Annotated in this window: 135 protein-coding genes, 3 tRNA genes and 2 pseudogenes (1 of these 140 running past the window's edge); 83 read left to right on the plus strand and 57 right to left on the minus strand. The window is 42.7% G+C overall.

Going from position 1 to position 163,603, the window contains the following annotated elements; translation table 11 throughout:
• Together actP and ACNQO6_RS12800 are read left to right on the plus strand one after the other, a co-directional pair.
• Positions 1–70 carry the final stretch of a cation/acetate symporter ActP gene (actP, locus tag ACNQO6_RS12795; RefSeq protein ID WP_440209213.1) on the plus strand. It extends 1,565 nt beyond the left edge of the window, so only the last 70 of its 1,635 coding nucleotides appear in the window; its start codon lies off the left edge, out of view; the stop codon is at positions 68–70.
• Positions 71–412: 342 nt separating this feature from the next.
• Positions 413–940 (plus strand): annotated as a pseudogene (locus tag ACNQO6_RS12800) (MFS transporter); the annotation flags it as partial.
• A gap of 72 nt (positions 941–1,012) precedes the next feature.
• Here the strand turns inward: ACNQO6_RS12800 and ACNQO6_RS12805 are convergent.
• From ACNQO6_RS12805 to ACNQO6_RS12820, 4 genes are all read right to left on the minus strand, one after another.
• The gene (locus ACNQO6_RS12805) at positions 1,013–3,088 is read right to left on the minus strand and encodes a UvrD-helicase domain-containing protein (RefSeq protein WP_440209214.1); all 2,076 of its coding nucleotides are present in this window, start codon (positions 3,086–3,088) and stop codon (positions 1,013–1,015) included.
• Complete coding sequence (locus tag ACNQO6_RS12810; RefSeq protein WP_440209215.1) at positions 3,072–4,892, minus strand: ATP-dependent nuclease; 1,821 nt, start codon at positions 4,890–4,892, stop codon at positions 3,072–3,074. Before ACNQO6_RS12810 ends, ACNQO6_RS12805 begins: the two co-directional genes overlap by 17 nt.
• A gap of 266 nt (positions 4,893–5,158) precedes the next feature.
• Positions 5,159–6,427, minus strand: a complete 1,269-nt coding sequence (locus tag ACNQO6_RS12815; RefSeq protein WP_440209216.1) for a tyrosine-type recombinase/integrase — start codon at positions 6,425–6,427, stop codon at positions 5,159–5,161.
• Between the two features lie 215 nt (positions 6,428–6,642).
• Entirely contained in the window at positions 6,643–7,239 is a 597-nt protein-coding gene (locus ACNQO6_RS12820) for a LysE/ArgO family amino acid transporter (RefSeq protein ID WP_343581796.1), read from the minus strand.
• A gap of 396 nt (positions 7,240–7,635) precedes the next feature.
• Between ACNQO6_RS12820 and ACNQO6_RS12825 the strand changes: the two genes are divergently transcribed.
• The gene (locus tag ACNQO6_RS12825; protein WP_440209217.1) at positions 7,636–8,799 is read left to right on the plus strand and encodes an MFS transporter; all 1,164 of its coding nucleotides are present in this window, start codon (positions 7,636–7,638) and stop codon (positions 8,797–8,799) included.
• A 242-nt stretch (positions 8,800–9,041) separates the two neighbouring features.
• Positions 9,042–9,929 carry an ArgP/LysG family DNA-binding transcriptional regulator gene (locus tag ACNQO6_RS12830; RefSeq protein WP_440209218.1) on the plus strand — a complete coding sequence of 296 codons (888 nt, stop codon included), beginning with the start codon at positions 9,042–9,044 and terminating at the stop codon, positions 9,927–9,929.
• Between the two features lie 204 nt (positions 9,930–10,133).
• Here the strand turns inward: ACNQO6_RS12830 and ACNQO6_RS12835 are convergent, their stop codons facing one another.
• Positions 10,134–10,469, minus strand: coding sequence for a hypothetical protein (locus ACNQO6_RS12835; protein WP_343581622.1), 336 nt, complete (start codon positions 10,467–10,469; stop codon positions 10,134–10,136).
• 319 nt (positions 10,470–10,788) lie between these two features.
• Between ACNQO6_RS12835 and ACNQO6_RS12840 the strand changes: the two genes are divergently transcribed.
• The 3 genes from ACNQO6_RS12840 (at position 10,789) to ACNQO6_RS12850 (ending at position 12,621) form a co-directional block, all read left to right on the plus strand.
• Positions 10,789–11,205, plus strand: a complete 417-nt coding sequence (locus ACNQO6_RS12840; protein ID WP_343581621.1) for a J517_1871 family lipoprotein — start codon at positions 10,789–10,791, stop codon at positions 11,203–11,205.
• A gap of 62 nt (positions 11,206–11,267) precedes the next feature.
• Entirely contained in the window at positions 11,268–11,891 is a 624-nt protein-coding gene (locus ACNQO6_RS12845; RefSeq protein WP_343581620.1) for a MarC family protein, read from the plus strand.
• A gap of 214 nt (positions 11,892–12,105) precedes the next feature.
• A complete protein-coding gene (locus ACNQO6_RS12850) occupies positions 12,106–12,621 on the plus strand; it encodes an acyl-CoA thioesterase (protein ID WP_199949870.1) in 516 nt (171 codons plus the stop codon).
• 144 nt (positions 12,622–12,765) lie between these two features.
• Here the strand turns inward: ACNQO6_RS12850 and ACNQO6_RS12855 are convergent, their stop codons facing one another.
• On the minus strand, positions 12,766–12,957 hold the full coding sequence (locus ACNQO6_RS12855; RefSeq protein WP_009511294.1) for a hypothetical protein: 192 nt from the start codon (positions 12,955–12,957) through the stop codon (positions 12,766–12,768).
• Positions 12,958–13,435: 478 nt separating this feature from the next.
• Here ACNQO6_RS12855 and ACNQO6_RS12860 point away from each other — a divergent pair, with 478 nt between their 5' ends.
• The 7 genes from ACNQO6_RS12860 to pgaD all read left to right on the plus strand — a co-directional run bounded on the left by ACNQO6_RS12860 (position 13,436) and on the right by pgaD (position 20,170).
• The gene (locus ACNQO6_RS12860) at positions 13,436–14,449 is read left to right on the plus strand and encodes a CobW family GTP-binding protein (protein WP_440209219.1); all 1,014 of its coding nucleotides are present in this window, start codon (positions 13,436–13,438) and stop codon (positions 14,447–14,449) included.
• 81 nt (positions 14,450–14,530) lie between these two features.
• Positions 14,531–15,061 (plus strand): YaeQ family protein, encoded by a 531-nt coding sequence (locus ACNQO6_RS12865; protein ID WP_440209220.1) that lies wholly within the window; start codon positions 14,531–14,533, stop codon positions 15,059–15,061.
• Between the two features lie 30 nt (positions 15,062–15,091).
• Positions 15,092–15,433 (plus strand): FKBP-type peptidyl-prolyl cis-trans isomerase, encoded by a 342-nt coding sequence (locus ACNQO6_RS12870; protein WP_440209221.1) that lies wholly within the window; start codon positions 15,092–15,094, stop codon positions 15,431–15,433.
• 363 nt (positions 15,434–15,796) lie between these two features.
• Positions 15,797–16,198: a hypothetical protein gene (locus ACNQO6_RS12875; protein WP_440209222.1), complete on the plus strand. Its 402-nt coding sequence runs from the start codon at positions 15,797–15,799 to the stop codon at positions 16,196–16,198.
• A 254-nt stretch (positions 16,199–16,452) separates the two neighbouring features.
• On the plus strand, positions 16,453–18,450 hold the full coding sequence (pgaB, locus tag ACNQO6_RS12880; protein ID WP_005288343.1) for a poly-beta-1,6-N-acetyl-D-glucosamine N-deacetylase PgaB: 1,998 nt from the start codon (positions 16,453–16,455) through the stop codon (positions 18,448–18,450).
• A gap of 13 nt (positions 18,451–18,463) precedes the next feature.
• Positions 18,464–19,720, plus strand: a complete 1,257-nt coding sequence (gene pgaC, locus ACNQO6_RS12885) for a poly-beta-1,6-N-acetyl-D-glucosamine synthase (protein WP_440209223.1) — start codon at positions 18,464–18,466, stop codon at positions 19,718–19,720.
• 33 nt (positions 19,721–19,753) lie between these two features.
• Positions 19,754–20,170 (plus strand): poly-beta-1,6-N-acetyl-D-glucosamine biosynthesis protein PgaD, encoded by a 417-nt coding sequence (pgaD, locus tag ACNQO6_RS12890; protein WP_440209224.1) that lies wholly within the window; start codon positions 19,754–19,756, stop codon positions 20,168–20,170.
• Between the two features lie 130 nt (positions 20,171–20,300).
• Here pgaD and ACNQO6_RS12895 read toward each other — a convergent pair.
• A tRNA-Leu gene (locus ACNQO6_RS12895) sits at positions 20,301–20,386 on the minus strand.
• Positions 20,387–20,599: 213 nt separating this feature from the next.
• Between ACNQO6_RS12895 and ACNQO6_RS12900 the strand changes: the two genes are divergently transcribed.
• On the plus strand, positions 20,600–22,378 hold the full coding sequence (locus tag ACNQO6_RS12900; protein WP_440209225.1) for an alkaline phosphatase D family protein: 1,779 nt from the start codon (positions 20,600–20,602) through the stop codon (positions 22,376–22,378).
• Between the two features lie 124 nt (positions 22,379–22,502).
• On the opposite strand, the gene ACNQO6_RS12905 is transcribed toward ACNQO6_RS12900, so the two are convergent.
• Both ACNQO6_RS12905 and ACNQO6_RS12910 read right to left on the minus strand, forming a co-directional pair.
• A tRNA-Leu gene (locus ACNQO6_RS12905) sits at positions 22,503–22,588 on the minus strand.
• Between the two features lie 8 nt (positions 22,589–22,596).
• A tRNA-Cys gene (locus ACNQO6_RS12910) sits at positions 22,597–22,670 on the minus strand.
• Between the two features lie 152 nt (positions 22,671–22,822).
• Between ACNQO6_RS12910 and folD the strand changes: the two genes are divergently transcribed.
• From folD to ACNQO6_RS12925, 3 genes are all read left to right on the plus strand, one after another.
• Entirely contained in the window at positions 22,823–23,671 is an 849-nt protein-coding gene (gene folD / locus ACNQO6_RS12915; protein WP_032874545.1) for a bifunctional methylenetetrahydrofolate dehydrogenase/methenyltetrahydrofolate cyclohydrolase FolD, read from the plus strand.
• 48 nt (positions 23,672–23,719) lie between these two features.
• On the plus strand, positions 23,720–24,388 hold the full coding sequence (locus tag ACNQO6_RS12920) for a class I SAM-dependent methyltransferase (RefSeq protein ID WP_005288333.1): 669 nt from the start codon (positions 23,720–23,722) through the stop codon (positions 24,386–24,388).
• 144 nt (positions 24,389–24,532) lie between these two features.
• Positions 24,533–24,814 carry a GNAT family N-acetyltransferase gene (locus ACNQO6_RS12925; protein ID WP_440209226.1) on the plus strand — a complete coding sequence of 94 codons (282 nt, stop codon included), beginning with the start codon at positions 24,533–24,535 and terminating at the stop codon, positions 24,812–24,814.
• Positions 24,815–24,869: 55 nt separating this feature from the next.
• Here ACNQO6_RS12925 and ACNQO6_RS12930 read toward each other — a convergent pair whose 3' ends face one another.
• Positions 24,870–25,292, minus strand: a complete 423-nt coding sequence (locus ACNQO6_RS12930) for a hypothetical protein (protein ID WP_440209227.1) — start codon at positions 25,290–25,292, stop codon at positions 24,870–24,872.
• A 260-nt stretch (positions 25,293–25,552) separates the two neighbouring features.
• On the opposite strand from ACNQO6_RS12930, the gene glpK reads away from it, so the two are divergent.
• From glpK to glpD, 3 genes are all read left to right on the plus strand, one after another.
• A complete protein-coding gene (gene glpK, locus ACNQO6_RS12935) occupies positions 25,553–27,067 on the plus strand; it encodes a glycerol kinase GlpK (RefSeq protein ID WP_005231833.1) in 1,515 nt (504 codons plus the stop codon).
• Positions 27,068–27,118: 51 nt separating this feature from the next.
• Positions 27,119–27,877: a DeoR family transcriptional regulator gene (locus ACNQO6_RS12940; RefSeq protein WP_005231831.1), complete on the plus strand. Its 759-nt coding sequence runs from the start codon at positions 27,119–27,121 to the stop codon at positions 27,875–27,877.
• Positions 27,878–28,137: 260 nt separating this feature from the next.
• Positions 28,138–29,658: a glycerol-3-phosphate dehydrogenase gene (glpD, locus tag ACNQO6_RS12945; RefSeq protein ID WP_440209228.1), complete on the plus strand. Its 1,521-nt coding sequence runs from the start codon at positions 28,138–28,140 to the stop codon at positions 29,656–29,658.
• 44 nt (positions 29,659–29,702) lie between these two features.
• Here the strand turns inward: glpD and ACNQO6_RS12950 are convergent, their stop codons facing one another.
• Positions 29,703–31,895, minus strand: a complete 2,193-nt coding sequence (locus tag ACNQO6_RS12950; RefSeq protein ID WP_440209229.1) for a TonB-dependent siderophore receptor — start codon at positions 31,893–31,895, stop codon at positions 29,703–29,705.
• Positions 31,896–32,093: 198 nt separating this feature from the next.
• Complete coding sequence (locus ACNQO6_RS12955; RefSeq protein ID WP_005231827.1) at positions 32,094–33,923, minus strand: phosphoenolpyruvate carboxykinase (GTP); 1,830 nt, start codon at positions 33,921–33,923, stop codon at positions 32,094–32,096.
• A 398-nt stretch (positions 33,924–34,321) separates the two neighbouring features.
• Between ACNQO6_RS12955 and ACNQO6_RS12960 the strand changes: the two genes are divergently transcribed.
• From ACNQO6_RS12960 to ACNQO6_RS12980, 5 genes are all read left to right on the plus strand, one after another.
• Positions 34,322–35,260, plus strand: coding sequence for a diacylglycerol/lipid kinase family protein (locus ACNQO6_RS12960; protein WP_440209230.1), 939 nt, complete (start codon positions 34,322–34,324; stop codon positions 35,258–35,260).
• Positions 35,241–36,008, plus strand: coding sequence for a metallophosphoesterase family protein (locus ACNQO6_RS12965; protein ID WP_440209231.1), 768 nt, complete (start codon positions 35,241–35,243; stop codon positions 36,006–36,008). The genes ACNQO6_RS12960 and ACNQO6_RS12965 overlap by 20 nt, the downstream gene beginning before the upstream one ends.
• A gap of 177 nt (positions 36,009–36,185) precedes the next feature.
• Complete coding sequence (locus tag ACNQO6_RS12970; protein ID WP_004652030.1) at positions 36,186–36,476, plus strand: co-chaperone GroES; 291 nt, start codon at positions 36,186–36,188, stop codon at positions 36,474–36,476.
• A 59-nt stretch (positions 36,477–36,535) separates the two neighbouring features.
• Positions 36,536–38,170 carry a chaperonin GroEL gene (gene groL, locus ACNQO6_RS12975; RefSeq protein WP_004878354.1) on the plus strand — a complete coding sequence of 545 codons (1,635 nt, stop codon included), beginning with the start codon at positions 36,536–36,538 and terminating at the stop codon, positions 38,168–38,170.
• 155 nt (positions 38,171–38,325) lie between these two features.
• Positions 38,326–39,063 (plus strand): hypothetical protein, encoded by a 738-nt coding sequence (locus ACNQO6_RS12980; protein ID WP_440209232.1) that lies wholly within the window; start codon positions 38,326–38,328, stop codon positions 39,061–39,063.
• A 57-nt stretch (positions 39,064–39,120) separates the two neighbouring features.
• On the opposite strand, the gene ACNQO6_RS12985 is transcribed toward ACNQO6_RS12980, so the two are convergent.
• Positions 39,121–39,495, minus strand: a complete 375-nt coding sequence (locus ACNQO6_RS12985) for a diacylglycerol kinase (protein WP_343578990.1) — start codon at positions 39,493–39,495, stop codon at positions 39,121–39,123.
• Between the two features lie 192 nt (positions 39,496–39,687).
• On the opposite strand from ACNQO6_RS12985, the gene ACNQO6_RS12990 reads away from it, so the two are divergent.
• Together ACNQO6_RS12990 and epmA are read left to right on the plus strand one after the other, a co-directional pair.
• Positions 39,688–40,752, plus strand: a complete 1,065-nt coding sequence (locus ACNQO6_RS12990) for a 4-phosphoerythronate dehydrogenase (protein ID WP_440209233.1) — start codon at positions 39,688–39,690, stop codon at positions 40,750–40,752.
• The gene (gene epmA, locus ACNQO6_RS12995; protein ID WP_440209234.1) at positions 40,749–41,732 is read left to right on the plus strand and encodes an EF-P lysine aminoacylase EpmA; all 984 of its coding nucleotides are present in this window, start codon (positions 40,749–40,751) and stop codon (positions 41,730–41,732) included. Before ACNQO6_RS12990 ends, epmA begins: the two co-directional genes overlap by 4 nt.
• An 18-nt stretch (positions 41,733–41,750) precedes the next feature.
• Here epmA and ACNQO6_RS13000 read toward each other — a convergent pair whose 3' ends face one another.
• From ACNQO6_RS13000 to ACNQO6_RS13020, 5 genes and pseudogenes are all read right to left on the minus strand, one after another.
• Positions 41,751–42,878 carry a helix-turn-helix transcriptional regulator gene (locus ACNQO6_RS13000; RefSeq protein ID WP_440209235.1) on the minus strand — a complete coding sequence of 376 codons (1,128 nt, stop codon included), beginning with the start codon at positions 42,876–42,878 and terminating at the stop codon, positions 41,751–41,753.
• Between the two features lie 181 nt (positions 42,879–43,059).
• A pseudogene (locus tag ACNQO6_RS13005) lies at positions 43,060–43,212 on the minus strand (hypothetical protein).
• 105 nt (positions 43,213–43,317) lie between these two features.
• On the minus strand, positions 43,318–44,316 hold the full coding sequence (locus ACNQO6_RS13010) for an SUMF1/EgtB/PvdO family nonheme iron enzyme (protein ID WP_440209236.1): 999 nt from the start codon (positions 44,314–44,316) through the stop codon (positions 43,318–43,320).
• A complete protein-coding gene (locus ACNQO6_RS13015) occupies positions 44,313–45,995 on the minus strand; it encodes an arylsulfatase (protein ID WP_440209237.1) in 1,683 nt (560 codons plus the stop codon). The genes ACNQO6_RS13010 and ACNQO6_RS13015 overlap by 4 nt, the downstream gene beginning before the upstream one ends.
• 133 nt (positions 45,996–46,128) lie before the next feature.
• On the minus strand, positions 46,129–46,746 hold the full coding sequence (locus tag ACNQO6_RS13020; protein WP_005231817.1) for a rhomboid family intramembrane serine protease: 618 nt from the start codon (positions 46,744–46,746) through the stop codon (positions 46,129–46,131).
• 153 nt (positions 46,747–46,899) lie between these two features.
• On the opposite strand from ACNQO6_RS13020, the gene nfuA reads away from it, so the two are divergent.
• The 10 genes from nfuA (at position 46,900) to ACNQO6_RS13070 (ending at position 62,379) form a co-directional block, all read left to right on the plus strand.
• A complete protein-coding gene (gene nfuA, locus ACNQO6_RS13025) occupies positions 46,900–47,538 on the plus strand; it encodes a Fe-S biogenesis protein NfuA (RefSeq protein ID WP_009511435.1) in 639 nt (212 codons plus the stop codon).
• Between the two features lie 307 nt (positions 47,539–47,845).
• The gene (locus ACNQO6_RS13030; protein WP_440209238.1) at positions 47,846–49,567 is read left to right on the plus strand and encodes an amidohydrolase; all 1,722 of its coding nucleotides are present in this window, start codon (positions 47,846–47,848) and stop codon (positions 49,565–49,567) included.
• Positions 49,568–49,726: 159 nt separating this feature from the next.
• Positions 49,727–51,430, plus strand: a complete 1,704-nt coding sequence (locus ACNQO6_RS13035) for an amidohydrolase (RefSeq protein ID WP_440209239.1) — start codon at positions 49,727–49,729, stop codon at positions 51,428–51,430.
• A 393-nt stretch (positions 51,431–51,823) separates the two neighbouring features.
• Positions 51,824–52,585 (plus strand): TorF family putative porin, encoded by a 762-nt coding sequence (locus tag ACNQO6_RS13040; protein ID WP_440209240.1) that lies wholly within the window; start codon positions 51,824–51,826, stop codon positions 52,583–52,585.
• A gap of 370 nt (positions 52,586–52,955) precedes the next feature.
• Positions 52,956–54,218 (plus strand): Zn-dependent hydrolase, encoded by a 1,263-nt coding sequence (locus tag ACNQO6_RS13045; RefSeq protein WP_440209241.1) that lies wholly within the window; start codon positions 52,956–52,958, stop codon positions 54,216–54,218.
• A 74-nt stretch (positions 54,219–54,292) separates the two neighbouring features.
• Entirely contained in the window at positions 54,293–55,693 is a 1,401-nt protein-coding gene (locus ACNQO6_RS13050; protein ID WP_440209242.1) for an aminotransferase, read from the plus strand.
• Positions 55,694–55,896: 203 nt separating this feature from the next.
• A complete protein-coding gene (locus ACNQO6_RS13055) occupies positions 55,897–57,312 on the plus strand; it encodes an aldehyde dehydrogenase family protein (RefSeq protein ID WP_440209243.1) in 1,416 nt (471 codons plus the stop codon).
• A gap of 113 nt (positions 57,313–57,425) precedes the next feature.
• Complete coding sequence (locus tag ACNQO6_RS13060) at positions 57,426–58,754, plus strand: APC family permease (protein ID WP_440209244.1); 1,329 nt, start codon at positions 57,426–57,428, stop codon at positions 58,752–58,754.
• A gap of 72 nt (positions 58,755–58,826) precedes the next feature.
• A complete protein-coding gene (aguA, locus tag ACNQO6_RS13065) occupies positions 58,827–59,912 on the plus strand; it encodes an agmatine deiminase (protein WP_440209245.1) in 1,086 nt (361 codons plus the stop codon).
• A 457-nt stretch (positions 59,913–60,369) separates the two neighbouring features.
• Positions 60,370–62,379 carry a ligand-gated channel protein gene (locus tag ACNQO6_RS13070; RefSeq protein WP_440209246.1) on the plus strand — a complete coding sequence of 670 codons (2,010 nt, stop codon included), beginning with the start codon at positions 60,370–60,372 and terminating at the stop codon, positions 62,377–62,379.
• 32 nt (positions 62,380–62,411) lie between these two features.
• Here the strand turns inward: ACNQO6_RS13070 and ACNQO6_RS13075 are convergent, their stop codons facing one another.
• Together ACNQO6_RS13075 and ACNQO6_RS13080 are read right to left on the minus strand one after the other, a co-directional pair.
• A complete protein-coding gene (locus ACNQO6_RS13075) occupies positions 62,412–63,419 on the minus strand; it encodes a hypothetical protein (RefSeq protein ID WP_440209247.1) in 1,008 nt (335 codons plus the stop codon).
• A gap of 25 nt (positions 63,420–63,444) precedes the next feature.
• Positions 63,445–64,455, minus strand: a complete 1,011-nt coding sequence (locus tag ACNQO6_RS13080; RefSeq protein WP_440209248.1) for an alpha/beta fold hydrolase — start codon at positions 64,453–64,455, stop codon at positions 63,445–63,447.
• A gap of 236 nt (positions 64,456–64,691) precedes the next feature.
• Between ACNQO6_RS13080 and ACNQO6_RS13085 the strand changes: the two genes are divergently transcribed.
• The gene (locus ACNQO6_RS13085) at positions 64,692–65,306 is read left to right on the plus strand and encodes a carbonic anhydrase (protein WP_009511404.1); all 615 of its coding nucleotides are present in this window, start codon (positions 64,692–64,694) and stop codon (positions 65,304–65,306) included.
• Between the two features lie 102 nt (positions 65,307–65,408).
• Positions 65,409–65,849, plus strand: a complete 441-nt coding sequence (gene aac(6')-I, locus ACNQO6_RS13090) for an AAC(6')-Ighjkrstuvwx family aminoglycoside N-acetyltransferase (RefSeq protein ID WP_440209249.1) — start codon at positions 65,409–65,411, stop codon at positions 65,847–65,849.
• Positions 65,850–65,876: 27 nt separating this feature from the next.
• Here the strand turns inward: aac(6')-I and ACNQO6_RS13095 are convergent, their stop codons facing one another.
• Complete coding sequence (locus ACNQO6_RS13095) at positions 65,877–66,500, minus strand: arylesterase (RefSeq protein WP_171070975.1); 624 nt, start codon at positions 66,498–66,500, stop codon at positions 65,877–65,879.
• A gap of 42 nt (positions 66,501–66,542) precedes the next feature.
• On the opposite strand from ACNQO6_RS13095, the gene ACNQO6_RS13100 reads away from it, so the two are divergent.
• Both ACNQO6_RS13100 and ACNQO6_RS13105 read left to right on the plus strand, forming a co-directional pair.
• Complete coding sequence (locus ACNQO6_RS13100) at positions 66,543–67,247, plus strand: ABC transporter ATP-binding protein (RefSeq protein ID WP_440209250.1); 705 nt, start codon at positions 66,543–66,545, stop codon at positions 67,245–67,247.
• Positions 67,244–69,730, plus strand: a complete 2,487-nt coding sequence (locus ACNQO6_RS13105; protein WP_440209251.1) for an ABC transporter permease — start codon at positions 67,244–67,246, stop codon at positions 69,728–69,730. The genes ACNQO6_RS13100 and ACNQO6_RS13105 overlap by 4 nt, the downstream gene beginning before the upstream one ends.
• Here ACNQO6_RS13105 and ACNQO6_RS13110 read toward each other — a convergent pair.
• The gene (locus ACNQO6_RS13110; RefSeq protein WP_440209252.1) at positions 69,727–70,533 is read right to left on the minus strand and encodes a rhomboid family intramembrane serine protease; all 807 of its coding nucleotides are present in this window, start codon (positions 70,531–70,533) and stop codon (positions 69,727–69,729) included. The two genes, ACNQO6_RS13105 and ACNQO6_RS13110, sit on opposite strands and share 4 nt — an antisense overlap.
• A gap of 72 nt (positions 70,534–70,605) precedes the next feature.
• Here ACNQO6_RS13110 and mtgA point away from each other — a divergent pair, with 72 nt between their 5' ends.
• Together mtgA and ppk1 are read left to right on the plus strand one after the other, a co-directional pair.
• A complete protein-coding gene (gene mtgA, locus ACNQO6_RS13115) occupies positions 70,606–71,280 on the plus strand; it encodes a monofunctional biosynthetic peptidoglycan transglycosylase (RefSeq protein ID WP_343579570.1) in 675 nt (224 codons plus the stop codon).
• A gap of 113 nt (positions 71,281–71,393) precedes the next feature.
• A complete protein-coding gene (gene ppk1 / locus ACNQO6_RS13120; protein ID WP_440209253.1) occupies positions 71,394–73,472 on the plus strand; it encodes a polyphosphate kinase 1 in 2,079 nt (692 codons plus the stop codon).
• A 53-nt stretch (positions 73,473–73,525) separates the two neighbouring features.
• Here the strand turns inward: ppk1 and ACNQO6_RS13125 are convergent, their stop codons facing one another.
• Complete coding sequence (locus tag ACNQO6_RS13125) at positions 73,526–74,569, minus strand: NAD(P)H-dependent flavin oxidoreductase (RefSeq protein WP_440209254.1); 1,044 nt, start codon at positions 74,567–74,569, stop codon at positions 73,526–73,528.
• Positions 74,570–74,687: 118 nt separating this feature from the next.
• Entirely contained in the window at positions 74,688–75,389 is a 702-nt protein-coding gene (locus ACNQO6_RS13130; protein WP_440209255.1) for a VIT1/CCC1 transporter family protein, read from the minus strand.
• Positions 75,390–75,620: 231 nt separating this feature from the next.
• Here ACNQO6_RS13130 and ACNQO6_RS13135 point away from each other — a divergent pair, with 231 nt between their 5' ends.
• A complete protein-coding gene (locus ACNQO6_RS13135; RefSeq protein WP_440209256.1) occupies positions 75,621–76,835 on the plus strand; it encodes a tetratricopeptide repeat protein in 1,215 nt (404 codons plus the stop codon).
• Between the two features lie 24 nt (positions 76,836–76,859).
• Here ACNQO6_RS13135 and ACNQO6_RS13140 read toward each other — a convergent pair whose 3' ends face one another.
• The 9 genes from ACNQO6_RS13140 to ACNQO6_RS13180 form a co-directional block, all read right to left on the minus strand.
• Positions 76,860–77,747, minus strand: a complete 888-nt coding sequence (locus ACNQO6_RS13140; protein ID WP_440209257.1) for a hypothetical protein — start codon at positions 77,745–77,747, stop codon at positions 76,860–76,862.
• A complete protein-coding gene (locus ACNQO6_RS13145) occupies positions 77,725–79,572 on the minus strand; it encodes a hypothetical protein (RefSeq protein ID WP_440209258.1) in 1,848 nt (615 codons plus the stop codon). The genes ACNQO6_RS13140 and ACNQO6_RS13145 overlap by 23 nt, the downstream gene beginning before the upstream one ends.
• Entirely contained in the window at positions 79,573–80,823 is a 1,251-nt protein-coding gene (locus tag ACNQO6_RS13150) for a glycosyltransferase family 2 protein (RefSeq protein ID WP_440209259.1), read from the minus strand. It lies immediately after the preceding gene.
• Positions 80,810–81,715, minus strand: coding sequence for a hypothetical protein (locus ACNQO6_RS13155; RefSeq protein ID WP_440209260.1), 906 nt, complete (start codon positions 81,713–81,715; stop codon positions 80,810–80,812). The genes ACNQO6_RS13150 and ACNQO6_RS13155 overlap by 14 nt, the downstream gene beginning before the upstream one ends.
• Complete coding sequence (locus ACNQO6_RS13160; protein WP_440209261.1) at positions 81,715–82,464, minus strand: hypothetical protein; 750 nt, start codon at positions 82,462–82,464, stop codon at positions 81,715–81,717. The genes ACNQO6_RS13155 and ACNQO6_RS13160 overlap by 1 nt, the downstream gene beginning before the upstream one ends.
• A gap of 179 nt (positions 82,465–82,643) precedes the next feature.
• Complete coding sequence (locus ACNQO6_RS13165) at positions 82,644–84,086, minus strand: cryptochrome/photolyase family protein (protein WP_440209262.1); 1,443 nt, start codon at positions 84,084–84,086, stop codon at positions 82,644–82,646.
• A 120-nt stretch (positions 84,087–84,206) separates the two neighbouring features.
• Complete coding sequence (locus ACNQO6_RS13170; protein WP_343579558.1) at positions 84,207–84,689, minus strand: FKBP-type peptidyl-prolyl cis-trans isomerase; 483 nt, start codon at positions 84,687–84,689, stop codon at positions 84,207–84,209.
• Between the two features lie 125 nt (positions 84,690–84,814).
• The gene (locus ACNQO6_RS13175; protein WP_009511282.1) at positions 84,815–86,101 is read right to left on the minus strand and encodes an NAD(P)/FAD-dependent oxidoreductase; all 1,287 of its coding nucleotides are present in this window, start codon (positions 86,099–86,101) and stop codon (positions 84,815–84,817) included.
• Between the two features lie 93 nt (positions 86,102–86,194).
• Positions 86,195–87,514, minus strand: a complete 1,320-nt coding sequence (locus tag ACNQO6_RS13180) for a D-alanyl-D-alanine carboxypeptidase PBP6B (RefSeq protein WP_440209263.1) — start codon at positions 87,512–87,514, stop codon at positions 86,195–86,197.
• A 438-nt stretch (positions 87,515–87,952) separates the two neighbouring features.
• On the opposite strand from ACNQO6_RS13180, the gene ACNQO6_RS13185 reads away from it, so the two are divergent.
• Positions 87,953–89,656, plus strand: coding sequence for a M61 family metallopeptidase (locus ACNQO6_RS13185; RefSeq protein WP_343579556.1), 1,704 nt, complete (start codon positions 87,953–87,955; stop codon positions 89,654–89,656).
• Between the two features lie 36 nt (positions 89,657–89,692).
• Here ACNQO6_RS13185 and uraH read toward each other — a convergent pair whose 3' ends face one another.
• Together uraH and ACNQO6_RS13195 are read right to left on the minus strand one after the other, a co-directional pair.
• Positions 89,693–90,094, minus strand: coding sequence for a hydroxyisourate hydrolase (uraH, locus tag ACNQO6_RS13190; protein ID WP_440209264.1), 402 nt, complete (start codon positions 90,092–90,094; stop codon positions 89,693–89,695).
• 115 nt (positions 90,095–90,209) lie between these two features.
• Positions 90,210–90,902, minus strand: a complete 693-nt coding sequence (locus ACNQO6_RS13195; RefSeq protein ID WP_440209265.1) for an outer membrane protein — start codon at positions 90,900–90,902, stop codon at positions 90,210–90,212.
• A 150-nt stretch (positions 90,903–91,052) separates the two neighbouring features.
• Between ACNQO6_RS13195 and ACNQO6_RS13200 the strand changes: the two genes are divergently transcribed.
• From ACNQO6_RS13200 to ACNQO6_RS13210, 3 genes are all read left to right on the plus strand, one after another.
• Positions 91,053–91,739 carry a heavy metal response regulator transcription factor gene (locus ACNQO6_RS13200; RefSeq protein ID WP_005288198.1) on the plus strand — a complete coding sequence of 229 codons (687 nt, stop codon included), beginning with the start codon at positions 91,053–91,055 and terminating at the stop codon, positions 91,737–91,739.
• The gene (locus tag ACNQO6_RS13205) at positions 91,732–93,099 is read left to right on the plus strand and encodes a heavy metal sensor histidine kinase (RefSeq protein ID WP_440209266.1); all 1,368 of its coding nucleotides are present in this window, start codon (positions 91,732–91,734) and stop codon (positions 93,097–93,099) included. Before ACNQO6_RS13200 ends, ACNQO6_RS13205 begins: the two co-directional genes overlap by 8 nt.
• 327 nt (positions 93,100–93,426) lie before the next feature.
• Positions 93,427–95,658, plus strand: coding sequence for an NADP-dependent isocitrate dehydrogenase (locus ACNQO6_RS13210; protein ID WP_005288190.1), 2,232 nt, complete (start codon positions 93,427–93,429; stop codon positions 95,656–95,658).
• A gap of 134 nt (positions 95,659–95,792) precedes the next feature.
• Here ACNQO6_RS13210 and ACNQO6_RS13215 read toward each other — a convergent pair whose 3' ends face one another.
• A complete protein-coding gene (locus ACNQO6_RS13215; protein WP_440209267.1) occupies positions 95,793–96,596 on the minus strand; it encodes an rRNA large subunit pseudouridine synthase E in 804 nt (267 codons plus the stop codon).
• A 193-nt stretch (positions 96,597–96,789) separates the two neighbouring features.
• Here ACNQO6_RS13215 and icd point away from each other — a divergent pair, with 193 nt between their 5' ends.
• Positions 96,790–98,046, plus strand: a complete 1,257-nt coding sequence (gene icd / locus ACNQO6_RS13220) for an NADP-dependent isocitrate dehydrogenase (RefSeq protein ID WP_032870426.1) — start codon at positions 96,790–96,792, stop codon at positions 98,044–98,046.
• 138 nt (positions 98,047–98,184) lie between these two features.
• Complete coding sequence (locus ACNQO6_RS13225; protein ID WP_343581388.1) at positions 98,185–98,805, plus strand: pentapeptide repeat-containing protein; 621 nt, start codon at positions 98,185–98,187, stop codon at positions 98,803–98,805.
• Between the two features lie 181 nt (positions 98,806–98,986).
• Here ACNQO6_RS13225 and ACNQO6_RS13230 read toward each other — a convergent pair whose 3' ends face one another.
• Positions 98,987–99,598: a DJ-1/PfpI family protein gene (locus ACNQO6_RS13230; protein ID WP_440209268.1), complete on the minus strand. Its 612-nt coding sequence runs from the start codon at positions 99,596–99,598 to the stop codon at positions 98,987–98,989.
• Between the two features lie 273 nt (positions 99,599–99,871).
• Between ACNQO6_RS13230 and ACNQO6_RS13235 the strand changes: the two genes are divergently transcribed.
• Positions 99,872–100,690: a PhzF family phenazine biosynthesis protein gene (locus ACNQO6_RS13235; protein WP_440209269.1), complete on the plus strand. Its 819-nt coding sequence runs from the start codon at positions 99,872–99,874 to the stop codon at positions 100,688–100,690.
• A gap of 144 nt (positions 100,691–100,834) precedes the next feature.
• Positions 100,835–103,603 (plus strand): M16 family metallopeptidase, encoded by a 2,769-nt coding sequence (locus ACNQO6_RS13240; RefSeq protein WP_343581385.1) that lies wholly within the window; start codon positions 100,835–100,837, stop codon positions 103,601–103,603.
• Positions 103,604–103,655: 52 nt separating this feature from the next.
• Here ACNQO6_RS13240 and ACNQO6_RS13245 read toward each other — a convergent pair whose 3' ends face one another.
• Entirely contained in the window at positions 103,656–104,039 is a 384-nt protein-coding gene (locus tag ACNQO6_RS13245; protein WP_004770279.1) for a DUF3144 domain-containing protein, read from the minus strand.
• A 106-nt stretch (positions 104,040–104,145) separates the two neighbouring features.
• On the opposite strand from ACNQO6_RS13245, the gene ACNQO6_RS13250 reads away from it, so the two are divergent.
• Positions 104,146–104,778 carry a hypothetical protein gene (locus tag ACNQO6_RS13250; RefSeq protein WP_202740812.1) on the plus strand — a complete coding sequence of 211 codons (633 nt, stop codon included), beginning with the start codon at positions 104,146–104,148 and terminating at the stop codon, positions 104,776–104,778.
• Positions 104,779–105,163: 385 nt separating this feature from the next.
• On the opposite strand, the gene ACNQO6_RS13255 is transcribed toward ACNQO6_RS13250, so the two are convergent.
• A complete protein-coding gene (locus ACNQO6_RS13255) occupies positions 105,164–106,621 on the minus strand; it encodes a CYTH and CHAD domain-containing protein (RefSeq protein ID WP_440209270.1) in 1,458 nt (485 codons plus the stop codon).
• A gap of 177 nt (positions 106,622–106,798) precedes the next feature.
• Here ACNQO6_RS13255 and ACNQO6_RS13260 point away from each other — a divergent pair, with 177 nt between their 5' ends.
• The 7 genes from ACNQO6_RS13260 (at position 106,799) to rapA (ending at position 114,636) form a co-directional block, all read left to right on the plus strand.
• Positions 106,799–107,170, plus strand: coding sequence for a DUF962 domain-containing protein (locus ACNQO6_RS13260; RefSeq protein WP_343581382.1), 372 nt, complete (start codon positions 106,799–106,801; stop codon positions 107,168–107,170).
• A gap of 167 nt (positions 107,171–107,337) precedes the next feature.
• Entirely contained in the window at positions 107,338–107,778 is a 441-nt protein-coding gene (locus ACNQO6_RS13265) for an Sbal_3080 family lipoprotein (RefSeq protein WP_343581381.1), read from the plus strand.
• Between the two features lie 332 nt (positions 107,779–108,110).
• Positions 108,111–108,722, plus strand: coding sequence for a thiamine phosphate synthase (gene thiE / locus ACNQO6_RS13270; RefSeq protein WP_343581390.1), 612 nt, complete (start codon positions 108,111–108,113; stop codon positions 108,720–108,722).
• Between the two features lie 82 nt (positions 108,723–108,804).
• Positions 108,805–110,103: a glutamate-1-semialdehyde 2,1-aminomutase gene (gene hemL, locus ACNQO6_RS13275; RefSeq protein WP_440209271.1), complete on the plus strand. Its 1,299-nt coding sequence runs from the start codon at positions 108,805–108,807 to the stop codon at positions 110,101–110,103.
• A 347-nt stretch (positions 110,104–110,450) separates the two neighbouring features.
• Positions 110,451–110,867 carry a GlcG/HbpS family heme-binding protein gene (locus ACNQO6_RS13280; protein ID WP_202740749.1) on the plus strand — a complete coding sequence of 139 codons (417 nt, stop codon included), beginning with the start codon at positions 110,451–110,453 and terminating at the stop codon, positions 110,865–110,867.
• A gap of 142 nt (positions 110,868–111,009) precedes the next feature.
• Positions 111,010–111,654 (plus strand): RluA family pseudouridine synthase, encoded by a 645-nt coding sequence (locus ACNQO6_RS13285; RefSeq protein WP_009511412.1) that lies wholly within the window; start codon positions 111,010–111,012, stop codon positions 111,652–111,654.
• Positions 111,655–111,798: 144 nt separating this feature from the next.
• A complete protein-coding gene (gene rapA, locus ACNQO6_RS13290) occupies positions 111,799–114,636 on the plus strand; it encodes an RNA polymerase-associated protein RapA (RefSeq protein WP_440209272.1) in 2,838 nt (945 codons plus the stop codon).
• Between the two features lie 59 nt (positions 114,637–114,695).
• On the opposite strand, the gene dps is transcribed toward rapA, so the two are convergent.
• The 3 genes from dps to fabR all read right to left on the minus strand — a co-directional run bounded on the left by dps (position 114,696) and on the right by fabR (position 117,205).
• Positions 114,696–115,193, minus strand: coding sequence for a DNA starvation/stationary phase protection protein Dps (dps, locus tag ACNQO6_RS13295; protein ID WP_005258969.1), 498 nt, complete (start codon positions 115,191–115,193; stop codon positions 114,696–114,698).
• A gap of 217 nt (positions 115,194–115,410) precedes the next feature.
• Entirely contained in the window at positions 115,411–116,427 is a 1,017-nt protein-coding gene (locus tag ACNQO6_RS13300; protein WP_440209273.1) for an AI-2E family transporter, read from the minus strand.
• Positions 116,428–116,509: 82 nt separating this feature from the next.
• Positions 116,510–117,205 (minus strand): HTH-type transcriptional repressor FabR, encoded by a 696-nt coding sequence (fabR, locus tag ACNQO6_RS13305; protein ID WP_440209274.1) that lies wholly within the window; start codon positions 117,203–117,205, stop codon positions 116,510–116,512.
• A 140-nt stretch (positions 117,206–117,345) separates the two neighbouring features.
• On the opposite strand from fabR, the gene ACNQO6_RS13310 reads away from it, so the two are divergent.
• The 3 genes from ACNQO6_RS13310 (at position 117,346) to ACNQO6_RS13320 (ending at position 120,258) form a co-directional block, all read left to right on the plus strand.
• Complete coding sequence (locus ACNQO6_RS13310) at positions 117,346–118,413, plus strand: ferredoxin reductase (RefSeq protein ID WP_440209275.1); 1,068 nt, start codon at positions 117,346–117,348, stop codon at positions 118,411–118,413.
• 14 nt (positions 118,414–118,427) lie between these two features.
• Positions 118,428–119,522, plus strand: coding sequence for a fatty acid desaturase family protein (locus ACNQO6_RS13315; protein WP_440209276.1), 1,095 nt, complete (start codon positions 118,428–118,430; stop codon positions 119,520–119,522).
• 274 nt (positions 119,523–119,796) lie between these two features.
• Entirely contained in the window at positions 119,797–120,258 is a 462-nt protein-coding gene (locus ACNQO6_RS13320; protein WP_440209277.1) for a GFA family protein, read from the plus strand.
• Positions 120,259–120,335: 77 nt separating this feature from the next.
• On the opposite strand, the gene ACNQO6_RS13325 is transcribed toward ACNQO6_RS13320, so the two are convergent.
• Positions 120,336–122,546 carry a TonB-dependent receptor family protein gene (locus tag ACNQO6_RS13325; protein ID WP_440209278.1) on the minus strand — a complete coding sequence of 737 codons (2,211 nt, stop codon included), beginning with the start codon at positions 122,544–122,546 and terminating at the stop codon, positions 120,336–120,338.
• Positions 122,547–122,729: 183 nt separating this feature from the next.
• A complete protein-coding gene (locus ACNQO6_RS13330) occupies positions 122,730–123,434 on the minus strand; it encodes an SIMPL domain-containing protein (protein WP_440209279.1) in 705 nt (234 codons plus the stop codon).
• Between the two features lie 466 nt (positions 123,435–123,900).
• Here ACNQO6_RS13330 and ACNQO6_RS13335 point away from each other — a divergent pair, with 466 nt between their 5' ends.
• The 3 genes from ACNQO6_RS13335 (at position 123,901) to ACNQO6_RS13345 (ending at position 128,530) form a co-directional block, all read left to right on the plus strand.
• Positions 123,901–125,271, plus strand: coding sequence for a diaminobutyrate--2-oxoglutarate transaminase (locus ACNQO6_RS13335; RefSeq protein WP_440209280.1), 1,371 nt, complete (start codon positions 123,901–123,903; stop codon positions 125,269–125,271).
• 3 nt (positions 125,272–125,274) lie between these two features.
• Complete coding sequence (locus tag ACNQO6_RS13340; protein WP_343580802.1) at positions 125,275–126,807, plus strand: pyridoxal phosphate-dependent decarboxylase family protein; 1,533 nt, start codon at positions 125,275–125,277, stop codon at positions 126,805–126,807.
• Between the two features lie 292 nt (positions 126,808–127,099).
• Positions 127,100–128,530: an aldehyde dehydrogenase family protein gene (locus ACNQO6_RS13345; RefSeq protein ID WP_440209281.1), complete on the plus strand. Its 1,431-nt coding sequence runs from the start codon at positions 127,100–127,102 to the stop codon at positions 128,528–128,530.
• Positions 128,531–128,592: 62 nt separating this feature from the next.
• Here the strand turns inward: ACNQO6_RS13345 and ACNQO6_RS13350 are convergent, their stop codons facing one another.
• Positions 128,593–129,078: an Lrp/AsnC family transcriptional regulator gene (locus ACNQO6_RS13350; RefSeq protein WP_009511442.1), complete on the minus strand. Its 486-nt coding sequence runs from the start codon at positions 129,076–129,078 to the stop codon at positions 128,593–128,595.
• A gap of 135 nt (positions 129,079–129,213) precedes the next feature.
• Here ACNQO6_RS13350 and ACNQO6_RS13355 point away from each other — a divergent pair, with 135 nt between their 5' ends.
• On the plus strand, positions 129,214–130,935 hold the full coding sequence (locus ACNQO6_RS13355) for an alpha-keto acid decarboxylase family protein (RefSeq protein ID WP_440209282.1): 1,722 nt from the start codon (positions 129,214–129,216) through the stop codon (positions 130,933–130,935).
• 138 nt (positions 130,936–131,073) lie between these two features.
• A complete protein-coding gene (locus ACNQO6_RS13360) occupies positions 131,074–132,456 on the plus strand; it encodes an amino acid permease (RefSeq protein WP_343580798.1) in 1,383 nt (460 codons plus the stop codon).
• A gap of 286 nt (positions 132,457–132,742) precedes the next feature.
• Here ACNQO6_RS13360 and ACNQO6_RS13365 read toward each other — a convergent pair whose 3' ends face one another.
• The gene (locus ACNQO6_RS13365) at positions 132,743–133,192 is read right to left on the minus strand and encodes an SRPBCC family protein (RefSeq protein WP_440209283.1); all 450 of its coding nucleotides are present in this window, start codon (positions 133,190–133,192) and stop codon (positions 132,743–132,745) included.
• Between the two features lie 343 nt (positions 133,193–133,535).
• On the opposite strand from ACNQO6_RS13365, the gene ACNQO6_RS13370 reads away from it, so the two are divergent.
• The 6 genes from ACNQO6_RS13370 to blp2 all read left to right on the plus strand — a co-directional run bounded on the left by ACNQO6_RS13370 (position 133,536) and on the right by blp2 (position 141,888).
• On the plus strand, positions 133,536–134,567 hold the full coding sequence (locus ACNQO6_RS13370; protein WP_343580796.1) for a substrate-binding domain-containing protein: 1,032 nt from the start codon (positions 133,536–133,538) through the stop codon (positions 134,565–134,567).
• Between the two features lie 99 nt (positions 134,568–134,666).
• A complete protein-coding gene (gene pstC, locus ACNQO6_RS13375) occupies positions 134,667–136,046 on the plus strand; it encodes a phosphate ABC transporter permease subunit PstC (RefSeq protein ID WP_032882923.1) in 1,380 nt (459 codons plus the stop codon).
• Complete coding sequence (gene pstA, locus ACNQO6_RS13380) at positions 136,043–137,440, plus strand: phosphate ABC transporter permease PstA (protein WP_440209284.1); 1,398 nt, start codon at positions 136,043–136,045, stop codon at positions 137,438–137,440. The genes pstC and pstA overlap by 4 nt, the downstream gene beginning before the upstream one ends.
• A gap of 14 nt (positions 137,441–137,454) precedes the next feature.
• Positions 137,455–138,369, plus strand: a complete 915-nt coding sequence (pstB, locus tag ACNQO6_RS13385; protein ID WP_312056639.1) for a phosphate ABC transporter ATP-binding protein PstB — start codon at positions 137,455–137,457, stop codon at positions 138,367–138,369.
• 146 nt (positions 138,370–138,515) lie between these two features.
• A complete protein-coding gene (gene sohB / locus ACNQO6_RS13390; RefSeq protein ID WP_343580791.1) occupies positions 138,516–139,478 on the plus strand; it encodes a protease SohB in 963 nt (320 codons plus the stop codon).
• A 238-nt stretch (positions 139,479–139,716) separates the two neighbouring features.
• On the plus strand, positions 139,717–141,888 hold the full coding sequence (gene blp2, locus ACNQO6_RS13395) for an Ig-like repeat protein Blp2 (protein ID WP_440209285.1): 2,172 nt from the start codon (positions 139,717–139,719) through the stop codon (positions 141,886–141,888).
• A 25-nt stretch (positions 141,889–141,913) separates the two neighbouring features.
• Here the strand turns inward: blp2 and ACNQO6_RS13400 are convergent, their stop codons facing one another.
• Both ACNQO6_RS13400 and ACNQO6_RS13405 read right to left on the minus strand, forming a co-directional pair.
• Positions 141,914–142,552 carry a DUF2238 domain-containing protein gene (locus ACNQO6_RS13400; protein WP_440209286.1) on the minus strand — a complete coding sequence of 213 codons (639 nt, stop codon included), beginning with the start codon at positions 142,550–142,552 and terminating at the stop codon, positions 141,914–141,916.
• A 38-nt stretch (positions 142,553–142,590) separates the two neighbouring features.
• Positions 142,591–142,941 carry a hypothetical protein gene (locus tag ACNQO6_RS13405; RefSeq protein ID WP_262754921.1) on the minus strand — a complete coding sequence of 117 codons (351 nt, stop codon included), beginning with the start codon at positions 142,939–142,941 and terminating at the stop codon, positions 142,591–142,593.
• Between the two features lie 280 nt (positions 142,942–143,221).
• On the opposite strand from ACNQO6_RS13405, the gene ACNQO6_RS13410 reads away from it, so the two are divergent.
• The gene (locus ACNQO6_RS13410) at positions 143,222–143,626 is read left to right on the plus strand and encodes a hypothetical protein (RefSeq protein ID WP_440209294.1); all 405 of its coding nucleotides are present in this window, start codon (positions 143,222–143,224) and stop codon (positions 143,624–143,626) included.
• Here ACNQO6_RS13410 and rsmD read toward each other — a convergent pair.
• Positions 143,623–144,171: a 16S rRNA (guanine(966)-N(2))-methyltransferase RsmD gene (gene rsmD / locus ACNQO6_RS13415; protein WP_343580786.1), complete on the minus strand. Its 549-nt coding sequence runs from the start codon at positions 144,169–144,171 to the stop codon at positions 143,623–143,625. The two genes, ACNQO6_RS13410 and rsmD, sit on opposite strands and share 4 nt — an antisense overlap.
• Complete coding sequence (gene mrdA / locus ACNQO6_RS13420) at positions 144,171–146,192, minus strand: penicillin-binding protein 2 (protein ID WP_440209287.1); 2,022 nt, start codon at positions 146,190–146,192, stop codon at positions 144,171–144,173. The genes rsmD and mrdA overlap by 1 nt, the downstream gene beginning before the upstream one ends.
• A gap of 239 nt (positions 146,193–146,431) precedes the next feature.
• Here mrdA and ACNQO6_RS13425 point away from each other — a divergent pair, with 239 nt between their 5' ends.
• The 4 genes from ACNQO6_RS13425 to ACNQO6_RS13440 all read left to right on the plus strand — a co-directional run bounded on the left by ACNQO6_RS13425 (position 146,432) and on the right by ACNQO6_RS13440 (position 149,311).
• Positions 146,432–146,950: a hypothetical protein gene (locus tag ACNQO6_RS13425; protein WP_005231723.1), complete on the plus strand. Its 519-nt coding sequence runs from the start codon at positions 146,432–146,434 to the stop codon at positions 146,948–146,950.
• 62 nt (positions 146,951–147,012) lie between these two features.
• On the plus strand, positions 147,013–148,326 hold the full coding sequence (locus ACNQO6_RS13430; protein WP_262754918.1) for a hypothetical protein: 1,314 nt from the start codon (positions 147,013–147,015) through the stop codon (positions 148,324–148,326).
• Between the two features lie 83 nt (positions 148,327–148,409).
• The gene (adk, locus tag ACNQO6_RS13435) at positions 148,410–149,063 is read left to right on the plus strand and encodes an adenylate kinase (RefSeq protein WP_047426901.1); all 654 of its coding nucleotides are present in this window, start codon (positions 148,410–148,412) and stop codon (positions 149,061–149,063) included.
• A gap of 62 nt (positions 149,064–149,125) precedes the next feature.
• On the plus strand, positions 149,126–149,311 hold the full coding sequence (locus ACNQO6_RS13440; RefSeq protein ID WP_343580862.1) for a hypothetical protein: 186 nt from the start codon (positions 149,126–149,128) through the stop codon (positions 149,309–149,311).
• On the opposite strand, the gene nth is transcribed toward ACNQO6_RS13440, so the two are convergent.
• Complete coding sequence (nth, locus tag ACNQO6_RS13445; protein ID WP_009510799.1) at positions 149,308–149,994, minus strand: endonuclease III; 687 nt, start codon at positions 149,992–149,994, stop codon at positions 149,308–149,310. The two genes, ACNQO6_RS13440 and nth, sit on opposite strands and share 4 nt — an antisense overlap.
• Complete coding sequence (locus ACNQO6_RS13450; protein ID WP_440209295.1) at positions 149,995–150,828, minus strand: RnfABCDGE type electron transport complex subunit B; 834 nt, start codon at positions 150,826–150,828, stop codon at positions 149,995–149,997. It abuts the gene before it with no gap.
• Between the two features lie 350 nt (positions 150,829–151,178).
• Between ACNQO6_RS13450 and gdhA the strand changes: the two genes are divergently transcribed.
• Positions 151,179–152,525: an NADP-specific glutamate dehydrogenase gene (gene gdhA / locus ACNQO6_RS13455; RefSeq protein WP_262754915.1), complete on the plus strand. Its 1,347-nt coding sequence runs from the start codon at positions 151,179–151,181 to the stop codon at positions 152,523–152,525.
• 80 nt (positions 152,526–152,605) lie between these two features.
• On the opposite strand, the gene ACNQO6_RS13460 is transcribed toward gdhA, so the two are convergent.
• Complete coding sequence (locus ACNQO6_RS13460) at positions 152,606–153,712, minus strand: META and DUF4377 domain-containing protein (RefSeq protein ID WP_262766206.1); 1,107 nt, start codon at positions 153,710–153,712, stop codon at positions 152,606–152,608.
• A gap of 91 nt (positions 153,713–153,803) precedes the next feature.
• On the opposite strand from ACNQO6_RS13460, the gene ACNQO6_RS13465 reads away from it, so the two are divergent.
• Positions 153,804–153,905, plus strand: a complete 102-nt coding sequence (locus tag ACNQO6_RS13465; RefSeq protein ID WP_440209288.1) for a DUF3953 domain-containing protein — start codon at positions 153,804–153,806, stop codon at positions 153,903–153,905.
• Here ACNQO6_RS13465 and ACNQO6_RS13470 read toward each other — a convergent pair.
• The 4 genes from ACNQO6_RS13470 to ACNQO6_RS13485 all read right to left on the minus strand — a co-directional run bounded on the left by ACNQO6_RS13470 (position 153,902) and on the right by ACNQO6_RS13485 (position 158,739).
• Complete coding sequence (locus tag ACNQO6_RS13470; protein ID WP_440209289.1) at positions 153,902–154,675, minus strand: DODA-type extradiol aromatic ring-opening family dioxygenase; 774 nt, start codon at positions 154,673–154,675, stop codon at positions 153,902–153,904. The genes ACNQO6_RS13465 and ACNQO6_RS13470 overlap by 4 nt on opposite strands.
• A gap of 102 nt (positions 154,676–154,777) precedes the next feature.
• Positions 154,778–155,257, minus strand: a complete 480-nt coding sequence (gene rlmH, locus ACNQO6_RS13475) for a 23S rRNA (pseudouridine(1915)-N(3))-methyltransferase RlmH (protein ID WP_343580872.1) — start codon at positions 155,255–155,257, stop codon at positions 154,778–154,780.
• A 320-nt stretch (positions 155,258–155,577) separates the two neighbouring features.
• Positions 155,578–158,007 carry an endopeptidase La gene (gene lon, locus ACNQO6_RS13480; protein ID WP_440209290.1) on the minus strand — a complete coding sequence of 810 codons (2,430 nt, stop codon included), beginning with the start codon at positions 158,005–158,007 and terminating at the stop codon, positions 155,578–155,580.
• 144 nt (positions 158,008–158,151) lie between these two features.
• Positions 158,152–158,739 (minus strand): 5-formyltetrahydrofolate cyclo-ligase, encoded by a 588-nt coding sequence (locus ACNQO6_RS13485; protein WP_343580876.1) that lies wholly within the window; start codon positions 158,737–158,739, stop codon positions 158,152–158,154.
• A 480-nt stretch (positions 158,740–159,219) separates the two neighbouring features.
• Here ACNQO6_RS13485 and ACNQO6_RS13490 point away from each other — a divergent pair.
• Positions 159,220–163,603 (plus strand): ESPR-type extended signal peptide-containing protein (locus ACNQO6_RS13490; protein ID WP_440209291.1); only part of this gene is annotated, 4,384 nt, incomplete at its 3' end.

Genomic DNA, 163,603 nt, shown 5'->3' on the forward strand with positions numbered 1-163,603 from the left:
AATTGATCGGGCGGGTTTTGAAATACAGGTTGTTCGATCTGAATTGGGAGATAGAAATCTCAGCATCTAACAAATGGCAGTCTAGATTATGATTATGGTATTCGTAATCTAGACATCCTTCATGAAGATTTAACTTAGTTTTAAATTTCTAAAAAAGTATTTTTTGATATATTAGGTTTCCTTGTACTTAAAATACTTGATAATAAATAGTATTTAAAAAAATATGATTGGATAAATCAAAGTTTTAATTATATTTCTGAATAAAAAATATGTAGCACACAATTAGCACTACAAAGGAAAAGCATACAAAGAATGATCTTAAAACGGTATTTAAGATCAGTCGAATTTGATTAAGGAACCAAATGTTTTTAAAAAATTAAATATCAATTTATCTTGTAGAGGGAATGAGTAAATGAAAACACCTAGTCTCAATGTGAATACAGTTATTGACCAAGCAAAATTTACCTCTTTTCATTGGAGTGTACTGCTATGGTGCTTATTAATAGTAATGTTTGACGGTTATGTTATGACCTCGTCATTCATGGGGTCGCTTTGCCAATATTAATGGAAGAATGGTCTCTCACGGTTGTACCGGCTGGCATACTTGCTAGGACTGCCTTATTTGGAATGATGTTTGGTGTCATATTTCTTGGTGCTTTAGCTGATAAAATTGGTCGTAAAAACTCAAATTTAATTTGTATAATTTTTTTAGTGACTTTACGTTTTGGGGTGGATTTGTAACTAACCCACTTGAGTTCGGCATTCTACGTTTTCTAGCAGGACTTGGTATTGGCGGAGTGATGCCGAATTTAGTGGCTCTAACTTCAGAATATGCACCTAAGAGGATAGTACTTTGGTCGGGAGTATGTTTAGTGGTTATGCTATTGGTGGAATTATTTCAGCATTACTTGGCAGTTATCTAGTTGAAAGTAAGGGTTGGCTATTCATAGTGAATAGCCAACAAAATTCTTGGTATTCATAAGGCTCGATAAAATTATAACAATCAATTCTTTTAACCAGATATATCTTTAATCTCCCATATACCTCGATCTATTGTGTTTAGGTATTGGTCAAATCTATCTTTGTGTATTGCTATACAAAGTAGTTGAGTTGCTCTTGAAAATCCTACATACGCCATTTTTGTTGATTGGATAATTTTGTCATGGCTAGTTTTCTGTGTTCCAAGAGTTTGAGGAATTGTTTGTATACCTAAAAACTGATTTCTAAGACGTTCTGACTCATAGTTTCCATACCCTTGATTAAAAAATGATTCTAAATATAGTGTGGCATCATGCGTTTGACCTTTTACCGAATGGACACTAGTTATTTCTATTTTGAGATTATTTTCTTCAATCATATTTGAAACAGAGGAATGATTTTGACTAGATTGGTCAAGACCAGTTTTATCATTATTGATAAAATCACTACACTGTGGAGAAAGCCTATGATTTTCTTTAAAATAAGAAATGAATACAGGGATATAAGTTTGCAAGTCAGACAAAGCCTGATTCTTTTCATTTCTAATTATTTTTAAACAACATTGATATACTTTTAATTTTAAATTCGCATAATTTAGCTCTGAGTTTATCTTTAAGTGATTAATCAAATTTGAAATGGTATAAAGATGATTTTCATTTGTCGTAATATTTTCAATTCTTAAAATCTTAAGTAGAGCATGAAAAATATTTTTCCTAATAATAGAGAGATTAGTATGTTTTTTATCATAAAAATAAATATAGCTTTTTAAGCATTTATAGTCCTCTTTAGGTTTTTGCTCATTTTTTTTAAAAGCTTGGTGATAATCTTCTAATCTGAGCTTAGTGGTGTTAGAGCGACTAGCTTCATCATCTTTCCAATCGGTATTCCAACTTATGACTTTTATTTCTAGAGGTTTGTCTTGGCGAAGGTTTAGTTCACCAGAAGCTTTATATTGTTGCACAAGTTGAGAAAAATGTGGGATAACGTTCTTAATAGATGAATCTGAAAATAATAAGATATGTGGTTTAAGCTGGCATTCACTCATGCCTTGAATAGCTGTACAATGTTCAGGATACAGAGCAAAATTTTTAACAATATTTGCGATTGGTCTACTTAAACGTTGGCTATTTGAAAGGTGTAGAACATTGTCTCTATCTTGCCAGATTGATTCAGCTTTTTCTGAATTATAAATAGATTGGTTTTTGTCTCCGACTCTTTGAAGAATTGATTGGTTGTTTCCATTATCATAGAATATTTTTTCGATTAATTCATATTGATGAATATCCATGTCTTGCATTTCATCAATAAATGTATAAAAAAATCTCTTTTGTATAATTTTTATTAAAGTAGGCCTTTGGGATAGTGATAGGTTGGATAAAAAATAAGCATCATCGTGGCATAAATAGCCATCTTTAAGAGCTTTCTTTTTAAGAGAAAAAAACCAATCATAAAGGCTATTTTTTTCTTCAGCACTGAAATCTTTGTAATTTTCTTTTTTTGTTCGGCCTCTAGGCTTTATTATTTCGAGGACATCTGAATTTAGTTCCTTCGTTAAAATAATTTTATCTTTATATTCAATTCTAAAATCATAGAAAAGTTGTATTTTATTATATTGAAGTTGAATAATTTTTTTGAATAAATTATCATCAAGATTAAACTTATAAGTCCAAATATTATCTAAACAGCTATTAATATATTCATTATAAATATCATTGTCGATTCTTATATGTGACCTTTTATAAAGTTCATTGTAATATGGCTTTGCTAAAAATGTATTAACAAAACTTTGTATTGTTCCAATAAAATTAGGATAGCTAAAAAGTTTTGGGCAGTGTTGATGAATTCTTTCTTTAATTTCATCCACTGCTGCATTGGTATGCGACAGGACTAAAATTCCAGAGCCGCCATGCAAAGGAAGCTTAGTTTCTAAAATTAATAGTTTTGCCAAAAGAGCAGTTGTTTTTCCACTGCCTGGCACAGCTTGTAAATCTATCGTAGATAAATTACGGATAAAGTTACGTCGTTCATCATCAAAGGTATTACCTTGAGGTAATAAAATATTTTCAGCGTATTGTATATCTTCATTTGTTATTTCAATTGCTTGTGACATATCGAATCGCCTCAATTAAATAATAAATGCTGTCTGTTGAATCTGTTTCATGAAGATTCAATGATTGATGAGAGAGATCTTTAGCGATTTCATCTAGATCATGCGAAATTTTGTAGGCAATTTCTGTCTTTTTAAGCCCTTGATTAAAAAGTTGTTTTGCTAGTTCTAATTCGAAATCATTATCGTCAGAAAAAATTAGAGGATGCGTAGACTTTGCATTTGATTGAAAAATTTCAGTTAATTTAGGTGATTTAAATAAACAATATTCAAGTGTCCACTGAGGTGCAGGAAAATATTTTAGATTACTAGATGATTTAGCTTTAATTTCAGCTATTTTTTCTGAGGTTTCTTGAGAATTGTCTTTTTTTACGTACCTTATAACGTCTTTTTGTTCAATTTTTTCAATGACTTTTTCATAGGTACGAATATCTGTATCTGTAATAACTACAACAGGGATCGTCATATATGGTGGTTTATGTCTAAGGAAAATATTTGCAAAATGTTGAAAACCAACCCCACCAATATTAACTACTGAAACTCCTTTTGCTGTTAAATCGATTCCAAAAGCTTTAGCAAAGCTTGGAATCAATATTTCTTCAGCCCATCCTTCAACAAGAATTACTCCCTTAGCGAAGAAAAGGTTTGCTTTTGTTGTATCAAGAAATTTTTCAAGATATATATAATTTTTTTCATCTAATTTTGTATAAGATTTTCCTAAAGGAAAAGCATTACCTTTATTGCAAAGAATTAAATTTTCCAGTTTGACTTTTGACGCTAAATTGGGGCTATGTGTTGAAAGAATTAATTGAATATTTGTTTGTCTTTGTAAAGCTTCAATGACTTGCATTTGAGCTTGAGGATGTAGGTGTGCTTCTAGTTCTTCAATCAATCCTAAGCGTAAACCATGCCAATCTTCTTTATTTAGATGAAGTAACTCCGCTGCCATAAAAAGTCGGTTTAAAGTGCCTAAACCTACATTCCTTTGTGATTCTAAAAAAAGAGAAAATTTTTCTAAAATACTTTTTAGTTCTGTTGTGGAAACATTAAATTCAGTAAAAACACCTTCGTTATAGAAACCTTTAATGTAGCCATCAATTTTATCTTTAATTGCTTTCCCGTCTATATAAGTTTCTGTTGTGGTATTCCCATCTTTATCGATAAAACTTATCTCTTCACCTTTAAAATATTTTTTTAAATTTACATTTAGGCCTTCAAACATATGAACAAGTTCATGATTTTGCTCTTTGTTTTTAAACGTAGGATCGCCCAATAAAATTTGGGAAAGCCGAGAGTTTCGTTTGGAGACTAACTCATTTTCGGCATCTCTTAAAGGTCTTAAATATGTTGTTTTAATATATTCTTTAGCTTCGGCTGTTAGTAAATACCCCTCTGAATCTGCACCTGCCTTTACATCTGATGGATTAATTTTGTTTTTATTACGCGTAACATCATAATTTAACTTCAAAAATGTTTGAGTATCAGCTCCAGTACCTTTCCATCCTAACCATTCTGTAAAATTTTTAGCTTCATCATCAGTTAAGCCACAAAATTCAAGCTCAATTCTAAATCGTGTAGAGCCATCAAAAAAATCTTTATCTTCTACCTTGATGTAATCGTAGCTATGAGTTTTTAAAACCAATTTAATGGCATCTATGATTGCTGTTTTTCCCGAATCATTTTCACCAATTAGCACATTAAGACCTTTTGTAAAGTTAAGGTCTAAATTAGGTTTAGTTAGTTCAAAAGTACTTCTGACTTCACCATATTTTCTAAAATTCCAAAGTTTTATGTTTGATAAGTACATAAGTTATGCTATTTGAAGTAAGTAAATTTTTATAAACTATTTATATCATAAGTTTATGATATAAATAATCAATCCATTATAAACTTTAGTCCCGTTAGACTTATTTTTTACTCTATTAGTATTGACGTGTCCTGAATTAGCAGGATACTTCCACTTCGGGGATTTTAGAGTTTGTAAATTATTTTGTGTATTTTTTTTATTAAAAAAATAAACCTATTAGTGTTTCTGCCTTTTAAAGGAGGACGCATTAACTTTATCAAGCATTTTCAATCTTCACAAAATTTAGCCCAATCAGCCATTAAACCTTTACGTTTTTCAAGATAAGCCCCACGTAAATAAGCGGCTTCAACCTCATCTGGTAGCTTATGAGCAAGTACATGTTCACACACTTCACGAGAGTAATCAGTTTTATCAGCTGACCAGTCACGGAATGTAGAGCGAAAACCATGTGTTGTAATCACGCGATTCTGTTTAGGGTCAATATAGCCTAAGTCATTTTCTTTTAGCTTCTGCTCATGCATACGTTTGATTAATGTGGTTAATGACATATCCGATAGCATCTCACCAGTACGTGGGGCAGGAAATATGAAATCTTGTAGCTGGGTATGTTCTTGAATAGATTCAAGTAAACTAATCGCTTGTTGAGATAGTGGAACACGATGTTCCTTTTCCGCTTTCATTCGTTCTTTAGGAATAATCCAAACCTTACTCTTAAAATCAATTTCCTGCCATTTGGCTCCAAAAACCTCGCCAGAACGACATGCGGTTAAAATTGTAAACTCTAGAGCTTTAGGTGAAATTCCTTTTTTCTGTCTTAAGTGTTGTATAAATTCAGCAACCTGCTCATACGGTAAAGAAGGATGGGGACGTGATTCCTGTTTTAAGTTACCTAATATGGGTTCAAGATTACCTTTCCAGGCAGCAGGGTTGTCACCCTCAAAATATCCCATAGCCTTAGCATAATCAAAAATGGTTTCTATACGACCACGAATTCGTTTGGCTGTTTCATTTTTTTCAATCCAGATAGGCTTAAGAACTTCAGCAATATCGACTTTGGTAATCGTGCTAATGCTAATATCACCTAACGTTGGATAGATATAAGTTTCTAGTGTTGATGACCATTGTCCAATATGCTTTTGATTTTTGAGTTCACGAGTTTTATTGGCAATAACGATTTTTGCACACTCTATAAATGTTTTGTTCCGTAGTCGTTGGATATGTAGCTTTTCAAGTTGTTCCTGTTTCTGAGCAATTGGATCAATGCCACTCCGTATTTGAAGTCTTAACTCAGTGGCCTTAGCACGAGCTTCAGCTAATGAAACTTCAGGGTAGGGACCTATACCAATATCACGGCGATGAGGTTTTAACTTGCCATCTTTATCTAGGCGTTTACCTACTACAGCACGCAAAATCCAGACACGGGAATTGCCTTCGATATTTAAGCAAAGCCCATCAACCCCCCCTACAGAATGTCGCCCAGGCTCTTTAATTTTTGCTACACTGAGAGCAGATAGCTCTTTAGCTTTTTTTGGCATGATCTTTGATTTACCCCACAACCTACCCCTCTTAAAATACTAGAAATGGTTGGATTAGACAAGACGAGGTTAGACTGATAATATTTTAAATTTTTGAAAAATATATTTTTATAATATTTTTCTGGACGGTATGAGACACTAGTTATACGGACACCGCTTCCGCCAAATACGAAAAAGCCCTTGTGAACACAAGGGCTTTTTTATTGCCTGATGATTTAGATCAATAACTTGGTGGCAATTGCCCACATCATGAGGCCGACCAGAACATCTAATACTCTCCATGAGCTGGCCTTTTTAAATAAAGGTAATAACGCTCTTGCTCCATAGCCCAGCGCAAAGAAGAAGATCCATGATGCCAGAATGGTGCCTGCCGCAAAGAGATAGATCTGATTTGCAAATTGTACAGAAATAGAACCGACTAGAATTACGGTATCCAGATAAACATGCGGATTGAGCCAGGTAAAGGCCAGACACATGCCGATAATTTTAAGCAGTGAATCCTTTTCAATTTCACTTGGATTCAGCCCACTATTATTCTGGATAGCGGAATAAAAATTTCGCAGGCCATACAGAAACAGAAAAGCTGCGCCAAAGTATTTCGCAAGCGTGACAATCAGGGGAAAATCGACCACAATTTTCGAGAAACCGGTCACCCCCAGATAGATCAGAATAGAGTCGGAAAGAGCGCAGATTAAACAGACCCAAAAGACATGCTGCTGTTTTAAGCCTTGTTTCAATACAAAGGCATTTTGTGCGCCAATGGCTAAAATGAGAGAAAAGCCGATACCAAGCCCATAGAAAAATGCGGTCATAGATTGAGCTCCTCAAGAATTAGGGTGGAATGGGGGTGTTCTTTGCTGATCTGGGCTTTTGATGCTGATTTAAGATCAGACATCGCAATGACTTAGACGCTGAAAGAAGGGAGATGTTCCACAATGAAAATTTATGTTTGCTATTATCTTTTTTAAATTTTAAAAGTCAGTAAAATTAAGATTGTTTTGGTTTACCTAAATTTTTTTTAGTTTTTAAGATGGGCCTATCTAATTCCGTTATGTTGAGATATCGGTGTCCGAATTTCCCCCCTTTATTTATAATTAATACCCTTATTTTGAGCGTAGTTTTAAATAAAAATTAAAAACAGTCGACACAGGACGTGTTCGATTAAATCTCTAAATAAATATTTTAAAAAATAAGTCAGTGAGTCAGGCATGGATCTCAATCTTCCTATCCAAAGTGTAAACGATGGAATTTCCAGTAAAACACGGAAAGTAATTGCGCTTGGTTTTGCGACACAAGGTCTTGGCTACGCGACCGTAATGACCGCACTTCCCAGCATAAAAGGCCGCTTCAGGCTGTCTGATGATCAGTTATCTTTGATTATTCTAGGGGTATGCATAGCAGCGGCGCTCGGTTCGGTTCTTGCTGACCGTACCGCAGTCAAGTTCGGATCGCGGCTTGCTGTGGTGGCGGGTTTTGTGCTTGAAGCTGTTGGAATCGCAATTGCTGCATTTAGTCCAGATGTGATGCTGATGATTGCCAGCTTTTTGCTTTATGGGCTTGGACTAGGCTGTTTAGATGCGGCACTGAATATGCAGGCTGTAATCATGGAACAGCGGCTTGGTAAAAGTGTATTTGGTGGTTTTTTTGCTTGTTACACAGCGGCGGCATTTTTGGGTGCATTAATGATGTCAGCCACTGTTTCAACTTCACTTGGCGCAACGACTGCATTATATATCGCCGCATTGATTGCATTGATCATCTCGCAACTCTCGAGACATTGGTTATTTCAGCAGAAACAATCTTCAGAATTACCTTCACCACAGAAAGCAGTGATTCCATATCAACAACTTCTCATTTTTGGGATGATTATTCTGATTGTATTTACGGTCGATTCTGCCATCAGTACATGGAGTTCAATTTATCTCAAAGATGTTTTAGCCAGCTCGGCAACTGTGGCTCCTTTAGGTTATGCCGCTTATCAGATTGGCATTTTACTCACCCGTTTAGGTCTGGATTATTTGCTGCAATTTAAAACAGCGTCATGGGTTGCTTTGGTCACGCTTCTGATTGGGGCATTCGGCTGTGTGTTATCCGGGGTAAGCCATTCACTCGTTACCGTTATTTTAGGTTTCGCACTGGCTGGTGTAGCGGTGGGTGCCTTAGTTCCACTTACATATTCTGCTGTAGGCCGTTTGGATGAAACCCGAAGAGATGAAATTATTGCTCGCGTGAATATTTTTAATTATGGGGGCGCAGTCGCAGGTTCAGTGATGGTTGGATTGTTAGCAACTCCTTTGGGTTATGCGCCGTCTTTTATCGGCTTGGCATTTGCGTTACTCAGTATTGTTTATTTAAGAAAAAGACTGCTTTGATCTGCATCAATTAAGACAAAGTACTGGGTGACGGTCAATATCAGGAAATCCACAAGCACTTGGAGGAAAACCAGCGATGGCAAGCTAAATTAGAAGGATATCTAAAACTACCGAGATCCATTGCTTCAAAGCATGGGAAAATTTTCAGATTGAACGTTTATATTTACCCTTACTTTTTTAAATGTAAAAAATCAGTAAAATTAAGATTGTTTTAGATTATCTAAATTTTTTTAAGGTTTGCGATGCTAGACAATAAACAATGTGAAGCCTTCTTTGCTGTTGCAGAAGACGGAAGCTTTGAACAGGCTGGGGCAAAGCTTTGTATTACTTCTTCAGCGGTAACGCTGAGGGTACAGGCGCTGGAAAAAGAGCTGGGCAAATTGTTATTGATTCGCGGTCGTCCTTGTGTATTGACTCAGGCCGGCCAGCAGTTGTTCGAGTATTTGCAACACATAAAACGGCTGGAACAAAACCTGCTGCATGGTTTGACGGGAGGAGGAGATGCCAACTTTTTCAAGACGGTGATCGGTTCTAATGAAGATTCTTTGGCAACCTGGCTCCTGCCAGCGTTGCAAGAGCTATTGCTCAAACAAAAAATCGTGATTGAGCTAAGAACAGATGATCAGTCACATACCTATTCTTTACTGGAAAAGGGGACTGTCAGTGCCTGTATTTCAATTGAAGAAAAGCCAATGCGTGGCTGTCATGCAGAATACTTGGGTGTGATGCGTTACCGAATGGTAGCCACTACGTCATTCAGAAAAAAGTGGTTTGCTCATGGTATCGACCGGGAAAATCTGCGTCATACGCCTGCGATTATTTTTAATCATAAGGACCGGCTACATTTCGATATACTTGAAAAGCATTTTGGCTTGATGAAAGGCAGCTATCCCTGTCATTTAATTCCGTCTTCCGAATCTTTTGTCACCGCCATCAAGCTAGGACTGGGTTATGGCATGGTGCCGGAGTTGCAGTTGGTGACTGAGAAGAATGAGGATGCTTTGGTTGAGCTATTGCCTGAAGCAAAAATGGAAGTACCCTTGTACTGGCATCACTGGAATCAGCAATCCAAGCCCTTACAGCTTTTAACTGAGCATATTGTGAGTCATGCGAAAGCAATTCTAATCTAGAGTATATAATGGTTTCTCTTTAAAATATATGATATGTTTTGATGCGCGGCATATTATATGAGAAGTATTTAAAAAATCTCATATTGTATTTATATCAAGTCACTTCTAAATTAAAGTCTCAGTATAAAATATAATAAGTCGTTATTTAGAAGCGACGCTGAAAAATAGATAAACCTTGTCTGTTATTTCCTTAGCGTTAACGCACTAGAAAATTCTAGAGCTATCTATATATTGTTTGGATACATGATTTAAGGCTGTCAGGATAGATGCTGCATCTTTAGTGGCCAAAGCATTACTGATTTCTTGCATATAATGCGTGAGTTGGGCTTTGACCTTATTAGAAAATTCAGGGGTGACCGGTTGATCTTCATAGAGCAGAACGTAGTTTTTGGTAAAACCATAAACCAGCAATAAAGCGCAATGCTCGAGAGGGTTTTCAGCATTGATTATTGCCTGTTCGCATTGATTTTTAATTTGTTTGTAGGCATCCGTTCCATTAGGAAGTGTTTGAAAGGTTTCAAAGATCGTTTGGAATGTCATTTGAATTACTCGCTCAAAAAGAAAATCTACAGATGAATGCAAAAGAAATCAAGTTAAAATTTTAGATTTAAAATAATGATTACAAAGCGCTCGTATTTAAAGAGAGGGATATTGGTTTATTAAGCTCATAATCAAAATCTTTATAATTACATCCTTATTTATTGTTTTCAGGTCTGTATTGAAAAAATAGTCGGGTAAGGCTGGATCTATCTAAATTTCTTAACATTTCCGATACTAGCTATATACATGCGGTACAAATTAAAAAAAGCTTAAATGTGGGAAAATGATAGGAATTCTTTTGTTTTTATTACTTTAGGTGATGGTTGTGAAGAACATTTTATTACCCGGGATTTTTGCTTTTGCTTTGGTGGGCTGTACTTCGATAACAACCATGACACCATCCCAATTCAATCAGCTAACTGCTACCCAGATTCCATTTTCAGGGAGTTGGTCGGGTGAAGCCGGCTCGTCGATGGCGGTTTTAAATCTGAATCGTCAGGGGAGCGGTGTCTTGTGTCTGGATGATCGTAAGGAAGCCATGTCTTATAAGGTGAAGCTGGTCGACAATGTGCTGTACAGCGATCAAGGCGTAAAATTTAATGTGAAAGCATTAAATAATAGCAATGCAAAAATACATATGAGCCTGTTAGGTCTCGGGGTGACATTGGATCTGAATAAAGATGATCAATACAAGTATGTGACACCGCGTTGCAAGTCACGGGTCACAGCTTCATAAACTCAATATCTGATTTTTTATCCTGATCATTGTTAATATTTTCCGCAGATCACGAGAGTACTATGTTTTCTCCTTATATTCATGCATTTGCATTGTTTTTCTCACTCTTAAATCCCTTCCTGATGAGTGTCTATATGGTGGGGATGATCCGTAATACGGATGCCAAGATATTTAGCAAGGCGTTGATTCAAGGGAGTTTGATTGCTTTTGGGGTGTTTATCCTGTTTGCATGGGGGGGCGAGAATATTTTTAGTCGCTATCTGAATGTTCGCTTTGAATCATTCCAGATTTTTGGCGGTTTAATCTTTCTGGTCATTGGCTATCGTTATGTGTTTCAGGGAGCGGAAACCATCGGTGAGATGCGTGGTGCACCTGAACATCTGGCGGGTACAATTGCAATGCCTTTTATGATCGGTCCGGGTACGATTAGTGCGGCGGTTGTAACCGGGGTGAGTGTGCCTTTTACCGGTGCAATGGCGGTTATTGCACTTACCTTGATTTTGACCTGTAGTATTCTTATCCTGATGAAATTTGGTCACGATCATCTTCGTTATAAACATGCCAAATATATTGACCGGTATTTTGATATTGTTGGGCGTTTATCTGCCTTGCTGATAGGAACGATTGCGATTGATATGATTGTCAATGGTGTAGTCGGTCTGATTCGCTCAGCCAATTTAGGCTAAGGCGATTTAATCGCTGCATTGCGGAAATTGAGGCTGTTTCTAGGGGCGATCTGGTCTCATTCTCCCCCTGTAGAAACAGCTTTAATGTCACTATTTTAAATGAATAAATAGACAGATCATAAAAATAACTGATGATGTTTTAGCATTTTGCGCATATTTTTATGGGCATGAATCAACGATAATAATCAGGTAGCATTCTTTATGAGCTGTTCTCATGTATCAATTAGATCAAGCGAACCAGGCACCTGACGACCAGTCAGAGTTGACCATGACCGTTTTGATGACCCCAGACATGGCAAATTTTTCAGGCAATGTCCATGGTGGCACCATTCTCAAGTTGCTCGATCAGGTTGCATATGCTTGTGCAAGTCGATACTCAGGAAGTTATGTGGTGACTTTATCGGTTGACCGCGTGAATTTTAAAGAACCGATTTATGTCGGGGAACTGGTCACATTTCTGGCCAGTGTCAATCATGTTGGGCGCACTTCCATGGAAATCGGTATTCGTGTTGAAGCACAACATATCCAGAATAGAACCATACGTCATACCAATACCTGTTATTTCACCATGGTTGCAGTGGATGAGCAGCGCAAGCCAAAACAAGTTCCCCCATTAAATCTGGATACGGAATGGAAACGTTGCCGTTTTGAGGCAGCAGAGCAACGCAAAGCAACACGTTTGCAAGAAGTGCACCAGCCCTCATGCAGCATGTTTAAAAAGACGACTTAATGTTCATGATTTAAGTTTTTAGCTTGTTCACAAATAAAAATCGGACCGCAGCATGGTCCGATCTTTTTTGACATTGGTAATGAAATAAGCGTTAGATCATTACCGATGTTGGTCTAAAGGTTTGGAGGCAACCTTTAGATCTGCTTAGTTAGTTGGTGCTGGTGTAGATGCAGGTGCTTCAGCAGTTGCGTCAGTCGCAGCTTGGGTACCAGGTTGCTCTTGAGTAGAGACAACAACTCTGTCCTGAGTTTGAGCTTGTTCTTCAGCTGTTGCTGCAAAAGAAGAAGCTGCTGCAAGAGTAAGAGTTGTTGCAAGAAGAGTTTTGATAAGTTTCATGTTTGGCATCCTTATTTCATTTTAAAATAACAGCCATCAATGGAGGATTCAGGCAATCCAAATCTCTCATTTCGGCATGAGGTCCATGCTATGGGCCAAACGTTTTTGCAGCAACATCCTTAACAATCTATTACGTCCTTCTTAACAATATGAAATATTGCGTCGCTTTATGTAGTTGCTCTGTAAAATAGCATGGAGAAATTAAGGATGAAAATGTATGGAAATATGTTTTTGTGGTCAAAAAACAATCGGATTTTTTACGTATTTTAAACATTGATTTAAGTTTAACGAATATTGATTAATTGAATAAACCATTTGTTTTTTTAGATTAAATAATATTTTTAGATGTTGAGTGTGATATGTTTGGCTTTATTGTGGATTGGTGTGATAAGAACCATACTCTATCAATCGATATTCTTTAATTTATTTAATCAATTTTTCTCTTTAGAATGAAATAAATTTTTAATGCGAGTGCCTAGTGAAATTTCTTGCGCCCAAAATGGTCCCCACCCATATTATTTCCGGTTTTCTAGGAGCAGGTAAGACCACGTTATTACAGCACTTATTGACGCAAAAACCTGAGAATGAGACTTGGGCAATCTTGATGAACGAGTTTGGCCAAATTGGTGTCGATCAACAATTGATTAGCCAGCAACAAGGTTATGCAGTCAAAGAGCTATTGGGCGGCTGCCTATGTTGTAGTAGTCAATTGCCGATGCAAATTGCGCTTGCACGACTATTAACTGAAAGTAAACCTGACCGTTTATTTATCGAGCCGACCGGTTTAGGTCATCCTGCGCAACTTCTGGAACAACTGACTGAGCCACACTGGCAAAGCAGTTTGGCGATGCGGGCTTTAGTGATCGTGGTGGATGGTAGCCGTTTACATGATGAGCAGTGGGTCAAGCAAAACCTATATACAGATCAACTCAAAGCGGCACAAATTGTGGTGCTATCCCATATTGACTGTATGACTGAAGAGGACCGTCAGGCTTATACTGCATTAAAACAAGACTATGAAACCTATGTTCAATATTGGATAGAAGCTGAAAATGGGCAAGTGGATATTCAACAATTGGATATTCAGCAGCAAGCAATGCAACGTAAAATCCAGCCTTTATTAAAGCTACAACATACACAACCGACGCCTGCACCAGTTGCTGAAATTAAACAGCTGCCTTATCACTATATTGAGACGGCTCAGGGGTATACGGTTGCAGGCTGGAAACTTCCCAAACGTTGGCAGTTCAATTTTTATGAGCTGCTGGATCTGTTGTGTACACAGCAAGACTGGGTACGGATCAAGGGAATTTTTCATACCGATCAGGGCTGGAAAAGTTTTAATTTCAATCCACAGCAATTTAACTATAAATCTGCCGAAGAAGGGATTGATAACCGGATTGAGGTGATTACGCAGTCTGAGCAGGATTGGCTGGCATTTGAGACCCAGTTACTGGCTTGTCGCAATCCTGAAGATTCATCGATCACCTGAATAATTCAGCGTATTCTTGCCAGCAAAATAGAGTATGCTTAGCGCCAAATTTGAGTGTACCGTATTTTAAGAGTATCGTTTATGGCGTTAAAAGCAACAATATATAAGGCAGACCTGAATATTGCGAATATGGATGAGCATATCTATGCAGATTATCAACTGACACTGGCATTGCATCCATCCGAAACGATCGAGCGTTTAATGGTTCGTATCCTTGCTTATGCGCGTTTTGCCGATGAGCGTCTGGAATTTACCAAAGACCTGTTTGAAACAGATGAGCCTGCTTTATGGCAAAAAGACCTTACAGGGTTGTTAGAAAAGTGGATTGAAGTGGGTTGCCCATCGGAAGATAAAGTCAAAAAGGCCAGTGCCCGTTGTAAGCAGGTGGCTGTCGTGACGTACGGCTCGCAAGCAGATGACTGGTGGCAGAAGAACAGCAAGATTAAAACCTTAAACAATGTACAAGTGTGGCAATTGGCCCCTCAAACCACACAAGCACTTGAAGACTTATGCGAACGTACCATGCAATTACAGCTGAATATCATGGATGGCGAATGGTCCTTGCTCAGCGACAAAGGCCAGGTCGACATTCAATGGCAACAATTGCAATAATCTTGGTTTGAGTAATTTGGAGAGATAGAAATGAGCGCAGAATTAGAAATTATTGATTTAAAAGTCGGCGAAGGCAAAGAGGCAGTGCGTGGTGCTTTAATCACGACTCACTATACCGGATGGCTGGAAGATGGCACAAAGTTTGATTCTTCACTGGATCGTGGCAACTATTTTGAAACCGTGATTGGGACAGGCCGTGTGATCAAGGGTTGGGATCAGGGCATTATGGGCATGCGCGTGGGTGGAAAGCGTAAACTGATTGTGCCAGCACACTTGGCTTATGGAGCGCGTAAGATTGGAAAAATTATTCCGGCCAATGCCAATCTGACCTTTGAGATCGAACTTTTTGATGTAAAAACCCGCGACGAATAACATTTTTGTAGCGTAGCAATGAAGGTGATTTAGTCTGGTTTTTAGCTAAATCACTTTAAAATCAAGTACATATTATTATAAATATAATCTTTAAATAACTTTATGATTTTTAAATAAATTTCTTTTATCTGAATTATAGAACAACCCAAGAGAAAAATATTGATTCTATATACGCTCCTGTATATGTTTGAATGAAAAGCGCAATTTTTGATGATACTGTTGCAAAACTCCATTATTCACTACAGGTCATGATCATTTGTGCTTTGGGTGATTACGGGTGGCGGGGGCAAGACCACTTGTAGTTGAGCCATGATAAAAAAATAGCATAAGCAACGATAAGAATTTGAGTGAGTAGAGGTGGGTATGAATGATTATTTGGATATCACTGCATCAGAGTTGTTAAGGGAGCTGGATCATTTTTTTCTGATTGATACCCATGATGGTGCGGAAACCGGTTTCTGGGTCAATGAAAAAGCCCTGATCGATAAACATTACTGGCTGGATGGTGAGTATAAAGTCGAAATTTTAAGATCATTGCAGCCATCGCATCCATATGCGCCGCATGATTATAAATTGACCCGTTTAGCCACAGGCGAAGATGACAGTAATGTGGTATTACTGGAATATGATGGTGTGCATAAAAAAATATTGACCTTCCGCCGTGGAGAATGGGTGAACCGTTTAAATAAATATTTTTATCAAAAAGAACGGCACTATTTACAGCAGCTCGCAGACGATCCGAATTTTCAGTCCATCCAGTATTAAAGCCAATCACGACTCGAAAACTCCTAATGTTGCGTGTCATCTTAGGAGTTTTTAGATTTTTGTTAATAAAACTCCAGTTATCCTGTGATTTATTTCATAAAAAATACTTTTAAGTTTATTTTCAGTTTTTAAAATTATAAATACAATCCATATTCCCAGCTGATCATTTAAATTCTCTGATGTTTCAATAAAGTGTAAGAGGCTTCAGGCATGCTTTGCGATCAGCACATTTCTAATCTTGAGACGATATCTCTATGACCACACGTTTCGTGTCTCCGACCTTAAATACAGTTTTAGGTCTTGTGTTTGGCGTGGTTGCTAGCACCACTACGTTTGCTGCAAAACCAAAAATCGATGCAACCACCTTAACCGTCATTGGCTATCATGAAATCACAGACAGGAAAGATGCGCTGATTCCTAGCTATTCGGTGACGGCACAACAGTTCAGTGAACATATCGACTGGCTCAAGAAGAATGGCTATCACTTTATCAATGTTGATCAGTTGATCAAGGCACATCAGGGCAAGTATCGACTGCCGGCAAAACCGGTGTTGTTGACGGTGGATGATGGTTATCAATCTTTTTACCAAAATGCCTATCCGATTATTCGTGCCAAAAAAATTCCGGTGGTGCTGGCAGTGGTAGGGTCATGGTTAGAACCTAAGGCGGGCCAGAAGGTTGACTTTGGCGGTGAGGAAATTGCACGCAATAAAATCTTGAGCTGGGAAGAGTTGAAAGACATGCAAAATAGTGGTCTGGTGGAAATTGCCAGCCATAGTTACCATTTGCATCAAGGCATTAATGCCAATCCTCAAGGCAATCTGGAGCCTGCCGCGATTGCGCGCATTTATGACCCAAAAAGCAAAAGCTATGAAAGTGATGCAACTTATCAGGCACGTGTCTTTGGTGACCTGAAAAAGAATAATGAGCTATTAAAAGCACATGGTCTCCGTTCACCGCGTGTCATGGTCTGGCCGTATGGGCGCTATAACATGCAACTGGTACAAGCCGCGAAGCAGCTCGGTATGCCGATTACTATCACGCTGGACGATGGGGCAGATCATGCCAAGCAATCCTTACAGAATATGAGTCGTATCCTGATTCAGGGCAGTATGTCGACCAGTGCACTGGCGCAGGAAATTAAAAACCGTGAACTGAACCTGAACGACAATAATCGTCCGCAAAAAATCATGCATGTGGATCTGGACTATATTTATGATCCGGATGAGAAGCAGCAAGAACGTAATCTCGATCATTTGATTGACCGTATTAATGGCATGGGCGTCAATACCGTCTATTTACAAGCCTTCTCTGACCCGGACGCCAACGGCTCAGCGGATATGGTGTATTTCCCGAATCGTCATATTCCAATGCGTGCAGACTTGTTTAACCGTGTGGCTTGGCAAATCCAGACCCGTACCCCTGTACAGCGTCTCTATGCATGGATGCCATTATTGGCTTGGGAACTGCCTAAAACCGATCCGGTATCCAAAGATCTGGTGGAAACGCAGCAGGCAAAAGAAGGTGACCATTTAAATATGGGCTATATCCGTCTCAGCCCATTCTCGCCAGAAGCGCGTCAAACCATTAAAGAAATTTATCAGGATCTGGCAAAATCGACGCCATTTGATGGCCTGTTGTTCCATGATGATGTGACCTTGTCTGACTACGAAGATGCGAGCCCAGAAGCTTTGGCTGCTTATGCTAAGCAAGGTCTGCCGACTGACTTGGCAAAGATTCGTGATAATGACGCTGATTTGCAAAAATGGACGGCGTATAAGACACGCTATTTAGATGATTTCGCAATGGAACTGGCAGGAGAAGTCCGTCAATATCAACCTTTCCTGGTGACTGCGCGTAATTTATATGCGCAGGTGGCGTTAAATCCTTATGCGGAAAACTGGTATGCCCAGTCGTTGGAGCAATCACTGAATCGTTATGACTTTACCGCGATTATGGCCATGCCTTATATGGAGCAATCTGAGAATCCGGAAAAATTCTATAGCGATATTTTAAATCGTGTGAAGAAGTATCCAAATGGTGTGAAAAAGACCGTAATGGAGCTACAGGCCATTAACTGGCGCAATAATGAAAAAGTGCCTTCCGAGGAAATGTCAGCGACCATTAAGTCTTTATATGAACAGGGGGCGATGCATATTGCCTATTATCCTGACGATCCGATCAAAGGCCACCCAGATGTAGAAACAATGCATAAGGCTTTTAGTCTAAAATCATCTCAATTAGTACCATAGTCGAGTAATGTAGATGAGTTGGCTTGCTTTATTGTGGTCATATGCCATTAAGTTTGTTTTTTACTATCCCTTGTTCATGTCGTATTTGTGGATGGTCGGGGCAATTATTTTCTACTGGAAAGAGCGTCAGGATCCGCCTTATCTGCAACCTGCTGCTTTACCTGAGTATCCAAAAGTTGCGGTTTTGGTTCCCTGTTTTAATGAAGGGGACAATGCTGAAGAAACCATTAGCCATGCACTGAAACTGGATTATCCAAACTTTGAAGTGATCGCCATTAATGATGGTAGTTCTGACAATACTGGTGAAGTACTGGATCGCTTGGCGACCCAGTACGACAAATTGCGCGTGGTCCATTTAGCGCAAAATCAGGGTAAGGCCATGGGGCTGCAAGCAGGCAGTCTGATGACCGATGCAGAATTCCTGATCGGAATTGATGGCGATGCATTGCTGGATCCGCATGCCGCTACATGGATGATGCGACATTTTCTGGAAGACCCAACGGTTGCAGCGGTAACAGGCAATCCACGAATCCGTACCCGTTCAACATTGCTTGGGCGGATTCAGGTGGGAGAGTTTTCTTCAATTGTCGGTATGATCAAGCGTGCCCAGCGTACTTTTGGCCGTTTATTTACCGTATCCGGGGTGATTACCGCTTTTCGTAAAAGTGCTGTCCATCAGGTGGACTATTGGTCACCGAACATGCTGACCGAAGATATTGATATTACCTGGAAATTGCAACGTGCCGGTTGGGATGTGCGTTTTGAGCCGAATGCGCTGGTGTGGATTTTAATGCCTGAAACTTTCAATGGATTGTGGAAGCAGCGCTTGCGTTGGGCGATGGGTGGGGCACAGGTGCTGGTCAAGAATATTGATGTCTTCCTGAAACCAAAATTAAATTTTTTATGGCCTTTGATGTTTGAACTGTGTTTGACACTCGTTTGGTCATATTTGATGCTTATTATGGCGGTGATCTGGTTATTGCATTTCGTGCTTGCGATACCGGCACTGGCGGTGGTCAGTTCACCATTTTTACCCTACGGTAGTGGAATTTTATTGGGGACAACCTGTCTAATTCAGTTTGCTTTAAGCAAATGGATGGATAGTCGTTATGAGCCAAACTTAGGGAAAAATTATTATTGGATGATTTGGTACCCGTTTGTGTTTTGGTTAATCACGATTACTGCTACAATCGTCGCCTTTCCAAAGGTCCTGTTGCGTAATGATGAAAAGCGTGCCCGTTGGATTAGCCCAGATCGTGGAATTCGTTGAATCGCAAAGATTCATTTTGCTGAGTAACAAGCAATGAAAGCAGACAGTTTGATTATTGATGTACGTCGCCAGCTCCCATGGCATAAACGTTATTTTTCGACCACAACCACCGCAATGATGTGGGCGGCGTGGTTATTATTATGGCGCCCATTTATCTTGGTCTGGGTCTTGGTTGAATTACAAAAGACTCATATTGCCCAGCGTTTGATGTCGGCATTTAGTGATGGCATTGAGCATGGTGTAACAGCCCTGTTCATGTGTGCAGTTGCCTTATTGCTTTGGGGGCTGTTACCGGCCAAACGTGTACATCAAAAACATGTAGTGGAAAAAACACTTCCTGATTATGCACGTTATTTTGAACTACCTGAGCAAGAAATTCAGGCAGGGCGTCAGCAGAAGGTCAGTATCGTACATCATGATGAGAATGGTAAAATTATTCGGGTGGAATAATCTTTGCTGTTTTAGAGTGAATGCCTGAGTTTTTTCTCGGGCATTTTTATTTTATCTTTCTAAATTTCAGGCATAAAAAAACCAGCTTACGCTGGATCTTTATTTGCACCATCTTCCATTAGCTGAAAAATGGTGCCCGAGGCCAGACTCGAACTGGCACGCTTTGTGGGCGGGGGATTTTAAATCCCCTGTGTCTACCGATTTCACCACTCGGGCATGTGCGCAATAATAGAGGACACTTTAAAACTTGGCAAGAGTAAAACTCACTATTTGCTTTCTTTTCAAGCGATTCAGATGTTTGTCTGATGAAAATTAAGCATTGTCATATAACTTTCATGATTCTTTCATCAAACTGAGATTAAAGCTTCATGTTGGCGAATTAACTTTACTCATTTATTTAAACCAATAAAAGTAAAGGTAGCTATCCAAATGACAGCAAAAATTTCACGGCGGGAACTCATTCAAAAAAGTCTATTCGGTTTCGGGGCGTTGTCTTTAACTGCGGGGGTGACGGGCTGTAACGACAGCTCAGATCGAGAGACAGCAACATTGCAAGTGAATTTTGAACATGGAGTTGCCAGTGGTGATCCATTGCAGGATCGCGTGATCTTGTGGACACGCTTGACGCCAAGCGAGAGTAGTGCGCGTCTGCAAGTGACCTGGGAAATCGCTTTAGATCAGCAATTCAAGCAAATCATTAAAACCGATAAAGTCATGACAACGGCAGCCTATGATTTTACCGTGAAGGTCGATGCCACAGGTTTAAAAGCAGATCAAAGCTATTTCTACCGTTTTATCTTTGGAGATAAGGTTTCACCTATCGGTCAAACCAAGACTTTGCCAAGTAGTGCGACAAAAGTCAGTTTTGCGGTATGTTCATGCTCGAATTATCCAGCAGGCTATTTCTATGTGTATCGTGAAATGGCCAAGCAAAATGTCGATGTGGTCATTCATCTGGGCGATTATATTTATGAATATGGTGCCAATGGCTATGCGACAGAAGAAGCGAAGGAGCTAGGACGGACATTGCCTGCAGATAATGATAAGGAAATTATCAAGCTGGATGATTATCGCAAGCGTTATGCACTGTATCGTAAAGATAAAGACTTGCAGGCATTGCATCAACGTCATCCGTTTATTGTGATTTGGGATGACCATGAGTTAGCCAATGATGCATGGCGGGAAGGGGCGGAAAATCATACTGAAGAAACTCCACAAGCAAAGAATGAAGGTAAGTTTTTAGAAAGAAAGTTGGCGGCTTTACAGGCTTATTTTGAATGGATGCCGATTCGTCCAGTGGATGAGCAACATACCAAGATTTATCGCCAGTTTGACTTTGGTGGGCTGGTGAATTTGATGATGCTGGATACCCGTATTATTGCGCGTGATCAACAACTGGATTATGCCGAGTATATGACAGCAAATGGTTTGGATATTGCCAGATTCCAGGCGGATTTAACTAATCCAGCACGTACTCTAATGGGCTATACCCAACGTGACTGGCTAATTGGAAAACTGCAACAGTCGACAGCAAACTGGAATGTACTTGGTCAGCAAATTCTAATGACCAAGATGCTGGTGCCTGCTGAGTTATTATTTGCATTGGCAGAAATTACTTCAGGAAAGCCAAGTACGGGCACCTTAGAAAAGATGAATGCGCAGATTGCCGAGCTGATGACCCTGAAAATCCGTTTACAGAAAGGTGATCCGACGTTAACGGCACAAGAAAAAGCACGTGTATTAACTGTTGCACCTTATAACTTAGATGCATGGGATGGTTATTTTGCTGAGCGTGAGATTGTGTACGCTGCTTTGGCACAACTCAAGAAAAAAGTCGTGGTGCTGGCAGGGGATACTCATAATGCATGGTCATCGAACTTATATAGTAAAGATGGTGTCTTTGTTGGGGTGGAGTTGGCGACCAGTTCGGTATCTTCACCTGGTTTGGAAAAATATTTAGATATTCCATTGGCGCAGCTACAACAATTTGAATTTGCCTTTACCACCTTGATTGATGAGTTGAATTACTGCAACTTAAATCAAAGAGGTTATTTAATGGTTCAATTTGATACAGCGCAGGTTCAATCACAATGGATTTATCTGGATTCGATCAAAAAGTCTGACTATGCTGTTGATCAGAGCCGTGGCTATCATTTAACGCTGGATAAAAACTTAGTCGCAGTCAAAACAGGGCAGCAAGTGGCTTAAGTTTCAAGCGTGGTAGGGAGCCAAGTCAATTTACTTGGCTTTTTTATGATGTTCCAAATTTCAAACATAAAAAAACCAGCTTACGCTGGATTTTTATCTGCACCATGCTTCATTAGCTGAAAGATGGTGCCCGAGGCCAGACTCGAACTGGCACGCTTTGTGGGCGGGGGATTTTAAATCCCCTGTGTCTACCGATTTCACCACTCGGGCTTTACCAATGGAGGCGGAGGTCGGAATCGAACCGGCGTACACGGAGTTGCAGTCCGCTGCATGACCACTCTGCCACCCCGCCATCTCTTGGTGATGCACATATTAGCAATCTTTAAAAAAAAAACAATAGTGTTTATCGCGAATATGCACATAAAAACAACATCTAAAAGAATATTGCTCAAATTATCATGTATTATTTACCCAATTCATTCATACCCACTTTGGAGATGTGCTGTGGCATTGGTTTTAGACGGTCGTGCATTAGCAAAACAAATTGAAACGGATTTGTTGGTACGTGTAGAAGCATTAAAAGCAAAATCGGGACGTACCCCAATCTTGGCCACCATTCTGGTTGGCGATGATGGTGCATCTGCAACTTATGTGCGTATGAAGGGTAATGCCTGCCGCCGTGTCGGGATGGATTCGCTTAAGGTTGAGCTTCCAAAAGAAACCACAACTGAACAGCTTTTGGCTGAAATTGAAAAATTAAATGCCAATCCTGATGTTCACGGGATCCTGTTGCAACATCCGGTGCCTGAACAAATTGATGAAAGAGCATGTTTTGATGCGATTTCATTGGCAAAAGATGTAGATGGGGTGACTTGTTTAGGTTTTGGTCGTATGGCGATGGGCGAAACCGCTTATGGTTCAGCGACTCCGGCGGGTATCATGACCATTTTGCAAGAAAACAAGATTGAAATTGCGGGTAAGCATGCAGTTGTTGTGGGCCGTTCTGCTATTTTGGGTAAACCGATGGCGATGATGCTATTACAAGCCAATGCGACTGTGACCATTTGCCATTCTCGTACTCAAAACTTAGCGGAACTGGTGAAACAGGCCGATATTATTGTGGGTGCAGTGGGTAAAGCTGAACTGATCCAAAAAGACTGGATCAAGCAAGGCGCAGTTGTGGTGGATGCCGGTTTCCATCCACGTGATGGTGGCGGTGTAGGTGATATCCAGTTGGTGGGTATTGAAGAGATTGCTTCAGCTTATACCCCAGTGCCGGGTGGCGTGGGTCCGATGACAATTACCACCTTGATTCGTCAAACTGTAGAAGCTGCTGAAAAAGCATTAGGATAAGCATTGATAACCCCTCGCCAAGAGGGGTTTTTTTAGAACTAAATCTATATGAGTTGTACATTTCAATTTGCCAAGGCACCTGAGCAATTGCTGAAAGCATTGCATGAGGTCATTCCAAACACCGATTTGCTGGCACAACAGCTACCTGAAACGCCGATTTCACTGTGGTTGATTCCTCCGGTATTTCCAACAGACCGTTTAGATGATGAGGTGATTCGACGTATCTGGAATGAAACACCGTACTGGATTTTTTGCTGGGCGTCCGGTTTGGCCATGGCGCAATGGTTATTGGCAGAGCCGCATCATGTCAAAGATAAAGTGGTGCTGGACTTTGGTGCTGGGTCGGGTGTAGTTGCCATTGCCGCAAAAATGGCGGGTGCGAAGCGGGTGATTTGCTGTGATATTGATCCGGTCAGTCTGGCATCATGTCGTGAAAATGCATTATTGAATGATGTGGAGCTGGAGTATCTGGATGATTTGTATCAGTCCGGGCAAGTCGACGTATTGTTAGCTGCAGATGTGCTCTACGATCAATGTAATCGTTTCTTTCTGGATGAATTCCTGAAGTTTGCACCTGAGGTCTGGGTGGCAGATAGTCGGGTCAAGAACTTTAGTCATCCGCAATATCTAAAAATTGACGAGCGCAGTGCCACTACCTGGCCAGATCTGGATGAATCAAAAGAGTTCCGTAATGTGAGCTTTTATCGAACCAAATAACATCAGGCAGGTTCAGGATGAGCTTATCGTCAGATGGTTAAATATAAAATCTTAACACAGCACGGCCCAAGCCCATGTTAAAACATAGAAGATCGGTAATGACGTTGTAAGATGGCATTAAATAGAACATAAATGGAGCATCCTATGGGAATTGAACACGTTGACGATGGCAAACACGGCGCTTTTAAGTTGTTTGAAGGTGAGCTGCTGGCAGGTGAAATGGCATATACCTGGGCGGGAGACAGTATGCTCATTATTGACCATACAGATGTCGATGATCAATTTCGTGGGCAAGGTGTAGGGCATACGCTGTTAAAGGAGTTGATTGCCTTTGTGCGTGAACGTCAGGTGAAAGTCATTCCTTTATGTCCGTTTGCAAAATCGGTGTTTGATAAAGATCTCTCGATTCATGACGTTTTAAAATAATAAAAAAGGATATCTCCAGGGCCGGAGATATCCTTTGTTTAAACAATCGTTCTGATTAAGAACAGCTGTAACGTACCACTTTTAAGGTTGCAGGACGAGCTTCAAGTGCCTGACGAGTCGCATAACCTTCGCTATTATTGAAATCTGGCGAGTTTGATAGGCCAAAAGTTGCGCGACTGTTACCAAGCTTGACGCCATATTGTTCTTGTTGGGTCGGATTCATAATTTCATTGACGCTAAGCACTGAAATTTTGTAGTTTTTTTCTGTACCTAAGACCTGTTTGCAGGCATGTTGTAACTTTTTCTCATCAATATCACGATTGCTATGTGCCGCCAGTGTGTAGGCAATCGTTGCCGAAGTCGTTGTTTTATTTTCAATTTGGTAGCCAGTCACACCATTATATTGATGTGGACTGCTTTGACAGGCTGCAATAAGAAGAGTACCGCTTACAAGAAAGAATAAATTCGTTTTTTTCATATCAATGGTCCTGTTATTTCTGCTTTTAGTATCGCATAAAAACAGTTTTTTATTGTGAGTTATCTTTAAAACACGGGCTATTCATCGTTTTTATGTTCAAAGTTAAAGAAAGAATTTTCGTTTTCGAACAATTTTGCATATAATCTGCCAAGTTTTTTATTTAATACAGAAGTCATTGCTTTTTTGCAGTATTGGAGCCCGTTTTTTAACGGGCATTTAATTTATTGCACTATACACAAGCAAGTCTGGATAGGTATGTCATGATCTCTACAGATAGTCAAAAAAAATACGTGGTTGCATTTGACCAAGGTACAACGAGTTCCCGTGCAATCGTATTGGATCACGATGCGAATGTCATCAGTATTGCTCAGCGTGAATTTACGCAAATTTACCCACAACCAGGTTGGGTTGAGCATGATCCTATGGAAATCTGGGCGACGCAAAGCGCAGTATGGGTTGAAGCTTTAGCGCAGGCGAGTATCTCAAGTGATCAGATTGCAGCGATCGGGATTACCAACCAACGTGAAACGACGGTAATCTGGGATAAGCAGACTGGTAAACCTATCTACAATGCAATTGTATGGCAAAGTCGTCAAAGCAATGAGATTTGTAACCAGCTTCGTCAGGATGGCTGGCAAGACTACGTGCGTAAAGTGACGGGGCTGGTGATTGACCCTTATTTCTCGGCAACAAAAATCAAGTGGATTCTTGACCGTGTGGAAGGCAGCCGTGAACGCGCAAAGCGTGGTGAATTGCTGTTTGGTACGATTGATACCTGGTTGTTGTGGAAACTGACCAATGGTCAGGCTCATGTCACTGACTATACCAATGCATCACGCACCATGTTATTCAATATTGAAACACTGGAATGGGATGACAAACTGCTTGAAGCTTTGGATATTCCAAAAGCGATGTTGCCAGAAGTGCGCAGTTCTTCAGAAGTTTATGGTTATACCCACACCATTAGCGGTCAGGAAATTGGAATTCCAATTGCCGGGATTGCAGGTGATCAACAGGCAGCCTTGTTTGGTCAAATGTGTGTAGAAGTCGGGCAGGCAAAAAATACCTACGGCACCGGCTGTTTCTTGCTGATGAATACGGGTAAACGTATGGTTCAGTCAGATCATGGTCTGCTAACGACGATTGCGTGTGGTCCGCGTGGAGAAGTGAACTATGCACTGGAAGGTGCAGTGTTTAATGGTGGTTCATGTGTACAGTGGTTACGTGACGAACTGAAAGCCATTAATGACTCACATGATTCTGAATACTATGCCACCAAAGTCAAAGACAGCAATGGCGTCTACGTGGTGCCTGCATTCACTGGCTTGGGTGCACCGTATTGGGATCCGACTGCCCGTGGTGCAATTATGGGCATTACCCGTGGTGTCAGCATTGAACATATTATCCGTGCCACACTCGAGTCGATTGCTTATCAAACCCGTGATGTACTGGATGCCATGCAACAGGACTCAGGCGAAAAGTTACGGACCTTACGTGTGGATGGTGGTGTTACTGCCAATAACTTCCTGATGCAGTTCCAGGCCGACATCATGGGGACTTCGGTAGAACGTCCAGCCATGAAAGAAACCACGGGGATGGGTGCTGCATTCTTGGCTGGTTTGGCGGTCGGTTTCTGGTCTGACCTGAACGAATTAAAGAGTAGAATGACCATTGAAAATACCTTTACCCCGGAGTGCGGTCAGGAAGTAACTGAAAAACTGTACAAAGGTTGGTTAAAAGCGGTCGGACGTACTCGTGATTGGGCGGAAGATTAAGTTAAAATAACCCGATTGAGTAACACCTAAAACAATACAGGATGGATGAGCATGAGCTTGATATTGCGCCAACAGAAAACCCTCGAATTAGTGAGAGAACGTGGCTATATCAGTATTGAAGAGCTTGCTCAGCATTTTGATGTGACGCCACAAACCATCCGTCGTGATATCAATCAATTGGCGGATGAGGGATTGTTGCGTCGTTACCATGGTGGTGCAGCGCATGATTCAAGTGTGGAAAACACCGAATATACCATGCGTGTCGGGCATATGCTGGAAGAAAAAAGAACGATTGCAGCGGCTGTCGCTGCAGCCGTTCCAGATCATGCTTCATTATTCATTAATATCGGGACCACAACCGAAGCAATTGCGCACGCATTGTTGAACCATACCGGTTTGCGGATTATTACCAACAACCTTAATGTTGCGAAAATTCTTAGTACCAAAGAAGACTTTGAAGTTCTGATTGCCAGTGGTCGTGTGCGTCCGGATGGTGGGGTGATTGGTCAGGCGACTGCGGACTTTTTTAAACAGTTTAAAGCGGATTATGCACTGGTCGGGATTAGTGGCATTGAAGAAGATGGGACTTTGCTGGATTTCGATTTTCAGGAAGTTTGCGTTTCTCAAGAAATCGTTTCCAGCGCACGTCAGGTTTTTCTTGCGGCCGATAGTAGTAAATTTGGCCGTAATGCCATGATTCGTCTGGGGTCACTTAAGCAGGTAGATTGTATTTTTACCGATCAGCAACCGAATGAGGCTTTTATGAAAACTATTCAGGAACTGGATGTCGGTTTGATTATTGCTAAATAAATCTTCATTTTCGAAAAATTGTTACTTTTCTTGAGCCAAAGGCTTTTGGCTCGAAATCACTTTATTAAAATAATCCTGATTCTCTTGTAAACAATAGCTTTCCGTAATTTTCATCTTTGCATTGTCTTACTTTTCATTTTTGACCATTTATCTAAAAATGTCTATAAATTGGCATTTTTTAGGCTAATCTTTATTGTTTATTTTCATTTAACATGTTTAAATGTTCGTAATTGAACAATAATGAACATTTGCGGTGATTTATGCAAACTTCTCCTCAGTCAAATGACAAAATTTATGATCTTGCCGTGATTGGTGGTGGTATCAATGGTGTTGGTATCGCAGCTGATGCATCAGGTCGTGGTTTGTCGGTGTTCTTGTGCGAAAAAGATGATTTAGCCAGCCATACATCTTCTGCAAGTAGTAAGCTCATTCATGGTGGTCTGCGCTACCTTGAGCATAAAGAGTTTCGCTTGGTGCGTGAAGCATTGGCTGAACGTGAGGTATTGTTAGCCAAAGCGCCGCATATTATCCGTCCAATGCGTTTTATCATGCCGCATCGTCCGCATTTGCGTCCGGCCTGGTTAATTCGTACCGGTTTGTTCTTTTATGACCATCTGGGCAAGCGCGAAAAATTATTAGGTTCAAATAATGTCTACTTTAAGGAAGACAGTCCGCTAAATGCTGCGATTACCCGTGGTTTTGAGTATTCGGATTGTGCAGTCGATGACGCTCGCCTGGTGGTGTTGAATGCCATGCATGCACGTGAAAAGGGTGCTGATATTGTGACCCGTACCCGTTGTTTATCTGCACAACGTGAAGGTCAGTACTGGGTGGTTGATCTGGAAAATGACCAAGGTCAATTCCAGATCAAAGCCAAGGCTTTGGTGAATGCTGCTGGCCCTTGGGTTGCACAATTCATTAAGCAGGATTTACAGCTTAAATCACCATACGGTATTCGTTTGATTCAGGGTAGCCATATCATCGTGCCGAAGCTGTATGAAGGCGACAAAGCATTTATTATGCAAAATGATGACCGTCGTATCGTGTTTGCAATTCCGTATCTGGACCAATACACCATGATTGGAACCACAGACCGTGAGTACCAAGGTGATCCTGCGCAAGTGAAAATTACCCAGGAAGAAACAGATTATCTAATTAAAGTGAGCAATGCACACTTTAAAAATCAGTTAACGCAAGCCGATATCGTGTCAACTTTTGCAGGTGTGCGTCCATTATGTGATGATGAATCGGATAATCCATCTGCCATTACCCGTGACTATACCTTATCACTGTCTAAAGAGTCGGCTGAGCAGGCGCCGTTACTTTCAGTGTTTGGCGGTAAATTAACCACTTACCGTAAGTTGGCAGAGTCTGCCATGCAACAGTTAAAACCATTCTTCCCGGACATGAAGGGGAGCTGGACGGCAACTGAAGCCTTACCGGGCGGTGAAAATATGGAGTCGGCTGAACAGTTGGCAAAAGAAATTCGTGCACAAATGACAGATGCTTCTGAAGCTTTAGCAAAACGTTGGGCATCTGCATATGGTTCGCGCATCTGGAATATTGTGGGTGAAGCTACTTCAATCGAACAGCTTGGACAGCATTTTGGTCAAGGCCTATATGCACAAGAAGTTGACTACTTATGTGCTGTTGAATGGGCGAGCAATAGTCAGGATGTGTTATGGAGACGTTCTAAATTGGGTCTAAACTTTGCGCAAAGCGAAATTGAAAGTTTAGATGCCTATCTGGCAAATAAACCACATACAACTGTTGCCGCTTAAGTCTTTTCATAAAAAAAGCCCTCTGATTTAGAGGGCTTTTTTTATTAGTATTTAAATTTAAGCGCGACAGTATAGTTCGCTGGCTCGCCGTAGAATGCCTGACCATCAGTGAAGCTGTTCAGGTACTTTTTATCGGTAACATTGTCAGCATTGGCCTGAATGCTAAAGTTAGGGCTGACTTCATAACTTGCCATCAAATTGAGCAAGGCATAATCCCCCTGTTTCAAGTAGGTCGAATACGTCGGGTCAAAGCGGCTAATCTTGCTTTGCCATTTTAAGCCTGCGCCCACTTTCAGTTTTGGTAACTGGGTAGGTGAATAAGTGGTTAACAGGTTGAAGCTTTGGGTTGGATTATAGGTTCGTGCTGCACCCCCATTTTTCATATCTTGCAGACTGAATTGGGTATAGCCCAAAGAGACATTGACCTGATCGGTGAGTTGACCTGCCAAGCCGACTTCTACACCTTGTGAGCGTAAGTCGCTAATTGCTGAGGTACGATTGAGCGGATGACTATCGGCCGGTCGAAGTGGATAATTATTTTCCTCGGTTCTAAATACGGCTAATGTGCCGGTTAGTTTGTTGTCTAACCATGCACTTTTTACCCCGATTTCATAGCTTTTACCTTCGATTGGATCGGCGACTTTTCCTGTTGTTTCATCCACTGACGTTTGTGGGCGAAAAATCGAGGTATAGCTCATATAACCTGTATATTCAGGAGTAAAGTTATAGGTGATGCCGGCATAGGGGGAGACTTTACTTTCATCATAATTCATCGGCGAGCTATAACTTGCGCCTTTACTTTTGGCTTGAACATAGTTCGCACCTAAGGTTAATTTCAGGTCTTCGTTTAAATGCAGGCGGGTTGCTGCGTAAACGGACTGATTCCGTTGAGTGTAATCCGCAGCATCCGTTAAGGCACTCCAGGTGACATTGTTTGGTGTCCAGCTTGCCCAGTCCGTTGTACATGGAGCTTTGTATTGATTAGCACCTGTACCACGGGTACATGACCCGATATTGTTATCGAGGATCGTTCCGGATTTCTGCTTATCTTTTTGTTCGCTTTGAGAATAGGTGTAGCCCACAATGGCTTCATGTTCGCGACCTAAAAGGTCAAATTTACCTTGCAGGTTAAAATCGGCAGTTTGTAGTTTATTATGTTCTGTTCCACCCCAAGCGGTTAGGTCGACGTTTGAACCATCGGCCTTTGGATAACCATAATAATAAAGTAACTGGCTACTACGCTCTTTTTCATTGTAGTTATAGCTCAGGTTAGCAAACCATGTCTCAGAGAGCTTTTGTTTTAGTTCAAGGAATGCGTTACGTGAGGTGTTGTCCCAATAGGTCCAGTCCGGATTAGGATTGTAAGAACGATCATAACTGAGTTGCTTGCCTGTGGAATCCATCAGCGGTAACGCACCCCAGTTGTTGGCATTCGGTTTGTTCTTTTCTTGGCTGGCACCGACTGTAATGAGGGTGTTATCCGTAAGATCTGCCTCTAAAACCCCTGCAATCCCATTCTTTTCGGAGGTGTAGCGATCTAAGTGGGAGTCACCGCTCTGCTCAAAACCGGCAAGGCGACCACGAATATTACCACTTGGTGTCAGGCTACCAGAAGCATCTGCTTCATAGCGTTGCGTATCCCATGAACCATAGCTCAACCCGGCATTGGCCTGAAATTCTTTGGTCGGACGTTTGCGAATATAGTTGATGGTTGCGCTCGGGTCGCCAAAGGCATTGGTGAGCGCATCTGCACCTTTAATCACTTCAATGCGATCATAAAAAAAGCTATCGGGATTGGTATCGTTATAGTTCCATGCGCTTGCAGGGAAGCCGACACCATCGACCAGAATATTGGAAATCTCAAAACCACGTGCCATATACACAGAGCGTTCAGTTTCAGATGAGTTGACGATCACCCCGGGGGTATTATTTAAAATGTCGCGGGAACTGGTGAGGCCAAAATCATCAATCTGCTGGCGTGTCACCACATTAATGGTTTGCGGGATTTCTTTAGCTTCAATATTGAGCTTGGTGGCGCTTGAACTGTGCTTGATCGTGTAGGCTTTGCTTTGTTCGCTAGGGCCATCATCCTGAGTGGCTTGTACCTTAATCGTCGGGAGTTGTTGCGATGCCTCATCAACTGCATGACTATATGAGCTGATACTGACGAGTGTAGAAATTGCTAAAAACAGTGGAGTGCGTTTAAACAGTGGGGAAGAGCTCATGCTTACAACCATGTAAATGAGAAATATTATTATTATAATTATTGTTAATATTCGTTAATTTTGCAATTTGTTTTGTCTTAAGCTTAATGGGAATAGTTAGGGCTAAGCAGGGGATTGATAGAAAATTTCGACAAGCCATAAAAAAAGGCCACCGAAGTGACCTTTTTATTCTCTTTGAACCCGCTTTATGAAAGAGGGAAGTTAAGAGACTTAAGCAGATTTAACCGCTGCCAGTAATTCATTTTGACGATCTTTAAGTGCTTGAGGTAAGCGGTCACCAAGTTTGGTAAATAACTCAGTGTGGCTTTCAAGTTCTTTGATCCACTGGTCTTTATCTTGTGCTGTAACTGTTTCGAATTGCTCTTTAGAGAACTCGATACCTGTCCAGTTCAATTGTTCGTAAGTTGGAACATAACCGATAGGTGTTTCAGTCGCTTCAGCGCGGCCTTCACAACGATCGATGATCCACTCAAGAACACGCATGTTTTGACCGAAACCAGGCCATACGAAGTTGCCTTCAGCATCACGACGGAACCAGTTTACGTTGAAGATTTTTGGTAATTTGTTACCAGCAGCTTCAGCTTTCGCACCGACTTTTTTGCCCATGTCTAACCAGTGACCGAAGTAATCAGCCATGTTGTAACCGGCAAATGGAAGCATTGCGAAAGGATCGCGACGAACGATACCTTGTTGACCAACAGCGGCAGCAGTCGTTTCAGAACCCATGGTTGCTGCTTTATAAACGCCATCAACCCAGTCAAATGCTTCAGATACTAAAGGCACGGTGTCTGCACGACGACCACCGAAGATGAATGCAGAGATTGGTACGCCTGCTGGATTTTCCCAGTCAGCATCAATCGAAGGGCATTGACCCGCAGAAACGGTAAAGCGTGAGTTTGGATGCGCAGCTTTTTCGCCTTCAACGTATGGCTGGCCTTTCCAGGTGATAAGATCAGCTGGAACTTCTTTAGTCAAACCTTCCCACCATACTTCACCGTCTTTGGTCACTGCAACGTTGGTATAGATAACATCTTTATGCATCGTTGCGATACAGTTCGGGTTAGTCTTGGTATTGGTACCTGGTGCAACACCGAAGAAACCAGCTTCAGGGTTGATTGCGTATAAGCGACCATCTTCACCTGGTTTGATCCAGGCAATATCGTCACCTACAGTCTCAATCTTCCAGCCTTCGTAGCCAGCTGGTGGAATCAACATGGCAAAGTTGGTTTTACCACAAGCAGAAGGGAATGCAGCTGCGATGTAGTGTTTTTCACCTTGCGGATTGGTCACGCCTAAAATAAGCATGTGTTCAGCTAACCAGCCTTGTTCGCGGCCCATTGCAGAAGCAATACGTAATGCAAGGCACTTTTTACCAAGCAAGGCATTACCGCCGTAACCAGAACCATAAGACCAGATTTCACGTGTTTCTGGATAGTGAACGATATATTTTTCATTGTTACATGGCCAAGCAACATCTTTTTGACCATCTTTAAGCGGTGCAGCAACGGTGTGTACACATGGGATGAATTCGCCATCTGTGCCTAACACGTCATAAACTGCTTTGCCCATACGTGCCATTTTTGTCATGCTGACAGCAACGTAAGGAGAATCTGTTAATTCGATACCAATGTGTGCAATGTGGCTTCCTAAAGGACCCATCGAGAAGGGAACCACATACATGGTACGGCCTTCCATTGCACCGTCAAATAATCCATTTAATTTTGCGCGCATTTCCGCAGGAGCAACCCAGTTATTCGTTGCGCCAGCATCTTCTTGGTTTTGAGAGCAGATATAAGTGCGGTCTTCAACACGAGCAACGTCAGAAGGATCAGAATTTGCAAGATAAGAACCAGGATGTTTTTCTTGGTTAAGTTTCTGCATGGTGCCGTTAGCGATCATCAAGTCCATAAGACGTTGATATTCTTCTTCGCTGCCGTCACACCATTCGATTTTTGCTGGTTTGGTTAATTTTGCAATTTCTTCCACCCATGCAATTAGCTTAGGGTGACGAACGAATTCTGGTGCGTTCACTTGGGTCATGGTGATGCCTTTTTAAAGTGTGTACAACGTACAAGTTCTATCTACTGGATGGCAGTAAGACAGATGAAGTAAAAAAAGTGGCTGTATTAAAGCATAAAATCATAAAAAATATAAGACTAAAGAATAGGGTGGGTTCTAAAGCTGGGATTGATGACATGTTTATAAGTTGTTGCTTTTAAAATAATTTATCATTTTATATTTTGCTATTTTGTTTATTTATATATGTTATTTTTGTTATAAATTTTTATTAAAAACAATGGTTTAATTATTTTTTTATTTTCTTGAGAATTGTTATTGATTATATGAATGAAGCTCATTCAAAATTTACATAAACAAGCTATTATTTGTTGATTTTGTAAACAAAAATAGCCCTGTAATCTTCCTTAAGGTTGAAAATTATGTCCCCAAATGTCCAGCCTCTGTCCATTATTTATAATCAAAAATCGGGTTTTCATGCGGCACAGCAAGATGAAGAATATGAGCGTTTGATGACCTTCTGGACGCAATATGGATTCGAAATTCAGGTGTTTGAGCTGAGCTCACAAACTGATTTTGATGCCATGATGAGAACGGTACTGGCCCGACATCAACAGACTGAATCACGCGGCGTTGTGGTGGCAGCGGGAGGGGATGGCACACTCAATGCGGTCGCGAAAAAACTGATGCATACCGATATTCCGATGGGCATTATTCCCTTGGGGACTTTTAATTATGTGGCACGGGTCTTGAATATTCCTCTGGATGTGTTTCAGGCTGCAGAGGTGATAGCTTCGGGCGCGATTCAGAAAGTCCATATTGCCACCATCAACGATCAGATTTACTTAAATAATGCCAGTCTCGGGCTGTATCCTTTGTTTATTAAAAAACGTGAGCGCTTTAACCAGCATTTAGGGCGACTCCCTTTAAACGCTTATACCTCTGCGCTGGATGTTTTATTGCGTGAGCATAAATCCCTAAAACTGTCAGTCTGTGTAGATGGAGAAAAATATCCTGTCTCCACTCCATTGATTTTCTTTGGTAATAATCAGCTACAACTCAGCGACATGAAATTAAGAATTGCGGAGTGTGCTGCCAACGGTAAACTGGCTGGGGTGGTGGTGGCTAAAAGTGACCGCTTCAGTTTGTTAAAATTGTTATGGAAACTGATTCAAGGGAAAATTGATCAGGCTTCTGGTGTCTATTCATTTTGTGCCGAACATATTCAGGTCGATTGTAAAAAACCACAATTAACCGTTGCCTTGGATGGAGAATTGAGAGAAATGCAAACTCCATTAAAATTTGCTGTTGAAAAGTCTGCCTTAAAAGTGATGGTTCCGAATGATACTGCATCTGTCTGACCTGCATTTTGGAACGGAGCGTGAAGCGTGTATTCACGCAATCAAGGAGTTTTGCCTGCAACATCGTCCCGAAGCGGTGGTGGTGAGTGGCGATCTGACCCAACGTGCGCGATTAAAGCAGTTTTATGCCTGCCGTCAATTTCTGGATGCACTGGAAATTCCTTATCTGGTGGTGCCTGGTAATCATGACATTCCGCTTTATCATGTCTGGAACCGTTTTTTCTCTCCTTTTATGCGTTATCAGGCCTTCTTTGGTCGCATGGAAACTACCTTGGAGACTGAACATTTCTATTTGGTTGGCGTAAACAGTATTCGGCGGCGCTACCATACCCGGGGACATGTTTCTCTGGAGCAAATTCATGAAACTTATCAGCGTTTGAACAATGCGCCCGCGCATAAAATCAAAATGGTGGTGTTTCATCAACCTTTTTATACCTTTCCCAATGAACATGGCGATAAAGACTGTCCAGTGCTGGGGAAAATTGCTTTGGAGCAGTGGGGTAAAACCGGCTTGTTCGGTTTATTACATGGGCATTTACATAAAGTAGCGGTACACGATCTCAATCAGATTTTTCATTTGGGATTTGATCATCCGATTCTGGATATTCATGCTGGAACAGCCACATCCAAGCGTTTACGCTTCGGATTATCCAACAGTTTTAATGTGATTTCGGATCTGGGGCGGATCGAGCATTACTGGTTCGATGAATCGCTGCAAACATTTGTGAAATCACAAAATGTTGTTTAATTCGACATAACCTTATTCTTGTGCTCAAAAAAACATCTATAAGTAGAATTTTTTTTCATTTTCCCCTTGAAGCCATTTTTTTCATCCCCAAAAAAGTGGCATACCAAAATTTTATATGTGTTGCCACGAACTGGTGACACACATTAATCAATAAGACTAAGTCTGATGGAGTTAACTATGAGCAACATTCGTCCATTACATGATCGTGTTGTGATTCGTCGCGTAGAAGAAGAAACCAAAACGGCTGGTGGTATTTTACTGCCAGGTTCTGCTGCTGAAAAACCATCTCAAGGTGAAGTAATTGCAGTCGGTAATGGTCAGATCACTGACAACGGCGTTCGTGCTTTAGACGTTAAAGTTGGCGACAAAGTATTGTTCGGTACTTATGCGGGTACAACAGTAAAAGTAAGTGGTGAAGAACTCTTGATTATGAAAGAGTCGGATATCTTAGCTGTGCTTGAAGGCTAATCGACACATAACTCAAATTTATTATCAGATTCAGTAATTAAAAAGATTCGGAGTTTAACATGTCAGCTAAAGACGTAAAATTTGGTGATTCAGCTCGCTCAAAAATGATTGCAGGCGTTAACGTACTTGCAGATGCAGTAAAAGTAACTTTAGGCCCTAAAGGCCGTAACGTCGTTATCGACCGTTCTTTCGGTGCGCCACACATCACTAAAGACGGTGTGACTGTTGCGAAAGAAATTTCTTTAAAAGACAAGTTTGAAAACATGGGTGCTCAACTTGTTCGTGAAGTTTCTTCTAAAACCAATGACATCGCGGGTGACGGTACAACAACTGCAACTGTACTTGCTCAAGCAATTTTAAATGAAGGGATCAAATCAGTAACTGCTGGTATGAACCCAATGGATTTAAAACGTGGTATCGATATCGCAGTAAAAACTGTGGTTGAAAATATCCGTACCAACGCAAAACCTGCTGATGATTTCAAAGCAATTGAACAAGTAGGTTCAATCTCTGCGAACTCTGATACCACTGTAGGTAAACTGATCGCTCAAGCGATGGAAAAAGTGGGTAAAGAAGGTGTCATCACTGTAGAAGAAGGTTCTGGCTTCGAAGACGCTTTAGACGTTGTAGAAGGTATGCAGTTTGACCGTGGTTATATCTCTCCATACTTCGCGAACAAGCAAGATACCTTAACTGCTGAACTTGAAAATCCGTTCATCCTGCTTGTTGACAAGAAAATCAGCAACATCCGTGAATTGATTACGGTATTGGAAGCTGTTGCTAAAACAGGTAAACCACTACTTATCATCGCTGAAGATGTTGAAGGCGAAGCGCTTGCGACTCTTGTTGTGAACAACATGCGCGGTATTATCAAAGTATGTGCGGTGAAAGCACCTGGTTTTGGTGACCGTCGTAAAGCAATGCTTCAAGACATCGCGATCTTGACTGGCGCGACTGTTATTTCTGAAGAAGTGGGTATGTCTTTAGAGCAAGCTTCTCTTCAGGATTTAGGTACTGCGCACAAAATCACAGTATCTAAAGAGAACACTGTGATCGTTGATGGTGCAGGTAATGCTGAGCAAATCGCTGAACGTGTTCAACAGATCCGTGCGCAAATCGAAGAATCTACTTCTGAATATGACAAAGAAAAACTTCAAGAACGCGTTGCTAAATTAGCAGGCGGTGTTGCAGTCATCAAAATTGGTGCGGCAACTGAAGTTGAAATGAAAGAGAAGAAAGACCGTGTAGACGATGCGCTTCACGCAACTCGTGCAGCAGTTGAAGAAGGTGTTGTTGCGGGTGGTGGTGTTGCATTAGTACGCGCAGTAAATGTGTTAGATGGCTTAAAAGGTGCTAACGAAGACCAAACTGCGGGTATCAACATTTTACGTCGTGCGATTGAAGCGCCACTTCGTCAAATCGTTTCAAATGCAGGTGATGAGCCTTCAGTTGTGATCAATGCAGTTAAAGCGGGCGAAGGTAACTTCGGTTATAACGCTGCAACTGGCGAATATGGCGATATGCTAGAAATGGGTATCCTTGACCCTGCTAAAGTAACGCGTTCTGCACTTGAACACGCAGCTTCTGTTGCCGGTTTAATGTTGACGACTGAATGCATGATTACGGACATTCCAGAAGACAAACCAGCTGCTCCAGATATGGGCGGTATGGGTGGTATGGGCGGAATGATGTAATTGCGCATCGACGTCTAGATCAAAAAATCCCTGCCTATGCAGGGATTTTTTACGTTTTTAGAATAGTAAAATCCAAGATAAAGCATTATTAATACGCTCATTCATATTTATAACATTAAAAATTTAATAGAACATAAATCCATGGGAGCTTGTATATGTATAAATCTTGCTGTTTTATCTTGGGCTTTTTCCTGTCGAGTGTACACACATATGCCGAGAGCATTCAATCGTCTTTTGCGGGGGAGAGCAAAATCTTTTTGAATATCTATGGATTTGCAGCGGATATTGACGGTGGAATTGGTTATCACGGTTTGAATTATCAACTTGATCAACCATTTAAAGATACACTTGATGCACTTGATCAAGCGCTGATGGGGCATTTAGAACTAAATAAAGGCAAATGGGGAATTTTCTCTGATATTCAATATGTGAAAACTGAAGAGAAAAAACAAGTATATTCATTTCCTGTGGTTTTATCGACTAAAGTTAATCTCAGTAATTTCGGGGTTTATTATCGAGCATATGAACAATTTCCCAATGGTCAGGGTTTTGTCATTGAACCGACTTTAGGCATGAATTACACCGACTTAAAAGGCGTATTGGGGGCATTGGGTCGGCAGGTTTCTGTTGAAGAAGATTGGTATGAATATTTTGGAGGAGTAAGGTTACGCTATAATGATGATTCACCTTGGAACATTGCTGCTCAGTATACTTATGGTACGGAACAAACCCAAATTGCACAGGCATATTTAGGTTATCGTCAAAAAATATATACAGCGCCCGTAAATTTTAGAGTAGGTTACCGTTACGTATCGCAAGACTATAAAAAGGATAGTTTTAAGTGGGATACCGTACAACAGGGGCCTGTTATTGGCATCGGTGTCGGATTTTAAGTTAATAAAATCAATACAGAGAAGAAATAGGTGTTTTATTTCTTCTCAATATAAAAATTATCGAAACAAAATAATCGTCCAAGTAAAAAAGATAATGGCTAAAGAAACAAATTGCGCAGCGCTGCCCATATCCTTGGCATTTTTAGACAACTCATGTTTTTCTAGCGAAATGCGGTCAACCACGGCTTCAATGGCGGAGTTGAATAACTCTACAATAATCGCCAACAGGCAGACAGCGACCATTAAGGCCTGTTCCAGCGCCGAGACATGCACAAAGAAGCTCAGCGGTATCAAGATGACATTGAGCAAGATCACTTGTCTAAATGCCGCTTCATGATTAAACGCTGCTTTAAAGCCGGCCAGTGAATAGCCCGTTGCATTTAAAATCCGTTTAATGCCATTTTTGCCTTTGTAGGGAGAATAGGGTGTCATTGCGATTTGGAGAGAATGGAGAAAGTTTAAGTATAAATCCAAACATGTTGCAGTAAATTGGCAAGATGTCGCATGCGTGTACCAATCAAGACAGTTTTCTGCCAGCGAATCTCATTAGAGTTGCATTTATGAATTGTCAATTCAGATCAGGCTAAGGATAATAAGCACAGGTCTATTGAGGGAAAATTCTGCATGAAAATTATCGCAGATGAAAATTTGGCATTTACCGATTATTTCTTTGCGGAATTTGCAGAAATACAGCATCGGGCAGGGCGTAGCTTGACGCATCACGATGTACAGGATGCCGATGCACTGTTGGTTCGTTCGGTGACCAAAGTGAATCATGCCTTAATTGATCAGACCAAGATCAAGTTTGTCGGCAGTGCCACGATTGGAACTGATCATTTAGATATTCAGGCTTTAGAACAACAAAACATTGTCTGGAGTAATGCGCCTGGCTGTAATGCACAAGCAGTGGCGGAATATGTGATTACGGCCTTACTATATTTAAATACTGATTTATTAGAGAAAAACCAAGACTTCACTTTAGCGATTGTGGGGCTGGGTAATGTGGGCAGCCGTCTGGCGGTCATGGCGCAACTATTGGGCTGGAATGTCATCGGTTACGATCCTTATGTGCAACTTGCCGGGATTGAAAATGTTTCTTTTGAGGCATTGTTAAATCGTGCCGATGCCATTTCAATACATGTACCTTTAACGGTGTCTGGCGATTATCCAACCCAGCATTTATTTGATGCGACTGCATTTGCTGCAATGAAACCCTCCACTATTTTAATCAATAGTGCACGTGGTCCTGTGGTTGAGCAAGCTGCATTGATGGCGGATATTACAACAAGCAAACGCCAAGTGGTACTGGATGTGTTTGAGTTCGAGCCAGAAATTTCAGAACAATTACTGGATCTACTGGCATTAGCGACACCGCATATTGCGGGTTATAGTCTGGAAGGTAAGGCCAAAGGCACGCAGATGATCTATGAGGCGTTTTGCCAGACCTTTGCTTATGAGCTAACAAAGCGTTTTGAAAGCCAGTTGCCACAGGTGCCTCAATACTTTGAACAGGATTTAAAAGCGGCACTTAAACAGCATCTCACGCAAATTTATGATATTGCAGCGGATGATCAGCAACTGCGTGCTTGTGTTCAGGACGGCAAGGTCGAGCAAACCGCATTTGATTTACTCCGAAAAAATTATCCTTTGCGCCGTGAATGGGCTGCACATGGTGGACCGAAAGCATGAGCCAGACGATGAACAACTATCAGCCAACGTGCTCCATTGAGGCTTTAAAAGCACGTGCAGCGATGTATCAGAAAATCCGCCAGTTTTTTGCTGAGCGTCAGGTTCTGGAAGTGGAAACCCCAGTGCTGTCTCAGGCAGGTGTGACTGATGTGCATTTGGCTTCAGTACAGGTACAGCGTCATATTCATGGCAAATTAAATACGCAATATTTACAGACCTCACCCGAGTTTCCAATGAAACGCTTATTGGCCAGTGGAAGTGGACCAATCTATCAAATCTGTAAAGTGTTTCGTGATGATGAGCATGGGCGCAAGCACAACAGTGAATTTACCATGCTGGAATGGTATCGTCCGGGGCTGGATTTAAAGGCACTGATGCATGAAACGGCGGATCTGTTAGCAATCTGTTTGGCACATCGTTTTGGTGAAATTCGTCCAGTTGTGCTGAGTTATAAGCATGCCTTTCAGGATCGCCTGGAGATTAATCCGTTGCAGGCAACCTTAAAACAGCTCAAGGATACCGCCCATCGTGTCGGTCTGAATCTTGACTTGGGGGATGATCGTCTGGGGTATATGGATCTGTTGTTTTCGCACTTTGTCGAGCCAAGTCTGGGTTTTGATGCGCCTGTCTTTTTAACCGATTTTCCACCTGAAATGGCGTCACTGGCCAAAGTGAAACAGGATGAAGAGGGTGAACTGGTTGCAGCACGTTTTGAGGTCTATATTGAAGGGCTGGAACTGGCGAATGCCTATGATGAATTGCTGGATGCCGAGGTATTGGCCTCCCGTTTTGAAGCCGATAATGCAGAGCGAGCACAACAAGGTTTATCTGTGATTCCAACCGATCAGTACTTGCTGGCAGCTTTACCGCATATGCCTGAATGTTCCGGGATCGCGTTAGGGATTGACCGTTTATTGATGGTGGCGATGAATCAGGTCAAGATTGATCAGGTGATTGCTTTCCCTGCCGAGATTGCGTAACGCTGCGTATTTTATGGCCTAGACTAATTGCATCAGCAACTGGATCAATTCACTTTGTCGATGTGTTCTGGTCTTTTTGAAAATAGCTTGCAGATGCTTTTTGACAGTATCGGCCTGAATTTCATATAAAAGGGCAATTTCTTTGGTGGTTTTGCCCTTCAGCAGTTGCTCGCATATTTTATGTTCGACCGGTGTGAACATAAACAGCTGTGTACATCGGTCTTTTTGATATTTAGGCGGATATTGCAGCCCTGAAAATGTTGCCAGTAATACGGGGCGTAAACCAAAAATCTTATGGGTTTTTTCGGGGCAGAGCAGATCCAGTGTTAAAAATAGCTGATGATCGAGGTGCATCACCTGACTCCGTTCAGCATAAACGACCTCTGAACTGGTGTGATGCAGGCGTTCTAATTCAAGTAGGTGCTGTTCAAATATTTGCTGTTTATGTGGTTCGAAGTAGAAGCGCCGCTGCTCAATCCGGATGTGCGCATTATGTTCGAGAAATTTTTCTGCCTCGACATTCATTTCAAGAATATCGCCATTCAGGTTAATAATCGCAATGGGTTGATTCATTTTCCGGATCAATTGTGATCCAAGCAAGGTCATGGTGGAATATTCAAAATGATGGCGATAGTGCTGAAGCTTTTGCTGGATCTGCGGCAATATCTCATAAATCGGTTGGAGTTCAGAGCAACTTAATGCACCACGATCGGGGCTGGTGAGCAAGGCCAGAATTACACAGATTTTATGATCATAAATGACCTGAAGCGCTGAGCAAAACCGTAAATTGAGCGGTTGTAAAATCTGTTGGTAGACTTGGGTCTGAACAATGTCCTGTTCGCTAAAGTGTTGTGTGCAATGCATCCAGCCTGTGAGTGGTGCCGCCAATAATTTTTTTAATTGTAGGTCATCATCAAATGCTAGACGAAGTTGTTGCAGCGCCGCTTTTTCGAGTTGCTGGGGATCAAGATCAACCCCATGATGCACACTAAATGACAGTGCCTGTACTTCAAGATCGACTGCCAGAAGTTGTGCGGCCTGAAGGTCAAAGTGCTGGTTCAACTGTTCAAGGAAAATCAACCAGTCATCAGCATGCTGAACCTTGTTCAGAATGTCCAGTACAGCATGGGATTGGGTTTGATTCATTGAATGCGTCCAGCAAAGAGCAAGATCTATTTCCATATAGTTTATATGGGTTTTACCCAAATAAAATGATCAATCAGGAAAAATGTAATTTTTTATACAATAACAGGTGAAATGAGCCATTCAGGGATGATGGAAAAGAAATCAATTGCCTTAACCATCATGGCTTTAGGCAAGATCACATTTAGCAACGGCCTTTTTTGGCCTGTCCTGGTGGGCAAAAGTCGCCATGCCCATCGTGATATTCTTACGAATCGACCACAACAATGCCATGCGGTGTATGCACTGCACAAGCGGATAGGCGGAATATCAACAGCAGCCCAAGGTAGTACGATATTTTTTCATGGTTCCGTCCCGTATTTTTATGGCTTTAAGGATCACTTTAAAACGATCAGTTACTTTTTACCAGAACGGGACTAAAACTTTAAGATTGATCTCACAATTAAGGTCGTAACACGGTTCTAAACCCGACATGGGTTGCTGCCAGATCAAACTCCTGAGGATAACGACTGCTATTGCGATAACGTGCACAGAAATTAGAGGCACACAAGAATGAGCCACCTTTCAGTACATATTGCGTGGTCGCGTTATTGTGTTGACGCAAGTCGGTATAATTCCCCATGTGTTGATCATGCGCGCCATGATAGACCGAAGACGTCCATTCCCAGACATTGCCAATCATGTCAAACAGTTTAAAGGCATTGGCCGGGTAACAGCCGACGGGTGCAACACCTTCAAAATGATCTTCAACGGTATTGTTTCGTGGAAAATCACCTTGCCAATAATTGGCTTGCGGATGTTGATGGGCATCTTGTGGGGCTTGGTGTAACGGGGTATCTGTTTTTGAACCTGCTTTGGCGGCATATTCCCATTCCTGCTCGGTGGGCAAATCATGCCCTAACCAGACTGCATAATGCTCTGCATCATTCTTGGTGACATAGCGCACGGGTTCGGAGGGTAGCGGGGCTTGACCCTGAGGGCCATTCGGGCTTTTCCAGGTATAGTCAGCTTTCAGTTGCCACCATTGATTGGGGCGTTTCAGATCAGGAGAGAATACCGCCGCCTGCTTTTGCTTTTCTGCATCGGTAACGTAGCCAGTCGCTTTGACAAAACTGGAAAACTGGGCAACCGTAACTTCGGTCTGGTCGATCCAGAAGCCTTCGACTTGACGCTCTCTGGCGCCAAAGTTGAGTTCATCGGGATAGGCCTGATTAGAACCCAGTGGAAAGGAGCCTTTAGGAATCCAGACCATTCCTGCTGTTTTATGTGTTTGCCAGGCATCGGGTAAGCCAGAATAATTCTGGCATTGACTTACAGAGCCCAACGATAAAGGTTGAGTTGTTGGGTGTTGTTGCGATGGTTTTACCTTCGACTCAACTTTGCTGCAACCTGCCACCAGGGACAGGCTACAGATAGAAACTAGAATGCTACTCAGTTTCATTGAGGGTTATATTCCTTAACGCCATTTTGCTGGGTGTATTTGTTATATACATCGACCAGTTCTTGTAGCTTCGCTGGATTACTTTGGGCGAGGTTTTGGGTTTCACCCCGATCATTTTTCAGGTTATAGAGTTCCCAATTGCCTGTACCCAGTTCAGCTTTGCCTTGTAGGGCAATTTTCCAGTCGCCTTGGCGTGCATATTTACTGCCATGTAATTCATCGGCAAAGCTAAAGTTGACTGGGCGAATTGCCTGAGCCTTGTTTTCAAGTAGCGGTTTCCATGAATAGCCGCTTGGGGTATTCACCTGACGACCTTTATATTGGCCCTGTGGCACAGCAATATTGGCATAATCTAAAACCGTCGGGAAAACATCCAGCACGGAAGCAAAACCATGGTGAGTCGCCTGAGCCTGGGTTTGATAAGGGAGTTTGACAATGGCAGGGGCAGTGGTCGCACCTTCACCTGCCGTATCTTTCCACAAATGGAATGGCGCAGCACTCACTTCTGCCCAGCGTGGTCCGACATAATGATATGAACTGGATGTACCCACATTGCTGACACTGTTATCAAAGCCTGATTCGGGGCCATAGTTGCCACGGATAAACCCTTCGGCACCATTATCTGAAACAAAGAAAATCAGGGTATTGTCATATAAATTATTATGTTTCAGATATTGAATCAGTCGGCCAATATTGGCATCCAGATTTTCCACCATGCCCGCGTAGATTTCCATTCTACGGGCTTCCAGTGCTTTTTGTTCAGCCGAAAGCTCGTTCCATCTACCATATTTTTGTGGGGCATTTTGCGTGGCAACCGGTTCTGCGGCAATAAAGTTGGCTGGAATCAGGCCGAGCTGTTTCTGGCGGGCAATACGTGCATCGCGAATCACATCATAGCCGACGTCATAAACACCACGATAACGGTCACGATATTCAGCGGGTGCTTGTAAAGGCCAATGCGGTGCAGTGTAAGCCGCATAGGCAAAGAATGGCTTGCCTGAGTTTTTACCTGATTCTAGATAACTGATCAATTTGTCTGTGAAATAGTTGGTCGAAAAGAAATCATTAGGTAAAGATGAAATCGGCACTTGTTTACCATCTTCCGTATAAGTGGCGTTGCGTTTATAGGCAGCCGGTGCCTGTTTAAAATGCAAATCCAGTCCTTGCAGCAAGGTAAAGGAATGGTCAAAACCTTTGGCATGGGCATTGGTTGCAGGGGTTAAGCCCAAATGCCATTTACCACTGATATAAGTACGATAGCCATTGTCTTTGAGGACTTCAGCAATCGAAAGTGAACGTTCATTCAGATAGCCCTCATATCCGGGTTGGCCTTTTAAATGATCTGGTGTCAGCTCGGCCATGGCTCCAATACCGGCCAGATGGTGGTCAGTCCCTGAAATCAATTGCGAACGGGTTGGCGAGCAGGTTGGGGCAGTGTGATAGTCGGTTAAAATACGACCTGCTCGGGTGAGTTCATCAATATTGGGGGTATGAATTTCTCCACCAAAAGCGCCTAAGTCTGAATAGCCTAAGTCATCGGCCATGATGAATAAAATGTTAGGTTTTTTCTGGGTTTCGACCACAGTACTGGATTCTTTGGAATCATCATTACTGCATGCTGAAATCGAAAGGCTAAACAGGGCAATCGACAAGGTGGTGAGCAGGCTGTTACGAGGCATGAGAATCGACTTAATCCGTTAAAATAATAGAGTCGAGTTTAGAGAGATGATTTTTATGATAAAAATAATTAAAATTTGATTATTAATCTTAAAAAAAGAAAAGCCCCATCTCTGGGGCAAATATTAAATTTATTTAAAAAGGCAGTTTGGTCAACTGGTTCAGGAAATGTGGAATGACGCGAGGTTCCAGAATGATGGTGACCACAACACCATAGGCGGCTCCCCAAAGATGCGCACTGTGGTTGATATTGCTATTGCCACGTTTGCCAGACCAGATGCTATAAGCCACATATAAAATCGCAAAAATAATCGCAGGCACTGGAATAAAGAACACGAAGATCAGGTTCCAGGGCTGGAACAGGATATAAGCAAATAGTACTGCTGACACTGCACCAGAGGCCCCTAGGCTAGCCCAGTGGGCATCATGGCGATGTTTTAAATAACTCGGCAAAATGGCAACAATCAGTCCGCCCAAATAAAATAAGACAAAGCCCATGTCATAAAAAAACTGACGGTAAAAACTTTCAATGATATTGCCAAAGAAAAACAGCGTGATCATATTGAACAGGAGATGCGTACCGTCGGCATGAATAAAACCATGCGTGATAAAACGGTCATACTGCCCACGTTGCATGGCAGGCGGCCAGAAAATCAGACGATTCATCACTGCCTGATTGGAGAAAGCCAATAAGGAAATCGCAACAGTAATAATGATCAGGGTCACAGTGTGACCAAAGGGTAGATGTAACATAAATAGTTTAAATTGATCAGAGTCTAAGCAATAATGCCATTAAAAACTTAATAAACAATGATCTTGCATAGAATTCCTACAAAAATGGTTGATTTTTTTTAATTACCCTCCATCTTCGGTTAATATAACGACATCAGCTTGAGGATTATTGTTATGTCGACTGAGAACACCAACACTGCTGTCGCAGAAGAAATTCCAAACCTTTTGATTACTCCCTCTGCACAAGAGTATTTAAGTGATTTATTAGCAAAGCAGAATACTCCAGGGATTGGCGTTCGTGTGTTTGTAGAAAATCCGGGTACTCCACGTGCTGAATGTTGTATGGCTTATAGTGCCCCTGAAGAAGTGGTACCAACCGACTATAAGCAGGACTATCCAGATTTTCCTGCCTATGTTGATGCACCCTCAATTCCATATTTAGTGGATGCAGTGATTGACTACAACAAAGACCGTTTTGGTGGTCAATTAACCTTCCGTGCACCGAACTCTAAAGTGCCACGCGTTGGACCAGATGCCTCAATTGAAGAACGTATCACCTATGTGTTGCAATCTGAAATTAACCCAGGCTTAGCAGGCCACGGCGGTAACTGTAGCCTGGTTGAAGTACAGGATAGTCCGGAGCATGGCTTAACGGCTGTATTGAAATTCGGTGGTGGTTGTCAGGGTTGTTCTGCGATTGATGTCACTTTAAAACAAGGTGTAGAAACCACCTTAAGACAGCATGTACCAGAGTTACAGCGCGTTGTGGATCAAACAGACCATACACAGGCAGAAGGCGCGTATTTTAAATAATCGCGAGAAATCTACTGTATTTTAAAAAGTCCTTTCGAGGGCTTTTTTTATTTTTCACATGCTGATTTTGATAATTTTAAATGAAAATTAATTTTGCACGTAACCACCCCATGGAGTTGCTTGGGTGCAGTCTTTATCCAGATCTGTTCATCACGCTTGATCAAGGAAACAGAGGATAAAAATTTTAGTCGACGTACGGAACTTAAAATGGTTCCTGTTTTTGCAGGCAGATTGGTTCTAGGTTTTACGAACAAAATAGACAAAATAAAAACAGCAGAATAATTCAGGATAAGGGTGTAAGGGATTTATGAATAAGACATTCGTGTTAGGCCTCAGTATCGGTGTCATGAGTCTGGCAAGCTATGCCAAAACGCCGCAAGTTGATGTGATTGTGTTAAATGCTGATGTGCGAACTTCTAATCCGGCAAAACCTAAAGCGCAGGCATTTGCGGTCAAAGAGGGGAAGTTTCTGGCGGTAGGCAATAACAGCTTTATCCGGCATATGGCAACCGAGCACACGCGCGTCATTGATGCTCAGGGTCGTACCGTCATCCCGGGTTTAACAGATGCGCATACACATTTTGGTAGCGGGATGGAAATTGCCCAAGGCATTGATCTATACGGTTTGAATGATCGTGCTGAATGGCTCAGGCAAATTGCAGAACGTGATAAGCAGCTACCCAAAGGCCAGTGGATGACCGGAGGCCGCTGGGATATCAGTTTGTTGTCTGAACAAAATTTGCCGACACGACAGGAGCTGGATGCGATTGTGCCAGATCGACCCGTGGTATTGCTGGATATTGATTATCATACCGCATGGCTCAATAGCAAAGCCATGCAACTTCTGGGAATTGACCGTAACACCGTCGCACCAGAGGGAGGAGAAATTGTTAAGGACCCCCATACCGGCGAGTTGACCGGGATATTTAAAGAAACCGCGGCAACACAACTGGTCCGTAAAAATCCGGTCTATCTCAAAGCGGTGGTTGCTGGAACAGAAGCACTGCCTGTTTTGAAAAAACTGGTTGCGCATTTTAACCAGTTGGGCGTGACCTCAGTCCATGATATGTGGAGAAGTGATTGGTCGGTTTATCCTGCAATGCTACAACAAAAGCAACCATTACCAATGCGGGTCTGGTTTGGCTATATGGCAGATACATCGGCAGAAAAAACCACAACAGCACAATTTGCTGAGTATGCAAGACAACGCGATGAACTGAACCAGCAATTTAAACAAAAAGAACAGCAATGGCTGCAAGGACCGCAATTCCGCTATGGTTATCTTAAATATTTTGTCGATGGTACATTGCTTAACTATACCGCTGCATTGAATGCAGATTATGCAGACCGGCATGATTTTAATAGTGAGCCGATAAGCTCACAGGCCAAATTAAACGATTTGGTCAGCAAGGCGAATGCGGTGGGTTTTCCAGTTGCCATGCATGCGATTGGAGATAAAAGTGTTGATATGGCCCTAAATGCGATTGAAAGCAGTCCCCGACATCGTCAGTTTGCCAATCGAATCGAACATATTGAAGTCATGAGTGAAGCAGCTATGCCGCGTTTTGCCCAGTTAGGTGTGGTGGCTTCGATGCAGCCTGATCATGCCATTTCAGGTAATTACCAAGAATCTCGTTTGGGCGAAACACGTATGCCCTATAGCTATGCATGGCAGTCGCTATTAAGCAGTGGAGCTACGCTGGTTCTGGGGAGTGACTGGCCGACGGCCGTAGAAAACCCGATGTTACAACTCAGTGATGCCATATTTCGTGAATACAACGGAAAAACCCGTTATAGCGAAAATGCCCTGAGTCTGGATGAAGCCTTATATGCTTATACGCAAGCACCTGCCAATGTTGCAGGCTGGGGAAATGAAACGGGCAGTATCAGTGTGGGTAAATGGGCCGACTTTGTCATTTTACAAGGTACCTTACAGCCACCACTCCCTAAAAATCTGAAGGACTGGCAGGTCGCGGAAACCTGGTTTGCTGGCCGACAGGTCTATGCTGCAAAACCGCAGCCTCGATAAAAGGCATTCGAACAGGTAGGTGCTTTCGTTTAACTTGAATCGGTTGTATCTCAATAAAAATGGTTCCTGCATTTTCAGTTGAATTGGTTCTAGGTTTTGCAGAAAAAGCAACGAGAATAAAAATGGAAAAATAACGCTGGATAAGGAAATAAGGGACTTATGAATAAGAAATTATGGTTAGCGATCAGTATCGGCGTCATAAGCTTAAACAGCTATGCACAAACGCCTCAGGTTGATGTCATTGTATTGAATGCCGATGTTCGAACATCCAATCCGGCAAAGCCAAAAGCACAAGCTTTTGCTGTGAAAGATGGAAAGTTTCTGGCTGTAGGCGATAACCGCTTTATTCAGCAGATGGCGACCAAGCAGACACAAATTATTGATGTAAAAGGCAAGACGGTGCTTCCTGGTTTAACCGATGCGCATACCCATTTACTGGGTGGGTTAGAGCTTTGGGAGGGAGTTGATCTTTTAGGCATCACAGATCGTCAGGAATGGTTTAGATTGATCGCCGAAAAGGATAAACAGTTACCAAAAGGCGCTTGGCTGGTAGGGGGACGCTGGGATGTCAGTAGCCTCAAAGAGGGTCATATGCCAACCCGTCAGGAACTGGATGCGATTGTGCCCGATCGCCCTGTGGTGTTACAGGACATTGACTATCACTCGGTCTGGGTAAATAGCAAGGCGATGCAATTGCTGGGAATTGATAAAAATACCAAAGCACCGGAAGGGGGCGAGATTGTCAAAGACCCGAAAACAGGAGAGCCGACTGGTATTTTTAAAGAAACTGCGGGCATGCAACTAATTTTGGGCAATCCAAAGTACAGCAGTGCATTACTTTCGGGCAAAGCGGCACTGCCTGTCATTGAAAAAATCATTGCGCATTTTAACAGTTTGGGGATTACCTCCGTACATGATATGTGGACTGATCTGGCTACGGTTTATCCTGCTTTACTGGAGTCGAAACAGCAATTGCCGATGCGGATACGTTTTGGCTTGATGGCGGGGGAGGATCAGGTCACACCAGCCCATTTTCAGGCTTATGCAAAGCAACGTGATCAACTCAATCAGCAGTTCATGCAAAAAGAACAGCAGTGGAAAACTGGACCACAGTTCCGCTTTGCCTATATGAAATATTTTGTCGATGGCACCTTGATGAATTACACCGCTGCACTGAATGAACCTTATGCGGATCGTCATCATTTTAATATCGCGCCGATCACCTCACAGGTAGAGCTGAATAGTTCAGTGAAAAATGCGAATGAAGCAGGTTTCCCGGTGGCGATTCATGCCATTGGTGACAAAAGCGTTGATATGGCTTTAAATGCGATTGAGAGCAGTCCTAAACATCATCAGTTTGCCAATCGAATTGAACATATTGAAGTAATCTCTAAAGATGCAATTCCACGTTTTGCCCAGTTAGGGGTCGTGGCTTCAATGCAGCCAGACCATGCCATTAGCGGTAACTATCAGGAATCGCGTTTAGGTAAGGCGCGGATGCCGTATAGCTATGCCTGGCAGTCGCTGCTCAGTAGCGGCGCCACTATGGTATTGGGAAGTGATTGGCCGACTGCATCTGAAAATCCAATGCTACAGCTGAGTGATGTGGTTTTCCGTGAGTATCAGGGCAAAACCCGCTATAGCGATAACGCTTTGAGTCTGGATGAAGCCTTATATGCCTATACCCAAGCCCCTGCCAATATTGCAGGCTGGGGGGATCAGATTGGCAGTATCAGTGTCGGAAAGTGGGCTGATTTTGTGGTCTTGCAAGATGCTTTAAAAACACCACTGAATAAAGATATCAAAGACTGGAAAGTTGCCGAGACCTGGTTTGCAGGCAAACAGGTATATAAAGGGAAGTGACTAAACAATAAAGAATAGAGCGCTTTCAAAAGTCAAAAATGCTCAACATTGGTGTTGAAAGTCCTTTCTCTCTTGGGAGAGGCGTAGGATGAGGGGAAATGCTTTATCTACTTCCTCTCCCTCTTGTGCGTCACTACGCTCATCCTTTAAAAGGGGAAGGGGCTTTTATTATCTATTCAATACAGTTCAAAACATGACTGGTGCAAGAATGTTAAGAAAATTTAAAATCCAAGAAAGCGATAAGTTTTCTTTGATTTTAAGCGGATGTGAATTAAATATATTTTTTATAAAATAAATGGCTCTTCTGTTTTTTATGAAATTGGTTCTCGATTTATAGGGTGGGTGAAAGATAATCAGAATTCAAAAATAATCATATATTCATGGAATAAATAGATGATCAACAAGAAATGGATTCTAGCTATCTTAACATCTACACTATTAGCGCCAGTATATGCAAAACCCGCCGATAGTCCTACTGAAAATCAGCAGCAACGTTTTTCAGTCAGTGGTTCAATGGCTTTTTTAACAGAGTATTATTGGCGTGGCACTACGCAAACCAAAGGAAAACCGGCTGTTCAAGGAACATTAAGACTAGATCATGATTCAGGATTTTATACGCAACTGTTTGCATCAAATATACAGCTGGATATTGGTAGTAGTTTAGAGCTGGATTATTATATTGGCTATAATTATCAAATAAATAATGATCTTAAACTGAATCTACAATATCTGGATGTGAACTACCCTGGAGAAGATAAAACCCTGCCCCGTGTAGATTTTGAGGAATACTCAATTGGCGTGTTGAGTTCAAATCTCCTCCATGCGCAGGATGAGTTGAATCTGGCTTTTTACTATTCACCTGATTATACGTTAGAGACAGGTAAAATGCTGCGTTATGAGGTCGGATATCGTTATCCAGTCTCGGAGCGGTGGAATATATATACGCAAGTAGCATATAACCAGTTTGCAAATAAAGATGCCTATGCCGTACTTTGGGGAACGGATGAGAAAAGTCATTTCTATGATTATAAGCTAGGGCTGGATTTGAATTATCAAGATTTTATTTTTGATTTATATTATGCCAATGCAAATGTTAATAAAGATTTGCCAAGTGCAGATAAAACAGTGGTATTTAGTTTAACCAAACTGTTTTAGTTTAAATGTGAGCAATTGTATTTTAAAATCATACTTTGATAGTTAAAATAGTCCTGTTTAAAATTTTCTTAGATCAAACAGCAGTCAAAAAGTTTTATATATAAAACTTTTTGACTGTTTTGTGTTCAATGTTGAATGTGGTTAGAAATAATTAAAAAGTAATAAAAAATAAATTGATTTTTATAAAAATAGGATTAGTTTAATCTTTTGCTTATTCGATTGAAAAACAAAAGGAATTTTATTTATTTATTGATGTTTAAATTGGTACCTGTTTTTTTGAAAGAATTGGCACTCGTTTTTAATGGAAGAATTAATCAAAGTAGCGTGAATAAAGCGATAGTGATATATCGATAAAAGGGATGTTAAAACAATGAAAGTGAATGCAGAGCGTTTATGGCAGATGCTCATGGACATGGCAAAAATTGGTGCCACCAGCAAGGGTGGTAATACACGGTTAGCGCTTACAGATGAAGATATTGCAGGTCGGGCTTTACTGCTTGAGTGGGCCAAGCAGATTAATCTTTCTATTCATTATGATGAAGTCGGTAACCTGATTTTACGCCGTTCCGGTCAAGACCATACCGCATTACCTATCGTTATGGGCAGCCATCTGGATACCCAGCCCAAGGGCGGACGTTTTGATGGCATTTATGGTGTGCTGGCGGGTATGGAAGTATTACAGCGCCTAGAAGAACAGAATATTGTGACGGCTCATCCACTTGAACTGGTGGTGTGGATGAATGAAGAAGGTGCACGTTTCACTCCGGCAATGATGGGCTCCGCCGCTTTCGCTGGGGTATTAGCTAAACAGCAAGTCTATGACACCACCGATAAAAACGGTATTTCTGTTTATTCCGAACTGGTCCGTACCAGACAACTCGGTGATTATCCACTGACGCGTCCATTCCAGGCGTATTACGAAGCCCATATTGAGCAAGGGCCTGTATTGGAAACAAACCAGATCTCGATTGGCGTGGTCACCGGTGGTCAAGCCATTCTGTGGCTAGATGTTGAAACCCAAGGCAAAGCAGCACATGCGGGCACAACCCCGATGAATATGCGTAAAGACACCATGGTCGGTACCGCAGAAATGATTGTGGCTGTTGAAAAATGCATTCTTGAGAAATTCCCGCAAGGTTTGGTGACTTTTGGTGAAATGCAGGTGGCGAATTCATCGCGCAATACCATCCCAGGCCAGATTCAGTGGACCATTGATTTACGTCATCCAGATGATGCTGTACTCAAAGTCATGGAAGTGGAAACCAGAGCAATCTTGTCTCGTCTGGCGATGGAAAGAGATCTGGACGTTCAGGTGTCTCAACATTGGCTGAGTCCAGCGACTTATTTTGATAAGACCTGTGTGGCAACGGTTCAAGCAGCGGTAAACAGTCTGGGTTACAGCAATCAGCCGATCGTGAGTGGTGCAGGACATGATGCCATCAATATCGCAAAACATTGTCCGACGACGATGATCTTTATTCCATGTATTGATGGTTTAAGTCATAACGAGGCGGAAGATATTTATATGCAAGATGCAGCCCAAGGTGCCGATGTGTTGCTGAATGCGATTTTAAATTATGACGCACAGTCCGCTACAAAACTGGCACAACAGAATACTGTAACAATTGAATAACCAACAAATTAACAATCAGTAAGACATGCATGCTGCTGGAACGGAGCATTGCAATAAAAATGGATGGATAGAAGATGAACTCTAAATTACCTGTAAACGTCGATATTCAGGATATCTGGCAAAAAGATAAGGATCATGTGATTCACCCATGGACAGATTTTTCGACCTTTAAAGACGAAGGCTCTTTAATCATGTCGAAAGGTGAAAATGTCTATGTATATGATGCGCAGGGCAATAAATATCTAGATGGTATTGGTGGCCTGTGGTGTGTCAATGTCGGTTATGGACGCAAAGAAATTGCCGATGCCGTTGCTGAACAGATCATGGAACTACCTTATTATTCACCATTTGGTCATCAAACCACAGCACCAGCAGCCAAGTTGGCGGCTAAACTGGCTGAGTTGGCACCGGGTAATCTGAATCATGTGTTTTATGGCTGTGGTGGTTCAGTAGCGAACGATACTGCAGTACGTTTAATTCACCACTATTTCTATCAGATTGGCAAACCATCGAAAAAGAAACTGATTGCCCGTAAAGATGCTTATCACGGCAGTACGTATATCAGTATGACCTTGACAGGAATTGAAGCTGATCATGTTGGTTTCGAGATTCACAATGAGCTGGTTCACCATGTGTCATGTCCAAATCCGTACCGCAAGCCAGAATCTCAGTCGATGGAAGATTTCTGTAATGAAAAGGTTCAGGAACTGGAAGATACCATTCTGAAACTTGGCCCGGACAATGTCGCAGCTTTTTTTGCCGAACCAATCATGGGTGCGGGCGGGGTGATCGTTCCACCAGAAGGCTACCATGCCAAAACCTTGGCCGTCTGTAAAAAATACAATGTGCTGTATGTGTCTGATGAAGTGGTTACCGCATTTGGTCGCTTAGGGCATATGTTTGCTTCAGAAGCCGTGTTTGGCATTGTGCCTGACATTATTACCTGTGCAAAAGGCCTGTCTTCGGGTTATCTGCCTTTGGGTGCAACCATCATTTCGGATGAAATTTATGATGCCATCAGTAAACCACATCATGAAGGTGGTTTGCTTACGCATGGCTTTACCTATTCAGGTCATCCGGTCAGTTGTGTTGCTGCACTCAAGAATATTGAAATTCTGGAAAAGGAAAAGATTTGTGAACATGTCCAGGACATGGGCGTTTATTTTGAAGAGCAATTAAAGACGTTGGCAGATCTGGAAATTGTCGGTGAAGTACGTGGCAAAAAATTCATGATGTGTATCGAGAACCTGCGTAACAAAGAAACCAAAGAACTGTTTGACCGTTCTGTTGGGGTAGGCAAACGTATTGCCAATCATTGCCAGAAACTCGGTTTGATTGTACGTCCTGTGGGTCACATGAATGTGTTATCTCCACCCTTAATCCTGACACGTGATCAAATTGACTTTGCCGTAAAAACCTTACGTCATGCGATTCAGAATACCATTCAGGAATTAAAGGCTGAAGGTCATTTGTAAGCCGAATCTCTTTGATGTTTCAAGCAGTCAACTTGCCCTGCGGGGTGAGTTGAGTCTCGCTGATCGATAGAAATAGCGGGACAACAACAGATGATGTCGATGGAATGAATGAGGAATAAAGCGACTGGATTGACTTGAAGCAGGCTGAAATCCTGTGGGCAGTCACGATGAATCCGCTTTAGAACTCGTATGAGAGCAAGCAGATGAAGAATTATATCAATGGAAAATGGGAAAATACGTCAGGAAGCTCCCAGATTACGGTGGTGAATCCAGCCAGTGAAGAAGAATTAACCCATTTTACGACAGCTTCCCCACAAGATGTAGATGCTGCCGTGGCGGCTGCACAACAGGCGCTGGAAAGCTGGAGTTTGACCAGTCCTGAACAACGGGCAAACTGGTTAAACAAAATTGCCGATGCCATAGACGCAGCAAAGAACAGCCTGATTGAACTTTCCCATCGTAATAATGGTAAGTCTTCTGAACAAGCCCAAGTCGACGTCGAGAATAGCATTAAGTGCTATCGCTATTATGCCAATCTCGTTAAAGAATTTGCATTTAGTCGGGTGACCCAATGTGAAGCTGGTATTGAACTGACCCACCAGCAAAATCCGGTGGGTGTGGTTGCTTTGATTACGCCGTGGAATTTCCCGTTAATCACCAGCGCCTGGAAAATCGCACCCGCCCTTGCCGCAGGTTGCACACTGATCTTTAAACCATCCGAACTGGTGCCATTGCCAGAGTATGAATTTACCCGCCTACTGGATCAGATCCAGTTTCCGCAGGGGGTCTTTAACCTGATTCTGGGAGATGCTGTGGCAGCACAGCATCTGGTGACCCATCCAGAGGTGAATAAAGTCTCTTTCACCGGCAGTACGGAAGTGGGCATTCACGTGATGCAGGCTGCAGCGCAATCGGTCAAGCGAGTCACGTTAGAGCTGGGTGGCAAATCGCCGATCCTGATCCTTGAAGATGCCGATCTGGATGAAGCCGTCGATAAAGCACTTGGCGGCATGTTTTACAACAGTGGTCAAATGTGCTCTGCAACCTCACGTTTACTGGTACACCAATCACTGGCAGAGCGCTTTTACCAGAAGCTTAAAACTGCTGTGGAGTCGATGGCTCTAGGTTCTGACCTGAGCGGCCCGTTGAGTATGGGACCGATGACGACACAAAAGCAATATCAGAAAGTTCATGAATATTTAACTATCGCACAACAGGAAAAGCTTCAATCCTTAATTGATCCTGAACAGATTGCCATTCCGGAAAAGGGCTTTTTCATTCAGCCCCATGTTTTTGTAAATGTACCGACTGAAAGCCGCTTATGGACAGAGGAAATCTTTGGCCCTGTGATGTGCTGTCGAAGCTTTGAAACTGAAGAAGAAGCGATCCGGCTAGCCAATGATTCTGACTTCGGGCTGGCTGCCACCATTATCACCGGATCTTTGCAGCACGGTAAAAAAATTGCCAAGCGACTTCGCTCTGGTCATATCTGGATCAATTGCCATCAAATGATTCAGCCTGGCTCTTTATGGGGCGGCTTCAAGAAAAGTGGAATTGGGCGTGAACTGGGTGAATCGGGAATGCAAAGCTATCTCGAAGAAAACGTGATTACGCTCTGATTCTTTCAACTGCTTATTGAATCGGGAAAGGGACTTCTCTGTTCAATATCACTATCCAAGATGAATAAAAAAAGCACTGCGAAAGTGTTTGCATTGATGCAGGAGAAACATGCATGGAAAGCGAAAAGAACCGAAAAGGGCTGTCATTGTGGCAAGTGGTTGTCATTGGTGTGGCTTATATGGCTCCAGCAACTGTATTTGATACTTTTGGTATTATTTCAAGAGTTACCGAGGGACGGGTTCCTCTGGCTTATATTCTGGCTTTATTTGCGATGCTATTAACTGCATTTAGCTATGCACGCTTTAGTAAACTGACACCAAAATCAGGATCGGCTTATACCTATACCACTGAAACATGCGGCAAGACAGCGGGTTTTTTTGTGGGCTGGTGCTCGCTGATTGACTATCTACTGATTCCGTTGGTCAATGTTTTACTCGCCTCATTTTATCTTAATGCATTGATGCCCGACATTTCCTATACCACCTGGGTGGTGATCATGGTCGGGATTATCACGCTGATCAACAGCTTTCGTATCAATATTCTGGCCAACTTTAGCTTTATCTTTATTGCAGCCACGATTTCAATGATGCTGGTGTTTATTTTTCTGGTGGTCACAGGCATGGGGCATTCGCAGGGTTATCAAAGCCTGATGACAATCAAGCCTTTATTCAATGGTAATCCCGAATATCTGACCTTGCTGACAGGTGTGTCATTGGTCTGTTTCTCTTATTTGGGTTTTGATGCGGTCTCGACCTTGGCACATGAAAGCCGTAATCCGACCAAGACCATTCCTCGGGCAATTATGCTGACAACCTTATTAGGTGGCCTGATTTTTATTACGGTTTCCTGGTTTGTTCAGTTGTCCTTTCCGACACTGGAACAGTTTAAAAATCCGGATGAAGCCTTACCTGAAATTGCACTGTTTGTTGGGGGCGTATTTTTCCAGTCAGCTTTGCTTACCGTACAGATCATGAATGCATTTGCCTCCGGTTTGGCCTCTCATGCCAGCGCTTCACGTTTACTTTACATCATGGGGCGTGATGGTGTGTTTAACCAAAAAATATTCGGTTATGTCAATCACAGATTAGGGACGCCTTTATATTCGATTTTATTCGTGGGCCTGATTTCCCTGTTAGCCATTACCGTTGATCTGGCAACCGTGGTGAGTCTGGTTAGTTTTGGTGCCTTGATTGCATTTACCATGGTGAATTTTTCGGTTTTCATGAAATTCTTTGTGCTTCGTAAAGAGCGCACGGGCTTAAAAAATATTTTCTTTAACTTGCTATTACCGCTGGCTTCGGTGCTGTGCTTATTCGGCTTATGGACACATCTGGAGAAATCGGCACTGGAATTTGGAGGTGTGTGGTTATTGGCTGGGGTTCTACTCCTGCTTTATAAGCGTCTCCGAAAACAGCCGCTCTCGTTTGGGGCCACCACTTAAACCGTTTTAAACAATTGATTTGATCAATGTAGATTTGACTTCAAAAGATATGAACATATGGAGATAGACAATATGGAACAGAATGCGACAACCCCAAAGCAGCAAGGTTTTAGCATGCCCGGCGAGTGGTCTGCACAAGAAGCGGTATGGATGATCTGGCCGTATCGTACGGATAACTGGCGTGGCAATGGCGCACCTGCACAACAGGCTTTTGCTCAGGTCGCGGCTGCAATTGCCCAGAAAACGCCAGTATTTATCGCTGTTCCTCAAGCAGAAATGGAAAAAGCACGCCAAGTTATGCCTGCACAGGTCACACTGGTTGAAATGGAAAGTGATGATGCATGGACACGTGATACGGGACCAACCATTGTCAAGAATGCGCAAGGCCAGAAAAAAGCCATCAACTGGGTATTTAATGCATGGGGCGGGGAAAATGGCGGATTGTATTTCCCATGGGATCAGGATCAGTTGATTGCAGGCAAAATCGCTGCTCAGCACGGCATTGACACTTACTCGACACCGCTGGTTTTAGAGGGTGGGGCCATTCATGTGGATGGTGAAGGCACATTGTTGACCACCGCAGAATGCTTGCTGAATCCGAACCGAAATCCACATCTGACTCAGGCCCAGATTGAAAATATTCTGCAAGAATGCCTGGGTGTCACCACTTTCATCTGGTTGCCTCAAGGTGTATTTAATGATGAAACCGATGGGCATGTTGATAATATGTGCTGCTTTGTCCGTCCTGGTGAAGTGGCATTGCACTGGACAGATGATCTCAATGATCCGCAATACGCACGTTCACAAGCTGCATTACAAGTACTGGAAAATACAAAAGATGCAAAAGGCCGTCAATTGAAAGTGTGGAAATTGCCATCTCCAGGACCACTCTATGCCAGTGGAAACGAGACGATCGATATTGATAAGGGCAATGCCATTGAACGTTTTGAAGGCAATCGTCTGGCGGGCTCTTATGTCAATTACCTGATTAGTAACCAGCAGATTATTTTCCCGTTACTGGATGAACGTACTGATGAACAGGCGAAGGCATTGTTCCAGCAGATGTATCCAGACTATCTGATCACAGGTGTTCCTGCGCGCGAAATCTTGCTCGGTGGCGGCAATATTCACTGCATTACCCAGCAAATTCCGGCTTAAGTCACGATGCGATATGCAAGTTGAAACGTCGTCCAGACATGGGGCGTGCTTTTCAACTTGCGCAATCAAAAAAATAACGTAACAAGCATAAAAATTACTGGAAAAATCTCTTAATTTTAAAGAAGCAATTTAAGCCATAAAACACCTAAAAATTTGAATATCTTTAGTCACACATTCACTTTAATCATAGCTAGCCTATAATGCAGAATTCATCATTCAATTTTTAATTAAATTTAGTCAGATTATTATTAAATAAAATGAATAGCTTGGAATCATTTTCTGCCCTGAAATTAAAAAGTTAAACTATTTTGCCTCAACTGATAAGCTGTCAATAAGGAATGAAAAATGAATATATAAATAATAATAATTATCATTTGTATTGAGTTTTATTTGTTTTTTGTTAGAATTCCCATAAATTTTAAGCAATCTTTAAGATATCTCTGAATCGGGTGGGAATATGTCCAACAAAATAGCACGTCAATCACTCCTCACTATTTCTGTATTGGGCGGTATGATGGCGCTTGCACAGGCAGCAGAAATTCAGGCGAATAAAGATGCCGTACAACTGGATAAAATTGTTGTTACAGCAAGTGGATTTGAACAGGACATTAAAAAAGCAGCAGCCTCTATTTCTGTGCTTACACAAGAACAAATGAATAAAAAAGCATATCGTGATGTGACCGATGCCTTGAAAGATGTACCGGGTGTGGTGGTGACAGGGGGCGGCAGCTCAAGCGATATCAGTATCCGAGGTATGGGCAGTGCTTATACCGTAATTATGGTTGATGGCAAAAAAGTAAATTCGCGTTCAGTACGTCCCAATAGCGATAACTCAGGCATTGAGCAAGGCTGGTTACCAAATATTGGCGCTATTGAACGCATTGAAGTCATCCGTGGACCAATGTCTGGCTTATATGGTTCAGATGCGATGGGCGGTGTGATTAATATTATTACCAAGAAAAATGTAACTGAGTGGACGGGTTCGATCAAGCTTGATACCACGTTGCAGGAAAATTCTGACTCAGGTAATCAATATCAAACCAATGCTTATATTGCAGGTCCTCTAATCGCCAATCTATTGTCGTTTAAAGCCAATGGTCTTTATTCGCAACGTGATGAGGATGAAATCTATGGTGGCTATAGCAAGCAAAAAATTCGCGCAGGGGGAGCTGCCTTTAGTCTGACCCCCAATGATGATCACACCATTGATCTGGAGTACCAGCGTTCAATTCAAAACCGCGATGCAACCGTTGGCAAGAGCATTTCCCAGATACAAACAGGTCGAAACCCACCAGCAAACTCATTCTCAGACTACTATCGTACCGAATATAGCTTAACGCATCGTGGTCAGATTGGAGCAGTTGAAACCCACTCTTATATTCAACGTGAAGAGAATGAAAATCCGTCACGGAATATGGAAGCGACCAATACTACATTTAATACCATCAATAAAATTAATTTTGACCGTCATAGTTTGAGCTTTGGCGGGATGTACCTCAAAGAAGAATTAGATGACAAAGGTAATCAGCTAAGCGTTGGTGGGGCAAAACCTGTTTCCAATCTTGATCGTTATAGCTGGGCATTATTTGCGGAAAATGCCTGGAATATTGTCGATGATTTCACTTTAACCAGTTCACTGCGTTTAGATAAAGATGAAAAATTTGGTGATCACTGGAGCCCGAAAGTCTATGGTGTTTGGGGACTGAATGATAATTGGGTGATTAAAGGCGGTGTCTCAACAGGTTATAAAACACCAGCACTACGTGCAACCGTTGCTGAATGGGGGCAGGCAACAGGTGGTGGGCAAAGTAAAGGTGTGATTGTTGGCAATCCGAACTTAAAACCTGAAAAAAGTGTGAACTATGAAATGTCCTTTAACTGGGACAACTTAGATAATCTGACTGCAGGTCTTACACTATTCAATAGTGAGTTTAAAGACAAGATCACTGAAATCAGAACCTGTCAGGGGGCATCTGGATCGATGAGCTGTGACTGGTTGGGTGAGAAGTTTGACTTTGTCAGCCTACGTGAGAACGTTGATAAAGCCAGTATGCGTGGTGCAGAAGCAACCTTTGGCTGGAAAGTCTTGCCAAATGTGAACTTGAGTGCGAATTATACTTTCACAGATACCGAACAAAAGAGTGGCGCGAATAAAGGTAAACCTTTAAATGAAATGCCTAAACACATGTTTAACACCACAGCAGACTGGGAAATTAACGATCAGTTCTCAAGCTGGGGTCGTGTGAATTACCGCAGTAAAACTTCGGATTACTTAGGTCGTACTGCCATGGCCAAAGGTAAACCGGCTTATACGATGGTGGATGTTGGAGTGAACTATAAGCCAACGCAAAATATTGCGGTTGCTGCAGGCATTTACAATCTATTTGATAAAGAGATTGATACTGCGACCTATAACTATGTGTTAGATGGCCGCCGTTATAATCTTGGTGTGACCTATAGCTTCTAGGATTTGTATGGAAGGGTAAGGTTTTTAAGGCCTTATCCTTCTCCTTTTAAGATATGTGCCACTTGATCCGAATAATAAAACTTCTCTAAATAAAGGCGGGCACGTTCCCGTAAATAGCCTGTAGCGATGACCTGTTGTAACACGGGAGTCAATAAGTCACTAAGTTGCTCTTCAATTAATGCCTCATCAATATTCAGGTCACGTAATAAAAGATCAAAAGTTCGTTCCTGATTACGTGCATACCAAGCATAAACCCCATCATGGATTTGCTGTTTCAGATACGGCGTCTGACGAATGTGCTCCCAGATTTCGTGTCCCATCGCGACCGTCTTTGGTAAGTCCTGTACTTCGATATAATTCCGCAATACCGATAAGGGCATGACTTTAATTTTATGCCAGAGATTGGCCTGAAAATGATAGAGCTTGTCATCATTAAAATGCTGATTCAGTACTCTCTCACTCATTTGACTGATTTTTAAAATATTTTTTTGAAGATAATGGGCGATGGTCTGGTTCAGGTTGGAGTCGGTCACTGTTTCTAAAACAGATTTGCCCATTTTCATAAAATGCCCGACACCAGGAACGCGCTTCGACATCACTGAATTATCCAGATAATCCTGAATCGAGTGCTGGATTAACTGACTAATCAATGCTGAGAACGCGGGATTGTTCACCACAGTTTTGATTAAACGTTGGCGATGTCCACTTTTACTGGCCACATACTGCGCAATCGAATCTACTGTTAGCACCGGGATGACATCTTCAATGGTGGTCTGCTCGTTAACTGGATGAATCAGGGCAAAACGGATATGCTCCGCAATCTGCTCAACCAGAAAGGCACTTGCCGGTGTCGCAAGAATCTGTTTTTCAATCAGGTTAAAAATTTGTTCAAAAGACCAGATCTGCTGTAACGGCTGTAAACGCAACCAATGATAGAACTGTTTAAATTCTGATTGAATGGTGTCTGGTTGTGCAAACTCATGTTCAAGAAAGTCGAGCTGTGCATCAATCAGTTGTTCTATCATTGGATGTTTAGACATATATTCTCAAATCGCTAAATTAAGTTTATTGCGCTGGAGCCGCAGCAGGTTTTTGTGCCTGCTTGCTCAGGAACGGCAGATATTGCTGAACCACCAGTTGATCTGCTTCCAGAATCGGCATATGACCGACATTGTCCAGAATGACAGGCGTCTGGGCATTTTTCAGTAATGCTTTTAATTCTGGTACCACCTCAACATTAACGATTTTATCCTGCTTACCCCATAAAATCAGGGTCGGTGCGTCAATCGATCTTGCCAGCAAGGCAAATGAATCTGGGGTATAGAGCTTGTTCAAGGCAATCACCTGATCGACCATTTTCTGGGTCTGCTCAACCTGACCAATCATCATTTTTTCTTGAGCCTGAGCAATTTCTTTTGGAATGAATGGTGGAGTAAACATGGCTTGTTGCATCAGGAAATTGAAATCTCCTTTTTTGCTCACAATCATGTTTTTCACCTGATTTGGATCTTTTAAATAAGGCGTGGTCGCTGCCTTATAGACACCCGCCGCATCAATCAGGAAAAGACTCTTGGTTTCAAAGGGATATTGACCTGCATAGAGCATGGCAATAGAACCACCCAGTGAATGACCGGCAATATGTGCAGGTCCGGTCAGATTGGCGGCTTCCACAAAACGGCGTAATTTTTCGGTGACATTTGGCACAGAATAGTCAAAATCTTTCGGAACCAGTGTTTCACCGCTGGCTGGTAAGTCCGGAATGATGACGTGGTAATTTGCTGTGAGGGCGCGTGCGACACGGTTCCAGTTGTCACGACTGCCTGCCAGACCATGAATTAAAATAATAATAGGCTTGCCGGCTTGACCGCCTTCGCTATAAGACCACGTGATATCACCCACTTTTAAGGTCTTGCTTTGTAAACCAGCCCAGGCACGTTCTTGCTGCAACAGGTTTTGAAAGCTCATTTCTATTTCGGCAGCTTGAGTTGTACTCAGCGCGAGTGTGCTTAAGCTACATACTAGTAACGCAGCACCAAACGTCTTGCGCAAAGGTTGGGCAAATCGGGTATTGATCATCTTTGTTCAATCCTTGATCTATTTTTAAACCAATTGATTATTGAGGAAGAGACGACGCGAGTCATTTGCATAATCTACAGATGTATGGAAATTCTTGCCAATGAATTCAGCGATTTTCCGCTATTTTAGCGTTCAAAAGATTAGCAAGTATGCTGATCGTTTCTATTTTTGTCAGTGACTTTCAAACGGGCGCACATTAAACTGTTGCCTCAGGTCAATCACAAATGGATATACACATGCTCACCGCACAAGAAGCATTAGAACGTTTAAAAGCTGGTAATGCCCGTTTTGTAAAAGGAGAAGCAGTTCAACAAAAATTGTTATCTCACCAAGAACGTGCCGAGATGGCAAGTGATCAAAATCCTTTTGCAATTGTTTTAGGCTGTTCTGATTCACGTGTACCTGCTGAAATGGTTTTTGACCAAGGCTTGGGTGACTTGTTCGTGATTCGTGTGGCAGGCAATATTGTGGCCCCTTCACAGGTCGGCAGTGTCGAATTCGCTGCAGAGCGTTACGATTGCGCCGTGGTGGTGGTACTGGGACATAGTCATTGTGGCGCGATTCAAGCGACGATTGATACCTTGATGAACCCAGAGCAACCACCATCATCGAATTTAATGTCAATCGTCAACCGTGTCCGTCCTTCAGTTGAAATCCTGATGCAAACCGAACTCAAAAATGATTTGAAGAAACTGTCTGCGCATGCGGTTCGTTCAAATGTATTTGCTTCCGTGAATCAGCTCCGTCATGGCTCTGCTGTGCTGGAAAGCCTGATTGAAAAGGGCAAAATGATTGTGGTTGGTGCAGAATATTCACTCGAAACAGGTGAAGTTTCTTTTTTTGATTTCTAAGAATTAGGGCGAGTTTTAACTCGCCTTCATTTCGCTGATGAAAGTATAAATCTTTTTTTTATTAAATTAGAAAAATAAGCAAAGTAAAAGGGCAGAATAGAGATGAACATCATGCCTGTCACCGGGTCACATTTGGCCGACTGGCTGCAATTAAGAATATTACTCTGGCCAGATCATGAAGATGCGCATTTACTGGAAATGCGGCAGCTACTCGAACAAACACAGACCCTGCAATTATTAAGCTATAACGATCAGCAGCAAGCAATTGCGATGCTGGAAGCCTCGATTCGATATGAATATGTGAATGGCACGCAAAGCTCACCGGTGGCTTTTCTGGAAGGTATTTATGTGTTGCCAGAATATCGACGTTCAGGTGTTGCTAGCGCGCTGGTACAGCAGGTAGAAGGCTGGGCCAGGCAGTTTGCATGTACCGAATTTGCTTCGGACGCTGCGCTGGATAATACGATCAGTCATGCCATGCATCGCGCGCTGGGCTTTCAGGAAACCGAGCGTGTGGTTTATTTTAAGAAAAACATCAGTTGAATTCGTCAATTTTGTCAAAGGTGCGGTTTATAACGCACCTTTGATATAAGGATAAGCCAGATTCAGCATCAGGGGTTGTGCTTTCGCATTTGGATGGATCTGGTCGTTCTGGATCAAGTGCTTCTGTCCTGCGACGCCGTCAAGAAAGAACGGCAGTAATTTCACTTTATATTGCTGGCTGACCAACTTGTAATTATTTTCAAAGGCCTTGCTATAAGCGGTGCCATAATTCGGTGGTATTTTCATCCCAAACAATAAAACATGGGCTTTCTGTTTCTGGCTCAACTGCACCAGCTGGGCAAGATTGTTTTGAATCATGTGCGGAGGCTGACCGCGTAAGCCATCATTGCCCCCCAGTTCAATTACCACCACTTCCGGGCGATAGGTTTGTAATAATTTTGGCAGTCTGGCCAGTGCACCACTGGTGGTTTCGCCGCTGACACTTGCATTGACCACCTTGTGCTGTTTCGGATACTGTTGGTCTAAACGTTGTTGTAACAAGTGAACCCAACCTTGTTTTGCATCTATGCCATAACCCGCGCTCAGGCTATCACCTAAAATTAAAATAGTCTTTGCTGAAACCAGTGTCGGAATCAAGCAGACACTGATCATTGCAAGCGTTTTAGATACTGACAAGATAACTTTAGATATTTGCATTGCACTTCAAATTTGTCCTAAAGGATACGTGACATCATGCCACAACCGATTATTTCTGCCCAAAAAGTTACACAAAAGATTCAAATTAATCAGCAAAGTTTAACGATTTTAAAAGAGATCGATTTGGAAATTTATCCAGGCGAACAGATTGCCATTACCGGTCGTTCAGGTTCAGGCAAATCAACCTTATTGGGCATCCTGGCAACGCTTGATCGTCCCAGCGCCGGGGAGTTATGGGTATGTGGGCAGGCAGTGCACAGCTTGTCTGAAGAGCAGCGCGCACAGGTTCGTCTGGAAAATATCGGTTTTGTATTTCAGTCTTTTCAGCTATTGCCGCAGCTCAGTGCACTGGAAAATGTCATGTTGCCCTTACGCTTACAACCTGACTTTAATTTCAGGCAGGCAGAACAAAAAGCATTGGCCTGGTTAGAACGGGTTGGGCTAGTACGTCAGGCCCAGCAAACACCGAAAGTGCTCTCGGGTGGGGAGCAGCAGCGCGTAGCCATTGCACGTGCTCTGATTGCAGAACCAAGAATTATTTTTGCCGATGAACCGACAGGTAACTTGGATGGACAAACGGCTGAAGAAATTGAACAGCTATTATTTGAGTTAAATAAAGAACTAGGCACAACCTTGGTGCTGGTGACGCATGATCAGGATCTGGCTGCTTTATGTCAACGTCATGTCAAACTGGCAGATGGGCAGATTCAGGACATCGTCAAGTTTGGAGAGGACCTATGAGTTCAATGCTTAAGCCTCTCTTACTGCAAAGCTTTCGTACGGGAGGCTTGTATTTATTAATCATTGCCCTTTCTTTAGCGATCAGTGCGACCACAGCCCTTAAGTTTAGTAATACCCAAGTCCAAAATGCCGTAACCCTACAGGCCGCTGAAATGTTGGCTGCGGATCTGGTGCTCTACGATAAGGACCCGATTCAGACCGAATGGTCACAGCAAGCCCAAAAACTGGGTTTGCAACAGGCAGCGGTGACGGTATTTAGTTCGATGGCGCATACCTCGGATCAGTTTGTGATGGTCAATGTCAAAGCGATTGATGCGCATTTTCCATTACGCGGTGAACTTGAAATTCAGCCCAAGTCACAAGGCCTGCAAACTGGACAAGTCTGGTTGAGCCCGCGGGCCGCTGATCTGTTACAGGCGAAAGTAGGGGATCAGGTTGCGATTGCGGATGCTCAGTTTAAAGTAAGCGGGATTATTGAACACGATGCTAATCAGGAGCTTGGCTTTTCCGGATTTTCGCCGACAGTGATGATTCATCAGGCCGATATTGCCAAAACCCATGCCGTGCAAGTGGGCAGCCGGATTGAGTATCGGTTATTGATGGCTGGGCCACCTGAACAGGTTAAGGCTTTTAAACAGGTCTTCAGGCAACAGACTCATCCTGAATCGGTGCACGACCAGCCCGATGATCAGCAAATGGGAGAGGATGAACAGGCTTCACTGAAGTTACGCGATGCCAGCCAATCCAATACGCGCTTAATGAAACCGATTGAAAATCTGGATACCTTTTTACAGCTTGCCAATTTATTAACCATTTTGCTGTGTGGTATTGCGATTGCCTTGACCAGTCAACGTTATGTGCAACAAAATCAGGATCATATTGCCCTGATCCGCTGTCTGGGGGCAAGCAAGAGACAGATTTTGCTGGCTTATCTGGCCTTGCTTGGCATTGTCAGTGCTTTGTCGATTGGGCTGGGCAGTCTGATCGGGATTGCTTTAGGCTATGGTTTATTGCAGTTGATGTTACAGCTGATTCCACAATTACAATTGAGCTTTGCACTGGCTGATTTACTGTTTGCTTTGCCAGTCGCCATTTTTACCAGTGTGATGGTACTGATCGGTTTTATCTTGCCCAGTATCTGGGAGTTACTCAATACCCCTCCGATTCGGGTGATCCGTCAGCAGGAGCGTTCACGTAAATCGTATATCGCCATGTTTGCAGTCGGTATTGCCAGTCTGGTGATGTTTAGTCTGGTGCTGAGTGATAATTTGCAGTTAAGTCTATGGGTGTTGGCCGCGATCTTGATGTTATGTGCGGTGCTTTTTGCCGTGATCTGGTTGCTGTTAAAAGCAATCAAGCAGCTCAAGCATCCGATCTCTGCCTATGTACGGATTCCGCATCAAACTACACTACAGATTACTGCTTTGGCTTTGGGGCTGAGCCTGATTACGGTCTTGAGTGTCTTAAGAACAGATTTATTGCAGCGTTGGCAGCAACAATTGCCAGTAGGGACACCGAACCAGTTTGTTTATGGCTTACCGCCATTTGATATGCCGCAATTGAAACAGCAGCTTGAGCAGAATCAATGGTCGAGCACCCCGCTTTATCCGAATATTCGAGGCCGGTTGGTGGCAAAAAATGGTCAGCCTTTTGCAGCAGAACTGGTCAAGCAAAATAATTCGTTGCGTCGTGAACTGAATCTCACCCAAGCCGCAGAGTATCCGAAAGATAATCTGATTACTGAGGGCAATCCACATTTTACCCAGACGGGGCAGGTGTCGGTAGAAGCCAAACTGGCAATGGAACTTGGAATCAGGATCGGCGATCAGCTCAGTTTTAGCTTACCCGAAGGGCCGTTGAATGCGACGGTCATCAATCTGCGGAGCGTGGAATGGGAAAGTTTTAGCCCGAATTTTTTCTTTATTTTTTCACCGAAAACCATGGATGAAAACGCAGGCAGTTATTTAGGCAGCTTCTATGTGCCGCCAGCGGATCAACCGAAAATGGTGCAATTGATTCAGCAATTTTCCAACACGGTGTTTATTGATGTCGGGCGTATTCTGGAAGAGGTGAAACGTCTGGTCAATGTTCTGGTGCAGATAGTCACCGTTCTGGCTCTGCTAGTAGGGTTATCGGGGGTACTGGTACTGATTGCCTGTTTAAATGTGCTGATGGATGAGCGCCGTAAGGAGGTAGCTTTATTGCGCTCCTTTGGTGTCGCCAAGCATAAATTAAAACGCATGCTCAGTCTGGAAATCGGTTTTATCGGTCTGTTGGCGGGTGTGGTGGCCTGTCTGTTTGCAGAGGTGATCAGTGCGATTGCCAGTTACAAGATGCAAATGGCGATTCAGTGGCATGCGGAAATCTGGCTGATTCTACCATTGAGCATGCTAGTGGTATGTACGCTGATCGGGCGCTATCGTTTGAGTTACTTATGCGATATTCCACCCTTACAGAGTTTAAGAGAAATGAACCAGTCTTAAAAAGTAAGCTGGTTCTGACGCAGGATTTCATTCCACAGTGGATTGAGTCCTGTACTGAGTTGGGTGCAATAAAAATAGAATGCATAGAGCAGTAAGCTGCCCATCATCATAGCAATGGCTTGAGCCAGTGCTTTTCTTGGCGTTTTCTGGCTGAAATACCAGGTTGCGGCCAGTAATGCTCCCATCAGCATGCCACCAATATGCGCGGCATTGTTAATGCCTGAAACGGTGAAACCGAAGACCAGGTTAATCCCCATCACCATGAGTAATGATTTTTTATCCAGCAAGAAGCGTTGCTGTGGCAAAGGGGGAAACAGGGAAATGACCGTAAGTGCTGCACCGAGTCCCATCACTGCACCGGATGCGCCTGCACTGATATGCGGGAGTAATTTCGGGTCAAAATGTTGTAACAGCGCGTAGCCATCGCGGATGCTCAGATAACTGGACAGGACACTGCCCATCAGGCCAGCCAGAACATACAAAGCGATATAATAGCTGCGACCAAATAATTGTTCTGCCACACTGCCAAAGATATACAGTGCCCACATATTTAACATTAAATGGATCAGGCCAAAGTGAAAAAACATACTGGTGAACAAGCGTTCAGCCTGCCCGGAAAAGGTGAGCGGGGTAAAATCTGCGCCCCAGGCGATTGCATCAACAGGGGCAGGGTCGGTAATATTCACCCCTGAAAGAATCTGCCAGCCAAATAATCCGACATTGACCGCGATTAATAACGCAGTAAACCACCAAGTTTGTATGTGCAATTTTTGGTTGATTTGTGGTGGAGTCGTTTCAGTCATATGTTTAGGCTAGTGATTGATATAAAAAATAGCTTAGCATGAATTTATTGCATGATGGAGTGATGCACTTTAATGAAAGCCTTTTTAGCACGCGCAGTAATGTTGATTATCGGCGTCATTCTACTGATCCAGCTTTGGATTTTTAGTAGTCTGGTCTGGTGGCGTACCCATCCGGTCAACACGACCATGTTTATGCGTTGGGACTATTTTACCGACTTTAAACCGATCAAGCAGGAATGGCGTGACTATGACAACATCAGTGATAACTTCAAACGCGCAATTTTAGCGGGTGAGGATGCCAAGTTTATTCATCATCATGGCTTTGACTGGGCAGGGATTCAGTTTGCGCTAGAACGCAATAGTGAAAAAGGTGAATTGGTGGCAGGTGGTTCAACGGTGTCGCAACAGTTGGCAAAAAACCTGTTTCTGTATAATAAACGTTCTTTCATTCGCAAAGGCCAAGAAGCGGTGGCAACCTGGATGATGGAGCGCATGTGGTCAAAACGACGCATTCTGGAAGTGTATATGAACTCGGTTGAGTTTGGTCAAAACCTCTATGGGGTTGAGGCGGCAGCTCAATTTTATTATGGCAAAAGCTCTAAAAGTCTAACCCGGGAGCAGGCTGCATTTTTAGCCGCGCTGTTGCCCAATCCAAAATATTATCAAGACAACCGCAACGACCGTAAGCTGCAATATCGGAAGCGCGTGATCCTAAAATATATGAACGGTATACAACTTCCGCAATAATTCGCCTAATTCTAAAAAAAAGCCCAATATTTTGGGCTTTTTTACCAAATTGACATAATTTTGCAGCATACTTAAATCATCACTTGATGAATGATAAAGCAACAAGGTTGGGTATGAATACTGCAGTGACGACAACAACGCCAATAGAATACAGTTACAACGATCGTTATATTAATCGAGAGCTATCGATTCTCGATTTCCATCTACGCGTATTGGAACAGGCTGTCGATCCACTTCATCCATTATTAGAGCGGATGAACTTCCTTTTGATCTTTTCACGCAATCTGGACGAATTCTTTGAGATCCGTGTTGCGGGCATGATGGAACAACTGACCTTGGGCAACGAAAGCCGCACGCCAGATGGCTTGACCCCAAAGCAGGTTCTGGAACAGATTTCTAAAACCACGCATGCTGCAATTGAACGCCAGTACCGCATATTAAATGAAGAAATCCTGCCAAAATTACGTAAAGAAGATATCTGCTTCCTGCGTCGTGGCGAATTAACACCGGCACAATCGGCCTGGATCAAGAAATATTTCCATGAACAGGTGGCACCTGTGCTTACGCCTATCAGTCTGGATCCGGCCCATCCGTTCCCGCGACTGGTCAATAAAAGTCTGAACTTTATTGTGACGCTGGAAGGGAAGGATGCGTTTGGTCGTCAAATTGATCTGGCTGTCGTACCTGCGCCACGTTCATTACCGCGTGTAGTCCGTTTGCCTGATGAATTGACCGATGGTAAAGAACATCACGTGATGCTTTCGGCGATTATTCATGAACATATTTCTGACCTATTCCCGGGCATGACCGCAACTGGTTGCTACCAGTTCCGTGTCACCCGTAATGCCGATCTGGCCTTGAACGAAGATGTTGAAGATTTGGCCAAAGCGTTGAAAGGTGAGTTGAGCTCGCGTCGTTTTGGTCGTGCAGTACGTCTGGAAGTGACCCATAACTGTCCAAAGCATATTTATGAATATTTGCTTGATGAGTTTGACCTCAACGAAGAACAGCTTTATCGCGTTGATGGTCCTGTTAATCTGGCACGTTTATTGTCTAACTTTAAACGTCCACATTTGCGTTATGACTCGCATACGCCTGTGATTCCAAAAGCCTTTAAAAAGTCGGAAAGTATTTTTGCAGCCATGCAAAAGCAGGACATTTTATTGCACCATCCTTTTGAATCCTTCGCGCCTGTAATTCAACTGTTGCGTGAGGCTGCACGTGATCCGCAAGTACTGGCGATCAAGCAAACCCTGTATCGTAGTGGTGCAGACTCAGAAATCGTACAGGTGCTTGCCGAAGCTGCACGGAATGGAAAGGAAGTCACAGCGGTGATTGAATTACGTGCCCGCTTTGATGAAGAATCCAATATCGAAGTGGCCAATGTGTTGCAGGAAGCGGGTGCCGTGGTGGTGTATGGCATCGTCGGTTATAAAACCCATGCCAAAATGATTCTGGTGGTACGCCGTGAAAATAATAAACTGGTGCGTTATGTACATTTAGGTACAGGCAACTATCATGCAACCAATGCCCGTATTTATACTGACTATGGTTTAATGACTACAGATAAAGACCTGTGTGAAGACGTGCATCGTATTTTTCAGGAATTGACCGGCATGGGTAAAATGGCCAAGCCGAAAAAGTTACTGCATGCACCATTCACTTTACATGCGCAGTTGATTAATTATATCGATGACGAAATTGCCAATGCCAAAGCAGGCAAAGCTGCACAAATCATTATTAAAGTAAATGCCTTAACTGAAGTTCAGTTGATTAATAAATTGTATGAAGCCTCACAAGCAGGTGTGCAGGTAGACCTGATCATTCGTTCAATCTGCTGTTTACGTCCGGGTTTACCGAACCTGTCGGAAAATATTCGCGTGCGTTCGATTGTCGGGCGTTTCCTTGAACATACCCGGGTTTATTATTTTAGTAATAATGGTAATCCACGTATTTACGGTTCAAGTGCTGACTGGATGGATCGTAACCTGTTTAACCGTGTTGAAGCCTGTTTCCCGATTGAAGAGCCGACCTTGAAAAAGCGGATCTATCAACAGGGTTTACTCAACTATCTCAAAGACAATCAGCAAGCCTGGCTGTTACAAGGAGACGGGGTGTGGGAACGTGCACAACCTGTAGAAGGTGAAGCGCCACACAATGCCCAGCAGACCTTGCTGGAAGCCATTAAATAACCTGATAAAGTAAAAAGCCGCCCCTGATGGGACGGCTTTTTTATCGGTAAAATTTAGTTGGTTTTTATTTCCAGAACCAGTTGATTGACAAGATCTGCTGCCTCTAGCTCTCTGATTTGTGCCACATTACTCCCAGCCCAAAAAGCGCCATAACTGAAATCATGCTGTACACTGGCAATGCTCATTAACTGCTTCGCCAAGTCATAGGTATATGGGTATTGCGGGGTTGCAGGACGATTCGGTGTATCAATCTGGGTATGCCAAGTCCCAATCAAGCCACGTGCCGGGCGACCGGAAAGACTGGCACTGATCTGGGTAATGCTTTGATTGAACAATGCCTTGCGGTAGGCGGCATTGGCACTGGAACTTTTACATTGCACAAAGGCAGTCCCTAGCTGGACTGCTGACGCGCCACGATTCAACATTTCCTTGGCCTGTTCGCCATTCATGATCCCGCCAGCGGCAATCACTGGACGATCGCAGTGGGTGGCAATTAGTTGAACCAGATCACTGGTTTTAATTGCAGCATCAAAATGTTGATTGAAAATCCCGCGATGCCCACCAGCTTCAATGCCTTGCGCAATAATAATATCAATCCCCGCTGCTTCAATCGCTTGAGCTTCAAGTAAATTGGTTGCAGAAACCATCGTGATGATACCTGCTTGCTTCAAAGCCTGAATTTGATGCGGATGAGGGATACCAAAGTGAAAACTGACCGCCTTGGGACGGGTTTCCAGCACTACATTCAGGAAGTCATCATTGTCTAGAAAGCTTGGATAAATACAGTGAAGTGCGGTTGGGGCTTCTGCAGCAAACTTCTCAAATTGAGGACGGAGATAATCAATCCATTGTCGGGCAATTTCGGGATCAAGTTGTTCAGATTGATGGCAAAAGAAGTTGACCTGAAAGGGATGATCGGTCAATTCTTGCGTCTTCAAGATTTGTGCTTTGGCTGTTTCAGGGGTATTGGCCCCCAGGCCTAAAGATCCGAATGCACCTTGATTCGACACTTCAGCGGCAAGTTCCGGTGTGGAAACCCCAGCCATTGGCGCAAGTAAAATCGGGTGTTTTATTTCTAATAATTCTAAAATCGACATGATCAATGACTCATTGCATTTTTAATCACCTTAACGTAAAAACAAAAAGGCTTGCAAATAATAATCGCTATTTAATTATTGAATATAGGCACTATTTTGCATGGTACTGCATCTCTGTTTAAATCGGGGTGACATTAAACAGGGAACCGACCCAACTGGAAAATGCCATAGCCAGAATTCCCCATAAGCTAATCCGCAGACTGCCTTTCAGCATGGAGGTGCGGGCAAAGTAACTGGACAATGCACCCAACAGCGCCAATGCAATAATCCCGGTAATTAACACAGCTGATGCAATCCAGCGGTCTGGACTGAGCAAGATCGCTAGCATGGGGAGGGCGGCACCACAAGAGAACGATGCGGCAGAAGAAAGCGCCGCCTGAACGGGATTGGCGGCGGTATTTTCATGGATGCCAATTTCATCCCGTGCATGCGCACCCAGCGCATCATGCTCGGTCAGTTGTTTGGCCACCTCATGTGCGAGTTCCGGATTTAAACCGCGTGAGATATAAATCTGGGTCAGTTCCTTGAGCTCTGCATGCGGGTTGTTTTCCAGTTCGCGAGCCTCAAATCGCAGGTCTGATTTTTCAATATCTTCCTGAGATTTGACTGAAATATATTCGCCTGCTGCCATAGAGGTCGCACCAGAGATCAGTCCCGCGATACAGGTGATCAATAAGGTATGCGAGCTGGCACCACTGGCTGCCATCCCCATAATCAGGCTGGTCACCGAAATGATGCCATCATTGGCGCCGAGTACAGCTGCACGCAGCCAGCCTGAGCGCTGCATGACATGAGGTTCTGTATGATGTGAAAAAGACATAATTCTACTCGTTTAAATCTATTTAATCTGTTCAGGCCTGGTTTTATAAGGGCTCAATTGTCTGTAAAATTCTATTGTTGTTTCATAAACTTAATCTATTATAAATTAACTTATTTTAACGATAGCATAACGATGATTTGGTTATCATATGTGAACAATTTAACATTTTAAATGCGAATAAGCCCTTCTTGCCATAGGCCCTATTGTGAGTATTTTTAGTTGAGATTTGCGATGAACAATTCCAAAAATAAGCTGCTGAGTCATACACTATTCATTTTGGGGCTAATCTTGCCTGTACAACAGGTACTGAGTGCCGAGCCTGAATTTGTGAAGGAAGGGGATGCGGCCTATAAACCCGGTAATCCAATTTATGACCGTTGGGACAAGTTTTACAAGCTTGAACAAAGCCAGCCGGAAGAAGCTGAAAAAATCCTGCTTGAATTGGGGCAACTTACGCCACAAGACCTTAAAGTCTGGAAAAGCCTGACTTATCTGCAAATCCGTTTGAACAAGCAAAATGAAGCCATCCAGAGCGTGCGTAAAGCGGAGCAGCTTGCTCCGCAGGATGAACAGCTGAAACTACAGGAAGCCTATTTACTCAACCAGCAAAAAAGAAATAAAGAAGCGTTGGTGATCTTTAAAGATTTATCGGCTTCATCTGATCCGGAAATGGCGAGCAAGGCACAACAAGCAGTCCAGAATCTCAGTGCTTCAGCCGTCCCATCCACTTTTAAAGATGTCTACTTTGCGCCTTCTTATGAGTCGCGTTATGACGACTTCATTTTCCCATTGAAAATGCGATATGGTAAAAATCTGGATAATGGTCGGGCGCAAGTGTATGGCTTTGTGAACCTGAACCGTGATACCAAATCGAAAGGTGGGGTGCGTCCCGAGATTATCGACGAAAATGCGGTAACCGTCGGTGTTGGTGCAAATTATCAGCCGTGGCAGTCAATTCCTGTGCGTGCCTATTTAGAGGTGGGCGGAAGTTATGATCTGATTGACCGTAATCGCGATAAGTTCCGTGAAAGTGTGGTCGGTGGTGTCACTGGCTATCAGGAATGGTATGCCAATCCTGCGGTTGAACAACGTAGCATCTGGAATGATTATTTCACTGATTTATACGGTAATGTCGCGAGTTACTCACGAGAAGACTATAACGTTATTGCTGACCTACGATTGCGTTCGGGTTTTAATCTCTACCGTGGAGAAGCGGGTACCGTACAGGCCTATGGCAAGCTACATACTTTAGCGGATTCGGAAGGTGAAAATTACAATAACCTATTTGAATATGGTGCGGGTGTTGCATGGCAGCCATTTAACTATGTGCCGGTAAAACTACGCGTTGAGCGCTTATACGGGCATTATTTCAAAGATGCGCTGGCCGATGGAATGGATCGCTATAACAACACGCGCACGGAACTGGTTTTTTATAAGAGCTTCTAGTCGTGCGCGTATGTACCATGAGGGTTAGGAGCTAGAGCCGTATTTCAGTTTGTACCATAATGCCACGGCATAAACAGTCATACGGTTCATATAATGCGGACCGTCAAAAATATATACTTTTTGTCCTTCATAGGCCTTGAGCTGTTCAATCACTTCCCATGGATAAGCTGAGCGGAATTGGCCTGCTTTTACCGGGCGGAACGCTTCTAGCACAATCACCACCTTATCTTTACCAAACTCTTTTTGAAGATCTTCCAGAATAACTTTTGCCTGTTTGGGAGAGCGGATACCTACGCCCACACCATCTTGAAAAAATACATGGGTATTGTGCGGTAACCAGCTTTTTAGCCAGGTGTCCAGGTGTTCAGGAGACTGTTCGGCACTGTAGATGCTGACCCAGACGGGTTGAGGTAAAGTGGCTAGAGCTTGTGCCAAGACTCCCACACCTAGCCATGTTGGATCTGCCTCAACAGGAAAATAATAGCCTTTTAAAGGAATCGACCGGGTTTTTTCAATGATCTGTTTAGAGTGCTCAGCCAGTTGCAGGACATTGGAACGGGCCAGCTTTTCATCATATTCACCTGCCAATCCCAAAATAATATGTTGAGACCACGGCTGTTGTTTGAGCTGTTTAAAGTTAAGGGTCTTATCCCAGGATTCAAACCCCATGTCATGATCAAACCATGCTTTGGATTGTACCGTTGACCATTGTGGCACAAAGGTCGAAACGCCGAGTAAATCCCAATTGCCTGAGGGCGGGGTAGTTGCCAAATCCGGTTGCCAAAAGATTCCTTCAATTTGGGGAGGTTGCACATCTGTTTGAAAGAAATGCATACACCCCCCTAAACTCAATAAGGCGGATAAGGTAATCGTTTTTAAAAGTGTCGCTTTAATCTGCCTTATTTTTAGCATTCGGTCGTTTACGCCAGTACCAGAGCAAAATTGCAAGGATCATGATAGCAGAGATTATAACGACCAAGATAAAGAATGATGATTGCTGTACCAGCGGTGCTTTCTGGTTACCCACAATAATTTTTTGTAAAATAAAGACTTGTCCATTTTCTGCCACCAGTATTTTGCTGGCATTATTTGGAATGTTGGTCTGAATTTTCTCCCAGAGCTTGGTAAAGTTCTGCGCGCCTTCAATTGAGTCGGTGATGACATCGAAGCGTTGATCATGGAAACTGACCAGAAAGCCGCGTGCAGTTGCTGGCGCATAGAGAATATCTTTATGCATCAATACTTGTTGACGGTAGATATTAGGATTGACCTGGACATTTAAAAGTTCCGGTTTGGCAGGATCAAACTTGACCAGATTCAAAGGGACAGGATCATTGGTCATCAGCATTTTTTTTGCCACCTGACTCATGATCATGGCAATTTCCAGACTGCCAGAGTTGCCATCAATCGCAATGGTGGGATGAGTGGCAAAACTCATGGAAAGCGAAGCGACACCATTTTTGAGCTTATGCGGCAGTTTTACAGTCGACTTTTGTGTATCAATCCAGAGTGAGCCTTTGGCGGTTGGTAAACATTGTGAGTTTACGATGACCGAGTTTTCTAGCTTGAGGCTAAAGTTGGTGTTATTGGAAATGGTTTTAGCGAAATAGTTAAATTGCCGGTTGACTGGATCAGAATCCAGATTCGCCGTTTTTAAGCTTCCTGCCAAGCCCCCATCAATCCAGGTGGTGATATTGGAGCCTTCCAGTAATCCGCTTTGGACACGCAGAGCAATCTGTCCCTGTAGAATATCCGTCGGTTGCCAAACGGCAGGAAAGTTTAAGAACAGGTTTTTTTCAGCCTGATTTAAACGGAAATCGCCAATGCCTAAGTCAGCAAGAGTTTTAATCTGTTTGATCTGTGCCCAGGCCGGCGATGCCAGTTTATTTGGAAGGTAGGTGGATGAGGTATCGAGCTGCTGCAAATAATTTGGATTTAATAAGCCGTTAATCGCAGAGACCAGCTTTTCAGGATTATCATATTGAATCCGTAAAGTCGGTACCTCATTTTCAGCACTGATCTGTACCAGGGTCCCATTCGGTAAAGGCGTTGCAGATTTTGCAATTTCAATAAAAAAGTTGGCTGGCTGATTTTCTGGTGCATTTTGTTCATACCACTGGATCGGGGTGACTGAACTCCATGCACTGATTAAACGTCCCAGCATCGACGCTTCATTGATATTGGCTGGATTATATTTCAGTACGCCAATGAAAGGCGTTGGGCGTACGACCTGTGGATTAAATAGGGCATCGGGTAAATCTTTTAAACGGTAAATTGGCCGATGGCGCATGTAATCAATTTTTGAATTACTGAGGTAGGTCACCTGATCTACATCTTCACTACAGAAGGTGGTTCGATCGGCTGCCGGTGAGGTGGTCGGCGAGTATTGCTGCAAGATGAAATCTAGACGGTGAAAGCCACTCGTGGTCGCTGGTATATTAAAGTTCAGCGTTCCATCACCATTTAAGGTGGTGTTGTAAATCAGTTTGTCATCAAATTTCACCAGCAAAGTGGTGAAATGTTCAGTCGAATATTCACTGCTAAACTGTATGTTTTGCCATTCTGAGCCTTTACCCACATAAAAGAAATGCGGTTCAATCGTGTATTTGTTGGAAGTATTGATATTCTCAAATGTCCAGGTATTCAGTGTGTCCGCAGCGCTCAACACGGGCAAAGAAAACGCTGCACTTGCGACCAGTATTTTAAAAATCTGATGATGTAATGGATTCTTTTTCATTTATTTTTTCTCCTTGCTGCGCTCAGTTTTGTACCATTGTAGTGAATTCCCCTGTATCTTATTTTTCAGCATGTCATAGGCCGCTTTAAATACGATAAATAGAAACACCTGTGAATAGGTGATATACGATAAAACCGAGAAGAAATAGAGTTGAGGTTTGGCTCTTTCTAGGGATAAGGTAAACCACATTTGTGCGACGTATAGACAGAACGATAAGCCCCAAAGCAAGGTAAATGGACCAGGAACAGTGATCCCGGCAATACCCAGCAGGCCCAGGGTTAAAGTAATGTGACTCCAGATCAGTGCAGGCACAAACAGGACATAACACATAATATTGTTAAAAATTTCAATGCCGATCGGGAAGGGTTTTCTTAACGCAATCGGTAAATATTTGCTGGTGACATAGAAGTTTCCTTGAGTCCAGCGGGAACGTTGCTTCACAAACACACTGAGAGAGGGCGGATCTTGTTGCCAGCCGACAGCATAAGGCACCCATTTAATGCGGCGTTGACCCAGAAAAATCCGGAAACTCATCTCGGTATCATCAACCAGAGATTTTTCGTCAAAACCACCTAGTGTTTCCAGCGCATCACGCCAGATCACATAATTGGTTCCCATCAGGGTGGAAAGCTCGAAACGCTGCCAACGTCCCCCTTGGAAAATCCATTGAAAGAAAATAAATTCAATGGCAATAAATCGGGTCAGGATACTGTCACGCCAGTTACGTGTCCGTACCTTACCATTGACGGCGACCAGTTTTTTATCTGCCAGTAAGGTTTGTGCCAATAAACGTACACAGTCCGGCTCTGGGGTACTATCTGCATCATAGACCACAATTAGTTCACCTTTGGCATGCGGAAGACCGTTATTCAAGGTACGGGATTTCCCTTTACCGCCCATGCCTTTGGGGACATTGACGATTTTAATGCAGGGGTAAATCGCTGCCATACGTTCGGCAATTTCTAACGTATTGTCTTTAGATCCGTCATTGATCAGTAAAACCTCATAGGCATGTGCCGGATAGTCCTGCTGGGCAATGGCGTGTAGGGTATCCTCAATCACCACGCCTTCGTTGTAGGCTGGAATCAAGACACTCAATACAGGCCAGTGTTCTGGGACAGGCATGTTTTCCAGTTCTTTGGCGGCATTTTTGGAATATTTCCATGCCTGAAAACTGAGCCATGCCCAAAAGGCTTGTGGAATCCAGATCCCCAGAAAACCAAATAGGAAAAGAATATCAATTGCGGGCATTTATTCTTCTCCTGCGAATGATAGAAATGATCAAGATCAGGAGTAGACCTCCGCCCAAAAGCAGGGAAATCCAGGAAATAGAGCTACCGAAGGTGCTGAGTAAACTTGGATACTGTGCTGAATAGACATAATCCAGCGGAATCACGACCGTGCTCAACGCAATCAGTAAATAACCAAAAATATTGGTTTCCACGCCATCCGTTGTACTGGTGTATTGAATATTATTGATGTCCCATGAGATCCCCAGATGTGGATATTCAATATTATTGACAGGCATATCTGCTGGAGGATTAATCACCACCTGATAACCCGAAGCTTGTGAGGGATCGGTGATGACTTGATAAAAATAATGTTGGTGTTGCTGAATTTTACGTGCAGGAATACGTAGCTCATTTGGGTGATCAGATTGAATCAGATAACTACCCGCTGGTTGTGAAATCAGATTCTCATCCCAGCCTGTTTCAATCAGCGCAGCGAGAGGCCTGAGTCCAATTGCTGTTGAAAAGGTGGCTTTGGCAGCAAAATACTTGGAATGTTGCATTTGATAGAAGGCGACAGGAATTGCGCCCTCATTCACGGCTTTTTTAATTTTATAATATTTAATCGCGCTAAAATATTCATTGGGCAGGATAACGCCAGGTTTTATTCCTTTATCAATGAGCCGTTTAAAACTTTCAGATTCAATCTGATCGGAGGTGAATACTGGCCACCATGTGGCAGGTTGCGGGAAGAGTGCCGCGATATTTCTGGGTAACTCGGTTTGAGGGTTAACCTGATTGTGTGCAGGCTGGATTGAGCAGTGATAATACTGCTGATAAAACTGTTGTAAGGTGGTGTCTGGAAAGTTGGAGGTGGCGACCAGTAAACCACAAATATTAAGCAGTACTGACATTAGGGCACCTCTTGATCTTGAGGACTCAAATATTCAGTATGCTGTTCAATTTTGAGCTTTAATACCGTGAGTTCCTGAAGCTGTTGAATAAATAGAGGATAGACCTGATGTTCCTCGACAATGGGTTCATGAATGACAATACTTTTAATTTGGCTCAGCTCTTCATTAATAAAATGGTAAATGACGCTGTCTCTCTCTGTTGAGAGAATTGCCATGATCTTATTCTGTGTTTCTTTCCAGATATCTTCACCCAACATTTCCCGAATCAAAACGGTATTGTCGATCTGGGTGGTAATAATCTTGTAATGATCTTTTTGGGTGAGTTTCAAGAGCTTCTTTAATTCGCCCTGAAAGTGTTTTAACGCAGTCAGTGGCAAAATATCATGTTGATAATTACGGTCATAACTTTGAATGGCGCGGAAGGTTTTAAGCGCATTCTGGATATTGTGGCGAATGGCACTTAAAAAAATCGGGGTAATCGGCAATACAAACAGGAGCAATAACTGGCGTTCTACATAGGTTTGATTGGCTAGGTCGAGGAGGAAGTAAACTGCAACCCCAATGAAGGTGATTAACCCCAGAATGATGGCCAGACCTACATTTAAAAATGCGCCTGCAATCAGCAGAATGAGTAGGAAAACCCAACTGCCCCGATAACTTGCTGGTAACCACTCATATGCGACGATGCCCATAAAAACATGGGCTGAGATAATCCATAAGACGAGTGCTGAAGCCGGATTTTTCTGCATGATATTTTTAGTTTTAATAAATGTCTTTTGTGATGAAGGTAACATTATTTTACGGTTATTACGATAAACTTTCTGTTATGGAATGTGTAAAATAATCCTATAAACAGTAACATACAGTATATTCTGTCTGGATGTTTAATGAAAAGCTTTGTATTTTATATAAATTTTATTTTATGTAACTAAGATAAATGCGCTTTGAATAGCTCAATTGCCCGGGCACGACTGAGCTTTAAATCGACCATTGGACGCGGATAATCGAGCGTTATAGCGCGATTTTTAGCATAAGGTTCATGAATGATTTTTTTATCAAGTTGGGCCAGCTCAGGAACCCATTTCCGAATATATTCACCCTCAGGATCGAACTTTTGTGATTGGCTAATCGGGTTGAAGATACGGAAATAAGGCACTGAATCGGTGCCGGTCGAAGCACACCACTGCCATCCACCATTGTTGGCTGCCAGATCACCATCAACCAGATGCTGCATAAACCATTGCTCACCTTTACGCCAGTCAATCAGCAGATTTTTGCTGAGGAACATCGCGCAGATCATCCGTACCCGATTGTGCATCCAGCCCGTTGCCAGCATTTGTCGCATACCCGCATCAACGATCGGAATGCCGGTTCGGCCTTGCTGCCATTGTTGTAAAGCGACTGGGTCGTCGCGCCAAGGGATATTCTGTGTTGATTGCTTAAAGGGCAAATGCCGTGAGACACGGGGAAAATCAAACAGGATATGTTGATAAAATTCCCGCCATAACAGTTCATCCAGCCAGCTTTGCTGGGCATCGGACTGAAGATCAAAATGGCCCTGCTGTGCTCTGAACAGGGCTTGCAGACACTGGCGTATCGAAATGATACCGATATTTAAATAAGCCGAAAGCTGACTGGTACCCGCGCGTGCAGGGAAATCGCGTGCAATTTTGTAGTCACTGAGCTGTCCCTCAATAAACTGATCAAGTTGTTGCAAGGCATAGGCTTCGCCGACCTGCCATTCGTGATCATGGGAGTGCTGGATATGTTTTTGATATTCAAGTTGTAGTGTCTTGATATCGGTTGATGAGATCAGCTTTAAATCGGTTATCGCTTGTTGGGGCGCAGGGGTTGGATAACATTGGGGTAGAGCAGGCTGTAAACGCTGATAACAGGTCTTTTTAAATGCACCAAATACCTGATAGGGCAGATTGGACTGGTTACGGATCGAGCCAACAGGGAACAGGGTACGATCATGAAAAAACATCAATTCCTTGTCTTGCTGATTTAAAAGTTTCTGTACAGCCTGATCGCGTTTTAATTCATTTATACCCAGTTCAATATTGGCATATACATGTTGAATCGGTAGTTGTTGTATGAGCGTTGCAAAATATTCTGGCACATCTTTCCAGAGCGAAATGCGCTGAACCAGCACTGGTATATTCAGACTTGCAAGTTCTTCTTTTAAGCTTTGGAGTTGTCTGAGATAAAAGTCAATTTTAATCGGGGCATCATCGTGTAATTGCCACTGTTCAGGCGATAAAATCACGACCGCGATGGTACGGCCAGCCTGAGTCGCATGCCAGAGTGCGGCATGGTCCTGAATTCTCAAGTCTTGGCGAAACCAGATCAGTTGATAAGCAGTCGACATCGTTCTGTGTGTTGTTAAGAAATTGACATGACCATAAGCGATTTTTCGATTTTATAAAAGTAGGTGCAATAAAAAAGCAAAGCCGGAGCTTTGCTTTTTTCATCTAATTCAAAAAATGAATTAGTGGTGGTGACCACCTGCACCGTGAACGTGACCGTGATCTAATTCTTCTTGAGAAGCATCACGGATTTCAACGATTTCTACTTCGAAAGTAAGGTCTTGACCAGCAAGTGGGAAGTTCGCATCAACAATCACGTTGTCGCCTTCAATCGCTTTAACAGTTACGATTTGAACGCCGTCATCAGTTTGTGCTTGGAATTGCATACCAGGCTGGATGTTGTCCACGCCTTGGAACATTTGCGCCGGAACTTCTTGAACAAGTTCAGGGTTATATTCGCCATAACCTTCAGCAGCTGGAACGTTTACAGTGAATTTTTCGCCTACAGTTTTACCTGTAAGTGCATTTTCTAAACCAGGAATGATGTTGCCCGCGCCGTGCAAATATGCAAGTGGTTCACCTTGAGATTGATCAAGTGTTTCACCCTCAGCGTTTGTTAAAGTGTAGTGGAATGAAACCACGTGGTTATTTGCAATAGCAGTCATGTTTTAAATCCATGTCATCAATAGTTTTAACTGTATATCATAAAGTGAAAAACAGCTTTTGTTGACTATTTTCCACTTTTTGAAACGATTTAGTTAAATATTGAGACGAAATATCAAATTTCAACTCAATACAGTTTAATTTTTGGACGGACACGACGCGTCAGGAAATCTTTCATGGTCAGCATGCCTGCTTGGGTATAACCATGAATATTGGCCTGATGCATCCGATAAAGTGAAACATACATGGTTTTGGCAATGAAGCCTTGTACGCTCACATCGCCTAACAATTCTCCTACCGCCTGATTACGACTCAGTGAAACCAGTGAACCTTTGTCATTAAAGGTAAACATTGGTTGTGGAGAACCGGATAAACGTGCGGCCATTGCATCGACCAGAAAGGTTGCTTGTTGACTCGCTACCTGTGCACGCGGGCCTAACGGCGGCTGGCGTGCATCTAATTGACAATTTGCACAGTCGCCAAAAGCAAATACATTCGGATCAGAATAGGTTTGCAGGGTGGCGTACACCATCAGACGATTGATCTTGTCCCGTTTAAAATCAGTCAATGACTCGAGAACTTTCGGCGCTTTAACACCTGCGGCCCACACCGTAATATCGGAGTGAATGACATTACCATTACTGAAATAGACCTGGGTTTCTTCGACTTTCTGGACTTTATGCTGAGTCAGAATCTCAATCCCCATTTTCTTGAGCTGCTTGGCACTATGCGCTGCCGTTTTTTCATTCAGGGCAGGCAAGATACGGTCAGAGGCTTCAATGAGGGTAATTTTGACTTGCTTCGGATTAATTTTCTTTAATCCATAGCGATAGAAGTTCTTGGTGGTTTCAATCAGTTCTGCCGCCAGTTCCACTCCCGTTGCACCCGCACCGACGATGCCAATATTCAAGGCACGCTCATTTGACTGATTTTGCGCCTCGATATAGAGGTGAAATAAATCCTGCTGGAAAATATCGGCTTGTTGACGGCTATCCAGAAAATGACAGTGTTCACGTACACCTTCGGTACCAAAGTCATTGGATACAGAACCGACTGCCAAGACTAGCGTGTCGTAGCTGAGGGTTTGAATCTGCGGCGTATGTTCTTTAGAAAGCTGCGGGGGAGAAAGGGTAATTTGTTTTTGATCTTTATTCACATCAACAAGTGTGCCGAGCACGAACTCAAAATGATGTTTTTCTGCATGGGCAAAATAATTGGTTTGTTCTTCGTGAGGGTTTAGCGAGCCGGCTGCAATTTCGTGGAGGAGCGGTTTCCATATGTGTGTGAGATTTTGATCGACTAGGGTAATTCTGGCTTTCTCTCGTCTGCCAAAACGTTCACCTAACTGTGTCGCAAGTTCCAAACCACCTGCGCCACCGCCCACAATCACGATATGATGTAAGGTTTTGCTCATGATTAACCTAATTATTTTTGTGAAAGGATGGCTGGATTATGCCATCCTTTTTTCAATAATGTATGTTTAATCTTGATAAAAAAAGTTGGTTTTTTATCCTTGGTTTAAAGGATAAAGTTTGGCAGTTTTGCTATCGCTGGTCGAAAAGAATGAAAACAGGTTAGAGAACCAGAGCATAATTTTCTGAAAAATATTGGCTTCTTCAATCTGCACATCATTTTCAATCTGTAAGCTGCGAATCAACTGGTTGTTCTGGTAAATCGAAACCGTCGCCAGATTCATGGCTTGCGTCAAAGGTGCAGTCAAATGCTGTTCATTCAGTTCAATATTGATGCGGGTATTGGTGGTTTGTAATGGTTCAACCGTCGTCACTTGCTGATTGGCATCGGTTAAATGAATGCGTTGGGTGAGTAGATCAAAAGTATTTAAGTCGATAGGTGTTGCCTGACCGTATAACGATGTGGTGACGATGGTCGGTTGCTGCGTTTCGACCTTAAACATTTTCAAGGTCGATTTAATCACAGGCAATTCTGCAATCAGTTTTTGTTTTGGAATCACTTCCTCATCACGGGTATAGGTATAGGCCAGGTTCATTAACTTATGTGCTACTTCCGCGCGTTTGACGGCACTTGGCGTTCCCAGTACCACCACGATCAGACGACGTTTATCAACATGTGGATTAAATGTTGGACGTTCTGCTGTCAGGGCAAGGTTATAACCTGCCGCTTTGGTATAACCTGTTTTAAGACCATCTGAGGTAGGGTCCATTTTCAGGGCAAGGTTAGTGGCATGGTGGAAACGTTGATTGTAGCTAAAGCTCGGCATTTTAGAATAATACAGATATTCAGGCGTTTCTTTCACAATGGCCTTGGCTAACAGGCTGAGATCAGCTGCTGTTGAATAATGATCGGTCATGGTGATCCCAGCTGGATTGCTGAAATGGGTATCCTTCATGCCCAATGCCTGGGCTTCCTGATTCATCCGCGCGACGAATTGTGGCACGCTGCCAGAAATTTTTTCAGCAAGCGTTACCGCAGCATCATTGGCAGACATCACGATCAGACCTGCTAAAAGCTGATCAACAGAAATCTGTTCACCTGCTTTGAGATACATTTGTGATTCATCCCACATCACCGTACTGACCACAGGTGTTGCAGTCAGAACGTCTTCTTTACGTAATTTACCTGCTTCAATATCTTTTAACGCGATATAAGCCACCATCATTTTGGTGAGTGAAGCTGGGGCGCGCTGAACATGGCTGTTGTGTTCAGCAATGATTTGTCCAGACTGGGCATCGATGATGGACCATGCTTCAGCCTCAACTGTTCCAGGTGCAATGTTAAGCAAGTTTGCATGGGCGAGATTTGCACAGATGAGACTGAACAACGTAAAGAGAGAGAGGAGAAATTTCACGTGCATACCTTGTATTGCCGATCCAGTGGCCTTAAATGTGAGAGGAGAATGCTATGACTTTTTTGTTGAAGAATCTAGGGGCTATTGACATTTTATATATGAATTGCGTTGTAGGCTAAAAATTCATCAGACGAGGCATGAAACGCAGGGAATGGCTTCTCCCTTATCAAGTTTCATAACGAAGTATGAGGGATTTTTAGCTACAACCCTTTGGGACAGGGGCATTTTTTGTCGCTACTGCGTTATGCCTTGTTCATTTAGAACGACTAAATTTCTCAAGGCATGCCTTGTATCACCTAAAAAACGCCCACTGTCGCAACCATAGATAAAGTGACAATAGCCCCCTAAACTTTTGCTGACAATTACGACATCTGCGCATGACTTTGTAAAAAAATGCTAAGCTGTGTGAAACCGTTCCTATTTTCATGATTAGAAATTATGTTGCACTATCAAATTGAGTTCGACGATTATCGCCAACACCTGATTCATGTCACCCTACGTTTTCTTGCCAATCCTAATCAGGAGTTGTGGTTACCGACCTGGATCCCTGGCAGCTATCTGATTCGGGAGTTTTCCAAGCATATTGAGTCGGTGAAAGCCTCTGATGAAGCTGGGCGTTTACTGAATATTAAAAAAACCGAGAAAAATCGCTGGCGTTTATTCAATACCGATCATGAACTGATTACGGTTGAATATGATGTTTATGCCTATGATCTATCTGTGCGTGGGGCCTATGTCGATCAGAGCCGTTTGTACGTTAATCCGGCCTGTGTCTGTTTGGGCCTGCAAGATCAGGAACAGGCAGCTTGTGAAGTTGAAATTTTCCTACCAGATGAATTAAAACATTTCCAGCTTGCAACGGGGTTATCAAGCAAGAGTCTGGTCAAAGGGCGTTTCACCTTAAAAGCAGACAATTATGATCAATTGATTGATAGTCCATTTGAACTGGCAGAGCAGAGCCGTTTCAGCTTTGAAGCGAACGGGATTCCACATGAGTTTGTGATTTCGGGGAAACACACGACCAATATGGGCCGTTTAGAGGCGGATATTCAAAAGATCTGTCAAACTGAAATCAACATGTTCGGTTCGGCGCCCTTCCAGAACTATACCTTTATGACCATGGCAACCGGCAATAGTTATGGTGGTCTGGAACATTGTAATAGCACCAGCTTGATTACACCGCGCGACGATTTACCAAAAGCAGATGAAGCCGAAGAACCTTCTAAGGATTATCAACGTTTCTTGGGTTTATGTAGCCATGAGTATTTCCATTCATGGTTAGTTAAATTTATTCGCCCGGAAAACTTTGCCCATTATGATCTACATAAAGAGGGCTATACCAGCTTATTGTGGATCTTTGAGGGCTTTACCTCTTATTATGATGACCTGATTTTATTGCGTAGCGGTGTGATTTCGCAGCAGTCTTATCTAGATCTGTTAAAAGCACAGCTGGATCGTTATTTGCAGAATCCGGGTCGCTTTATTCAATCGGTTTCAGAGTCGAGTTTTGATGCGTGGATCAAGTTCTATCGTCAGGATGAAAACTCAAATAATGCAGGCACCAGTTACTATAACAAAGGCAGTTTAGTGGCACTTTGTCTAGATTTGGGCTTACGTTTGCGTGGTTCGAATCTGGATGCCTTAATGCGCCGTTTATACGAAAATACCCAACAGGGTATTCAGGTCAATGAACGCACCATTTTTGAATTATGTCATGAGCTGACAGGCGATAACTGGATTGAGCAAATCAATCACTTGATCAATACCACCGATGAATTACCACTGGATCAGTTGTTCCCCGAGTTTGGATTGAGTTACACGCTTAAACATGACAAGGCTTTGGCTTTTGGCCTGAAAGGGGTAGATAAAGCGGAAGGCGTGGTGGTACAGCAAGTGCGTCGTGATAGCGCAGCTGCTCAAGCAGGTTTGTCTGCCAATGATGTGATCCTTGCCATTGATGGAGTTAAGGCTTCCGAGAAGCTTTTAGCCAAGTATGCGAAACAACAAGGCACATTTACGGTCCATGCCTTCCGTCGTGATGAGCTTTTGCAAGTTGAACTGCAAGCGGGTGAAAGTGAATTGACCACGGTTGAATTAAAAGTTGAAGACCAGCAAAAAGTTGATCGCTGGTTGAAGGGCTAAGACTCGATAAAAAGGACGCGACTAGCGTCCTTTTTATTAGCTGCCCCGATAAGTCGAATACCCGTAAGGGCTGAGCAGTAATGGAATGTGATAGTGCGGTAAACTGCCGTCAACTTCAAAAATAACCGGAATTTCAGGAAAAAAACTGCTTTGCTGTTGTGCTTTATACCAGTCACCTGTTTTAAACGTCACTTTATAAATACCCGACTTTAACTGTTGCTGTGCCGGATAAAGCGCAGTAATTCGTCCATTCTGATCAGTTTTGGCCTGATTGATTTCGATCCACTGGTTTTTTTGTTGGGCTTCGAGCATAACGGTGACATCAGCAGCAGGTAGACCATTCTGCTGGTTGAGTACATGCACACTCAATGGGTTTGTCGCTGCGTACAAGCTGCTTGAAGCCGAGAGAGCAGCGATGGCGAATAGATTTTTATACATCGCAATATTCCACCTTGATTAATCAATGTTTTGGTATGTATTGCCGTCAGTTTTTATGAAGGTAATACATGCGGTATAAACGCAAAACAGCACTGCTGATCAGTGCCTTTAAACTTTAGAATGCGTATCTGGCACCGAGATAGAACTCACTTGAATAAAGATGGGCTTTCATCTGTTCATCTTGCAAGTTACGTGCATTGGTGAAGTTATTCAGACCGCTATCAGCTTTGCCCAAGTCGACATAACGGTAGCCCAAGTCCAGCTTAAGGTTGTCAATTGCTTGATAACTTGCACCCGCACCTATGCTATACACCAGTTGGGTTTCGGTATTGGAAAGATATTGGCGAGAGGCATTACCTTGCCAGCCTGAAGATTCCGTTCGGGCAACCCCTAATCCCAGATTGCCATATACAGCGACATTCTGCATGACTTCAAAATCACGATAAGCATTCAGCATCAGGCGCTGTGTCTCGACTTTATGATGGTTGAGACTGCTTGGAAAGTGAGTTGAACCGCTGGTAAATTCTGCATCATTTTTAAAGGTATATTCTCCTTCAGTACGCCAGCCATTGCCAAAGTCATAACCGAATCCCAGTGATGCATTGGTTAAATCTTTTTGATCGTCACCTGCGACAAATTTGCCAATCCCGGGGCGTAAGCTGGTTTCCATATTGTCCGCTTTGAGTTGGGCTGCCGCGACTTTTGCAGAGAGATAATAGCCAGAAAGCGCTGTATCTTGCGCATAGCTGAATGATGCGGTCATCAACAATACAGAACCCAAAGTGAAACGTATAAATTGCTTGTCCATATACAATTTTCCAAAATTCATGAAGACGTGTTTGGCAATAAAAATCTTTATTTCCTCAGTACATGCTAGGAAAAAATGCATCGGGCCATGATGACAATTGGATTACCGATTTGTAATCTTTGCGCTGAATAAAAAAGGTTAAGATGTGGGATGCATATTTTAATTGTTGAAGATGAATCCAAGATTGCGCAGTTTCTGGCAAAAGGATTAAATGAATCAGGCTATACCAGTGCGATTGCAAAAGATGGTATGGCCGCTTTGTCACGCTTGCAAGAAGAAGCATTTGATTTATTAATTCTGGATGTGATGTTGCCGAAACTGGATGGCTGGCAAGTGTTGCAGACCCTACGGACCTTTTCAAAAATCCCTGTGCTCATGCTTACGGCGAAAGATCAGGTCATGGATCGGGTCAAAGGTCTGGAACTGGGGGCGGATGACTATCTGGTTAAGCCGTTTTCATATATCGAATTATTGGCACGCATCAAAAGTTTATTACGTCGTGTTCCCAAGGTTGAACAAGAAATTTATAGCATTGCCAATCTTAGCTTGAACCGTTTAAGTCGGGAAGTGCATCGTGCAGAGAGCAAAATCGATTTAACCGCCAAAGAGTTTGTGCTGTTGCAATTATTGCTACAGCATCGCGGTGAGGTGCTCACACGAACACAAATTGCCTCTATGGTCTGGAATATCAACTTTGATACTGACACCAATGTGGTTGATGTCGCGATACGTCGTCTACGCGCAAAGATTGATGACCATTTTTCTCCCAAGCTGATTTATACGGTCAGAGGAATGGGCTATAAAATCGATTTAAAAGAAGACCATGACGATGAATAGATTATCTTTGGCTTCGCGTCTGAGAATTGCGTTTAGTCTGATTTCATGCGTGGTTTTTATCAGTATTGGCACATTGTCTTATCAAAGTTTTCGTGAAATGGTGTATATCCAGCAGGACAAAGCGCTTGCGGCACGGATTAAACGCATGGAAGTGTTTTTGACCGATGCCTATACCGTGCAGATTTTGGGGAAATATCCCAAGCTGTATGAAAATATGGTTGGACATGAGGACAGTATCTTTATCGTTAAAGAGGCGGGTAAGGACCTGATCCGGATCAATCCGTTAAACGTCAACCTCCCTCATTTAAACTATTCCGCTAAAATCCAGTTTACGAACAATAGTCCTGAACAGCCCACCACACGGCTTGCATTTCAATCGGTTGTACATGGCGATCAGCATTATCAATTGATTGCAGGCCAACAGTGGTATGCCGTCAATCAAACCCTGAATCAATATTTCTGGAAAATTGCCTTTTATAGTGGGCTGGGCATTTTATTGTCGAGTTTATTAGGTTTTATGGTCGGGCATTACCTGTTCCGTTCGATGCGGGAGTTGATTGCAGCAACCAGTAAAATCAATGTGCAACAACTCAATCACCGTATTCAGGTCGAGACCACCAATACCGAAGTACAACAACTCAGCCATGCCATGAATGAGATGCTGGATAAAATCCAGCAGGATTATCAAAAACTGGCCCAGTTTTCGGAAGATATTGCACATGAATTAAGAACGCCACTCAATAACTTGATGGGGCAAACCCAAATTTTGCTGTCGCAACCGCGTCAGAAAGAGGAACTGGAAAATCTGCTGTATTCGCACTTGGAAGAGTATGAAAGACTGACCAAAATGATTGAGAGCATGTTATTTATTGCCCGTTCCGAATATACGGAAGCAGGGCTTGAGAAAAGCAGCGTAGATATCGTGCAATTGATTCGGGATGTGACGGAGTATTTTGATTATCTGATCGAAGAACGGCAGATGAGCTTGACGCTTCAACTACCTGATGAAATGAATTTAATGCTGAATGAAGCTCTCATGCAGCGTGCGATTGCCAATTTAATTAGTAACGCGGTGGTCTATGGTGCAGAACAGGGGCGTATTACCCTAACGGTACAAAGGGAACAGGCGGATTGTGTGATTGATATTGTGACGCATGACATCTGGATTGATGAAAAACATTTGCCTTATCTCTTTGACCGTTTTTATCAAATTGATGAGAGTCGACATAACAGAGCACAAACCGGCGGGCTAGGGCTGGCTATCGTCAGATCAATTATGCAGTTACATGGTGGATGTGCTGAAGTTGAAAATCAGCCAGAAGGCGTCACATTTAGGTTGCGATTACCACTAAAGCCTTAACCTAAGTTTCATGAAATTCTGACAAAATAGGGCACATTTATTTATCAATACCTATTTGTTTGCTAAATGATCAGTTTGCTGGGCATTTTCTGCCAGATAAAGCTTTTGTAGTTGAAAAGGCAACAGTTGGCCCAAATTATATGAACTTGCAGTATCTATTATATATAATTGTAGTATTTTTTAGCGAAATGTCGTTATCACGGGATAGGGCGTTGACTAGTATGCTATGAACGCTGATACTCTCAAGTTTGTTTTAAGCAAATCGGTTCTAGGAGCTGGGCCACAAGCGCAGTTTTCCATAACTCAATCCAACACAAGGGGCTATATATGGCTGGTGGAAAGTCAAAAATCATTTATACACTGACTGATGAGGCGCCGTTATTGGCGACCTATTCATTGCTACCGATCATTGAGACCTTTACCAAGCCTGCTGGCATCGAGATTGTGAAAAGTGATATCTCAGTTGCAGCACGTGTACTTGCAGAATTTTCAGATTACCTTAAAGATGAACAGAAGGTAAACAACAACCTTGCGGAGTTAGGTCGTCTTACGCAAGACCCAGATACAAACATCATTAAACTTCCAAACATCAGTGCTTCTGTGGCTCAGTTAACCGCATGTATCAAAGAGCTCCAGTCGAAGGGCTATGCGATTCCTGATTATCCAGAAAATCCAGCAACTGAAGAAGAGAAAGAACTTAAGGCGCGTTATGGCAAATGCCTGGGCTCGGCAGTCAACCCGGTATTGCGTGAAGGTAACTCTGACCGCCGTGCACCTGCTGCTGTGAAAAACTACGCGAAAAAACACCCGCACTCAATGAGCGAGTGGAAACAATGGTCACAAACTCACGTTTCTCACATGGATGAAGGCGACTTCTACCACGGTGAAAAATCAATGACTTTAGACCGTGCGCGTAATGTGAAAATGGAGCTCATCACCAAGTCTGGTGAAACGATTGTACTGAAGCCAAAAGTTGCACTTCAGGATGGTGAAATCATCGATTCAATGTTCATGAGCAAGAAAGCGCTTTGCGATTTCTATGAGAAAGAACTTGAAGATTGTCGTGAAGCGGGCATCCTGTTCTCGTTACACGTCAAAGCAACCATGATGAAAGTATCACACCCGATCGTATTCGGTCACTGTGTGAAAATTTACTACAAAGATGCGTTTGAAAAACACGGCAAATTATTTGACGAGCTAGGCATCAACGTAAATAACGGTATGGCGGGTCTTTACGAGAAGATCGAAACTTTACCGACTTCACTGCGTGAAGAAATTATCGAAGATTTACATGCTTGCCAAGAACACCGTCCTGCACTTGCAATGGTTGATTCTGCGAAAGGCATTACCAACTTCCATTCACCAAATGACGTGATTGTAGATGCTTCTATGCCTGCAATGATCCGTGGTGGCGGTAAAATGTGGGGTGCTGACGGCAAACCTTACGACTGTAAAGCAGTGATGCCTGAATCAACTTTCGCGCGTATCTATCAGGAAATGATCAATTTCTGTAAGTGGAATGGTAATTTCGACCCACGTACCATGGGTACTGTACCTAACGTTGGTCTGATGGCGCAAAAAGCGGAAGAATACGGTTCACATGACAAGACTTTCGAAATTTCAGAAGCAGGCGTTGCCAATATTACTGATCTAGACACGGGCGAAGTGTTGATGAGCCAGAATGTGGAAGAGGGCGACATCTGGCGTATGTGTCAGGTGAAAGATGCACCGATTCGTGACTGGGTGAAACTTGCTGTAACACGTGCACGTAACTCTGGCATGCCAGCAATCTTCTGGTTAGACCCGTACCGCCCACACGAAAATGAGTTGATCAAGAAAGTTGAAAAATACCTGAAAGATCATGACACCACAGGTCTTGATATCCAGATCATGTCACAAGTACGTGCAATGCGTTATACGCTTGAGCGTGTAGCACGTGGTTTAGATACGATTTCTGTGACTGGTAACATCTTACGTGATTACTTAACTGACTTGTTCCCGATCATGGAATTGGGTACTTCAGCGAAAATGTTATCAATCGTGCCGTTAATGGCAGGTGGCGGCATGTATGAAACAGGTGCGGGTGGTTCAGCGCCGAAACATGTTCAGCAGTTGGTAGAAGAAAACCACTTACGTTGGGATTCTCTTGGTGAGTTCCTTGCGTTGGCTGTTTCTTTAGAAGAGCTTGGTCTTAAAGAAGACAATAACCGCGCGAAATTGCTTGCCAAGACACTGGATCAGGCAACAGGTAAACTGCTTGATAACGACAAGTCTCCATCACGTCGTACTGGTGAGTTGGATAACCGTGGTAGTCACTACTACTTGGCATTGTACTGGGCTCAAGCATTGGCTGCTCAAGACGAAGATGCTGAATTAAAAGCGAAGTTTGCGCCGCTTGCGAAAGCACTTGCTGATAACGAAGAGAAGATCGTTGCCGAGCTTGCTCAAGTACAAGGTCAAGCTGCTGATATCGGTGGTTACTATGCTATTGATCCTGCAAAAGTAAGTGCAGTCATGCGTCCAAGCGCAACATTGAATGCAGCACTTGAAACAGCTTAAGTTTAAATATTACTGACAGTTTTGTTGGTGGTATAAAAAGGCCGATGCGAAAGCATCGGCTTTTTTTATGGATGATGACTTAGATGATCCCCATAAAAAAAGCCCACTATCGTGGGCTTTAAAACATCTAAATTCTAACGACCATTGCGGCTACGACCACGCGGTGCTTTGGTGTTTGGACGCGTCGTACCATTGGTTTTGCGACGTGGCTTTTCGCTTTCATCCATTTGCCAGATACGCTTGGTGCCTGATTTTTTCTTGTCGCCGTCTTTTTTATCAGCTTCTTTTTTCTTCTGGTGCATTGGCTTGCCACCTGTACCACCTGGTTTTTTCACATAAGAACGAGAGCGATACGGTTTATCTTCAGGCAAGTCTTTAAAATCAGGATAAAGTAACGGTTCAATTTCAGTTTGCTCACCGGGTTGTAAGCCCAGACGAATCAGATCGATTGCACCGATTCTGGTCCGGATCAAACGTAGCGTCGGGAAACCCACCGCAGCAGTCATACGACGCACCTGACGGTTACGGCCTTCACAAATTTGCAGTTCAATCCAGCTGGTCGGAATATTGGCACGGTAACGCACAGGAGGATCACGATCCCATAACCATTCTGGTTGATCTACTTTCAGTGCCTTGGCAGGTAACGTCATACCATCAGCCAGTTCTACACCTTTACGAAGTTGTTCCAACGCTTCTTCAGTCACATCACCATCGACTTGCGCAAGATAGGTTTTAAATTTCTTATTGGCCGGATTGGTAATGTATTGATTCAGACCACCGTGATCGGTCAGAAACATCAGTCCTTCTGAATCAAGGTCAAGTCGGCCCGCAAGACGTAAATCAGGATCATGGATAAAGTGGGAGAGGGTGAGATGAGCGGAGTCCTCTCGAAACTGTGACAAAACGTCATAAGGTTTATTTAATACGACTATTTTCATATCTGTATACTGCTTTGGCTATGGGCGGCATCATAACAATAAAGGTTTTTATTTAATGGGAAAATGTTGTTATTTCCCGTATAAATCTCAAAAAAACCTGTTTTGAACTAAACTGTTTCATGTAATAAAAAACGAAAGCTTGCCACAGAAGGCATCGACATAATCGCTAAATACATGAGGGAGAACCTGCAAAATGGGTTATCAGAAGATCGTGGTTCCTGCAGACGGAGACAAAATCACAGTAAATGCAGACCTGTCACTGAATGTTCCAAATCGTCCGATCATTCCTTTTATTGAAGGTGATGGTATTGGTGTGGATATTACACCAGCAATGAAAGCAGTAGTAGATGCCGCCGTGCTAAAAGCTTATGGTGGCAAACGTTCGATCGAATGGATGGAAGTCTACTGCGGTGAGAAAGCAGACAAAATTTATGGCAGCTACATGCCAGAAGAAACTTTTGATGCTTTACGCGAGTTTATTATATCAATAAAAGGCCCGTTAACCACACCTGTAGGCGGTGGAATTCGTTCTTTAAATGTCGCATTACGTCAGGAACTGGATTTATATGTCTGTGTACGGCCTGTTCGCTGGTTTGAAGGTGTCCCTTCGCCAGTCAAGCATCCCGAACTGACCGATATGGTGATTTTTCGTGAAAACTCGGAGGATATCTATGCAGGCATTGAATGGCCAGCAGATTCTCCAGAAGCGAAAAAAGTAATTAAATTCCTGCAAGAAGAAATGGGTGTTACTAAAATCCGTTTTCCTAAGGAATGTGGTATCGGGATCAAACCTGTATCGAAAGAAGGTTCACAGCGTCTGGTGCGTAAAGCGATACAGTTCGCGATTGATAATGATAAACCGTCTGTGACCTTGGTCCACAAAGGCAATATCATGAAATACACCGAAGGTGCGTTTAAAGAGTGGGGCTATGAACTGGCGATAGAACGTTTTGGTGGACAACTGCTGGATGGGGGGCCTTGGGTAAAAATCAAGAATCCCAAAAATGGTAAAGACATAATTATTAAAGATGTAATTGCCGATGCTTTCTTACAGCAAATTTTAATGCGTCCGGCAGATTACTCGGTGATTGCGACCCTAAACTTGAATGGTGACTATATTTCTGATGCACTTGCCGCTGAAGTCGGTGGTATTGGCATTGCACCGGGTGCCAATATTGGCGGTGCGATTGCCATGTATGAGGCGACGCATGGTACAGCACCTAAATATGCAGGACAGGATAAAGTCAATCCGGGTTCGATTATTCTGTCTGCGGAAATGATGCTGCGGGATATGGGCTGGACAGAGGCTGCGGATTTAATTATTACTGGTATTTCAGGCGCGATTTCTGCTAAAACCGTGACCTATGATTTTGAACGTTTGATGTCAAATGCAACCTTGCTGCGTTGTTCGGAATTTGCACAAGCCATTATCGAACATATGCAAGATTGATGATTTTTTTCATTAAAAGGGCGGATTTTTTCTGCTCTTTTTTATTTAGGGAGTAAATAAGGTTGTCATGAAAAAAGCATGTACAAAACTAAAGACATGGCATATTTTGGACAATTCTAAAATAAAAAATTGAACATCATGGCTGAAAGAAAATATGGTGAAGCTGCACCCAAAACAACAGACAGCATTGCCAGTTTAGATTGGTATGAGCAAGTGCTCAGTAACCAGAAATATGAGCGTACTTTATTTGTCGATTTAGATATGTCTGAGGCGCACAGTACAGGTGCAGTGTTTAATGAGTGTACTTTTCGCCGGGCCCGATTCAATGGTTCAGTCCATCAAAGTAGCGCTTTTATCAATTGTACCTTTAGCTTCTGTAATTTCTTTGACAGTCAATTTACTGACTGTAAGTTTGTGGGGAGCATGTTCAGTGATTGCCAGTTTCATCATATGCGGGTGGAAGACAGTGACTGGGCTTTTGTTGGATTGCCTGGCGCAGATTTAGAGAAAGCTTCATTTTTAAGAACCCGGTTAAGAGAGGCCGATTTGACAGGGGCGCGTTGTCGTGGGAGTTCACTTCGGGAATGTGATCTCTCTGGTGCATGGCTGCACAGTGCAAATTTGAGCGAGTGTGATTTAAGAGGCAGTGATCTGAGTGCATTAGATCCGAAAGAGACTCAAATTAAAGAGGCCATTATTAACCTTGATCAAACTTTAATGATTGCAGAAAATTTAGGTTTTGATGTCCGAATTGACTGAGGATTGTTGAATGATTTTTGCTCAAAATGAGTGGTTTTGAGCCACTCATTTTTTGGGAAATTGAATAAAATTGCTGTTCTCTGAGAGATAAAGCCGAAAAAAGGATGAATCGCTTACCAATCATGCTGTCTACTCTCGAGACTGCAAGGGATCATGTATAAGTCGTTATAAACAAGGGGGATCAGTCTGCTTTGACTTTACAGAACAGATCAATTTCAGGATTACAATTCCAGATATATTCAGCTTCTTCGGCACAAAGTTGCGCGATTTTTTCACCTTGCGTATCACGAATAAAAGCGAGGGTCATATCCATACCCGCACTTACACCAGAAGAGGTATAGAATTTTCCATCAATCACCCAGCGTGCCTGAGCTTGCCAGCGGACTTTGTCATTGAGTTTTTGTACAAATTCGAATGCCATTTTATTGGAGGTCGCTTGGATACCATCCAGCACGCCTGTAGCAGCCAGCAAAGAGCTCCCTGTGCAAATGGTGAGTACATGTCCGCTGTGCAGCGCAAGCATTTTTAATTGATCGAGAAGTGGCTGATTGTTGATTAAATCAAAAGTGACAATACCCCCTGGAACCAACAAAATACTGTGTTGATTGACGGTCATGTCTTTAAATGGCTGTGTTTGCAGTATGACACCATGTTTGTTGGAGATCAGACCCCCATTCAGGCTATAAAACTGCACTTGGTAATGTTGTTGCAGTAAACCGAATAATTCGACAGGACCCATAATATCGAGGGTTTCAAAGTCTTCAAATACAACAGCATTTACAGGGATACGCATTTGTTTTCTCGCTTATTTCATCTGCGTAATACCATAAAGAGCTGCGAATTTTTATTTGTGAATATTGTGTATGGCTTATTTTGAATTATGCTAAATCATTGGACTTTTTACCTGATCTGTTAGCAAGCACAACTAAGTTTTGGTTTGTTTTTTAATCATTTAGCAGTGCATTACGATAAAATAAAGGGTGTATCGTAAATTTAGGAAAATCTGTATCTATCATTTATCAGGCAGATGTTCAAAATAATGGAAAAATAGAGCGAGCGTTATGCCATGAAGATGTATCAAGTGGATGCTTTTACCCAGGAATTATTTAAAGGAAATCCAGCAGCAGTCATCGTGCTTGATGAGTGGTTAGATCAGCAGTTGATGCAGAATATTGCAATGGAAAATAATCTTTCCGAAACTGCTTTTGTAAAGACAATTGATGAGCGTAATTACGAGATTCGCTGGTTTTCTCCCTTGGACGAAGTGGCATTTTGTGGTCATGCCACGTTGGCCAGTGCTTTTGTACTGTTTAAGGATTTTACGCAAGCCACAACAATTCAGTTTCATGTCCGTGATCTGGGGATTTTTATCGTGAGTCAGGATGCGGATGGTAAAATCAAAATGAACTTCCCGATTCGTAGAGCAGAGCAAGTGTCTGACTACCCGTCAGAGTTGCGTGAAGGGCTTACCAAACCGTTTAAAGCGGTGTATCGCAATCCTCAAGCTTATATTATTGAATATGAAACGGTACAGGATGTATTGGATGAGCAACCTGATCTGGAAGTATTAAAACGCTTGGGTAAAATCCGGACAGCGATTACCGCTTCACAGCCTGACGTGGCAATTACCGCTCGAGGCGAAGGCAAGTTTGATTGTGTTTCTCGTTACTTTGCCCCTGCGATCGGCATTGATGAAGATCCTGTCACAGGTTCGATTCATACCGCGATTGTGCCGCTGTGGGCCGAGAAGCTTAATCAGACACAACTGGTGGCGTTTCAGGCGTCAGCACGCGGTGGCGTTTTAGACTGTGTGATTGAACCTGATGAGCGTATCGAAATTTCCGGTTATGCAAAATTGTATATGCAAGCTGAACTGGCAATCTGATTTTTAGCTTAAATTGTGCAAAAACAACGATAAAAGCTGTTTAAATAAACAGCTTTTTTCAAAACGTAACTATTAAAAATGCGAATCATTCTCTACCATAGCTTGTCTGTATGATTTAAATCACCATAAATACTTGGATAAATTATGTTAATGCGCTTTAAGCAGCTTACTCTCTCGCTTTGTTTGATTGGGTTGAGTGCGACGTCTTGGTCTCAGACAGTGCTCGTAAAAAGTGAAAAAAATATTGAAGAATATAAATTAGATAATGGTTTCAGAGTTATTCTTGCGCCAAACGATAAAGAAAATAAAGTCTATGTCAATACGGTTTACCTGACGGGTTCACTGAATGATCCAAAAGGTAAGGGTGGCCTGGCACATCTATTAGAACACCTGGCTTTTAAAGGCACTCAAAATGTGAAAGGTGAAGAATTCCAGCGCCGTCTGGATCAATATACCTTGATGACCAATGCCAGCACCGATTATTACGCGACCAAATACTTAAATATCGTTCGTCCTGAAAAAAATGCATTAAATGAAATCCTGTATCTCGAATCCGAGCGTATGGATAAATTGGTGTTGCAGGAAAAATTTGTACCCTCTGAAATTGAAATCGTAAAACGTGAACGCGAAATCCGTATGGATCAGCCCTTTGCAGTTTTAATGGATCAGGTATGGAAAGCTGCGTATGGCAATCAATATTTAGGGCGTTTGCCGATTGGTGACTTACCTGAGCTCAAGTCGATTCAGCTCAATGAATTGAATCAGTTCTACAGAACCTGGTATGCACCGAATAATGCGGTCATGGTCATTTCGGGTAAATTTGATAAAACCGAAGTACTGAAGAAGATTGATCAGTATTTCAGTCCAATCCCTGCACGCGCGGTACCTGCTCAGGTGAAAGTGCCTGTGCTCGACGCCAGCAAGATTGAACAACGCCAATTTACTGTGAAAAAGGGTAGTGATCTGGCCAAATTCCATATTTATATGAATGGAAAAAATACTGAATTACAACCGATCTTGGCACTTGCACCTTCTCTCTATACCATGCAGCCGAGCGGGCCTTTATATAAAAATATGGTTGAGACCGGGATCAGTACCGCAGTTCAATCTGCGACCTGGTTAGATCAGGACTTTAATGTGGTGTTTATGGGGGCTGTTTACGCACCAAGCCATGATGCGAAAAAAGTCGATGATGCCTTGAAAACTGGCGTGGAAAATAGTCAGCCATTCACCGAAGCCGAGTTACAGCGGATCAAGAATATTACCCAGAATACCGCGGATAGCATTGCCAATGATGCAGTGGCACTGGGTTCACGTCTCAGTGATTATGCGGTCTCTTCTCAGGGACAATGGGACCAGTACTTCAAAGACTTAAAAATCGTTCAGGCCTTAAAGTTAAAAGATACAAATGAAACACTGAAAGCGTTTTTAACCTCTTCACATCGTATTTCAGGGGATATTTTGCCAACTCCTGAGGACCAGAAGAAAGCGATGACTTTAAAGGCGGAAGAGAAACCAAAAACCTTGGATCAAAGTGATGAGCAGCCTGAGCCGTTAAAAGATCCGAATGTTTACAAGCAGGAAGTGACCCAGTTTATGGCACAGTCTGCCCAGCAATTGCAGAAAAATGAGCAGAAGATCCAGCGTGGTGAGTTGAAGAATGGCATTCGCTATGCTTTATTCCCGACTGCAACCCGTGACGATAAAACCTATGCCACCATTAGCCTGGATTTTGGTGATGAAAAAGCATTATTTGGTAAAGGTGTCACACTGGATTTAACCAGTTATCTGATGTTGCGTGGTTCAGAAAAGCATACTTTGCAAGAAATTACCGATAAAGCGATTGCAGCTAGCGGTGGTGCATCTGTAAGCTCGAATGGCAATGGTTTTACCATTGTAGTGCAGGCGAAAAAAGACAAATTTGAAGACTTCTTCAATTTTATTGTGGATGTGCTGAAGCAGCCAAAATTCTCACAAACAGAGTTTGATCTTGCCAAAAATCAAAGTTTATCGGTACTGGATCGTCCTTATACCGAACCTGCGGTTGTGGCTTCGATGACCTTGTCTAAAATTCTGGAAATCTATCAACCTGGCGATTTGCGTTATCATTTTGAGCCTGATTTTGCGAAAAAACAGATCAGTGAGGTGACTCAACCGCAAGTGAAACAATTCTATGATCAATTCTTTGTGACCGATCATGCACAGATTGCGGTGACGGGAGATTTTGATGCCAAGAAAATGCAAAAGACCTTACAAAAGGCATTTGGTTCTTGGAAAGCAAAACAGCCGTATACCAAAGTGACAGGCCAATATACGGTGTATAAAGCGCAGAAAGTGCATGCTTTATCGGAACAGCGTGAATTCGGTAGCTACCAGAGCGTGTTAGCGTTGCCAGTCGGTTCATATCATCCAGATGCACCCGCGTTAATTATCTTGAGCCATATTTTGGGGAACTCGCAGCTTTCATCGCGTCTGGCGCAAGAGTTACGTGAGAAAAATGCCTTGGTCTATGGTTTTGGCAGTGGTTTAGATCTGGATCCAGATATCAATGATGGTACTTTAAGTATTACCGCGAACTATACCTCTGGACGTTCGGCGCAAGTATCACAATCGGTGCATAAAGTCTTGAATGAGCTGTTAAGCAAAGGCGTGACAGAGCAGGAAGTTGAAGCAGCCAAAGCAGACATCATGAAAAAACGTGTCACGGCTTTGGAAGATGAGCGTAACATTCATGGCATGTTGACCGGTCAGTTAGAGCGCAACAAGACCTTGCTGGATCGTGCTGAACGTGATCAGGAACTTGCTAAATTAAGCAAAGATGATGTGAATGCGGCCATCAAAAAATATATCAAGCTGGATCAGTTCGTCGAAGTAATGGCGGATCAGTATGGTCAGCCTCAAAACTTGAAATAAGCAATCAAAAAGAAAGCCACCGGTCAGGTGGCTTTCTTTTTTGCATTAAAGCTTAATGATCATGTTTGTGGGCATGAAAATCTTCATTTTTGCGGAAACGTAAGTAGTTTTCGAACTGTTCACAATATTCGTCAAAATTATCTTCCAGCATCATCTGGAACTGTTGCAGCAGATAAGACATCACTTGTTCTTTCGCTTCACGCATTTCTTCGCCATCTTTAAAGTTATTGGCTGCGACCCAGGTGTTGAAACGGGCAGTAGCGAATAACATGGCTGCGCTGACCTGACCACGTAGTTCTTCTGGTTTGGCTTGTTGGCCCTTTGGCGGACGGCAAAAATCATTAGCGAGTTTGATAAATTCATCGGCGCGCTCAAAAAATACGGCATTTAAAGCTTCTTCTTCCGTCACATCGGTAGCGTTAATTTTTTGAGACATGAGATTTTCCAGCGACAAGTTAAGACACATTATTATAGACAAAGCCTTGTCGAAACTAAACCTTTGCCTTAACCTAAAAATAGCCTAAGCAATTAGAATAATCATTATGCAAGATGCAATCGCGATTCAAAGCTTAAAAACGGATATTGCCTTACTGCGCCAGCATATCTATCCACCTCAATTTTTAGAACATGTTGAAGGCCTGCCGATTTATTATGGTTTAAAGGATGAGGTCGATGAATATTATCGACAATGGCAGCCTTTGATCGAGAGGGCGCAGCAGTTATGCCAGCCTTTTATGGAAGATGAGGTGCTGGATGCCATTCATTTACCCAGCCACTTAAACCTGCCGCTGTTTTTCTTTCATGTGGATCGGATCAGGATTAATAAAACCCGCGCCAAAGAATCGAAAACTTTTCGCGGTGTTGCGGCCTTATTGGAAAAATGTGGACAGTTTGAGACCGATCAGATTTTTGCCATGCAAGAATGGTTAGGGAGTGATGACACTGCTGCTTTGGTGGCGCATCGTGAGTTTATTGATTTACGCACTTATGTGTTTCAGCATGGGCAGAGTGACTATACCCGTACCCGTTTTTATATGAATGGGGTGATTCTCAGTGTTGAACCGCATTTTAAATTAGTCGATGCTCGGGATAAGCCACGTAAACAGCGGAATGATAGTTATAGTGATCCGATTGCAGATAATGGAACGTGGAAGATTTTTGGGAAGTATAGGTAAGTTATTTAAATGGAAAAATATTTTAACCTAAGTTCGGTTTAAATATCTTTCGAATGTACTGAAAAATAATCTTAGCACAGTCTTACCAAGTGTTTACCTAATTTTAGGATTAGCTACTACGACTTAGGCTTAGACAAAGCATTGTATTGTTTATCTTGGTTAATGTTGCTGATGATTTTGTGTTTCATTTACTAGCGTGGTTGGCGGCATGGATGCCGCCTCATTAGACTGCGGTAGCAGGGATGTACCGTCAGTCTAATAAAAGATTTTTGTTACTTTTGATCTTTCAAAAGTAAGTTATTACCTATACAAAAAAGTATCTGAATATTCATGGCCTTTGAAGCAGTCCATGGAGTTTCCTTTGTGGAACGATCGGCTTATGCAGCTATTGCTTCTCATCCCAAAAAGCGTCTTGAATAGATAAAGCTTGAAGCTTTTTATCCGCTTTCTTTGCAACATGCGGTTGTTGAGCCTTAACCCAGCCTAAAGCAAATAAAAACTGAGGATGCTCGGTAGCTTGTTGCTCAAAGATATGTTCAGCTACAAACAGGTCATTATAGAAGCCTAAATATTCCTGAATCGGTTGTAGCTTACTCAAAAATTGCTGAACCTGTTTTTCCGGGTAAATTCCTGCAATAAAGTCGATGCAATAACGCAATTGTTTAACGCGCTTACGGGTACGGTGTTGTTGTTCCACTGCTAAGCTTGAAAATTGAGCTGCATCTTTCAGTATCTTTTGGTACAGCTTAGTTAGGCTTTTGGCAGCTTGTTTAGAGAGTTTGGATTTTGATTGATGCTCACTATAGCTAAAGCTAAATAAGGATAAAAACAGTTGGGTTGTTTTGCTGTCACTTAATAATTCAGCGATATTTGTATTGACATTTTCAGGGAAGGGAAAATCAAAATCGCAGATTTCTTTGACTAAGGGAATGACTGAATCTTGAATGGCATCATTATCGCGTGATTGTCCTAAAGCTCTAAAGATCTCTGCCAATTGACTTTCCCAAGTCGGATCAATCTGTGCCGACCAGTTAGAAAAATGTTTTAAAGCCGAGCGCAGGCGACGTAAGCCGACACGGGCTTGGTGAATATGATCTGCTTCGGCGACGTCATCCGCAATCGCTGCTGCATTGGGCAGAATATGATTGAGGGTATTTTCGATAATCTGTTTGATGGCTTGTTCCGCGCTAACATCTTTATCTAGGTTCAGTGTTTTTGCTTTGGTGGCAGCAGAGACGACTTTGCCTTGGGCCAGTAAATTTCCACGTTCAGCTTTACTACGCACATCCAGCCAGAGCTGGTATTGATCTACCCAGGTTTTGGCAAACTGAATCAGCTCTTGAGCTGAACCTTGTTTTAATTCAAATTCGACTTCACAAATTTGGGCATGATCAGTTGGGGTACGGATTTCACCATCATCCAGACAGACTTCAATGTGGGAACCTTCAAACTCGAATACATGAAAAGTACGCTGTACATTGGTCTGGAACTGTAACTGTAGCTCGGCTGACGCTTCGCCTAAAATCTCACGCAGTACGGTTTGAACGGTTTGATTATGTTTATAGAGGGACAGATCAAGCTCAGGTTCTTGAGCACATTTGCCTAAATAAATATCTTCTTCAATACGTTGTAAATGATTCTTACTGGCGGCTTTAAAGGTTTGTACCCAATGTTCGCCTTCTTGACGTAGACGGATTGCCACATAATTTTTAGCAAGCAAACGCTCGGCGGTATCATAGTATTTTGCTTGTAACTGAATTTTTTGTGCTTTTTGTTTGCTTAAGGCCTGTAAAACACTCTTTTTCTTAGATTCAGGAAGTTGAAATTTTAGCTCTATTTCCATGATGTTAGGACTCCTGACCAGCGAGAATGATAAATATATAAATGAGTATAAACGGTTGATCTGAAAAATTATTGTAAAGTTGTTTTAAGGATTGAAAGCAGGGGACATAATGACTTTATTTTGTACAAAAAATGCATTAACGTGTGTAGAGTCTTGCAGGATTAGGATGATCTAGAAATGAATGCACCAGCCAATATCAGCCAGCCAGTGGAATTTTCATTACCGATTAAAAACTATAATGAATTTTATCGCTTTTACTTAACTGAACATCGCAATATTGCCAGCCGCCGGTTGCATGCAGCAGGTAGCTCGATTGGTTTGTATTTTTTTAGCAAAGCCATTCGTAAACGTCAGGCCAAATATGCGGTATATGGTTTGGTTTCGGGTTATGCCTGTGCCTGGGTCGGGCATTTCTTTTTTGAACATAATAAGCCTGCCAGCTTTAAGCAACCACTGTATAGCTTTATTTCGGATTGGCGGATGCTGTCGGATATTGCACGTGGCCGTTTGAGTCTGATTGATCGTAAGTTTGATAAAATTGAGTTTTGAAATCGATTGGGTGTTTGAAAAGCTGCTTTGGCGGCTTTTTTTATTGTTGATAGGGCTAAATTAAATAAAAGCATGCTAATCAAATAGTCCAATACATCTGATTTAGAATGGATTTTATATAAATGATTTGTTAGTTTAAGCCGCTTAAATAACAAATGGTTTATATGATGAAAAATTTTTTATTTTTAGGGGCTTTATTTGCTTTAACTGGGTGTACCTCGATTCAAGTGAATAATACAACAGGTTTTAATCCAGAATCTATCCGTCAGGTTTGTGTGATTAATAATCCTAAAGTCATAATTAAAGACTTTAATCAGATTGTAGAGCGAAGTTTTGCGAGATATAACATTCAAGCAAGAACCTACAATGACACGGACAACCTGAGTCTTTGTCAAACGACACTACATTATACGGCATTAAGATCATGGGATTTCGCACCTTATATGGTCTCTGCACAATTTAATTTATTGCAGAATGGAAGACAGGTTTCTGAGGCTTCATTTAAGCTGAAAGGAAATGGTGGTCTTGCTCTAAATAAATGGCGCAGTACTGAAACGAAAATTAATGAACTGGTCGATCAACTTCTAAATAAATCGCCAAAGAAATAGGCAGCATATAAAAATTACATGGTAATCGGTAACTTAGCTACGAATCATGGCTACAGTTGTCGATATTAATTAAGTTTAAAAGCCTCCGTTGGGGGCTTCTATTATTGAGTTAATCATTAAAATATTTAGGTTTAATCTATAGCTTTTCGAATCGTGTAAAACTTAGTTGTGTATAGTTTTCTATGAGCATCAGGAGGCAATTTTATTTATTTGCCTTGATATATTGGGTAAAGAGAGCATTTCATGAGAACTTATACACTCCCTCTCTTTAAATTTTAGATAAGAAAATATACCCTGAAGCTAATGTAATTATAGTGAATAGTGAAACGTTCATGCGCGGTCTTTACCTCATTACCAACGATGATCCCATCCAGCTCTTACTTGAAAAACTAGATGTCGCATTAGCCACCGGGAAGGTTGCGATTTTGCAATATCGCCGTAAAAAGGTGGCAAAGGCAGAGCAGTCAAGCGAGGTCGAGCAGATCAAAGCGCTGTGTGAAAAGCATCAAGTGCCATTCGTCATTAATGATGATCTGGCACTGGCAGAACAATTTGGTTTGGGTGTCCATCTTGGGCAGTCCGATGGGGAAATAAGCGATGCTGCTGCCCGTTTACCGCAAGGTGTGATTATTGGTCGTACTTGTCTAAATTCATTAGAGTTGGCGGAGAAGGCAATTGCGGATGGTGCAACTTATGTGGCGTTTGGTGCGGTTTATGCAACCTCAACCAAACCTGAAGCGGGTAATGTCGGTATCGAAGTAATCAAACAGGCGAAACAAAAGTTTGCTGTACCGATTTGTGCAATTGGTGGCCTGACTGTGGAAAATTCTCAAGTGGTGATTGAGGCTGGGGCGAGCCTTTGTGCAGTAATTAGTGATATATTAGGACGATCAACAGCCGAAATTCCTGCTCGTGTCACTGCATGGGCAACGTTATTTGACTAATTATAGGCATCCGCTGTGCGGAGCTTTCATTGTTTCTCGGAACGACAGCGTTCCTCGTCCTTGATTCCAGGTTGAGCCTTTTATGAGTTTATCTCCAAAGCAAGAACAGCTATTTAAACAAGCAAATAAACATATTCCAGGTGGGGTTAACTCACCTGTACGTGCATTTAACGGTGTGGGCGGTACGCCAGTCTTTATCGAAAAGGCAAAAGGGGCGTATTTGTGGGATGTTGATGGCAAACGCTACGTAGACTATGTCGGTTCATGGGGCCCAATGATCCTAGGCCATGCGCATCCGGATATCATTCAGGCGGTACAAACTGCGGCAGAAGATGGTTTAAGTTTTGGTGCGCCAACTGTGCACGAAACAACGCTGGCAGACACGATTTGCGACATCATGCCTTCAATCGAGTTGGTGCGTATGACCAGTTCCGGTACAGAAGCGACCATGACCGCTATTCGTCTGGCACGTGGTTATACCGGCCGCGACAAGATTGTAAAATTTGAAGGCTGCTACCACGGCCATTCAGACTCATTATTGGTGAAAGCAGGTTCAGGCTTATTGACGCTTGGTGAAGGTGAGCCAACATCAAAAGGGGTACCTGCTGATTTTGCCAAACATACCTTAACGCTGCCATACAACAATATCGAAGCCTTAAAAGAATGCTTTAGCAAATTTGGTCATGAGATTGCGGGTGTGATCATTGAGCCGGTTGCAGGTAATATGAATCTGGTAACGCCAATCGACGGTTTCTTGCAGGCGATCCGTGATGTCTGTGATGAATACAAATCAGTGTTTATTATTGATGAAGTGATGACTGGTTTCCGTGTCGCTTTAGGTGGCGCACAATCGGTGTATAAGGTTAAACCTGACTTGACCACGTTGGGTAAAATCATTGGTGCTGGCTTACCGGTTGGTGCTTTTGGCGGTAAACGTGAAATCATGGAATGTATCGCACCTTTGGGTGGTGTTTATCAGGCCGGTACATTGTCAGGCAATCCATTGGCCATGCGTGCCGGTATCGCGATGTTCAAGCATTTACGTGAACCGGGGTTCTACGACAAGCTGGCTGCACAGCTCGCCAAATTACTTGCCGGTTTACAGACTGCGGCAGACGAAGCAGGCATTCCATTTAAGACCCAGCAAGTGGGGGGCATGTTCGGTTTGTATTTTACAGATCAGGATGACATTACCAGCTTTGATTCAATGTTGGCCTGTGATGTGGAAGCATTCAAGAAATTCTTCCATGGCATGTTAAAGCGTGGCGTCTATCTTGCACCATCTGCATTTGAAGCAGGCTTTATTTCGTCAATGCATTCAGATCAGGATATTGCAGATACCATTCAGGCAGCCAAAGAAACTTTTGCTGAAATGAAGTAATGCGGTGATGTCTAAAAAAGCCCGAGTTTTTCGGGCTTTTTTAATGGATATATCTTTCATCTAAAATGAATAAAAAGCTTAATACATTAAAACAATATGGGTTGATCTTAACGCAACCGTACTGATTTGCGACCTGTTTATAGGATAAACCTTTGCGATCAACAAAAAAGATAAATAATCTTTATTGTACCGTCAGTCAAAATAATGCTTGAATAATAAACTATATTTGCGTTGGTCTGCGACTGCTGCAAAGCATTCAGGTTCTGGTTGGCGCAGGTGATAGAGAGCGCTTCTATATTTTTTAAAAAATAAGCTTTTGATAACAGACTCATGGGAATGGAGTAACAATGAAAACTAAACATTATTTAACTGCGGCGGATGTGGAAATTCTGGTTAATGCAGCAGCACAATATGCGACAGCACATAATTTTAATGTCAGCATTGCTGTTGTCGATGACGGTGGCACCTTGTTAATGATGAAGCGCATGGATGGCGCATCGGTATTATCGACACAGATTTGCCAGGAAAAAGCACATTCTGCCGCGGTCAGCCGCAGAGCAACTAAGGCATCCGAAGATATGATCCGTGATGGCAAAATCGGCTTTTTAACCATCAATGCTGCGAAAGGCATGCTGGAAGGCGGTGAGCCAATCGTCTATCAAGGACAGGTTGTGGGAGCTGTGGGGGTTTCGGGGGTACAATCTTTTCAGGACGCAGAAATTGCCCAGCATGCGATTCAACAATTTCTAGAGCAACACACCTAAATCATCATTTAAATTCGAATCTGGATGAAAAATCGAGAGAAACACGAAAAAAATCAGTAAAAATACGTGTCATGCATTGTAATTCAGCGCCAAGCTTTTTATGATTGCCCGCTTGTTTTCATCCAGTCGTTGGAAGGCTACCTTGAGTGATTTTCTAAGTGAACATTTGATTCATCGTGATGAAGATTTTATGGTCATCCATAAACCAGCAGGCTTACTCACCGTCCCTGGGAAAACGCCAGATTTACAAGATTGCTTAATCAATCGTCTATTAGAACTAGAACCCAAAACCTTACTGATTCATCGTCTCGATCGTGACACTTCAGGTATTCTGGTGTTTGGCTTATCCAAATTTGGACAGAGCACGATTTCACGTCAGTTTCAGGATCGTCAAACTTCAAAAATTTATCAAGCTTTGGTTGCTGGCCATTTAGAAGGTCAGGGCACCGTCGATATACCTGTGATTTATGACCCAAGCCGCCCGCCATTACATATTGTTGATGCTACCCATCACAAACCGGCATTAACGGAATGGCAAGCGATTGAACATTTAGAAATTCAAGGACAAGCTGTAACCCGGGTGAAACTGATTCCGATTACAGGGCGTTCACATCAGCTTCGTGTGCATATGCAATATTTAGGTCATCCGATTCTAGGCGATACCTTATATGCCACACCAGAACAGCAGCAGCTTTATGCGCGTTTGTGCTTACATGCCACGCAATTAAGCTTCGCTCATCCTAAAACAGGCGCGCAACTGACCTTTGATTGTGCGGTACCGTTTTAGTCTAAAAACTTTTTTATGAAACACGATGTGATGCACGCTATTTAATGATGCTTTGTGTCAAAATACATCGTTGAAAACTACATAAAATGCCTTAACTTTTATTGGGGTCAGGGCATAAAATATGTGGGCTAACTTGAGATAAAGGTGGAAAAATTGCAGCAGTTTGCTATTGGTCAACGTTGGTTATCAGATACTGAAACTGAACTCGGTTTAGGGGTTCTGATTGATGTAGATGAACGTTCTATCAGCATTTTATTCCCTAAAAGTGATGAAACACGTGTCTATGCACGTAACAATGCGCCTTTATCTCGCATCATCTTTAACGTGAATGATGAAGTCCAAGACCAGGAAGGCATCAAGTGGACGGTTGAGTCGATTGAAGACCGTCATGGTGTACTGCGTTATGATGTGGTTCGTAGCCTAGAAAATGGCGAACAAGAGCGCAAGTCTCTGAACGAAACCCGTATCGGTGCCCAAATCCAGCTGTCAAAACCATTAGAGCGTCTGCTGGCGAGTCAGGTCGATTATAAAGAATGGTATGACCTGCGTATTGAAGCCATGTTATTGCAGGCGCAAATGCATACCAGCCCGTTACGTGGTTTTCTGGGTGCGCGTGTAGGCTTGATTCCACACCAGCTTTATATCGCACATGAAGTCGGTAAACGTTTTGCTCCGCGTGTTTTACTGGCGGATGAAGTTGGCTTGGGTAAAACCATTGAAGCAGGTTTAATCATTCACCAGCAACTGAAAACCGGCCGTTCAGAACGTATCCTGATCTTGGTGCCTGATTCACTGCAATATCAGTGGATGATTGAAATGCGTCGCCGTTTCAATTTGCAATTCTCTTTATTTGATTTGACCCGTACCGCATCAATCAAGGAACATGATCCTGACCTGAATCCGTTCCTGACTGAACAATGCATTATTGCCAGCGTCGACCTGATGGTTGACCACGATGACTTGCGTGAGCAAGCGATGGAAGCGGGTTTTGATCTATTGGTTGTCGATGAGGCACACCACTTGATGTGGAGTGAGGAAGAGGGCGGCAATGATCGTTATGACCTAGTTGAAGAGCTGGCTGAACAGACCGCAGGTGTGTTGCTTCTCACTGCAACCCCAGAGCAACTGGGGGTAGAAAGCCATTTTGCCCGTTTACGTTTGCTTGATCCGCAGCGTTTCAGCAGCCTTGACCGTTTCCTTGATGAGGAAGAGCAATACCAGCAAACTGCGAAAATTGCAGAAGTATTGATGTCAGATGAGGCTTTAACAGAAGAGCATCTTGCTGCACTGGAAGGCTTGTTGGGTCATCGCATTGATGATCAGCCTGAACAGCGTATGCGTGCGATTCATGAATTATTAGACCGCCACGGCACAGGTCGTATCCTGTTCCGTAACACCCGTGAAGCGATTCAGGGCTTCCCGGGACGTGATTGCCAGCCAGCGCCTTTACCGGCGCCAGAAGACTGGTCAATGGACGGCAAAATGCGCGAACAGATGTGGCCAGAAGAAGGTCAACTGGATGGCGCATGGATGGAAAATGATCCACGTGTGCCTTGGTTGATGGAAGTGCTGCGCAAAGATTTAAAACATAAAAAAGTGTTGTTGATTGCACGTAGCGGGCCAGTGGTTGAAGCATTGGAAAATGTTCTACGTTTACATGCTGGTATCCGTACTGCCATGTTCCATGAAGGCATGAGCCTGCTCGAACGTGACCAGGCGGCAGCCTACTTTGCAGAAGACAGTTATGGCGCACAAATCTTATTGTGTTCGGAGATTGGCTCGGAAGGGCGTAACTTCCAGTTTGCCAGTGACTTGATCTTGTTTGACTTGCCAGCCAACCCGGATGTCCTTGAGCAGCGTATTGGTCGTCTGGATCGTATTGGTCAGGAAAATCGTATCCAGATTCATGTACCTTACCTCATGGGCACGGCGCAAGAGCGTATGTTCCGCTGGTACAACGAAGCTCTGAATATTTTCAGCAATATTTCACCAACAGCGCAAACGCTACAAGAGAATTTTATTGTTGAGCTAAAAGATTGCTTACTCGCAGATCAAGGCCAGACCTTTGAAGACCTGCTTGAAGAAGTCAATGTACAGCGTCAAGCGCTGGAAGCTGAATTACAGGCAGGTCGTGACCGTTTGCTTGAGTACAATTCATGCCGTCCCGTAGTTGCGCAAGGCATTGTACAAGCGCTTGAAGATTATGATGACAATACCACTTTACCCATGTTTGTGAAGCGTTTCATGTCATCGACCAATATTGATTTTGATGAGCAAAGCAACGGTACCGTGATCATCAAGCCGACGGATCAGATGCAGGTTCAGGGTCTAACCTTGGATGAAGAAGGCATGACGGCGACGTTCTATCGTGATCAGGCACAAATCCGTGAAGATGCACAATACTTGACGCTGGAACATCCATTTATTGAAAGTGTGATGGAAATGATCCGCACCCAGTCATTTGGTAGTACCAATGTGGCTTTGTTGAAATCGAATGCATTGAAACAAGGCTCGGTATTGCTTGAAGTCTGGTTTAAGGTCGATGTAGTGGCGCCGAAAGCCTTAAACTTGCCATCAAGTTTACCGAAACAATTAATTCGCGTATTACTCAGTGAAAATGGTCAGGATCTATCTGCCAAGATTGATCCAAGTATTTTACGTCCATACCTGCATCATTTAGATGGCAATAGTTGCCGTCAGGTGGTGAAAGCGCGCCGTGAAGTGATTGAAACCCGTTATGCGCAAGCTTTAGAGATTGCCAAGGGATCATTGCCAGAATTGATGCAGCAAGCCAAAGAGCATTATAGTGCGAAGTGGCAGTATGAAATTGACCGTTTAAGTTACCTTAAGCAATTCAACCCAAGTATTCGTGAAGATGAAATCGAGCGTTTACAGAAATTCCAGAAAGAAGGCTTGGGCCTGTTAGATGGTCTTTCTGTAACCCCGGAAGCGATTCAGGTGCTGGTGGTGGTGAAGCCATAATTGAAATAGAAATAAAAAAAAGAGGACCGAGGGTCCTCTTTTTAATGAGCTGCTTTTGACTATTTTTGATCGATATTGGCTTCCAGGAACCATAAATATTGATCCAGATCTTCTAAGGCAGCATGCAGAATATCTTCAGAAATCGGATCCTGAATTTCATCAATGGTGTCACGTAGATGGTTGGCAACCACGCCATAACGATCTGCCAGTTCTTTTAAGTGGTCCTGCACTGCATGGATAGCGACTGGATAAGGCTTCAGGTGTGAACTTTCGCCCACAGATTGTGTGGTTCCCAACGCTGTTCCACCAATCTGTACTGCACGCTCAGCTACATTGTCCAAATGCGTGATCAGCGAGGTACGGAACATATCTAACATTTCATGCACTGCAATGAAGTTGCTACCCCGCATGTTCCAATGTGCCTGTTTCGTCAGTAACGAAAGATCGATCAGGTTGGCAAGAATCTGATTTAAAATTTTTACGGTCGATTCTTTGATCGCATCATCTAAATTATTACGTGTATATACTTTTAAAGCTTTAGCTGCTGAAGAACTCATAGTTACCTCATTCAATTATAATGTGATGAAATATAGTGAATAAAAAACCGCCTAATTCTTCTCTAGCTTACGCCGTGAATCAGGCATTGAGTGTTTTCGTTTTCTAATCTTTTGTAAGTTTACTTATCATCAATTTTATTTTTATAACAACAGGTTTTGATTCAGATTGAATGATGATTCAATCTGTTACGTTGCGTGTTGACGTGTAAAAAATAGCTTAAATCAGTCCAGCGTCTTTGCATTCCAGTTTGATATAGGCGTAAAAAATAGGCGCAACAATCAGCCCACTCAATCCAAAAATCGCTTCAAAAATCAGCATGGCCAAGAGTACTTCCCAGGCACTGGCATTGATTTTGGTACCAATAATTTTGGCATTAATAAAATATTCAAGCTTGTGAATAATCACTAGATAGGCCAGGGCAATCGCTGCCACAGACAGGGAAATGGTTAAGCCTGCCATGATGATCAGGGTATTGGAAATCAGGTTACCAATGATCGGTAGTAGGCCAAAAATAAAGGTCAGAATGGTCAGGGTTTTGGCAAAAGGTAAGTGGATATTAAATATCGGCAGCACAATAAACACAAAGATCATGAATAACACGGTATTAATCAGTGAAATCTTGACCTGAGCAAAAACAACATTTTTAAAAGAAACGGAAAGCTTCTGGATGCGATGCAGAATGGCTGCCTTAAACGCGGGTTGTGGGGCATGCTGTTTAAAATTCTGGATGGATACCAGAATACCCACAATCAGACCGATCACCATGGTGGCCAGATTGTGCAGAATATCGGTGCCTGTATTTTTGACAATCGAGATATTGTTCTTGATAAAGGATAAAATCTGATTCTTGATGTCAGCCACACTATGTGGCAGATAGCCTGGCAAATAATGGCTCATCTCAGCCTGAAACTTGATCAATGTCTGGTCGATTTTGATATTGAAGGAATTGAGTCCTGTGCCTTTAAGGTCATAAATCACAAAACTGATCAAGCTGGTGATAAAGAAACCGATCAGCACGGTTGCCAATATCCCCAGAATAATACTGATAAAGATACGCGCACGTTGACCATCAATATGCTTTTCAACAATTGAACTCAAACTGTTAATAATTTCAAAAACCAGAAATCCGGCAAAGAAACTCGGCAGTAAATGCAGGGGAATGACCATCATTAAAAATAAAGACATCAGGATAAAACTGGCGATGATGCTTTGACGGTCATTCAGTAGATTCATGATCTATAGGCCTGATTTAAGTTGTTATGCTAAAACACAAAATATAATTTTGCTGATCTCTATCCTATTGCGATGCAAAGAATTAATCAATTTCCGTTGCATTAATATGACGAGCGCCTTCTAAAATCATACGGATCATCACCATGGTCTGTTCTGCAACTTCGGTACGTTGCTCCACAGGTAGATCAATGACTTTCGCCCCCATGTTGAACACCAGCTGGGTAATAGCCTTGGCAGCTAGATCTGCATGACTGATTTTACTGTTATTCAGGCGTTCCAAACGGATCAGGTCTTCTTGCAACTCTTGCTGGAAGAAATTGAGCTGGCGATCAACCGCAGCTTTATATGAGGTCGAACCTGTATAACCTTCACGTAATAATAAACTTAGATTGCCTTCATCGGTATTCAGTTGCTGAATAAAGACTTCAACCGAACTACGGATAATGCTTTGCTGCTTTGAGGCCTGTAAACGTGCTTCACGGATAATGCGGCGAAGGACCAGACCGGATTGATCAATCAGGGCAATGGCCAGTTCATCAATATCCTTGAAATGACGATAAAAGCTGTTTGGTGCAATGCCAGCTTCACGTGCAATTTCACGCAAACTGAGCGATGCAATACTTTTTTGCGGACCGATCAGATTGAGCGTGGCCTGAAACAACTCTTCTTTGGTAATCGTTGCTTTCCTACCCACCGAACGTACAGGAGATTTCATGGGAATGACATCTTGTTCGTTTACGGTGTCATGGCCGAGCGGTAAAAAAGAAGAATGAACCATTATTTTCAATATATAAGTAAGCTACTCGGGATTATAGCGATAGTCGGTGTACTTGTGAAATGTAAATTCTTATACGAGTGTATATACAAATATATATACATATGTATAATAATTAGCAAATCACCAGAGTAAAACTGCTCATGCAAGCAATTGAAAAGAGAAATTCTCTATTTAATTCGTTGGCTCAAAGTGTAATGAACAGCCATGATGCCAATTTTTGGTTACAGAAAATCAATCCATTGTGGTCAATCAATCAGCCACTTGCCAAAATCGTAAAAAAACAAAATGTGGCAAAAGACACGGTCAGTCTGATTTTGAAATGCAATCGTCATGTCGTACGTGGTGTGGCAGGGCAGCATCATCCGGTAACCGTTGAGATTGCAGGACGTCATTACGAGCGGACCTATAGTTTGATGCAGGTCGATGCCGACCACCTGTGTTTAACGGTTAAAAAGGTTGATCAAGGTCGGGTCAGTTCCTGGCTGGTTGAGCACTGCCAAACCGGTGATGTACTGCGTTTGGGGCAACCTTATGGTGAAATGCAACAGCACATCGAGACTCCTCACCTGTTATTGCTGGCGGCAGGTAGTGGCATCACCCCGATGCTGAGTCTGATTGAAGCCTTGTGCCAGTCTAAACAGTTAAATCACCATACGGTTCAATTGATGTATTGGGTCAAGACGCAGGCTGATGCAGCTTATGTTGAATACCTGAAGGAAGTATCAGAAAACTTCTCTAATTTTAGTTATCAGATTTTTTATACCCAAGAGCAGGATTCGCGTTTAAATCAAAGCCATGTGGATCAGCTCACTGTTTTAAGCAACACCACAGTTTATGCATGTGGGCCATCGGGTTTTGCAGCAACGGTGGAAAGCCTGTTTCAAGATGCTGCAGCCCTGCAAACAGAAGCATTTAGTTTGAGCCAGTTTGTGGAAGAGAGCACTGAGACCGGTTTTATTAATGTGACCTTGACGCAATCTAATAAAACCGTCGCAATTCCTAAAGGCCAGTCGATTCTTGCCAGTCTAGAGCAGCAAGGCATTAAACCGAATCATGGTTGCCGGATGGGAATCTGTAACAAATGTGCCTGCAATAAGGCACAAGGTGCAACCAGAAATCTATTAAATGGCGCTGCCAATCAAGAACCTGCCCAGTTATTGAAAATTTGTGTCAATTCAGCCCAGTCTGATCTTGTGATTGATCTATAAGAGAGAAATTGATTATGAACATGCCTGTTAAAATTGAATTTTTCAAAAATCCTAAAAACCGTGATCTCACTGCTGCCGAATTAGATGCATTTGCTCGTGAACTCGATCAAATTAAACAAGACGTACTGGATGATATTGGTGAAAAAGATGCGAAATACATTCGCCGTGTCTATTCCACCATCCGTTATAGCAGTTTGGCTGGACGTGCCTGTTTATTTCTGGGCTGGTTTCCGCCAGCATGGTTGTTAGGCACGGGCTTACTCGGTTTTGCCAAGATCATGGAAAATATGGAATTGGGCCATAACGTGATGCATGGTCAATATGACTGGATGAATGATCCAAAATTCAATGGTCAAACCTATGAGTGGGATACGGTCGGTACCTCTGATAACTGGCGTCAGACCCATAACTATAAGCACCATACCTATACCAATATTAAAGGGATGGATGATGATGTCGGCTATGGTGTCTTCCGGTTGTTCCCTGAACAGCGCTGGTCTAAATTCACTTTGATTCAACCGATCTACATCGTGCCATTTAGCCTGTTATTCCAGTGGGGTGTCGCGATCCAGAATCTGGAGTTGGGCAAGGTACTGTATAAACGTAAAAGCATCGCACAATTCAAGCGTGAATGGCAGCCGGCACAGAAGAAAATCCTCAAGCAAATGTTTAAGGACTATGTGTTCTTTCCCTTGATTGCTGGCCCTGCTGCGATTCCTGTATTTACAGGTAATCTGGTGGCAAACGGAATTCGTAATGTCTGGACCTTCAGTATTATTTTCTGTGGTCACTTTACCAAAGATGTCGAAGTATTTCCGAAAGCGGTATTGGAAAATGAAAGTCGCGGGCACTGGTATATGCGCCAGATCCGCGGTTCATCGAACCTGACGGGTTCAGAAGCCTTTCATATTTTAACAGGGCATTTGAGCCATCAGATCGAGCATCATTTATTCCCGGATATTCCGGCACGCCGCTACCGTCAGGTTGCACCAAAAGTACAGGCTGTCTGTGAAAAATATGGATTGCATTATAACAATGCCAGCTTTGTGAAACAGTTTGGTGAAGTGGTTGGGCGTATTTTTAAATATGCATTACCTTTTAAAAAATAAGCGATTCACTTAAACAAAAGCCCTGAACCGATGTCAGGGCTTTTTTACTTTTGCCAATCATGACAGCGTCCTATTTTTCAAGATTTTTGATTTCAGCTGTATCTAAAGCGATTCGTGCTACAAAATCACCAAATATTGATGGATTAAAAGCATTAAAAAACTGTTGTCAGTGCACTGCTGGTTTAGATGGATCAATCGTCTTAAAATGTTTGGAGAGTCATACAAGATTGAGTAAAAGTTTGACTAGGTCGAAAGCTCGGCAGGATAAAAAGAGATGGCATCATTTAATGCAAATAAAAAATTTACTGGTAGTTGTTTATGTGGCGCGGTGAGCTTTCAGTTTGCTGTGACCAACATCAAAATGATCTATCGATGTTATTGCAGTCTGTGCCGTAAGCAGAGCGGGGCAGCTGCCAATGCTGCTACCTTTGTCCAGACTCAATCATTTCAATGGCTGCAAGGCGAGCAATTGATTCAGACTTATATCAAGGAGACAGGGTTTTGCAGTTGCTTTTGCAAACAGTGTGGCTCACCTGTACCGAATGCACTGGCTATTAATCCAAAGGTCATGTGGATTCCTTTAGGATTGGTTCTGGAAGAGTTCACACCTGAACTTGAGTTAAACTTTTGTGTAAATTCCAAAGTAAGTTGGGCAGAGGCACATGAGGTGCTTCAGGCATTTGATGAGCTACCCGATTTGAATGAATTGGAAAATTATTTTGATATGAATCGATAGTCGTTACCTTCATTAAAAAAGCGTTGCTATGAGAGATGAAAAAGAAAGCCGAACTCCAAAGTTCGGCTTTCTTTTATTTAGAAATCATAAGAGGTCTGTAAGAAAATGGTTCTTGGTTGCCCCACATATTTACCCCCAGTTGAATCTGATGAACGGGTATAATATTGCTTATCAAACACATTCTTTATCCCACCGGCAATTTTTAAGCCTTTAAGCTGGTTACTGAAATCATAGCCAGCACGTACCGCAAAGGTTGAATAACCTGGGATATCACCTGTACGACCATCCGCGGTTTCTTCAACCTGATAAATATCACCTGAGCCTGGCGCATGTTGTTTCGATTGAGCAAATATATCGGCATTAACCGACCAGTGATCTATTTGATAAGCCATTCCTAAATTGCCGACATGACGTGAGTAGTAGGGAAGATCTTTACCTTCAAACTTTCCTGCTTCGGAGGTTGCTTTGGTAAAAGTATAGTTGCCATAGACTTTTAAACCGTCCAGTACATCTGCAAGCTGTCCGAAATCATAACTGATCCCAGTTTCGATACCTTTATGGCTGGTTGCACCCAAGTCCGTCCAAATTCCCGTCCCAATATTATCAGGTCGTTCTAACATTAATTCCTTATCGAAATCTAAATAAAATACAGTGAGCTCTGCGTTAAGCCCGTTTCCAAGGTACTTGGTTCCGATTTCATAGTTTTTAGACTTTTCCGGATGTAAGCCATCTAATGTCGTTACTGCAGTATTGTTACCATTTACTGTTTTAGTGGTGACCAACTGATTATATTGTTGTGGACCAAATGAGACGCCTGCATTGGCAAAGAGATTCCAGTTTTCGCTGGCTTTATAAAGTACCGATAAACTTGGTAAAAACTCATCTGATTTGATTTTTGGATGAACCGTATTGATTGCAACACCTTTTTGATAGGCAGTGAAATCATTATGCGTATCAATCGACTCGAAACGAACACCTGGAGTAATAACCCAATTCCCCATACCAAAACGGTTGTCAATATAGATGGCATGTGCTTTGGTACCGCCGTCACTGGTAGTATTGGCGATACGCTCTCCCGGAGTACCTGTGATTGTATTGTATGGATCTGTACGTCCTGAAAATTCGGAACTTTCTTCTTGTAAGTAACGATACCCAACCGTGACTTCGTTATCCATTCTACCCCAGCTATAGGCACGTGAGTAACGTGGCTCAATCCCAAAATATTTATAGTCACGTGGTGAGTTGCTAATACGGCTGGTGCCTGTTGTACCAATTGACTCTAAATCGCTGGTACGGAAAGAATCGACGTAATAGCCCAATACATCAAAGTTATTGAGTTCATCTTTATGGCTGTATTTGACAGAAATATCAGAACGACGGCCCGCGAAATAATTACGGTTTTGATTCGATTGATAAGGATTGTCAGCAAATTGTGCTGTAGTTAAACCTTCTGGCATTTCACCACGACCTTCATAATGATGCAGATTGACAGCAATCGCATCCTGATCGGTCCATTGGTAAGCCGTTTTTAACATGACATCATCGATATCAATTTTATTATTGGCTTCTCGATAGCCATCACCCTTGGTTCCTGAATAGAGTAAGGCCAAACCTAAGCCGTTATCTAGAGTGCCACCAATAAATAGATTAGGCGTATATTTGAGTTGATCTGTTCCTGTTGCAAACTCAGTGGTTAAGCCAACTGAACCTGAAAACTCTTGTGGTATGGCACGTGTACTAAAGTTAATGATTCCACCCACGTTCTGTGGCCCAAAACGGACAGAACCTGCGCCACGAACCACATCTACAGATTCAATATTGCCCATCGACACAGGGGCTAAAGATAATTGTGGTTGACCATAAGGTGCAAAAGAAAGCGGGACGCCATCCATAAGCACAGTAGAGCGAGGCGATAAACGAGAGGTGAGGCCACGCACACCAATATTTAAGGAAACATCACTGCCGCCGGTACCATTGCTGTCCTGCACTTGAACCCCGGGTATTTGTTTTAATGCATCACGAATCGAGCTGGTTGCGATTTCATCCAAGCGTTTACGATCAATAATGCTTCGTGCGCCTGCATGTTGTTGTACCTTTTCTGCATTGGCATTTTCCAGCCAGTTACCCTGAGCTTTAACAGAAATGGTTGCAAGTGTCTGAGTCTCAGTAGGGGATTCCTCATTGGCAAATGTTGTATGAGAAATTCCACTGAATAGAATCGCAAGGGCAATGCTCAGGGGAGAGGGTTGAAAATCTTTAGATGCAGCAGAATAGGTGGCAGGTTTCATAAGATGTGTAAATGCTGTAAATTTCCCCGAATCTTAATCGCTTATCTTAAGAAATAGAATAAGAACGATTATCACTTATAACTATGAGATGAGTTAAGTTAATTGTTTTTTTGCTAAAGATATTTTTGGCTATTTCAAACATCAAAAAACCGTGCTTGAGCACGGTTTTTTTGAAAAAAAGAATTATTTAAACTGGATCGAACCATTGGCACTGACCGTGATTTTTGATTCGCCAGCAGCCATGTCCTGAGCAGGCGCCGCTTCTGCTATTGCAAACTTAGCCATACCACCGCCACGCATCATCGGTTGCGGGAAATAATTGCTGGTATTGAGATTCAAGCTCACCAGATTATATTGACCCTTATTCCATGCTTGAGTAATGGCTTGGGCACGTTGCTGGAAGTTTTTCGATGCTTCAATCATCAGCTCATTTTCAACTTTTTTACGCTGTTCATCCGACACGGTAAAGTTGATCGACTGGGTCTGGAAGCTCTGCTGTAATTCGCTAATCAACTGGCTTGCGGCCTTGAAGTCTTTACTTTCAAGCTGGATCTCGGCACGGGCACGCCATTCTTTCAGCTTATTACTATCGTTGTCATAAACAGGATAGGTACTTTGTGTACCCGTTTCGACTTTGACCTGATTGTATTTACGGGCAATCGCTTGCGCCTGATTCATCAGTTGATTGATCTGGTTGGAGAGTTCAGCAGGTTGTTTGTTGCTTTTTTCAATAAAGAGTACGGCACGCATTTCATCATTTGCAACCTGGCGCGATGCATCTGCCTGAATATTGACAATGTTATAGTTCAAGTTTTCTGTCTCATGGGCAAACAGTTTTGGGCTGAGGGCCGCCCCGATCATCAATGTAGCAAGTGCTAAAGTACGCATAAAATTTTCCTTAGAATTTGATATCGAAAATTTATTTTTTACAGTTTTGATATTAAAAAGAACTGATGGTGAACTTCTGCATATTTTGTGGTGACTTTGTAAGGGATTAGCAGTGTTTTGCAACAGGAAAATAAAATGAAAAACTTTATAAATTAATTAATTAGGTCGATTGATTTGACCATTCATCTAAAAATGGAAGGAGGATTTAAAAAAGCTTACTTTCTTCCGCTTGTCACATAGTATGATCATAATTCATCATAGTTATTGGAATGATACATTTTTTCAATAAGATTAGATCAATGTCAGGCATAAAAAGTGTTTATTTTCTTGCAAAATTAGGTATCATCTCGCTCCTAGTTGAAAGATATAAACAAGTGTCTACACTAGATTCTAAAAAGCACCGAGTCAAACGACCGCAAGTCACCAGACTTATTTCTTTCACCCATATCAGAGATGGTAATTCGATATGAGCGTTACTTCCGTAAATCCTGCCGCTAATGCAACCAACGAATATTATCTGACTCGCCAAAGTCAGATGGAATCAAATGTTCGTAGTTATCCACGTAAATTACCGTTAGCGATAGCGAAAGCACAAGGCTGCTGGGTTACTGATGTTGAAGGTACAGAGTACCTTGATTGTTTAGCTGGGGCAGGAACATTGGCTTTGGGCCATAATCATCCTGCGGTGATTCAAAGTATTCAAGACACATTGGCAAGTGGTTTGCCATTGCATACTTTAGACTTAACGACTCCTTTAAAAGATGCGTTTACTGAAGCGCTTTTGGCTTATTTGCCTGGCGGTAAAGAAGAGTATTGCCTACAGTTCTGTGGTCCATCTGGTGCAGATGGTACAGAAGCAGCAATTAAATTAGCAAAAACCTATACGGGTCGTAGCACCGTGATTAGTTTCTCGGGTGGCTACCATGGTATGACGCACGGCGCGCTTGCAATGACAGGTAACCTGTCTGCCAAGAATGCGGTGAATGGCTTGATGCCAGGCGTTCAGTTCATGCCATACCCACACGAATATCGTTGCCCACTTGGTTTAGGTGGTGAAGCGGGTGTTGATGCTTTGACATATTTCTTTGAAAACTTCATTGAAGATGTTGAAAGCGGCGTAACCAAGCCGGCTGCTGTCATTCTTGAAGCGATTCAGGGTGAAGGCGGTGTGGTGACTGCACCTGTAAAATGGTTGCAAAAAATCCGTGAAGTGACTGAAAAGCACAACATCGTTTTAATCTTGGATGAAGTTCAAGCCGGTTTTGCACGTTCAGGCAAAATGTTTGCTTTTGAACACGCAGGAATCGAGCCTGATGTTGTGGTGATGTCTAAAGCAGTTGGTGGTAGCTTACCACTTGCAGTATTAGGTATTAAACGTAAGTTTGATGCTTGGCAGCCTGCGGGTCACACCGGTACTTTCCGTGGTAACCAGCTTGCAATGGGTACAGGTTTGGCATCACTGCAAGTGATCAAAGAACAAAACCTTGCTCAGAATGCGCAAGAACGTGGCGATTTCTTACAAGCTGAGTTGAAGAAACTTGCGCAAGAATTCCCATGTATTGGTAACGTGCGTGGTCGTGGTTTGATGATCGGTGTTGAGATCGTCGACGAACGTAAACCTGCGGATCATATGGGTTCATTGCCTGCTGATGCCCAATTGGCTGCTGCAATTCAGACAGCTTGTTTCAACAATAAACTATTGCTTGAAAAAGGTGGTCGTAACGGTACTGTTATTCGTTTGCTTTGCCCGTTGATTATCAATCAAGAAGAATGCGTAGAAGCAGTTGCTCGCTTCAAGAAAGCAGTTGCTGAAGCATTAAAAGCAGTACGAGGCTAATTCATGGTTGATTTTGCAGAACATCGTAAAGCGTTACTCTGCAATGATGCTCAATCCATTGCTGACTATCAGTCAGCAATGGGCGAGGCGGTAAATGCCGTTTCAGCATGGTTGCAAAATGACAAAATGTACACCGGTGGCAGCATCAAGGATTTGCGTGCAGCAATCTCTTTTGCACCTTCAAAAGAAGGCTTGGGTGTACAACAGTCATTACAACGTATGGTTGAGCTTTTCCTCAACAAAAGCTTGAAAGTACATCATCCACATTCACTGGCACATTTACACTGTCCAACCATGGTGATGAGCCAGATTGCGGAAGTGTTGATCAATGCAACCAACCAGTCGATGGACTCATGGGATCAAAGCCCAGCGGGTTCTTTGATGGAAGTACAGTTAATTGACTGGCTTCGTCAAAAAGTCGGTTATGGTGCAGGTCAGGCGGGTGTGTTCACTTCGGGTGGTACGCAATCTAACCTGATGGGCGTATTGCTGGCACGTGACTGGTGTATCTCGAAAAACTGGAAAGACGAAAATGGCAAGCCATGGTCAGTTCAGCGTGATGGGATCCCTGCAGATGCAATGAAAAACGTCAAAGTCATCTGTTCTGAAAATGCGCATTTCTCTGTGCAAAAGAACATGGCAATGATGGGCATGGGCTTCCAGTCGGTTGTGACTGTACCTGTAAATGAAAATGCCCAAATGGATGTCGATGCACTGGAAAAAACCATGGCGCATCTTCAGTCTGAAGGCAAAATCGTGGCCTGTGTGGTTGCGACTGCAGGTACCACAGATGCTGGTGCGATTGATCCACTCAAGAAAATCCGTGAAATTACCACCAAGTATGGTTCATGGATGCATATTGATGCAGCTTGGGGTGGTGCACTGATTCTTTCAAATGACCATCGTGCAATGCTGGATGGAATTGAATTATCAGACTCAATCACGCTTGATTTCCATAAGCATTATTTCCAGAGCATTAGCTGTGGCGCTTTCTTGTTGAAAGACGAAGCCAACTATCGCTTTATGCATTATGAGGCAGAGTATCTTAACTCTGCTTATGATGAAGAACACGGTGTACCTAACCTGGTATCTAAATCATTGCAAACGACCCGTCGTTTTGATGCATTGAAATTATGGATGACCGTTGAAGCATTAGGCGAAGAGCTGTATGGTTCAATGATTGATCATGGCGTGAAATTAACACGTGAAGTTGCTGATTATATTAAAGCAACAGCAGGTCTGGAATTGCTGGTTGAACCACAATTCGCTTCAGTCCTGTTCCGTGTGGTACCGGAAGCTTATCCTGCCGAATTTATCGATAGCTTGAACCAGAACGTTGCAGATGAACTGTTTGCACGTGGTGAAGCGAATATTGGTGTGACCAAAGTGGGCAATGTTCAATCATTGAAAATGACCACTTTAAGCCCGGTTGCAACGCTTGAAAACGTTCAGAACTTGCTTGCACTTGTGTTGGCAGAAGCGGATCGTATCAAGGATGCAATTGCTGCGGGCACTTATGTTCCGGCTATCGATTAATTGATCGATCATCCTGTAAAAAAGGCACCTCGGGTGCCTTTTTTATTGCTTAAAAATTTTCTTTATTAAGTTCTTGTGTTGGTTTTGCAATGTTTATGCACAAAATATGCATCTCGAATGCAAATCAGAAATAATTATGCATGAAGTGTGGATGGCAAATTTCATATTGTATTGATAGACCTTCAGTGTCTGTGATGCATTGATGTCATTCAGGATCGCGTTTACTTGACTTATATTCCAATCATAGACGCGAACAATAAAGCGGAAAAGACAGTTAAGATCAGGAAAAGAAATGCAACAAGTGAATATGCAAAACGAATTTAAACTTATTATTGACGGTCAATCTTGTTTAGGCGAACAAGGTGAACTTGAGATTATTAATCCTGCGACAGGCTCAGTGGTAGCACGTTGTGCCAAAGCTTCCGTTGCTCAGGTGAATCAAGCCATTGCTGCGGCAAAGCAGGCGTTTAAAAGCTGGCAGCGTTGTCCGCATGAAGAACGTAAAAATATACTCAACAAAATTGCCGATGGTATCGAAAAGCATGCTGAAACTTTGGCTGAGTTGGTGGTATTGGAACAGGGCAAGCCATTGGCATTGGCACAAATGGAAGTGCAGGGTGCGATTGGCTGGACCCGTTATACGGCTAGTCTGGACTTACCGGTTGATGTCCTGGAAGATAGCGAGCAGAAACGTATCGAGCGTCATTATCAACCCTTGGGTGTAGTGGCTTCAATCACACCATGGAACTGGCCTTTGATGATTGCTGTCTGGCATATCATGCCTGCCTTACGTGCAGGCAATGTGGTGATTAATAAGCCTTCTGAATTTACGCCTTTAGCCACTTTAAAACTATGTGAAATCATTCAGCAAGAAGTGCCGGCAGGGGTCATCTCGATCGTGGTTGGGGATGGCGAAATTGGTGAAGCACTCTCGACGCATCCGGACGTACACAAGGTGGTATTTACCGGTTCAACCAGAACAGGTCAACACATTATGTCCGGTGCGGTAAAGACCTTAAAACATTTAACACTAGAGCTTGGCGGTAATGATGCCGGGATCGTGTTGCCTGATTCGGATCTCGATCAGATTGCACAACGGATTTTCAACGTTGCATTTTTAAATGCTGGACAAACCTGTGCTGCTTTAAAACGTCTGTATGTGCATGAAAGCCAATATGATGCTTTAGCACAAAAACTTGCAGATATCGCCAATGCACAGATTGTAGGAGATGGCATGGCATCGGAGACCACTTTCGGGCCTGTGCAGAACCAGATGCAATACCAGAAGGTTAAAGCCTTGATTGCTGATGCTATTGCTCAGGGGGCGAACGCTCTATCGGGTGATCAGAGCTTACCTGAACAGGGTTATTTTATTGCCCCGACGATTTTAACTGATCTGGATGAAACATGCAGAGTGGTACAGGAAGAACAGTTTGGCCCCGTGTTGCCGATTCTGAAATATAACAGCATTGATGATGCTATCGCGCGTGCCAATGCCTGTGAGTTCGGCTTGGGTGGCTCGATCTGGTCAACTGATCTGAAAGCGGCACAATTCTATGCAGCACAACTTGAATGCGGCACCGTCTGGATCAATACCCATGCGGAAATTGTGCCGCATGCGCCTTTTGGTGGCTGGAAAATGTCGGGTGTTGGTGCTGAATTCGGTATGGAGGGATTACTGGAAAATACCATCGGGCAAACGCTGCATATCAATAAAGTTTAACTTTTTTAATATCTTAAGGCGGATTCAATATCCGCCTTTTTTGAGCCTCATTGTTTCTCGGCTTAGCTCGCTGGGTGGTAACTCGGGCTTTTGCCTTTGCTCATGAAATGATTCTGTTCCTTGATCTTTTTTAACACAATGTAAGATTTGATATGGCCAATAAAATGATAAGACAGCAGCCGCTCAGTCACAAACTGCGATAGCTGTTCCAGGTTTTCCGCCACTACTTTTAAAATAAAATCGGCATCACCACTAATTGAAAAGGCATCCTGAATATTGTCTTCTGCTTCAATTAACTCCTGAAAGGCTTGCTGTGACTTGGCTTCATGGATACGCAGGTTAATGTGAATCATCGCGGTGACTTCCAGACCTAAAGCCTGTTGGTGGATGCGTGCTGCATAACCCAGAATCACACCTTTCTGCTCCAGTAATTGTCGTCTTCTTGAACATTGAGATGCGGATAAACCGATTAAATCGCCAACTTCCTGATTGGTGAGCCGTCCATTCTTTTGTAATGCCTGAATGATTTGCCAGTCGAACTTATCCATTGCATAAAATCCTTTTATGATACACAAATATTGTATTTTTATTAAAATCCGTTTCCATTATGCACGAAATCTAAAACACAGATGAAATATTATTTTTCTATGGAATAAAAAATTGACTTGAAAGGATGTAGCGCAATGTTCATAGAAATCGGTGACTTTTTAAATCTTCGTCTAAAACAAATGGGTATCCTGCATCTCTTTGGTGTACCCGGTGATTTTAACCTGTCTTATCTCGAACAAGTAGAAGCAGACTCACAACTCAAATTTATTGGCAATTGTAATGAATTAAATGCGGCCTATGCCGCAGACGGCTATGCACGGATCAACGGTTTTGCTGCTTTGACAACGACTTATGGTGTGGGTGACTTAAGCGCGATTAATGGCATTGCCGGTGCTTATGCCGAAAATGTACCTGTGGTACATATCTCGGGAATTCCACCGTTGCATGTGGTTCAGAAGGGCACCTTGGTGCATCACACGCTGGTGGATGGCAATTATGACAATATCATGAACTGTATGAAAGAGTTCACCGTGGCACAAACCCGTTTGACGCCTGCCAATGCTGCATTTGAAATTGACCGTGTGTTACGTCAGTGTTTTATTGATCGTCGTCCAGTGCATATCCAGCTCCCTTCAGACATTACCCATGTCAAAATTGAAGTGACAGACCGTCCATTGGATTTATCCTATCCAGCGGTTGAGCCAGAGCTGCTACACAGTGCTGTGGCGAAACTATGTGAAGTGATCGGTGCTGCTCAACATCCTGCCTTGTTAATTGATAATGAAGCATCCGTATTTGGGGTGACTTCATTGCTGAATGATTTATCGCAAAAATGTTCGATTCCTTTTGCCAGCATGCTCACGGCAAAAAATATTATGGATGAAGGTTCACCCCGTTATGTGGGAACCTATGTGGGAGGCGCGAGTCAACCGCATGTCCGCAATACCATTGAACAATCCGACTGCCTGATTGGAATCGGCGTCCGTTTTTCCGATGTCGGTACGGGCGTGTTTACTCATCAGATCGCCACTCAACATTATATTGAAATCAAACCCTATGCCTTGACGATTTTTGGTCAGGATTATCCGGGAATTGAGATTGGACAGCTTCTGGTTGAACTGAATAAAAAAATTGCACCACGCAAACTCTCCAAGCCGATGCTGGAAAAACAACCTTCACCAGCAATTGATGTCCCTGAACAGCAAAAGCTGAGTCAGGATATTCTCTGGAATGCAGTGGCTAATTTTCTTAAAGAGGATGATGTCATTATCGGCGAGGTGGGGACTTCCAATTCTGCACTGGCAGGTTTAAAGCTCCCGGCAACGGCCAAATATATTGCCCAGCCACTATGGGGTTCGATCGGTTATACCTTGCCAGCCTTACTCGGCAGTTTGCTGGCGGCCCCGGAACGTCGTCAAATCCTGTTTATTGGTGATGGTTCATTCCAGCTAACCGTACAGGAACTTTCCACCATTATCCGTCATGATCTCAAGCCGATTATCTTCCTGTTGAATAATGGCGGCTATACCATTGAACGTTTGATCATGGGAGAAAATGCCGCTTATAACGATATTCAAAACTGGCACTATACCCAGATTCCTGGGGTATTTAATGGCAAGCATCAATATAAGAGCTGTGTGGTTGAAACTGCAGGTCAACTTAAACAGACCTTGGACAGTATCGAGCAATTTGATGGTCTGACTTTTATCGAATTAAAACTTCCCGCAATGGATGCACCACTGAGCCTGAAAAAATTTGCTTCGGTGATTGCGCGCTTTGACTATGGTGATCGCGGCTATGAAATTCTCAAACAACGCGCTCAGACCACGCCCTGTCAAAAAGTGATTTCTTTCTAGATCAGCGATCAGGCAGGAACAATCTTCAAATTTATAAATTGATAAGAAAGCGAACCAGATTCGAAGCCGGACTTTTGGCTTCGAATTTAACGCTGCATAAAGGTGTACAGGATGTGACACACACATTGGAGATAAGTGATGGATGTAGACAATAAACATGATTTAAAACAAGGTTTATCCAATCGGCATATACAGCTGATTGCATTAGGCGGTGCGGTTGGCACAGGCCTGTTTCTGGGTATCTCCCAGACCATTAAACTGGCGGGACCCTCGGTTCTGCTGGGGTATGCACTGGCTGGCGTGATTGCCTTTTTAATTATGCGTCATCTCGGTGAGATGGTGGTCGAGGAACCGGTCAGTGGTTCCTTTAGTTATTTTGCCAATAAATACTGGGGCCCAATGGCGGGCTTTATGTCGGGCTGGAATTACTGGGTACTCTATGTGCTGGTGAGTATGGCGGAACTGAGTGCAATCGGTACCTTTATACAATTCTGGTGGCCTGAACTGCCCACATGGATCACGGCCTTATTCTTTTTTATCCTGATTAACGGCATCAACCTGGTGAATGTCCGCTTCTTTGGCGAGTCCGAGTTCTTATTTTCCTGTATCAAGATCATTGCCATCCTGAGCATGATCGGTTTTGGATTCTATTTACTGGTCTCTGGCAGTGCAGGCCCACAAGCGAGTGTAGCCAATTTGTGGCAATACGGCGGATTTTTTCCGAATGGCATGCATGGCTTCATCATGTCGATGGCAGTGATCATGTTTGCTTTCGGGGGGCTTGAGCTAATCGGGATTACTGCGGCCGAGACCAAAAATCCAGATAAAACCATTCCTAAGGCGATAAACCAGATCGTATACCGGATCCTGATTTTTTATATCGGTGCGATTGGGGTATTGCTGTGTTTATTTCCATGGAATCAACTGGCGGAAGGAGGTAGTCCCTTTGTACTGATCTTCCAGTCCTTGGATAGTCATGGCGTCGCCAATGTGTTGAATTTTGTGGTACTGATTGCAGCAATTTCAGTCTATAACAGCTGTATTTATTGTAATAGCCGTATGTTGCATGGTCTGGCAATGCAGGGCAATGCACCTAAAATCCTGCAAAAGGTCAATCGCCGTGGTATTCCAATGGCGGCAGCCATAGTGTCTGCTTCCGTGACGGCACTTTGTGTGGTCGTGAATTACCTGATGCCAGGCAAAGCCTTCCAGTTTCTCATGATGCTGGTGGTGGCGGCGTTGGTGGTGAACTGGTTAATGATTTCCTGGACCCATCTTAAATTTAGAAAAGCCATGCAGCAGCAACAGCACATCACCAAGTTCAAAAGTATCTTAACGCCATGGAGTAATTACCTGACCATTGGTTTCATCTTTGCGATTTTACTGATCATGAGCCTCACACCTGATATGCGGCTTGCCGTAATGCTGGTGCCAATCTGGCTGGCAGTACTGGCATTGGTCTATGTGCTTAAGTATAAGAAGAAAGAAGTGTTGTCGACGCAAGCTCAGCCAAATATTTAAAACTGAGCCGATTTAAGCGTAAAGAAAAGGAGTTCAAATATGAACTCCTTTTTGTTTGCGGTAGGGCAGATCATGAGGCCATCAATTCAAAAGTCAGATTTTCCCCAAAGACCCGATTTTTCTGAATCGGGCGCTTATGTGGTGATGAGCTGTGCGATTAATCAGCAGAATGTGAGGGTGGTGATCGGCCATAGATGAGTCGTGTTCTATCTTCAATAGCTAGGGATAGACTTGAAAATGGCTAATGGAAAATAGTGGCGTGCTATTGTCAGCGCTAGCAACACCATCAAAAAGGCGGAAACTTATCCTGTACCAGATGAAGTTGTAGACCATGTTCCAAATAGGCTTTTAAACCATCTAATACAGTGGTAAAGCCACCGGTACTGTCAATAATAAACGCAATCAGCTCTTCACCTTGTAAAGGAATATTATAGTTGTGGATAGTGAGATAGGTCTGTGATTCATTGAGTGCCTCAAATTTAAAGTCCACGGTCGTGCTGGGTTCACCCCATTGAATCTGGATCAGTTCATTTGCAATGATGTTTGTCACTGTGACTTTTGTAGACAATTGGTATTTTTCCCATGTCCAGATCACGGTATGGCCTTGTTCAAGTTTAGCCGTAGATGAGCTAAACCAGAATTTTGAGGTGATTTCCGGATCAATAAAGGCTTGAAACACACTGGAGACCGGCTGACGAATCATCATTTGTGTTTCAATTGTGACAGGATTTGGCATTGCAGCTGTCCTTTTTTAGACGGAATTGTCATAAAACATATATAAACTAGCATTTTCACCCAAGATGCTTTTTGTTAAGTAAAGTGCTTTCTGTTTTTAAAAAGCATTTTAAATTAATCATTTATGTTTTTGTTCTCTACACTTTGTGACAAAGGTGAATGCTAAAATAAGAGTTTATGACTTATAAATTTCTAAAAACGAAGCGTTGAATATGACCATCACAAAAGCGTCATAAAGTTGTCACTTAATTGTCATATTATCTGCTCAAAATGCAGTTAACCAAAGTACAACACTTAACTTGAAAAGAGTTGTAAATCAAATTGCATAAATGAGAGAAAACAGAATGCGCTTAAATCCACGTCACATCGCAATTGCATTAGCTGTATCTGGGGCAACTGTAGCAACGACTGCAAATGCAGCTCGTGATACGATTCAAATTGCTGGTTCATCTACTGTATTACCGTTTGCAAGTATTGTTGCTGAAGAATTTGGCAACACCTTTCCTCAATTTAAAGCACCTGTTGTTGGCTCAGGCGGTACAGGTGGTGGTTTGAAACAATTCTGTCAAGGTGTTGGTGATAACACGATTGACATCGCAAATGCTTCTCGTCAAATCAAAGATTCAGAATTAGATGCATGTAAAAAATCTGGCGTAAACCAAGTCCAAGAAATCAAAGTGGGTTATGACGGCATCGTATTTGCATCAAATGTTAAAAAAGCGGCGTATAAATTAAAACCAGTGCATGTATTCACTGCATTATCTGCACAACTTCCTTCAAATGGTAAACTGGTTCCAAACCCATATACAACCTGGAATCAAATCGATAAATCATTACCAAATGAACCGATTACTTTGGTGATTCCAGCATCTAACCACGGTACACGTGAAGTGTTCCAGGAAAAAATGGTAGATGCAGGTTGTGAAGCATTTGATTACTACAAAGCTTTAAGCAAAGATGATCAAAAGAAAGCATGTTCAACTTTCCGTAAAGATGGCCGCGTGATTGAAATTGCGGGTGACTATACTGAAACTTTAGCACGCCTGAAAACGTCTCCAAATGCAGTGGGTGTGTTTGGTCTAGGTTTCTATGACTCAAACCGTGATAAATTACGTGTGGCAACAGTAAACGGCGTGACACCATCAGAGAAGACCGTTCTGGATGGTAGCTACCTGGTTTCTCGTCCATTATTCTTCTACGTGAAAGGCGAGCACTTGAAATCAATCAAAGGCTTACCACAGTACACAGAATTCTTCTTAAACAAGAAAATTTCTGGTAAAGGTTCTAAGTTAGAAAAAGCGGGCTTGATTCCTTTAAGTGATAAAGAGCGCGCAAAAATCCTGGCTGATTTTAAAGCGGGTAAATCAGTTAAGTAATATTGTGAAAAGGGAGGCTGGTGAGACTTAGGATCATCAGCCTTTTTGTCTAGCGAAGTTTTTTCAAATCATGAAAATTGAGAAAACAGTGGAGATTACATGAATCTGCTACTTATCGGTGTGTTATTAGCCCTTGTGGCAATTGCATATCAAATCGGGCTAAGTAAAAGCCGTAACCTAGCAGGTAAGGGAAATAACTCAGCAGCACTACATTCACGTCCAGGATATTATGGCGCGTTGGTTGCTTTGTGGTGTGGTATTCCTGCTTTTTTAATTTTGATTATTTGGAACTTGGTTGAACCCAGCGTTTTACAGCATATCATTTTCAATAATATCCCGGCCTCTGTCAGTGCCAATTTGGATGCCGCAGGACGTGATGTCCTGAGCAGTCGCGTACAGGCAATTGCATCGGGTTTCGGGGTTACAGACCAGCCAGCAGCATATGAAGTTGCAGCAGCGCAACAACTGGCAAAATTCCAGACCATTGGTTCTTTCGCAAAACTTGCAGTCGTGATCTGTGCCGGTTTAGCCGGATTAGTCTGGGCAAAACGTCATGTCAGCCAGCAATTCCGCGCCCGTAACCAGGTCGAAAAAGCCATCAATGTGGGGTTGATTCTGTGTTCAGGTGTGGCGATTTTAACCACGATTGGCATTGTATTATCGATGTTGAGAGAGGCATTACACTTCTTCCAGTTTGTCAGTCCAGTGGATTTCTTTTTTGGTACTGAATGGAACCCGGGTTTTAGCACCTCAGGAAATGCAGAGGGGAGCTACGGGATCTTGCCATTAATCTGGGGAACCCTGATGGTCAGTGGTATCGCCTTGTTGGTTGCGGTGCCAATTGGTTTACTGATTGCGATTTATCTGGCTGAATATGCTTCTCCACGATTACGTTCTTGGGCAAAGCCAACCATTGAAGTATTAGCAGGTATTCCGACCATTGTTTATGGTGTATTTGCCCTGATGATCATTGGTCCATTTTTCAAGCTGGTCGGTGAGAGTATCGGCGTTGATATCAATGCAACCAGTGCATTAACGGCTGGTTTCGTAATGGGCATCATGATTATCCCATTCGTTTCATCGTTATCTGATGACATCATTACTCAGGTGCCACGCTCATTACGTGATGGTTCTTTAGGCTTAGGGGCAACCAAGTCTGAAACCATTCGTCAGGTTGTGCTGCCTGCTGCCTTACCGGGAATTACCGGTGCATTCTTGCTAGCGGTATCGCGTGCGGTGGGTGAAACCATGATTGTGGTGCTTGCAGCAGGGAATAGCCCATTACTGCATGCCAACCCATTAGAAGCTGTTTCAACCGTCACCGTGACGATTGTGAAGCAGTTAACCGGAGATACCGATTTCGCCAGCCCGCAAGCATTGGTGGCCTTTGCCCTTGGTTTGACTTTGTTTGTGATCACTTTGGGTCTAAACATTATTGCACTGTACATCGTGCGTAAATATCGTGAGCAATACGAATGAGTTCATCAAATACATCATCTCCTCTGGATCAGAACGTATTTGATCCACAAGTGGCTGCTGAACAACGTGAACAGCGCAAAAGAAAAATCCAGAGCTCTTTGGCAAAGCGTCATCGTAAAGAAAAGACATTCCGCTTTGCAGGTTTCTCTGCGGTGGTGATTGGTCTGGCTTTTGTCGCCTTGCTGTTTGGCAGTATTCTGGCCAAAGGTTTACCTTCTTTCTGGCAAAGTAGCATTACTGTTCCGGTTTATTTTGATCCGGCTATTATCAATGTGGGTGCCAAACCAAAAGCAACGGCAGGGGAAACACCAGCACATTTTGAAGAGCGTATGGTCGCTTGGCAAACTGAAATGGGTATGGTGGATTGGGATGCCTTGATTGTGAATGGTATTGTCTCAAAAGATAAGGCGCTTGAAAGCCAGCGTGATTATTTGAGTAGCTTATACACCAGCTCTGAAGCTTATCGTTTGCGTGATATGGTGCTTAAAAATCCAGCATTAATTGGTAGCAAGAAAGAGATTAAATTCCTGGCAGATGCCAATGTGGATGTATGGTTAGCTGGCAATATTGATCGCTCATTACCGGATGACCAGCAACAGCTTGAACCTGAAGTACGTCAGCTTGCAGATAAATTAAAAGCAGAAGGCATTATTGACAGTACCTTTAATACCAACCTGTTTGTTAGCCCTGATTCACGTAGCTCGCCTGCGACCAGTGGTTTGGCAGGTGCCTTCATGGGTTCATTGTTCATGATGCTGATTGTAATCATCATCTCGATTCCAATTGGTGTGGCAAGTGCGATCTATCTTGAAGAGTTTGCACCAAAGAACATGATGACGGACATTATTGAAGTCAACATCAATAACCTGGCAGCGGTTCCTTCGATCGTGTTCGGTTTATTGGGCGCTGCAATCTTTATTGGCTGGATGCAACTACCATTATCCGCGCCTTTAGTTGGTGGTCTGGTCTTGAGTCTCATGACTTTACCGACCGTGATTATTACCACGCGTGCATCGTTAAAAGCTGTTCCACCTTCGATTCGACAGGCTGCTTTAGGTTTGGGCGCATCAAAAGTGCAAACCGTTTTCCATCATGTCTTGCCATTGGCTTTGCCAGGCATTATGACCGGTTCAATCATTGGTGTGGCACATGCACTGGGTGAAACCGCGCCATTGCTGTTGATCGGGATGAGTGCTTTCGTTGCAAGTGTACCGACTACACCTCTTGATCAGGCCACTGCATTGCCTGTTCAGGTTTATTTATGGCAAGGTAATGAATTACGTAACTTCTTTGAAGGACGTACCGCAGCAGCAATTATCGTGTTGCTTGCATTAATGATTAGTTTAAACAGCCTTGCAATCTGGCTCCGTAAGAAATTTGAAGTGCGTTGGTAATTGAGGAGAGTACAATGAATACGATTGATATTATGAACGCCGTAGAAAAGGATAAATCAGTGAATCCACAGCAAACAGAATTTACTTCAGCGGAAGGACAAGTTCAGCAATCGAACACTGCATTTGTTTCTCAGTTTGAAACGGCTGCTTCAAATAAAAAGCCAAAAGCAAGTGACGTAAAAATCAGTACCAAAGATGTTCATGTTTATTATGGTGAATCTGAGGCCATCAAGGGGATTGACCTGGATATTTACCAAAATGAAGTGATCGCCTTCATTGGTCCGTCAGGATGTGGTAAATCGACTTTCCTGCGTACCCTAAACCGTATGAATGACACGATTGATAGCTGTCGTGTAACCGGTAAGGTGACACTCGATAATCAGGATATCTATGATCCAAACCTGGACGTGGTATTACTTCGTGCACAAGTCGGGATGGTGTTCCAGAAGCCGAACCCATTTCCAAAATCAATTTTTGACAATGTGGCGTATGGCCCGAAATTGCATGGCTTGGCACGTGACAAATATGATCTGGAAGAAATCGTAGAAAACAGCTTGCGTAAAGCGGGTTTATGGGATGAAGTCAAAGATCGTTTAAGTCAGCCGGGTACGGGTTTATCGGGTGGTCAGCAGCAACGTTTATGTATTGCTCGTACCATTGCGGTGAGTCCGGAAGTGATTTTGATGGATGAACCCTGTTCAGCACTTGATCCAATTGCAACGGCAAAGATTGAAGAGCTGATTTCGGAACTGTCAGAGCAATATACCATTGCAATCGTCACCCACTCGATGCAACAGGCGGCGCGTGTATCGGATCGTACGGCATACTTCCATTTGGGTGACCTGATTGAAGTCAACTCAACCGAGAAAGTATTTACCCAACCTGACCATCAGTTGACTGAAGCCTATATTACCGGCCGTTTCGGTTAAGCAAATCCAGATCAATCAAAGAGCCTACGGGCTCTTTTTTTATTATATAAATGAAAATGAATCTATTTTGCAAATTCACTATTGAATTTTTATTCAGCAGGCCACATCTTAGATGGATAAAGCCGAACTTATAGAGCACTTACTGTATGTTATTCCATTTACCCAAATTTCCCGCTGAAATTCGTATTAGTCATCTCAATGCGCGTGTGAATGAACAAAGAAAAAAAATTGCACAAACAACAGCGTCTCGTCTGGAATTACTGCAACTGGTTCAGCAACTTGCCAAAGAAGCAAAAGTGCGCCGCAAGAATGATCAAAAGATTTACGTGCTCGATTTTAAAGGCGATGTACAAGCTTCTGCTGTGGATACCATTCGCGAAGAAATCACTTTAATCTTGGCAACAGCAAAAGCTGGGCATGATCGCGTCGTTGTCCGTCTGGAAAGTCCGGGTGGCATGGTGCATGGTTATGGGCTGGCAGCAGCGCAACTGGTGCGTTTACGCGATGCTGGCTTTCATGTCACGATCTGTGTAGATAAAGTTGCGGCAAGTGGTGGCTATATGATGGCGTGTATTGCCAATGAAATCATCTCGGCACCATTTGCAGTGGTAGGTTCAATTGGGGTTGTTGCCCAAGTTCCTAACTTCAATCGTTTGTTAAAACAACACAATGTTGATTTTGAACTGTACACCGCAGGCGAATACAAACGTACCGTCACCATGTTTGGTGAAAACACCCCAGAAGGGAAGGCGAAGTTCGAAGAAGAACTCCAGCAAACCCATGCCTTATTTAAACACTTTGTCGAGAAATATCGTCCTCAACTGGATGTTACAAAAGTGGCAACGGGTGAGCACTGGTATGGTGAAGATGCCCGCGAACTCAATTTGGTTGATACGTTGCAGACCTCAGATGAATACTTACTGAGCCTGTTGCCAAAACATGATATCTATGTGATTAACACGCGCAAACGCCCAACATTTGGCGAAAAGCTGGGCCTACAAGCTGCGCAAATGGCTGAGAGTTTAATTCCAGCGGTAATGGGTAAAATTACGGATGGTCTTGCGAAAGCAAATAGTACGCTTGTACAAATGCGTGATCCAAAATTCTAATTCAGCTCTACTTAAAGAAACCAGCCAGATCAGGCTGGTTTTTTTATATTGACTCAAAATAGGGATCATTTTTACAGCTTTATTTTTGAACATATGGTCAATTAAAATTAAACAGAACAAAAGCGGTTGAATAGATTGTTGTTCAGAGAATGTTTTGATATTTTAAGTGCAGATGAATTACTTAATTATTCATTAATCGACAAATAGATAAAAATATAATTGATAAGTGAGCATAAAAATGACAAGAGTTGTCGTTTCTTCGAAGAAAAATTCGAATATTTTACAAGATGGACAAATGAAAGCGGTCATTCTCGATCAGCCGTCGATTGTCCAGATTGGTGTAAATCAGGACGATATCAAATCTATTATGAAACAAGGTAATGATCTTGTCATTACGCTAAAAAACGGTGAAAAAATCATTCTTAGTGATTTTTATACTGATGCAAATGTCACTGAACATACTTTGGCTTTTCCTGAACAAGACGGTAGCTATAGCATTGCCCAGTTCGATGATTCAGGCCAGTTCGTGCGTTATGTGCCCACCACTCAATTGACTCAGTTTGCCTATACGCAGCCGCCTTCACAGACGATAGCGACGTCAGATGGTGCAGAAGACTTGGGCATTACCAAATCTCAGTTGCTCAAAGCTGGATTGGTGGCCTTGGCGGCAGAAGGATTATATTTACTGGCGGTCAAAGATGATGATGACGATAAAAAGGCTGAAACACCTAAAGAGGTTGATCGAACACCGCCAGTCGTTAAGGCTGTAATAGATACCAAGGACTCACAAACAATCACCGTCAAAACTGAAGCAAATGCTGCAATTAAAATCGTCGATAAAAACGGGAAAATCCTTGCAACTGGACAAGCCGATGCTCAGGGAAACTATACCTTTAAATTAACTGATCCTTTACCGGCTGGTGAAAAGGTGACTGTAACCGCAACAGATGCTGCAGGTAATTCAGCAAGTAATGAGGTTGTGGGAAATAAAGATGTCACTGCACCGGATGCGCCTACTGCCCAGCTTAATGCCGATGGCACCATTGTCACCGGTAAGACAGAGGCCAATGCCAAAGTCTCGATTTATGATGCCGATGGTAAACTGCTTGGTACGGTTGTTGCCAATAAACAGGGACTGTATTCGATTAAGGTTTCACCTCCGTTAACCAGCGACAAGGGCGGAACTGTTGTTGCGGAAGATAAGGAAGGCAACAAGTCAGAACCTTCAAAAGTATTTGCCGGTAAGGATACGGTTGCACCTGAGCAACCGACCGTTGACGTGAATAAAGAAGGGACTTCAATCGTAGGGCGGGCAGAAGCCAATAGCAAAGTTGTGATCAAAGATGCTGATGGTAAGGTGATTGGAAGTGGCACTACAGATGCACAAGGTAAATTCCAGATCACCTTGTCACCTGCTTTAGGTGCCGATAAAAAGGGATCCATTGTACTGGAAGATGCAGCTGGCAACGTCTCAAAACCCCTTGAAATCACCGCTGGTAAAGACACTATCGCACCAGACAAAGCTGCTGCCCAGATCAATGCTGCAGGTGATACGGTTACCGGTACTGCCGAAGCGAATAGTAAAATTGAAATTAAAGGCCCGGATGGCAAAACGATCGGGACAGGCACGGTTGGAGCCGATGGGAAGTTTAGCATCACTGTCTCTCCTGCGTTAACCGATAAAAATATGGGTAAAGTATATGTGATTGATGCGGCTGGTAATCGTTCGGATGCCACTGACGTACTGGGCGCAAAAGATACCATTGCACCGAATAAACCGATCTTGCAAACAGTGACTGATGATGTAGGACCGGTCAAAGGAGCCATTGCTGCGGGGGCAAATACCGATGATACCAAGCCGACACTATCGGGCATTGGTGAAGCAAAAGCGGTGCTGACGATTTATGATAATGGACAGCCGGTAGGTACGGTAACCGTAGGGGACAATGGCAAATGGAGTTTTAACTTTAGCCAAGAACTGGGATTAGGTGCACATAAGATCACATTAACTCAAACGGATGCTGCGGGTAATATCAGTGAAATGAGTGATGGATTTAGTTTTAATGTGGTTGCCCCAACCGCTACAACATCACTGCAAAGCGAAGCTTCGGAATCTGCTGTGGCTCAGGCTTCACTGGTTGATTCCATTGATCTGGATGCTTTTCAAAGCAAACAGATTACGGTCTCGCCTTCATCTTCGGCAGAAAAATTAAATCTTAGTGAATTGTTGTCTGCTTCTGAGCAGTCAAGCAGTCAGGTGGACGATGTCTTAAATCAAGTTATTTCAACTCAAACACCATCGACTGCTGCGAGCTCTAGCAGTCATAATGTTGAAAATTTTGATTTTGCCCAGACCATCAAGGCAGGACCTTTTGACCAGCTGGATGTATTGCAGCACTCGATTATTTAATCAAACTATAAAACAAGTAAAACGCTTATTTTTCAATAAGCGTTTTTTGTTTTCCGAGCTGAATAATTCCGGTCAGGATTGCTCCAAGGGTGGCCAGAAACATATCTTTATGTGCATCCCACATATCGCCTTGCTGACCATTATAGTTTTCTGCATCTTCAGGGGATAACCCGATGGAAAGTCCCCATTCAAGTAACTCATAAAAGACGCTGGAGGCCATCACGAACTGGATCACGAGCAGGAACAGCATAAAGGGTTTGGCTGTGGGTAAGCAGACCTGAAAGCAGCGATAGATAAACGGATAAAGCAATAGTCCATAGGCAAAATGAACCAGCCGATCATACATGTTGCGTGACCAGCCCATAGTTTGATTTAAATCAAAGTTGAAAAAGTAGAGGATCCATTGGTTATAAGGGACATAGGAATAAAGGTAATGTGCACCAATAATATGGATCAACAGAAAGGCTAAATATAAACAGAAACTGAAATAACTCAGTCCGATTCTTTTAAATGCCACCAGCAGGGCAATCAACATAAAAAGTGTACCTGCTTGATGTAACAGGTACGATTCAAATTCAAGTGGATCAATACTTGCAATGGTGACGGCGACTACGATCAGCGCCAGTGCCAGATAATGTTTTAAAGTAAATTGTTTTTCGATCATGTCACGTCCTAAACGCGATCAGGAAAAGCGTATTCCCCTTACTCTGTAGAAGCTACAGCAATCGGTTCTTTTGTTGTAGATATACCGCCAAGTGCCTGACACGCTTGTATATATAATTGATATTTTTGTTGTACAACTTCATCGAGGGGAATGTCAAAGAGATCTTCACCATTTTTATACTGTTCAATATAGGATGCAGCCTTTTCTTTGTTGGCAGCCAAGGATTGTTGATAAAAAGTTGAAATTGAAGAAGTCGCTAACTCACTGGATTCAATATTATGACATTGAAAATTTTGTAAGACCTTCTCGGCACGCTTGACCTCGCTTGATTTTCCAAAGATACAACCGGTTAAGCTTAAGGTGGCGAGAAATACGTACAAAAGTTTCATGATCGATAAAAGTGAGAGTTTGAAGACGGCTATTATTGTATAGAAGTTTAGTTTTATAAATTAAATATTTATGTCTAACAGAATAAAAATTAAAAAAAATGATACATCTTTTGCATGATTTCGCTATAGCAAAAAACGGCAGTATTGAAATAGGGACTGATACAAGGGGGGGAGATGAGATAACATTGATCGATTTAAAGATAGAATAAATTTTAATTGATTGATAAGAAATAACTTTTAACGTTATCCTAAAGAGGGGTTATGAGTAATACATGTGATGATGCGCGTTAGGCATATTTTTTTATTCTGTCTACTGGCTTGCTTGTCTGGCTGGTCGAATGCAGAAGACTATGATTTTTTTGAGCCGATCCATGATGATCGCGAAGAAATGTTTGACGCCGCCTATCCGCAAATGAAAACAGATTATTCAGTTTTGCATAATCTGTTTTTTCAGAATGAACGTTGGCGTGTCTATAACCATACGGCTTACCAGACCAATCAGTTTAATCATAAGATGCTAATTGGTGATACCACCAGTCTGTCTTTAGATGATTTTTCGATTTCAGTCGGGTATGGTGTCGCTTATCAGCTGAATTTTCGTCATCGCATTGGTTATGAATATCTGTCCAGTTTCCCTTTTGATCGTGGCCAAATGATCCGGTTTTTCTGGCTGAGTATTTTCTAAACCACTTTTTGATAGAGGCCTGCGCGAACCAGCCCAGCTTTGGTTTCTTTGATTTTTTGCCAACTCAGCGGAAGTTTCAGTTGGGACAGGTCACGGTCGGCTTCTACATAGATATAAGCATTTGGATTGATCATTGGGTCTGCCAGTTCAGCCAGCTCTTGCCATAAATCAAGGCTATAAGGTGGATCAAGAAAGACCACATCAAAGCTGTTTTTTAATTTGCTTAAAGCTTGCTGGGCTGTTGTGACCAGTAACTGACAATTTTCAGCTTTTAACAGTTGAATATTCTCTTTTAAAAAACGTGCTTGCGTTGGATTCGGTTCAATCATGGTGACTGTGGCAGCGCCACGTGAAAGGGCTTCAAAGCCCAACGCACCAGAACCGCTGCACAAGTCGAGCACTTGCGCATTTTGAATATCCCACATTAACCAGTTAAATAAGGTTTCACGGACACGGTCAGGGGTTGGGCGTAAACCTTCAATACTTGCAAATGGCAGTGTACGCCGTTTCCATTCACCGCCAATGATTCGTAATTGATTCTTCATTATTCAGTGACTCCATCATCTGCAGGTTGAGCTGCTGCCGGTGTAGTCGCAGGTGGCGTTGCGACCGGGCTTGAAGCTGGCGCTGCATTTTGTGCTGCTGCCGCGTTTGCCATAGATAATTCACCTGGCTTGATGCCAGCCGTCATTAAACCGCCGCTAATCTGATGATTGGCTGGACGCAGTGGATTTTTCTTACGCGTCACCAGCCAGTAATCAAAGATTGGACGGGCAATCTGTGCAGCTGAACCGCCATGTCGACCATTTTCCCAAACCACCGCAATGGCAATTTCTGGATGATCAGCGGGTGCAAAGCCGACAAACAGACCATGGTCCCATTGACGCGAGGACAGGGCCGCTTCGTTATAGCGTTTCCCTTGAGCAATACTCTTCACCTGTGCCGTACCGGTTTTACCTGCAATTGAATATTGCAAACCACCTTTGATGCCGCGACCTGTACCAGACTGGATCACGTCAACCATTGCATCATGCATATTGGTCCAGTCTTGTTCTGTGCCGTTAAACTGGATTTTGCCATCAGGCGCATTGTGTACAGCGAACTTTTTGGCACCTTTGGTTTCTCTGAGGACATGCGGCGTAACATGTGAACCCTTATTCGCTGTAATCGCAGTGGCCATGGCCAGTTGTAATGGCGTTGCGGTAAATGCACCTTGCCCGATACTGACCGAAATGGTTTCACCTTTGAGCCATTTGGATTTGCGGGTACGCATTTTCCATTCCGGGCTTGGGTAGAGGCCTGAGCTCTCGCTTGGTAAATCCACACCGGTTTTTTCACCAAAGCCAAACTGACGCATCCAGTCATTCATTTTTTCAATGCCCATGCGATAGGACAGGACATAGAAATAGGTATCGCAGGAAACGATTTGAGCCTTGTGCATGTTGACTGAACCATGTCCGCTTTTCTTATGGTCACGGAAGCGGTGGCTATCGCCTGGCAGAGAGAAATAACCCGGATCTGAAATGGCTGTGCCCCAATCCACCAGACCATAATGAATACCGCCTAAACCAAACATCGGTTTAATGGTAGAGCCGGGTGGATAAGCCCCTTGAACTGCACGGTTATACAGAGGCTGGTCAAGGTTGTCACGCAGTCCGCTATAGTCTTTTGAGCTAATGCCAGTGACAAACAGGTTGGGATTGAAGCTTGGGCTAGAAACCAAAGCCAGAATTTCACCTGTGCGTGGATCTATTGCGACAATTGCACCACGACGGTCTGCTAATTGCTGAGCAGCAATGGTTTGTAACCCATAGTCAATGGATAAATAAAGATCATTACCACGGGCTGGGTTTTGGCGGCCTAAATTACGTAACACATTACCGTGTGCATCTGCTTCAACAGATTCATAGCCTGGTGTGCCGTGTAACAAGTCTTCATAACTTTTTTCTACCCCGATTTTACCAATCAGGTTGGTGCCTGCGTATAAATCCTTATCAATGGACTTGAGCTCTTTATCATTAATACGTCCGACATATCCAATCACATGGGCAAACAGTTCGCCATGCGGATAGTAGCGGGTCATCTGCGTTTCAATTTTCACCCCGGGAAAAGCATATTTTACTTCGCTGAATTTTGCGATATCGGCTTCAGTCAGGTTTAATTTTATCGCCAGACGTTCAGTTTTACGTGCAGTTTTGACCCGGCTTTTAAAACGGTCTACATCTTCCTGACTAAGATTTAAAATCGGGACCAGACGGGTAATGGTATCGTCAATATCGCTGACATCGGCCCGGCTTAAGGTTGCGGTGAAGACCGGATAGTTATCTGCGAGCAACACCCCGTTGCGGTCATAGATATAACCACGGGCAGGTGCCAGAGGTTGTAAGCGAATTCGGTTCTTATCTGAGGCCGTTGTAAAATCATCGTAATGAACAATCTGTAAATATGCATAACGACAGATCAGTAAAAGTAGGAAAAAACCGACCAGAAAAATGGCAAAGAAGATTCGACCCTTATAAATGCGCTTTTCTTGTTGCATGTTTTTTAAAGGAAAGTGCTGTTTCATAGGGTGTCGACTTAATTACAAGGGTGAGAGAATACAAAGACGCAATATTTTAACGTAAGTTGCATGATCATACTGTAGAATTTTCAACAATTCATGCAAATGTTGGCGCGTCAGTTTTTGACTTTGCAGACATTAAAATTGTATGGTCTTGTATATTAGAAGCAAAATAATTCTGTTAAAGTCACAAACTATTCGAAATAGGATTTTCCAATACAGACATAGGGAAAATGGAGAAAATAATGAGAAAAATTTGCCTTTTATTATCGGTTTTAACACTTACGGGCTTAAGTCATGCGGATGACAATCCATTTATGCCTGAGCCTAAATTGAAAGATGCAAACGTTTCAACATGGAATGTCGGGGCAGGTTTTACTAAAAAGTTATTACACGGCAATTTGGAATGGGTCAATCCTTACGGGATTGCCTATGCAAAAGCAGGTGCCTTTTTAAATGATGACAATGAAATTGGTGGACAAGTCGGTTTTCGCTATCCGTATTATTTAACGGGTACAGATAAAAATGGTTATTACGTTGGGGTCTATGCGGGCCATTTAGACAGTAAAAATTATGGCGGTAAGCAAAAAGCCAACCTGGGGGTTGGTGCTGATCTTGCATATGTCTGGCTGAACAGTGAACGGATTAGTACATTCAGCGTCGGCGCAGGAGTACGTGAAAAATTAGAAGATGGAGATGGCAATACAGTGAAAAAAGCACAACCTGTGTTGCAGTTTTCTTACACCTTGAGTTTTGGTTTATAAGAGGAGAATGCAGATTTATTCTTTTATAAGCCATCATGTATCAATAATTCTGAGAGTCATGCATGTTTGATTACGTCAATGAATTGTGGCAGATTTTCTTAAATCGACCAGACCATCTGGCAGTCTTAAGTATCATTCCCGTAACCGCCTTTGTAACTTGGGCGCACGTGTGGATGGCACTGAAAATGGTATTTTACCCGATTAATTTCTGGGGATTCCATTTAGGCCCGTTACCTGTCGGTTGGCAAGGGATCGTGCCGCGTAAAGCTGGACGTATTTCAGGCATCATTACCGATAATACCTTATCGAAATTGGGTTCACTGCGCGAGTTTCTGGAAGCCATGGATCCTGAAGATATGGCCATGATTATTGGTGAACAGGTTGGTTTTGAGCTTGAACACCTGATTGATGAGGTCATGATCGATCGTAATGCGGTGTTATGGGAAAATCTGCCTTATTCCATTAAACGCCGTATCTATGCGCAAGCCCATAAACAATTGCCAAACACGCTTAAGGAACTTGTGACTGAGCTGACCATGAACGTGGAGTCACTGGTGGATATGCGTGAAATGGTGGTGAGCCAGATGGAAGGTGACCGCCGTTTAATGGTGCGCATGTTCCTGAAAGTGGGACAAAAAGAGATCAACTTTATTTGGCATATCAGTGCCTTGATCGGGATGTTCTTTGGTATTTTCCAGATGATCGTCTGGTTTGTGGTGCCGTGGCACTGGACGGTCCCGTTCTGGGCTGCCATCTGGGGCTTTTTAACCAACTGGATCGCCATCTGGATGGTCTTCAATCCGATTGAACCGCACTATATCCGCTATCCACAGATCTTCCGTTTGACCAAAGACCGTAAATTCCCGTGGATTGTACCTGTCTTGAAGATTGGAACCTATAATGTCCAGGGCGCATTTATGAAGCGTCAGGAAGAGGTTTCGGATGTATTTGCCAGTGTGGTGACTGAAGATTTAATTACCTTAAAATCGATCATGACTGAGATGATGTATGGCAGCAAAAAAGACAAAACCCGTCGTATTGTCAAGCGCCATATCAATGAAATCATGGAAACTCCTCTGGTCAGAACCTCATTGCAGCTTTCATTAGGGCCAAGAGAGTATGCTAGACTCAAGACTGACTTGATTGATCGCTCAATTGAAATTACCATGGGACCAGTATGTGACCCAGCTCTGAATGCAAGTCGTGCGCAGAAGATCTTTCAAATGTTTAGAGACCGCATCCGTGAACTAACACCGAAAGAGTTCCAGAATTTATTGCGTCCTGCTTTCCAGGAAGATGAGTGGATTTTGATTGTACTAGGTGGAGTGACTGGCTTCTTTGCTGGTTTAATTCACTTATTTGTTGCTTTCTTATAATTAATTTGATGTTGGTTGAGCGATAACTCTGTATGATATTGCTCAATTTAAGATTTATTGTTTTTAAATGAGGATGTTCTTTTATGCGCATTATTTTACTCGGACCACCTGGGGCAGGCAAAGGTACTCAAGCTCAGTTGATCTGTAAGCGCTACAATATCCCACAAATTTCAACCGGTGATATGCTCCGCGCTGCAATTCGTGAAGGTACTGAACTTGGCTTAAAAGCAAAAAGTGTCATGGAGTCAGGCGGTTTAGTTTCTGATGAATTGATCATTGGTTTGGTGAAAGAGCGTATTGCTCAGCCTGATTGTGAAAATGGTTGTATCTTTGACGGTTTCCCACGCACAATTCCACAAGCTGAAGCATTAGAATCAGCGGGCATTAGCATTGATCATGTGATCGAAATTGATGTACCGGATGAAGAGATTGTTCAACGTCTTTCTGGCCGTCGTCAACACCCAGCATCTGGCCGTGTTTATCATACGGTTTACAATCCACCAAAAGTGGAAGGTAAAGATGACGAAACCGGCGAAGACCTGGTACAACGTCCGGATGACCAGGAAGAAACCATTCGTAAGCGTCTTGGTTCTTACCACAGCGAAACTGAGCAATTGGTTGGCTTCTATCAAGGTCGTGCTGCTTCGGGTGAAAATGCACCGACTTACGATAAGCTGGATGGTTTACGTCCGATCGAAAACGTTCAAGCCGATTTATTTGCAATTTTAGATAAATAATCTGAATTGCAGATGATAAAAGAGCTCTGAATATAGAGCTCTTTTTATTTTGGAGAAGGACCATGCTACTAAAAGTTGTTCTGATTTTAGTTGTAATTTTCAGCTTGGTTCTACTGTTGTTTTTATTGTATCAAAGCCAAAAAATGTTGCGCCATGTGCAAAAACAGCAGGCTTTGGAAAATAAATTAAACGGTAGGGCACGTCAGCTACATCCAAAATTACAACAGCATAAAAAACCTCAGGATTAACTGAGGTTTTTTACTGCAATGGCTTTGTTTGCGCCAAATTCAAAGCGATCCGGCCAGTTGCAGACATCGGCAACCACACATTCACCACATTTCGGTTTACGTGCGATACAGCAATAACGTCCATGCAAGATTAGCCAGTGATGCGCATCGATAATAAACTCTTTGGGAATCACTTTAATCAAGCGATCTTCAACCTCGAGCACATTTTTACCCACCGCCAGTCCTGTACGATTACCCACGCGGAAAATATGAGTATCAACCGCCATGGTCGGCTGACCAAATGCAGTATTCAGTACCACATTGGCGGTCTTGCGACCTACGCCTGGTAGCGCCTCTAGTTCTTTACGTGTTTCCGGAATTTTGCCCTGATATTGCTCCACAAGAATGCGGCAGGTTTTAATCACATTCTCGGCTTTAGAATTATACAGGCCGATGGTCTTGATATATTCTTTTAAGCCATCCACCCCAAGATTTAAAATCGCCTGAGCAGTATTGGCAACCGGATAGAGTTTATCCGTGGCCTTGTTTACGCTGACATCGGTTGCCTGAGCAGACAGTAGAACGGCTATCAGCAATTCAAACGGTGAAGAATAGTTCAGCTCGGTTTGTGGATGAGGTCTTTGTTCACGTAAACGTTCGAAAAAAGTCTGAATCTGCTTTTTGGTCATATTTTTAACGGGCATTTAGATGTCCTGCAATTCATTTAAACGTTGTTGTAAAACCATTAACTGTGCTTGTTTTTGCTCATCTGCACGAACACTCAGCTGTTTTTCCAGTTTCTTGATTTGTGTGCGTATCTTGGCGAGTTCAATGGTGGTTTTAGCATCTAGTGTTGGTGTTTCTTTGGGTTTATCCGTGAGGGTAATCACAGGCACATTGTTGAGGGCCTGAGAAAACTGGGCAAAGAATTCCACATCAATTTCTGCACGGACAATCGGGCCTTTACGGCTTAAACGCCGTTTCTCTTCACGTTGAATATGCGCATAGTAGCGATGTCTTAAATCATCCTGCTCCACACTGCGTTGTTCTGCGCTTGGCAAGGGCTTGCTATCTGCCACCAGATCAATGCAATCAACTGGGCATGGTGGAATACATAATTCACAGCCTGTGCACAGATCAGTCAAAATGCTATGCATCAATTTACCGCTACCGATGATTGCATCAACGGGACAGGCGCTAATACATTTGGTACAGCCAATACATTCATCTTCCCGAATAATCGCTTTCATACGCTGGGGACGTCCATCCGCTTGAGTTTCCCAGACACTGGGTTCAGCCGGAAGAGAAGGTCGTTGTAACAGCGCTGCCAATGCATCAGCAACCGGTTGGCCACCCGGTACACACTTATTTGCCTCTTCGCCTTCTGCAATCGATTTTGCATAAGGTAAACATCCATCACGATGACCACATAAACCACACTGTGTCTGTGGTAAGAGCTGATCTATTTGGACGATAAGAGAATGTTGTGCAGATGGGGACATGGAAGCGGATGAAGCAAAAAACAGGGAGCTTAGTATAGCAAATAATGACTTCGGGCGGGGGAGCCAAGCTGGAAAATTACCCCAGATTACACATTGCTTTTTGCTTAAAAATAGTGCGATTTTGGGTGTTTTTTAGTGCGAATTAAAAATAGATCATGAACTAAAAGGGAAAAACTGGCTAAGTATGACCTCATTTTTTAAGCAGTTTTAGGTACATTTATTATAAAAATAATGAACATTTATTTAAATAAGCTTTTGATTATTAAAAATATAAAATTTGGCCCAAAAAATAATATTGTGATGCAATAGTAATCTGTATTAAATATATGCGATATTCTATTTTGGTGCATTTTTCGCACCAAGATAAATCATGGACTTGGGGGTGAATGTTGAAGTACAACAGCTTAAATGACTTTCTGGATTATGTTAAAGCGAGAGATCCTAATCAACCTGAATTTTTACAAGCTGTCGAAGAGGTCATGACCAGTTTGTGGCCGTTCATTGAGAAAAATCCTAAGTATGCTCAATACGGTCTGCTCGAGCGTCTGGTTGAACCTGAACGCGCCATCCAGTTCCGGGTATCGTGGATGGATGACCAAGGTCAAACCCATGTCAACCGTGCTTTCCGGGTGCAATACAACTCAGCGATTGGGCCTTATAAGGGGGGAATGCGTTTTCACCCTTCAGTAAATCTTTCAATCTTAAAGTTTTTAGGCTTTGAACAAACCTTTAAAAATGCTTTAACGACGCTACCCATGGGCGGCGGTAAAGGCGGTTCTGATTTTGATCCTAAAGGTAAGTCAGATGCCGAGATCATGCGTTTTTGTCAGGCATTAATGCTGGAGCTATATCGCCATCTCGGTTCGAATACCGATATTCCGGCAGGGGATATTGGGGTCGGTGGTCGTGAAGTTGGCTACATGACCGGCATGATGAAAAAGCTGAGCAATGACACCTCTTGCGTATTTACCGGTAAAGGGATTTCATTTGGCGGTTCTTTGGCCCGTCCTGAAGCAACGGGTTATGGTACAGTTTATTTTGCAGAAGAAATGCTGAAAACCCGTGGCGAAAGTTTTGCAGGCAAGACCGTGTCGATTTCAGGTTCAGGTAATGTTGCTCAATATGCAGCAGAAAAAGCCATGTTCCTGGGCGCAAAAGTGGTGACATTGTCGGATTCAAACGGGACAGTGTATCTAAAGAATGGTTTCAGCAAAGCATTGCTTGATGAAGTGATGGAGCTGAAAAATGAAAAACGTGGCCGTATTTCAGAATTTGCCTCAAAACATGGTTTCGAATATTTCGAAGGTCAAACACCTTGGCATATTCCTGCGGATATTGCTTTACCGTGTGCGACACAAAATGAGTTAAACGCTGAAGATGCTGCAACTTTGCTGGCAAATGGCGTGATGTGTGTTGCAGAAGGGGCTAACATGCCATCAACGCTTGAGGCGGTTGAAAAGTTTGTTGAAGCGAAGATTTTGTATGCACCCGGTAAAGCATCAAACGCGGGTGGCGTTGCAACCTCAGGTCTTGAGATGTCTCAAAATGCTAACCGCTTGGGCTGGTCTTTTGAACAGGTGGATGAGCGCTTACATGCAATCATGAAAGAGATCCATCGTAACTGTGTCAAATACGGTACTCAGGAAGATGGTTCAATCAACTATGTTGATGGTGCCAATATTGCGGGTTTTGTAAAAGTTGCTGATGCAATTTTAGCGCAAGGGATTTATTAAAAGTCTTGTTCTAATCAAGAAAGACTCCCATAAAAAAATCCGATGTTAAGACATCGGATTTTTTTATTTACAGCTATAAATTATGGTTTTTTAACAATCTCTTGTTCAACAACCATATCGAGTACGTCTGCAATGCTTGATTGATCAGCAGCTGGATTCTGAATGTCAAAACGTTTTACACGTACAATCACACGTTGCTGTGGATTGTGCTCAAAACCTTCGATTTGACCGTAGTAAAGCGACCAGTTTTTGTCAGCGTAAGTTTTTAAACCTTTGTCGTCATATTTAACTTCACGCACTTGCATACAAGTTTGTGGCGCAACGCCTGTGCAAGATTTAGTTTCTGGTGCAATTTCCAAGAAAACAGTTTTACCTTCTGACTGGTATTTTGCTTCAGGTGTCATTTTACCAACAAAGGTATATTTTTGACCTTTTGCATCCGCGATCACCAAAGTCGGTTGCTCCGGATTTGTTGCATTTACTTCAAAAGCGATTTTACGTTTTTGTAAAAGAGCACCAGCAAACTGTTCCTGTTTCATCAATGCAGGTTCACAAGCCATCATTGTTGAAGCCAAGTCGCCTGTAACGATCGCACCGTTTTCAATTTTCCAAGATGTATTTTGACGGTTACAACCTGTATCTACAGATAAACGGTCATTTGCCAAGAAGCTTAATACGATTGGACGTTTGGTATCAGCAGGTTGATATGACCATGTGTAGTTCGTCAAGACATTGTTATTTGTCACTTTAGCACCTGTGAATACGTGTTTTTGACCTTTGCCATCCGTTACAGTCAAGATTGCCTGACCATTCACCGTACTGATTTCAAAAGGTACTTTTTTCTCGCTGAAAATATCAGCAGATAAACGTTCTTGTTGCATTAAGTCGTCTGCACAAGCCATCATGGTTGATACCAGTGGAGAAGTGACAATGGTATTGCCTTCAACTTTCCAGGTACCACCTTGGTTGTTACAACCTGTTTGGATTGAAAGCTTCTGGTCTGCACCAAATGCTAAAACCAAAGGTTTAGACGCTTTTGAACCTTGGTATGTCCAGTTGTATTCAGCCAAATTTTTCGCAGCAGTTGTATTAATTTGTGAAATTACGTTGTCAGTCACATTTTGTACTGTTTGACACGCCATTAAAGAAAGTGGAAGTAAGGCAAGAACTAAATATTTAATTTTCATATTCAAAACAACGGGAAATAAATAACAGTAATAAGCTTAAAGTATTCTTAAAAAAAGAGCATGGGGTCCGTTTAGGCATTAAGTTCGTTAAATGTTTCTATTTGTAAATTTTAAAAAATATAATGGATTTATAGGCTTGCTAATATTATATGCAAGCCTATTTTGTTTTTATGTGATCCAGTTCAATACTTAATCAAATCTGTAAATATCCATTCCTAAAGAGCCCATAGAGAAGCTGCTATGGACAATATTAAAGCGATTTCCTGTACCCATCGCAAAGAAAAGCGGCGCAAAATGCTCAAGAGATGGGTGATTCCTTTGAACATAAGGTAAAGAAGGCCAGTCCAGCACAGCATCATAATCCTGATGGGTGAGTTTATTAACCACCGCATTACGGAAGGTACTTGCCCAAACAGGAACATCGGCATCTGCTTGCCATGAAAGCTCGGCAAGGTTGTGGGTAATACTGCCTGAACCGATCAGCAAAATCTGTTGTTCACGTAGTGGCGACAGCACTTGTCCAATTTTATAAATCTCGTCGGCATTCATGTGTATGGATAATGAGATTTCGATCACAGGAATATCTGCATCTGGATACATGTGTAATAACGGCATCCAGACCCCATGATCTCGTGGACGGGTACTATTGGCATGGGCAGCAAAACCTGCTTCAGCAAACAGCTTCAATATTTCTTCTGCCAATTGCGGTGCGCCAGCTGCCGGGTAGCGAATCTCATAAAGTGCAGGTGGAAAACCACGAAAGTCATGCCATGTTTCGGGACGTGTCGATGTGCTGACTTCCAGTGCCTGACTTTCCCAATGTGCGGACATGACAATAATGGCTTGAGGTTTAGGCAGGTTACTGCTCAGGCGATGCAAAGCCGGGCCCACCTGTTCAGGGTCAAGTGCAAGCATAGGTGAACCATGAGAAATAAAGAGTCCGGGTAAGGTCTGGAAATTCATATATGGGCACCTGATTAAAATGACATAATTATCGTGACAAAAAAGTGATGACAATGACAGTCATTAAACTTCAACATATTGTTCTAAAATCAGAACAGTTCTTTAAGCCCGATGGTAAGGATGATTATGGTTAATACTCATCGCTCTATATAATTGTTCGATCAGCAGGATACGTACCATTGGGTGGGGCATGGTGAGTTTAGACAGTGACCAATGCCAGGCAGCTGCCTTACGAACGGCATCGGAGTGTCCATCTGGGCCACCAATCGCAAGTGCAATATCGTTACCTTCAAGCATCCATTGTTTCATGGTCTCTGCCAGTTTTTCTGTACTGAGTTCACGCCCGCCGACTTCTAAGGCGATCAAGGTTTCATTGGGCTTGAGTGCATTTAAAATACTTTCACCTTCAATTTGACAGTATTTTAAAATATCTGCTTCAGAGTCATTTTTTCCGCGTTTTGCCATCGGTAGTTCAATCACTTGTGTTTGCACGAATGGCTGGATACGTTTGAAATAGTCTTCAAACCCGGTTAAGACCCAGGCTGGCATTTTTTGACCAATGGTAAGAATGCGAATTTTCATATGAAAGGCTTATTTGGCAAATTCCCCATATTATAGATGCTGCTGAATGGGATAGGGCAAAACATGGGATTTATCTTGTCATAAAAAATACAAAAGCTTATTTTAAACTTCCCATAAAAAACGCAGCTCAAAATGCGTATGAGCTGCGATCAAAGCGCCATCCGTCTGGAGTTCAGATGGCACTAAAATGAGTTCATTGAGCCAAATTTGATCTTTGTTTTATCGACTCTATTTTATTATGCAAGATATTGGTTATTTTTCAACCATAATATGTAACAAAAAAAGAGAGCCGAAGCTCTCTTTTTACTGCAATTCACAGTTTAGTGACGTGCTGCCTTTGCATCTTCTACCGGTTTCACAATCGGTGTTTTAGGTAAAGGCTTGGGTGTATCCGTTAACGCTAAAGGCAAGATTTCATCAATGCTTTTCACTGCCTTGATTTCTAACCCTTCTTTCACGTTGTCTGGAATCTCGGCCAAATCGCGTACGTTATCTTGTGGAATAAAGACCAGTTTGATTCCACCACGGTGTGCTGCGAGAAGTTTCTCTTTTAAGCCACCAATACGCATTGCACGACCGCCAAGACTGGTTTCACCTGTCATCGCGATGTCTGGACGAATCGGAATACCTGTGAATGCCGATACAAGGGCAGTCGTGAGGGCTAAACCAGCAGATGGACCATCTTTTGGGGTTGCACCTTCAGGTAAATGTACGTGAACATCAGTTTCTTCGAAACGTGAAGACTCAATGCCCAATTCATCCGCACGGGTACGTACGACGGTCATTGCTGCGGTAATCGACTCTTTCATGACATCACCGAGAGAACCGGTTGTAATGAATTTACCTTTCCCTTTAACGGCAGCAACTTCGATGGTCAGCAATTCACCGCCAACAGACGTCCAGGCCAGACCATTGACACGACCCACTTGTGCTTCATCTTCTGCAATACCAAAGTCAAACTTATGTGGACCTAAATATTCAGGAAGATTGGCAGAAGTCACATCAATCTGTAAGTTTTTCGACTTCTTGCTGACTGCTTCTTTTACCACTTTACGGGCTATTTTAGAGACTTCACGCTCTAAGCTACGGACACCGGCTTCACGTGTATAACGTTGAACAATGTCACGGATTGCTTCTTCGTGAACGGTCAATTCTTTAGCGCGTAAACCATTGTTCTTGATTGCTTTCGGAACAAGGTAACGCTCAGCAATATTGACTTTTTCATCTTCGGTATAACCCGGTAGACGAATCACTTCCATACGGTCCAGTAGCGCCTCTGGAATATTCATGCTGTTTGCAGTACAGATGAACATCACTTCAGAAAGGTCAAGATCAAGATCTAAATAATGGTCGTTGAACTTACTGTTTTGTGATGGATCAAGTACTTCCAGCAAGGCTGATGCCGGGTCACCACGATAATCCTGCGCCATCTTGTCAATTTCGTCGAGTAAGAACAAAGGGTTCTTCACGCCAACTTTTGTCAACGACTGCACGATTTTACCTGGCATCGCACCGATATAGGTACGACGGTGACCACGAATTTCAGCTTCATCACGTACACCACCCAGCGCCATACGCACAAACTCACGGCCTGTCGCTTTGGCAACAGATTCGCCAAGCGAGGTTTTACCTACCCCTGGAGGACCGACGAGACAGAGGATCGGGCCTTTGAGTTTTTTCACACGAGACTGAACCGCAAGATATTCCACAATACGATCTTTGACGTCATCTAGGCCGTAATGATCTGTATCGAGAATTTCCTGAGCTTTATTCAGGTTAATGCTCACCTTGCTGGCTTTGTTCCATGGCGTATCTAAAATCACTTCCAGATAGTTGCGAACTACAGCGGCTTCACTTGAAGCAGGCTGCATGGCCTTGAGTTTACGAAACTCAGCTTCAGCTTTTTTGCGTACGTGTTCAGGTAAATCCGCTTCAGCCAGACGTTTTTCAATTTCAGCTACGTCATCTTCAGCGCCGCCATTCATATCGGAAAGTTCACGTTGAATAACTTTCATTTTTTCATTTAGAAAGTATTCACGTTGGTTCTTTTCCATTTGGCGTTTTACACTGTCGTGCAGCGTTTGTTCAATTTGCTGTTCAGCAGACTGATTCATCAAATAATTCATCAACTCTTGCAAGTGAGCTTCGAATTCATCGTGTTCTAAAAACTTTTGTTTGACTTCAATATTTAAAGGTACACGAGTGGCAACGAAGAACATTAATTGCAATAAGTCTTCTATTTTATTTGCTGCTGCGACGAGTTCACGCGCATTACGTAATTTTGCTTCTGCGTATTGAGCAAAAAGGGTACGTAATTCATTTAAGCGAGTTTCTTGGGTCTCTTGATCCAAAGATAATGTCATTGGGCTTAAATGATGCTCAGCTGTTAAGTATTCTTCACCATCAATAATACGCTCTAACTTAGAACGATGGAGGCCCTCAATCAGTACTTTAATACAGTTTTCATCATTTTCATGATTGACGACTTGTACGATTTTAGCCACAGTTCCATATTGATAGAGATTATCGTGATCAATTTCTTCTGTAAGCGAATCTTTTTGCGCAACTACAAATACTAAATTGTCACTGTTACGAGCCACATCCACTGCATTGATCGATTTTTCACGACCCACAAATAGCGCAATTTGCATGTGCGGATACACCACAACATCACGTAACGCTAATAGTGGTAATACACTTGGAACCTGTGGCTCTAAGCTTGTTTCATTATTTAAAATATATTCAGACATGGGCACTCCTAATGAGTGACAACGGTGTTGCCATGTTTTTTATAGTGATGTGCATTTTAAAAATTACAAGGGTTTTTACTTAGAAAATATAAAAAAAAGACTAAATTACTCAAGATTTAGGCCCGTGATAACAAAAAGAGCGAGTTAGCGCTTGAAAAAATAGAATTTTTTGGGTGTCAGTAATCCATCTAGGGGTTGATCCCATTTCTCTCGTAATAAAGGTTGTTGTATATATTGAAAGTCATGGGCCAGACCGAGACGGTAGGGGCGTCGTTGAGCACTGGCCAAAGTCCGGTCATAAAAACCACCTCCCATACCAATACGTGTTCCCAGATAATCACAGGCCAGCAAAGGCATAATTAGCAGATCAAGCCGGGAAACATGTTGTCCACGATTTGCCATGGGTTCTTTCATCCCTAGCGGATGATGTGAAAAGCGCTGACTAAAATATTGTTTTGAGTGAATCCTTACCCAGACCAATCGCTGGTTCATATTGCAGATCATGGGTAAATAAACCTGTTTTCCGTGTTGAAAACAGAGTTTTAGAATTTTGTGAGTATGAATTTCGCCAAAAGCATGTAAATACAGCCCGATTTTTCTTGATGTTTGAAAAGGGGCAGACTTTCTGAGCTGAATCAAAACCTGTTGTTCAGCTTGCCTTTGTTGATAAGCGCAGAGTTGTCTTCTTTTAACGCGTAGCTGTTTTCTTAATAATTTTAAATCTTGGCCCATAAGGTTGTAAAAATGTTTTTGATAAAAGAATCATACTCGATTTAGCAAACAATATCTAAAAGCTGGAATTTTTAGATTAATAAGTAAAATTTTATAGTGCTATGGTTATTTTTATTCCAGCTAATAAGTGTTTTCTTGATTATTTATTCCAATAATTAATGACAATTTTTGGTATTGAAGATTATTTTTTATTGGTTTAAAGAGTTTTTACTCTATTTTTCATTTTATTTTTAAAAATAAACAAAAGATAAACAAATTGAAACATAAAACTATTTTTTCATTTAAAACATGCATTTAATTCATATGATTTTTTGTGAATATGAGAAATAAGTCTCATAATGTATTAAAAAGTGTTCATTAGATCTTTACCAATTTACTCGGTTTTATTAGCATCCGCGGCTCTTTTTTAGCGCTGACACTAAAAATGCTCATTTGCATTTTTAGACCATCAATAACTGTAGTAAACGTCTGAGAATTTTTATGAACAAAGTATATAAAGTGGTTTGGAATGCATCTATCGGAGCATGGGTTGCAACGTCTGAACTGGCAAAAAGTAAAACCAAGACTAAATCTAAAATTTCGAATTTAACTGCTGCAGTATTGGTTGGGGCAATTAGTTTCTCTCCTGCAGTATTTGCGGCAAGTGGAATTGATAATGGGGGAGGAGCTGGAACTTCTATTTCTGGCTCAACGATGAACTGTCGTGAAGGTGCGGCCAATACTGCCAATGGTAAAGATATTGCAATTGGCTGTGCAGCAAAAACATTAGATTCAACAAGTTCTAATATCGCAAATCGTCAAAACCCGTATAACAACTCAACAGGCGCTTTTGCTGGCGCTATGAAGCAGGGCGGGTCAGTTGCTGTGGGGACAGGTGCAACAACTGAAAAAGGTTTAAGTACGGCAATCGGTTCTTATGCAACCACGACCGATATTGCTGGTGTTGCAATCGGTACGGCAGCCTTGTCAAAAGGAAACACTGCACTTGCAATTGGTCGCCAGTCTGCTGCAACAGCTGACTTTGCTCAAGCAATTGGTAACGTGGCGGCTGCGACAGGTAAGGGCTCTCTTGCAATTGGTCACTCTGCAACGGCAGAAGGTTACCGTTCAATCGCTATCGGTTCTCCAGATATTGAAAATGCAGGTTCTGTCGCAGGTCAGGCAGGTGCTTCATATCAGCCAAACATGGCAACCAAGGCTACCGGTAAAGACTCAATTGCATTTGGTGGTGGTGCGGTTGCAACACAAGAAAACTCTTTGGCAATTGGTGCATTCTCGGCATCAACTGGTAAAAAATCAGTTGCGATTGGTACTGGCGCAAAAGCAAATAAAGATGAAGCCGTTGTAATTGGTGACCAAGCAGAAGCTGCTTTTGATGGTGGTGTTGCAATCGGTAAGGGCGCGCGTTCAGAAGCTGAAAACAGTATTGCTTTAGGTAAAGATTCAAAAGCGACTCAAGCGACCGGTGAAAGTTTTCTTACCAAGCAAGCTGCTCCAACAGGCGTTTTATCTGTAGGGGATGTGGGGGCTGAACGTCGCATTCAAAATGTTGCTGATGGCGCGGTAGATTCTGATGCAGCAACTGTTGGTCAGTTGAAAGCAGCACGTACTCATTATGTCAGTGTAAATGATAATGGGGTACAAGGCGGCAACTATGAAAATGATGGTGCGAAAGGGCTTAACTCTATAGCAGTAGGGGTGAATGCAAGTACCAATGCACGTGAGGCGATGGCTCTGGGTAGCAGTGCTAAAGCAACAGGATCAGGCTCTATTGCAATGGGCTCTGGATCAAATACTGTTGGTCGTGGTGATATTGCCATGGGGCGTGGCTCTTCGACGAAGGGTGTGGATGGTGTAGATAGTAATCAATCTATTGCAATCGGTGATCAAACCAAAGCGATTGGTGACCAGTCAGTTGCGATTGGTGCAGATGTTATTGCACGTGGTAACTCATCTGTTGCGATTGGTGGTGATGATGTTGATAAAATTGCACGAGATACTGAGCTAAGCCAAAAATATACTGACATTACAGGTGGTGTATTAAAAGCGGGTCGTTATCCAACGACTGAAGCGAATCATGGTTCAACTGCAGTGGGTACTCAGGCCGTAGCTACAGGTGCCTTTTCATCAGCTTTTGGTATGACTTCTAAGGCAACAGGTGATGCATCGGCTGCCTTTGGTGTGATGTCAAATGCTTCAGGTAAAGGTGCTGCTGCATTTGGTGCTGTCGCTCAGGCAACGGGTGATGGCGCATCAGCGATGGGGATTAACTCACTTGCATCTGGGACCAATTCAACTGCAATTGGTTCGGGTAATAAACCGGGTGAAGGTGCGACTGCAACAGGTAATGGTGCTGCTGCAATCGGTAGCAATGCCAAAGCAACGGGTGATAGTGCTGCTGCGGTAGGTAAAGGGGCTGAAGCAAGCAATGAAAATGCTGCTGCGATCGGTGGCGGTGCCAAGGCGACAGGTAAAAATGCTGCTGCAATTGGTGGTGGTGCTTTAGCTGATCAGGAAAATGCAGTTGCTGTTGGTCAAGGTGCGCAATCTCTGGTTGCCGGTGGTGTTGCATTAGGTGCACGTAGCCGGGTTGAAGCAGAAAACAGTGTGGCATTAGGACAAGATGCGGTTGCGACAGAAGCAACAGGTAACTCGTTCCTGACAAATCGTGATGCATCAATGTCAAATGGTGTGATCTCTGTTGGCTCTGCGGGTAAAGAGCGCCGTATTACCAATGTTGAAGATGGCGCTGCCGATTCAGATGCCGTGACGGTCCGTCAGCTTAAACATGTTGATTCTCGTGTGAATGAGAACGCGCAAAACATTACCAATCTGGATCAGAAAATTGATAACACCAAAACTGATTTGGGCAATCAAATTGCAGATACCAATAAAAATCTGAATGATGCTAAAACTGATTTAGGTAATCAAATTAACAATACTAAAACTGAGCTAAATAGCAAGATTGACAACACCAAGACCGAGTTGCAAAACAAGGGCTTGAACTTTGCCGGTAATGCAGGTGCAGACGTTCATCGTAACTTGGGTGACAAGTTAAACATCGTGGGTGGAGCGGATGCTGCAACAGCACAAGACAAGACCAGCGGTGAAAATGTCATTACCCGTACGACAGCAGATGGCATCAAGATCGAATTGTTGAAAGATGCGAAGTTTGACAGTATCACCACTGGCGACAGCGTACTCAACAATAATGGCTTAACCATCAAAGATGGTGCAAGCATCACTAAAGACGGCATCAATGCAGGTAATAAAGTCATTACCAATGTTGCTGATGGTGTAAACGGTAAAGATGCAGTCAATGTTGACCAGTTAACCAAAGTTAAAGACGGTTTAGATGGCAAGATTACCGATACCAACAACAAGTTAGACGACGCTAAAAAAGACTTGGGTAACCAGATCACGGATACCAATAACAAGTTAAATGACACTAAAGATCAGTTAACTAATCAGATTACTGATACCAAGACTGAGCTAAATAGCAAGATTGACAACACCAAGACCGAGTTGCAAAACAAGGGCTTGAACTTTGCCGGTAATGCAGGTGCAGACGTTCATCGTAACTTGGGTGACAAACTCAACATCGTGGGTGGAGCGGATGCTGCGACAGCAGAAGACAAGACCAGCGGTGAAAATGTCATTACCCGTACCACAGCAGATGGTATCAAGATCGAATTGTTGAAAGATGCGAAGTTTGACAGTATCACCACTGGCGACAGCGTACTCAACAATAATGGCTTAACCATCAAAGATGGTGCAAGCATCACTAAAGATGGCATCAATGCAGGTAATAAAGTCATTACCAATGTTGCGGATGGTGTAAATGGTAAAGATGCAGTCAATGTTGACCAGTTAACCAAAACCAAAGATGGTTTAGATGGCAAGATTACTGATACCAACAACAAGTTAGATGACGCTAAAAAAGACTTGGGTAACCGTATCACGGATACCAAAGATCAGTTAACTACTCAGATTACTGATACTAAAACTGAGTTAAATAACACGATCAATAACACCAAGACTGAGCTAAACAGCAAGATTGACAACACCAAGACCGATTTGGAAAACAAGGGCTTGAACTTTGCCGGTAATGCAGGTGCAGACGTTCATCGTAAGTTGGGTGACAAGCTAAACATCGTGGGTGGAGCGGATGCTGCAACAGCAGAAGACAAGACCAGCGGTGAAAATGTCATTACCCGTACGACAGCAGATGGCATCAAGATTGAATTGTTGAAAGATGCGAAGTTCGACAGTATCACCACTGGCGATAGCGTACTCAACAATAATGGCTTAACCATCAAAGATGGCCCAAGCATCACTAAAGATGGCATCAATGCTGGTAATAAAGTCATTACCAATGTTGCTGATGGTGTAAATGGTAAAGATGCAGTCAATGTTGACCAGTTAACCAAAACCAAAGATGGTCTGGATAACAAGATTACCGATACCAACAACAAGTTAGATGACGCTAAAAAAGACTTGGGTAACCGTATCACGGATACCAAAGATCAGTTAACTACTCAGATTACTGATACTAAAACTGAGTTAAATAACACGATCAATAACACCAAGACTGAGCTAAACAGCAAGATTGACAACACCAAGACCGAGTTGGAAAACAAGGGCTTGAACTTTGCTGGTAATGCAGGTGCAGACGTTCATCGTAACTTGGGAGATAAACTCAACATCGTGGGTGGTGCTGATGCTGCAACAGCAGAAGACAAGACCAGTGGTGAAAATGTCATTACCCGTACCACAGCAGATGGCATCAAGATCGAATTGTTGAAAGACGCGAAGTTCGACAGCATCACCACTGGTGACAGCGTATTGAACAACAATGGCTTGA

Source organism: Acinetobacter calcoaceticus (assembly GCF_051947995.1).
In the GTDB taxonomy this organism is placed as follows: domain Bacteria; phylum Pseudomonadota; class Gammaproteobacteria; order Pseudomonadales; family Moraxellaceae; genus Acinetobacter.

Bases quoted from the DNA above. Each gene is read 5' to 3' on its own strand.
- ACNQO6_RS12805 (WP_440209214.1), bottom strand. From the start codon at position 3,088: ATGTCACAAGCAATTGAAATAACAAATGAAGATATACAATACGCTGAA.
- ACNQO6_RS12810 (WP_440209215.1), bottom strand. From the start codon at position 4,892: ATGTACTTATCAAACATAAAACTTTGGAATTTTAGAAAATATGGTGAA.
- ACNQO6_RS12815 (WP_440209216.1), bottom strand. From the start codon at position 6,427: ATGCCAAAAAAAGCTAAAGAGCTATCTGCTCTCAGTGTAGCAAAAATT.
- ACNQO6_RS12820 (WP_343581796.1), bottom strand. From the start codon at position 7,239: ATGACCGCATTTTTCTATGGGCTTGGTATCGGCTTTTCTCTCATTTTA.
- ACNQO6_RS12825 (WP_440209217.1), top strand. From the start codon at position 7,636: ATGGATCTCAATCTTCCTATCCAAAGTGTAAACGATGGAATTTCCAGT.
- ACNQO6_RS12830 (WP_440209218.1), top strand. From the start codon at position 9,042: ATGCTAGACAATAAACAATGTGAAGCCTTCTTTGCTGTTGCAGAAGAC.
- ACNQO6_RS12835 (WP_343581622.1), bottom strand. From the start codon at position 10,469: ATGACATTCCAAACGATCTTTGAAACCTTTCAAACACTTCCTAATGGA.
- ACNQO6_RS12840 (WP_343581621.1), top strand. From the start codon at position 10,789: ATGGTTGTGAAGAACATTTTATTACCCGGGATTTTTGCTTTTGCTTTG.
- ACNQO6_RS12845 (WP_343581620.1), top strand. From the start codon at position 11,268: ATGTTTTCTCCTTATATTCATGCATTTGCATTGTTTTTCTCACTCTTA.
- ACNQO6_RS12850 (WP_199949870.1), top strand. From the start codon at position 12,106: ATGTATCAATTAGATCAAGCGAACCAGGCACCTGACGACCAGTCAGAG.
- ACNQO6_RS12855 (WP_009511294.1), bottom strand. From the start codon at position 12,957: ATGAAACTTATCAAAACTCTTCTTGCAACAACTCTTACTCTTGCAGCA.
- ACNQO6_RS12865 (WP_440209220.1), top strand. From the start codon at position 14,531: ATGGCGTTAAAAGCAACAATATATAAGGCAGACCTGAATATTGCGAAT.
- ACNQO6_RS12870 (WP_440209221.1), top strand. From the start codon at position 15,092: ATGAGCGCAGAATTAGAAATTATTGATTTAAAAGTCGGCGAAGGCAAA.
- ACNQO6_RS12875 (WP_440209222.1), top strand. From the start codon at position 15,797: ATGAATGATTATTTGGATATCACTGCATCAGAGTTGTTAAGGGAGCTG.
- pgaB (WP_005288343.1), top strand. From the start codon at position 16,453: ATGACCACACGTTTCGTGTCTCCGACCTTAAATACAGTTTTAGGTCTT.
- pgaC (WP_440209223.1), top strand. From the start codon at position 18,464: ATGAGTTGGCTTGCTTTATTGTGGTCATATGCCATTAAGTTTGTTTTT.
- pgaD (WP_440209224.1), top strand. From the start codon at position 19,754: ATGAAAGCAGACAGTTTGATTATTGATGTACGTCGCCAGCTCCCATGG.
- ACNQO6_RS12900 (WP_440209225.1), top strand. From the start codon at position 20,600: ATGACAGCAAAAATTTCACGGCGGGAACTCATTCAAAAAAGTCTATTC.
- ACNQO6_RS12920 (WP_005288333.1), top strand. From the start codon at position 23,720: ATGAGTTGTACATTTCAATTTGCCAAGGCACCTGAGCAATTGCTGAAA.
- ACNQO6_RS12925 (WP_440209226.1), top strand. From the start codon at position 24,533: ATGGGAATTGAACACGTTGACGATGGCAAACACGGCGCTTTTAAGTTG.
- ACNQO6_RS12930 (WP_440209227.1), bottom strand. From the start codon at position 25,292: ATGAAAAAAACGAATTTATTCTTTCTTGTAAGCGGTACTCTTCTTATT.
- glpK (WP_005231833.1), top strand. From the start codon at position 25,553: ATGATCTCTACAGATAGTCAAAAAAAATACGTGGTTGCATTTGACCAA.
- ACNQO6_RS12940 (WP_005231831.1), top strand. From the start codon at position 27,119: ATGAGCTTGATATTGCGCCAACAGAAAACCCTCGAATTAGTGAGAGAA.
- glpD (WP_440209228.1), top strand. From the start codon at position 28,138: ATGCAAACTTCTCCTCAGTCAAATGACAAAATTTATGATCTTGCCGTG.
- ACNQO6_RS12950 (WP_440209229.1), bottom strand. From the start codon at position 31,895: ATGGTTGTAAGCATGAGCTCTTCCCCACTGTTTAAACGCACTCCACTG.
- ACNQO6_RS12955 (WP_005231827.1), bottom strand. From the start codon at position 33,923: ATGACCCAAGTGAACGCACCAGAATTCGTTCGTCACCCTAAGCTAATT.
- ACNQO6_RS12960 (WP_440209230.1), top strand. From the start codon at position 34,322: ATGTCCCCAAATGTCCAGCCTCTGTCCATTATTTATAATCAAAAATCG.
- ACNQO6_RS12965 (WP_440209231.1), top strand. From the start codon at position 35,241: ATGATACTGCATCTGTCTGACCTGCATTTTGGAACGGAGCGTGAAGCG.
- ACNQO6_RS12970 (WP_004652030.1), top strand. From the start codon at position 36,186: ATGAGCAACATTCGTCCATTACATGATCGTGTTGTGATTCGTCGCGTA.
- groL (WP_004878354.1), top strand. From the start codon at position 36,536: ATGTCAGCTAAAGACGTAAAATTTGGTGATTCAGCTCGCTCAAAAATG.
- ACNQO6_RS12980 (WP_440209232.1), top strand. From the start codon at position 38,326: ATGTATAAATCTTGCTGTTTTATCTTGGGCTTTTTCCTGTCGAGTGTA.
- ACNQO6_RS12985 (WP_343578990.1), bottom strand. From the start codon at position 39,495: ATGACACCCTATTCTCCCTACAAAGGCAAAAATGGCATTAAACGGATT.
- ACNQO6_RS12990 (WP_440209233.1), top strand. From the start codon at position 39,688: ATGAAAATTATCGCAGATGAAAATTTGGCATTTACCGATTATTTCTTT.
- epmA (WP_440209234.1), top strand. From the start codon at position 40,749: ATGAGCCAGACGATGAACAACTATCAGCCAACGTGCTCCATTGAGGCT.
- ACNQO6_RS13000 (WP_440209235.1), bottom strand. From the start codon at position 42,878: ATGAATCAAACCCAATCCCATGCTGTACTGGACATTCTGAACAAGGTT.
- ACNQO6_RS13010 (WP_440209236.1), bottom strand. From the start codon at position 44,316: ATGAAACTGAGTAGCATTCTAGTTTCTATCTGTAGCCTGTCCCTGGTG.
- ACNQO6_RS13015 (WP_440209237.1), bottom strand. From the start codon at position 45,995: ATGCCTCGTAACAGCCTGCTCACCACCTTGTCGATTGCCCTGTTTAGC.
- ACNQO6_RS13020 (WP_005231817.1), bottom strand. From the start codon at position 46,746: ATGTTACATCTACCCTTTGGTCACACTGTGACCCTGATCATTATTACT.
- nfuA (WP_009511435.1), top strand. From the start codon at position 46,900: ATGTCGACTGAGAACACCAACACTGCTGTCGCAGAAGAAATTCCAAAC.
- ACNQO6_RS13030 (WP_440209238.1), top strand. From the start codon at position 47,846: ATGAATAAGACATTCGTGTTAGGCCTCAGTATCGGTGTCATGAGTCTG.
- ACNQO6_RS13035 (WP_440209239.1), top strand. From the start codon at position 49,727: ATGAATAAGAAATTATGGTTAGCGATCAGTATCGGCGTCATAAGCTTA.
- ACNQO6_RS13040 (WP_440209240.1), top strand. From the start codon at position 51,824: ATGATCAACAAGAAATGGATTCTAGCTATCTTAACATCTACACTATTA.
- ACNQO6_RS13045 (WP_440209241.1), top strand. From the start codon at position 52,956: ATGAAAGTGAATGCAGAGCGTTTATGGCAGATGCTCATGGACATGGCA.
- ACNQO6_RS13050 (WP_440209242.1), top strand. From the start codon at position 54,293: ATGAACTCTAAATTACCTGTAAACGTCGATATTCAGGATATCTGGCAA.
- ACNQO6_RS13055 (WP_440209243.1), top strand. From the start codon at position 55,897: ATGAAGAATTATATCAATGGAAAATGGGAAAATACGTCAGGAAGCTCC.
- ACNQO6_RS13060 (WP_440209244.1), top strand. From the start codon at position 57,426: ATGGAAAGCGAAAAGAACCGAAAAGGGCTGTCATTGTGGCAAGTGGTT.
- aguA (WP_440209245.1), top strand. From the start codon at position 58,827: ATGGAACAGAATGCGACAACCCCAAAGCAGCAAGGTTTTAGCATGCCC.
- ACNQO6_RS13070 (WP_440209246.1), top strand. From the start codon at position 60,370: ATGTCCAACAAAATAGCACGTCAATCACTCCTCACTATTTCTGTATTG.
- ACNQO6_RS13075 (WP_440209247.1), bottom strand. From the start codon at position 63,419: ATGTCTAAACATCCAATGATAGAACAACTGATTGATGCACAGCTCGAC.
- ACNQO6_RS13080 (WP_440209248.1), bottom strand. From the start codon at position 64,455: ATGATCAATACCCGATTTGCCCAACCTTTGCGCAAGACGTTTGGTGCT.
- ACNQO6_RS13085 (WP_009511404.1), top strand. From the start codon at position 64,692: ATGCTCACCGCACAAGAAGCATTAGAACGTTTAAAAGCTGGTAATGCC.
- ACNQO6_RS13100 (WP_440209250.1), top strand. From the start codon at position 66,543: ATGCCACAACCGATTATTTCTGCCCAAAAAGTTACACAAAAGATTCAA.
- ACNQO6_RS13105 (WP_440209251.1), top strand. From the start codon at position 67,244: ATGAGTTCAATGCTTAAGCCTCTCTTACTGCAAAGCTTTCGTACGGGA.
- ACNQO6_RS13110 (WP_440209252.1), bottom strand. From the start codon at position 70,533: ATGACTGAAACGACTCCACCACAAATCAACCAAAAATTGCACATACAA.
- mtgA (WP_343579570.1), top strand. From the start codon at position 70,606: ATGAAAGCCTTTTTAGCACGCGCAGTAATGTTGATTATCGGCGTCATT.
- ppk1 (WP_440209253.1), top strand. From the start codon at position 71,394: ATGAATACTGCAGTGACGACAACAACGCCAATAGAATACAGTTACAAC.
- ACNQO6_RS13125 (WP_440209254.1), bottom strand. From the start codon at position 74,569: ATGTCGATTTTAGAATTATTAGAAATAAAACACCCGATTTTACTTGCG.
- ACNQO6_RS13130 (WP_440209255.1), bottom strand. From the start codon at position 75,389: ATGTCTTTTTCACATCATACAGAACCTCATGTCATGCAGCGCTCAGGC.
- ACNQO6_RS13135 (WP_440209256.1), top strand. From the start codon at position 75,621: ATGAACAATTCCAAAAATAAGCTGCTGAGTCATACACTATTCATTTTG.
- ACNQO6_RS13140 (WP_440209257.1), bottom strand. From the start codon at position 77,747: ATGCTAAAAATAAGGCAGATTAAAGCGACACTTTTAAAAACGATTACC.
- ACNQO6_RS13145 (WP_440209258.1), bottom strand. From the start codon at position 79,572: ATGAAAAAGAATCCATTACATCATCAGATTTTTAAAATACTGGTCGCA.
- ACNQO6_RS13150 (WP_440209259.1), bottom strand. From the start codon at position 80,823: ATGCCCGCAATTGATATTCTTTTCCTATTTGGTTTTCTGGGGATCTGG.
- ACNQO6_RS13155 (WP_440209260.1), bottom strand. From the start codon at position 81,715: ATGTCAGTACTGCTTAATATTTGTGGTTTACTGGTCGCCACCTCCAAC.
- ACNQO6_RS13160 (WP_440209261.1), bottom strand. From the start codon at position 82,464: ATGCAGAAAAATCCGGCTTCAGCACTCGTCTTATGGATTATCTCAGCC.
- ACNQO6_RS13165 (WP_440209262.1), bottom strand. From the start codon at position 84,086: ATGTCGACTGCTTATCAACTGATCTGGTTTCGCCAAGACTTGAGAATT.
- ACNQO6_RS13170 (WP_343579558.1), bottom strand. From the start codon at position 84,689: ATGACTGCTATTGCAAATAACCACGTGGTTTCATTCCACTACACTTTA.
- ACNQO6_RS13175 (WP_009511282.1), bottom strand. From the start codon at position 86,101: ATGAGCAAAACCTTACATCATATCGTGATTGTGGGCGGTGGCGCAGGT.
- ACNQO6_RS13185 (WP_343579556.1), top strand. From the start codon at position 87,953: ATGTTGCACTATCAAATTGAGTTCGACGATTATCGCCAACACCTGATT.
- uraH (WP_440209264.1), bottom strand. From the start codon at position 90,094: ATGTATAAAAATCTATTCGCCATCGCTGCTCTCTCGGCTTCAAGCAGC.
- ACNQO6_RS13195 (WP_440209265.1), bottom strand. From the start codon at position 90,902: ATGGACAAGCAATTTATACGTTTCACTTTGGGTTCTGTATTGTTGATG.
- ACNQO6_RS13200 (WP_005288198.1), top strand. From the start codon at position 91,053: ATGCATATTTTAATTGTTGAAGATGAATCCAAGATTGCGCAGTTTCTG.
- ACNQO6_RS13205 (WP_440209266.1), top strand. From the start codon at position 91,732: ATGAATAGATTATCTTTGGCTTCGCGTCTGAGAATTGCGTTTAGTCTG.
- ACNQO6_RS13210 (WP_005288190.1), top strand. From the start codon at position 93,427: ATGGCTGGTGGAAAGTCAAAAATCATTTATACACTGACTGATGAGGCG.
- ACNQO6_RS13215 (WP_440209267.1), bottom strand. From the start codon at position 96,596: ATGAAAATAGTCGTATTAAATAAACCTTATGACGTTTTGTCACAGTTT.
- icd (WP_032870426.1), top strand. From the start codon at position 96,790: ATGGGTTATCAGAAGATCGTGGTTCCTGCAGACGGAGACAAAATCACA.
- ACNQO6_RS13225 (WP_343581388.1), top strand. From the start codon at position 98,185: ATGGCTGAAAGAAAATATGGTGAAGCTGCACCCAAAACAACAGACAGC.
- ACNQO6_RS13230 (WP_440209268.1), bottom strand. From the start codon at position 99,598: ATGCGTATCCCTGTAAATGCTGTTGTATTTGAAGACTTTGAAACCCTC.
- ACNQO6_RS13235 (WP_440209269.1), top strand. From the start codon at position 99,872: ATGAAGATGTATCAAGTGGATGCTTTTACCCAGGAATTATTTAAAGGA.
- ACNQO6_RS13240 (WP_343581385.1), top strand. From the start codon at position 100,835: ATGTTAATGCGCTTTAAGCAGCTTACTCTCTCGCTTTGTTTGATTGGG.
- ACNQO6_RS13245 (WP_004770279.1), bottom strand. From the start codon at position 104,039: ATGTCTCAAAAAATTAACGCTACCGATGTGACGGAAGAAGAAGCTTTA.
- ACNQO6_RS13250 (WP_202740812.1), top strand. From the start codon at position 104,146: ATGCAAGATGCAATCGCGATTCAAAGCTTAAAAACGGATATTGCCTTA.
- ACNQO6_RS13255 (WP_440209270.1), bottom strand. From the start codon at position 106,621: ATGGAAATAGAGCTAAAATTTCAACTTCCTGAATCTAAGAAAAAGAGT.
- ACNQO6_RS13260 (WP_343581382.1), top strand. From the start codon at position 106,799: ATGAATGCACCAGCCAATATCAGCCAGCCAGTGGAATTTTCATTACCG.
- ACNQO6_RS13265 (WP_343581381.1), top strand. From the start codon at position 107,338: ATGAAAAATTTTTTATTTTTAGGGGCTTTATTTGCTTTAACTGGGTGT.
- thiE (WP_343581390.1), top strand. From the start codon at position 108,111: ATGCGCGGTCTTTACCTCATTACCAACGATGATCCCATCCAGCTCTTA.
- hemL (WP_440209271.1), top strand. From the start codon at position 108,805: ATGAGTTTATCTCCAAAGCAAGAACAGCTATTTAAACAAGCAAATAAA.
- ACNQO6_RS13280 (WP_202740749.1), top strand. From the start codon at position 110,451: ATGAAAACTAAACATTATTTAACTGCGGCGGATGTGGAAATTCTGGTT.
- dps (WP_005258969.1), bottom strand. From the start codon at position 115,193: ATGAGTTCTTCAGCAGCTAAAGCTTTAAAAGTATATACACGTAATAAT.
- ACNQO6_RS13300 (WP_440209273.1), bottom strand. From the start codon at position 116,427: ATGAATCTACTGAATGACCGTCAAAGCATCATCGCCAGTTTTATCCTG.
- fabR (WP_440209274.1), bottom strand. From the start codon at position 117,205: ATGGTTCATTCTTCTTTTTTACCGCTCGGCCATGACACCGTAAACGAA.
- ACNQO6_RS13310 (WP_440209275.1), top strand. From the start codon at position 117,346: ATGCAAGCAATTGAAAAGAGAAATTCTCTATTTAATTCGTTGGCTCAA.
- ACNQO6_RS13315 (WP_440209276.1), top strand. From the start codon at position 118,428: ATGAACATGCCTGTTAAAATTGAATTTTTCAAAAATCCTAAAAACCGT.
- ACNQO6_RS13320 (WP_440209277.1), top strand. From the start codon at position 119,797: ATGGCATCATTTAATGCAAATAAAAAATTTACTGGTAGTTGTTTATGT.
- ACNQO6_RS13325 (WP_440209278.1), bottom strand. From the start codon at position 122,546: ATGAAACCTGCCACCTATTCTGCTGCATCTAAAGATTTTCAACCCTCT.
- ACNQO6_RS13330 (WP_440209279.1), bottom strand. From the start codon at position 123,434: ATGCGTACTTTAGCACTTGCTACATTGATGATCGGGGCGGCCCTCAGC.
- ACNQO6_RS13335 (WP_440209280.1), top strand. From the start codon at position 123,901: ATGAGCGTTACTTCCGTAAATCCTGCCGCTAATGCAACCAACGAATAT.
- ACNQO6_RS13340 (WP_343580802.1), top strand. From the start codon at position 125,275: ATGGTTGATTTTGCAGAACATCGTAAAGCGTTACTCTGCAATGATGCT.
- ACNQO6_RS13345 (WP_440209281.1), top strand. From the start codon at position 127,100: ATGCAACAAGTGAATATGCAAAACGAATTTAAACTTATTATTGACGGT.
- ACNQO6_RS13350 (WP_009511442.1), bottom strand. From the start codon at position 129,078: ATGGATAAGTTCGACTGGCAAATCATTCAGGCATTACAAAAGAATGGA.
- ACNQO6_RS13355 (WP_440209282.1), top strand. From the start codon at position 129,214: ATGTTCATAGAAATCGGTGACTTTTTAAATCTTCGTCTAAAACAAATG.
- ACNQO6_RS13360 (WP_343580798.1), top strand. From the start codon at position 131,074: ATGGATGTAGACAATAAACATGATTTAAAACAAGGTTTATCCAATCGG.
- ACNQO6_RS13365 (WP_440209283.1), bottom strand. From the start codon at position 133,192: ATGCCAAATCCTGTCACAATTGAAACACAAATGATGATTCGTCAGCCG.
- ACNQO6_RS13370 (WP_343580796.1), top strand. From the start codon at position 133,536: ATGCGCTTAAATCCACGTCACATCGCAATTGCATTAGCTGTATCTGGG.
- pstC (WP_032882923.1), top strand. From the start codon at position 134,667: ATGAATCTGCTACTTATCGGTGTGTTATTAGCCCTTGTGGCAATTGCA.
- pstA (WP_440209284.1), top strand. From the start codon at position 136,043: ATGAGTTCATCAAATACATCATCTCCTCTGGATCAGAACGTATTTGAT.
- pstB (WP_312056639.1), top strand. From the start codon at position 137,455: ATGAATACGATTGATATTATGAACGCCGTAGAAAAGGATAAATCAGTG.
- sohB (WP_343580791.1), top strand. From the start codon at position 138,516: ATGTTATTCCATTTACCCAAATTTCCCGCTGAAATTCGTATTAGTCAT.
- blp2 (WP_440209285.1), top strand. From the start codon at position 139,717: ATGACAAGAGTTGTCGTTTCTTCGAAGAAAAATTCGAATATTTTACAA.
- ACNQO6_RS13400 (WP_440209286.1), bottom strand. From the start codon at position 142,552: ATGATCGAAAAACAATTTACTTTAAAACATTATCTGGCACTGGCGCTG.
- ACNQO6_RS13405 (WP_262754921.1), bottom strand. From the start codon at position 142,941: ATGAAACTTTTGTACGTATTTCTCGCCACCTTAAGCTTAACCGGTTGT.
- ACNQO6_RS13410 (WP_440209294.1), top strand. From the start codon at position 143,222: ATGCGCGTTAGGCATATTTTTTTATTCTGTCTACTGGCTTGCTTGTCT.
- rsmD (WP_343580786.1), bottom strand. From the start codon at position 144,171: ATGAAGAATCAATTACGAATCATTGGCGGTGAATGGAAACGGCGTACA.
- mrdA (WP_440209287.1), bottom strand. From the start codon at position 146,192: ATGAAACAGCACTTTCCTTTAAAAAACATGCAACAAGAAAAGCGCATT.
- ACNQO6_RS13425 (WP_005231723.1), top strand. From the start codon at position 146,432: ATGAGAAAAATTTGCCTTTTATTATCGGTTTTAACACTTACGGGCTTA.
- ACNQO6_RS13430 (WP_262754918.1), top strand. From the start codon at position 147,013: ATGTTTGATTACGTCAATGAATTGTGGCAGATTTTCTTAAATCGACCA.
- adk (WP_047426901.1), top strand. From the start codon at position 148,410: ATGCGCATTATTTTACTCGGACCACCTGGGGCAGGCAAAGGTACTCAA.
- ACNQO6_RS13440 (WP_343580862.1), top strand. From the start codon at position 149,126: ATGCTACTAAAAGTTGTTCTGATTTTAGTTGTAATTTTCAGCTTGGTT.
- nth (WP_009510799.1), bottom strand. From the start codon at position 149,994: ATGCCCGTTAAAAATATGACCAAAAAGCAGATTCAGACTTTTTTCGAA.
- gdhA (WP_262754915.1), top strand. From the start codon at position 151,179: ATGTTGAAGTACAACAGCTTAAATGACTTTCTGGATTATGTTAAAGCG.
- ACNQO6_RS13460 (WP_262766206.1), bottom strand. From the start codon at position 153,712: ATGAAAATTAAATATTTAGTTCTTGCCTTACTTCCACTTTCTTTAATG.
- ACNQO6_RS13465 (WP_440209288.1), top strand. From the start codon at position 153,804: ATGTTTCTATTTGTAAATTTTAAAAAATATAATGGATTTATAGGCTTG.
- ACNQO6_RS13470 (WP_440209289.1), bottom strand. From the start codon at position 154,675: ATGAATTTCCAGACCTTACCCGGACTCTTTATTTCTCATGGTTCACCT.
- rlmH (WP_343580872.1), bottom strand. From the start codon at position 155,257: ATGAAAATTCGCATTCTTACCATTGGTCAAAAAATGCCAGCCTGGGTC.
- lon (WP_440209290.1), bottom strand. From the start codon at position 158,007: ATGTCTGAATATATTTTAAATAATGAAACAAGCTTAGAGCCACAGGTT.
- ACNQO6_RS13485 (WP_343580876.1), bottom strand. From the start codon at position 158,739: ATGGGCCAAGATTTAAAATTATTAAGAAAACAGCTACGCGTTAAAAGA.